Below are 230,686 nucleotides of genomic sequence, written 5' to 3' on the forward strand. Positions count from 1 at the left end.
ACAGCAAATCACTAACTGTTGTATAAACAGGTATTTGATATCTTCCAGGGTATTTTACAAATCCCCATACGGATACACTCATATTAATAGCCTCTGGATCAGAATAATCATAAAATCCACCTTGTCTCTGTGAAGTGACTCCAGTATATTGAGTTCCTAAACGGACATCGTTTTGAGCACTCAAACCATATGCCAAAAGAAGCAAAAATATAATTGTTAAATTTTTTTTCATTATTGTTATATTCCTCTATTTGGGTCCATTGAAAATATTAACAATTTGGTGTTAATATCGAAAAAAAAAACATTTTTTTTATAATTAGATACAGATAATTATTTTCCGCCTTTTGAAAATAACATAACAGGAATAGTTTTAAGAATTAATTGAATATCTAACCAAGGGGACATATTATTAACATAGTACAAATCAAGTACTACAGAATCTCTAAATGATACAGAACTTCTTCCCCAAACTTGCCATACGCCTGTACAACCAGGTAATACATTAACACGTCTTTTTTGCCAAGTATCATAATTATCGAATTCATATGGTAAACTTGGTCTTGGTCCAACCAAACTCATTTCACCTTTAATAACATTAATTAACTGTGGTAATTCATCTAAAGACAATTTTCTAATTATTTTTCCTATCCAAGTTACTCTATTTACATTTATAATTTTAGTATCTCCGTTTTGAGAACCGTTATTTTTTATAAATTCAATCATTTGTCTTTTTCTTTCTTCTTCACCTTTTTCATCAACTGTCATAGATCGAAACTTATAAAATTTAAACGGCTGCCCACCTTGACCAATTCTATCTTGCTTAAAAAATATTGGTCCTTTTGATGATAGTTTAATCAAAATAGCTAATATAAAAAATAATGGTGAAAGGAGAATTACTCCAATAAGTGAAAGTATTAAATCAACAATTCTCTTAAGTTTAAGCGTTAAATTGTTACTATAATGAGGTGAAACACCAAGAACAGGAATTCCAGCATATTTTTCAGTCGAAACTTTTTTAGTTACAATATCAAAAAGTTCGGAAGTTAATTTAACAGTAACATGTAATGAATTGCACAAATCTAAAATTTCTAATAATCTTTCATAGTTAATATCATCTATAGCAATAATAATTTCATCGATTTTAAACTCATTATTAATTCGTTTTAAATCTTCGATTGTTCCTAAAACTTCAATTCCGTTTAGTTTTTTTTCCGGAACCTCATGATTAACAACAAAACCTAAAACATTTATTCCTTCCGGATTTTCAAAAAGCAATTTTGTTGCAAGTAATTTACCGGTTGTACCATCACCAACAATTACTACATTGCTGTTGAATTGTTGTTTATACTTTAGAAAGATTCTTCTGCCAAATTCAACTCTAAAAATATAAATTGTCGGAACCACAACCAGCACAAACATAAATATTATTAGTCGCGAATCGAGTATTTCCGAAGATTTTACTAGATGTGAAATAACAACAACGTTTAATGTTCCGTAATAAAGTGATTTAATTATTGCGGTTAGATGTGCAGAACGGTTAAAAATAATGTTTATTCTATACAGATTGTTAACTTGAAAAATGAAAATAAAAAAAGCTGCGGCAATGAAAAAAAGTGCTAAAATTGGGAAAGAAATTTTTATAAAACTAAATAATTGTAGACTTTTATCATATCTAACAACATAAGCAGAAATTACAAATGCTGTCGATAAAATTAACAAATCAAATAGTGCAAAATAGAATTTATATTTTGGAACTTTTGTCATAATGATTGATTAAATCGAATATATCTAAATATAAAAATTATTAATAATTTATTAAATGTAATTATTTCTATCAATTTCAAAACAGAAAAATATTTGTGCAATTAAAAGCATATTTTTTAAAATCGAATGATTTAACTCACATTTAACTATTTTACAACCTCAATCTAATACATTTTTTCAATATTTTGTAATAAGTTATTTTTTTGAATCCAAAATGATTTTATTTCAGACTTTTTGCTAAGATTTAAGAAATCTTTCCCGAACATTTTTGCTAAAATTCCAATTGGAGTTATTACAAAATAAAATAAAATTGCTAAAATTATTCTTGAAACAAACCAGCCGAGAATTAACGCAAACATCATCCAATATTTGTAAATATTTGATAAACTTTTTGGTGCAAAAATTCCGAAAGCAATTAGCAAAAAACCAATAACTGAAATAATTGATATGAAAATGGTAAAATTGATTTTCCAAGTTAAATATAGTCCAATAATTAGCAAAATTGAACCAATCGTAATTCCAAATTTCTTTAACGATTTTTCACTAAAGTCAATTTGCTCAAGCTCATATTTTGTATCTTTAATCAAGCTCATATTTGTCTTTCCAGTTAATAGTATCAATAAACTCCGGCTGAGTTTGTTTATCCAAAATAAAATTTCCTAAAACCAAATAATCCATTTCGGTTCTCATAAAACATTTATATGCATCAAGCGGAGATTCAACAATCGGTTCACCTCTAACATTGAATGAAGTATTAATAATTACGGGACATTTTGTTTTTTCGAAAAATTTAAAAATTAGTGCGTGATAAATCGGATTATCATTTTTGTTTACGGATTGAATTCTTGCCGAATAATCAATGTGAGTAACTGCCGGAATTTCAGATCTCACAATATTTAATTTATCAATTCCGAATAGTTTTTGTTCTTCTTCACTCATTAAATTTTGCTTTTCTTTTTTTACATCTGCGACTAAAAGCATGTACGGACTTTCTCTATCAATCTCAAACCAATTGCTAATTTCTTCTGCTAAAACCGAAGGAGCAAACGGGCGGAAACTCTCTCTATATTTTATTTTTAAATTCATCTTTTTCTGCATTTCGGGAGAGCGAGCATCGCCAATTATTGAGCGGTTCCCAAGAGCACGCGGACCAAATTCCATCTTGCCTTGAAACCATCCAATTACTTTTTCGTCTATTAAATAATTACTTACATAATCAAATAAAATTTCATCGGAAACAAAATTGTATGGAATTTTTTTCTCATCGAGAAAAGTTTTTATTTCATTGTTAGAATATTCTGTTCCAAAATAAGATCCGCCTTGTATTGATCTATCAGATTTTATTTTCGGATTATTTAGATAATCATGATAAACCATAAGCGCTGAACCCAAAGCTCCGCCGGCATCTCCGGCAGCGGGCTGAATCCAAATATCTTCAAAAATATTTTCTCTTAATAAAATTCCATTGGCAACACAGTTTAACGCAACTCCGCCGGCTAAACATAAATATTTTTCGCCGGTAACTTTTTTTATATGTTTTGCCATTCTTAACATTATTTCTTCTGTAACAACTTGAATGGATTTTGCCAAATCCATTTCGCGTTGAGTAAGTTCGGATTCCGATTGTCTTTCCGGACCATCAAACAAATCTGCAAACTTCTTATTTGTCATTTTCAATCCGGTTGGATAATCAAAATATTCCATATTCATTGTAAATGAGCCGTCTTCTTTCAGATCAATAATATTTTCATATATTTTTTGAACATATTTTGGTTCGCCGTATGGAGCCAATCCCATAACTTTATATTCTCCGGAATTTACTTTGAACCCAGTAAAATATGTGAATGCCGAATAAAGTAAACCTATGGAATGCGGAAAATGCTGCTCAGCAATTATTTCAATTTTATTATCATTACCAATTCCGTAAGATGAAGTTGCCCATTCGCCAACGCCGTCAATTGTTAAAAATGCCGCGCGGTTAAAAGGGGATGGATAAAATGCAGACGCAGCATGCGATTCGTGATGTTCCGAAAATAATATTTTCCCATCATAACTTAAATCTTTCTTAATTAAATCGGGGATCCACAATTTTTGTTTCAACCACAAAGGCATTGCAGTCATAAAAGATTGTAAACCTTTTCCGGGGAAAGCTAAATAAGTTTCTAAAAGTCGATTAAATTTTAATAGAGGTTTGTCGTAAAAAGCAACAAAATCTAATTTATCACTTTTGATATTTGCAGATTTTAAACAAAACTCAATTGCATGTTTAGGAAAATTATAATCATGTTTCTTACGTGTAAATCTTTCTTCTTGAGCTGCGGCAAAAATTTTTCCATCTTGAATTAAACAAGCTGCAGAATCATGATAATATGCGGAAATGCCAAGAATATACATAATCAATAAAAATTACTTAAGTAAAATTTCAATTAATAATTCGAAATATAAAAAGAATATTTGTTGATATTGATAACTAAATTGTGTTGGAAATTTTGATAAAATCTAAAAATAGAACAAATTAATTCTTTGGAAATTTATAAACTTTTAATAAGCCATCAATTCCCTGATAAACAAGATTAGATTTATACTTTTCATAAAAATTTATTTGAGAAAGCCAATTTTCCGGAAATACTACAAACCAAATTGTTTGTTTTCTATTTTCTATAAAATTTATTAGATCATCATTTTTATAAATTAATTTAGCTTCGCTCCATCGTTCTTTGGTTCCGTTTTCAATGCTTAAAATACTAAATGCTTCATGGTTATAATCAACATTAAAATATTCAACACGAGGTAAATAATATTCAAGACTATTTTCGTTAATCATAATTATATCATCTTTCTTTGCATTTTTTGTAATATAATTTACGGGATTTTCCACATCCCATCTTCTGTATAAATGCTTTTTAATTCTTCCATTATAAATAAGTCTGTAGTTCACATCAGCTTTATCAATATTGATTAAATGATAAAACTCAAAATCTTTTGATAGACCAAATGCAGAAAAAACCACAATTGGAAAAATTAAAGTTGCTAAAATTGGTTTGCGTGAAAAAGTGATTTCAGAAATTTTCTGAACCGAAAATAAAACAAGAATAATTAAAAGTGGAACTGCAAAAAAAGTATAGCGAGTTTCATCATATTCTAATGTAGGTACAGTAGCCAATAAACTTACAAAAATTAGTGATCCAAATAAAAATTTTACATCTTTCTGATTTTTCAATTTTGTAAAAAGTTGAATAATTAATACGACGCCGAAAATAACGGAAAAAATTGTTACTATAGGAATTGTTCCTAAGTAATTTAGAATTGTGTAATAATTATCCGGAAAATTAAAAAAAGCTACAAACAATCTTTTGCTAATTCCGCCTATTGAATATGAAGAAAAATTATCAAAAAGTACAAACCAATTTTTTGATAATATTCCAAATGTAAACCAATAAAATAAATTAGTTGCAAAAAGTGAAATTAGTAAAGTGTTGAATTTTTTATTCTTGAGATTAAATTCTAATAAATCCCAAAAGACCAATAGAATAAAGCTTAAAATGAATAATCCGAATAAGTTAAGAGTTGTAAAAATGGTAAGAATAGATAAAGAAAAAATCTGCCAGAATTTTTTCTCCGATAATAATTTTACTAATTGTATAAAAATGTAAATATTTATTGTAATTAAAAATAATGTTAGAATTGATGTTAAAATATTATCAAACGCAAAAGGGAATAAAGTTTGTGGAATTTTAATTGGCGATTGTTTAGTTGCTTCACTAACAAAATCAACTAATTCTGGAGGTAACGTTGGAACTGAATTAAATTTACGAAATCCAAACATGTTAAAAAATGTTGAAGCAAAAAATGTTAGTGTTGAAGCAATAAAATAACTCAATTTAAATTTTTTATTTACAACAAAAGGAGCAAAATTGAAAACAGCTAAAAAAATACTTCCTTCATAAACAAGAAAGGAAATTGCAGAAAGTAAAATCATCCACTTAAAATTCTTAAAATTTTTATTGTTAAAATCTTCTAAAGCAAAATACATATACCACATAAAAATTGCTTGAAATGGCGTATACATTCGTGCAAATCTTGCAAATTCAATTTCCCAAATTGAAAAAGAGAAAATCACAATTACAATTGCCGCCAAAAGTTTATTACTAATTTTTTTTGAGATTAAATAAAGCGGGGGAATTGTTAATAAATTTGCAACAACTGAAAATAATCTTCCGGCAAGTTCTGCTTTTACACCAAAATTTAGTAATAAAGCAATTAAGTATTGAAATAAAATTCCGCGCGAGTAATATCCACCGCTTGGAAATTGAGGTAATCCGTATTCTAAAATAAATTCTGAGGATTTAATAATATAATATTCATCTAAAGCTAAGGTCCATTTTCCTAAATCATCAAATCGGATTAATGTTCCAAGGAAAACAGAAATAGAAATTATACTCCAATAAAATATGTTGGGATTTCTTTTGAAGTTTTTGAGAGATAACATAAATTATTATAAAAATTTAATGATCAAGATATAACTTTTGTGTCATCTTTTTTGAAAGTATAAACATCCTCAACAATATAATCTTTAATATCTTTTGCGTGAGTAAAGATTATTAGTTCGCCAACCAAACCAATTGCAAATGCTAATATTCCAAATACTATTAGAAGAATGCTGACTAAAACCATTGGTCTATCTGCTAACGCAACTTCAAAAAACATTCTTTGGATAAATAAAATAAAACCAAGTAATAATCCTAAACTAAAAATTATTAAGCCGGAAGATCCGAAAAACCTAATTGGCTTTTTTGTGAATTTTATTAAAAAGAATAGTGATAAAAGTTCCAAACCTCTTTGTGTGTAACTTTGAAGCGGATATAATTTTTGTCTGTAATCAACTTTGTGCTGTTTAACTTTTATTTCTTTTACTTTGTAACCTAAACGCCAAGCCCACAATGGCAAAAATCTGTCTTGATCGCCGTACATATAAATATTTTCAAGAATTTCTCTCTTAAAAACTCTAACGTTACATTTCAAATCATGATATTGTGTGCCGACAAATGATTTTACAATTTTGTTAAAAGCTTTTGATTGAAAATTATTTAGAAAACTATCTATTCGCGGATATCTCCATCCAACTACCATATCGCAATCTTCAATATTGCTTATCATGTTTGGAATTTCATCTGATTCAACTTGTTGGAAAGAGGGAAGTGTAATTATTAAGTTTCCTTCTGAAGCTTCAAATCCGGCTTGCAAAGATGTCGCATCGCCAAACCATCTTCCTAATTTTACAATTTTTATATTCTGATTTTTTTCGTGAATTGATTTTACTTCATTCAAAACGCCGGGCATATTTCCATCAATTACAAAAATTACTTCGTAATTCAGATTAGTCTTATCTAAATTTGCCTTATAACTTTCAAATAATGGTTTGATATTATCAAATTCATATTTCTGATAATAAACAATTATTGCCGATAAATCATATTTGTTGTTCATTAAATCTCCAATATTAAGCTTTGCTAATTTTAAGCTTGTACATTTTTTCGATTTTTAAATTTCCGCTTCTGTAAACTAAGTGACAAATAATTCCTAAAAATCCAAGAGTGAATGATAAAATTCCAAATAATGCTGTTGATCCCAAAAGCACCACTAATGGATAACCGGGATTGAAAAACCAAGTTGTGAGTGTAATTCCGAAAAGTATTAATGAAAGTAAACCCGATATTAATACGGGAAAACCAAATCCGAATAATGGTTTGTTGAAAGACGAAAAAACAGTTTTAAGTGCAATTAAATCTAAAATAACTTTATAAATTCTAGATAAACCATATTTTGATGAACCGAATTTTCTTGCGTGATGTTTTACTGGAATTTGTGTAAATGAAGCACCGGTTAATGCATTTATAACTGGTAATAATCTATGCATTTCAGAGTACATGGGAAATTTATTTATTGTTTCGGCTTTATAAGATCGAATAGCGCAGCCGTTATCTCTTACCGGAATTCCCGTAACATTTCTAACCAATGTGTTTGCAATTTTTGAAGGGAGTAATCGAGTAAATTGACTGTCTTGTCTGTGCTCGCGCCAGCCGAGACAAATATCATTTCCTTCGCCAAGTTTTTCCATCATTCTACCAATATCTGATGGATCGTTTTGGAGGTCACCATCCATTGTTACAATATATTTACCAACAGCATTTTGAAATCCGGCATGCAGACCGGTAGTTTGTCCGTAATTTTTTTTAAGTTTAACAACTTTTAATCTTGAATCGGATTTAGCAATTTCTATCATTTTATTTAAAGTATTATCTTTGCTTCCATCATCTACAAGAATTAACTCATAACTATATGAAAGTTTTGACATTGATTCCGTTACAGCGTTGTAAAGCGGCTGAATAGAATCTTCCTCGTTATAAAAGGGAATAACTATTGATAAATCCATTAAAAGTTAGCTTTGTTGAGAAATAATTGAGTTTCATAAACTATACCAAAAAAATAGCAATATTTGGCTCAAAAAAATACAAAATCTTTACCAGATAGTATCATTTTTGATTTTTTTATGAATTCTTTATCAAAATGAGATATATAATAAATTATTATCGATAAATTTATTAATATTTTTATGAGAAATGTTTATCAAGCTTATAAATGAATTTTCATTTAATGATCTTTTATGAAAAATTATTTAATTAGGTTCATTTTTTTAATTTGAGAAAATTGATTACCAATATCCAGTTTGTAAATATAAGTGCCGCTTGCAAGTTTTGATCCATCAATACTAATTTCGTGTATTCCGGCATTTAGTTCTTGGTCTAATACTTCCAATACTTTTTCTCCCAATATGTTATATACATCCAATCTTGCATTACCAACTTCTTTCATCTTTATCTCTACTTTTGTACTTGGATTAAACGGATTTGGATAATTCTGGCTTATTCCATATTCACTCGGTATGGTTTCTTCATCTGTTGTTTCTTCTTCTTTTACTTCTGATGTAGAACTTATTCCATATACTTCCATCTCCCATATATCACACCAGCTATTTCCTTTACTTCCGGTTATTATTACAGTTATATATCTTGACTTTACTCCTCCCAAACTATGTTCCGACCAATTACTTCCACTATCTGTTGTTTCTTCCTTTATGAAATTTCTTTCCCCATATTTCCCACTGTAAAATTCACAATCATATGTTATCCCTTGGTCTGATCCATATCCGTCTATCATTATCTTTTCTACTTCTGTTTCTTCTCCCAAATCTATTGTTACCCATTGCGGAAACCCAGCAACTGCCCATCTTCCTTCTGATGATGAACTGTAATTTCCTCCATTACTCATTGAGGTGATTCCATCATACAACATTGTGTCTGTATATTGTTCTCCGGTTACTGCGGAAGCTTCTGTTCCGGTTATGTTTATTTTTACTGATTTATTTTCTTCTTCCTCCTCTTCATTGCCTTCTATAACTGTAAATATACTTACATGACTTTCCGGATTTGTGATGTTCTCAAAATTCTTCCCCGTTATTATCGTGCTTACTGTTCCCTCAAAATCCCACTTTATCCCTAATAAGTTTATCTTACTTAGGTCTATTTTTCCCTCAAGTTCAAACTTCCCGACTAATGTTTTCTTTGTGATTATATCATTTCCTATAAACGAGACAAATGTTAGTTCTGTGGTTCCGTCTATGTTTTCTACTCCTACGTACAAATCCGGTGAATTCAGCAGTTCTGAACTTCCTTCCACATAACTTAATTTCAAACTTGTTAAATCTATACTTTGATTTATACTAAGAGCGCATTGATAGCTTGTTAACTCAAAGGCTTCTCCTACATTCTCTATATATACACTCGCTCCTATACTGCTGTCACTTTCTATCGTTATATCTTGGATAGACATTTTATAAATATTAGCCGCTTTAATATTTATAGAAAGAAGTGAAATAATTAGAACATTAAATAAGTAAAATTTTAGTTTTTTATTTACACAAAAATTTGTAATTTTGTCCCGCATTACAAATACTCCCATTCCTTTTGTTAATGCATTTAGGGCTAACAAGTTGCCGCTTGTTAGTCCTTTTTATTTAAGTATGTCTTTACATTTTTTATTATCCTATCAATTCGAGTATGTTTATTTCCAATTTTGATGCCAGAGTGATTTTAATCACAAAAACTTAAGATTAGTGCTGAAAATCAAATATGAAAATAATGTGTCTCAATTTGTTATACTGGAAGTAGAGCAAATGTTAATTTTGTGTATTAGTTTTGGGACAAGCGAGTTGAGTATTAAAACAAATAGAAATATTTTAATAAATAAATCTTTAATTAAGCTCTTAAAAGAAATACTACATAGATAATTACCGATACTGATTAATTTACTTAATTTCTTTTGTTACAAATCACTGCAAACTTGGAAAAATATTTCTTCTTACAATTAAAAAAATTATGCTTATTTATTTAACATATTTGCAAATCAACTCTTATTATGTTCATGGCTATAATTACGGACTTGGATATATTGCATCTGTACTCAAAAGTAATGGATTTAATGTTAAGTATTTTTCTATTTGGAATTTGAGTGATATTGAAAATTTTTATAGCGGCATTAATTTAGATAAACCAGAAGTTATTGGATTTTCTGCAACGAGCTCGCAGTTTCCTTATTTAAAAGAAATCTCAAAAAATATTAAGTCTTTTTCAAACTCATATTTAATTTGCGGTGGTGCGCATACAACACTCCAACCGGAATCCATAAATCAAATTCCGGAACTTGATGCAATTGCTGTTGGCGAAGGTGAATATGCAATGCTGGATTTGGCGAACGCAATTCAGAATAAATCAGATTTTACTCAAATTAAAAATCTTTGGGTTAGAAAAGGAAATGAAATTGTAAAAAATCCGGTTAGACCATTAGTTGAAAATTTGAATCTTCTTCCATTTCCGGATAAAGAAACGTTAGATTATCAAAAAATTCTTGATATAAGCAAAGGAAATAACAGATTTATTTTCAGCAGAGGATGCACTTTTAAATGTTCGTATTGTTCAAATAGTGCGCTGTCTTCGGTTTATCCGAACAAAAATAAGTATTATCGATTTATGGAACCGGAACTTGCAATTGAACAAATTAGAAATGATCACGAAAAATATAAATTTAAGTTTATTACATTTGATGATGATACAATTTCGCTGAATAAAAAATGGTTTTTCACTTTTTTTGAGCTTTACAAAAAGAATTTCAATTATCCCTTTAGGTGTAATTTACGAATTGAAACAGTTGATGAAGATGTTGTAAAATTATTGAAAGAAGCCGGCGCGAGAAATATTGGAATAGGTTTGGAACATGGAAATGAAGAATTTAGAAGAAAAGTTCTAAATAGAAAAATGTCAAATGAGCAAATAAAACATGTATTTTCTTTAGTAAATAAATATGAAATTTCGCATGATGATTTTATTATGGTAGGATTTCCCGAAGAAAATCGAAAATTATTTTTTGATACTGTAAAATTATCAAGAGAAGTCGGAGCCAAAGGAAAACCATCAATTTTTCAGCCTTATCCCTCAACTAATTTAGCAAATATTTGTGAAACGAATAATTGGATGCCCAATAAAGAAGTATATAAAGAACGTTATGAAGCAGTAATAGATTTTCCAGAATTTAAAAAAGAAGACATACAATTAAGTTCTGAAGTTTTTCAGTTTTTAATAAAATATAATTTCCTTCCATTGTTTAATGTAACAATTTATTTAAGGATTTTACTATACTTCAGTAAAGTTCAAAATTCTACAATTCATTTTGCAAAACAGATTAGAAATAAAATGAAAAAGTATTTAAATAAATTTTCTGAGAAAAAGAAAAAATCTGCTTTGGGAACTTCTATATTCGATTTTAAAAATTCTGAAAATATATCGAACATATAACTTGAAAAAAGTTATAAATTCAATATCTTATTTATCTAAAAATTCTACAATTCAATACTGATTTAAGGAAAATGGGAAATAAATGATTGAAAAAATTTCAGTAATAATTCCGGTTTATAATACAAAAAAATATGTTAAAGCATGTGTTGATTCAATTCTTGAACAAAAAGAGTTTGTACATGAAATAATTTTGATAAATGATGGATCAACAGACGGTTCCGGAGAATATTTGGAAGAAATATATTCGAAAAATCCATTAATAAAAATTCATCACACAAAAAATCAGAGACAAGGTCCCGCCCGTAATTTTGGGACACAAATTTCTACCGGCGAATTTATTTATTATTTTGATTCCGACGATATTCTTAAACCGGGATTGTTTAAAAGATTTAACGAAATTTTAACAGAACATCAGGATTTGGAAATTTTTGCATTCTCCGCAATTCCGCTTATTGATGAAGATTACAATTTATCCGAAGTAGAAAAAAAGAGAATAAATTCCACAACTGTTTATTCGCGAAAAACAAATGCTGTTTGCAATACCGGAGAAGATGCTTTTAATTTATTGTATAAAATTAAATCATTTTCACCACTGCCTTATTTATATATTTTCAAAAAATCCATTGTGGTTGAAAATAATATTCAGTACAGATCAATTCGGTTTGAAGACGAAGAATTTGCATTTCAATTATTTCTACATGCAAAAAAAACAATAATTAAAGACGAATTTTATTGCGATAGAAGAATTAGAGAAGGCTCAACAATGGAATTGGATAGATGCTTTGCAGATATTTTTGGATATATTCAAACAAACGAAACTCTGGAAAAATTAAAAAATTTGAGCTGGCTTAAAGAAGAAACTTGGCAAAATATTGATAAAAAAATTATTAATCTTGCTAAAGCAATGATAATTATGAAAACCGCCAGCAATTTGCGGCTTTCAGCAGATGAAAAATCAACTTATAAAAATGCACTAAATCCACTTAAGAAAAAGAATAGCGAACTTGCAAAATTCTATTATACTTATCCGGCAGAATACAAATTACGAATGTTGAAAAAGAAATTTTTAGGATAAAAAAAATCAGCAGAATTTTATTAAAATAATGCTGATTTTCTTAAAGTTTTATAAGCTAATCAAAGAGCAAGATAAGTACAAGATAGAGCCAATTACAAGTTAGCCCATTTTCACAATTTTTATTTTATTAAAACCATCTTTTTTGTTTGAACAAAATCACCGGTTTTTAATTGATAATAATAAACACCGGTCGATAAATTAGTACCATCAAAAACTACTTCATAATTACCGAATGATTTATTTTCATTTATTAAAGTTGCAACCTCTTTACCTAAAATATCGTAAACAATTAGTTTTACGTTTGACTTTTCATTTTTCGCATTTGACGGAATAGAATATTTAATTGTAGTACTAGGATTAAATGGATTGGGGTAGTTTTGGTAAAGAGTGAAATTAGATATTAATTTTTTATCAACATTCTTAACATCGGTGATTTCATCATTAGACTTTAAAATTGTTCCGCTATCACCAACAGCCCAGCACGTTTTACCATCGAATGAGTAAAGATTGTTAATTTTACTATTATCATAAGTACTCCCGAAAAATTGTAAATCCCATGTTACTCCACCATCAGAACTTTTCGAAATTGTAATGGGGTCAGCAATATCATAATCCCGATTATAACCATAAACTCTTCCTAACAACCAACCAATTTCATTATTATAAAAATGAATTTTCTCTAATTGATTTGTTCCAGGTGTGAGAACAGTAAATTCATAAAGAATGGAGCTTTTTTTATCTTGATCTAATTTTCTAATTCCGTAACCAATATAATTTGGATAATTATACACCCAGATTCCCCATAAATTTAGATTTTCCAAAATACTAATATCAAAGAACATCGATTCAATTGATTGCCAAGTAGAACCTCCATCTTGAGTTATGTAATTCCCATAACAAGATTCATTAAGAAAATAAGTTAAAGTTATGTAACCAATACTCTCGTTTATATAATTAAAATTTTCAATAGACTCCAGATAAATATAATAACCTAAATGGTTCTTTAATGAATCAAGTGAAAATATTTTTTGATTATTGGTACCAAATTCGTCTATTTTAAATAAGGAATTTGAATGCTCTAAATTATTGTAATTCTCAAAAGAAATATAATAAATGAAACCGTTCTGATAAGTTAACTTGCGAATCCAGTTGATTTCAGAATTTGAGTAAACGGAAACCCAATTTACTCCGCCATCGTTTGTACTAAAAATCTCATTATTTTTATAGGCGAAACCTTTTTTATCATCAATGAAAATCACATCCAATAAATTTTTTTCGGAAAATTCCGATTTTATATCCCAAGTTATTCCGCCATTGTTTGTAACTAATAATGTGGAATTACCCCAAATTATTCCATTCAAACTGTCAAGAAAGTTTATATTGTTCAGATTATAATTTGTATTTGATTGAATATACTTCCATTTATTTTCTCCAATTATGTTAAAAAAAATATTCTTATAACCACTACTTGATAAATCGGGAATAATACTAAATGTATTTGAATCGCTAGAATCATAAATTTTTAATTGGCAAAATATGGAAGGAGTATTGGGTACTATCCATTCAAAAAGTCCATTTTCAGCTTTGTAATTTTCTATTATTAGTTTCCATGTTTTACCAGCATCTATTGAGTATTCAATATTGATGTTTTCAATACCGTTGCTGGTCCATGTTAATGGTTCAATTGATCCGACATTGAGATATCTTAATGTTTCGGCAGAAAATTTAACTGATTGAGCATTTATGGAATGTAAAAAATAAAAATTAGTTAGGATTAACAAATATAAAATTTTCATTAAACTTCCATTAAAATTAAAATTAAAGAAAAGATTATTACATAAAATTATTTAAGCAAAACCATTTTCTTAGTTTGAACAAAATCCCCGGTTTTTAATTGATAATAATAAACTCCCGCTGCAAAATTTGATGCATCAAAATTCACTTCATAATTTCCGGAAGATTTAGTTTCGTTAACTAAGGTTGAAATCTCTTTCCCAAGAATATCAAAAACTATTAATTTTACGTTTCTCGTTTCACTTTTTTCGCCTGCCTGCCGGTAGGCAAGGTTTATCGGAATCGAATATTTTATTTTTGTCGTGGGATTAAATGGATTTGGATAATTTTGGTAAAGAGTGAAATTAGTTATTAATTTATGTTTTATATTCTTAACATCCGTAATTCCATCTGTAAACTTTAAAATTGTTCCGCTATCACCAACAGCCCAGCATGTTTTACCATCAAAAGAGAAAAAATTATTGATTTTCGGTGAGTTGTATAGACTATTTGTGTATTGAACATTCCAAGTTAATCCGCCATCTATTGTACCGCAAATACTAAATGTGCTATCTAAAATATTATATTGTGAAGGATAAGCAATCATCCATCCAACTTTTTCATTTATGAAATAAATATTACTAATTTGTTTATCTGCAAAATCATATTCAATTATATTTCCGGAAATAGAATCAATTGTTCCTAAATAATAATTAAATAATCCGAAATCATTCGAAACACTGCCTAAGCTATTCCATCCTTTATTTGGATTTAGGAAATATGATGAATATGAAAATTGGGCAATTATTTTATTTGGAATATCAATTTCTGTTTGCTGCCATGTTTTTCCACTATTGCTTGTTTGAATTGTAAATGATGATTTTGGGCAATATTCAATTCCGCCGCAGTTATTACCCATGCTTTCTTCAGCAATAGCCCAACCGGATTTCTCGTCAATGAAATTATAATCAATAATATGATATTCACTATTATCTTCAAAAGTCGACCAAGTATTTCCTCCATCTTCCGTTCTATAAATTCTACTTAAATTTAAATTATAATTACTTCCTCCATCTTCATTATACTTAAGAATAAACCATCCAACTTTACTGTTATTAAATTTTATATTACTAATTGATGTTTTGGTTGGGAAAGGCATATCTTCTGAAAATTTTGTTTCAAGAGTAAATTGAGTGTGCCAAGTTTTACCACCATCTTCTGTTTTCTGAATAACAGAACTATCTGAATCTTCTGAAATTTTATCAATTTTCCAACCAGTATTCTCATCAATGAAACAAATACTTTTACTGGTAAAATGAGATTTTATTTGCCATGTAATACCTGCATTATTTGAAACCAATAAAATATTATTACCGAAAGCTATACCATTTTTATTATCATTAAATTTTATACACAATAAATTTTCTAAGGTTGGAGTTGAAATTTTTGTCCACTCATTTTTTCCGTAAATTGTAAAATGATGAATCCACTTTGTATCGTTTTCCGAATCAAAATGTGTGATTGGATAAATACTATATATGCTATCATTAGAAGTATCTGTAATTTTAATTTTGCAAAAAATTGATGGTGTATTTGGAATAACCCAATTATAAAATCCATTTGCAGCCGGATAATTATCTTCAATAATTAACCATGATTTTTCACTATCAGTTGAATATTCAATTTTAATATTATTAATTCCACTATTTTCCCAAGTTATTTGCTGTATTGAACTAGATTTAAAATTTGCTTTGTTCTCGGTCCAATCCATAGTTAAGTTAACCGATTGCGAATATAAAGTAGAATTAGAAAATATAGTGAATGTGATAAAGAATAAATAAATAAGAAATGTTATGTTTTTCATGGCGGACTCATTTTATTAAACATTTTTGATAATAATATTTATTTAACATTGTACATTTATAATTATTGTCAATAATTATTATCACATTTTGAAAAATTTAATTATTTATAATAAAAAAGGAGATAAAAGCTTATTAAAAAACTTATAATCTCCTTAACAAAATTACCTTAAAATTTTATTTTATAAAAAACATCTTCTTTGTTTCTGTAAAATCACTACATTGAATTCTATAGAAATATATTCCACTACTAAGATTACTTGCATCAAACGTTACTTCATAATTTCCGGGCGATTTAGTTTCGTTTACTAATGTTTCAATCTCTTTTCCTAAAACATCATAAACAATTAGTTTCACGTTTCTCGTTTCACTTTTTTCGTTTATCGGAATAGAATATTTTATTTTTGTACTTGGATTAAATGGATTGGGATAGTTTTGGTAAAGGGCATATTCTTCCGGAATTTTATTTATATCTGCAATATCAGTTAAATTTAATTTATAATCTAAATTTATTGAAGAAAGCTGATTTGTATAAATTGTGAAAAATAAAGAATCAACTTCACTTCGCATTCCTTCCAAATCGAATCCATTTTCATTCTTATTCAAATATGAAAGTAAATTAGCGTTATTAATTTCAGTTAATCCTAACAAATTTTTGATATTAGCTAAGGGAATTTTTATTGCAGCTTCAAATTTATCTTTTAAGTAATAATAATCAGATAAATCATGCACTCCGGAAGTATCTCTAATAACTTGAATATACATAGAAAGTAATTCAATTATTTCATCTGTTGTGGGGTTATCTCCAATTCCGGTTTCGCAAAATAGATTTAAATTTAGGTTTAGCGTTATATTTTCTTTAAGACTTCCAACGGGGAAAATAATTTCTAAGCCAGTTAAAAAGTTATAAAAGTTTTGGAAAACACTTAACTCGGATGGAAGTGTATATTCCGGAAATTCTATTTTATTACCTTCATAAATATTACCACTAAATATTTCAATAGGATCATCTGAATTTTCACAATTGGGAAGTGAAACATGGTAATTAATCTTATTGACAGCATTAACAGCATTTCCACTATTCCTAATATCTTTATTAGCTTTTGGCCATGGGCTATCAGCTAATCCTTTACTATTTGTGCTAATTGCATATAAGATTCCATCTGTACATCCAAAATAAATAGTACCATCATTTTGAATTGTTGGCGAACTAGCAATTGGTTCATTAGTTAAAAACTTCCACTTCAATGTACCATCCGGATTTAGAGCATAAAAATTCTTATCATTTGATCCAAAATAAATTGTACCATCTTCACCAATAAGCGGAATAGAATTGATTTCTCCTTTGGTTGAGAATTTCCATTTTTCTGTACCTTCTGGTGTAATTGCATAAAGAAAATATCCTATAGCATATTCTGCATTACCGACTCCAAAATAAACTGTCCCATCATTTCCTATAGAAGGAGCAGTTTTTATATAAGTTATAGAATTGAATTCCCATTTTTTTGTTCCATTGGGATTAATTGCAAATAAAATATCTGCTGAACCAATATAAATATTGCCAAAAAAGTCAATTGCAGCTGATGGGTTTCCCCATACATTTTGTTTCGTATTTTGCGTCCATTTTAAATTTCCATCATATAAAAAGGCTAATAAACCCCCGTAAGTCGAATTGGAAATAACTAATCCATCTATACCAATAACAGGTGAAGAATTCAGACCGCCATTTGTAAAATTTTCCCATTTCTTTGTTCCATCTGGATTTACTGCTACTATTTGGCCGGAATTACTTAAAAATATTGTACCATCATTTCCAACGGAAAGAAAGTTATTAAAGTTATCAGAATTACTTATTTTCAATTCCCATTTTTTTAATCCTTGCGGACTTATTGAATAAAGATTATTATCACGGTCATTTATGTAAATTGTGCCATCATTCGCTATAGCTGGAGATGAATAAATTTTTCCATTTGTTACAAATGTCCAATTTAGAGTACCATTTGGATTAATAGAATAAAAATTATTATTCGAATTACCAAAGTATATATTCCCATCATTTCCAATAGCAGGAGAAGAATAAATTGAGCCATTTGTTGAGTAAACCCACTTTACACCATTATTAACATTAACAGCATTATAAGAGCTATTTCCTTGAGAATCCGTAACTTTGAGAGAAAAAGAATAAATTCCTTTATCTTCCGGTAAGTTAACTTCTATTTGAGGAGAAGTTGGATTACTAATAAGAATTTCACCATTTGAAGGATTTTTATTAAACTCCAAAAGTAACTTAGATTTTCACCATTCGGATCATATGAATTTGTTCCGTCTAAAACTGCTTTCCCCGTTAATGTTGATATTTCATTTTCTGCAACTAAAGCATGCGGATAATTTTTGTTAAAATAGCTGGCTTGATTTTTATATGTTTTACTAAATTTTGGCCAAGGACTTTCTGCCAAACTATTACTGCCGGAAAAAATTGAAAATAATTTTCCTTGCAAATTTCCAGCAATAATATTTCCATTTTTATCCATTGCTAATATTGAAGAAAATGTTGAATCTAAATAATTGAGTTGATAAGGATTAGATGTTGTATATCGTTTCACCCAGTTTACACTACCATCGGGATTAAAGGCAAAAAGGCGTGAGTAATAACCATTAACATAAATAGTTCCATCGTTTCCAACAATTGGTGATAATGACTTATTATTTGATAATCCATCATCATATGTTTTATATCTCCAATTTATCACTCCACTTTTTGTTACTGAAAATAAAAAAGCTTGATCACCATCTTCTGCTCCGTAACTATATCTATGAATATATAAATCATTTTCGCTTCCAATAACTATTTGAGCATTTTCTACATCTATTGTATTGGTAAGTTTTAATTTCCACTTTTGAGATCCGTCAGGATAAAAAGCATGTAAATAATTATTTAGTGAGTATATATAAATAGTTCCATCTTCATCTATAACCAGAGGGAAAGGAAATTCAGAACCCAATTTCCACTTTAATGTTCCATCAAAATTAATTGAATATAAATTATTATCATTTGAAACTTGATAGATTGTTCCATCATGTCCTATAATCGGTGGATGCAGAATTGATCCATTTGTTTGAAATTTCCAATTAAGTGTTCCATCTGAATTAATTGCATAAATATTTTTATCATAAGAACCTATATAAATAGTTCCATTATGACTAATTGCGGGAGTTGCAGTAATTTTATCATCGGTAGTAAATTCCCATTTTTTTGTACCATCAGAATTTACTGCATAAAGTTTCTTATCATTTGATCCAAAATAAATAGTTCCGTCATTACCTAAAACCGGAGAAGAATAAATCATATCCCCAGTAACGAATTCCCATTTTTTTGTACCATCAGCATTTACTGCATAAAGTTTGGAATCTATAGAAGTTACATAAATAGTTCCATCATCTCCAATTGCTGGGCATGAATAAATAATTCCGCCTAAATCAAGTTCCCAATTTATATTTCCGGGTGTTTGAGATAAAATGGAATTACTTAATAAAGCTAAAAACAACAATATTGTAATATTGATTTTGGTTCTCATATATTCTCCAAATAATAAATCTAAAATTATATTATATTAACTAAATAAAACTTTAATAAATTAGCAAATTTTAATATTTCTATTTTAACAAAATCATTTTCTTGATTTCTACAAATTTTCCAGCTTGTATTTTATAAAGATATATTCCGCTAGAGAGATTACTTGCATCAAACGTTACTTCATAATTTCCGGCTGATTTAGTTTCGTTTACTAATGTTTCAATCTCTTTTCCTAAAACATCATAAACAATTAGTTTCACTTTTGACGTTTCTCCTTTCACGCTTGAAGGAATAGAATATTTAATTGTAGTAGTTGGATTAAACGGATTAGGGTAGTTTTGAAATAGTTCATAATGATCAATTATTGGCATTACATCGGTTTCATAAAAACCAAATTGATTATCATTGTTAATTTCTACTTTGGAAAGCATATTAGTCGTAGCAGATTGAAAGACGTTAATAGTTTTAGTAATCCCACTACCGGAGAAAATAAGCTGACCTATTCTGTCTTTACCGGTATTGTTAGCTAAGTAACGTACAGTAATAGTCCCGTTACCGGTAAGAGATTTAGGAGATTTACTAATCCATCCACCAACAGAACCGGTATTATCTTTAACGGTCCAAGTAATATTAGAATTAACATTAACAGTAGTAGAACCGGCATCTCTTCCTAAGGATAAAGACTCGGGAACATTTATATAATTACCAGTTTCACCGCCCGAAGAAGGTTTACCATTTTGAGTAATGGAAATAGTTTTAGAAATACCACCGCCTGAAACAGAAATAACAGCATTTCTTGAAGTATTGTTAGTATTTTCAGAGAAATTAGCAGTTAAAGTTCCATTGTTATTTCCGGAAGATGGAGAAATAGTTAACCAGATAGAATTACTTTCTGCTTTCCAACTTATATTCGATGTAACACTAAAACTTGTACTGCCGCTATTAGCAGAAACAGTTTGGCTGTAAGTATTTATGGAAAGTGAATTATTATTATTTGGAACAGAAGAAGTTGTAGCAGATTGAAAGACGTTAATAGTTTTAGTAATCCCACTACCGGAGAAAATAAGCTGACCTATTCTGTCTTTACCGGTATTGTTAGCTAAGTAACGTACAGTAATAGTCCCGTTACCGGCAAGAGATTTAGGAGATTTACTAATCCATCCACCAACAGAACCGGTATTATCTTTAACGGTCCAAGTAATATTAGAATTAACATTAACAGTAGTAGAACCGGCATCTCTTCCTAAGGATAAAGACTCGGGAACATTTATATAATTACCAGTTTCACCGCCCGAAGAAGGTTTACCATTTTGAGTAATGGAAATAGTTTTAGAAATACCACCGCCTGAAACAGTAATAACAGCATTTCTTGGAGAAGAGTTAGTGTTTTCAGAAAAACTAGCGGTAATAGTTCCATTATTATTTCCAGAAGAAGGAGAAACTGTTAACCAACTGGAATTGCTTTCTGCTTTCCAACTTATATTCGATGTAACACTAAAACTTGTACTGCCGCTATTAGCATCAAAAACATCTAAATTTTTACTAAGTTCAATTACAGGGAGATTTATATTCTCTTTACTCATTTTCATTCCGCAAATTTTAATTGTTCCGGAACTAAAATTTGTACTTCTGATGGTAATATTTATTAAAGAAATATTTTCAGGAATAATTAAAGATTTGGTACCATTAGTTGAAATACTTAGCGTATGTTTTGTCCATGTAGAACTTTCAGCAGGGAATTTGAAAATATAGTTGTTAGAACCAACTTGAAAGTCAACCTCAATAAAATTTCCGGGGGCTCCTTTCGTCCACAATTCAAATGAATTCTGTCCTTTTTCAAGACCGGCGAGATCAATAATTTTAGCTATTGTACCTTTCTTATTTATTGCCAAAGACATATTTTCATTTTGTGATATTCCATCCGTCTTATCTAAATAAGAATCTGTCAATTTTTCAAAACCATCCGGAAGATTGTTTTGATCTTTGTCAATATTTAAATTAGGAAATATATTTTCATATGGATTGGGAATTTGATTATATAGAATATCTGCCCATTGTGAATATGTTTTTATAGGGATATCATTTTCTATACACCATTGAATTAATTTTTCAGTTCGTTCTAGAAAACCACTCCAACCACCAAGCAATTCCCTAAAGTGGCTGTGCCCGATAACTACGTGATGTTTAGCAATTCTGTTTGCTATAATATTTTTACATTCATCTAATGATTTTGTATCTTCATGAAAATCTCCGAAATTCATTCCATATTCTTTATCATTATTTGGATCATATTCGTTAAATACTTTTAAACTTGGATTTGAAAACACACCAGCGGATTTATAACCTAAAGAAGTTTGACACCCTTCCTTTATTTCTTCTCGATACACATGTGGAAAATAACCACCTGGTTGTATCCAAGTATATGGACGAATTAAATTGTAATGTTCTGCCAATCTTAATGATTCTTGCATTAGAGCATTTAATGCTTGTGGGGTTAAATGAACGTCGTTTATGTCAAGATTATAAAATTTTATATTTTTAATAACACCTAAACTCTCATCATTTCTCCAAAATCCTCTTACTTGAACTTTGTAATTATCAATCCAGCCGGTATTTTCGTCAATAAAAACTAATTTATCTAATGTTGGAAAATAGAGATAACAATCTGTTTTGTTAAAATCTTTGAACTGACCTAAGCTACTATAAATATAATTACCATTTATATCAACATAGCCGGTTCGTACACAATTTACTTTTGCATAGCCTTCAGTTATTTTTGTATGAGCTAATTCAATTTTGTTCCCTTTAATATTTGCTACACCAGAATGATCCCTATAAAAATCAGCACCTAAAATAGTGTAAAAATAATTCGTTCTGTGAAATGGAGTATGGTCCATCATTTCATGACCATTTGACTGGATAGATTTTAATTTATTTATATATTCTGACGTAATTTCCTGCATTGCAAAATTTAGTGCAAATGTAAATTCTTTGTCGTATTTATCAAAAACTTCTGCGTATTCTAAATACATATTTATCGGCTGATTATCATCTGTTCTGAAGCATATGCCTCCTTTCTTTGAAATATATTGACTTCTTGTATCTGTTGATAGAGAAATAAAAATTATAACAAGAAAGCTTACAAGAAAATTATTCATCTCCTTTCATTCCTAATTTATTTAATTAAATTACATTTAATTTTATTTATTAGTTTAATGATCTGAATATAAATTATAAAAAATAGTGATACTTTAAATGTAAAGAAAAAACAGAACACCATTATTCATTTTAATTATTATTGCATTTTTGAAATGCAAATCTGCCGTAAAACTCTAACAAATTATATCAAACATTGTTATATTATTAAATACTAAAAATTTCGATAAATTTTAATAAAAATAATAAAAACTTAAACAAAAAATGTGATTTGGATCACATATGATTTAAATCTACATAGGTAAAAAATAATTGTTTTTAATATAATTTAATAAATATAAATATTTAATCAATTAACTAATACATTAATATCTTAATTGTTTTTACTATAGTCCAATTTTGATGGAGTTTGAAGATTTTTAAAATTATAATATTTTAAATTTTGTTTTGCAGTAGTAGATATTTCTGTTCATTTTATTAGGAAATAATTTTCCAACTAATGATTTTAAAACTTTCTGTTGAAACACAACTGGAAACTTGCTTTTGAATGTTTTATTTAAACACGAATAATTTTTATAACTAAAAAATTGATTCATAAGTCTGAAAATAAAAGTATTATTACAAAACTTATTTCTTTAATATTTCATTTTATTAATATTATTTAACATTTATGTCGGATTTACGAAAAAAAATACGATCAGGAATTTTTTATAGCGGACTTGCAAGATATAGCGATATTGTGGTTAGTATTATAATTGGCGCATTACTAGCAAGATTATTAACACCTAAAGAATTTGGAATTGTTACTATAATAACTGTTATTTCAAGTTTCTTTACTTTATTGAGTAGATTTGGTATAAGTACAGCCATTGTTCAAAATAAAGATCTTACAGAAGAAGACTTATCATCAATTTTTACATTTACAATTATAATAGGATTCTTTTTTTCGTTCCTATTCTACATTGCATCACCTTTCATTGCATCTTTTTACGAACATCCGGTTTTGGAAGGATTATCAAAACTAATGTCAATTTCAATTTTGTTTAATTCTTTGCAAATAGTACCTAATGCAATAATATTAAAAAATCTTAAGTTTAAAGAAATGGGTATCACAAGTGTGGTCATTCATCTTTTAACAGGGATAGTTGCTGTTGTGCTTGCTTATTTGGATTTTGGATATTACGCACTAATAATAAACGGAATTCTAAATGGAATATTACTTTTTATCTCCTACTTTTATCTAGGTCCTGTTACTATTACTTTAAAAATCAAATATAATGCATTAAGAAAAATTGCAAAATTTTCTACTTATCAATTTCTTTTTACATTCATCAATTACTTTGCTGGAAATTTAGATAATTTGTTAATCGGTAAATTTTTCAATGCAGCTACTTTAGGAAATTATGATAAAGCTTATAAACTAATGTTAATGCCGGTACAAAATCTTACTCAGGTTATTACACCTGTACTTCACCCTGTGTTATCAAATCATCAAGATGATTATAAACTAATATATGATGCATACTATAAAATTGTTAAGCTACTTGCCATAATTGGATTTCCACTTTCAATTTTTTTATTTTTTAACGCCTCTGAAATTATTTTTATTTTGTACGGTCCGCAGTGGGGTGAAAGTATATCTGTTTTTAAGATCTTAGCTTTAGCAGTGGGAATTCAAATTGTTCTTTCGAGTACTGGTTCTATTTTTCAAGCAACTAATAGAACCGATTTGTTATTTTACTCTGGATTGATTAGTACAATATTTGTTGTTCTGGGAATTTTATACGGGATTTTTATTGGTAAAGATTTAATTTCAATTGGTTACGGCATACTAATAGCTTTCTCTTTAAATACTTTTCAAGCTTTTTATTTACTTATAAAATATGCCTTAAAGAACTCCTTTAGAAGTTTTGTAAAATTATTTTATTACCCAATTTTAATGAGTCTTGTTTTATTAATTTCGTTAAATATTTTTTAATTATTGATTATCGATAACTTGCTTATTTCAATAATCTTGAAAACAATGGTTAGCTTAATAACATTATATGCAACCGTTTCACTATCAAAAGAAAATTATAAATTTATCCTTCAAAATTTTAGAAAAATAATAAAATGATCTAAGTCGAATTCCTAAGCTTTAAGAAGTTTCTTAGTCATTTAGATTAAATTAAATATTAAGAAATAGTAAATCAATATTTAATTTAATCTTGAAGTGATAGACTTTTTAATTATAACTTACTATTTAGTACATTTAATACTGCTACTTATTTTTCGCGAGAATATATTAACTAAATAGATATGGAAAGAATACAGATCATTTATTTTTTAAATTTAAATAATAATCTTATATTTTCTTTAAATAAAAATTATTTACAATTTTCAATCAACTAAGGTAAGTTGCTTCTTTTTAAAATATTTTTATTTATAAAAAAATAATCTAAAACGTTAACAATTCCATTCATATCAAGATCGCCTTGAGAATATCCAGTTGATAGAATATAGTTGTAAATAATTCCAAAGTCTAAATTGTTTATGATACCGTTTGCGTCGCTATCACCAGAATACATACCAAATATACTATTACCTAAATTGACCATTGAATTGTTTCCGAAGGCTCTGTCTAATGAAACAGAAAAATCATAACCAATTGGGTTATTTGTTGAAATACTAACTTTTTCTTTACTCATGACAGAAAGGTGATTTCTATGTTTAACTACTATATAATAATCATCAGTTTCAATATTGTTAAAAGAAAATTTAGTGCCATCGGAGTTTAGAACTATGCCCTCTTTATTTAATATAGCCGGTTTTCTATATTTTGTATTATTTTCAGAATCACGTAATTCAATCAACAGCCAATCAACGTAATAATTTTGATTTGTAATAGTTGAGACGTTATCATCAAGCAACCATGGACTAATGTTATAAGGTTGTTTTGGGGGAATGTAAGATGCATTATTTAATAAAGTTTTCATAGTATTGTTGGTGTAACAAGCCTCTAAGTAAATTTTTAATTCTGATGTAGAATTTTGCGTATTATTTTGTTTTAATAAAATTCCAAATGCACCAATGTCATTTGTTAATCTCAAATTTCCTAATAAATCATTGGCATAACTTCTACCAGTTGGGTCGTTTCCTAAATTATTAAAGGAATAACCGGTATTATTAGAATTACCATTTTCTGCGATAAAAACGTTTGGAATATAAGAACCGTTTTTCCCAATATTGGAAGCAAAATAAGTTGACGATGTAGAAATCCAGTTTGGATCAGTATTATATTTCTCATTTGCTATTATAACTGTGGCATCCAAAGTTCCATTGTCGTTTGCGGCATTGTATTCAAATGCACTTGCATATTTATCGCCACTATTTACAACAACTAAACCACTGTTAATACTACTATTCCCAATAACAGTACTGGAATTATTTATATAAATATTATTTCTTAGAATTAAACCTTCTTCTCTATATCTCCCTAAATAATATGCACCACTAAGAGAATAATCAAAAATATTATTAATAACAGTGAAAGGACTACTGGAAGTCGCTTCGGTCATTACTAAAGCTCTATCTTTTGTAATATAACTTAACCAACCGCAATTCAAAACAGTATTGTTTATAAAATATGCCCCTAAATCACTTCTATAAGTAGTGTTATAATTAAATGAACGCCCAATAAGTTGATTGGAACAATTCTCAAATAAATTATTATGTATATAGTAGTTTCCATAACCCAAACCACTTAGTACGTTGTCCGGTGATTCTTGAGGTGCATCCCCAAAATGAGGAGCAAAGCCATTATAATCACTTAAATTATTAGCAACTGAATATTGGTAAACAGCCTGTCCAGTCCCATTATTAGTAGATAGAGTTGTATATGTCCCAGCCAATACCCCAGACTTAGTTTGCTGACCATAAGTGTAATTAGCTTCTCCTCGTCTTACCAAATCGTGTATGTAATTATATCTAAAAACTAATCCAACACCACCAGTTTTCGTATCTCCCGTTGAACCGTAATTATCCCAAAGTTTACCAACAGAACCATGCTTTACACCACCTCTATAAATTCTTTCGTCAAGGTTATTATGAATTTCGTTATACTCAATCAACATTTTGGAATTTCCAACTGGCATAGCCGTATATTCAAAATTATAAATATTATTGTGATGAATATGAAAAGTATAATTTGTATTCCAAGTATCTCCGGCAGTAAAGTCTCGCCTTTCTCCCCCAATGCCATAACCGCCATAATCCATTTCGCCATCTAAAAAATAGAAATTATACATTTCGTTATATGCGATTTCTGTTTCATAAGGATAAGTTATATATATGCCAATTCCCATATCTCTGATAGTATTTCTTAAATATGAATGACCAATTCCATAATTATAATACGAATGATTTATTCCAACAGTTCTCTTATCGTGTGCGTTCTGACCGCCAATTATTTCACAATCGGTAATAGTTAAATAATTTGCTCTTACTCTTATTATATCAGAAGCATTGGCATAGCCATATATTTTTAGGTTATTTATCACTACATTTGGGTTTTCAATATTAGTTGTGTGTGAACTTGAAAGCGAACTTAAACTATCACCGATAATTGCTTTTATTCCATTTCCATAAGTGGAGTATGTAACTCCAACTTTACACTCTAATGTTGCGTCGGAAAATTGTTGCCCGCCTTTAAAGTTTACAATATCACCAGATTTTAAATTTGCTTTGTTTACTTCAGAAATTGTTGAAAAATTGCCGCTGCCATCTTTTGCAACATAATATATATTTTGAGAAAACAAAGAAATATTCAAAAACAATAAATATGAAATGATTAAAAATTTATGCATGACTTACCTATAAGTTATTATCTAATAATCGTAGAATTAGAACAATAATTAAATTTGGCAATAACTGTGCCCTTATAAATATTTAAAATATATTTTCGATTGACTTATAAAACACGTCAAATTACTATATTTTTTTTCGATTATTTCAGTTGATTAAATTACGAACGCATCAGAATGAAATTTAGCTAATTTTGATACACAAAATGGTTAAGAAATCATTAAATTTTTTTTTTGCACAATTATTGATTTGTTAAAGAAACTGATTATGAGAAAGATGAAAAAAATTTTAAATAAAGTGTTAACTGGCAATATTTTAAAGAATTTATATTACTATTTCTTTTTATTTCTACGAAAAACTAAAATTTTGCTTCACAATAAATTAGAAAAAAGAATAGAACCCGAGAATAATGTTATTGATGAAGAATTCAAGTCATACTTATGGCAGCATTTGAAGAAAGGTTTAATTGAAGAAAATAATAATATCTTTTTTAATACAAATGTAACAAATCAAAACACACCGATGCTGCTAAGTCAGGCAAGAATTATTTTAATTCTATGTAATAACAGTGAAGCAAAAATAGATAGTTTTGAAGTTAAAGAATTAGTTAGGAAAATGACTAATTACTTAATCTCAATGAGAAGTGAAAATAGTCTTTTTACTTTTAATCAAGTTTCATGGGATCATCAAGACGAAGGAATCGCATCAACATGGGCAGCTTTAGCTTTAATTAAAGCTTACGAATTAACAAATGAAAAAAAATATCTTGAAACAGCTGTTGAAACTTTTGATGCAATGCTTAAATTTTTGTATAGAAAAGAAACAAGCTTAGTTCATACAAAAGCTGATAATTTTTGGTGTTTAAATGCTGCTTCGACATTTGCATTTGCATGCTCATTATTACTCAAGCATCATTATAACAAACATATTGCTGAAGCAATGAATGATTCAATCGATTTGTGCATTAATAAAATTGCGGAAGACGGACATTATCCATATAACTTTTTAAGGCAAGGCACATACCTTTTATTATATCATCCAATAGTAATTTTGACATTAGATTTTTGCAAAAAGTCCGAATATTTGAAGACAGAAATTAGAGAAAAATTACAAATAACTAATTCAAAAGCTACAGATTTTCTTAAAGGTCATATTAGATTTAACAAAAATAGAATTTTTGAACCGGAAATTATCCACTATTCGCAATACATAATTTCTAATATTACAAGTCTACTATCGTTAAAAGGAAAAATGGAAAAAGAGTTAGAAAATTCGCTATTACAGAATTTATATAGATATTTGAAAAATAATACTCTTTATTTGTGCATGGATAAAAACAATAAACTTTATGATAGTGATCTATACAGTGTAAAAGATGTTCTTACAATCGAGGTTTTATATTGGTATGATATTTACACAAAAGGTGACTAATATTGAAATTTCAAGACTAAATCCATCCTAAATTGATATTTAATACTCAATCAATATCAAAATGATACGATAGTAAAGATAATTTTATACAATAGTTATGTTTATTTTCAAAATAATACATAGTTTTCGTATTATTTTGAAACGGCATAAATATTGCCAACATTAATACTTATTAAATATTATTGATTAAACACTTTTCTGTGACTTAGTTGGCGAAGCTATATAAAAACATACAAACAAAATAAATTATGCTATTTAATTCAATACAATTTCTGATATTTTTTCCATTAGTAGTAATGCTGTATTTTATGATACCACATAAATACAGATGGATATTATTATTATCGGCGAGTTATTATTTCTACATGTGCTGGAAACCGGAGTATGCAATACTTTTAGTAATTTCCACAATAATAGATTATTATGCCGGTATAATGATGGAGAAATCAGAGACAAAGAAAAAGAGACGGAAATTCTTAATACTAAGTTTGCTTTCCAATTTAGGTTTATTATTTACATTTAAGTACTACAATTTTTTTAGCACATCCTTTGTTGATGTTCTCAATTATTATAACATTTTTTTAGATTCCCCAACATTTAAGCTTCTTTTGCCTGTTGGTATTTCGTTTTATACTTTTCAGACGATGAGCTATTCAATAGATGTTTATAGAGGAGAAATAAAAGCACAACATCACTTTGGATATTTTGCTTTGTATGTAACATTTTTTCCGCAGTTAGTTGCCGGACCAATAGAAAGATCAACCAACTTAATGCCTCAGTTTTTTGAAAAACATGACTTCGATACAAAAAGAGCGAGTGACGGCTTAAAATTAATGATGTGGGGATTTTTTAAGAAAGTTGTAATTGCAGATAGACTGGCTATACTTGTAAATCAGGTTTACAATAATGCGGAAAGTTATGAAGGATTTCCACTTTTATTGGCAACATACTTTTTTGCATTTCAGATATACTGCGATTTTTCGGGGTATACGGATATTGCAATAGGCGCAGCGCAGGTAATGGGTTTTAAGCTGATGGATAATTTTAACAGACCATACTTTTCTAAAAGTATATCAGAATTTTGGAAAAGATGGCACATATCATTATCAACATGGTTTAGGGATTATGTTTACATTCCGTTAGGCGGCAATAGAGCAAGCAAATGGAAATGGTACTTTAATTTATTCTTCACATTTTTGATCAGCGGATTATGGCACGGAGCAAACTGGACGTTTGTAATATGGGGAGCAATACATGGGTTTTATTTGATATTTGCCACATGGACAAAAGATATTGTAAACAAAATTTATAAGTTTTTAAGATTAGAAAAAGGTACACGATTAAGAAAATATGTTGATGTTGCAATAACATTTCATTTGGTATTATTTGCATGGGTATTTTTTAGAGCAAATTCATTTAACGATGCAATTTACATTCTTTCTAATATTTTTCCACTTAACATAAAAGATTTTGTATCTCTGTTAAATTCAACGGGTGCCGTTGAAAATGCTCTTGGTTTAACGAAAAGAGGAATCGTATTAGCTCTTCTATCAATAGGTTTTATGGAATTCGTTCATCTTTTCCAGCGCCATAGAAAAATGAGATCATTCCTTTCGGATAAACCTATAGTTCTTAGATACGCAATTTATTATGCAATTTTAATTGCAATAATTTCTTTCGGCGAATTCAGCATGCAGGAATTTATTTACTTTCAATTTTAATTTTAACTTCAATGAATAAAAATTTAATGTTACCGTTTATTAAAAAATCAATTGTATTTATTGCCGGATTCCTTGTTGTAATTTTTGTTTTACAAACAATAATTAATTTTGCGGTTAAATCAATAAACGTAGGGGAGTATGGTGTTTTTAATAAAATAAATGAAGGTAAAATTAATGCCGATATTTTAATAAGCGGTTCCTCGAGGGCATTAAAGGCAATAAATCCCAAGGTAATTGAAAAAGAGCTTGGCTTAACATGCTATAATATTGCTTCCGATGGTTCTGATCTTGGTGTTCAATTACCAAAATTAAAGTGGTATCTTGAAAACAATAAAACTCCTAAAATCTTAATCCAAGATATTGCTCAATTTGGAGGGGATATTTCAAATACTATTTATGAACCTTTTAAATATTTGCCATATCTTTCAAATGATTCTTTGTTCAAAGGTTTAGAGAGAATCGATCCAGATATTTGGTATAATAAATATCTTTTTCCGGTAAACTTAATTTATTACAATTTTGATTTTTACGCCAAATTAGGAATAGAACTTATTCAGTCGTTTAGAGACCAAGAAAAATATATTAATGGTTTTTTACCCGATAATTCAAAATGGTCAAGCAATTTTGAGCAGTATAAAAAAGAACACCCAGACGGCATAAATTGCTCCGCTCCGCAGGATTATAAAGCATATATTTCCGAATTAATTAAATACTGCAGACAAAATAAAATCATTTTAGTTTTTATTGTTTTACCAAACTATTATAGATTAAAAGAAGTAACTCATAATCTTAAAGATATTGGTGTGTACTATAATTCTTTAAGTGAGCCTTTTGTTTATTACTATGACTATTCAAACTCAGATATTTCAAAAAATGAAAAGTATCTTTATAATTTTACGCATTTGAATTTAGATGGAGCAAATTATTTTACCAAATTATTAACCGTAGAATTAAAAAATATAAAATACTAAAATGAAAATTATATTAATTACCGGTGCAGCTGGATTTGTTGGATATCATTTATCAAATGAACTTTGTAAGCGTGGTTATAATGTTTTTGGTTTAGATAACTTAAATAATTATTACAATGTAAATCTAAAGATTGCAAGATTAGAAAGATTACAAAGTTACAAAAATTTTGAATTCGAAAAGATAGATTTGGTTGAAAAAGAAAAAATATTTGAATTATTTAAAAAAGAAAAATTTGATTATGTAATTAATTTAGCAGCACAGGCGGGAGTCAGGTATTCAATCGAAAACCCATTTGTATATATTGAAAGCAATATTGTTGGGTTTATTAATATTTTGGAAGCATGCAGAAAGTTTTCGATTAAACATTTAATTTACGCATCTTCAAGTTCTGTTTACGGGGCAAATTTTAAACAGCCATTTTCAGAAAACGATAACGTTGATCATCCGGTTTCTTTATACGCAGCAACAAAAAAGAGTAACGAACTGATGGCACACACTTATTCTAGTTTGTATAATATTCCAACTACGGGCTTAAGATTCTTTACGGTATATGGTCCTTACGGCAGACCAGATATGGCGTATTTTTCGTTTACAAAGGATATAATTGAGGGTAGAACAATAAAGGTATTTAATGATGGAAACCTTGAAAGAGACTTTACTTATATAGATGATATTGTTGAAGGAATAGTTAAACTTTTAGATAAAGCCCCAGTTAAAAATGATGCTTGGGACAGAATGAAAGCAGAACCTTCAACTAGTTTTGCTCCATATAGAGTTCTTAATTTAGGTAATAATAAACCAGTAAAATTAATACACTTTATCAATGTGCTCGAAAGAGAAACTGGCATAGAAGCCAAAAAAGAATATTTACCTATGCAGCCCGGGGATGTTCACTCAACTTTTGCCGATATTTCTTTTTTAAATGATTACATAGAATTTAAACCAACTACGAGTATTGAAGATGGTTTGAAAAAATTTGTGGAATGGTATAAAGAATATTATAAATAAAGATATTATAGGAATTCAAAATTTAAAAAAATATTAAATCTTGAAATAACATAAAAAATTAAGATATGAGTGAGAGAAAAAAAAAAATTTTATACTATTTGATGCAAGGAGGTTCAGCAGGAGGTTCTGATACTTGTTTATATTTGTTAATAAAATTTTTAGACAAAACAAAATATGAACCAATTTTGCTATATAAGGAAAGAAGTAAATTTGTTGATGAACTTGAAAAGCTAAATGTAACTTTGATTCCGGTACCAATTAAAGAAAGAAAAAAAAATAGTAAACAAACAAATGCTACAAATACAAAACAAATTACCTTCGCAAATAATCCAAGTAATTTAAGGATTATCTTAAGTAGTATAAAGCATTTAGTTAAAAGAGTTCCGGATATTATAAATCTGATTAAAGTAATTAAGGATTATAACATAGATATAGTTCATGCTAACCACTATCTTACTGGTGATAGGTCTGTTTTGGTGGCTTCATTGTTAACTAAAGTAAAAACAATTAGTCATAATAGAGGACTTTACCCGCCCGATCCAATTGATAGAATAATTGCTAAAAAATTAGATTGCATTATCAATATGTCTGATTTTTCTAAAAGTGTATATACGAAAAATGGAGTTTCCGAAGAAAAATGTATAACAATTTATGACGGGATTGACACAGAAGAATTTAAACCTAATGCAAATGAAAGTGATGAAATAATTGTTGGGTGCTTTGGAAGATTGGAAAAATGGAAAGGTCAACAAACTTTAATTAACGCAGCAGAATTAATAGTTAAATCTTGCATAAATATAAAGTTTATTATCGTTGGTAACGGGCCTGACGAACAAGATTTAAAAACTAGTGTAAAAAGAAAAAAATTAGAAGATTATTTTGAATTTACTGGACATATAACTAATGTTGTTGAATATATGAATAAATGTACAATAATTGTTCATACTTCCATTGAGCCCGAACCATTTGGTATGGTAATAACGGAAGCAATGGCACTTGAAAAACCTGTTATTGCAACAAAAATTGGCGGACCTATAGAGATAATTAATGATCAAGAAGATGGCTTTTTGGTTACTCCGCAAAATCCTATAGAACTAGCTAATGTTGTAATTAATTTGTCAAAAGAAAATTATTTAAGACATTCAATTGGTTTAAAGGCACGTAAAAAAGTTTTAGAAAAATTTGATGTAAAAAATTATGCAAGAAAAATTGCAGAAATTTATGAAGAAATAACTTATTAAATGACAAAAATTAAGAATGAAATAAATATTCTTTACTTTGATTTGCACATTCCTTTAATACTGCAAAACAGATCAGAACCTTTTGGTGGTGTTGCTGTTGAGTGGCTTAGTTGGATGAAAGCCTTTTCGAAAATAGGATGCCGTTGTACCTTATTGACATATATTGGTACCAAAAGCACAAATAATTATAATTATTTTGAAATATTAGAGGGTATTGATAAAAATAAAAAATTCATATTTCAAATCTTTAAAATATACAAGTTATTAAAACATAATAAACCTTCATACATCGTTCAAGAGGGCGCTAATCGATATACTGGAATATTTGCTTTTCTTGCAAAATTATTAAATTTACCTTTTATTCATAGAATAGCAAGTGACATGGACGTTGATGACAGAATATTGAAGCATTTTTCTAAATTATACTTATTATTCTATCGTTTTGGAATTAGAAATGCTACTCATATTTCTTGCCAAAATCAATACCAGTTTGAAACACTCAAAAAGAAATTTAATAGTAAAAGTATATCAATATTGTATAATCCATTTGAAATAAAAGAACCTTTAACATCTAATTTCTCGAAAGAATATATTGCTTGGGTTGGAAATTTTAGATATGAAAAAAATCTTCCTGCTCTGGCATTCATTGCAAAAAGCCTTCCTTCAATAAAATTTAAAATTGCTGGTTGTAAATTCGAAATTACGGATGAAGATACAGAGGTTGGGCTTCGTGAATTGGAAAATCTAAAAAATGTTGAATTTGTAGGTCACATTATTAACAGTGAGATAACTCAATTTTTAAAAAAAGCATTTTGCCTTTTAAATACTTCAAGATTAGAAGGTTTTTCAAATACTTTTTTAGAATCATGGTCTGTTGGAGTTCCGGTTATTACAACAAAGAATGTAAATCCCGATAATATAATCTCGGAATATAAATTAGGTATTGTTGCTGAAGAATATGGATATATACCTAATATTTTAAAAGATTTCTTAAAGCTTAAAAAATATTTAGATTTTGAAGATAATTGTTACAATTATATAAAATATAAGCATAATCCAGAAATATTAGCTAAACAGTTTCTAAATGATATGATAAATTGTAAAATAAAGTAATTATGGAAATATTAATTTATACTGTTGCAGTTCTGGTTGTTGCAGTTGTTTTATTTTTACTAGTTGAACAACCATATTTTTTAATTGCCCCTCTAACATTTGCTACTTTTTATGTTTTCAATATAGAAATACCATTTCCAATAGATTCTAGAGGGTTACTTGTATTATTAATCTTTTTGAGACTATATATATTTGATAAAGAAAACATGGTATTGGTTAATGACCATTTGTTTAGAAATAAAATTTTTTTGATGATTATATTTTTTCTAATATTTGAACTAATTGTTCCTATTTCCGAAGGAGAAAAATTTATTTCATACTTAAAAGAAATTCTACTAATTATTGTTAGTGTAATTATTGGATTTCTTGGAATGCAAAATAATATTGGAAAGAAGTCATTTCTAATTGGTTTATTTTTCGCAGGAATTCTGAGCTCGATAGACTTAATATTTACTTTTTTTACAACTGGTGAACTTAATATAATAAGAGTTATTGATTTGTTAATGGGTAATAAGGTAATAGGTAATCACAATTATCCTGGTTTACTTTCAGGTGTGGCATTTTTATTTGCATATATTTGTTTAAGTAGGAATATTTTCAATAAATTTTTAATGTTTGCAGTTATGGTATTTTTGTTTATTGGAATGTTATTCTCTACTTCAAGAAGTACTTTAGGTGGAGTAATTTTTGTTTTTTTTATGATTAATTTTTTTGAAAGAGACTTTAGAGTAAAAATAAAAAGAATCTATCTCTCAATTTTTATTTTATTATTACTGTATGTTGGGGGGCTGTTTTATTTTCAATTTACTGGAATCCCCAATAACAGATTTACATTTCAAGGCGTATTTTACTATAGATTATATTCAGAACCTTTGCAATATTTTGGGAAAAGTCAGCTGAGTTTTAATCCATATACTGGAGAATTGATTGAAGGAAGTATGAATTTCAGATCGGAAAAATGGAAAAAAGATTTGTTAAAATTTTTTAAAAATGATCCCGCTCATCAGTTTTTTGGTTTAGGACCTGGTGGATATTTAGAAATCTCTGAAAAAGTTTACAATAAATGGAATAATGTTAAGGGGCAATATGCAGCTCATAATGGGTATATATTTATTTTGATCGAGCGAGGTTTTCTTGGATTATTTTTATTTTTAGCAATTATAATAACTTTATCATTTTACTTATTGAAAAAATCATTTTATAGCGAAGTTCAATTTCCCTTTGTCTATTTATTTATTGCAATAGTATTTTACTCAATTGGTCAAAATTCTGAATTAACAAGTAGATTTGTTTTTATGCTTATTGGCGGACTAATATACAGTGCATATTTTGAAAGGAATGAATAATGGTTATAAAATGTTTTTTTTATTTTCGGAATAAATAATTCATGTAATTCAAAAAAATTTAAAAGAAAACGAACGGTATTTTAAATAATTTATGCATTTAATTTGGCTTACTCCGGAATTTCCAAGTAGTAAAGACAATACAAAAGGGATTTATATATATAGAACAGTTAAAGAATTGGCAAAATTCTATAAAATTACTGTTATCGCATTATATCCTGCTGCTCCGCCAATATTGGAAATTTTTAAATATAAAAAAGATTGGAAAAATTTAATTAAGGATTGGAAAACAAATTATACTGCAAATAATTCAATTCAAATTTTAAATTGCGATATTATTTATTTAAGATATTATAGATTACCAAGAAAATTATTCCACGATGTTGAAGGGTGGTTTGCATATTGGCAAATACGAAAAAAGCTAAAAAATATAGTAACAAAAGATTCTATTATTCACGCAAACTGGATTTTTCCAGCTGGAACATTGGGAAAAATAATTTCAAAAAAATATAAAGTGCCATTTTTAATATCACTTTTAGGAAGTGATGTTAATAGACTTGTTGTAGGCACAAAGTTTTGGAAATCCGCGCAAAAGTTATTTAATGACTCAAATAATATAACCGCAGTAACAAATGATTTATTTGAGAAATGCGAAAAAAAGAATATTCATATTGAGGAGAGTAAAAAATATTTAATAGATAATATCTATGAATCAGACAAATTCTATATCAAAGACCGAATTGAAACAAGAAAAATGCTTGGTATTGATGATAATTCTAAAATTATATTTTATGCGGGTAATTTAATACCTCTTAAAAATGTTGATATTTTAATAAATGCCTATTCGTTAATAGAAAATAAATACTCTGATACATTATTATTTATTGCTGGTGCGGGTGGTGAAGAAGGCTCTCTAAAAAGACTTTCATCAACTTTAAATCTCAATAATAAGATCTTCTTTCTTGGTCCATTACTCGGTGATGATCTGGTAAATTATTACAATGCTGCAGACTTATTAAGTTTACAGAGTAAAAGTGAAGGTTTACCGAATGTAATAGTTGAATCATTTTTATGTGGAACACCGGTTGTGGCAACTGATGTAGGCGGAATATCAAAAATTGTTAAAGAAGGATCGAATGGTTTTCTTGTAAAACCAAATTCTATTGAAGATCTTGCTCAAAAAATTGAACAATGTTTAGCTAATGCATGGAATAGAAATGAAATTCGTAATAGTATTTCTGATTTATTTCCTCAAAAAGTAATTGAAAAATATCATCAATTATATAACAAACTAGTTTAATTTTTATTGAATTTAACCAAATTATGATTTTTCTGCTAAAACAATTATTACGTTCTAAAAATAAGTAGAAATGGATTTATTTTTAAAGCGTAATGTTGTTCAATAATTATCAGTGCAGGTGCTTTGTATTAAAGAATTCTAATAATCAACTTTACCGAATACAAATTAAAGGACAATTAAATAATGTTGGAAAGAAAGGAAAAAAAGATAGTTTTTATAACATGGGCTGAATATGGTTCACGTATGGAAAGTATTTCAATTGTATTAAATGCCGAACCGATTTTTATTGCAAATGTACGTAAAGAAAAAAAAATATGGGTTTCAGCATTTTTATATTTTTCCTATGCATACAGAAATATAAAAATTCTAAGTGACAGAAAACCAGATATAATAATAATAACAAACACTGTTTGGCCAATTGCTTTGGTAAACTTCCTTTATGCAAAAATTACAAAAACAAAACTAGTTTTAGATTCTCATTCATGTGCCTTTGACTATGTATTCTACAAATACCCATTATTTCTATCTTTAATCTTTGCAAAATATTCTGATTTGTCATTTGTAACAAATCAGAATCACCTTAAACTAGTACAAAGCAAAGGTGGTAAAGCGGTAATATTAAGTGATATTCCATTTGAAAGTAAATTCGAGTCTGTTAAAAAAAGAGATTTAGGAAATAAATTTAACATTTGTTATATATGCTCTTTTTCATACGATGAACCATATTTTGAACTAATTGAAGCAGCTAAAAATTTACCAGATGTCCAAATATTTATTACTGGAAATTATCCAATTGCAAATATTACTCCCGAAAAATATGAACATGTTAAATTTACAGGTTATATAAATAATTACGAATATAGAACTCTTCTAAAAAGTGTTGATGCAATAATATCATTAACAAGAAATGAAGATACGATGCAAAGAGCTGGTAGCGAATCAATATCTGTTGGAAAACCTTTAATACTTTCAGATACTAAAATGTTAAAAAACTATTTTACTCAGGGTACAGTCTTTGTTAAGAATACACCAGAAGAGATTGCAAATGGAATCACTGAACTTAGAAATGAATTTGAAAAGTATTCTTTCGAGATAATTAAATTTCAGAAAGAACGAAGTGAAAAATTTGATAATAAATTAAATGAAATAAAAGAAATATTGGAGTTAAAATGAACATAAGTATTTTTGGCTTAGGCTATGTTGGTTGTATTGGTTTAGGTTGTTTATCAGATCTTGGGCACAAACTTATAGGTGTTGATGTTGATCAAACCAAAGTTGATTTAATAAATAGTGGAAAAGCTACAATAGTTGAAAAAGATATTGATGATTTGATTTTAAGGAATTTTGGTAATAATAAAATTAGTGCTACAACAAATAATGTTGAAGCTGTAAAAGATTCTGAAGTTGCGATTATATGTGTTGGAACACCGAATAATGAAAATGGCAAGTTAAATATGAATTATATATATCATGTCGCCGAAGAAATTGCGAATGCTTTAAAACAAAAGGAAAAATTTTTTACTATTGCAATAAGAAGTACAGTAATGCCTGGTACTAATAAAGAAATTATTAAAATAATTGAAGAAAAAAGTGGTAAAAAAAATAACGAAGATTTTGCAGTTGTTTCTAATCCAGAATTTTTGCGTGAAGGTTCTGCAGTTAATGATTTCTTTAATCCTCCTTATACAGTTTTAGCTTCAGAATCCCAAAAGGGAATAAATGTAATGAAAGAAGTTTACTCTAAAATTAATGCTGAAATTATGGTAGTTGATATTGGAAGTGCAGAATTAATCAAACTTGTCAATAATACATTTCATGCATTAAAAATAGTTTTTGCAAATGAAATAGGTAGAATATCAAAATCACTTGGTGTTGATAGTTTTAAATTGATGGATTTATTTGTTAAAGATAAACAACTTAATATTTCACATAGATATTTTTTACCAGGATTTGCATATGGAGGTTCTTGTCTTCCTAAAGATCTAAAAGCACTAAATACTATTGCCCATGATAATTATGTACAATTACCTACTATTGCTTCAATTGAAGTTAGCAATAAAATTCACATAGAATATGCATTAAGCATAATTTTAAATAAGAATAAAAATAAAATTGGATTTTATGGTTTAGCTTTTAAAGCAGGTACGGATGATTTAAGATTTAGTCCTGCTTTGGAATTAGTTGAGAGACTTTTAGGAAAAGGATTTAATGTTAAAATTTATGATAAAAATGTTAACCTTTCCAAGTTAATGGGTAAAAACCGTGATTACTTATTTAATAAATTACCACATATAAATGTACTTTTAAAAGAAAACCTTGATGATTTTCTAAATAATATAGATATACTTGTAATTGTAAACAAAGAAAAAGGTGTTGAAGAAATTTTGCATAGAAAATTGGATAATGTTGAAATTGTTGATTTAATTAGAGTTTTTAAAGATAATGAAACGTCTCTTGGCTATGACGGTATTTGTTGGTAAACTTGGTATTCTTCATTAAAATTTCGGTGATTTGTATTTAATGAGAATATATTTAATATACTAATTCTATAAATTATCCTTTTCATAAATTTATTTGTTATTTTTATTATTTAAATACATATAAAAACAAATAATTCTAAGAATTATGTTTATTATTTTATAATGAAATATAAAAGTATTTGTATTGTATCAAAATTCTTGTATGAAAATGATACAAGACTTCAGCAACAAATTTCTATTCTTAGTCAAAACAACTTTTCTGTTGAAGTTATTTGTCAGCTTGAGGAAAAGAGAAATATTAGTATTAAGAAAAATGTTAGAGTTTATGGAGTTTCTACACCGGGTGCAAAAGATACAATTCTTGAATATATCGGAAATACTTTAAGATTCGCATTACCGGCATTTTATTATCTTCAAAAACTTAATTTCTCAAAAAAGTTTGATATTATTATTGTTCACACTCTACCGGAATTATTAGTTTTTATTACAATTTTTCAAAAAATGTTCGGTACAAAAGTTATTTTAGATATTAGAGATACTTCTGTTGAACTTTTCGATTCCAAATGGAGTCATGAAAATAGAAAACTATTACGAAAATTAGTTGTTTTTTTTGCTAATCTTTCGTGCTCTATTGCTGATAAAATTCTTGTTGCCAGTCCCGGATTTAAGGAAAAATTATTAGAAAGAAATATACCTGAAGAAAAAATAACAGTAGTATTTAACTCGGCAGATACAAATATTTTTAGATTTGATTCGCAAAGGAAATATCAAAAAATTGAAAAAGATTTAAAAATAATATATCATGGATCAATTGCTGAAAGATTTGGAATTGATATAGCAGTTGAATCTATGAAATATATTACTGAAAAAATACCATATGCAATTTTAAACATTTACGGCTTTTATGATAAAGCTTTTAAAATTAGAATTGAAGAAATAATAGGTAAACTTAAATTAGAAAATAATGTTTTTTTGAATGATAGAGAAAGTTTAGAAAACATTTATTTAAAGATTAAAGAATCTGATATTGGGATAGTACCATATAAAGATGATTTTTTTATGCAGTTAGCTTTTTCTACAAAATTATTTGAATATGTAGCATCTGGAATTCCGGTTGTAACATCAAGATTAAAACCGGCAGAATCAGTCTTTAATGATGAAAGTTTGTTTTTTGTTGCTGCGAGAAATTCCCGAGAGCTTGCTGATATGGTTATTTATATTTCTCAACATCCGGAATTACGTGAAAAACAAGTTAAAAATGCTTATGAAGATTATGCTAAAATTTCTTCCGAAATAATGAATAAAAGATTTTTGGATGTTCTTAATGGAATTTCCAACTAGTTAATTCATTTTTCAATCAAATCAAAAATCTTAATTACCAACTTAAGTTTAATAATGAAATCAAATATTTTAATCGATGCCCACATTCATATCCATGAATGTTTTGATTTGAATACTTTTTTTAATTCTGCAAAATCAAATTTTCAAAATCAAGCGAACAAAATTAATTGTGATAATTTTCAGTCCGTACTTTGTTTAACAGAATCACATAAAGCAAATTATTTTGCAAATCTTTTTGATAAAGCTGAAACGAATGAGAAGATTGGTAACTGGGAAATTGTGAATACCCCAAATCAAAACTCAATAATTCTAAAAGATAAAGATAGTTTTGAAATCTTTTTAATTGCAGGTCGACAAATTGTAACTAAAGAAAATCTTGAAGTTTTGGCTTTAGGCTTAAATGAAGATCCGAATGACGGAAATCCAATTGAAGAAGTTATAAAATTTGTAAACGCGAATAAAGCTATTTCGGTTATTCCATGGGGTGTTGGTAAATGGATGGGAAATCGCAAACAAATTGTTGAAAAATTAGTGTTGCAAAATAATACATTTCCTATTTATTTGGGTGATAATGGAAATCGCCCGTTTTTTTGGAGTAAACCGGAAATTTTTAATGAAGCTTTGAAAAACGGAATTATAAATATTCCCGGCAGCGATCCTCTTCCATTTTTAAATGAAGTGAAAAAACCGGGAAGTTTTGGATTTATTATCGATGGAAATTTAGATAAGGAAAAACCATTCGATAGTATTTATGAAAAAATAAATTCTTCCAAAATTCAGTTTAAAACTTATGGGAAATTGGAAACCGGATATAATTTTTTGAAAAATCAAATTTCAATGCAGATTGTTAAACGAAGTAGAAAATAAATGAAAACTTTAGTAATTGCACCCCAGCCGTTTTTTTCTCCGCGCGGAACACCGTTTTCTGTTTATTACAGAACTATGATAAGTTCCGAGCTTGGCGTAAAAATGGATTTTCTCACTTACGGCGAAGGTCAAGATGTTGATATTCCAAATGTAAATATCATAAGAATTCCCAGATTTAAAATGTTGGGAAATGTAAAATTAGGTCCATCACCATTAAAATTATTTTTGGATATTTTCATCATTTTAAAAATGCTTCAGCTTTTTATCACAAAAAAATATGATGTTGTTCACGCACATGAAGAAGCTGTATTTTTTGCTTGGTTTTTCAAACCAATTTTTAAGTACAAACTTATTTATGATATGCACTCGAGTTTGCCGCAGCAGCTTACAAATTTTCAATTTACTACTTCTAAATTTTTGATTAACACTTTCAAAACTCTGGAAGATAAATGTTTGCAAAGCGCCGATGCAATTATTACTATTTGTCCCGATTTAAGAGATTACGTTAATACGATAATCACAAAAAAAGAAAAACATTTTTTAATTGAAAATTCAATCTTTGAGCCGGTGAAACAGAAAAATAATAATCAGCAAAAAACTTCTGAAGTTGAGTTGGATTTTAAAGTTGAGGAATTTGTAAAAAGTGATGAACAGCTTTTAGTGTATGCGGGAACGCTTGAGAAATATCAAGGAATTGATATTCTTGTAAAATCAATGAAAGGTGTTATCGAAAAAAATAATAAAGTAAAGTTAATTATTGCCGGCGGAACTAAAGTACAAGTCGAAGAGTTTTCTAAATTATCAAATGAATTTGGCGTAAATAATTTTATAAAATTTACCGGAAGAGTTGCTCAAAAATATGCAAAAGAATTTTCTGCAAAAGCCGATATTTTACTTTCACCGAGAAGCGATGGAACAAATACTCCTCTTAAAATTTACGAACAATTAGCTTCGGGAAAACCGCTTGTTGCGACAAGAATTTATTCCCACACGCAAGTATTGACTGATGATGTTGCATTTTTAGTTGAGCCAAATCCGCAAGAAATGGCAAATGGAATTTTGGCTGCAATAAATGATAAAGAATCATCAAAACAAAAAGCTGATAATGCGCTAAAATTATACGAGAAAGAATATTCCCGAACTGTTTATACATCAAAACTTAAAAAATTATTGGAGACTTTATAAATGTGCGGTATTGCCGGCGTTGTTTCATTTCAATCTAACCCGACAATTTCTTACGAAATGTTGAAATCTATGGTTGATACTTTGTATCACCGCGGACCCGATGAATCCGGTATGGCAATTCACGGTAATGCTGCATTGGGAATGCGCCGTTTATCTATTATAGATTTAAGCGGTGGAAGTCAGCCGATTTATAATGAAGATAAATCAATTTGGACAGTTTTCAACGGAGAGATTTATAATTTTCCGGAATTAAAAAGTGAGTTAACAAGTAAAGGTCATGTATTTAAAACTAATTCCGATACGGAAGTAATTGTTCACGGATATGAAGAATGGGGAAATGATTTTCCAAAACATTTAAATGGAATGTTTGCAATTGCAATGCATGATCAGAAAAAAAATAAATTTTTTCTTGTTCGTGATCATATCGGTATTAAGCCGGTTTACTATTCATTCAATAATAAACGTATTGTATTTGGTTCGGAAATTAAGGCAATTTTAGAAACCAAACTTGTTGAAAAAGAATTGGATATGAATGCACTCGGAGAATTTCTTTCGTGGGAATATATTCCGGGTGAATCAACTTTATTAAAATCTGTAAAAAAATTAGAGCCGGGAAAATTTTTAGAAATTGATATTTCTAATCCCAAATGTAATCCTCAAGAATATTGGGATGTTCCGTTTCATTGCAATTCACAAAATTTAAGCGAAGCAGAATGGATTGAGAAAATAGATTGGCAGATTAAGAAATCAACAAAAATGCAAATGATAAGCGATGTACCGCTTGGCGCATTTCTCTCCGGCGGAGTTGATTCTTCTTTAATTGTTGCATCTATGGGAAATGCACAAACATTCAGCATTGGCTTTGATGATCCGACATATAATGAATTAAATTGGGCGCGAAAAGTTGCAGATCATCTTGGCGTTGATCATAAAGATGAAATTATCAAACCGAATGTATTGGAATTGTTTAATCATCTTATGCAATTTATGGATGATCCGATCGGTGATTTTTCTATTTTCCCAACTTATTTAGTTTCGCGACTTGCACGAAAGCACGTTACGGTAAGCTTAAGCGGCGATGGCGGCGATGAACTTTTCGGCGGATATGAAACTTATCTTGCAAATCATAAAGCAAATCAGTTTGAAAAAATTCCTTCTTTCTTGCGGAAAGGATTAATTGAGCCGGTTATAAATTCTATAAATCCAACAGCTAAGAAAAAAGGATTGATAAATAAATCGAAAAGATTTGTTGAAGGATTGCAGTACGAGAATGAACTTTCTCATGCCCGCTGGCGCTTGTTTATTGGCGATGCCGTAAAACAAAGTTTGTTTACAAAAGATTCATTAAATAAAATAAATGTAAATTCTGCGGATCATATTGTAAAATTGTTTAACAAAGCCGGCGATAGAGGCGAACTAAATAGAAGTTTGTATGTTGATGTAAAAAGTTATTTGGTTGATAATATTTTAACTAAAGTTGATAGAATGTCGATGGCAGTTTCACTAGAAGCACGTGTTCCGTATCTCGATCCCGATGTCGTTGATTTAGCATTTCAAGTTCCGGAAAAATTTAAAACAAATTCGACCGAAACTAAAATAATTCTAAAAAAGGTTGCAGCTCAACATGTTCCAAGCGAATGTATTTATAGACCCAAAGAAGGATTTTCAATTCCGATAAAAAATTGGCTGAACAATGAATTTAAACCTTTGATGGATAATTTACTTGATGAAGGCAAAATTAAATCAGATGGAATTTTTAATCCAATAATGGTTAAGAATTTGAAAAGTGAACATAATTCCGGAATTGCAAATCACAGCCATATTTTATGGGCTTTAATTGTTTTCCATGATTGGAAAAACAGATGGTTAGATTCTAACTAATATAAAATAGATTTTAAAATGACAAAAATTATTAGAGATATTAATTCCGCGAAAAACAAAAATTATGATATGATCATAATCGGCGGCGGATTTTACGGTGTTATGCTTGCGTATGAATCATCATGCAGAGGATTGAAGACTTTATTACTTGAGAAAAATGATTTTGGTTCGGCAACAAGTTTTAACAGTTTAAGAATTGTTCACGGCGGATTGAGATATTTGCAGTCTTTGGATTTGCACAGATTTAAAGAATCCGTTGGCGAGAGAAAATGGTTTTTGAAAAACTTCCCGAATTTAACAAAACCGATTTCATGCTTAATGCCGCTTTACAACAAGGGTTTGCAGAGAAATTCAATAATGTGGGCAGCACTAAATTTAAATGATATTTTATCAATCAATCGTAACAATGAAGTTGGAGAAAAAAATAGTTTACTTAACGGTAAAGTAATTTCATCAAAAAAAGTAAAAGATATTTTCCCAATGGTTGATACAAAAGAATTAAAAGGCGGCGCAGTTTGGAATGACGGCGCAATGGATGACTCTCAGCTTGTAATTCTTGAAATTTTAAAAGCCGTTACGGATAATGGTGGCACAGCTTTAAATTATTTTGAAGTAACAAATATTGTTCAAGAAAATAATAAAGTTAAAGGTGTAATTGCTGTTGATGAAGAATCAAATTCGGAAGTTGAGTTTAATTCATCAATTGTAATAAATTCAACCGGACCTTGGAGCAGAGAATTAGCAAAATCATTCCATAAAGATTTTGAAGATTTGTTTAAGTATTCAATTGCGTGGAATATTTTATTTGATGTTGATGCTTTATCGGAAAGCGCACTTGCTATTACTCCGCCAAAAGATAATGCAAAAGCATATTTTTTGCGTCCGTGGAAAGGTAAATTATTTGCCGGCACAACTCACCAAGCTTGGGATGGAGTTGAAACTAATCCAATTCCCACAGAAGAATCAATAAACAATTTTATTGAAGATTTGAATTTGTCAATTCCCAATTTGAATTTAACAAAAGATAAAATTCTGCAAATTTATTCGGGATTGCTTCCGGCAAAAAAACAAGGTTCGAATGAAATTGCAGTAAGAGAAATTATTCTTAATCATGCGGAACAAGGCGGACCGCAAGGATTATATAGTTTATCCGGAGTTAAATTAACAACTTCACGATTAGTTGCGGAGAAAGTTTTAAATAAAATTTTCGAAAATAAAAATATTGGAAAAAGAAAAAGTATTAAGTTCAGTCCTAAATCAAATAAAGAATACGGAGTTTTTGAATGGGATTGGAATTTAGAAGATAAAGAAGTTAGAGAAATTATTAAATCCAAATTTGAAAATGAATCGGTTGTTCATTTGCAAGATTTGCTTTTACGCCGATCAACATTAGGTGATAATCCAATTAATGCTTTAAAATATGCTGAAGAAATTTGTAAAATTTTAGGCTGGGATAAAGAAAAAACAGAAAATGAAATTGAAGATTTGAAGAATTATTATACGAAAAGAGGATTAGTAATTTCCGAAAAAGAAGGAGTTTTGGTTTAATGAAAGCTTTGGTAACGGGTGCAAATGGATTTACAAGTTCATACATGGTAAAAAATTTATTGAAAAATGGATATCAAGTAAAAGGTTTGGTGAGAAAATCCAGCAACTTGGAATTGTTGGAAGGTTTGAATATTGAATTAGCTTATGTTGATTTAGCAAAGGATGAAATTAACGATGATATTATGAAAGATGTAGATGTTGTTTATCATATTGGAGCAGCATATAGAACAGAAGGTGTTCCGCAAAAATATTTTTGGGATGTAAATGTTGAAGGCACAAAAAAATTATTAGTTGCAGCAAAAAAAGCCGGAGTTAAAAAATTTGTTCATTGCAGTACGGTTGGAGTTCAAGGCGATATAAAAAATCCTCCCGCAAAAGAAACTCATCCGGATAATCCGGGAGATTATTATCAAGAATCAAAATTAGACGGCGAAAAATTAGCGTTAAAATTTTTCAAAGAAGAAGGACTTGCAGGAACTGTTGTTCGTCCGGTGGGAATATATGGTCCAGGTGATACAAGATTTCTTAAACTTTTCAAAACAATCAGCAACGGTAAATTTAAGATGATAGGAAACGGAAATGTTCTATATCATTTAACATTTGTTGAAGACTTGGTAGAAGGATTTAGATTGGCCGGCGAAAGTGAAAAAGCAAATTATGAAATATTTACAATTGGCGGGAACGGATATTTAACTCTAAATGAGTTAGTAGAAAAAATTGCAAAAATTTTAAACAAGCCGATATCGAAAATTAAAATTCCGGTTTTTCCGGTATGGGTTGCCGGAGCATTGTGTGAATTTATTTGCAAACCATTTGGAATATCACCCCCAATTTTTAGAAGAAGAATAGATTTCTTTGTTAAAGACCGGGCATTCGATATTACAAAGGCTCAAACAATGTTAAATTATAATCCCAAAGTTACTTTGGAAGAAGGTTTAACCAGAACAGCTAATTGGTATAAAGAAAAGAAATTGATATAAAGTTTTTTGAAATAAAAGGAGCAAAATAAATAATGAAAAGAGTTACAGTATTAGGAAATTTTTCCGGCAGAAATGCGGGCGATAATGCAATCCTTGGAAATTTATTGGATGATATTACTGAAAAATATTCCGATATAAAATTTTTAGTACCAACTTGGAGTGTTGATTTTGTTAATAAACATTTTGGTCATCATAACATAGAGGCAATGGGATTAAAGCCCTGGAATATGGCTTTCAAGATTCTAGGATATCCAACATATAAATCAATGATTGATACAGATTTAATTTTGATAACAGATAATATTTTGTTTGATAGAAAATATTTCAATCCGCTTTTTAATTATTTATCAACAATTGCTTTGTTTGCTCCTTCAGCAAAAAAAAGGAAAATTCCAATTCTACCGTACAATGCAAGTTTAGGACCAATAACTACGGATCGCGGCAGAGTTGCAATGCAGAAAATATTGGATGCAAGTCCATATTTAAGTGTTCGTGATCAGCAATCCAAAGATATGCTTGATAACAACAAACTAAAATACACAAAAATTATTGATGGTGCGGATTGCGCAATAAATACAAAAAATATTGATGAATCAAAAATTAATGAAATTGCTCAAAAAGAAGGATTATTCAAAAATCCAAACGGAACTTTGAGCTTTAATATAAATGCATATATTGATTCATGGCAAAAGATTATGCATGGCGGAGAGGAATTTGGAAGAGAAAAATTTGTTGAATTAATTGCTAAAACTCTTGATTCAATAATTGAAGAAATGAAGTTAGATATTATGTTCACAGTAACGCAAGTTATGGATATAACAATTGCTAACGAAGTTTTAGCAAAAGTTAAAAACAGAAATAAAATTACGGTAATTGCAAATGCAAAATATACGTATCAAGAAATTACAAGTTTATTAAGCAAATGCGGGTTGCATGTTGGAATGAGAACTCACTCTTTAATTCTTTCATCTGCAGCATTAACGCCAATGATAACAATTAATGCTTATCCAAAATCCGGTGGATACGTAAAAACAATTGGTCAAGGGGATTGGATAATTGATTTTGAAGATATGAATTATGAAAATCTGATGAGAATTATTAAAGACGGCTGGAATAAACGAGTTGAAACAAAAGAAAATATGATTCCGCTAGTAAGAAGAGAACAGCAAAAAGCAAAGGATGTTGTGAATTTGGTTGGTGAGTTACTTAAAATTAAATAGGGAAAATTAGATGCAAGATTCAAATCCTAATTTTGTTGATGGAAATTCTTTAAAGAAAATTGATATGAAAAAATTAAGTGTCGCTTTTACAAATAAAAATCTTTGCACAAGAAGCGGAACTTGTGTAGGTGCCTGTCCGGAAAAAGCCTTAGTAATTGGTAAAGATTTTTATCCGGAAATTAACGAAGATTTATGTACATCTTGTGGAATATGTGCAGAAGTTTGTCCAGGTGAAAAAGTTAATTTTAAAGAACTAACAGAAATTACATTCGGACATTCTAACGATGTTGATACTTTTGATGGCGAAGTAATAAAAACAGTTGTAGGTTATTCAAGTGATCAAAGAATAAGAGGAGCTGGTGCCGGAGGCGGTGTAATCACCGGTTTGCTTTGGGATTTGCTAAAACGCAAAGTTGTTGATGGATGTATAGTAACAAGAATGAATCCTAAAAAACCATATCATGGAGAAGTATACATTGCGAGAACTTACGAAGAATTATTGGAAAGCCAGCAATCAAAATATATTGTAATTCCCGTAAATGAAATTTTCAAAGAAATTAGAGATTTGCCAGGAAAATATGCTATGGCAGCTCTGCCATGTCAAATTCATGGTATAAGATTGATGGAGAAAATAAAAGATCCGGTTGTTCAGAAAATTGAATTAATTATTGGTTTGTTTTGTGCTGCAGCAATGGAACCGTTTGTTGCATTAGAAATGATGGAAATGAAAAATGTAGATCCAGACAATATTACAACATTTAATTTTAGAGAAGGCTCTTGGCCAGGTCATATTAGAGCAACATTAAAATCCGGTGAAAAAGTTAATATGCATTATTCAAATTTTAAAGACGGTGCAATTAACTATATGACGCAATTGTATAGCCCTTTTAGATGTCAGACATGTATAGATGGATCATCGGAATTTTCTGATATTTCCGTAAGTGATGCATGGACAAGAGATGAAACCGGAAAGTATATTTTTGAATCTCAATCCAAAATGTTAATCAGAACTGAAAAAGGACTTAAAGCTTTAAATAATGCTGTTGAAGCCGGCTCGTTAATAGTTGAAGATGTAACTAAAAATAAAAATTATCAAACGCATAAATTGCATAGACGCAAGAAAGGACTTAAAACTCCGCTGCGGGTTGAAAGGTTAAAAGCAAAAGGGATTCCGGTTCCAATTTATGATAGAGTTGTTCCTAAACCAACATTGCGAGAAAGTTTTGAAGAAAGATTAGAAACATTTGTAATGATGTGTGGACATCATAGAATTATTAGATATCCTTTATACAAATTTCTAACATCCAAATGGGGTGTTCCTTTCATAAAATTAAGACAATATAATAAAAGTAAAAAATATAGAAGAAAATAGAGTATGGAAGTCCAACAAAAAGAAGAACATAATTTAAATTTCCACTCATTTATTGATGATAAAAAAACTTCTCGATTAGGGAAATATCAAGATATAGTTATCGGAAATAGAAAGATTGGTGATTTATTTTTATATGAATTATTTACTTTTTTATTTGCGAATATGTTCGGACTGTTGGGGTTATTATCCCGACAATTAACATATCCAAAACTTTTTAAAAAGTTAGGTAAAAAAACCACAATTGGAAATAGTGTAAGTTTTAAGCAAGCAAAAAAAATATCAATAGAAAAAGGATGTGTAATTGATGATTTAGTTAACCTAAGTGTTAGAGGTTCAGAAACATCAGCAATAAAAATTAATGAAAAAAATTTTGTTGGAAGGGCAACTGAAATTAAAGTAAGAGAAGGCGAAATTAAAATAGATAGTTTTTCAAGTATTGGAAGTAATTGCAGAATTTCTATAGCAAACGGAAATATTGAAATAGGGAAGTATGTTTTTATTGCAGCATACTGCTACATTGGAGGTGGAAATCATAAAACAGATAGAATTGATATTCCAATTGCTCATCAAGGTTTTGATAGTAAGGGTGGCGTGTACATTGGTGATGATGTTTGGATTGGTGCAAATAGTGTAATTGCTGATGGTGTAAAAATTGGCAAAGGATCAATAATTGGTGCTTGTTCATTTGTAAATAAAGATGTACCGGAATATTCAATTGTATTTGGAATTCCCGCAAAAGTTCATAAATCAAGAATTTAATTTTTAGATGAAAAAATTTATCACTTCCTCTTTCAGAATAGTTTTTACACTTTTGCTAATTTATTTTGCATTGTACAAAGCTGGCATTTTAAATTCCGAAGGAAGAGAAAAATTCATTAACCTTCTTAAAGATGTAAACTTTTTTTATGTTTTTGCAGCGTTGTTTATAACCTTTCTGTTAAATTTATCAAGTGCAATTAAGTGGAAAATGCTGTTAGATTCGCGCAGCATAAAAGTTTCATTATGGCGGACTTATGCATATTACAATATTGGAAAATTTTTTAACTTAATTCTGCCAACAAGCATGGGCGGAGATGTTGTTAGAATTTTTCAACTTGGAAAATTTACCGGTAAAAAACACACAGCAGCAGCTTCTGTTATTGTTGAAAGATTTACCGGCTTAATTACTTTAATATTATTCGCAATAATTGCAGTCATAGTTAATATGCAAAAATTTAATCATGATTGGTTAACAATTTCTTTAGGAATTGGAGCTATTGGATTAACTTTTGTAGCTTGGCTTGTTATAAGTGAAAATTCATATAAATTGATTACGAAATTTTTTGGTTCGAAAAATAAATATGTAAATAAATTTATTAGTAAAATCGATAAACTTAGAAAACCAGTGTTAGAATACAAAAATGATAAAAATGCAATAATTTGGGCAATGATTAATTCAGTAATATTTCAACTGCTAGCAGTTTTAAATGTTTGGTTAAGTTCGTTAGCATTTAGCAATGAAATTGATTTAATTACATGTTTTGTTGCAGTTCCAATAATTATGTTTATAATGAACATACCATTTTCTATTGGTGGAATAGGTTTAATGGAATTTGGATATGTATTTACTTTTTCTTTATTTTCGGTATCTCCATCATTATCACTTTCCACGGCTTTACTAATTAGAGCCAAAGGAATTATTGATGCAATTATTGGCGGAATGTTAAATATAGTAGTAAACAAAAATGGTTCGGTTGTAGAAGAAATACAAAATTCAAAAATTATTACAGAAAGGGTGTCTTGAAAAACAGAAGTAACCAATTTAAATTCTTTTTTATAATGTCACTTTTTTTGATTTTGACATATTCTCATGCGCAAAACATTAAATTAATTTCTCCAAATGGAAAAGAAATTTTATCTCAAAATTCAAGATATAGTATTACTTGGAATTCAAATGATGTTAAAACTATATCGTTATATTATACATCTGATGATGAAAATTGGGTAAAAATTGATCAGGGTATAAGCTCAGATTTAAGATCTTATAGTTGGAAAGTACCTCAAATAAATAAACCTATTAAAATCAAAATATTTTCTGAAGAAAATAAAGAAATTTTTGATGTATCGGACAAGTTTGTTTTTATTAACAATAATTTATCGAGTAATATTTTTTCATTTCAAAAAAAGACAATTGATCCAGTAAGAATACTTCCGCTTGGAAATTCAATAACATTTGACAATAGAAAAGATGATACAAGAGTTGTAGAAGATAAAATTGGTTATAGATTTCCGTTATTTAATTTGCTACAAAACAAAGGATACTCTTTTGAATTTATAGGAAGTGAACATGCAGGCTTCAACTTTTTTTCAAATGATGAGAATGCCGGATTTCCTGGTATTAGGAGTTCAGAACTAGCTAATTTATTAATTACCGGCAGAAGATATCAACCTTTTTACTCAATTGACCAACAAATTACTTCAGGACCATATTTAGAAACTTACAATCCTAATATTATTTTGATTCATTCTGGAACAAATAACAATGATAATCCAGTTGATGGTACAATTCCGGAATATATGGAACAAATATTGGATGAAATTGATCGTTATGAGCAAGATAATAATGTTGAAGTTATAGTCATATTGGCAAAAATTATTGATCGAGTACCAAATCAAAACTATGTAAATACGCTAAATAATAATGTTGAAGAAATGGCATTAGATAGAGTAAATAATCCACTTAATGATGCATACCCCGATAAAATAATTATTGTGGATATGGAAAATGGAGCCAATATAGATTATGCTATAGATACTATGGGAACAATTGGGAATGGTATTTATGGTGACATGAATGACGCGTTACACCCAAATGATAAAGGTTATCAAAAAATGGCAAATGTATGGTTTGAGGCAATTGATTCAATTCTTGATTCTCCTATTTTAATAAATAAACATCCAATTTCATTATCGGTTATTGAGAATAATACGGTAGAATTTCTTATCTCAGCCTCAAGTTCCCTGCCGTTAACATACCAATGGAAAAAAAACGGATTAGACTTAGTTGGAGAAAATGATTCAGTTTTAACAATTGAGAATGTTGGTGTTGAACTGAATGAATCTGAATTTATATGTCAATTATCAACTTGGGGCAAAACTCTTGAATCTAATTCAGCTTTTCTAAATGTAACTGCGAAGGATTTACGAGTTTCTAGTAATCTGCAAGTCTTGTATAGTTTTAGTGAGAGCTCTGGAAAAATTATACACGATAATCTTGAGGTTACAAACCCATTGGATTTGTCAATTAATTCAACTTCAAATTATGAATGGTTCTATAATTCTTTGAAAATTTCAAATAGTTCTCATATTCAATCAATAGATAAACCAAGTAAATTATTTAATTCAATAATTTCCACTAATGAATTAACGGTTGAATTGTGGATTAAACCACAAAGTGCTATTCAAAATGGGCCTGCGCGAATTATTACATACTCACCAAGCAGATTTGAGAGAAATTTCGGCTTGTTACAAAATGGCGATAGATATGAGTTTAGACTAAGAACTACTGCTACAGATAACAACGGAATTCCTTCGATAATCACAGATGCCGGGAAAGTAACTGAAAATTTGACACATATTGTTTATACACTTTCAAGCGAAGATACGGCAAAATTATACTTAAATGGTGTTCTTGAAAAAACAATGCATCTAAATGGTACATTTGATAACTGGGATGCAAACTATTCTTTTGGTATTGCTAATGAGTTTAATGATGATAAACCATGGTTTGGAACTTATTATTTAACAGCAATTTATGATAGATCTTTAACAAATGATGAAATTTTACACAATTATTCAATAGGTGTTTCAAATTTTACAGATATGGAACCACCCCAAAATCTAAATATTCAATTAACTGATGAAAATGAAATCGAATTAACTTGGGAAGATACTTCACTTGATGAATTAGGATTTGTAATACTTAGAAAGGATTATAATCAGTTGTCTTTTGAATTAATAGATTCCATTTCTTCGAATTCATCAACCTATATTGACAATACTGCTGTAGAAGGAATAAAGTATGAATATTGTATTGTCTCATATAATAGTTTTGGAATTAGCGAATCATCAAACATTGTAAATATTTATAAACCATTGCCTAATCCAATAAATTTGAGCGGTACTAATAATCTAAATGGACAAGTAGAATTAACATGGGAAGACAAATCAAGTTCTGAAATAGGATTTATAATAGAAACTAAACCTGCTATTCAAGATTCTATATATAAAATAATAGGTACTGTTAATGCTAATGAAGTAATTTTTACTGACACAACTAATAAATTTTATTCTCCATATGTGTATAGGGTATATGCGTTTACAACAGATACGAATTCACTTTTTAGTAATGAATTTATCATTAATGTTGTTGATATAAAAGATGAAAATCTTTATGAGAATAATGAATTTGAATTATATCAAAATTATCCTAACCCATTTAATCCCACTACAAATATTGTATATAGTATTTCCGAAGATTCAAAAGTATCATTAACTATTTATAATGTTTTGGGACAAGAACTTAAAAAACTTGTTGATCAAGTTCAGTCAACAGGTAAATATCAAATTATTTTCGATGCCAAAGATCTACCGACAGGTATTTATTACTATTTAATTACGGCCACATCGATTTCAACTGGCAAGGTATTTGATAATTGTAAGAAGTTGACATTTATTAAATAGTGTAATTTCTAAATAAAGTTAAAATTTACTAAAAAATTAACGATAATAGGGTACTACTATGTATTATTATGAGAATTGTTATATTTTTCATATCAGTTTATTTCATTATATAAGTAAATGAAAATTTAAATTTATATATTTCAATTAAATAGGAGAGAGTTAATGAAAAAGGTATCCGTTTTTTTACTTTTTTTAATGTTAGTTTTTGCATCAAATACAATTTTTTCGCAAATTCCCGTTGTTTCATCACCAGATAATCAGCAAGTTTTAGAAGGAGAAGTTGCTACTTTTTCAGTAACTTTGATCGGAGGGCTTCAACCGGTCACATATCAGTGGCAGGCAACTTTTGATCAAAATGCATCGAATTTTGCAAATATTCCTGGTGCAATGAGTTCATCTTATTCTACGTCGCCAACAACCTTATCAATGGATGGAGGCTGGTATAGATGTGCTGTAACTAATGATTCGGGAACAACATATTCAAATTATGCAGTTCTTTCGGTTGAACCAATTGTTAGTCCAACAATTACAAGTCACCCATCAAATCAAAATATAAATATTGGTGAAGCAGCTACTTTCTCAGTTAGCGCGACAGGCACACTTCCATTACAATATCAGTGGTATGCAAATTCAATTTTAATTCCCGGCGCAACTTTATCTACATATACAACAGATATAATAAATGATATAGAATTTGATGGAACGACAATTTACTGTATTGTAACAAATATTGGTGGTTCAAAACAGAGTAATGCTGCAACTTTAAATGTTTCATACGAAAACGCTAGAATTACTGATGGCTTGCAAGTTTTATATAATTTTAAAGAAGGTTCAGGTGATATTGTCTATGATGAATCTGGAGTCGGAACTCCTCTAAATCTAACAATTAGCAATCCCACAAAAGTTATTTGGACAAATAAGGGACTGAATGTCTATACTGAAAATAGAATTAAATCTACATCTGTAGCTTCAAAAATAATTAATTCTTGTGTTACCTCGAATGAAATGACATTTGAAGCTTGGTTTATACCAACTGATATGGTTCAGAGAAGTGTTTATGCAAGAATAATGACAATGACAAATACAAGTAAATCAACTTCTAATATTAAATTGGATCAGTTAGGTACAAATTATAATTTTCACGTTAGGACCGTATCAACTGGCCTAAATGGTGATGAATTCACCAACATAAACAATGCTCAAAAATTAATACACTATGTAGCAACAAAAAATGCCGCAGGAAATGTTAGAATATATCTAAATGGAACAAAAGTTGTTGATGAATTGCTTTCTGGAAATTTTTCGAATTGGGATCCAGGGTATTATCTCTATTTAGGTAGTGATGCAGAAAATAATGTTTTTTGGCAAGGAACTTTTTATTTAACAGCTATATATAGTCGTTCTTTAAGCGAATCTGAAATCAACCAAAACTACTTTTTTGGAGTTGAAAGTGATATTTTTCCTTTAATTACTGCGCAGCCTACAGATGTTCTTTTAAAACCAACAGGTCAAACAGCAACATTTTCAGTTACCGCAATAGGTAACGCTCCAATATCTTATCAATGGTATAGAAATAATGGCTTAATATCAGGAGCAACTAGCTCAACTTATACAACTCCTATTTTAACTCTCGGTTATAATAATAATACCTATAAGTGTATAATCTCAAGCCCTGATGGCTCAATAGAAAGTAATTCAGCACTTTTAACTATTACCGAACCTGATGTTAGAATAACACAGGATATTATTGCACAATATACTTTTACAGAGGGTTCTGGCTCAATAATAAATGATGTTTCGGGAGTAGGCGAGCCGATTGATTTAGTAATTAATACTCCAGAAGCTATTAATTGGATACAAAATGGATTAGAAATAAATTCAGAAGCGAATATCTTTTCTACAAGTGCAGCATCAAAAATTTATGAAATGTGTACTTCCACAAATCAGTTAACAATTGAAACATGGATAAAACCGGCTAATAAAACTCAGAATTATCCTTCAAGAATTGTTACATATTCACAAGATGGTTTAGCACGTAACGTTTCACTTTCTCAAGAAGCTGATCAGTATTCTGGAAGATTAAGAACTTCAGTAACTACGACCAACGCATCACCTTATGTTGTGTCATTAAATTCACCAGTTGAAGAAAAACCACAACATGTTGTTTATGTATTTAGAGAAGATGGAGTAGCCATTATATTTGTTAATGGAGTCGAAAAAGTTAGAAAAACAATTGGTGGTGATTTTTCTACATGGACTGACTCTTATAGACTTGGAATAGCAAATGAAGTAATAGATTCAAGACCTTGGTTAGGTACTTTTAATTATTTAGCCATATTCAATAGAAGATTAACATCAGAGGAAGTTTTACACAATTATGAAATAGGACCTTATGGAGTTGAAGTAGGGGTAAATGCTCCATCTGATTTAGTATCTTCCGCAAACGAAGTTGGTAAAATTTCTTTAAGTTGGACAGACAACGCGACAAATGAAGATAGTTATATTATTGAAAGAAGTGAAGTAGTTCCTCAAGTTTGGTCAGACATTGATACATTATCATCAAATACTGTAAATTTTATTGATTCAAATATTTTAGAAGGAAGAAACTATACATATCGTGTTAAAGTTACTAATTCATTTTTAGATATAGATACAATATACAGTAATGAAACTACAGTTATTTCTTTAATTAAAAATCCAGCTGGATTAGTTGGAAAAGCAGATCAATTGGGTCAAATTAATTTAAGTTGGACTGATAATTCGAATGGTGAAAATGGTTTTAATATTGAGCGAACTTTAGGTGAAGTTGAACCATTTGTTTATACTGTTGTTGGCTCTGTTGGACCAAATATTACGACCTATGATGATTTTGGGATTGAAGAAGGCGTTATATATGCTTATAGGATAAACGCATTTACTGAATTTATCTCATCAAATAATAGTAATGTTATGAGTTTAAGAAGTAAAGCCTCATTTATTAATGCTCCAACTGATTTAGCAATAGAACTTGATCCTATTTACGGACAACCGGTTTTAAATTGGACTGATAATGCATTTAATGAAAATGGATTTATAATTGAAAGAAGATTAGTGACAATAGGTTCAATATTTTCTGTAATTGATTCTGTTGGAGCTGACATTACAACTTATACCGATCTTACTGTTACAGATAGTACATCATACATATATAGGGTTTTTGCTTTCAATGATGAATATATTTCAGATAAAAGTTCGGAAATTTATATTGATGTTTTGGTAGGTGTGGAAGAAGAAAATATTCCCAATGAATTTGGATTATTACAGAATTATCCAAATCCATTTAATCCATCAACTACCTTTGCTTTTAATCTTCCCAAAGAATCTAATGTTATTTTGACAATTTATAATCTAATAGGTCAAAAAATACAAGTTGTTACAGAAAATAATTATTCAGCTGGAAGACATGAAATTTTGTTTGATGCAAGCAATCTAACATCTGGAATATATTTGTATTCGATAAAAGCAATTTCAAATACAGGTGAGAAATTCATTCAAACTAAGAAATTTATATTACTTAAATAATTTTAATTGTTATTTACTCTAATAAGAATCCGGTGAAAAACCGGATTCTTATTATTTGAAAGGGAGAATATGCTTAAAAAAGTTAAAACGTTTTTTATAGGTTCATTGATTATTCAATTATTGTCATGTAATTCTGATATTACTAACTTAAAAAGAACTCCTTATAAAGAAGAAATAAATGCAAAATTAAGCAGAGGTCTTGTTTGTTTTGCTCAAAATAGTTTAGTTAATACATTAAGTTGGAGAAAGTTACCAAGTGATAAAGCAGATCAGATATATTTTGTTTGGAAAAAAAAATCAGATTCGGATCTTATTCCCCAAAACATAGCAAAAATTAATTCAACTTTCTTTATTGATAGTTCTTATACTATGGATAGTGTATTTTATGGAATTTCAACGTCGATAAGCGAACAACCATCTCAATTTGAAAAAGTAAATATTAGAGATACCAATAATTACGATGCTTTAGTATTCAACCTTGGTATTGATTACAAACAAGCACATGTTGTAACCGGAGATTTAACTGGTGATGGGGAATTAGAACTTTTAATTGATTATTCTAAAATGCAGGCTGTAGATCCGTTTGAAAAAGCTTGGCAGAAATCTACAGATTCTTACCATTTAGCGGCTTTTAAGAAAAACGGCGAAAAATTGTGGGAAAAAGATTTAGGGTTTGGTATTGAAGCCGGAAAGAATTATTCACCAATAATTGTTTGGGATTTAGATGGAGATAGTAAAAGTGAAGTAATTCTTAAGACTAACAAATCAGTTAATCCAAAAGATTATAGTAAAGAATATTTAACAATACTCAACGGTGAAAATGGTAAAATAATTAGAGAAACAAGATGGCCAAATCCGGCATCAAATAATTATAACAGTAATAGTAGAAATTACTTGGCGATTGCTCACATAGATGGTATTAATCCATCAATAATTGTTGGCAGAGGATTATATTTTACTCAGATAGTTTGTGAATATGACAGATTTTTAAATAAAAAGTGGGAAAGAATTTTAGGTAAGGATATTCCGCCAAAATTTGAAAATAAATATTTACAAAAAATGTGGAAGTTGTTTTTTAATGATGAATCAAGAGCATCTCATAGCTTACCAATAGCAGATGTTGATCAAAATGGAACAGAAGAAATTTTTTGGGGTGAGCATGTTATTACAAAAGATGGGGAAGATTTGTGGAAAGTTGATGAAAAATCACCTTATTCCGGCCATTTAGATATTGTTTATCCAGCAGATTTAATAAAAGAAATTCCCGGTCTTGAAACTTACTATTGTAGAGAAGGATGGGGCGGAAAAATGGATAATATAGGAATGCACCTAGTTGATAAAAATGGTAAGATGATTTGGGCAAATTGGGGTTTTACTCATATTGATGGTGGTTGGGCAGCAAAAGTAATTCCTAATTCAACAGAAGTACAATTTTTTGCTTATGACGTTCAACAGAAAAACTGGAAACCCGGTGAACACTCCTTCCAAGATCCAAATCAAATTTTATTTGATATAAGCGGGAAAAAGATATCAAATCATGATTCTTCATGGATTGGAAGTTTTACAGTTGATTGGGAAGGTGATGGTATAAAAGAAATTTGCACAAAAGATGGTGAATTAAAAAGATATAATAACGAAGTAATAATATCTCTTAAAAAGGGAATTATGTGGGCTGGCGATTTGTGGGGAGATCATAGAGAAGAAATTGTTTATGCACCGCAAGATAAAAGAATATATATAATCTTTAATACTTCTAAATTAGTTAATAAATCTGAACTAACTAAATTAGTTGATAGACAGTATAAAAATGACTTATCAAGAACATCGATGGCATTTAATGTTATTCCAACTCAATGCGGGTATGTTCCTACAAAGACAAATACAAATAAATAGAGTTAAAACGTATGAATACCATGGTGGAAATTTTTAATAATATCAGTAAAAAAATACAGAACAATATTAGTTTGTATTTAAGCTCAAAGAATGCAGGAAAGATTTCCTGGTTTTTGATATTTCTTGGGGTTGTATTTAGATTATCTCAATTTTTGTTTAATCGTTCGCTTTGGCCTGATGAGTCTTCTTTAGCATTAAATATTGTTGAAAGAAACTATTTAGAATTTTTAAAACCTCTTGATTATCATCAAGGTGCACCGTTTGGTTTTTTAATTATTGTTAAATTTTTCATCAATACATTTGGTAACACAGATTTAATTTTAAGATTATTCCCCTTTATTACTTCAATAGTAGGACTCTTATTATTTTATAAAGTTGCAAAATACAACTTAACAAGCAGAGCAACCATAATCGCACTTGGATTGTTTACTTTTTCTGATCCACTAATATATTATGCATCAGAAATTAAACAATATTCAAATGATGTTACTGCAATGTTATTAATTTTATTGGCGGCTTACAAAGTAATTGAGAACAATAAATTAGGAAATTATATTGTTTTTGCATTTACCGGAGCTATTCTTTTATGGTTTTCGCATCCAACAATGTTTATGCTTGCTGGTACTGGTATTGCATTAGGTATTTTTTATTTAGTTAATGGAGAAAAAAAATCTTTAAAAACTTTAGTATTTACAATAGGTTTTTGGTTGTTAAGTTTTGCATTTTTTTACTTGGTTTCTCTTAAATACCTTGCTCACGATACATACATGGAAGGATTTTGGCAATTGTCTTTTTTTCCAAGAAATCCATTTTCTAATAAAATTGATTTTATTAGTTGGTATTTAGAAAGACCATTTAAAATATTTGAACATCCTGTTGGTCTATATTTCACTGGCTTAGGGGTAATAACTTTCATTTTAGGTTCGCTAGAATTCTATAAAACAAGGAAATTAAAATTCTTTGTCATTATTTTACCTTTGATAGTTACTATTGCAGTATCATTTATGCGAAAATATCCCTTTAATCACAGACTAATTTTGTTTTTAGTTCCAATATTCTTAATGATGATTGCAAATGGAGTTTCACTTTTATTTAATAAAAAATATATTAGTTCAAAAAAATTTGGCATATTAGTTTTAATTCTTCTTTTTCTTCATCCAGTTACAAACAGTTTTAGAAAACTAAATACACCAAGAACAAGAGATGAAATAAAACTTGCAATCGAATTTATAAAGGAAAATAGGAAAAAAGAAGATACAATTTATTTGTATAATTTAGCAGAAACTGGTTTCAAATACTATTCTTCACAATATGGTTTTTCTGATGATGAGTATATAATTGGTCCCTATTTTAAAGGCAAGTGGGAAGATGCAGAAAAATATTTAGGGACAAAACGATTTTGGATTTTCTTTACACATATTTCACCATATCATCCGCATGCAAAAGAATTTTACTTGTCATTTTTAAGGGAAAATGGAAAGGAGCTAAAATCTTTCACTGCTGATGGAGCATCCGTTTACTTGTATGATTTAAGTCAAAAAAAATAATTTAATAATAAAATAATGCGTTTATTTGGTCAATAAATGAGAAATATTTTTTTAAAATTCAATCTTGTTAGAGGTTAAATGAAACCCGATCAATTAATTCTTAATACAAAATTTACAATTGTAATGCCTTGTTATAATGAAGAAAAAACACTGGAAAAAAGTGTTGGCAGAGTTAGAGATATATCAGATGAAAATTTAAAACTGGAAATAATTATTGTTGATGATTGTTCAAAAGACAACAGTTTTAATATTGCCAAAGGTCTGGCGACTAAATATTCCGATGTAAAAGTTTACAAACATGAAAAAAATCAAGGAAAAGGAGCTGCTCTTAGAACTGGTTTTCAATATGCCACTGGAGATTTTGTTGCAGTTCAAGATGCCGATCTTGAATATGATCCAATGGAATTAAGAAAATTATTAGTTCCGTTAATAAATGGAGATGCCGATGTTGTTTTAGGTTCAAGATTTCTATCTGGCGGAGCACATAGAGTTTTATATTATTGGCATTCACTAGGAAATAAATTTTTAACAATGATGTCAAATATGTTTTCTGATTTGAATTTAACAGATATGGAAACATGTTATAAAGTATTTAAACGTGAAGTTATTCAGAGCATTAAAATTGAAGAAAATAGATTTGGTTTTGAACCAGAAATTGTTGCAAAAATTGCTCAAAGACGTTTAAGAATTTTTGAAATGGGGATATCTTATTACGGCAGAACTTATGAAGAAGGTAAAAAAATTGGCGCAAAAGATGGATTTAGAGCATTATACTGTATCTTTAGATATAATGCAAATAAAGCCCCTGTCCCTATACAGTTTTTATTTTATTTACTAATAGGAGGAACAGCTGCATTAGTAAATTTATTTGTTTTTTTGGCGTTATTTAACTCTAATTTTTTAGTTGAACTTTCTGCACCAATAGCATTTGTAATAGCTGCAATTGTTAATTATTACTTAAGTATAAAATTACTTTTTAGACACAAAGCTAAATGGAATGCACCAATTGAATTATTCATGTATTCATTATTGGTTATAGTTGCCGGATTATTTGATTTATATTTAACTAAATTTTTACTGAATTTAAGTTTTACTCCCGGTAGTGCAAAATTAATTGCAACCGGAATTGGATTTATTTTAAACTTTTTAGGTAGAAAATATCTTGTATTTCCTGAAAAACCAAGTGGACCTTGGAAACCACAGCAAATGGGGGCATAAACGTGTTATACATCACAAAAGAGACAAGACTATTATTTAATATTTCTATTTTTTATACGGTATGAAAAAAATAAAATACATAATACTTATTGTTTTTATTTTGCTATTAGATAGTAATTTTAACACAAAATCAGCAGTGAATATTAAAAAAAATGCGAATTTTGAATTATATTCTATAAAAGCAATTTATTACAATGATGCAGAATCCAACAATTTAGAACCAAATTACAATTTATATTCTACACCAACTTCAAATAATAATTTAACCTTTGAAAATTCTCTCATTAAACGGACATTATCTTATTATAAGATATTCTTTAAGGACATCAGAAATAAAAAACTCTTAATGTTCTCCCAATTTTTATAAGCAATTGTAAAATCTTTTGTAAAATAATTAACTCATTTTAATAAACATATAACTTATAACTTATAACTTATAACTTATAACTTATAACTTATAAAAGGTACACTATGAAAAACTTTTTTAAAAATATTTTAGTCCTAATTTTTGTTTTAATTCTGGGGACATTAACTTTTGGGCAAACGCAACGCGTTACAGATGGTTTGCAAGTTCTTTATGATTTTTCTGAAACTTCTGGAACAACTGTGAATGATAGATCAAATGTTGGAACACCCTTAAATTTAACAATTACAAATGGTAGTCTTGTAACTTGGAATAATCCGGGTTTAAAAATTAATGGTGATATAAATATTAAATCATCTGTAGCAGCTACAAAAATAATTAGCGCTTGTAAAGCTACAAACGAAGTAACTTATGAAGCGTGGTTTATGCCGCAAGATACATCACGAGATGTTGTTTCAAGAATGTTAACTTTAACAAATAATAATATTCATACAACAAACCTCAAATTTTGGCAACTTAACGATGATTATGGATTTCACTGCCGGACTTCAACATCACCAGAAAATGGAGCAGAATGGAAAATTTTTGATTTTGATGTGAAATTAACCCACTTTGTATTTACTCATAGTGCCGATGGTGTAATAAAACTTTACATGGACAATGAAATTGTTGCACAGGATACTGTTACTGGTGATTTTTCAACTTGGGATGATTCTTATTTTTTATTTATTGGCAGTGATTATGGAACTTTTAGATATTGGTTAGGTACTTTTTACTTAAATGCTATTTATAGTAAAGCATTAACAGATGAAGAAGTTGAACAAAATTATCTTGCAGGAATTCAAGAATTCGATTATCAAAATATAACTATAAATGATATAACAAGTAGTAATCTAATAGGTGATGCTTACAATGCAGGGAAATATGGTGGGCATGGAATTATGTTTGGTGATGCAGATAATGATGGTGATGGGGATATGTACATTACTATGAATAATAGTGCGGCAATGGCAGATTTATTTTTTGAGAACGATGGTAATGGAGTCTTTACTGAAAAAGGTGTAGAAAGAGGAATTGATAATTATGATACTAAAGGAAGTCACGGTTGGGTTTGGGCGGATTTAGACAATGACGGTGATTATGATGGGTGGAATGGATCCTATACTAAAAATATTCCGTATATGAATAAGAATGATCAACCCGGTTATTTTGTAGATAAGTTTAGTACAAGCGGAATTGAAGATATAAATATGTCAACAAGAGGTGTTGCGGCTTTTGATTTTGATAATGATGGAGATTTAGATTTATTTGGCAACAGTTGGTACGCTACTAGTGAGGAGAATGAATTTTATCAAAATAATGGTGATTTTACATTTACAAGAATTGATAATGGTTTAAGAGCTCCAAGAGGAGACCAAGGAGTATGTGATGGAGATATAGATAATGACGGTGATATTGATCTCATACTATCAGTTTATCAAGTCAATTTAGACGGTAGATGTGTTGAAATTATGGAAAATGTTGATGGTCAATTTGTAAAATTAGAAAATAGCGGAGTAGATCTATGCAGTGCAAGTTATGATGGAACAACATTGTGGGATATGAATAATGATGGATGGTTAGATATTATAAGTAAAGAGAAAATATTTAAGAATAACGGAGATAAAACATTTAGTGAAGTATCAAATATAGCAATGGGATCAACATATATATATATGAGAGGCATTGCCGACATTAATAATGATGGATTTTGGGATTTAGTTGTCCCTGGTGTCGGTACATTATTCATAAATAAAGGTGATATGACTTTTCAAGAGATTAATTATAATGTTGGGACGATAAATGACCCAAGATGTGTGTCATTTTCAGATATAGATAATGATGGAGACGTTGATTTTGCTTTAGGACAAAAACGAATATATAATAGATTATATAGAAATGACTATAAAGGAACAAATAAATATTTAAAAGTGAAATTGAAAACAGATGATGGACAAGTTGGAGCATTTGGTGCAAAAGTATACTTGTTTTCAACTACCGGAGATACATTATTAAGTTATCGCCAAGCTCATAGTAGTCAAGGATACTTATCTCAAGACGATCCTGTACTTCATTTTGGATGTGGACAGAGAGATCAAGTGAGGTTAGTTGTTAACTTCTTAAATGGTCATTCAATAGAATCTGTTGTAAATACAAATAATACAATTAATATTAATGATTTTTATCCTGACATTACAGCACCTGATTCTCCACAATTAATTTCATCAAATATCATCAATAATGGAATTAGAATATATTGGAAAAAAAATAATGAGTCTGATTTAAATTACTACAATATTTACCGTTCAGAAGATTCAACCTTTACACAAGATTCATCTGGCACATTTTTATTTTCTACAGTTGATACTTCTTATGTAGATCTGACAGCAGATTATGGTGTTAAATACTATTATGGAGTTTCAGCAACCGATTCAACGGGAAATGAAAGTGAAATAAGTAATATTTTAAATAATACGATAATAGATATAACATCCCCTGCAATTCCAAGTGGATTATCTGCTGAAAAATCAGAAAACAAAATTGACTTAATCTGGAATAAAAATTTAGAAGCTGATATTCAATATTATGCAATATATAGATCTTTTGAAAATAATTTCAATCCAGATACAATTAGTGCATTTACTTACAGCACTTCAGATACATTTTTTGTAGATTCTGATATTAATTATAACGGAACTATACATTATAGAATATCAGCAATAGATATACACAATAATGAGAGTGAATTTAGTGATATTGTTGGAGTTTTAGTTACTGATATAGCTAGTAAAGAACAAATCCCAACAAAATTTGAATTATTACAAAACTATCCTAATCCATTCAATCCATCAACTTTGATAAAATTTAGTATCAAAGAAGAATCATTTGTAAATCTAAGTGTATTTAACATACTTGGAGAAAAAGTAAAGGATCTGTTAGATAAAAAATTACGATCAGGATTTTATGAATTTTCATTTAATGCAGCTGATCTAAAAAGCGGAATTTATTTTTATAAATTATCAACGGACAAATTTACTTCAATTAAAAAAATGATTTTATTAAAATAGTGTAATTTTAGTTTTATAAATTTTTTAATTAATTATGGTGTGGAAATTTTAATTTCTGCACCATTTTTATTTTGGATGAATAATATTATATTTACACATAGTTTTGTATAATCCTCAAGTATTTTTAAGATATTTTTATAAATTTTATTCAAAGTACTTCATTTTTGCAATAATAAAAAAGAAATAATATGGTGTGATTTTGATCACAGAATTTTAAAATAAAAAAATTTTTTACCTTGTAATTTATTTTGACTTTTTACTAAATTGACATTAAAATTTGCAATACTATAAGGTAAAGTTGGTTTAGTTTTATAATCCTTTCGGATACCTCTTAATATCCAATCGTTGGTTATTGTAAGATTTTTAAAATAAGTCATTTATTTTGTAAAAAATATAAAAAGGAGTAAAAATGGTAGTCAATTTAAAAACAAAAATCCGTTTTTTAAGCGTTATAATGATTTTATTTATTAGTTCATTATATGCCCAAACTACGGTTTTTGAAGATCCATTAACTGGGGGAACTTCTTATGGAACATTGGTAGGTGGTTCGTTTTCTTCTGAGGGGTATAAACCTGGCACAGGTGCTGGCCATATTTTGTATAAATTACCATACCAAGTACCAAATGGTTATATGGAGTTTGAAATGAAAGGTTTTGCTGCATCTGCTATTCAGGATGCGCAAGGGGACGCAGACAATGGAATTTTTGGAATGTACGACGGAAGAGGAATTTCAGAACCAATACAATATTTTGATGATTTTAAGACCAATTTTTTCAGATGGAATTTTCATTATAGACAAAATAGAAGTGCTTATAAATGTGTTCTACAGTGTTCTGCACCAACCTCAAACAGGCTGAATGCAACCAAAGCCGTTTTTGGATATAACAGTTCAGGTTTAATTGCAAAAGATTGGGGTGAAGAACCTACAGGAAGTAATTATTCGACAAATACAAGCTCATGGTATAAAGTTAAAGTAACATGGCATGATAAACATTTTTCTGTTTCGATAAATGGAACTGTTATTTGGGAAGCTCATGGACCATATGATTATGCACCTATTGATCATAAAATTTGGTTAGGTAGTGCCCCTGGAGTAGGTGATAAATATACAAATTCAGTTCCTGGAGTTACCTATAGAAATGTTAAAGTTGTGACTTATGGAAATTCAACAACTCCTGTAAATAATTTATCAATTAGTCCATCATCACAAAATGTTGGATCAAGTGCAGGAAGTACAAATATTTCAGTTAGTTCAAACGTAAGCTGGAATGTAAGCGATAATGCAAGCTGGTTAACGATTACACCAACTTCGGGAAGTAATGGTGGAAGCCTAAATGCTACATTTACAGCAAATACCGGTTCAAGTTCAAGAATTGCAACGGTTACAGTTACTGGTGGTGGAATTACTAGAACTGCAACTATTACTCAATCTGGAACATCCACTACACCGGTTAATAGTTTAAGCATTAGTCCTGCTACACAAAATGTCGGATCAAGTGCTGGAAACACAAATATTTCAGTTAGTTCAAATGTAAGCTGGAATGTTAGTGACGATGCAAGCTGGTTGACGATATCTCCAACCTCTGGAAGTAATAATGGAAATTTAAATGCTTCATTTACTGCAAATACTGGTACAAGTTCAAGAACAGCAACAGTTACCGTTTCTGGTGGAGGAATTACTAGAACAGCAACTATTTCTCAATCGGGTACAAATGGTTCTGGTGGTGGAAGTTTTATTAATGTTCCAGTTAGTATAAATATTCCTAAAGATGCAGGATCAATAGAAGTGAAAGTTGAATCAAACATTAGTTGGTCAGTTAAAGATAATACTGGAAGTCAAGGTAGCTGGTTAACTAAAACTCCAAAAAATGGTACAGGAAATGGTATAGTTATTATGAAACATAAAGCGAATACTTCATCTAACTCCAGAACGGGAAATTTGATATTTTCTGGTGGGGGCATTACTAAAAGTATTCTTGTAACACAAGCTGGAGGTAATAGTAGTGGGGGTGGTAATTATATTGATGTTCCATCCACAATAAACACTTCAGGTTCTGCAGGATCATTTACTGTAAATGTAAGCTCTAATATCGCATGGTCAGTTAAAGATAATACTGGAATTGTTGGAGGTTGGATTAGTAAAGCCCCCAAGAATGGTATAGGAAATGGTACAGTAACGGTTAGAGTTCTTGCAAATTCAACAGGAAAAATTAGAAGTGGTAATTTAATCTTTTCCGGAGAAGGAATTACAAAAACAATAACAATTAATCAATCAGTAAATTCTGTTATTTCAGAAGTTAATAATAATGTAGAAAATGGAGCTATTGAAAGTGAAATTATATTTGAAGAAATTTCCTATGCTCCAACTAAATATGAAGTCTCAAATTATCCGAATCCATTTAACCCAACGACAACAATTCAATATTCGTTGCCTAGTGCTGGGTATACAGAACTGAAAGTTTATAATTCATTGGGTCAAATTGTTGAGGAATTGGTATCTGAATACAAAACCGAGGGAACATATAATGTTTCATTTAATGCTTCGAAATTATCTTCAGGAATTTATTTTTACACACTGCGTTCAGGAAAGTTTATTAAAACAAATAAAATGATTTTAGTTGAATAATAAAATGATCCAGGGCCCATCTTATATGTGGGCTCTGGATTTATTTTGATACTCACTTCTTTATATATAAATTCCCATCAAAAAAATAATAATATTTTCACAGGTATTTGTTTGTTACATTCTAAGATATACTTATTCAGCAATCGAGTTTTATAATCATTTGAAAACCAGTTTTAAAGAAAAAATAATACTATAAATAAATTCTTAAATCCTATCTTATTTACGTTAATAATAAACAACAAATTTCATTTTTTACATTTAGCTTTATAATTATTTTTATTTGTGATTCTTGTCATACTTTTTAACATATTGATCATTTATTTAGATAAGGTTAATTTATTTTGTGGTATTTATTATTAAATTTTATTTTTATAGGTACAATTTATTTTGCAATTGGTTACGAGTTTTAAGGAATAATATATGAAAACAATAAAATATTTGTTTTTTATAATAGTAATCTTAAATGTAAAGTTATTCACTCAAACAACTATTTTTGAAGATCCCTTAACTGGCTCAACTACATATGGAACTTCAGTTGGTGGTACTTTTACGTCGGAAGGGTATAAACCAGGAAAGGGAACTGGGCATATTTTATATATTCTGCCATACGAAGTTCCTAATGGATATATTGAATTTCAAATTAAAGGATTTACAGCTTCTGCTATCGAGGACGCTGAAGGTGATGCTGATAATGGTTTTTTTGGAATGTATGATGGGAGAGGAATATCAGAACCTATTTTATATTTTGATGATTTTAAAACCAATTTTTTCAGATGGAATTTCCATTACAGACAAAATAAAAATGCTTTTAAATCTGTTATTCAATGTGCCGCACCAACGCCAGAGAGATTAAATGCAACAAAAGCAGTCTTTGGATATACAAGTGAAGGATTAATTGCAAAAGATTGGGGAGAAGAACCAACAGGCTTAAATTATGTTACTAATTTAACATCTTGGTATACAGTAAAAGCAGAATGGAAGGATAAAAAGTTTACAATAACAATAAATGGAACCGTTGTTTGGTCTGTTAATGATGGAATCTATGATTATGTTCCCAAAGATCATAGAATTTGGCTTGGTAGCGCACCGGGAGTCGGTGATAAATATACTAACTCTGTTCCAGGTATAATATATAGAAATTTTAAAGCTGTAACTTACGGTGCGGTTGTTGATCCAGATAGTTTAACTATTACTCCTCAAAATCAAAATGTTAGCTTTTCTTCTGGTCAGATAAGCTATACTGTTGAATCAAATGTTAATTGGACAATTAATGAAAATTCTGATTGGTTGTCTATCGTCCCTATTTCAGGTAGTAATGATGGTTCTTTTATTGTTAATTATCAGGAGAATACTTCTGAAAATTTCCGAACGGCTGCGATTACAATAATTGGTGGAAATTTAACAAGAACTGTAAACTTAACGCAAGATGGTCAACCAGCAAATTATATTGAATTAAATCCAGATTCTATATCTGTTGATTTTAATTCTGGCGAAATTAATTTAAACATAGTATCAAATATAAATTGGTCAATATCGAGCAATGCAGATTGGGTTACAATTTTACCTTCAGATAGCTTTGGAAATGCGTCTGTTAAAATATCATATCTAAAAAATAATAGTAGTAATGAAAGAACTGCATTAATTACCGTTTTCAATGGAGAAATTAGTAAAACGACGAAGATTGTACAGGTTGGTGCAAATTATTTTATTAACCTTTACCCTTCATTTTGGGAAGTAGCTAATAAGCATGGAGAAGTTAGTTTTTATATTGAATCCAATCATCCTTGGCAATTAAATTTTAATTCTGAATGGATAACAACTTCAATAAATGGGGCAGAAGGTGAAGCATCATTGATTGTTAATTTTAGTGCTAATACTGATACGAGTAAAAGAGTTGGAGTAATTCACATAGAAAGTGAATTTCTTTCAGATTCAATAAGAGTAATTCAAAATGGAGCAAATCCTATTGAAGTTTTGGCTACAGGCAATCCAACCGATGGAGGTACTATTATTGGTGACGGAATTTATGGTGAAGGATCGCAAGCAAGTATAACGGCAACTCCAAATACCGGATGGAAATTTGATAATTGGACAGAAAATGGTTCAATTGTTAGCACTGATTCGGTTTTTGTATTCAAAGTTATTGCAAAAAAAGAAATCGTTGCTAATTTTAGCCCATTAACAGATATCGTTTATAATGATATTCCTGAAGAATATAACTTAATGCAAAACTATCCCAATCCGTTTAATCCCTCAACATCAATTAGTTTTAGTTTACCGGAAAATTCTAAAGTAATTTTATCAGTATATAATCTATTAGGACAAAAATTACTAGAAATTGATAATAAAAATTACTCAACAGGAAATCATTCAATTGATTTTGATGGTTCAAAATTGACAAGTGGAGTTTATTTATATACAATTCAGGCGATTGGAGCAAGTGGAAAAAATTATCAAAATACTAAAAAAATGATTCTGCTAAAGTAAAATATTCTTATTTAGAAGGATGATTATTAAATCATCCTTCTAAATAAACTTAACCTATATCTATATCAAAACTATTCCCTGATAAATCAAATAAACTGCAATTCCCAAAAGAAAAATTCCTAAAGACTTTATCATTCCATTCAACCATTCTATTTTTAATTTCTCTTTATATTTAATCAAAAATTTTGAGAGAAAATAAAACCAAATAAAACTTCCTACTCCAACCATAAATGCATAAGCAATACTTAAAATTAACGATGGCAATGATTTCCTTGTAATTATTGCGGTCTCGCCATTTGGCTGAAAATTATACTTTTCCAAACTTTCTAATTTCTTGCCAGTTATTTCTTCAAGCGAAATTACATTATCGTACATTAAAATATCTAATCCGCCGGTGTTTAATCCAATTGAAGATGCAAAAGAAAGCAGCAGAAATGAAGATGTGAACCATCCAAGAAATAAGGAAGGATTTGTAAGATTTAAAATTAATCCGGTTCTAAATCCGCCGGATGTATTTATTTTTTTTTCAGCATCATCAGATTTTCTTAATTGATCTATCTTTAATTTGGTTCTAAGAATTTTTACCGCAACGTAAATTAAGAAAACGGATCCGACAATTAAAATAATTGGTATTGCGGTATGATAATAATTATATAAAGAAGTTAAACCGTAAACCGCAATAAAAACATAAAGAAATTCTATTAATGCACCTCCCAAAGCTAAACGCAAACAATATCTAAGTTTATTATTTAGCGCGTTTGATGTAACTAAAATGCTGATTGGCCCGGCAATAGGAACCGAAAAAAAGAAACCCGCAAATAATCCCAAGCCAATTATTACAAATAAACTTTCTGTCATTAAATTTTATTTTAATTTTAGTGATATTAGAAATTTAATTTAGTAAATGAATTTGTGAATACAAAAAGTAAATTTTATGCAGAAATTCAAAAGTTTGTTTTAAGATTTAGAATATTTTTTTGGATATTCAAATAAAATTTGTTCTCCGGATTTTCCATCAATTTTTTTCCAAGTATCTAAGTCAAAATTTATTTGAACGAAACCGCTCGTTGGAATATTTTCAATAAATTTATCTGATAAATAATTTGAAATTTGTGTAAAAGTTGGATTGTGTCCAAAAAACATTATAGATTCTATTTCATCCGATAATGAATAAATAATTCGCATCAAATCAGAAACTACTGCATGATATATTTTTTCTTCCCTCACTATTTTTTGCAAATTAAAATTTAAATATTGGGCAACAATTTCTGCGGTTGTAATTGCTCGTAAAGCCGGGCTTGTAAAAATTTGCTGCGGTATTTTAATTATTTTTGCTAAAAGATTTCCCATAAAGGGAGCATCTCTTAATCCTCTCTCATTTAAAGGTCTATCAAAATCTGAAAGTAATCTGTTTTCCCAGCTTGATTTTGAATGGCGCATCAAATAAAGTGTTTTCAAATCAATATCCGTATTTATTTTTCCGAAAGTAATTTATATTCTTGAAAAAGTTTTTTTAGATTTATTTGTTTCTGTTTTTCAAAAATTTCTTTCCCAATATTTGTATAGAAATTTGTTTGAATAACAAAATCCATATTTTTTTTAATCCATTCTATGTCAGAAAAGGTTTTATTTTTTCTCAATTCAATTTCTTTTTTTAATAAAATGCTTTTTTCAAAAAAATTTTCTGATCCAACATGACTAACATCTGCATCGCAAATAATTTCTTCCAACAAATTTTTCGGATTGTGAGGAATGGCAGTAACCCTAATGCAATCAACAATTATTTGAATTTCAGATTCCGAAATTTCATAATTGCTTAAAAATTCTTTAGCATAATTTGCGCCTAATTCTTCGTGACCTTCCCAAACTTTTATATGCCCAATATCATGAAACCAAGCAGAAATAGTAATTAATTGAATGTCATTTTCATTTAGAGAATTTGCTTTTGCAATTAATTTTACTGCTTCAACAACTTCAATTATATGATTTATATCATGATAAACATTTTCCGGCGGATTATTTTTTTCATAATAATCATAAATATGATCGGAAATTAACTGAATATTCATTCTATACTTTTTCTGAAATAAAATAATTTAAATTAATTTTCATTTTCTATTCACAAAATATAAATTAAATGTAAGAAAAACTTATTCGAATTTGCCTAATTATTAGAGACTTCTGAAATATTCAAATTGTCATTCCCGTGAAAACGGGAATCTATTGAATTCTCTCTGGATTCCCACTTTCGTGGGAATGACAAGCAGCATTAATTTAATTTTTCAGAAGTTTCTATTATTTATTAAGAATGAGTTTGTATTTTATTTTGGCGGGAATATTCAAACAAAAATGAAAATGAGAAACCATCAATTAATTGTACTACTTAAAATCCTTCCAAAGTTACATTCCCTTTATTGGAATATAAATATAATTCACCTTGGTTATTGTTTAGTGTTCCTTTAATTTCTTTCGAAGTTGAAGATGTTAATGTTAAATTCAAATTAGTGTAATTTAGATTACCGGAATCAGTTTTTAGATTAACATTTGTATTTGAACTGGCTGGAATTTTCACAACAATATTTCCACTTTCGGAAATTATTGTACAATTTCCATTCTCTGGCAAACTTGTTGTTGCTGTTATGTTGCCTTTAATTGACTTAATATTTATAGAACCATAAACACTATTCACCGTTGATTCATAATCAACGGTTTCAATTTTTACGTCGGAATCCAAATAACTTACATAACTTCCTTCATTATATTTTGTTATGAAAAGTTTTTTATTGTAAGGAATATTAATACTCAAATTATTCTTAAAAAGTTCATTGTCATTTTCCGGAGAATCAACAAAGATATTTAAAGTATCTTGAACCTGAGAAGAATTCAAAACAATTTTACTAAATGCTTCCTCACTTAAAGATAGTTCTTTTACTTTTACAGTTTTATCCAATAAAAAAGATGCTTCGTTTACATTTGTTGTGCCGTTAACAATTACAAATCCAATTGAGTTGGAAATTTTAATTACGTTAATATTTTCTGGGATCGATTTGGAATTGGTAAATCTTTTATTGTATTCAAATAGTGTTTCCGGTTCCGATGAATTGTCTTTGCAGTTATTAACAATTATTAATGTTGAGGCAAACAATAATGAAGACAAATATTTTTTAAAGTTTGATTTGTTCACGTATGAATTAAAATTAATGATTTAAATTCTAATTAATAATTAAATAAAAAATTTAATTATTGCAATACAATTATTGATAAACAATTGAGTTTATTTAAGGAAATAATAATTATTTATTTGATAAGGATTTTATATCATTTACAATTTCAAGAATATTAATTTTACTTCCGATATAATTTCTTCGTACAATTCCTTTTTGGTCAATTAACTGAATTCTATCCGTGTGAACATAGTAATAAGTTTTTAATCCGTTTTCATAAACTGTAGAATCCGATTTGATAATTACCATTCCAACATTTTTCATTAAAGAATCAATAACATCTTTTGAGCCGGTTAAAAAGTGCCAGTTAGCCAAATTTAAATCTCTAACTTTTGCAAAACTTTTAAGTACGGAAGGTTTATCAACATCAGGATCAAAACTGATTGAAATGAATTCTACATTTTGAATTTTCTGTTTATTTAATTCCTCTTGAATTAAACGCATGTTGTTTGTTGTTAATGGACAAACATCAACGCAGTTAGAAAAAATGTAACCAACAACCGCAATTTTTTCATTAATAATTTTAGGAAATTTAATTTCGAGACTGTCTTGATTGAATAAAGAATAGGAATGTTTGTTTAAATCTTCAAGTTCCTCTAAACCGGCTTTGCAAGATATTAACACTAAAAAAATTATAATAAATATCAACATTAAATTTAGTTTCATTTTTCACTCTACAAAATTATTTATTCGAGGATGGTAGTTCATCGGGTTCACAATATTCTGCATTTTGCAATGCATCATTAGATAATTTTGGACTAATATAATCAATGTTTAAATTTAAACCTCTAAGTATAAAAATAACTGCTAAAATTATTGCAAATACAGGAATTAATTTATTCATTTTTCGTTTTACATTTATGCTGATAAATTTTCCAACTAAAGCAGTTCCCAACATTATTGGAGTTGTGCCTAAGCCAAAAAGTGCCATAAATATTGCTCCGGATAATGCATTGCCGGTTGTAATTGCTCCAGCCAACGCAACATAAACAAATCCGCAAGGCAGAAATCCATTTAAAATTCCAAAAATTAAAAGTGAAAATGGAGAACCGGATTTTGTTAATTTTTTAAATGAACCTTTTACAAAATTGCTTAAGAATTGATAAGGATAAGTTGAAGATAATTTTCCTTTAAATTTATTCGGTAACAAATAATAAAGTAAAATTGAAATTCCGATTGCGATTGTTGCAAATTGTTGAAATCCAACAAAAGTAATTCCTCTTCCAAAAAATCCGAATACAGCTCCAAAAAATGTGTACGTAATTACTCGACCAATATTATAAAGTATTCGGCTAATAATTAAAATAAAATTTGAAGAATTTCCGGTTGGCAAAGCTAATACTATTGGTCCGCACATTCCCACACAATGGAAACTACCTAAAAAGCCAATTAAAAAACCGCCTAAAACTTCTGGACCCATAAAAATTCTTCATTATTACTATAATAAAATTAACTTGATTCTATAAGAATTAAAAATGATTTGCAAATTATAATCATTATTTCAGAAATAAAAATTATCTTAAGATTGATCGTCCATATAAAAGTATGTATATTTATATCTAATTATTTGGATTTAAGTTTGATAAAAAATTCTACTTTTGAATGGGATGATTTAAAAAATTTAATTAATGAAGAAAAACATGGTTTGAGTTTTGAAAAAGCTCAATTTGCTTTTTCTGATCCTCAAAGAGTAATTGCAGAAGATATTGAACATAGTAAAATTGAAAAGAGATATTATTGTTTTGGTAAAATAAATAATGAAATTGTTACGGTAAGATTTACTTTAAGAAAAAATAAAATAAGAATTATTGGCGCTGGTTATTGGAGAAAGGGGAAACAAATTTATGAAAAAGAAAATAAAATATAGTGATGAACAACTTGGTGAAATACTAATTGTAAAGGATTTTTTACCTAAACCGGAAGATTTAGTTTACAAGGAAGAAACTATAAAAATTACACTGAATCTGAGTAAGTCAAGTATTGAGTTTTTTAAACAAATTGCTAAAAAACATGGCAGCCAATATCAAAAAGTTATTAGAAATTTACTTGATAATTATACCTCCCATTATTCAAATTAGTTAAAAATATTAAAGCCAAACTCTATTTATTAAAAAATATTTTATCGGATAAAAAGTAACCGAAATAGCATAAACAGAATTAAATGATAGCGATATTTTTATTCTATCAATTTCAATGTTGAAGAAATATTTCAAGACAAAATTTGCGATTCCGAAAAAAGTTCCGGCAAGCAGAAAAATATATAAAAAGTAACCTATAAAATTATAATCTTTTTGTAAAATGCAAAAAGGGCAGTGATGTGTTGGCAGTTCATAAATGTAAGTTCCAAAAAAACTTGTAAGTGTAATTAAAGAAAAAATTAGAAAAACCAAATTTACAATTCCTATTACTTTTAGATTTTTCTTAAAAGTGAAATAGAGAAGAGCTAAAAATAGTCCGTAAAATATTGGTACGGAAATGTAATTCGGAATATTTGTAAGTTGTCCAACAATAGAGATTGTTTCGGAATTAAAAACTGTACTGCAGCAGCTTACAAGCTCTTGCGGTTTAATATCAAAGAAATAAAGGTACTGTAGAATTACTTCAGCTAAAAAGAAAAAATAGATGTATAAAAAATATTTAAACTTACTTTTTGTGTAAGGATAACTTTCGTTTTTCAAATCTTGATTATTTATCAAAATCCAAAATCCGTATAAATAAATATTTAAAATTTTTATCAACAAAAGATATAAACCAAAATCAGATGCAGAAGTTACACCAACTGCGCACATTGCGCCGGGAATAATTAATGATAATTTATCTAATGTATAAATGAAAAATATTATTGAAACAATTTTTAGATACAATGAAAACTTAATAATGTAAGAAGCCAAGTAACTTTGCTTTTCAAGATTATATTGATTTGAAGATGTTTCACTTAAGTTAAAATTCTTAGATATTTTATAAGAAATTATTGCGGCAATTGTGTTGAAGACGAAAAGTAGAAAATCTTCAATAAGCAAAACCATTACTTCCGGAGTTAGTAAAATGTTCATCTAATTTCACCCAAATGAATATCGATGATTTCATCAACAAAATCCAAATTGTAAAATATAGGATCATGACTTGCTAAAAGAATTGTAATACCTTTTTCTTTTAACCTTCTAATTATATCAACAAAATTATGAGAAAGCTTTTCATCTAAATTTGCGGTTGGTTCATCTGCTAAAATAATTTTCGGTTGATTAATTAATGCTCTTGCAATTGCAACTCTTTGCTGTTCTCCTCCGGATAATTTTTTTACCAGAACATTGTTTTTTTCGATAATAGAAAAATCATTTAATATTTCTTCTGCTCTTTTTTCAATTTCTGATTTATGCAATTTGCTTGGAATTAATGGAGCTACAATATTATCAAACGCACTAAGATCTGAAATGAGATTAAATTTTTGAAATATGAAACCAATTTTTTCTTGTCGCAACAAAGAAGAAAATTTATCCGGAAGCTTTGCAATTGATTTTTGATCAACAAAAACTTCGCCGTTTGTTGGTTTAATTAATCCGCCGACAATTGATAAAATTGTGCTTTTGCCGCTCCCGCTTGGTCCACGCAAAATTGTAAAATTATTTTTTCCAACTTTTAGAGAAATATTTTTCAGAACATGATGCTCATCTGCTTTTCCAATATTATAAATTTTATTTATGTTCTTTAGTTCAATCAACGCATTACCTCATCAGCATCAATAATTGCGGCACGCCAAGAAGGAATAATTGTTGCCAAAATATAAATTGGGACGGTAAGAATAAAAATTAAAAAGAGAATATTAAAATCAACAAATGGAATTAGTTGAAACGAAGGTTTTAGTTTGCTGACTCCGGTAAAAATATTTCTTAATAATGGAGCCTGTAAATTGAAAACATAAAAAAGAGCAAGACTGGTTCCAAGAAAAAATGAAAAGAGTGAAATAAAAATTCCCTCAATAAATTTCATTTGTAAAATATTTTCTGTCTGCCAGCCGACAGCTTTTAAAATTCCAATTTCTCTTTGATCTTCTTTGCTTAATCCGCTTGATTTATCATAAATTAAAATAAAAAATGAAATAAATGCTGATATAAGAAGTGCTAAAAATATTCCGCTTTTGTAATCAAAAATATTTTGATAGGACGCTTCAATATCATCCTTACTAACAATTCTGCAATCGGGAAACAAATTTTGAAGTTTTTGTTTTACAATTTCAATTTCGTTGGGATTTGGAATTTGAACGATTATATCATTCGCAAAGTTTTCCGGCATATCAAATAATTCTCTAACATAATTTACGGGCATTAGAATTATATCGTTGGTTTCTAAGTTTGATTCGCTTGTAAATGAGCCCAGAATTTTTGCTTCTAACTTTCCGCCTTTCGCTTTATTGAAAACAAAATATTTTTTGTAGAAATTTTTTTCGAGAAGATTTATTACGCCTTCACCGGCAATTATAAAAGGTGATGAAACCGTATCGATTTTATCGGAATAAAAATTTATTATATCATTATAATTTTCTTTGTAAGATTTTAGATCAAAGTCTAAACCAACAATTGTAAAATTTACATTTTCATTTACGAAATAATAATATCCCCAAATTCTTTCATTAACATTCGAAACACCTGGTAAAGTTGCAATTTTGTAAACTCTTTCAATCGGAATTAAAGTTTGTCTTCCTCCTACCATTCTTTGAACAATTAATTCCGGCAAGGAATCAACAGTTATTTCCAACTCTTTTTTTATTGATGATGAAATTGTAAAAACAGAAACGAGTAAAAAAACTAAAAGTGAAAAAACAAAAATCACAGAAATTTTTTTTACAAAACGACGCTGGAGAAAATTTAAAGTAAATTCAAGAAGTTTAAAATTCATTTTACTTTTCCAGCATTTATCTGATTTTTATAAAAATGAATATTATATACAAATGATGAAGGATAATAATCAAGTAAAGTTCCGTCTTCCGGAAAGATAGAAAAAACATTTGCAATAGAGCGGTGTCTTATCCAAATAGTTTCTGAAGCTAAAGCTAAATCCGGCAATTTTACTAACGCAGCAGCTTTTCTTTTTTTCTCAAATAATAAATTATTTTCGGCAAAGTCAATACTGTAATAAATAATTTCAAAAGTTGAAAAAATGATAACAATAAAAAATGCAGCTAATAATTTATTTGTTGATTTATTCATCTAACTTGTAAACTAAATCCTTTGTTATTTCTTCAAACTTTGAAATTATTTTACCGCCGTGATCTTTTACAAATTCTTTAGCACTTTTTTCATCAGTGAAGGGAATAAGTTCGTTCCCCATTGGTCCAAGTACGTTGCTATTAATTACATAAACTGCAAATTTGCCGTCAATTTTAGTTTGTAAATAATAATCAGTTACGGAAATTATTTCTGATTTTACTTTTTCTATATCACTCCATTTTTCCGGCTCAAAATAAAATTTCATTAAATCTTTTACTCCGTCAAAATACAATTTTGATTTTGAGGTTTCTATAACTGCCGCCCATTTGGGATATTTGTAAACAAACATTCCGCAAACCGGACATTTTGCATTTTCCGGAACAACAATATTTTGGCTTTCATTTTTAGCAGATTTTTCTTTTGCCTTTACTTCCCACAAATAAAGTGCAATCATTTGAAGTTTTTGTTCATCAACATCTTTGCAAATATTATTAGATTTTAAATGAGCTTTCAATTCTGCAATATTGGAAAAATTTTTAATATCAATATTTTTATCACAAAGTTCATTAAATAATTTTTCACCTTTAGGATAAACTTTCATTTCTTTTCGTTTCATCAGCATTTCTGTTTCTTCAGATAATTTTTTTTCAACCATTTCAGAAACAGATTTAAAGTCCATAATATTTTTACCGTTGAATTTTTTGCTAAAATCTTCAGCATCAGTTTTAGATGAAAACGCAATTTTACTAACTGACGACATTGTGCCCAGAACATCACTTCCAACAACATAAAAAGCATCGTTTACATTTATCATCTGTTCCGTTTTTGCATCAACAACAAAAATATTTTTTATCTGATTTTTATGATTTGGTTTATCTGTGCATAAACAGTGTATTGAACAATATTGTTTTGATGTTCCATCTTTAAGTTCAATTGCATGATTTGTTTTGTAAAACATTTTCAAATTCATTCCGCAAACCGAGCACCAATCTTTTGCGTCACCTTTTTGTAAAATTATAGCATTATTTGTCTCAGCATTTTTTACAAAATCTGTTTCCTGCGCAATTAAGAAATTCGAAATTAATAAAATGGCAAAAATTATTTTTTTCATTTTTTCTCCATCTAAAACAAATGATAATAATGTAAAATTAATAAATTACTGCTTAAAAGTAATTTGATTTACAAATTGAAAATATTTTGGAAGTTTGATTTTATTGCTGAAAATTATTTTTTTCTTCAAAAGTATTATGAATTATTGAATCATTATTATTTCATCATTTTGGTAAGCAACGGAATCAGCTTTCCAATCAATTTTAATTTTCCACATTCCCTGAAGTAAATTATTTGTAGAAATTGCTTGAAAATAATTCGAATCAATTTGTATTGGAATTGTTAAATCTTTATTTCTTTCTGAAGGTCTAAATAAAAAAATGTTTCCGTTTATATTTTTATAATTAAAATTTTTGGGAAATCGAAGTTCAATAGAATTATTAACGACAGATACTTTTAAATTTTCAGTTAACTGATTTGTTCTTTTAACTTTTTCCATTGTTTCGTTGTATTGAACTTCGGCTTCGTAATAATCATCTCTAACTAAATTCACATCTTGGCTGAATGAAAAATAAATTAACCAAAATGAAATGAGCATAAATACAATAATTGAAATTGTAATTCCAACACCCCAACTAATTTTCATTTTATTAAATCCTTTTTAGTCATTCTCACTTTTGGAATCTTTCATTTCATTATTTTCGTGATTTTCCTGTTCAATTCTTTTTCCGCTAACTTTTCCTAAGAATGAGGTTTTAATAATATCTATTATTTTTCCTTCCGCTTTAACTGCAATCTGGATTGGCGTATTTAATGTTTTAATATTTTTTTGCGGAATAATTACAAAAAATTTGCCTTCGGAAATTCCTTGAGGCTGAATTATTAAATCTCCGGTTAACAATTTAACTTCGCCTTCAATATTTTCTAATTCTAAAGTTGCCGGAACGGTATTAAAAGTTTTATTAATAATTTTTACATCATACAAATTGCTTAATTTTTCTCCGGGTTGTTCTTGCGCCATCAAGCCTGCAGTTCTTACAATTGATAATTCAAAATCAGATCTTGTTGATAATAAAAATGCAATTAAACTAAATAGTAATATCAAAACTACCGTATATCCAATTGCTTTTGAAGTGAAAATTTTTCTAACTCCGGTTTCAATTTCATTTTTTGATGCATAACGAATTAGACCGGCTGGACGTTTTACTTTAACCATTACATCGTCGCAAGCATCGATACAAGCAGTGCAGTTTACACATTCTAATTGTGTTCCGTTTCTTATATCAATTCCGGTTGGACAAACATCAACACATAGATGACAATCAATACAATCGCCTAAATTTTGATCTTCGCCTTTTTTGATTTTTCCTCTTGGTTCGCCTCTTTTATAATCATAATGAATTACAATAGAATTAGGATCAAGCATAACACCTTGAAGTCTTCCATATGGACAAATCATTGTACATACTTGCTCTCTGAAATATGCACCCATAAAATATGTTGCACCGGTAAATAAAATCATTGCAATAAATCTGCCTAATACTTCCGGAATTGGTTTGCTAGCTAATTCAAATAAAGCATCAACGCCTATAACCCAAGCAAGTAAAGCATTAGCTATTAAGAATGCTAATACAAAGAAAACTGCTTGCTTTAATGTTTTCTTGAAAATCTTTTCGCCATTCCATGGTTGTTTGTTTAGAGCTTTCTGTTTATTTGCATCACCTTCTATTAAATATTCTACTTTTCTAAAAACCATTTCCATGAAAATTGTTTGTGGACAAATCCAGCCGCAAAAAATTCTTCCGTAAACAACTGTAAATAAAAAGACGGATATTATTAATCCTATAATTGTTAATACAAAAAGATGAAAATCATGCGGACCAAAAGCAATTCCAAATAGAATAAATTTTCTGCCTAAAATATCCAGAAGCATTAAAGGATGACCGTTCACCTTAATTAGTGGAACCAAAAACAAAACTGCTAAAAGTAAAATTGCAGCAATAATTCTGTAATTATGAAATTTACCTGAAGGTTTTTTTGGATAAACCCAAATTCTTTTTCCTTCTTCGGTTACGGTTGCAAGATGATCTCTAAATTCTTCATTGTTTGGGGTTTGATTTGGTGTGTTCATAGTGTTAAGTTTTTTAGACTATAAAATATTTTTACTAAATAAAACTTACAAAATATTTTTATGTAATAAAAAACCCTGGCAAACATATTTTGTAAACCAGGGTTATAAATAAGAAAAAGGCTTCGTATTTTAATAAGTATATAAAGTTCCTTCCGGTGCTTTAGGATTTGCTGGATTGGATCCTCTTAAAGTTAAAATATAACTTGCAACTTCCTGCATTTGGTTGGGATCAAGTTGCGTTTGCCAGCTTATCATTCCTTTTGCCGGAACACCATATTTTATTGTTTTAAATAGATCATTGATTTTATTGCCATGAATCCAATAATCATCAGTAAAATTTGGTCCTACCAAACCTTCTCCATTTTGTCCATGACAAGCAGCGCAGTTTTTAATAAACGTTTGCTTCCCATTTGCTAAAGCCGCAGCATCATTTGTAACAGTTACGTTATCTTCATTTAGCAATTTTCCGGATTTGTTTAATATTTCTCTTTCCATGGAAGCAACTTCAACTTCGGCCGTATATTCATCTTCCTGAACATTGCCTGAACCGAGAATATGAAAATCAACCATATAAATTACAGCCCAGATTATTGATCCATAAAATATTGCCATAAACCACGGCGGAATTTTGTTATTTAATTCTTTTATCCCATCAAAATCATGATCTAAAAGAAGTTTTTGTTCATCATTAATACTTGGTCTTTGGTTTAAAAGATGCATAAGTTTTTTAAACCCGGATTCTTCAGCAGCTTCTCCTTTTTCTGAGTACACCAAAATAAGCCACATAATTATTGCCACTAAAAAAGCTGTTACTGCTACCATTATTTTGATTATTGATCCCAGCTCACTTCCTGTTTCAGTTGCAGTTTGAGCAATAACAGGTGAGCTAAAAATGAATAACAAAAATAGCACAGCTATTGTTTTGAATTTTTTAATCAATTTCATTTTTGTTCTCTTTATTATTTAAAAAATTATCATTATCTAAAGGAATTTTTTCTAATTCTGATATATATTCTTTGTCTCTTGTGATGATCCAAATAACTGCTCCAATAAAAACGCCAAGAAAAAGTACCAAAGTTATTACCGGATAAATTCCTACATTTTCAATTGAGCTTAAGTAATTAGAAAATTTCATTTTTCACCTATTTAGCTTGTGCAACTTCTGCTTTAATATCTGTGCCTAATCTTTGGAGATAGGCAATTAAAGCAATTATTTCTCTATCCGGTTCAACAACAATTCCGTTATCCAATAAATCATTAGCAATTGTCTGCGCTTGTTGCGTTAATTCGGCTCTTGCTTGCGATTCAAATCCTTCTGAGTATGGAACTCCTAAAGTTCTCATCGCAGAAATTTTTGCTTCAAGATTGGAATCGTCTAATTTGTTTTCTATTAACCATGGATAAGTCGGCATTAAAGAACCAGGCGACATTGATCTTGGATTTTCCATATGCAAATAATGCCACATGTTGGAGTATTTTCCGCCAATTCTGTGCAGATCCGGACCTGTTCTTTTTGATCCCCATAAAAATGGATGATCATAAACAAATTCGCCGGCTTTTGAGTATTCGCCATATCTTTCAACTTCGGATCTAAATGGTCTTACCAATTGTGAATGGCAGCTATTGCAAGCTTCTTTAATATAAACATCTCTTCCTTCCAATTCTAAAGGAGAATATGGTTTTACCGATGCAATAGTTGGAATGTTTGATTTAATTAAATAAGTTGGAACTATTTCAATAATTCCGCCAATAATAATTGCAACAAAAGCTAAAGCCGTAAATAATAAAGTTTTGGATTCAAGATATCTGTGGATCATTCCGTATTTTAATTTTTCAGTCATTGGTCCGCGCGGAGCCGCTTCAGCAGCTTCGTTTGCTTCAAAAGAACCTTGCTTCATTGTTTTAGCTAAATTGTAAACAGCAATAAATAATCCGGTAATATATAATGTCCCGCCAATTGAACGCATTATGTACATTGGAACAATTTGTAAAACGGTTTCTAAGAAGTTTGGATATTTTAGTAAACCAAGCGGAGTAAATTCCTTCCACATTAGTGATTGTGTAATACCAGCCCACCACATTGGGATAACCCAAACAACAATTCCTAAAGTCCCAATCCAGAAATGTGCATTAGCTAATTTTTTAGAATATAATTCTGTTTTCCACATTTTAGGAACAAGCCAGTATAACATTCCAAATGTCATAAATCCGTTCCAACCTAAAGTACCAACATGAACGTGAGCAGGAATCCAATCAGTAAAATGTGCAAGTGCATTAACATTTTTTAATGATAACATTGGTCCTTCAAAGGTTGACATACCGTAAGCCGTAACACCTACTACGAAAAATTTCAACACCGGATTATCTCTAACTCTATCCCAAGCACCTCTTAATGTTAAGAGACCATTTAGCATTCCACCCCAAGAAGGCATCCACAACATTATAGAAAATACTGTTCCAAGAGATTGTGCCCAATTAGGTACTGCTGAATACAATAGATGATGAGGTCCAGCCCAAATGTAAATAAATATCAATGTCCAGAAATGTAAGATTGAAAGTTTATAAGAAAAAATTGGTCTGTTAACAGCTTTAGGTAAATAGTAATACATTAATCCTAAAAATGGAGTTGTTAAGAAAAATGCAACAGCATTATGTCCGTACCACCATTGAACAAGAGCATCTTGAATTCCTGCATAAACTGGATAACTTTTCAAAAATGAAACGGGAAGTTCAATAGAATTTCCGATATGCAAAACAGCAACAGTTACAAATGTTGAAATGTAAAACCAAGCTGCAACGTAAATATGTTTTTCTCTTCTTTTCATCAAAGTGCCAATCATATTTACACCAAAAACAACCCAAATTAATGCAATCAAAATATCAATCGGCCATTCTAATTCAGCATATTCTTTGGAAGTAGTTATTCCGGCAACTAAGGTAACAGCCGCAAGAACAATTATTAATTGCCATCCCCAGAAATTAATTTTACTCAAAACGTCACTGAACATTCTTGCTTTAGAAATACGTTGCAGTGAATAATAAACACCGGTAAAAATTGAATTACCGATAAATGCAAAAATTGCTGCATTTGTGTGTAAAGGTCTTAGGCGACCAAAAGTAGTGTAAGCAAGGCCTAAGTTTAATTCAGGGTAATATAGGGCAATGGCAATCCACAAGCCAACCGTTAGTGCCACTACACCCCAAACAACCGTAGCAATCAAAAACATCTTTACTATCTGGTTGTCATAACTGAATTTTTCAACATTCATAAAAGAGGCTCCTTATATGGTTAATTAGTTAGAATCTATATTTTTATTTATCAGCATCTTTTGGTTGTTCCTTTTCATTCTTGCTCACTTCGTTATCAAATAAAATTCTAATAGATGGAGTATAATTATCATCATATTGCCCGGTTTTTACCGACCATATATATGCGGCTAAAAACATTATTGCCACAAACGAACTAAACGCAATTAAAACAAATATTACATTCATTAAATTAAGTTTCTCCTTTTAGCCATTAAATTGGTTGTTAAAGTTGCAAAAACCACAACGGAAATTGAACTTAAAGGCATTAATATTGCAGAAATTACCGGGGATAAAGTACCTTGAACCGCAAAACTCAGTCCAATAATATTATAGAAAAAGGAAATTATAAAACTTAAAATAATAATATTTTTGCTCGTTTTAGAAAATTTTATAAAATCATCTAATTTTCCAAACGATTTTGAATCCAAAATTCCATCGCAGGCGGGAGAAAAATTATTTACATTTTCTGCAATTGAAATTCCCACATTGCTTTTTTTAAGAGCTCCGGCATCGTTTAACCCATCGCCAATCATCAAAACTTGCTCGCCGTTTTCTTGTAATTTCTCAACATAAGTTAATTTGTTAAAAGGTGATTGCTTAAAAAGCATTTCCGTATTTGGATTAAAAAATTCCGCAAGTAATTTTTTTTCATTATCATTATCGCCAGATAGAATTGATAATTTGTATTCATTTTGTAATGCTGAAATTACTTCTTTCAAATTTTGTCTGTATGAATTAGAAATTGTAAAAAATCCTTTTGTCTTATCATCAAAAGCTAAATACACTTTTGTGCTTAAATTATTTTCATCTTTATCCGAAGTTTCATTTACATAAACTCTTGATCCAATTTGGACTTTTATTCCCTTTATATTTGCGGAAATTCCTTGTCCCGGAATTTCTTTATAATCTGAAATTTTAAATAATTCTGCATCGGGAAAAATTCTAAAAATATTTTTACTTAACGGATGTGAAGAATTGTGAACAAGAGATTTAACTAATTTGATTTCGAATTCCGATAAATTATCGCCGACAAAATCAACTTTAGCATTTTGAGTTTCGGTAATTGTTCCGGTTTTATCAAAAACTATAGAAGTAATTTTTGATAATTTTTCTATCACCAAAGTACTTTTTATATAAAATTTATTTCTTCCGAAAATTCTTAAACTATTTCCGAGTGTGAACGGAGTTGATAAAGCAAGCGCGCACGGACATGCAATTATTAACACAGCAGTTAATGAATTAAATGCTAAACTTTTATCAATAGGGAACCAATAAAATGCGGCAGATGCGGCAATTAGAATAATTATAAAAGTAAAATATTTGCTAACTACATTTACAAATGCATCAATTTTACTTTCATCTTCTTTGTGGAAAGTTTTGTTATTCCATAATTGAGTTAAATAACTTTGCGAAACCACTTTAATAATTTCAACTTCAATTGCGCCACCGACTTGTCTTCCTCCGGCGTAAATTAAATCGCCATTAATTTTCTCAACCGGATTTGATTCGCCCGTAACAAAACTGTAATCAATAAATGCGGTTCCATTTATCAGCACAGAATCAGCGGGAATCAATTCTCCATTCTTTATAATTATTCTGTCCTTAACTTCTAACTTTTCAACGGGTTTTGTTGTTTCAATTTTATTCTTCAAAATTGTTACGGCAATTGGAAAGTACGATTTGTAATTTCTTTCAAAATTTAAAGCGGCGTAAGTTTTACTCTGAAACAATTTCCCAACAATCATAAAGAAAACAAGCGCAGTCATAGAATCTAAATATCCGGCGCCGGTTTGTGTAAAAATTTCGTAAAGACTTCTTAAGAAAAGAACTAAAATTCCAATAGAAATTGGCACATCAATATTTACTATTTTTTTTCTTAAACCTTTAAATGCAGAAATAAAATAATCGCTTGCGCTATAGAAAAATACCGGAAGGGAAAATAAAACATTCAAATAACTGAAAACCGGTTTTACATCATCGGTCGTAATTTCATTTAGTGATAAATATTCCGGAAAACTGAAAAGCATAATATTTCCAGCAGCAAATCCCGCAACGCCGATTTTGTACCATAACTTTTTATTAATAATTGCTGATTTTTCAACTTCTTTTTCAGCAAGATTTAAATCGGGTTCATAACCAATAGAATCAAGCAGAATAACGATATTTTTAAGATTGGTTTTAGATTCTTCAAATTTGATGGAAACAATTTTCTTTAAAAAATTTGCTTCGGAGTGAATAATTCCCGAATCCATTTTGTACAAATTTTCTAAGATCCAAATACATGAACTGCAATGAACTTGCGGAATGCTGAAAGTAATTGTTGTAATTTTTCCGTCGGTAAAATCGATAAGTTTTTCTTTTAGATCTTCATCATCAAGAAAATCAAAATTCTTCTTTATATCATTTTTTTTATTTTGACCGGGATTTTCATCAATAGAATAGTAAGTGCAGAGATCATTAGCATCTAAAAGTTCGTAAACGGTTTTGCATCCGTTACAGCAGAAAATTTTATCATTAATTTTTATTTCGTCATCATTGCATTCTTCACCGCAATGAAAACATATTAATTTTTCCGTCACACTAATTTGTTCTACAGCCTTCACTTTCTTTTAATTTAGGTTGAATGTTAATTGATAGGCTAAAAGATAATTATTTTTAGATAAATATGAAGCAAAAAAAGACAAAAAGTACTTAATTTTTATAAATTTTTTATTCGGATAAATTTGTGTTATTTTAGTAATAAATTATGATAATTTTGGCAAAGGGAATTGTTTCTAAAAAATGATTCAAACTCAAAACATCATATTTATAATTTGCTGCGAAAAGAGAAGAAGGAAACATTATTTCCTTCTTCTAAGCATTTTTTTTGGTGCGGGTGAATCATCTTTCCAAACTTTTTTAGGTTTTCTATCACCAAATGATTTTTTTTCACCACTGGGTTTTCTAAAATCGCTGCGTGATTCATCTCGTGGTTTTCGGTAATCACTTCTTGATTCGTTTCGGGGTTTTCTAAATTCACCGCTTGCTTCATCTTTCGGTTTTCTAAAATCTCCACTTGATTCGCTGCGTTTTCTTTTGAATACACTATTTAAATCTTCTCTTTTTTTCCTAAATCCGCCGCGTGATTCATCTCTTGGTTTTCTAAAACTGCTTGCTGATTCGTCGTCAGATTTTTTATAATCTCTTCGCGAGTCATCTCTTGGTTTTCTATCTCTATACGATTTAAAATCATCTCTGGATTTTCTAAATTCTCCTCTCGGTTTTCTATTATCATCAGTTCGTGATGAAGCAATTTCCAAATTAATTTTTCTTCCTCTGTAATCTTTTTCGGAAGTATTTTTAATCAAAATATTTTCAAAAGCTTTTTCGGTTTCGAAAAATGAGAATGTTTCCTTAATCTGAATTTCGCCGATTTCAATTTCTTTGTTTCCCGAATTATCTTTAACAATTCCAATAATGTCAGTTGGTTTTAAATTATCTTTTTTACCAAGATTTATAAAAAATCTTGTCATATCACTATTTGATTTGCCGGTTCTTCCTTCGCTAAATTTTCTATCGGGTTTGTTCAAATCCGCAAGATTTTTGTAATAATCTAAAAATCTGTTAAACTCAACGGACACAAATTTTTTGATCAATTCTTCACGATCAAGCCATTCAAGTTTTTTTACAATTTGCGGAAGAAAAGAATCAATCTGCGTATGATCTACCGTAACTTTTTCCATTCTGTCAATTAAATAGAAAAGTTGTTTCTCGCAAATTTCTTTTCCGGAAGGAACTTCCAAACTTTCAAATTTTTTGCCGAGCTGTTTTTCAATCATTCCAATTTTATGTTTTTCTTTCAAATTTGCAATTACAATTGAACTTCCAAATTTTCCGGCGCGACCGGTTCTTCCGCTTCTGTGGGTATAAATTTCTAATTCATCCGGCAGATTATAATTTATTACATGAGTTAAATCATCAACATCCAAACCACGCGCTGCAACATCAGTTGCTACAAGTAATTTCAAATGTTTAATTCGGAATTTATTCATCACAATATCGCGTTGAGCTTGAGATAAATCACCGTGAAGCGAATCTGCATTATATCCATCTTGAATTAATTTATCAGCAATTTCTTGAGTTTCATTTCTGGTTCTGCAAAAAACTATTCCGTAAACTTCCGGGAAAAAATCTACAATTCTTTTTAAAGCTAAATATCTATCTCTTGATTGAACAAAATAAATTTTGTGACTAACATTTTCGGCACCAACATTTTTTTTCCCGATTGTAACTTCAACCGCATATTTCAAATATTTTTTTGATAATGATGAAACTTCTGCCGGCATTGTTGCTGAGAAAAGTAATGTATTTCTACTTTGCGGAGTTTGATTAATTATTGCATCAAGTTCATCTCTAAATCCCATATTTAACATTTCATCTGCTTCATCTAAAACAACAGTTTCAACTTTGGATAAATCAACAACATTTCTATTTATTAAATCAACAAGTCTTCCGGGAGTTGCAGAAACAATATGAACACCGCTTTTAATTGTAGAAATTTGTTTTTCAATACTTGATCCGCCGAATACTGCAGTGATTTTTACGGCTTCAGTATTTTTGGAATAATCTTTTAAATCATCAGCTATTTGTAAACATAATTCACGTGTTGGACTTAAAATTAAATGACGAATTTTACTTGGTTTACCTTTTGATTTTTGTATTAATGGAACTCCAAAAGCAGCAGTTTTTCCGGTTCCGGTTTGAGCAAGCACAACTAAATCTTTTGGCTCACTTTCAAATAAATATGGAATAACTTCTTCTTGCACCGGCATTGGAGTTTTAAAGCCCAACTCTTCTAATGCACTAACAATATTATTTTCAACGCCTAACTCATTAAATGATTTCATAAAAATTTTCACAACTCCTAAATATTTTTAACACAACTACAAAGGTAACGAATAATAAATTAGCAATTAGAAATATTTGGATAAATGATTTATTTTATTTACACTTGCAGCCATTAAAATTTATCTGAAAGTTATTCGAAGTTAAAGTTCATTTAATCTGCTGAAATAAGTTAAAGCATTTCAATCCGAGTACTTAGTTAAGAATTTTCAGTATCTTTACAAATCCAATTATAATAAGGTAATATTTGAAAAAGTTAAGAAACATTGCAATAATTGCACACGTAGATCATGGAAAAACTACATTAGTTGACCAATTATTAAAACAAGGAAATGTATTTAGAAAAAACCAAGTTGTTCAAGCACAGTTTTTAGATTCCAATGATTTGGAGCGAGAACGCGGAATTACAATTCTTGCAAAAAATATAAGCATTCCTTACAAAGATGTAAAAATAAATTTAATTGATACTCCCGGTCACTCCGATTTTGGCGGTGAAGTTGAGCGGGTTTTAAAAATGGCAGACGGCGTTTTGCTTTTGGTAGATTCGTTTGAGGGACCAATGCCGCAGACAAGATTTGTTCTTGAGAAAGCTTTACATCTTCACTTAAAACCAATTGTTGTAATTAATAAAATTGATAGACCGGATAACAGACCGGCAGAAGTTCTTGATGAAATTTATGATTTATTTATTGATTTGGATGCCGATGAAAACCAGCTTGATTTTCCGGTAATTTACGCAAGCGGAAGAGATGGTTGGTGCGTTAATGATTTAAAAGACGAAAGAAAAGATTTGGTTCCGCTTCTTGATACAATTGTAGAGAAAATTCCTCAGCCTATTTTTGATAGCGGTCATGTACAGCTTCAAGTTACAACCTTAGATTATAACGATTACGTTGGAAGAATTGGAATTGGCAGAGTTTTTAGAGGAGTATTAAAAAAAGGTGATTCCCATAGTATTATTAAACGAAATGGATCCATACATAAAATTTTAATTAGACAACTTTTTCTGTTTGAAGGATTGGAGAGAAAAGAAGTCGATGAAGTTTTAACCGGCGATATTTGTGCAATTGTTGGAATTGAAGATATTGATATTGGCGATACAATTGCCGATAGCGAAAATCCCGAGCCGCTTCCAATAATTTCTATAGATGAACCAACAATCAGTATGAATTTTACGGTAAATACTTCTCCGTTTTATGGAAAAGAAGGAAAGTATGTAACCTCCAGACATTTACACGAAAGACTGCAAAAAGAACTTCAGCAAAATGTTGCATTACAAGTTCACGAAACCGGATCGCCGGATACTTTAAAAGTTTCGGGAAGAGGAATTTTACATCTCTCAATTTTAATTGAAAATATGCGCAGAGAAGGTTACGAATTAGCAATTGGTCCGCCAAAAGTAATTTATAAAGAAATTGATACAAAAAAAGCAGAGCCAATTGAAATTTTAGTTATTGATGTTCCAAATGAAACTGCGGGAAAAGTTATTGAACTTGTAGGACAAAAACGCGGCGAGCTTGTAAAAATGGAACAAAAGGGAAGTCTGACAAAACTTGAATTTCATATTCCATCAAGAGGTTTAATGGGATTAAGAAATAAAGTTTTAACCGTAACTTCCGGTGAAGGAATAATGCATCACAGATTTTATCAATATGAATATTTTAAAGGTTCAATTGCGCAGAGACAAAATGGAGTTTTAATTTCGATGCATGAAGGTCAAGCCACAGCTTATGCAATTGACTCACTTCAAGATAGAGGCAAATTTTTTATAGATCCGGGTGATATTATTTATCAAGGACAAATTGTTGGCGAATATAATAAAGAAAATGATATTGAAGTTCATGTTCAGCGCGGAAAAAAATTAACAAATATGCGTGCTTCCGGTTCCGATAAAGCTGCAAAAATTGCTCCTTCAATTAAATTTACTTTGGAAGAAGCACTGGAATATATTAAAGATGATGAATTAGTTGAAGTTACGCCAAAATCAATTAGGATGAGAAAATTATATCTTGATCCGAACGAAAGAAGAAGAAGCGTTAAGAAAATTTAGATTTTTTGTTTTCAACATTCGTTGACAAATTTGTTTAAAGATGCCAAATTTAAAAAGTTGGCATCTTTTTAAAGAAATTATTCCGACTAAATATTTGTAAAAAAAGATAAATCTCCGGAACCTTCTCTAACAATTTCAACGGTATCGCCGCTTAAATCAATAATGCTGGAAGGAACTCCGTTTAACGCTCCCATTGAAAGCATTAAATCAACGCTTGTGTTAAAAATTGTTCTAATTTCTATTGGATCAAAAATTAATTGACCTTTTCTTGTTGTTGCACTTGTACTAATTATTGGATTTCCTAATTCTTGAACTAAAATTCTGGCAATATTGTTATCCGGCACGCGAATTCCAACAGTTTTTCTTTTCGTCCACAATAATTTTGGAACTTCTTTTGCAGCGGGCAAAACAAAAGTATAAGGTCCGGGAATTAATTTTTTCATTGCCCGGTAAGCAAAATCAGAAACTTTTGCATATTTGGAAATATCTTTCAAATCGGAACATAAAAAACTAAATAGTTTTGTTTCGGTCTCATTTTTAATTGAATAAATTCTTTCCACGGCTTCTTTGTTAAAAATATCACAACCCAAACCGTAAACAGTATCAGTAGGATAAATTATTACGCCGCCGTCTTTTAAAACTTCTACAGCTTTATTTATATATCGTAATTGCGGATTTACCGGATGAAGTTCGTAAAATTCCATATTTCCCCCAAACCCTAATAGAATAAATTAACTTTTATTGGTTGATATCTTATAAAAAAATAATGCAAAAACCAATTTCAATAATTGAATAAATCTGAGAATAATATTGTTGTAATTTATTCTTTGTCTTACTCTTAATCCTAATCTTAATCTTTTTAAAAATTATTTTTATTGTTCAGCTTTTGAGATTTCTTGAGAAAATTTACATTGTAACTTTGAATTATGTTTTAAAAAATGTTGATTGAGATTAAGAAAAAGATTAAGATTATAAGTAAGAAGAACTTGATTAGAAAAAGTAAATAAATAAGTATATTTACAGTTCAAAAATTCGGATGTGGAAAATAGATGAGCAAAGAACTCGCTGTTGTTGCAGTAAGTGGAGGCTTAGATAGTTGTGTAACTACTGCAATTGCAAATCAAGATTATGATTTGGCTTTGGTTCACATTAATTACGGACAAAAAACAGAATCCAAAGAATTGCAATCGTTTCATAAAATTGCAGATTACTTTAAAGCAAATAAAAAGTTAGTTATTGATTTTACACATTTTCAAAAAATCGGCGGTTCTTCTTTAGTTGATAAATCAATGCAAATTTCAAGAGCAAATCTTAACAATAAAGAAGTTCCGACTTCCTATGTTCCATTTAGAAATGCAAATATTCTTGCGGCTTGCGTTAGCTGGGCAGAAATTATTGGAGCAAAAAGAATTTTTATTGGTGCCGTTTTTGAAGATTCTTCCGGTTATCCGGATTGCAGACCGGAATTTTTTCAATCATTTGAGCATACTGCAAATTTAGGAACTAAACCGGAAACTCAAATTAAAATTGAAACGCCAATTATTCATTTAACAAAAAAAGAAATAATAAAATTAGGTTTAGAACTTAAAGCTCCGCTGCAATTAACTTGGTCGTGTTACAGCAACGATGAAGAAGCTTGCGGTGTTTGTGATAGCTGTGCATTGCGATTGCGCGGTTTCCAAAGTTTAAATATTGTTGATCCGATTCCATATAAAGAAATTCCAAATTATAAAGAAAACTAAGGGTTAGTAAATGCAGAATAAAAGAAAAATTTTAGAAACATTTGAAAATGAATATCAAGATAGAGATTATATGATTGAACATACTGCGCCGGAGTTTACATCTGTTTGTCCTAAAACCGGACAACCGGATTTTGCAACTATTGTTCTTGAATATATTCCAAATAAACTTTGCATAGAATTAAAATCATATAAATTTTATCTTAACTCATTTAGAAATGACGGAATATATTTTGAAAGCGTAACTAACAGAATTTTAGATGATTTAGTTACCGTTTGCAAACCAAGGTATATGAAGATTAGAGCCGAGTTTAATACCCGCGGGGGAATTTCATCTGTGGTGGAAGTTGAATATGAAAAAGAAGAAGAAATGAGCAGTCTAAATTAAAACTATTGTGTGAAAACAAAATTTTCAAATATTATTTCGAGCAGCAATCAAATCAATTTATTTAGCAGAGTAAGAATGTTTCTTGCTCTGTTGCTTTCTAATTTATCATTCTTCAAACAAAGAAAACTTCTCTTGTACAAATACATGGCAATGTTATAGATATTCTTAATGCTTGTAAATACTATAAACATTTTAAAAATTTAAGGAGTTTACAATGATTAAGAAAAAAATTACAAAACGAAGCTGGGCAGAGCCATTCAAAATTAAAGTTGTTGAACCTTTAAAAATGACAACAAAAGTTGAACGAGAAAAAGCTATAAAAGAAGCCGGTTACAATACTTTTCTATTAAAATCTGAAGATGTATATATTGATCTTCTTACTGATAGCGGAACAAACGCAATGAGTGATAGTCAGTGGGCTGGAATGATGATTGGCGATGAAGCTTATGCCGGAAGTAAAAACTTTTATCACTTGTGGGATAATATTAAAAAATATTATGGTCACCCATATTTTGTTCCAACACATCAAGGAAGAGCCGCTGAACATATGATTTCTAAAATACTTATTACGCCGGGAGATTACATTCCGGGCAATATGTATTTTACAACAACAAGACTTCACCAAGAATTAGCCGGTGCAACTTTCGTAGATGTTATTATTGATGAAGCCCACGATCCGGATAATGAACATCTTTTCAAAGGAAATATTGATATTCAAAAGTTGGAAGATTTAATAAAAAAAGTCGGTGCAAAAAAAATTCCTTATGTAAGTATGGCTGGACCAGTAAATATGGCCGGCGGTCAACCGTTCTCGATGAGTAACTTAAAAGAAGTAAAAAAAGTTTGCGATAAATACGGAATACAACTTTGGTTTGATGCAACTCGCGCAACAGAAAATGCATATTTTATTCAAGAAAGAGAAAAAGGTTATAAATCAAAAACTATCGCACAAATTTTCTTAGAAATGTGTTCTTATTTTGAAGGAGTTTGGGTAAGCGCGAAAAAAGATTTAATGGTAAATATTGGCGGAATTATTGCAACCAAAAATAAAAAAGTATACGAAGAAGCCAGAAATATGGTTGTAATTTATGAAGGCTTACACACTTACGGCGGTCTTGCCGGAAGAGATATGGAAGCTATGGCAATTGGAATTGAGGAAATGTTGGATTATAATAATATTCATGCAAGAATTGGACAAATAAGATATTTTGGTGATCAGCTTGCTCAATATGGAGTTCCATTTGTTAAACCAATTGGCGGACATGCAATATTTCTGAATGCTAAAAAATTTCTTCCACATGTAAAACAAGATCAATATCCGGCACAAACATTAGCTGCAGAAATTTATATTGATTCCGGTGTGAGAACTATGGAAAGAGGAATTGTTTCTGCGGGAAGAAATAAAGAAACCGGAGAAAATAATTATCCTAAATTGGAATTGGTAAGATGTACTTTTCCAAGACGCGTTTATACTCAAGCCCACATTGATGTTACGGTAGAATCTATTGCAAGTGTTTTTCAAAATAGAAAAAGTATTAAAGGTTTAAAAATGATTTACGAACCAAAATATTTAAGATTCTTTCAAGCAAAATTCAAAAAATTGTAAAATCATATTTTTAATGAAACTGATCCCGTAAGCTTAACATAAATAGTTTGCGGGATTTTTTTTTAGTATAATTATCAACCAAAAATTTTACGCATTGTAATTTTTAGTAACTTCTGAAAAATTAAATTAATGGTGCTTGTCATTCCCACGAAAGTGGGAATCCAGTGAGAATTCAATAGATGCCCTTCCGTCAGTTGACGGATCACGAAAATGACAATTTGAATATTTCAGAAGTTTTTTTATTTAATCAGAAAGAAAAAAAATAATTTTCAAATTATGGAAAATTCTAAAGAACAATTTTTAACTGATAGAAACAGACTTTTTAACGATGAAGGATTAATAAAAAATTCTTATAAGTTCTGCGTTCATTACAGTTTATTAGTTGAAGAATATATTTTAAAAATTGTAAAACCAAAATCTTCCGATTGTGTAATGGTTGCTGCCGGAGGGTTTAGCAGACGTGAACTTTCTCCTTACTCCGATATTGATTTAATGTTTATAATTCCAAAAGTTGAAAATCATGAACACAATATTAGGGAAGCGGTAACAAAACTTTGGGATGTTGGAATTGAGGTTTCTCATACTGTGCGTACATTCAGTGATATTCAAAAATTTATGAATGAAGATCTTCATGCGTTTACACAATTTTTTGAAACAAGATTTTTGCTTGGTAATAAACAACTTTATGATGAATGGAATAAAAAAGTTTTTGAAATAATTCATAAAACTGATAAGAAGCAATTAATTTTTGATTTATTTGATGACGTTGAATTTCGTTATAAAAAATATGGAAGTTCTCCAAAAGTGCTTGAGCCCAATGTTAAATTTACCGGCGGCGGATTGCGCGATATTCATTGTGTTGAATGGATGTATTCAATAAAAAATAATATTCTTCTTACAAATCAAGACGAAGTAACACACACCGAAATTTTCTTAAAAACATTACTGCAAAACGGTTCAATAAACAGAAAAGCTTATAAAAGATTGTTTGATAGTTATCATATAATTTTAAACGCAAGAAATCATCTTCATCTTGTTGAAGGAAGAAAAAATGATAGATTGGAATTTGAACAGCAGGAACTAATAGCAAGTAGATTGGGATATAAAAAAAGTGACTGGAAAGAATTTATGTACAGTTACTTTAGAGCATCAACAATTCTTAATCGTTTTTCAAAAACTATGATGAAACGATATAAGCAGTCGTATGCAACAACAATTTCTGATTTTTTACTTATTGATCTTGATGATGATTTTGAAGTTAAAGGTAATATTTTAAATTTTAAAGATGATAGAATTTTAACAACTTCCGAAATTATGCGCGCATTTTATTATCGTGCAGTTCACGATGCATTTTTTGAACTTAATCTCCGTTCGTTAATTATAGAAAGTATTCACTTAATTGAAGAAACCCAAACTCCGGAAGTAACATCTTCTGTTTTTTTTAGAGAATTACTAAAGCTTCCGGCAAATGTTGCAAAAACACTTTCTTCAATGAATGAGTTTAGTTTTTTAGATGTGGTTTTACCGGAGTTTAAAAGTTTAAACGGTTTTTTCCAGCCGGGAGTTTATCATTGTTATACCGCTGATGAACACACTTTAGTTGCTTTGCAGAATATTGAAAATTTATCTAATGAAGATAATCATCTTGCGCGGCTTTATAAAACCATACAGTCAAAAGATTTATTATATCTTGCAACTTTATTGCACGATATTGGAAAGCCAATTAGTGTTGCGGGACATGAAATTATTGGTGCGGAAATTGCAAATAGCATTATGCAGAATTTAGGTTACGGGCAAAGTGAAATTTTATTTGTGCAGTTTTTAATTAGGCAACATTTAACAATGGAACAAGTTTCATTCAGAAGAGATTTAAATGATCCCACAACTTTAGATAATTTTATTACTATTTTTCCATCAATAAAATCTTTGGATTATTTATACATTTTAACTTACGCAGATTTATCTGCCGTAAATCCGCAAGTATGGACAAAATGGAAAGCGGATCTTTTACAAGAATTATATTTAAAATCAAAATCAATGTTGATGGAACAACTTTCCGGTGAAGAACTTATAAACGCAAAGTCTTCTCAAATTATGAATGAAAATTTTGGAGATAACTCATTAGTTGCAGATCATTTAGATCAAGTTGATGATGTAGGATATTTATTTCATTTTACTCAAGAAGAAATTAATCAACATATAGAAGAAATTGAAAAAGGTTCAAAAGTTGCCGTATTTTTTAAAGAGAGCGAAAATTTTACTAACATTACAATTCTTACAAAAGATTCGGATGCACTTTTAGCCAAGCTGTGCGGGGCGCTGGCAATTAACGATATGAATATTCACGATGCAAGAATATTTACAAGACGAGACGGAATTGTAATTGATAGCTTTAGTGTTTCGGATTTTAGAAGTAATTCTTTAGTTGATTCTTCCAAATATCAGAAAATTGAAAAAGATTTAAAATCAGCAATTCTTGGTGAATTGAAAATTGAAAAAGAATTTGAAAGAGTTAAACAAAAATGGAAGAGAATTCTAAATACAAATACATCTAATACAAAAAACACAATAATTGATTTCGAAAATCAAGAAAATTTTACGATTATTGAAGTTCATTCAACAGATAAAATTGGACTGCTTTTTACAATCACAAACAAATTGGCTGAACTTGGTTTAGCAGTAAGTTTTGCAAAAATTGTAACAAAACTTGATGGAATTATCGATGTGTTTTATGTTCTAAAAAATAACGGACAAAAATTAAGAAAAAGTGAATATGATTTTATTAGAACTGAATTAATTACGGTAATTAAAGGATTATAATTCAATATGAATTTTATGAATAAAACAAATCCAATTGGAATTTTTGATTCCGGTATTGGCGGATTGACAGTTGTAAAAAGTGTAAATACATTTTTGCCAAGTGAAAAAATAATTTATTTTGGCGATACGGCTCGCGTTCCTTATGGATCAAAATCAAATTCAACAATTATTGAATATTCAGTGCAAGATGCAAAATTTTTAGCTAAGAAAAATGTGAAGCTTATTATTGTTGCTTGTAATACAGCTTCATCAGTTGCTCTGGATGAATTAAGAAATAAATTTGATGTTCCAATTATTGGAATGATAAATCCCGGAGCCAAAGCCGCTATTAAAGAAACAAAAAATAAAAAAATTGGAGTTATTGGAACAGAAACAACGGTTTCAAATCAAGCATATTCAAAAGCAATAAAAAATATTAATCCGGAAATTGAAGTAATAGAAAAAGCTTGTCCGCTTTTTGTTCCGCTTGCAGAAGAAGGATGGATCAATCATCCGGCAACAAAATTAATAGCGGAAGAATATTTGTCCGAATTAAAAAATGCTAATATTGATACATTAATTTTAGGCTGCACACATTATCCAATATTGAAAGATGTAATTCAAGAAGTAATTGGCAAAAATGTAAAATTAATTGATTCCGGTTCTGCCGCATATGTGGAAGTTAATGAATATTTAGAAGGCAGAGGAATTAAAAATTATCAGCATAACATTGCGAAGCACGAATTTTATGTAAGTGATGTTCCTAAAAAATTTAATTTAATTGCCGAAAGATTTTTAGGTAAAGAATTAGATTATTTAGAAAAAGTTGATCTTGAAGAAATTATAAATGTTTGATTAATTACTGAAGTTACGCAATTTGACGTCTTTGTCATATTGAGTCCGTTAGCTAACGGACTCAATATCTCAAAATAGAGTAAATCCGCAATATTAAGATTCTTCACTTCGTTAAGAATGACATTTTGCGAAACTTCAGTTAATTACAAATTTTGTCATCAAATGGTCGATGACAACAATTAAACATAAATCCACATTTTTAATGTTACTCAGCCAAAAAAACTCAACTATTTTAATTTCTTAAATCAATTATAGCATATTTAAGTTTTTATAAAATTTTTATTATATATAAAGAACTCAATTAACAAAAACTTAATATTGTAAATCTTGACAATTTGTTTTTTTTTTTTCGTATGTTGATGTCGGATTTAAACTAAAATAGTTTTTTAGTAATATAAGAACCAAGTTAAATTTAATGAAAACAAGGGTTCTAAAATGAAAAAACTGCAACTTTTTTTAATACTGATAATCTCACTATTGAGTCTTACCTTTTTAACGTTTAGCTGTGATACAACGGAACCTACTAATAAAAACTTACAAATAATGTTGGAAGATGCCAGCTGTACAGAAGCATGGCTAACATTAAGTACAAATAATATCCCTTTACCAACAAATATAAATTTGCTTGTTAATGAAAAAAATATGAATGGAATAAAAATAAATACTACGGATACTGTAATTTATGTAGATTCATTACAACCAAACCAAACGTATAAAATATATGCAATGTGTGAAAACCAATTAGGGATAAGTAACAGCATTCAGGTTACAACAATGGATACAACAGACCATGATTTTGACTGGCAAAGTTATACATTTGATGTGCTGACAAGTAGCAGCACACTTTACGATATAGCAATTATCGATGAAAATAATATTTGGATTGTTGGTGAAATTTATATTACTAACTCGCCTGGCACAACTGACCAGCACATCTACAACGCCGTGCACTGGGATGGAACAAAATGGGAATTGAAGAGAGTGCCTTCTATTATTTGTGGCAATGACTATCCAGTTTACAGCACAATATTTGCAATTTATGCTTTTAATGAAAATGACATTTTTTTCAGCGACGGAGGTGAGATTATTCATTTTGATGGCAAGCAATATTTACAAGATTGTGCAATAAACTCATTACTAACTGGCAGGATAAATAGAATTTGGGGTAGCAAAAGTAATGATTTATATGTAGTTGGGAATAGTGGTAGTATAATCCATTATAATGGTATTACTTGGAAAAAAATAGAAACTCATACTGAATATAACTTTACAAACATATATGGTATTGTCAACAGTACAACTGGTAAAATGGAAATTTATTCTTCTGCCGTAGATTTTTTCACAAACGATGCAAAAATCTATAAAATAAAAAGTAACTATGAAATAGAAATAATAAATATAACAATAGGGTTTATATACTCGTTTTGGACTCAAAATGGAATTGATTTTTATCTTTGTGGCGACAAATTATATAGAAAAAACGCAGTTGATCCAACAGAAATTAAGTTAAATACTTCGTCACCAGTAATTGGAATAGTGGGAAATAATTATAATGATATTTATGTCATAGGTGCAGATCAATTCTTTTCGCACTTTAATGGAACAAATTGGTATCTATACCCTAAGACCTTATTACCTACTTTGACCGAATATACAATCGTCGCAGCCACCTCCCAAGTGATAGTTGTCGGTGGTACATCTAATAGTAAAGTTGAAATAATAATTGGAAATAAATAGTAAATACAAAAGGAGGTAATATGTTTTGTAAGTTCAAAATTATCAAAATTATTTTTTCTTATTTAATCATGCAATTTTTGTTAGCATATTTTACTGTTAGTTTTGCCCAAAGATGTTACACTGATCAATATTGGGCAAATTATTATAATTCGAATCCAGGCTCTTTACAAAAGAGAACCGAAGTTGAACAATTGATTGATGATAAGGGATACTTATTATATAAAACAGGAAACCCATTGATTATTCCGGTTGTTGTACATGTAGTTTATAATACTAGTACAGAGAACATATCAGATGCACAAATTAATTCACAAATAGATGCACTAAATCGGGATTATAGGAAATTAAATGATGATGTTGAAAGCACACCAGAACTTTTTTATAATCTTGCAGATGATTGTAATATTGAATTTCGACTAGCTCAGTCTGATCCATTTGGGAACCCTACTTCAGGGATTACTCGTACGCAAACAAACCGTGAATATTTTTTACCACCAGATGATTTTATGAAATTTTCAGCTCAGGGAGGTCATGATATATGGGATCGAGATAGATATTTAAATATATGGGTTTGTGATCTTAAAGATAGCTGGAAGATATTGGGTTATTCATCTGGGATTGGTTGGGCTGCTAGCAAAGATGGAGTCGTAATAGATTACGAAAATTTTGGTACAGTAGGTACAGCTAAACAACCGTATGATCTTGGAAGATCAGCCGTACATGAAGTTGGGCACTGGTTAGGTCTATATCACCTTTGGGGTAAGCCATTGGGGGGTGGTTGTGAGGATGACGATGAAGTCTATGATACTCCTGTACAAGATACGGCAAATTGGGGTTGCCCCTCATTTCCCAGTCCCTCATGTAGCAATGAAAGTGATATTTTTATGAACTATATGGATTATGTAAATGATGCATGTATGTTTATGTTTACTACTGGGCAAAAGCAAAGGATGCAAGCTACTATTTTTGTTAGCAGAGGTAATTTATATCCTTCTTTAAATTTATCAGAAAATATTTTTGATGAAGTTCCAGTAAATGGAGGTAATTATTCTTTTGTAATACAAAATCCCAATCCATTTAACAATATAAATTGGAGCATATCAAAAAATGTAGATTGGATTACGAATATCTCACCTTTGACAGGAATAAATGGAGCGGTCGTTACTTTTACTGTTTCTCCAAATAATTCAGGTTTAGAAAGACCAGGAAGAATAACTATACAAACAGATGATTTATATCAAAGTGAATTGAGCGTTTTTGTTTATCAAGAAAGTGGACAAGAACTGGTTTTTCTTAGATTATCTCAGATGCAAGATCAAACCTCTAATGAATTCGGTTCGGTAGGATTATATAGAATGGGCGCATGGAATACTGGCACAGCTCCTAGATACTACCAAGTAGAAGATGGACAAGCTTTAACAATGAAATTTTCCTATGATTTTATTCCAAATACACAAAGTAAATTTTATATAGTAAGGAACTATGCGAATATACTAGGCTATGAAAATCTGGCATATGAGTATCCTTTTAAGAAAGATTATGAAGGTGGATTTATTCCAGCTTATGAAGCAAAAATACAAAATAATGCTGTTGAATTATCGGGTAATATTATTAATTCTCAAATTGCATTTAAAGATCCTTGGTATCCAGATTTAATAATCGATATTGGTAAAAAAAATAGAGGCTTTGGAGCAATATATCATAACAAACCTTCACCATTTTTAATAAAAATTAATGATAATGATTATAAGGGTATTTTCTTGAATCAAAGATATGATATACCAAACAATCCTTACTATTCTATAAAAACAACCTCGCCACAAGATATCTATTTAAGCCAAACAGGCAAAACACATAAGTTTTATTTTCAAAACTGGAGTGGAACAAATGTAAATTATCAAAATCCAAATAACTTAGAAACTGCTGTTGTGTTTACTTCTTCAAGTGCAACTGCAGATGCTATTATGAAAGGAACTCAACTCTCCAACAACACCAATGCATTTAACAATGACAGTCAGCGAAAAGTAGTAAGAACAAATAATGGATACATGCATAGAGTATATGAAAGTATGGGAAAAGTTTGGTATGAAAGAAGTACTAATAATGGTAGCACCTGGACTTTAATGAATAACGGTAGACCCGTTGGTTTGGGAAATGCACAACATCCATCAATAGATTTTTACGATAATAATCAAATTATAATTGCCTATAACAAAGATTATACAAAAATTGCTGTTTCATATTTTATTGATGGAATCTTTCAACATGAAAATATTGTAGCAAGCAGTATTTTTGATGTTTCTGATATCTCAGAACCCACAGTTGCTCTTTCAAAAAACTCACGAATTATTGTAGTTTGGAATAATAATATTACACCGGGTGGATTAAAATATAGATTTGGATATTTAGGAACAACCTATATTAGTTGGTATAATTCAACAGCTACAATTTCAAATACAAATACCGTCTCTACACATCCAACAATAGCAACAACCAAAAATTATAATCAACCAATAAGTTACTGGTTAGCCTGGGAACAAAACAGTCAAACCATTCCTCTTTATAAACTAACCGAAAGTTCCAATACAATTCAGTTTTCACAATATCATTATTATTCTAGCAGTGGTTATACTTATAATAGAGAACCCTCTGTTTCTGTTATGCCAGACAATAATTATAGAATAGCATGGATTGGGGAAAGAACCGGTGAGAAAAAAGCAGTTACCTATTTTAATAACCAGTATTATAAATTTGGCTGGTATCCCACAAGTGCAAGTATTTCTGCAACAGATGATGGTAGAAACATAGTTGCCTACAGTGATAATTATGGAAATACTAACAAATTTGCTCATATCTGGTGGTATACAAATTATAAAAATCTAAACATTCCGGGAAATCAAGTACAATTATGTAATGGTTCATCAATGAGTAATATATTTGCCGAATCATTTCAAAATTCTCTGTCACCATATAGTTTTTCAACTTCAAATAATTTGAATAGTCTGTCAAAAGAAACTGATAGAAAAATAATGTCTGGCAGGGAAGCAATAGTTTTTATGGATTCAATTCAATTTTACTATACTTTAGGAGACGTTTTAGTAGATAATAATTCTATTCAACCAATTGAAGTAGAAGCAAATCCAGAATTAAAAAAGGTAGAGAAATTAAATACATATTTGAAAACTGAATCTTTTAAATTGAAAGATCAATCCGAGTTTTCATTTTCCATACTTTACGGAGTTACTGATTCAATTTTAGCAAAAACATCTTTAAATAAAAATGAATTTGTAAGTTTCAGTGTTGAATTGGTACAGAATGAAAATGATAAGGTAATTGCCGAATACGGTAAAGTAATGTTTATTAAACAAAACATAATTGGTAATGGTTCTAAGGTAATTAAAATTATTCCCAAAGGAATTGGAAACAGAGAAGTTTATCTTAGATTAGTTGTATCAACAAATACAAAAAGTGAAACTAGTCTTGCAAATATTCATTCAGATGAAAGTATTTTGCCAAAGAAGAACACTAGTAAATATGAAGAAGTTACATATAATATCGGTAGTTTGGTAACCGAGTATTCTTTATCCCAAAACTATCCCAATCCATTTAATCCAACTACAACAATAAATTATCAATTACCAAAAGATGAGCATGTAACTTTAAAAATTTACGATACGCTTGGTAAAGAAGTAATAACTTTAATAAATGAATTTAAAACAAGTGGAAATTACAATATTACATTTGATGGAAGTGACTTATCAAGTGGTGTTTATTTCTACAAAATAGAAGCCGGTAATTTTAGTGATACAAAAAAACTTATTTTAATGAAATAAAATTAAGTAAAAATAGATGGTGCTTTTTGAAAAGTACCATCTATTTGAAATTACTATTTAAGATTCTGATAAAAGTGAACTCCGCTAATAGTTTTTGCATCCACAATTTTTCCCGAAGAAATCATTCCATTAATTTCATCTAAACTAAGTTCATAAACTTCCATACCGTGTTCACCCTCTTCTCTATTGTGGTTTCCGGCTTTTAAATTTTCTGCCAAATATATATATAGAATTTCGTTACAGAATCCCGGAGAAGTATAAATTTTCCCAAGCGGTGAAATTGATTCGGCAGAATAACCGGTTTCTTCTGTTAATTCTCTTGTTGCACAAACAAGCGGATCTTCACCTTTTTCTAATTTACCCGCTGGAAGTTCAAACATCCATTCATCAAAAGGATATCTATATTGTTTAACTAAAATTATTTTCCCATCCTTTGTAACGGGAACAACAACAGCTCCGCCATTATGGACGATTACTTCTCTAATTCCAATATTTCCGGAGTGATATTCTATTTGGTCAACTTTAATATCAAACACAACGCCGTTAAAAATTCTTTCAGATTTTTTTAGAGTAAAATTCATTTACACCTTTTCAATATTTAGTGAAAAAATAAAGTAATTTATTTATCATAAAATGGAACCAACTCACTTCCAAGATATTTTATAACGGCTGTAATAACTCCAAGATCATCCAAGTAGCCAATTAACGGAGCTATATCCGGAATGCTATCTATCGGTACTATAAAATATACAAGCGCACCAATAACAATTGATTTTCTATACCACGGAATATTTTTATCTCTAAAATATTTAAACAATGCTTTAATATCTTTCGTGAAAGAAATTTTCTTTCCAATTTTTTCAACTTTTTCCCAAAGGTTTTCTTCGACAAATTCCTTTCCATGCAAATATTTATCATGCGTAGAAAAATCTTCGCTTAAATCATTTAAAGAATTCTCCATATAATCATGCTCCTCAAGTTCGCTAATATCCGGATTTTTAGAATATTCTTTCATTTAGTTATCCAATCTTTTTAGATTAATTATTTTTTATTTTCATCCAGCCAATCATAAATACTATTCCACCAAAGTCTTGCATTTTGCGGTTTAGTTACAAAATGATATTCATCCGGAAAATATAACAATTTACTTTTTACTCCAACTCTTTGCAAAGAAGTAAATAATTCCATTGCTTGTCCGAACGGAACTCTAAAATCATATTCTCCGTGAATAACTAACATTGGAGTTTTAAAGTTTTGTACAAAATTATGTGGCGACCATTTTTTATAAAGTTCTCTGTTTTCCCAAGGAGTTCCGCCATTTTCCCATTCCGGAAACCAAAGTTCTTCGGTTGTGCCGTACATACTTTCTAAATTAAAAACACCGGCGTGACAAATCAAGGCATTAAATCTATCAGTGTGACCTTCAATCCAGTTTATCATATATCCACCGTAAGAAGCTCCGGCTGCGAATAAATTTTGAGAATCAATAAATTCATAATTGTTAATTGCATAATCTAAAGAATTCATTAAATCCGTATAAACTTTTCCGCCCCAATCTTGTGAAATTTCGTCTGTAAATTTTTGTCCGTAACCAAAACTTCCTCGGGGATTTGTTGCAACAACAACATAACCTTTGGAAGCAAACATTTGCAAATTCCATCTATAATGAAAATCGTCATTCCAATGTCCTTGCGGTCCGCCGTGAATTAAAAACATTAATGGATATTTTTTATTCGGATTAAAAAATGGCGGCTTGACCAATATTGATTGGACTTTTGCGCCTTCAGCTCCTTCTGCCCAAAAAGTTTCTATAGGATTCATTTCAATTTTAGAAAGTAAATCAACATTAATATTTGTGATTTGCTTTAAATTTTTACCATTAATTTCAATTGAGAAAATTTCATAAGGCAAATCTGATTTTTGATTTTTGAAAAATATTTTATCTCCATTTGGTGAAAGTGCAATTGAAGAAGCAGTTACTTTTTCTGCAACTGTAAATAACTCTTTTGATGAAATATCAATTTTATAAATAGAATTATAAATTGTATTTGCGGCAGTGAAATAAATAAATTTTGAATCTTGCGACCAAATTATTTCTCCGGCGGATAAATCAATTGCTGAAGTTAAATCAGTTGCAATTTTCAAATTTTTATTATACAACATTATTCTTTGTTTATCAGATTCTAAACCAGCTCTTTCCATTGAACAGTACGCAATATATTTTCCATCGGGTGAATAAATTGGCTGATTATCATTTCCTTCACTTGCAGAAATTTTTTTGTAAGGAGTTTGTTCCCCATCTTTAATATCATTAACATTTAAAATAAAAATATCATTATTTGTACTTGTTGCAAGAAAATTACTTTCATTCATTGTAAATGCAATTTCATTTTCATTAGGTGAAAAAGAATAATCATTTGCACTTCCCAAAGCAATTGGAGGAACGTCAAACTTTAAACCTTGAGTTAAATCGATATAATTTTTTGTTTCAAAATCGAAAATAAATAAATGACTAAATTTTGGTCCACGCCAATCATTCCAATGACGATACATCAATTCGGTAAACATTTCAGCTTTCACTTTGCTGTTGGCTCTTTCTACATCTTTTGCTTTATTGCAAGTTTGATTTTTACAATCAGCATATACTTGAGAGGAAAAAATAATTTGATTATTAGAAGGAGCAAATTTTACACCACCAATACCAGAATAAAAATCTGTAACTTTTAATTTTAAAGTATCGTTAATACTTTGTGAAAAAAGTTGATTACCAATGTTATAATAAACTTTATCATTTACAATTTGTGGTGAAGAAACACTTTTATCAATATTTATAAATTCCTTTTGTTCCTTCCCATCTGAATTAATAATCCATAAATCTGAGTTACCCTTATTTTCTTCCATGTTATAAGTTGTAACATCAAAAATAATTTTATTTCCATCCGGCGAAACAGTAAATGATCCAATTCTTTTCATATTCCATAAATCTTCAATGGACAATACATGTTTTGTTTGTGAAAAACTTAAAGTTGTAAATAATAACAGTGCAAAAAATGGTAAATATTTTTTCATAAGGGTTCTCTTATTTATATCAAATGTAATTAAATTACTTTTTTTAAGGGAAAAATCTAATTTATATTTTAAAGTAGAATATCATTTTGCATCAATTGTTTAAAAGTTTCTCTTTTACGAATTTCGAAATATTTATCATTATCAACAAGTACTTCTGCGGCTCGTCTTCTTCCATTATAATTTGATGACATTACCATTCCATATGCGCCGGCTGACATAATTGCAATAAAATCATTTTTTTCACAATTGGAAATATTTCTATTTTTTGCAAAAAAATCTCCGCTTTCACAAACCGGACCAACAATATCTGCAACAATTTCTTTTTTATTTTTTATTTCTAAAGGTTGAATATGATGATAAGCCTTATAAAGACTTGGTCTGAGAAGATCAGTCATTGCGGCATCAGCTACTATAAAATTTTTTCCTAAATTATTTTTTGTATATAATACTTTTGATAAAAGAACTCCACCGTTTGCTGTAAATGCGCGTCCCGGTTCAAAAAATATTTCACAATCTGATTTTTTTAAAATTGGCAAAATTGCACTTGCAAATTCTTCAATTGTAAAAGTTTTTTCATCGTTATATTTAACACCTAAACCTCCGCCAACATCAATATGTTTAATAACAATTCCCTCTGATTTTAATTCATCTACAAGATTAATCAATTTTCTTACAGCTTCAACAAAAGGTTGAATTGTTGTTACTTGAGAACCAATATGCATATCAATTCCTAATAAATTTACGTTGGAAAGTTTATTTGCATTTATAAAAATTTGCTTTGCCAAAGTTTCGTCAATTCCAAATTTATTTTCTGCTAAACCCGTAGAAATATAAGGATGCGTTGCCGAATCAACATTTGGATTTACTCTAATTGCCAATGGAGCAATTTTATCTAAACTTTTTGCAATTTCATTTATTCGATTTATTTCTTGTATTGATTCCGCTTTGAGCAATAAAATTTCATTTTCTAAAGCCAATTGAACTTCTTCATCAGTTTTACCAACACCGGACATAATCATATTTTTGGGAGAAACTCCGGCTTTTTGTGCTCTGTAAAATTCTCCTGCAGAATTAACATCAATACCGGCTCCAAGTTGATTAAACAACTTAATTACATTTATATTAAAATTAGCTTTTGAAGCATAGAATATTTTGTGATTTAAACTCTTAAAAGCATTTTCAAATTCAATAAAATGATCAACAAAAAACTTTTTGCTGTAAACAAATGTTGGGGTTCCCATTTCTATTGCAATGTTTTCTAAGCTTACGTTTTCACAAAATAATTTGTTGTTTTTATATGTAAAATATTTGGAATCAAAATAGTTCATTAAATAACCGTATTGTTTAAAATTAGTTATCAAAATATCTCAAAAAGTGCGCCCAAATGGAAGCAATTTACTTTGCAATCTTGATAAACCATATGCTTTTTAATAGCTTTCAACTTCTTTTATAAAATATTGTTGATTAAAAATGAAATATCCACATCAAGAAGTTGAAAAAAAATGGCAGAAGTTTTGGGAAGATAATAAAATATTTAAAACAGATCTTTCCGATTTAGAAAAAAAAATATATACACTTGTAATGTTTATTTATCCTTCGGGATCAAAAACTCATATTGGGCATTGGTATAATTATGCTCCCACAGATTCTTGGGCACGTTTCAAAAAGTTAAGAGGAAACAATGTTTTTGAGCCGATGGGATATGATGCATTTGGATTGCCCGCGGAAAATTATGCAATTAAAACCGGTGTACATCCGCAAGATTCTACATTGAAAAATATAAGTGATATTAGAGAACAGTTGAAAACTATGGGCTGCATGTATGATTGGGATGCAGAATTAATGACTTGTGTTCCCGAATATTACAAATGGAATCAATGGTTATTTCTGAAATTATTTGAAAAAGATTTAGCTTATAGAAAAAAAGCACCAGTTAATTGGTGTCCGTCTTGCCAAACTGTTTTAGCAAATGAGCAAGTTCAGAACGATGGAACATGTGAACGCTGCGGTACCATTGTTGAACAGAAAAATTTAACACAATGGTTTTTCAAAATTACCGATTATGCGGAAGAACTTCTTTCCGGACTTGATAATATTGAGTGGCCGGAAAAAACCAAAACTATGCAGCGAAATTGGATAGGTAAAAGTATTGGTGCAGAAATTAAATTTAAAATTGATAATTCAGATGATGAATTTAATGTATTTACAACCAGACCGGATACTTTGTTTGGAGCAACATACATGGTGCTTTCTCCGGAACATCCGTTAGTTGGAAAAATTACAATTGGCAAACAAAAGAGTGAAGTTTTTAATTATCAAGAAAAAGTTAAAAATTTATCTGAGATTGATAGAACATCAACAGTTAAAGAAAAAACCGGTGCATTCACTGGTGCATTTGCAATCAATCCGGCAAACAATAATAAAATTCCAATTTGGATTGCAGATTATGTTTTAATGACATACGGAACCGGAGCAATAATGGCAGTTCCGGGACAAGATGAGCGAGACTGGGAATTTGCAGAAAAATTTAATTTGCCAATTATTAGAACTGTTCAACCTAAAGCTGGATTTGATGGAAAAGCATTTACGGAAGATGGTCCGGCAATTAATAGTGAGTTTCTTAATGGATTAAATGTTAAAGAAGCTAAACAAAAAATGATTGATTGGCTTGTTGAAAATAATTTAGGGAAAGCTAAAATTAATTATAGATTAAGGGATTGGTTAATTTCTCGACAAAGATATTGGGGAACACCTATTCCAATAATTCATTGTGAAAATTGTGGTGAAGTGCCGGTGCCGATTGAAGATCTTCCGGTTAAGCTTCCGTATGATGTTGATTTTAAACACGATGGCGGATCTCCACTTGCCGGAAATTCAGATTTTGTAAATACAACATGTCCAAAGTGTAAAGCTTTAGCTAAACGTGAAGTTGATACAATGGATACTTTTGTTGATTCATCATGGTATTATTTACGTTATCTTAATCCCAAAATAAGTGATAAGATTTTTGATAATGATTTAGCTGATCAATGGACTCCGGTTGATACTTATGTAGGCGGTGCGGAACACGCAACAATGCATTTACTTTACGCGAGATTCATTCACAAATTTTTGCGTGATTTAAAATTGATCAATAACGATGAGCCTTTCCAAAGATTGATACATCAAGGCACAATTACAAATCAAGGTGCTAAAATGTCTAAATCAAAAGGAAATGTAGTTGATCCCGGAATTTTTACAAGCGAATATGGTTCAGATGTTTTCAGAATGTACTTAATGTTTATGGGTCCGTATGATTTAGGCGGTGATTGGAGCGATAAAGGAATTGTCGGTGTTGATCGTTTTGTGCAAAGGTCATATACACTTTTTCAAAATAATGAAAATGTGTTGAAAGAAAATCCCTCAAAGGAAATTTATTTAATGAGTGATTTATCGGATGTTGAAAAAGATGTTTACAGAAAAGTAAATCAAACTTTATATAAATATGATGGTGAATTAGAAAATTTCAGATTTAATGTTGTGGTTGCTTCTTTAATGGAATTATTAAACGAACTTATAAAATCACTACCAAATTGTAGGAAAGATTTAATTACTTATTCATTAGAAAGGTTTGCTTATTTGCTTGCGCCAATTGCTCCTCATTTGGGTGAAGAATGTTGGCAGCTTTTAGGAAATGAAAATTCAATTTATAAATATAAACATGATTATAAAGTTGATAAAAATGCTTTAGTTGTTGATGAAGTTACAATTGTTGTTCAAGTTAATGGAAAGATTCGTGCAAAACTAAATCTTCCAATTGATTTGGATGAAGCTGAAGTTAAAACAACCGCTTTTTCAGATGAAAATGTAAAAACTCACACTGATGGAAAAATAATTGTTAAAGAAATTTACATCAAAAATAAAATCTATAATATTGTAGTTAAGTGATAATCAATAAATATTTAACTATTATTATGCCGGTTTGATTTTTAATGCCGGTATCTCAATTAACAAAATACGTAGATTCCGGAATTAACTTCGTTAATCCAGAATAACATTTTTTATGAAAATTATTTTGAAGGAAATATGATAGACATAAAATTAATTAGAGAAAATCCCGAGTTTGTAAACAAAGGTTTAGAAAATAAAAATGATAAAAATAGAGTAGATGAAATTTTATCACTTGATACTTCACGTAGAGAAAAATTACAATTGGTTGAAGATTTAAAAGCAAAAAGAAATTCAGCATCACAAGAAATTGGTAAACTTAAAAAAGCCGGTCAAAATGCTGATTCTATTATGGCAGAGATGAAAAACGTTGGTGATGAAATTAAAAATTTAGATGACGAATTAAAAGAAATAAATGATAAACTTCATCAGCTGATGATAAGATTACCAAACTTGCCGCATTCATCAACCCCAATTGGTAAAAGTGCAGAAGATAACGTTGAAGCAAGACAATGGCTTCCAGAAGGATTTGAAAAATCTCCGGTTGAAAAACCATTAAATCATTTGGAGCTTGGAAGCAAACTTGGAATTTTAGATTTTGAACGCGGCGCAAAAATTTCCGGTTCGGGATTTCCGGTTTATGTCGGGAAAGGTGCAACTTTAGAAAGAGCACTTATTAATTTTATGTTAGATTATCATCTTGAGCATCATGGCTATAAAGAAATATTTCCTCCGTTTATGGTTAACGCAGATTCAATGTTTGGAACCGGACAATTGCCCAAAATGCAGGAAGATATGTATTATGCCGAAAGAGATGATTTATATTTAGTTCCAACTGCAGAAGTTCCGGTAACAAATTTGCATAGAGATGAAATTTTAAATGAAGATCAGCTTCCAATTAATTACGTTGCTTACTCAGCATGTTTTAGAAGAGAAGCGGGAAGTTACGGAAAGGAATCAAAAGGATTTTTGCGAGTTCATCAATTCAATAAAGTTGAAATGGTGAAAATTGTTAATCCGGAAGGATCTTATGATCATTTAGAAAAATTAGTTTCAGACGCGGAAGATATTTTAAAAGAATTAAAAGTTCCGTATAGAATTTTAATGTTATGCAGCGGTGATTTAAGTTTTGCCGCAGCAAAATGTTATGATATTGAAACTTGGTCGCCTGCGGAAAATAAATGGTTGGAAGCTTCTTCTTGCAGTAATTTTGAATCATTCCAAGCCAGAAGAGCTAATATTAAATTCAGAAAAAAAGATGATAAAAAACCGGAATTTGTTCATACTTTAAATGGTTCGGGATTGGCTACAAGCAGATTAATGGTTTCGATTTTGGAAAATAATCAAACACCGGAAGGAAAAATTATTGTTCCAAAAGTTTTACAGAAATATACCGGGTTCAATATAATCGGATAAAATTTCCAATTTAATAAATCTTTTTAAATAAACATCTGAACTTTCTGCAAGTACTTCTCAAAAGTTAAATTAATAGTGCTTGTCATTCCCACGGAAGTGGGAAGCCAGTGTGAATTCAATAGATTCCCGTTTTCACGGGAATGACATTTTGAATATATCGGAAGTCATTTCTTCTTAAAATCTCATCTTCTTAAAACGGGAATTCTCAAATTTTGTTCGGAAGATTCAATCAAAATTTTTAATCGACTTTTTTGTGTCTCTTCTCTTTTGGCGCTCATCACCCAATAAATTGTTATATGTTTTGCGGAAGGCGGAAGTTTACTAAAGTATTCCCAAGCAATTTTATTTTTCTTAATTTCATTTTCAAATTCTTTAGAAAGCTTTACATTCTTTCTTTCGTAAGAATATATTTTTGATTTTTCCACAGTCTTTTTATCAAAAGCTTCAAATCCTTTTTTATGAACCAATCCAAGTTTTGATAATTTTTCAAATTTATCAATATTAACTGCGCTCCAGTTACTTTTTGGATTTCGCGGAGTAAATCTGTTATAATAACTTTCTTCATTTATTGATCTTCGAATTCCGTCAATCCAGCCGAAACAAATTGCTACATCAACAGAGTCCGACCAAGTAACAGTCGGCTTTTTAGTTTGAACTTTATAAAAACCCAATAGTAATTCTTTTTCTGTTTCATGATTTTTTTCAAACCATTTTCTTAATTCCGCAGAATTTTTAAAGAACAAAATATTATTAATCATACAAAACCTCTTGAAACAAAATTATTGATTGGGATTTATAAAAGTTATTCATTTTAAATTTTAATAATGAAGAAATTTCATTTAACGATATTTTTCATTTTATTTATTATTTCTCAAAATCAATTTGCTCAAGATTCGGTAAAAATTCCCCAAATAAATTTTATTGATTTAACAAATAATTCGCTTCAAAACAATTTATCATTTGAAAGTTTTGGTTTAGATACAAATATAAATTCAATTTGTGTTGATAGTTTAAAAAATATAAATGAATTATTCTTGCACTTTAAAATGATGAGTGAATATGAACCAAATTTAAGTATAGCAAATCAAATGATTGAACATAATCAGCAAAGAGAATTCCTAATGAAATCAATTTCAGAATATTATAAAAATCAACCGAATTATGATTTGGGTGAAGTTGGTAAATACTTAGGTTTAGCAAAAAAATATTCTGCATTTTTACTTTTGCTTTTATCATTGTGAAAAATATTCAAATTCATTAAACAAGCTCCAAATAACAATTTTCAAATTTCAAACAAATTCCAAATTTTAAAAACAAATATTCAAACCAACAAGTAAAAGATATATTTACAGTTAAAAATTTAGTTTGTGATTTCTTATATCGGATTTGTAATTTGTTTGTTGTTTGGTTTACTGTTTTTAATTACACGAATAAAATTTACCAAACGTCTGATTATTTTTTATGATAAATTACAATTTGTAATTTAAAATGTTATGAAAGCTCTTCCATGAAATCATTATTTACGTTAAACAAATATTTTTTAAAATATAAATTCACACTTTTTCTTGGACTAATATTCATCTTACTTTCAAACGCAGCACAAGTTTACATTCCAATTTTACTTAAAGAAAGTATAGATGCGCTCCAAAAACATTTAAGCAATGAATTAATTTTGAAATATTCTTTGCTAATTGTTGGAACAGCAATAATTGGAGGGGTTTTCAGGTTTTTAATCCGCACAACAATAATTATAGTTTCGCGCAAAATTGAATATGATTTGAGAAGTGATTTTTGGGCACATATTCAAAAACTGCCAACAAGATTTTTTCAAAATAATTCAACCGGAAATATAATGGCGCACGCAACAAATGATATTAGCGCCGTAAGAATGTATATTGGTCCCGCAGTAATGTATACGTTTGATAATGTCTCAAAATTTGTAATTGTAATTGTTTTAATGTTGAGTTTAAATGTTGGATTAACAGTTTACGCTTTAATTCCACTTCCGATTCTATCATATTTTGTTTATAAACTAAGCAAAAAAATTCATTTAAAATTTACGCGGATTCAAGAAAAGTTTAGTGAACTTACTGCAAAAGCTCAAGAAAGTTTTTCCGGTATTAGGGTGATTAAATCTTATGTTAGAGAAAAAGATGAATTAAAGCAATTCACAAAATTGAGCGATGAATATCTTCACAGAAATATGGATCAAGTTAAAATTCAGGCATTGTTCATTCCAATTTTATTTATGATTTCCGGCATTTCTATCATAATTATAATTTGGCTTGGCGGCTCGATGGTTATTGATGGAAAATTAACTCTTGGAGAAATTGTTGCATTTGTAGCTTACTTAAGTTTGCTGATTTGGCCGGTAATTGCATTTGGCTGGGTTACAAATTTAATTCAGCAAGCATCTGCAAGTATGAAAAGATTATTGAAAATATTTGGCGAAATTGATGAAGTTAAAGACGCTGATAATCAAAATGAAATTGTTGAAATTAAAGGTGAAATTGAATTTAAAAATGTTTCATTTAAATATGGAAATCAGCTTCCGGAAGTTTTAAAAAATATAAATATAAAAATTCCAGTTGGAAGTACACTCGCAATTATTGGTCATACCGGAAGTGGAAAAACAAGTATAATAAATTTACTTCCACGCTTATTTGACACAACCGAAGGTGAAATTTATATTGATGGAATTAATATAAAAAATATTCCGCGAAACAAACTCCGCAAAAGTATTGGATTAGTTAACCAAGAAACATTTTTATTCTCTGATACTTTATTTAACAATATTGCTTATGGTGTTGAGAATCCCAAACCGGAATTTATAAATCAAATTGCTGAAATTGCCCAGCTTAAAAAAGATATTGATACATTTTCTAAAGGTTACGAAACTATTTTGGGTGAGCGCGGAATTACACTTTCTGGCGGACAAAAGCAAAGAACAAGCTTGGCAAGGGCTTTAGCGATCAATCCAAAAATATTAATTCTTGATGATTCATTTTCAGCGGTTGATACAAATACCGAAGAAGAAATTTTAAGCAAATTAAAAAATTATATGAATGGAAGAACAAGCATAATTATTAGTCATAGAATTTCAACGGTAAAAAATGCAGATAAAATTATTGTGTTACAGAACGGTGAAATTGTTGAACAAGGAACTCATGATGAATTAGTTAAATTAGATGGAATTTATGCCGATCTAAATAACAAACAGTTACTCGAAGAAGAATTGAAAGAAATTGAATAATGAGTAAAGAAGAAGAAGTTGATGAAATAAAAGGGAAAGCATACGATTCGAAATTAATGAAGCGTTTGTTGGCTTATGCAAAACCGTATAAAAAATATATTGTTGCCGGAATACTTTTAAATATTCTTGTTGCGGGACTTGGTCCGGTTCGTCCGTATTTAACAAAAATTGCAATTGATGATTCAATTGTAAATAAGGATTATCACGGACTTTTAATAATAATTTTAATTTTGTTTGCATCATTAATATTTCAAGCGGCAATTCAGTATGCATTAACGTATTATACGCAATTGATGGGACAGAAAATAATTTTTGATTTGCGCGTAAAATTATTTGAACATATTCAAAAATTATCATTAAAATATTTTGATAAAACTCCAATTGGCAGAATTGTTACAAGAGTTACAAATGATGTTGAAGCATTGAATGAATTATTTTCATCCGGAATTGTAACTGTATTTAGTGATGTTTTTACAATTATTTGGATTTTCGGATTTATGTTTTTCATGTCGTGGGAACTTGCGCTTATTACACTTTCAGTATTGCCAATTTTATTTTACGCAACATTTTTATTCAGAAAAAAAGTTAGAGATGCGTACAGAAAAGAGAGAAAGCAATTATCAAAATTAAATTCTTATATGCAGGAACACATAACCGGAATGAATGTTGTCCAAATTTTCAATAGAGAAAAAGAGGAGTTTAAGAAATTTCTTTCAATAAATTCCGATTACAAAAATGCAATTATAAAATCTATTTATTACTACGCGGTTTTTTTTCCAGCTGTAGAAATACTTAGTTCAATTTCAATAGCTTTAATTATTTGGTACGGCGGCGGAAGTGTAATTCAAAGCACAATGACAATTGGAATTTTATTTGCATTTATTCAATATACGGAAATGTTCTTCAGACCAATCCGCGATCTTTCGGAAAAATATAATATTATGCAAACAGCAATGGCTGCATCGGAAAGAATTTTTGAAGTTTTAGATGATAAAACAATAATTGCAAATCCGGAAAATCCTAAAATCATCAATAAATTCAACGGTGAAGTTGAGTTTAAAAATGTAACTTTTGCTTATAACAGTGATGAAAATGTTTTAAAAAATGTTTCGTTCAAAATTAATCCCGGTAAAACTGTTGCAATTGTTGGCGCAACCGGTGCCGGAAAAACAAGTATTATAAGTCTGCTTACAAGATTTTATGATATTGAAAAAGGTGAAATATTAATTGATGAAATTAACATCAAAGATTTAAGCAAACACGAATTAAGAAAAAAAATATCAGTTGTTTTGCAAGACGTATATCTTTTTTCCGGTGATATAAAATCAAACATCGGATTAAACTCGGAAGATATTTCCGATAAAGAAATTGAAAAAGCCGCACAGATAGTTGGTGCAGATAAATTTATTGAAAAACTTCCGCAGAAATATAATCAAGAAGTAAAAGAAAAAGGTTCGTCGCTTAGCGTTGGACAAAAACAATTAATTTCATTTGCCCGAGCTTTAGCTTATGATCCACAAATTTTAATTTTAGATGAAGCAACATCAAGCGTTGATACTGAAACAGAAATTCTTATAAAAAATGCAATTGAAAAATTATTAGTCGGTAGAACATCAATTGTAATTGCACATCGACTTTCAACAATTCAAAACGCTGATAAAATAATTGTTATGCATAAAGGTGAAATCCGTGAAATGGGAACTCACCAAAATTTACTTTCACAAAAAGGAATTTATTATAAATTGTATCAGCTTCAGTACAAAGAACAAGAGCTGAAAGAATTTTCTTAAAAGGAGAATTTATGGCAATTAATTTTATGACGTTAACAAGACATATTTACGAGGGAGAAAAACGGCATCCCGGCGCAACCGGAGAACTTTCTGATTTGCTGCACGAACTTTCTTTAGCCGCAAAAGTAATTTCTTTAGAAGTAAACAAAGCCGGATTGGTTGATATTATTGGCTTTGCCGGTCATAATAATATTCATGGAGAAAAAGTAAAAAAGTTAGATATTTTTGCGCACGAAACTTTGTTTAAAGCTATGGATCACGGCGGACACCTTTGTGTTATGGCTTCAGAAGAGGAAGAAGATATTTTAAGAATTCCCGATTATCACAGTAAAGGGAAATATGTTTTACTTTTTGATCCGCTTGACGGTTCTTCTAATATTGATGTTAACGTGAGTATTGGAACAATTTTTTCAATTTATAAAAGAGTTACTCCGGATGATGGCTCCGGCGGAACTTTGGAAGATTGCTTACAGCCGGGACTGAAGCAAGTCGCAGCCGGCTATATTGTTTATGGCTCAAGTACAATTTTTGTTTATACGGTTGGAGATGGAGTTCACGGTTTTACACTTGATCCTGCTTTCGGTGAATTTTTACTTTCCCACAAAAATATTAGAATTCCGGGAAAGGCAAATATTTACAGCATCAATGAAGGAAATTATAAATACTGGCATCCGGGTTTGAAGAAATATATTAAATATATTCAAGATGCGGATAATAGAGGACGAAAGCCATATTCCGCAAGATATATTGGATCAATGGTTGCGGATATTCATCGAAATATGTTATATGGTGGAATTTTTATTTATCCCGCTGATAATTTAAATCCCGATGGAAAATTAAGATTAATGTATGAATGTAATCCCATGGCTTTTATTATTGAGCAAGCCGGAGGAAGAGCAATTGACGGATCAAAAAGAATTTTGGAAATTCAGCCGACGAATTTACATCAGCGTGTTCCAATATATATTGGAAGCAAAGAAGCCGTAGATAAAGTGGAAGAATATTTAAAAAATGAAAATCAATAAATTATTTTATTGAGGCTAATTTTTCTTCAATTAATTTTGCAAGCTCAACTTTATTAATATCTTTTAACGTAAGTTTATTATTTCTTACGGTTATTAAAGGCTCATCGCCTTGTCCTTTCAAATAATTCAACAAAGCAAAAGAAAGTCTATTTCTATCGTTCATAATTGGAATATAATTTCCCAGCGAATTAACTAAGTTGTAAACTTTTTTTTCAATTGAATCTTCCGGAAAAAGTTTAACTGCTGAAGGCGGTAATGTTGACATTTAATTATCCTAATTTCTTCAAAATAATATTGTAAAATATAGATAAATAAATAATATCACAATATCTGTTTAGCAAGCGTCTTACTAATTGATTAAATTTCGTTCAACAAAAAATGTTTACTGTGAATTTAAGCAAAATCAATAAAATTTTAATAATTCGATTAAGCTCGCTTGGCGATATTTTATTAACTTCGCCATTAATTCGTTCGCTTAATAATCAATTTCCAAATTTGAAAATAGATTTTTTATTACGCGAAGAATATAAAGATGCAGTAATTTTTAATCCCAATCTCAATTCGATTATTTTGTTAAAAAGAAATTCTCAGTTTGATGAAATAAAAAATGATTTGTTAATTAACAATTACGATTTGGTAATTGATCTTCAAAATAATTTTAGAAGCAGAAAATTATCTAAAGGAATTTCCAAAGAAATTTTAAGATTTAAAAAACCATCGATTGAGAAATTTTTATTGGTAAAATTTAAATGGAATCTTTTTAAAGAAATAATTCCAATTCCGGTTAGATATGCAAATACAATTCCAAATTTTAATTTAGATGAAAAAGGTTTGGAAATTTTTATAGGAAAAAATGATCAAATAAAAATTGATGAAAATAAAATTGGATTTTGTCCGGGCTCGCGACACAAAACAAAAATGTGGAAAGAAGAATATTTTGTTGAATTAGGCAAAATGTTTTCGGATATCGGAAAAACAATTTTACTTTTTGGCGGAAAAGATGATAAAGAGATTTGTGAAAAAATATCTAAGCAAATTCCTAATTCAATAAATTTATCGAACGATGATGAATTATTGAAAACAGCCGAAGAAATGAAAAATTGTAAAATTATAATTTGCAACGATTCTGGCTTAATGCATTTGGCTTTATCCGTAAAAGTTCCGGTTGTTGCAATATTCGGATCAACAGTAAAAGAATTTGGATTTGCGCCGTACAAAGGAAAAAATTTAGTTTTAGAAAATAATTTATTAACTTGCAGACCATGCAGTCATATTGGATTGGGGGAATGTCCGCAAAAACATTTTAAATGCATGCTTGATATAACTCCGCAATTTGTATTTCAAAAAACTTTGGAATTTATTAAAAATATATGAAAACATTTTGGTTTTACTTTTACAACTTTCTTATTCTTCCACTGTTAAAAATTTCGTTATACATTTTAAGTTTTTTTAATAAAAAAATTAGAACCGGAATAAAAGGAAGAAAACGACTTTTTGAAAATTTAATAATTAACTTAACCGAACTTGATAGAAGCAAAAAAATAATTTGGATTCATTCTTCATCTATGGGAGAATTTGAACAAGCAAAACCAATAATTGAAAGGATAAAAAATTCTTCACAAGTAAATATTTTAGTTACTTTTTTTTCACCTTCGGGATATAATAACTCATTAAAATATCCTCATGCAGATATAATATCTTATATTCCATTTGATTCATTTTCAAATGCAAAAAGGTTTGTGGGATTAGTAAAACCTTCCGCAGTTTTATTTATGAGATATGATTTTTGGCCGAATTTTATTTGGGTTTTAAGCAAATATAAAGTTGCAACTTTTATTGTAGATGCAACAATGAGTAGAACTTCAAAAAGAAAATTGCCCATTTCAAGACAATTTCATAATAAATTGTTTAAAGATTTTGTAAAAATTTTAACAATAAGTGAAAAAGATAAGGAAAGTTTTAAGGATTTTAATATTCCGGAGGAAAAATTAGCTGTAGTTGGCGATACAAGATTTGATCGTGTTTATCAAAAAAGTATTGATGCAAAAAGTAAAAATTTATTCAGACCCGATATATTTAAAAGTAAAAAAGTTCTTGTTCTTGGAAGTTCTTGGGAATCGGATGAAGAAGTAATTTTTCCGGCTATTCTTAAGTTGTTAGAATATGATAAAAATATTGTTACAATTGTTGTTCCGCATGAGCCTTCGATTCCGCGACTTGAGGCATTAGAACATACTTTTAAAGATGTACCTAATATTCGATTTTCATATAAAAATAATTATAACGATGAACCAATTATTTTGGTTGATTCTATTGGAGTTTTGCTTACACTTTATCATTACGCAGATATTGCTTATGTTGGCGGTAGTTTTAAACAAGGAATTCATAATGTCCTTGAACCGGCAGTTTATGGAATTCCCGTTATTTTTGGTCCTAAAAATAAAAATAGTCAAGAAGCAAGAAAAATGATTGAATTAGGATGCGGTATCGAAATTAAAAATAAATTTGAAGCATACAGAACTTTAAGGGAACTATTTATTGATGATGAAAAGCGAAAAAATTTAGGTGAAATTTCCCGTAAATATGTTGAAAATAATATTGGTGCTACTGAAAAAATTATTTATGAATTGATAAAAGTGAATAAATCTAAGAACTGATTTGAATGTGAAAAGTCAAAAGTAAAATTTAAAAATGTAGTGAACGAAAATTTTCGTTCACTACAGAATTGAATATTTTATAATTGCGGACCAGCAGCCACTAATTTTTTGCCTTCTTCATTATCTGTGTATTGCTCAAAATTCTTAATAAATAATGCAGCTAATTCTTTAGCTTTAACTTCCCAATCATTTGGGTTAGAATAAGTTTCTCTTGGATCCAATACTTTTGGATCTACATCATGCAAGAAAGTTGGAACTTCCAAATTGAAAACCGGGATAATTTTTGTTTTCGATTTTTCAATTGAGCCATCTAAAATTGCATCAATAATAGCCCTTGTATCTTTTATCGAAATTCTTTTTCCGGTTCCATTCCAACCGGTATTAACCAAATAAGCTTCTGATCCATATTTTTCCATCTTTTTAACTAATTCTTCACCATATTTTGTTGGATGTAAACTTAAAAATGCTTTCCCAAAGCAAGCAGAAAATGTTGGCTGAGGAGAATTTACACCTCTTTCAGTTCCGGCTAATTTTGCAGTAAATCCGGAAAGAAAATGATATTTGGTTTGATCCGGACTTAATTTGGAAACCGGCGGCATAACTCCGTAAGCATCTGCTGTTAAGAAAATTACTTTAGTTGCATGTCCCGCTTTTGAAATTGGTTTTACAATATTGTGAATATGATAAATTGGGTAAGAAACTCTTGTATTATTTGTAACAGAACCATCGTTAAAATCAATTTTACCATTTGCATCAACGGTAACATTTTCCAATAGCGCATCTCTTTTTATTGCCGCATAAATATCGGGCTCGGACTCAATATCCAAATTAATTGTTTTTGCGTAACAACCGCCCTCAAAATTGAAAACTCCATCATCATCCCATCCGTGTTCATCATCTCCAATTAATTCACGTTTTGGATCAGTTGAAAGTGTAGTTTTTCCGGTTCCGGAAAGTCCAAAGAAAATTGCTACATCTCCGTCTTTTCCTTTATTTGCAGAACAATGCATTGATGAAATTCCATTTAGCGGCAAATAATAATTCATCATAGCGAAAATTCCTTTTTTCATTTCGCCGCCGTACCAAGTTCCGCCGATAATCTGCATTTTTTCAGTAAGATTAAAAACCGTAAAAACTTCAGAATTTAACTTATGTTCCTGCCATTTTGGATTTGTAGTTTTTGAACCATTCATAATTACAAAATCCGGTTCACCAAAATTTGTTAATTCTTCTTGTGTTGGTCTAATAAACATATTTGTTACAAAGTGGGCTTGCCAAGCAACTTCCATAATAAAACGAACTTTTAATCTGGAATCTTCATTTGCACCGCAGAAAGCATCAACAATATACAAATCTTTTCCAGAAAGCTGATCAGTTACAGTTTTCTTTAAATCGTTCCAAACTTCTGTAGTTATTGGTTTATTATCATTTTTTGCTTTGTCGGATGTCCACCAAACTGAATCTTTTGTAACATCATCCTTAACAATATATTTGTCTTTTGGCGAGCGACCAGTAAAAACTCCGGTCATTACATTTACAGCGCCAAGTTCTGTAACTTGAGCTTTTTCATAACCTTTAAGATTCGGATTTGTTTCATGTTCAAAAAGTTCATCAAAAGAAAGATTATAATATATTTGTTTTGCGTTCGTTATACCGTACTTATTTAGATCAATGACACTCATTAATTACTCCTTGTGATTTTTAGAATTGGGAGGTTTTGATTAAATGGGGTATTTAAAAAACCTTTGACGATTATAAATTATTTTCGAACGTAAATTTATTAAAATTTGTACTATTTCACAATGTAAAAGAGATAGAAATGACTTATATCATTTGGTTTGCGATTAATTTTACATAATATTACATAACTATAATATTTGAAAATAGCCTTGTGTTTTTTATCACATCTATTTAATCTTTCATCACTTTATTAATGCTTATTATTTACTTTTTAAGTTAATTTAACCAAACTATATGCAGCAAAATTCTGAAATAGAAAAATTCATAACGCAGGCAAATATTAATCTTCAAAATTTATTTGAAATTTTGCCGGTTGGAGCTATTTTCTTTGATGAAAAATGGAATGTTGTTTCTGCAAATACAAATGCCGTAAAAATTATTTGTTCCGCAAAAAAAATTGAAATAGAAAAAAATATAAATATTTTTACTCATTTTTACCTTTCTTCTATCCTTCCTTTAAATAAAATTTTCAGTATGAAAAATGGAAATAATTTTGAAGGTGAAATTAAGGAATTATCGAATCAGCAAAATGATAATGAGAAAGTTATAGTTAAAGGAATTCCGTTTGTTGAAGAAAATAATTTTAAAGGCGGTTTATTACTTTTAGAAAAAATGAATATAAATTCCGAAACAAACTTTGAACTTTCGGATAAATATTCAATTTCAAGTTTGCTGAAAAATATTTGTTCATGTTATTTAATTACCGATATAAAAGGAAATATAATTTTAAAACCAAATAATAATGATAGCTGTCGCCATAATTTAATTTTGGGCGGAAACACAATTGATGATATTTTTACTAGTGAACAAAATATTTTAATTAAGCAAAATTTTAAAAAAGCAATTGAAGAAAATACAAATCAGTACTTAGAAATAATTTTTTATTCCGATACTGAAACTTATACATACAAAACTGTAATTGTTCCGCTTAATAACAATAACGGCGAAGTAATATCGGTTCTGTTTTTATTCAAGGATAAAAATTATCTCAGCAACGATACCGCAGAATTTTTAAGCGGTGCAAAAGAATTACAAATTTATAAAACATTTACCTCGGCTGGCTCCGAAGCATTTTTCAAAACAAATTTGAATGGAATAATTACATATTGGTCAAATACCGCAGAAATACTTTTTATGAAAAAAAATGAAACTGTGATTGATCAATTTATAGATGAAATTTTTCCGGAAATGACTAAAAGTAATTTTGAAAAATTAAGAAGTGAACTTATAACATTAGGCAATTGGGAAGGAGAACTTAATCATTTAATAAACGGTTCGGAATTTATTGCAAAAACAAAAGTTAAATTATATAAATCAAATCGCGTAAATGAATTATTATTTTATTGTGATAAGGTAAATGTTCAGCTTCAAAAATTAAATTTTGCAAAAGAAGAAGAAACGAATTTTTTTAGAGAAACAGTTTTAAAATCAGATGAAATGATTTTACAAGCAAATCCTTATGGAACAATTCTTTTTGCAAATGAAAAATTCTGTAACACATTTGGATTTGAACTCGATGAAATTAGAGGAATTTTATTTTTAGAATTAATTGATCACGCTTATAGAATTGAAAACGATTTAACTGATTTTTCAACTGCGGTTTACAAAAAATCATTTGAACATTTACCAATGTTTACAAAACATGGCAAAATGATTGATGCCAAATCAATGATTAATATTTCACTTTCCGGTCCAAATCTAAAATATTTTACAATATATTTAAATGCAGTTGATTACAATAAACAAATCGATACCGAAATATCGGAATCATTGTTGCAAAGTTTTCCGGAAGCAATTGCGGTTCTGAAACATAATTTTATAATTGATATAAATAGAACTTTCGAAGAATTAATAGGTGCAAAATCTCATTTATTAAACAAAGGAATTTCTAAAATTATTAGTCCAAATTTTAGACAAGAATTTGAAAATTTTCTTAACGATGAAAAACAGAAAAACCATGAAGATTTAATAACGATTCTTACAGATGAAGGAAATGAAATAGAAGTAAGATTTGAAAAAATTTATGTTAACAAAGAAAAAAATATTGTTATTCTAAGCATTGATTCGGAGACTTTAGAATTAAAACAAAAGTTTGAAGAATCAAAAAGATTTACCGGTGAATTTGCAAATTTTGATCAAGTTTTTTGGAAAGGACATTTAGAAAATAGCGGAATTATAATTGATACTTTTTCTGATTCAATTGAAAAAATAACCGGTTACAAAAAATATGATTTTGCGTTGAATTCAGATTTATGGAAAGATATAATTCACCCGGATGATTTTGAAAATTTTGATTTATCACTTACAAATTTTATAAATGATGAACAAGAATATCTTCAAGTAGAATATAGAATTATTTCAAAATCCGGTGCTATTGTTTGGATTATCAACAGACTGAAAAAAATATTAAATAAAGAAAATGTATTTGAAAATATAATTGGCGTAATTGATAATATTACCGAATCGACTTTGCGAAAAGATGAACTAAATAAAAAAATTAACGAATTAGAAAAACTTAATGTTACAAAAGATAAATTCATTTCAATAATTTCTCACGATTTGAAGGCGCCGTTTACATCAATTGTTGGATTTGCTGAATTAGGATTAACGCAAACCGATTTAAGTTCCGAAGAAATGAAAGAATATTTTGGTTACATAAGCAATGCATCTTTACATACTTTGGATTTGATAAATAGTTTGCTTGATTGGACAAGATTACAAACTGGAAGATTAACAATAAAACCTACAACTGTTAATGCAAATTATTTAGTTAGAAAAACCACAGAAATTTTATATGGATTTGCAGCACAAAAAAATATTTCAATTAATGTTAATGTTGATGAAAATATTTTTATTCAAGCTGATGAAGGAATTCTCACTCAAGTTTTTAATAATCTTGTTTCAAACTCTATTAAGTTTACACCCAAAAACGGAAGTATAATGATTTCCGCATCTAAGTTAGATGATCAGCAAAAAGTTGAATTTATTGTTAAAGATTCCGGTGTTGGAATTGAGCAAGAAGATATTAAAAAACTTTTTCTTGTTGAGGAAAAGCATTCAACTTTAGGTACGGAAGGTGAGCGGGGAACTGGACTTGGTTTAAGTTTGGTAAAGGAAATTGTTGAAAAACATAACGGAAAAATTTATGTAAAAAGTATAGTTGATAAAGGAACGGAATTCATTTTTACAATTCCAATTTCAACACCTTCAATTTTATTGATTGATGATAAACAAACTGAAAGAATCATTTATTCTAAATTAATTGAAAGTCTAACAGACGGAATTTTAGTTTACACTGCTTCAAATTTTGAAGAAGCAAAAAAAATCATTAATGATAAAATGCCGATGCTCGTTATTTCAGAAAGTAATATTAATGGAATTAATGCTTCGGATTTTTACAAATCACTTAATACAAATGTCGCAAAATATATTCCAACGTATTTTGTATTAACAAGACAAATCAGCAAATCTGAATTTGAAAAATGTAAAAGTATTGGAATTGATGGAGTTCAAACAAAACCGATTGAAATAAAATTATTCAAATCTATTTTAGATACTTTTATTCTTGGAGTAAAATAATCTTAAATTGTAACTCATGTTACTCAAGAATCTCAATGTTGTGAATATGAACGATATTGAGATATTTCGCTTCGCTCAATATGACAAAATTACTAATTTTGTTTAACATAAGATTTTAAATAATATTCAAAACTATTTTTGCTTTAAAACAATTCCAGTAGAAGGATTTAAAACTATTGATCCCGAAATAGATTTTATAATATCCGGTAAAACAGAATATTCATCAGCTAAAACTTCCCACCAACCTAAAGGAAGTTCAAATTTTAAATCTTGGCTTCTATCAGCATTAAAAATTACTAAATAACTTTTACTGTTAAACTTAACTTGATATGCTAAAGCAAATTCATTCTTCTTAAAATTCTGAAATGAATAATCATCATAATTTGCTTTACTAAATACTTTATGGAATTTTCTGAGTTTGATCAATCCTTTGTAATAATTGAAAAGATCTTTATTCAATTCTGCATGCACAAAATTTAAGTAATTTGTATTGTTATCTTTATTATAAGTATTGTGATCAATAGTTCCGGCTTCAACATCTTCAATATTTTCATCTAACTCAATAACTTTTGATCTGCCAAATTCTTGTCCTTCGTGAATCATCGTAATTCCTTGCGAAGTAAACAAGAACATTGCAGCCAATTTGTGCAATTTTAATTCTTCATGCGTGAGATGAACATTTTTATTAATATTTGTAATTACTTCATCTTTTCTAATTTTTCCCAAACCCATACGAATAAAATCACCCAAAGTATACCCGTCATGAGATTCCAAGTAATTTACGGAATGCTCCGGCTCTTGAAATAATCCGTGTTCTTCATTTATTAAAGTTCCGCGCACATAACTTTTTATTCTATCAATATTATTATTCCCTTGCCATTTTCCGAATATCCATCCTAAACCATTAAAAGGATTTTCACCTTTTATTCCGTTTCTAATTTGATCATTCCAGCTTCCCCATTCGCGTAAAGAAAATCCCATTGGATTATATCCGCCGCCCCAAGGTTCGCAGACAAAAACAACATCGGGATTTATTTTTTTTGCTTCTCTGATTATGGCTTCAATTGTTTCCCAATCCAGTAATTTTCCCAAATCAAATCTAAATCCATCTATGTGATATTCCTTCATCCAATAAATTATACTTTCAACAATTAATCTCCTCAGCATTGGTCTTTCGGTTTTCAGATCATTTCCGCAATAACTTTCGGCAATGTAATTTCCTTTTTCATCAAATCTGAAATAATATTGTTTATCAATTTCTTTCAAATTTCCAATTTCATATTCCGATAAATGATTATAAACAACATCCATAATTACTGCAATTTTATTTTTATGAAAAGCTTTTACCATATCTTTAAATTGATTTACTTGTCCGCCTTTTTCACCAAGCCATTTGCCTCTTGTTAAAACTCCAATATTTTCTGAATAATACGCAGCGGGCGCAAAAAAGTTTGAGGTCATATAACCCCAATGATTTCTTTCGTAAGGATTCCAAGTATTATACTTTCCGGCTAATGAATCTTTAAAAGGAATTTCACAATATCCAAATTCTTGCGAAGGTAAAAGTTCAACCGTATTTACACCGAGAGATTTTATATAATTAATTCCGCCGGTAATTTTTTCTTCAACCAAACCTTTGTAAGTTCCGGGAAAATTTGAACCGGCAGATTTATGTGCTGTTAAATCTCTAATATGCATTTCATAAACAATTAAATCTCGCCAATCTCTTTGAATCCAAGAATCATCTTCCCAATTATAATTTTGGTTGTAAACAATTGATTTTCTTGGGTTCAAATAATCTGTATAAGTCGCAACAGCTTTTGCATATGGATCAACACATAAAGGAGGAATTTTATTCTTTTCTAAATCTTCTTCAGAATAAACTTGATAACCGTAAAATTTATTCGTTAAATCTTCATTTATAATTGCTTCCCAAACTCCATCATCATCTTTGTTCATTTTAAAATCAACGGAAATTGTATCTGTTACATTTTCAAAAGTTTTTAGAATAACATTTTCTGCATTTGGTGCAAAAATTCTAAATGTTGTTTGATTTACCGAAACGAAAGAGCCCAATTCTTTTTCGGAATATAATGTATTTAACTGATGCTGTGAAAATTTATATTTTGATGTATCTGAATTTATAAACTCTCTATTTTCTGAAATATACAACTTACAACCCTTTGAATTTATTTTTGGAATAAGAAGAATAATTACTGTAAAGGCAAATATTTTTAATTGCGCTTTCATAGACATTATCGTATTAAATTAGTTGTAAATTAATTAAAAGATTGAATCCTTACAAGAATTTGTAGGAAAAGTTAAAATAAAATGATGAGATAATTTCTAATATTTTAGTAAGAAATATCTATATTTTCAGAAGTTGCGGGTAATGGGGGAATTTCAAATTCTGCACTATTTCTAAAATATGCATTATTGTTTACATGTGAAATTTGAATTCTGTAGTGATGTGAGCCGGATAGATTCGATGGAATTTTCCATTCATAAATTCCGTCATTTTCTGTTGATTCTGCAATTGTAATTACTTTATTAAACTTTCTAATTAAATCGATTTTAACATAATCAAGGTTATCAGTTATTGCCCACTTAATTCTGTATGTATTATTTTGCTGCCATTTATCTGTATCCGAAGGACTTTGCACTTGCAGCGAATTTGAATAAAAACTTTCCTCTTTTATTTCTTCATTTGTTGGATTTGTTACTGCGTCTCTGCATGAAGTAAAAATTACAAATAGTATTAAGAGCTTTAATAAAGTTTTCATAATTACCTCACTAAAATCTTTAATTAACTTAGGAATAATTAAGATTAAAATAAAGTAAAAATTATTTTAGCAAAATCATTTTTTTTGAAGTGAGAAAATTTCCAACTTGTAATTGATAAATATAAACTCCGCTTGGTAAACTGCTTCCGTCAAATTCAATTTTATAATTTCCGGGTGATTGTTTTTCATTTACTAATTTTTTTATTTCTTTTCCCAGAACATCGTATATCAAAATTTTTACGTTTGACGTTTCACGTTTTTCGTTTTGCGGAATAGAATATTTTAAAGTCGTTACCGGATTAAACGGATTTGGATAATTTTGTTCTAAATTAAAATCAAAATTTTGCGGCGTATTATTTATTGATGTAATATTTGTAACAGTTTTTAGAATTAAATTATTCGGATCAAGCTCAATATTTTCCGGTATTCCATCAACTTCAAAAGTAAATGTTTGATTTTGCAAATTGTTAAATGCTGTGATTAAAGTATCATTTAAATTTGTTTTGATTAAAATCTGAACCGGCATGGTAAAATAATTTGGATTTGTATTTACTTCTTGAGAAAGTAATAATTGAACATTGTTTTTATTATTTCCAGCAGAATTGTAATTCCATTCTAAAGAATATTTTGGATAGTTTTCACCATAAATCCATTCATCAAAAAAATAATCCAAATCAATTCCGGAAACTTCTTCGCAAACATTTTTGAAATCTTCGGTTTCCGCAACATTGTAGGAATAATTTGGATGAACTAAATATGTCTGCAAAGATTTGAAGAAAAGAGAATCACCTAAAATTCCTCTTAACATGTGAAGCACAACACCACCTTTTGCATAACTGCGAGAGCTCTCAAAAATTTCTGAAAGTAAACTTATATCTTGAACATAAATTGAACCTTGTGCAAACGTAGATCGAAACATTATAGAATTGATTTCAGCATCATAACTTTCTTTACCGTATTTCGCTTCAAGCCAAAGCGCTTCCGCATAAGTTGCAAAGCCTTCATTAAGCCAAATATTCTGCCAATCCTTACATGTTATTTTATCGCCAAACCATTGATGTGCAAGCTCGTGAGAAACAATTTCTTCACCAAAACTTCCCATTGAAGAAACAGTTTGATGTTCCATCCCGCCGCCCCAGCTAAATTCTGCATGTCCGTATTTTTCTTCGGCGAAAGGATATTCACCAAATAGATTTGAAAAGACTTCTAACATTTCTGTGGTTTTATCCAAATCTAATTTTCGTTCATCATTTAAATTTTCCGGATAATTATAATGAATTACCGGCATAAATTTATTTTCAGCATATTCAAACTGCTGTTCGTAAATTTCGTAATTAGTCATTGCCAAAGAAATTAAATAATGTGCAATCGGATAACTATTTTTCCATTTAAAAGTTTTTGTACCGTTTCCGTTATTTTTTTCTTCAATTAATTTACCATTTGAAACACTGTAAAAAAAATCATCCGCAGTAATCCAAACATCAGAAGAATCTGCCTTATCTGCCGGTGTATCTTTGCACGGAAACCAATCGCTTGCACCGTATGGTTCACTTAAAGTCCAAATTGCGGGATTTCCATCATGTTCGCTAAAAACAAAACTTCCAAATCCGGAACTCCCGGGAATTCCATCATAAATAATTTGCACGGAAAATTCTTGATTCAAACTCAAACTTTTTCCCAAATCAATTTTAATTGTATTTGAATTATCATGAATAAAATTAACCGGATTTCCATCGACCGTTACATTTTGCACATTCATTGTTTCTTGTAAATCGATAAAAATATTTGTCACATTATCAAAATTACTTTTTGCATTTATTGTAACATTTCCGGAAAGAAAATTTGGTGTGTGAGTTATTTCGAAAATTAATTTATAATATGTTACATCAAACTTTGAATCGCCGCTATAAGTAATATTCATAAAATTATTATGTTTACTTAATTGCGATTTGATGCAATAATCAATTCCTTTTTCTTGAGAAAGTGCATTTGTAAAAATTGAAATTAAAATAATAAATATTGTTTTCTTCATCTTATTCTCTTATAAATCAAAATTTTGGTTAAGCAAAATTTAAAGTGTAATTTTGAAACAAATAGTATACAATTAAAAAAAGTTTCTCAAGTTAAAAATAAGGTTTCTTTTAATGAGCAGACATTCAAAAATTTTTATTGGATTATTAGCCGGTGCAGTTTTCGGAATTTTAAGCAATATATATTTAAGCGAAACAAGTTTTTTAAATTTTGTTCAAACTTATTTTTCTGATCCTCTTGGAAAAATATTTCTTAATATGTTGATAATGATGGTAATTCCATTGGTGTTTGCGAGTTTGTCTATAGGAGTTGCTCAAATTGGCGATTTGAAAAATCTTGGAAGAATTGGATTAAAAACAATTTCATATTTTTTTCTAGTAACTGCATTAGCTGTAACAATTGGATTGACTTTAGTTAATACAATAAAACCGGGAAATTATTTATCGGATGAAATTAAAACAAAATTGTTAACTTCTTACCAAAGTGAAGCAAGCGAGATAAAGGAAAAATCGGAAAATATAGAATTTGGAATTCAAACTTTAGTAAACATAGTTCCGCGAAATCCAATAGCAGCAATAGCAAAACCAAATCCCGAAATGTTGGCATTAATATTTTTTTCAATAATTGTTGGCGTTGCTTTAACAATGATTGGAAAAGATAATGCTCAGTCTGTAATTAATCTTTTGGAAGGAATAAACGAAATTACAATTGTTGTAATAAACATCGCAATGAAATTAGCACCATACGGAGTTTTTGCATTAATATTTTCTACAACTTCGCGTTTCGGTTTTGAGCTTTTAGTTGCATTAAGTATGTACGTAATTACAGTTTTACTGGGATTATCAATTCACTTATTAGTGTCGTTTCCCATTTTAATCAAAACTTTTGCAAAATATAATCCGGTTTTATTTTTTAAGAAAATTGAGACAGTAATGTTAACTGCATTTTCAACAAGTTCAAGCAGTGCAACTTTACCAACAACAATTTCGGTTTCGCAAAAGAATTTGGGAATTCCATCACACATAAACGGATTTATTCTTCCACTTGGCGCAACAATGAATATGAACGGAACAGCTTTGTTTGAAGGAGTTACAGTTTTATTTCTTGCACAAGTTTTTGGAGTTGAGCTAAGTTTTGGTGTTCAATTAATTGTTGTGTTAATGAGCGTTTTAACCGCAATAGGAACTGCCGGAGTTCCATCGGGATCAATTCCACTTTTGGTTATGGTTTTGATGATGGTAAATGTTCCCGCAGAAGGAATTGCAATTATTCTTGGTGTTGATAGATTTCTTGATATGTGCAGAACCGTTTTAAATGTTACGGGAGATATTACTTGCGCAGCTTATGTCGCAAAATCTGAAGGATATCAATTAGCTAAAGAATAGAATTGCAAAATTGCAAAATTATTTATAGTAAAACTTAGCCACTAATGCACGAATAAGGTTTTAAAAAGATGCGATCTTTTTATAAGATCGCATCTTTAATCAATACTTTTTTTACGTTTCACTTTTAACGTTTCTACGTTTTTCGTTTTCACTTACTAACCTTACTTCCTTTCAAAACTATTGAGGCAAAAACTGAAATTCCTAATGCAGCAATAATTATAATTAATGAAATTTGAACCGGTACATGAAAAAATGCACTTAGCAACATTTTTACTCCAATAAAAAGAAGAATAAATGAAATTCCGTATTTCAAATATTTGAATAAATTTAAAATTCCGGCAAGTGCAAAGAAAAGTGATCGCAATCCAAGAATTGCAAAAAGGTTTGAAGTTATTGCAATAAATGAATCATTTGTAATTGCTAAAACTGCGGGAATTGAATCAATTGCAAAAATTAAATCTGTCGATTCAATTAATATCAAAGTTATAAAAGCAACGGTTGCATAAGTCTTCTTTCCCACTTTTATAAAAAAATGATCCGTTTCTACATCTGTTTTTACCGGGAAAAATTTCTTAGTTAATTTTACAAATACGTTATCATTCGGATGAATTTTTTCATCTTTTGCGGTAAACATTTTAATTGCAGTATAAACCAAAACTGCGCCAAAAATGTAGATCATAAAACTAAATGTTTTTAAAAGCTGAACACCGGCAAGAATAAAAATTATTCGCAATACTACAGCTCCAATAATCCCCCATTTAAGAATTCTCGGTTGATGTTTTTCTGGAATTCCCATTGTTCCGAAAATCATTAGGAATACAAATAAATTATCTACAGAAAGAGATTTTTCAATTAAGTAGCTTGCAACGTATTCAAAACTTTTTGTGTGTCCATCCGGAAAATAAAAATAAATTAAAATTGCAAAAGAAAATCCGGCTGCAATCCAAATTACGCTCCACATCAAAGCGGCTTTTATATTTATTTTTCCGCGGTGGTGACTTGTATAAACCAAATCGAAAATAAAAACAGCAATAAAAAGTGCAGCAAATATTAACCAAAAGAGAAAATGAATTTCCATGGTTTCCTAAAATTATTTGGGCAAAGATAGGGAATTTTGAAGTAACGAGAAATGAAAAACGGAAAACGTTGAGATGTAGAATCGTGTAAACGTAAAACGAAAAATGAAAGATGAAGAAACACAAAAAGATAAATACTTGTCATTTCGAATGAAATGAGAAATCTCATAAAAAAATTATAAATATAAATGAAAATAGTGATGGATAAATTTAAAATAATTTAAAGATGCGATCTTTTAAAAATATCGCATCTTTTTTATATTTTTTTCATTGCGTTTCTCGTTTTCCGTCTCAAAGTTTATACGTCTATACGTTTTTATCCCAAAAAGAACGAAAGTAAAATACCGGCTGCAACTGCCGATCCAATTACTCCCGCAACATTTGGTGCCATTGCATGCATAAGTAAATGATTTTTTGAATCATATTGCAAACCAACAACTTGAGAAACTCTTGCACTATCGGGAACTGCAGAAACTCCGGCATTTCCAATTAATGGATTTATTTTATTTTCTTCTTTCAAAAATAAATTCATAATTTTTACAAACATTACTCCACCGGTTGTTGCAATTACAAAAGAAAGCGCTCCTAATCCAAAAATACCAATTGATTTTGCAGTCAAAAAAGTTGTTGCTTGAGTTGAAGCGCCAACCGTCAATCCAATAAGAATAGTAACAATATCTATTAATGAACCTTTTGCAGTATCTGCCAATCTTTTTGTAACTCCGCTTTCTTTCAAAATATTTCCGAAGAATAACATTCCTAAAAGAGGCAATGCAGAAGGAGTGATAAAGCAAGTAAGTAGTAAACCAACAATAGGGAATAGTATTTTCTCCAATTTAGAAACTTGGCGCGGAGGTTTCATTCTTATTTGTCGTTCTTTATCGGTTGTAAGCAATTTCATAATCGGCGGCTGAATTACCGGAACAAGTGCCATATAAGAATATGCGGAAACTGCAATTGCGCCAACTAATTCCGGAGCTAATTTAGATGATAAGAAAATTGCAGTTGGTCCATCTGCTCCGCCAATAATTGCAATTGCTGCAGCATGTTGAGGAAGATATCCCAGAGCTAAAGATAATGCGTAAGCTCCAAAAATTCCTAATTGAGCAGCAGCGCCAATTAATATTAATTTTGGATTTGAAAGCAAAGTAGAAAAATCCGTCATCGCTCCAATTCCCAAAAATATTAATGGGGGATAAACTCCTTGAGTTACACCAAAATATAAATAATTAAGAACGCTTCCTTTTTCATAAATTCCTAATTGCAAATTTGCGCCTTCTAAAAAAGGAATGTTTCCAATTAAAATTCCAAATCCAATAGGAACAAGTAAAAGCGGTTCATAATCTTTTACAATTGCTAAATAAAGAAATATTAAAGCAATAATTAACATTATAACATGACCAAGCGTAAAATTTGCAAATGCAGTGTACCGCATAAATTGATCAAAACCGTGAGCTACAAATTCAATAAATTGCTGCATTTTTAACCTCCAATCTCAACAAGAACATCGCCTTCCATAACAGAATCACCTTGTCGCACATTAATTTTAACAACTTTTCCTTCTTTATCTGCATTAACACTATTTTCCATTTTCATAGCTTCAAGTGTTATTAACTTATCACCGATTTTTACAGAATCTCCTTCTCTTACATGAACATTTAAAATAACTCCGGGAAGAGGAGATTTTATATGTCCCGCACCTTTTGCTGCAGTTGGTTTTGCCGTTCTTTGTTCAGATATTGCAATATCCGTAGATGGTGCAACAACCGATCTAACTAATTTTGGAGTTTTTGTTGTTTGAATTTGCTTATTAACTTGCACTTGGTATGATGTTCCGTTCACTTCAACTTCGGCAATATTATCTTCAATATTAACAATTTCAACGTCGTAATCACTTCCATTTATTGTAAATTTAAACTTTTTCATTTCATTTCCCTCATCTTGGATTTTGTCTTAAACCATAAATTTTTGAACTCCATGGCGAATATGTTCTTGCAACTTTATTAATTGTAAGAACCGTATTTTCTTTATCGTGCAATTCACTCATGTATAAATGCAAAGCCATTGCAATTGCCGCACTTACGTTTCCGCTTAAATCTTCTTCGCTTTCTTTAACCTTAATTTCTTTACCTTCAACTTTTCTAGCTTTTTTTAATTTCAGATTAAGAAGTTTTGTAATGTTATAAAAAAGTAAATAAAGAAGTAATAAAGACATGAAAACTACTGTCATTCCTACAAAAGTCATTCCTACGCCCCAAGGATCAATTTGATTGAACTTATCGGCGTTTTCATGAATTTTCGCATTCGAAACGGAATCAAGTTTTGCAGCGGTTGCTTGTAAAATTAAACCTAAATTCATTTCATACCTCACAATGGAATATTGGAATGTTTTTTAGGCGGATTTACATCTTTCTTTGTCGATAAAGATTGAAGTGCGCGAATAACTCTGAATCGAGTATTTCTTGGTTCAATAATATCATCGATATAACCATATTTTGCAGCTGCATAAGGAGTTGCGAATTTTGCTTTATATTCATTTTCTTTTTGAGTGATGAAAGCATTTCTTTCTTCGGGATTTTCGATTGCGGCAATTTCTTTATTATTCAAAACTTCAATTGCACCGCGCGGACCCATAACAGCAATTTCTGCTGAAGGCCAAGCGTAATTTATATCTCCGCGTAAATGTTTTGATCCCATAACATCATAAGCGCCGCCGTATGCTTTTCTTAAAATAATTGTAATTTTCGGAACAGTAGCTTCGCCGTATGCAAATAATAATTTTGCACCATGTAAAATTATTCCCCCGTATTCTTGAGTTGTTCCGGGTAAAAATCCGGGAACATCAACCAAAGTTAAAATTGGAATATTAAAAGCATCGCAGAAACGTACAAATCTTGCAGCTTTTCGTGATGAATTTATATCTAAAACTCCTGCTAAATAATTCGGCTGATTTGCAACAATTCCCACAGAAATTCCGTTAAATCTTGCAAAACCGGTAATTATATTCGGCGCATAATGTCTTTGGATTTCTAAAAATTCATGATTATCAGCAATTGCGTGAATTACATTTTTTACATCATAAGGTTTATTTGGGCTATCCGGAATTATTTCATTTAAAGTATCTTCTAATCTGTCAATCGGATCATCACATGCAACTAACGGCGGATCTTCCAAATTATTTTGCGGAAGATAGCTTAACAATTTTCTAATTAATAAAATTCCTTCTTCTTCGGAATCTGCAACAAAATGAGTAACACCGGATTTTGTTCCGTGAACCATTGCGCCGCCGAGTTCTTCATCAGTAACTACTTCACCAGTTACTGTTTTCACAACTTTTGGACCGGTAACAAACATGTAGCTTGTATTTTTACTCATAATAGTAAAATCTGTTAAAGCCGGAGAATAAACTGCGCCACCAGCACATGGACCAAATATTGCGGAAATTTGCGGAACAACTCCGGAAGCTAAAATATTTTTTTGGAAAATATCTGCGTAACCGCCTAAACTTTTTACACCTTCTTGAATTCTTGCACCGCCGCTATCGTTAATTCCAATTACGGGAGCGCCGACTTTCATTGCTTTATCCATAACTTTACAGATTTTTTGTGCATACATTTCCGAAAGCGATCCGCCGAAAATTGTAAAATCTTGTGAAAACACATAAACCAATCTTCCGTCAATTGTTCCGTACCCGGTAACAACTCCATCCGATAAATATGTTTGTTTATCCAAACCGAAATCAACAGTTCTGTGTGAAACGAACATATCAAATTCTTCGAAAGAACCATCATCCAATAACATTTCAATTCTTTCGCGTGCGGTAAATTTTCCTTTTTGATGCTGGGCTTCAATTCTTTTTTCTCCGCCGCCTAAACGCGCTTTTTGTCGCATTTCCATCAATTCTTTAATCTTATCTTGTAACGACATTATTTCTCCTAAAAAAAACTAATTTATTTAAATTGTTTATTTATCTGAACAAAGTTCTGTTAAAACTCCGCCGGTTGATTTTGGGTGAAGAAAAGCAATATTTAAGCTTTCTGCACCTTTACGCGGATTTACATCAATTAATTTTACTTCTTTTTGCTGAAGTTCATTTAGTGATTCTTGTAAATTTTCTACATGAAATGCAATGTGATGAATTCCTTCACCTTTTTTCTCAATAAATTTTCCGATTGGTCCATCCGGAGAAGTTGATTCCAAAAGTTCAATTTTTGTTTCGCCAACTTTGAAAAATGCAGTTTTTACTTTTTGATCTGCAACTTCTTCAATTGCATAACATTTTAATCCGAGCTTTTCTTCATAAAATTTTATGGATTCTTCCAAATTATTTACCGCAATTCCCAAATGTTCAATACGATTTATATTCATTTTTTCCCTTTTTTAAAATTCAAGAAAGTTTAATTACAATTAACGTGCCTACAAATGTTACTAATTAAATATCAATTTATTATTCATAATTTGTAATTTATTTTAGTTTTGTAAACTATTTAAACAAATTAAATAGAATTTATTCTCAAATATTGGAAGTTCATTTTCTCTCATTTGAAACAATAAAAATTAGTAACCTAAAAAACATCTTGACAAAAATTAGAATTAAGCATATTTTTGGCACTCTAAAATTTATTCCGCGATAGCTCAATGGTAGAGCATTCGGCTGTTAACCGAAGGGTTGTAGGTTCGAGCCCTACTCGCGGAGCAAAACCCAAGGAAAAAATTCTTGGGTTTTTTGTTTATGTATAAAGTCTATGTTTTATATTCCTCAAAATTCAATAAGATTTATATTGGTCAAACTGAAGATTTAGAAAGAAGATTGTTTGAGCACAATAATAAATTTTCCAATTTTTATAAAAAAAATAAAATATCACCAGAATATTTTAAAAAAGTTTATGGAATAAAATTTCTCCTACTTTTGTATAAATATTTATTTGATTATCTTCACAATAGATATTCTATACAAAAGGCTGAAATAATTATGCAAGAAAATAAGATAAAACATACATTTCATATTCCAGTAATGGGAACCGGTTTTACAATTGATACGCCGATCAAAGTTGCCAAATACGGTATTTCATCAGTTGTGTCTTTGGTGGATGATATTCTTGTTGAAAATATGCGCGAATATTACTCCAAAAAATTCAATCTTCCTTTTGAAGAAATCACAAATAAAATTGAAGATTTTAGAGCAAAAAGATTTACGGAGTATTTAAATCTTTTGGATAATCTTGTTAAAGAAAAATTTGAAGAATTAAAAACTTCTTACCATAAAAACGTAGATGAAATTCATAAATATTTTGAAATGCTTCCGGATGCGTCAAATTTAAAGGAAGAATTCAATAAAATTCTAAATGATAATATTAAAAAAGTTCAATGCTGGCTTGATGAACACTTACATCTTGGTTCAATTGATGTAAACATTATGACTAAGCTCGATAAAGAAAATTATTTTAATGAAGAAAAACTTCCTTCTGAATTTAATGATGCTCACGCTGCTTTAAGAGGTTTTGCAAACAGCAATTTGGAATCATCATTAGTTTTATCTGCCGGATTGAATCCGCGTCTTTATTCTTACATTGAAAAGTTCGAAGATTTTTTCCCAGATGAAAATGGCAAAATCAAAAAGAAAATTGTAATAAAAGTTAGTGATTACCGTTCGGCATTAATTCAAGGAAAATTTCTTGCCAAAAAAGGAATTTGGGTTTCCGAATATAGAATTGAATCCGGATTAAATTGCGGCGGACACGCATTTGCTACCGATGGATATTTGCTCGGACCAATTCTCGAAGAATTCAAAATAAAAAGAAACGAACTTGTTTCAACGGTGTATGAAATTTTTATTGAAGGATTAAAACAAAAAGGAAAACAAATTCCACCCCAGCAATTAAATATTTTAGTTACTGCACAAGGCGGAGTTGGAACAAACGCTGAGCAAGAATTTTTACTCGATTATTATAATATTGATTCCGTTGGCTGGGGAACTCCTTTTTTGCTCGTGCCGGAAGTGACAAATGTTGATGCTAAGACAAGAGAATTGTTAAGTAATGCAAAGGAAGATGATTTATATTTAAGTGGAATTTCTCCTTTGGGTGTTCCGTTTAATGCGGTTAAGGGAAATACTCAAGAATTAGATAAAATTGAAAAGGATAAAAAGGGTGTTCCGGGAAGTGCATGTCCTAAAAAGTTTTTAACATTTAATAAAGAGTTTACCGAACAAGTTATTTGTACTGCTTCGCGTCAATATCAAAATTTAAAGTTAAAAGAATTGGAAACAAAAAATCTTGAAACATTTGAATATAATTCAGCAAGAAAAAAAATTGTTGAAAAGGAATGTTTGTGCATCGGTTTAGCCAATTCCACAAGGCATGTGCACGGCATTGATAATAATATTAAAAGTGAAGGAGTTTCAGTTTGTCCGGGTCCAAACCTTGCATACTTTTCGGAAATTATTTCATTGAAGGAAATGGCAGATCATATTTACGGAAGAATGAATGTAATTTCAAGAACGGATAGACCAAATTTCTTTATGAAAGAATTGCAATTGTATTATGATTATTTGAAAAAACGAATTGAAGAAATTGATACTCCGTTTACCGATAAGCAAATTGCATATTTTAATAATTTTATTGAAAATATGAATGAAGGAATTGTTTATTACAAAAATTTATATGAAGAGCTTAGAAGTAAATTTGAAGATGTTAAAGATGATTTTTTAGTCGAATTAGAAAATATAGAATTTGAACTTGCTAATTTAATTAAGCCGGTTCAACTTGAAAGAATTATGTAATTTTTAAAAAAACTCAAAGAATTTAATTTTGATTTTTGAGCAATAATTCGGCGGCAGACGTAGCATTTAGTTTGCCGGAAATTAATTTTTCTTCAACTTTTTTCAATTCCTTTTTAACTTTTTGATTATTATAAAAATCATTAATCAAACTTTCTTTAACCAGCGAGTGCATCCAATCTAGTGATTGTTTTTTTCTTACCTCATAAAAAGAATTATTTGATTTTGTAATTTCCACAAATTTAAAAATCATTTCCCAAATTTCCGGAATACCGATTTCGCTTAATGCAGAAGCTGTTAAAACCCTAACTTCCCAATTTTTTGTAAAAGGCTGTAGATAATGAATTGCTGTTGCAAATTCAGTTTTAGCAATTTCTGATTTTTGTTTATTGTCGCCATCTGCTTTGTTAAAAACCAATGCATCGGAAATTTCAATTATTCCTTTTTTAATTCCTTGAAGTTCATCACCAGCTCCGGCAATCATTACAAGCAAGAAAAAATCAACCATGGATCTTACCGAAATTTCACTTTGTCCAACGCCGACAGTTTCAATTAATATTATATCAAAACCGGCAGCTTCGCAAACCGTAATTGTTTCGCGAGTTTTTCTTGTAACTCCGCCTAAATTTCCCGCAGAAGGTGAAGGACGAATAAAACAATTTTTCTCCCGCGAAAGTTTTTCCATTCTTGTTTTATCGCCAAGAATACTTCCTTTTGAAACCGAACTGCTCGGATCAACAGTGAGAACAGCAACTTTGTGTCCACGCTCAATTAAGAATAAACCTAAAGATTCAATTAAAGTACTTTTGCCCGCACCGGGCACTCCGGAAATTCCAATCCTAATGGATTTCTCTGAATATGGAAGAAGTTTATTTAAAATTTGCTCAGCTTTTTCATGATGTTTTTGTGAATTGCTTTCAACCAAAGTAATGCATCTTGCGAGAAGATTTCTATCATCGTTAATTACACCATTGAATAATTCATCAACCGAATTAATTTTTGTTTTTATGCTATTAAAATTTGTTACGGAATTATTTGAATTAATTTCCAAACCTTTTACAACATTTACAGCAAATTCTTCTCCGGCATTTTTCGGTGTCCAATCTGGTTTGTAAGTTCTGTCTTTTTTCATTTCTCAAAAATTAAAGGAAAATTGAAATTAAACGCTTATTATCAAAAAGAAATCTTCAATTAAAATTTCATTCAATAAAATCAATCTGCAGTATTGTGCAAATATACCGAAAAACAAGATTGAAAATTACTTGTATTGTTATGGTTTGATCTGCTTATTTACTTATCTAAAAAATTAACTATTGAATTAAAAAATATCTACACTTAATTTTAGTTTATACGATAATGTTAAATCTTCAAAAAAAATAGGAATTAAACTTATGAATTTATATCGGAAATTTGCATTCTTTTATCTGATTATTATTTTTATTACTGCACAAAATTATTATTCACAAGTTGATACTGCTTGGACGAAAAGCTTTAATTACGGAACTTATAATCGTGGTATTAGTGTATTTGAAACTGATGATAGTAGTTATTTGACTTTAGGATATACATCTTGGTCATCTTCTGAATCCATATTGATTAAAACGGATTTAATAGGCAATACAAAGTGGGTTAAGAAATTTAATAATTCGGTATATGGTAAATTCGATCATATGCAAGCAAGTAAGGACAGAAATTTTTATGTAGTTGGGAATGGTTTCATTTCTACTAAACTATATAAATTTGACTTAGAAGGTAATATTAAATGGTCTTTGTTATTAAACAATTTTGATGGTAAAGATACATTAAATATTTTTCCGGAAGATACACTTATTTACGTATCAGAAATAATTAATGATGAAAATAACGGCGTATATCTAATAGGAAAATATGGAGATCTTGAGCCTAAATTATGGATAGCAAGTGTAAATTCGGAAGGAAAATTTAATTGGGCAAAAATTATTCAAACAACTATGTGGGTAGATTCATACCATCTTCATTTTTTAAAATCCAGTGAGGGTTTTTTTATTGCCGGCAATGAACAAGCTGGATCAAACACTTTGTTTTTTTTATTGACAGACAAATTTGGCAATTTGCTCGTGGAAAAATCATATAGACCGGATGATGTTTTATCTCAATCTTTCAATTCAATTAGTTATGTTTTTAATGAATCCCAAGATAGCGGTTATGTTTTAACCGGAGAACAAATGGGAAATTTAGCTTTAATCAGAACTGATTTATGGGGAAATGTTATTTGGGAAAAAACATATGATCGCTATACGCCAGCTATGCAATTTGGAAATAAAGTTATTACTGTACCTTGGGGATATGTCATTATAGGCGGTACTGGTGATAATACAAATCCTAAAACATTTATTTTGAAAACGGATGGTGAAGGGAATATTTTATGGGAAAATATATGTGATAATAGTTATGGTCAATCTATCATGTCAACTAATGATAATGGATATATTGCCTGTGGTACTAAGGCACAAAAAGATATTTGGCTTTTTAAATTAAAATCTACACCATTAGCCGTAATAAATGGGGATAAAAATTGGTATGATCTTGATTGGGATGGAAAAGCTTTTGGTCAATTAGATGGAGCCTCTAGTACTTCACCAAATGGATTTCAAATAGTTGGATATTCATGGTCGATAAACGATTCGATCGTTAGTACTGAAAGTATAGTTAACTTAGAACTTCCAACCGGGTCAACTGAAATCAAACTCAAAGTGACTGATGAATATGGAATTTCCGCAGAAAAAGTATTTACTGTTCAAGTTTGTTCTTTCAAAATGGAAACAAACGGATCAATATCTTCATCAATCAGCACAATTGGTGACAGTATATTTTTTGCAACATCTACCGATGACCAAATTTATTGTTTTGATAGAAACAATAATATTAAATGGTCACTTATGACCGGAGGAGACATTCAATCAACAACTACAATTGGCCCAGACAATAATATTTATGTCGGATCAAGTGATACAAGACTTTATAATTTTGATTTGGAAGGAAATTTTTTATGGGATAAACCAGTTGGCGGAATAGTTACAGCTTCACCAGCAATTACCAAAAACGGAAATCTATATATTGGTACAAGTACAAACCGATTATATTCAATAAAAAGTGAAGACGGTTCAATAAAATGGAATTATCTTACAAGCGGTCCAATTAATTCATCTGCATCAGTCTCCAAGTTTGGAGAAATATATTTTGGCAGCAACGATCAATATTTTTATTCCCTCAAATCTTCCGGTGAACTAAACTGGAAATTCAAAACAAATGGAGAAATTCATTCTTCACCAGCTTTAGATGCTTTTGGAAAAATTTATTTCGGAAGTAAAGATGGATATTTATATTCTCTCTCCAACTCTGGAGAAGTTGAATGGAAATATAAAACAAATGGTGCAATTATTTCCTCCCCAGTATTGGATGAAAGTGGAAATATTTATTTTGGATCTGGTGATGGATATTTTTATTCCTTAAATAGTAATGGTGAACTTTTATGGAAATTTAATTCGCAATCACCTGCTAATGGAAATCCGTCAATCGCTTTAAATGGTGATATTATATATGGCTGTGATGATGGAAGCATTATTGCATTAAATAAAAATGGGGAAATGAAATGGAAATTTAAAGCTAATTCCGCTGTTCAAGGTGCTTCTTTAATTACTGCCGACGGAAGAGTTTATGTTGGAAGTAGTGATAATAATGTTTATGGTTTTATTGATCCCAAATACCAAAATATTTCTGAAGGCTTTTATGCTTTGCAATGGCCAACTTTTCAAAAAGATTTTCAAAGAACCGGTTCACTTTATGATTCCGAAACTTCTATTAAATTAGATGAAAATAATTCAATAATTAATTCTTTCAATTTATTCCAAAACTATCCTAATCCATTTAATCCGTCAACAATTATAAAATTTGAAATTGCTCAAGACGCCAAAGTTGTTTTCAATATTTTTAGTGTTACAGGTGAAAAGATAAAAACTATATCAGAAGATTTAAATAGTTCAGGCTATTACTCAGTTGAATGGAACGGCTTAAATGATAAGAATGAGCAAGTAGGAAGCGGCATTTACATTTTTCAAATGAATGCCTTTAGTGCAAATAATACTTTTTCAAAAAGTATAAAAATGTTAAAGTTGAAGTAATAATATTATTGCATATTAACTTGAAGAAAATGCGAAGGTTTATTATAAATATACTTAATGATAATCATTTTTTTTGAATAAAAATTTTGGAACATTTGTTTATAAAAACCGCAACATATTTGCTGCGGTTTTATTTTATATATGATTCAAAATAAAAATTAACTGCTAAATCTTTCCTTGATAATTCCCATTACTTTAATTCCGGTTTCTGGAATTTTTGTTCCGGGACCAAAAATTGCGGAAGCTCCATTTTCGTATAGAAATTCATAATCTTGCTGGGGAATTACACCTCCAATAATTACAATTATATCTTCTCTTCCTAATTTTTTTAATTCTTCCATTAATTGCGGTAGAAGAGTTTTGTGTCCCGCAGCTAACGAACTCATTCCAACTACATGAACATCATTTTCTACGGCTTGTTTTGCAGTTTCTTCGGGAGTTTGGAAAAGCGGACCAACATCAACATCAAATCCCATATCGGCATAAGCCGTTGAAACAACTTTTGCTCCGCGATCATGTCCGTCTTGTCCAATTTTTGCAACTAAAATTCGCGGTCGGCGTCCTTCTAATTCAGCAAATTCATCAGTCAACTTTCTTGCTTTTTCAAACATTTCATTTTCATCATTCTTATATTCACTGCTATAAACTCCGGAAATTGTTCTTGTCACAGCTTTATATCTCCCGCTAACTTTTTCAATTGAATCAGAAATTTCTCCAAGCGTTGCTCTAACTCTGGCAGCTTTAATCGCTAAATCTAATAAATTTCCTTCTTTAGTTTCGGCACATTTTGTAATTGAATCTAAAGAATTTTTTACATCTTCTTCATTTCTAGATTTTTTAATTTGATTTAATCTTTTTATTTGTGAAAGTCTTACAGCAGTATTGTCAACTTCAAGAATTTCAATTGGATCTTCTTTATCGAGTCTGAATTTATTTACGCCAACTATTGTTTCTTGTCCAGAATCAATTCTGGCTTGCCTTCTTGCAGAAGCTTCTTCAATCCGCATTTTTGGAATTCCGGCTTCAATAGCTTTTGTCATTCCGCCAAGAGATTCAATTTCTAAAATATGATTCCAGCCTTTTTTAATAAGTGCATCGGTTAAATATTCAATCAAATATGAACCGCCCCAAGGATCAATCACATTTGTAATTCCGGTTTCATGTTGTAAATAAAGCTGCGTATTACGTGCAATTCTTGCGGAAAAATCTGTGGGAAGTGCGATTGCTTCATCAAGTGAATTTGTGTGTAAAGATTGAGTATGACCCAATGCCGCAGCCATCGCTTCAACACAAGTTCTCACAACATTATTATACGGATCTTGTTCGGTTAAACTCCAACCGGAAGTTTGCGAATGAGTTCTTAGCGACATTGATTTTGGATTTTTCGGATTAAACTGTTTTATAATAGTTGCCCATAAAACTCTTGCCGCGCGCATTTTTGCAATTTCCATAAAATAATTCATTCCCAATGCCCAAAAGAATGATAGGCGTGGAGCAAAAGTATCAACGGATAATCCGGCTTTAATTCCGGTTTTAACATATTCAAAACCATCTGCAAGAGTGTAAGCCATTTCTAAATCAGCAGTTGCTCCGGCTTCTTGCATATGATAGCCGGAAATACTTATTGAATTAAACTTCGGCATAAATTGCGATGTAAATTCAAAAATATCAGCAATTATTTTTATTGATTGTTCCGGCGGATAAATGTAAGTATTTCTTACCATGTATTCTTTTAGAATATCATTTTGAATTGTTCCGGTTAATAATTCCGGTTTAACTCCTTGTTCCTCAGCGGCAACAATAAAAAATGCCATGATTGGTAAAACGGCTCCGTTCATCGTCATCGAAACCGACATTTTATCTAACGGAATTGAGTTGAATAAAATCTTCATATCTTCAACGGAATCAATTGCAACGCCGGCTTTGCCAACATCGCCAACAACACGAGGATGATCCGAATCATATCCGCGATGTGTTGCAAGATCGAAAGCAACAGAAAGACCTTTTTGACCTTGCGCTAAATTTCTTCTATAAAATGCATTACTTTCTTCCGCAGTTGAAAATCCGGCATATTGTCTAATTGTCCATGGACGAACTACGTACATTGTGCTGTATGGTCCGCGAAGAAATGGAGGAATGCCCGACAAAAAATTTAAATGTTCAAAATCCTTTAAATCTTCTTTTGTGAAAAGTGGATTTAGCGGAATTTGTTCCATCGTTTGAAAAATTAATTCTTCAGTTGATTTTCCTAAAGAATTTTCAAATTCCATTTTCCAGTCGGAATATGATTTTTTATCAAAACTTAAATTAAGATTTACATCTTTAAAGTTTGGCTTGTACATTATATTTGCCCTCCAATTTTGTTATAGAGGGAAGTGAGAATTTTCATTGCATCAGCTCCAAGAAAAATAAAATCATCAACACCGGATTTTTTATGCTGCTCAATTTGCTCTTTCGGATAACCAGCCAAAATTATTTGAATATTTTCATTTTTAGATTTTATTGCTTTCGTAATTTGCGGAACCAATTCCGGATATTTATCATCAGTAGAGCAAATTGTAACAATCAATGTTCCGGAATCTAAAACATCGTTTATTAAATTTTCTATATCAGTATAACCGGGCGGATCAAAAACTTCAAAACCGCCAATTTCAAAAAATCCTTTTGAAAAATCAGCACGGGCTTTATAATCTTTAATTGTGCCCATGTTTGCCAAAAATACATTCGGCAAAAATCCGTTTTTAATTTTATAATTTCTGCTTAATTCTCTAATATTTTCAAAATCTTCGGAAGCTCTTTTTTGCTTCAATGGATTTATTCTTATTTCATTTTTGTTCGATGAAGTTAAAGCGCTTGTAATTTCTCCGATTGTTGCGCCGTGTAAATATGCTTCCGACATAATATTTATGAGCTCAATCTCGGGATTGTTGGAAATTGAATTTAGCTTTTTCATCACAATATCATGTTTTTCATTCGTTCCGTTTAGTCTAAATTTCTTTAAATATTCAGATCTCTTTTTATGAAATTCAGATTTATCAATTACAATTTTCTCCAATGGTTTTTCATTAATATTCGCATACATATTCGTTCCAACAATTACAGCTTTGCGTTTGTTAATATCTTTACTTCTTTCTTCGTAAACTTTTTCAATTTCATTTTGAATGAAATTATTTTTTAACGATTCTAAAATTCCACCTTCATTTTCAATTTTCTTAAAATATTCCCAAGCATTTTTTGCAATTTCTTCGGTCAAACTTTCAATAAAATAAGAGCCGCCAGCCGGATCAATAACTTGATCCAAATGTGATTCTTCACGTAAAACTGTTTGCGTATTTCTTGCAATTCTTCGTGAAAAATTATCCGGAGTTCTGCTTGTTTTATCAAACGGCGAAGAAGTTATTCCATCAACACCGCCTAAAATTGCGCTAAAAGTTTGAGTTGTTGTTCGCAGTAAATTAACATAAGGATCCAATCCAGTATGATAAAAAGTTGTGTTCTTTGCGTTTATCTCAAATTCAAATTTGGAAGAGTCAATTCCATAAGCATTTACGAAATTATTTAACAAAATTCTGATTGCACGAAATTTGCTAATTTCCATAAAATAATTTGTACTTATGCCAAATGTGAATTGTACTTTGTTAAAAATCACTTCCGGAGTTAAACCCAATTCAATTAATTTATTTGTGTAATAAGTTAGAACTGATAAAGCGATTGAAATTTCTTGAACCGAATTTGCTCCGCTATTTGCAAATGGTAAAGTATTAATTCCAATAACTTTTAAATTTGGAGAATTTTTTTCTGCCCAATCAATTGATAATTTCATAGAGTTGAAAATAAAATTTTCGTCGTAATTTAATTTTCCGGTTTGAACAAATTCATAAATTGGATCGGCGGAAATTGCACCTTTTAATAATTTTACATCAATATTTTTCAAATCGAAATATGATTTTATTAATGAAAGAAACGGTAATAAAATTATTCCAGTGTGAATTGAAAATGAAAATTTTGTAACATCAATATTTTTAAATAATCTTTCAACACTTTTAATTGCAGAAATTGATAATCCGGAATCTCCAACATTTTTTTCTTCAGAATAATCAGCATCAATTCCTAATTTAGTTGCAGAATCCAAACTTATGTTAATACAATTTTGACCATTTTTTAGTGCATCAATTAAAGCTAAATTATATTCTTCGGCATCTGCAATATTAATTTCTTGATTTACTTTCCAACTTTTTTCAAAGTAACCGGATTTATTTTTTCCGCGAACAAAATTTTCATATCCCGGAAGTGAATCAACAAAATTCAGCTTTTGTAAATCTTCGTTTGTGTAAATTGGCTTTAGCTCAATCCCTTCATAAGTTTTTGTAAACATTTTTTTATCGTAAGAAGCGCCTTTTAATTCTTGCTCCACATTTGTTTTCCATTCTTCAAAAGTTGGCGAATGGAATTCTTTTGATAAATCTAATTTAGAAATTAACTTAATTTCATCAGACATAATATTTCTCCAGAAACATAAAATTTTAGTATCGTAAAATAAATAATTCCTAATTTTTTTAATTATAGAAAAATAACTTTGTTTTTATTATGTAGGATCTATCAATTGTTAGTATAAAAATAATTAGAGAAAGAACGATAATATTGTAAACTTGGGAATAAAAAATTGTACGAAATTGAAACAACATATAAATTGATCAAAAAATTAATTGATGTGAAATTTGAATTAACTAACTGGGCGCGCGCTTCACGCGAAGGTGAATTTTCAGAAATTAATGGCAAACAAATGAATATTAAAGCGCTGGAAATTGATAATTTATTACGTGAAATTGGAACTGAATGGATTACGGATTTTGAAGAAAATATGAAACTGAAAAATAAAATAGTAGAAAAAAAATTTTAGGATAAAAGATCAGCAACATGTTTTGCAATTTTATTTAACGGCAATACTTGAGTTATACACCCAGTCTGAATTGCACTTTGCGGCATTCCCCAAACATCGCAGCTTTTTTCATCTTGAGCAATTGTGTAAGCATGATGTTCCGATAATTTTAATATTCCGTCAGTTCCGTCTTTTCCCATTCCGGTAAGAATTATTGCAATTGATTTTTCTTTACAAATTGCTGCAGCCGATCTAAAAAGAAAATTAATTGAAGGCTTACAACTTTGCTCGGGCTTAGAATCATTATGTATAATTATTAATTCATTATTTCTATTTTTCGCAATTTCAATATGAATTCCGCCGGGAGCAATATATACCGTATTGTTCTCGATTAGCATATTATTTTCCGCTAATAGAATTTTTTTTTCTGTTAAAGCACTTAAGGTCTCAACAAAAACATGAGAAAATTTCGCCATCATGTGCTGTACAATTATAATTGGAAGTTCAATATTTTCTAATAATTCCGGCAACAAAGTTCTTAAAGCTTTTGGTCCGCCCATTGAAACGCCAATAAAAACAGCACAATAATTATCAACAATTGGAACAATTATTTTCTTTTCAATATTTTTTTCAGCCGGCTCTGTTTTTGAAGAGTTTATAATTTTATCAATAATTGGAAATAATTTTAATTGCAAATCTCTTAAAAGTAAATCACCATTTTTATTTAAAGTGGGAACATAACATGCTGTTAAATTTTTAACAGATTTTAATAAATCTAAAGTTGATTGATTTTCATGATTGTAAAGCAGTATTATATTTGATAAAAATTTTCGATCACTGGTTAATTTTGTAAAAATTGTTATATTGGTTTTTACCGATTCCGCGGTTATTATAATTATTTCAACATTTGAAAAGAATGGCAATTTTCCTAAACTTTCTATGCTACCGAACATATAAAGATTAGAAACTTTTTTATGAGAAATAAGTGAATTTTTTATTTTTGCTCTTAAAGTAGCTGAAATATCAAATATTGCAATGTTCAATTTTATTTTTTGCTTTATTATCGATTAAAATCTATTCTTTTGAATAAAAAATAAATTTTGAAATATTATTTTTAACTTAATTTATAATTTATTAAATAAAATATTATTATATGAAACTGCGGCGTACAATAAAAAAAATAACATTTGCATCATTTCTAATATTTTCACTTTTCTTAAATTCCTGCGAAAATGAAAAACAAATTAATACCCACTTAATTAAAGAAATAAAAAACCGTGGAAAATTAGTAGCAATTACCGGCTATAATAATTACAGTTATTTTATTTACAAAGGCAAAACACTGGGTTTTGAATATGAATTATTGAAAAAATTTGCAGATAAATTAGGTGTTGAAGTTGAAATAAAACTTCAAAACAATATTGATGAAATGTTTGCAAATCTTGAAAAAAATAACGGAGATTTAATTGCGTACAATTTAACAATTACACAAGAGCGGAAAAAGAATTTTAATTTTACAAATCACATAAATACTACACATCAAGTTTTAATACAAAGAAAGCCAAAAAAATGGCGAAGATTAAGCATTGACCGAATAAATGATTCATTGGTTAAAACTCCCTATGAGCTCGAAAATAAAACTGTTTATGTAAGAAACGGAAGTGCATATATTAATCGATTAAAAAATTTAGCAGAGGAAAACGGAATTAATATAAATGTTGTTATTGCTAATGATACACTTTCTACTGAAGATTTAATTGATCAAGTAGCAAATAGGAAAATTGATTTCACAATTGCCGATGAAAATATCGCAAATCTTAATAAAGAATTTTATTCAATTTTAGATATTGATACAAAAATCTCACTTCCGCAAAGAATTGCTTGGGCGGTAAATAAAAATTCTAATGAATTATTGGAAGAATTCAATAAATGGATTGATGACTTTAAAAAAACAATGGAGTTTCAAGTAATTTATGAAAGATATTATGAACATAAATCATATTATAAAAATAGAAGGCAAAGTAAATTTCTTTTAAAAGAAGGCGGAGTAATTTCTCAATACGATCATTTAATAAAAAAATATGCAAAGAATATAAATTGGGATTGGCGATTATTAGCTTCATTAATTTACCAAGAATCAAAATTTGTAAACGAAGATACATCGTGGGCTGGAGCAATTGGCTTAATGCAAATATTACCGGAAACCGGTGCTTCGTATGGAGTTGATGATTTATTGGATCCGGAAAAAAATATTCAAGTCGGTGCAAAATACTTAAAATGGCTTGATGATTATTGGGCAAAAAAAATAAAAAATAAAGATGAGCGGGTTAAATTTGTTCTTGCTTCATACAATTTAGGTTACGGACATATAAACGATGCTTTGAAATTAGCAAAAAAATACGGAGCAGATTCTACTAAATGGGACATGAATGTTGAATCGTATCTTAAGAAAAAATCATCGGAAAAATTTTACAATGATGAAGTTGTAAGAAATGGTTATTGCAAATGTGATGAAACAATAAATTTTGTAAAAGAAATTATGAAGCGTTACGAGCGGTACACACAATTTTTAAAATAGTTTTTCATTCCAATTTTTTTTCTTAATCCTAATCTTACTCTTAATCTTACTCATTTTTTAATTTTTTCATTACTTTAGTAAACTATTCTTAATCTCAAAAAAAATCTAATATTTCTATATGAAAATTGTGTATGCATAATTGATTAAAATCACGCCAATTTTTTAATCACCTTACTTTTCTATATTTTTGATGTTCAAAAATTCTTGTTTTTACTGAGGAAAATTAAAATGAAGATTGGCATACGAAAAGAAACACAATATCCATTGGAAAGAAGAGCTCCGCTAACTCCGGAACAAGTAAAACAATTAACACAAGAAAATTGTGAAATTTTCGTTGAACCAGCCGAGCAAAGAATTTTCACTTCAGAAGATTATTTAAATTCCGGTGCTAAAATTTCTTCAGATTTATCAAACTGCGATATAATTTTTGGAGTAAAAGAAGTTCCAATTAAAGATTTAATTCCCAGCAAACCGTTTATTTTTTTCTCGCATACAATAAAAGGACAAAAATATAATATGCCTTTACTTAAGGCAATTTTGGAGAAAAATATTACGTTAATGGATTATGAGCTTGTAAAAAATGATAAAGGATTTAGACAAATATATTTCGGAAATTATGCCGGTTATGCCGGAATGATAAATTCACTTTGGCTTTTAGGAAATAGATTGGTACACGAAGGAATAAAAAATCCACTTTCTAAAATTAAGCAAGCTTTAAATTACGATGATTTAAAAAGTGCCGAAGAAGCAATAAAATCAGTAGGGAAAGAAATTTCCGAAAATGGATTGCCGCAAGAAATTACTCCATTAATTACGGGATTTTCGGGTTACGGAAATGTTTCTAAAGGTGCGCAGAATGTTTATGATTTACTTCCGGTTGTAATACTTAAACCAAATGAATTAGAAAATTTTATTAAAAAAGGTGAATTCTCTAATAAAGTAGTGTACAAAGTTGAATTCAGAGAAACTGATATGTACAAACATATTTCCAACAATGAATTTATTTTTGATCACTTTGTAAAAAATCCAAGTGAGTATGAAAGTATTTTTTCAAAATATATTCCCAATTTATCTTTGCTTATTAATGGAATTTATTGGGAAAATAAATTTCCAAAACATGTTACAAAAAAGTATATGAAAGAATTATATAAATCTGATAAAAAGCATAAGCTTAAAGTAATTGGCGATATAAGCTGCGATGTTGAAGGCTCAATTGAAATTACAGTAAAAAATACTGAATCCAATAATCCTTCGTTTGTATATGAACCGCTGACCGATGAAGTAAAAAACGGAATTGTTGGTGATGGTCCGGTTGTATTGGCGGTTGATAAACTTCCGGCAGAATTGCCAAGAGAATCATCACAATTTTTTGGGAATTCACTTTTGCCTTTTGTAAAAATTTTAGCTTCTGCAGATTATTCAAAAGATTTTGATGAACTTGAAATTTCAGACGAAATTAAAAAAGCAATTATTGCACACAAAGGAAAACTTACACCTCCGTTTGAATACCTAAGAAAATATTTATCATAAATTGAATTTGTAATCATTCCTATATTCTATAGGTTTACTAAATAAAAAAAATATTTTACAAATTTTATTTTAAATTCCTTTAAGGTTTTACAATGAAAAAAATTTTAATTTTAGGTGCCGGACAAAGTGCGCCGTATTTAATTCAATATCTTCTTGAAGCATCGAAACAAAATAATTGGTTTGTTACAGTTTGTGATCGCGATTTAAATCTTGCCGAAAAAGCTGTTAATAATCATCCGAATGGAAAAGCAATTGAGTTTGATGTAAACGATGAAACTCAACGCCAAAGTCAAGTTCAAAATTGTGAAGTTGTTGTAAATTTTTTAGCTCCTATGTTTCAATATTTAATAGCAACCGAATGCATTAAATTTAAAAAACATATGATAACCGCATCTTATGCAAACCCTAAAGTTGCAGAATTAAATAACGAAGCCGCTGCAAATGATTTGCTGATATTAAATGAAATGGGCTTGGATCCCGGAATTGATAATATGTCGGCAATGAAAATTTTAACGGAGATTAGAGAAAAAGGCGGAACAATAAATAGTTTTATTTCATACGGAAGTGCTCTGCCGGCTCCGGAAGTGAAATCAAATCCTTTAAATTATTGCATAACTTGGAATGCTGCAAATGTAGTGACAGCCGGAGAAGCCGGAGCTCAATATTTAGAAAATGGATTGATGAAAATTTTACCTTATCAGCAAGTTTTTAATAGAACTTGGAATGTTGATATTGATGAACTCGGAAAATTTGAAGCTTATCCCAATAGAGATTCTTTGCTTTATCAAAAAATATTTAATCTTGAAAATTCGCAAACGGTAATTAGAGGAACATTAAGAAACCCCGGCTGGAGCGAGACTTGGCTTCAATTAATAAAATTAGGATTTACACAAGGTACATTATTATTACCGGAAGTAGAAAATTTATCATATAGAGATTTTACCGAAATGTACTTGCCTTCTGATATTTCCGGAACAAACTTGAAATTAAAAGTTGCGAATTATTTGGGAATAAATCCTACCGGAAAAATTATACAAAACTTGGAATGGCTTGGATTATTTAGTGATGAAAAAATAGGAATGAATTTTAAAAATTCAGTTGAGTTAATGACTGATTTAATAAAAAAGAAATTGCCTTTGCCGGAAGGCGCAAGAGATATGGTAATTTTACATCATGAGATTGAAGCTTTTTATCCCAATAACAAAAAAGAAAAAATTATTTCTACGCTGGTGGATTATGGCGATCCTAAAAATAAAATGACTGCAATTGCAAAAACGGTTGGAGCTCCCGCGGCTATTGCCGTTAAGCTATTATTAAATGGCGAATTAAAATTAAGAGGATGTCAAATTCCCACGCATCCGGAAGTTTTTCCAAAAATATTAGATGAACTGAAAAAATTAAATTTAAAGTTTACTGAAAAAAGATTGGAAATAAATTAATATTTAACAAAATATATTTTTAAAGATGCGATCTTTTTAAAAGATCGCATCTTTAAATTGTTATAGATTTACGTCGAAACCCAAATAAATAGATCGTCCCAAAGTTCCGTAATTCAAAATATTTTCATATTCAGTGTTAAATAAATTTTCAATTCTTCCAAATAATTTTAAGTAATCAAGAATTTGATATGAAGTCCGCAAATTAACAAGCGTATATTCACTTAATATAACTCTTGTTGTTGGGAATGTTGAAAAGTCATTATCAAATTTAGTTCCGCTGTGAATTACATTTAAGCCCGCATTAAATAAAGTATTTATTTGATAATTCAAATCAATTGCGAAATAATTTTTTGGTCTTCTTATTAACTGTTGATTTTCAAGTTCTTTAAAACTTATATCGTTTGTTTCATTATATGTGTATTGGGCATTTAAATTTATTCCATAAAAATTATACAATTCAAACGAAGCTTCAATTCCTTTACTTACTGCTTTATTAATATTTATTGTTCTAAAATTTTCATCGTAACCAAGCATATCTTTGAAATCAATATTGAAATAAGTTAATCCTACTGAAATTTTATTGTTAAGCAAAAATTGTTCAAAACCTAAATCCCAGCCAAAACTTTTTTCCGGTTTAAGATCTAAATTACCATAATACGGAGCAAACAAATTAAATAGTGAAGGAGCCTTAAAGCCAGTTCCCAACGAGCTTTTTAACTTTGTATTTGAAATTTCAATAAAATACATCGGAGCAAATCTATACGTTAATATTGAGCCAAATTTTTCATTGTTATCATATCTTACTCCAGCAGTTGATGAAAAATTATTCATTGAAAACATATCTTGAATAAAAATTCCGTTTGTTGTTAAACTTTCTTTTGGAAATTTACTTTCAAACGGTCCGTACTCACTTTCGGAAAAATATGTAGAGTTTGATTGATCAATTTTAGAATCAATGCCGATGGATATTATATTATTCTTAACAATCTTTAAATTATTCTGCCAATTAAAAGTAGTTCTTCTTCCATCATAAAAACTATTTGAAGAAGTGAACGGATTATAATTATCAACTTTATCCAAAGAAGTAGTTAGATTTTTAAAAAATGATGCGTTGAATGAACTTTCCCAATCTCCATCGAAAAAAATCAAATTAAATTTTGAGTTGAACAAATGGCTTTCAAAATCCGAAGAAAAATTTGGATCATCTCCGCCGGCATAAGATTGATCAAGCTCCGTATCACTTTTTGTAAATTTATACGAAATATTTAGATCAAACATTTTACTCAATTCATAGCCCAATTTTAAAAATGCAGAATTATTTTTGAATCCATCGGTTTCAAAATCATTGCCTTTTATTGATGAAACAGCATCGGTTTGAATTCGTGAGAAATTTGCAAAGTAATTTAAATTAATAATTTCACCTTTTGCGGAAATATTTCCACTGTAAAAATTATTTGATCCGCCTTCTGCTTTTAAATTTATTCCCGGAATTTCATTTCCGGTTTTGGTTAAAATATTTATTACTCCGGCTGCAGCTTCAGAGCCGTACAAAGTACTTTGCGGACCTCGAACAATTTCAATTCTTTCAATATCAGAAACTAAAAGTGATGAAAAATCAAATGCGTTATTCGCCGATGACGGATCGTTTATTTCAACATTATCAACCATTACTAAAACAAAATTTGAGTTTGCACCTCTCATAAAAACCGAGGAAAGTTTTCCGGTTCCGCCTTGCTGCACAATTGTTAAACCCGGAATATTATTTAACAATTCAACTACAGAATTACTCTGCATTTTTAAAATATCATCAGAAGAAATTACGGAAACCGAACTTGCAGTATTAAATAAAGAAGTTTCGTACTTATTTGCTGTTACAACAATTTCGTTTAACTCAGTATTGGAAAAATTATTTTGAGATAAAATTATTTTTGTTGTAGAAAAAATTAGAATTGTTAAAAATATTTTTTTCATTGAAGTTACTCCTTAAAAAATTAAGAATTGTAACTTCGAAGGTTTTTGAAAGAAAAAACTACAGAATAAAATACTGTAAATTAGCCTCGCCCTCGAAGGTAAATTAATTAAAATTTACGGTAGGTCTCCTGGCTTTGAACATCTTTAACGCCTTCCCATCTAAAATTATTAGACAGTGGCAAAATGTTAAAGACTTATATGTTCATTACAGTTGCGGGGCAGCATCGGATTTTAACCGATTTCCCTGTTATGCTAATTGCACCATAAATTGTGCTCAAAAGTAGCGAAGTTGGCTGAGTATTCAAAGTAGAATTTTATGCTACTTTTCTTTTTTGCTCAATGAAAGAAATTAAATCATTAAAATTATTTTTTTCTTCTTCAGATAGTTTGCTCTGAACAGTTTCAAAAGCAATTTTTAGCCAGCGCGTATTTAATAATCTTACAACATCCGGAAGTTCAACTTGTTTATCCGAATCTAATTCTTGATTATTTTCATCAATGCTTAAAATAATTCCGGAAAGATAAATTGTAGATTTTACATTCAAAATATTTTCAAGTTTATTATTGTTTGCGATAGAGATTAAATTATCATAAAGATCTTCATGGTTTATTGCAAGTGCAATGGCAGCTTCACCGGCTTTTATCATTTCTTTTCTTTTTTGGAAAAGTTTTAAATCAGAATCTGTTGCAATATCCAAAAGCTCATTTATTGCATTTTGTCTTTTTGTAGGATTTTCTTCTGCATATCTTATTAAATTTTCAATTGCAACATCAACGGTATGTGTAAGTGAATTTTTAGCTTTCTGAACTATCTCTGAGTTTGTTCCAACTCCGCCTTTTGCTTCTTTTGCAACTTCTTTAATTCTGCCTTCACTAATTAGTTGGTCGAGTTCTTGGAAAGTAATTTGTTTTATGTGAACACCAATTTCTTTCCAGCCGCGCGCTCTAAGTTTCTGTACTTTTAATTCTTTCTTTTCATCAATATAATCAATAACCGATTGGTCTTTTATAATAACCGGAATATCATTATAGGCAAATTTTTCAAGCACATTTGGGTAGTAATTATGATTAACTTTAAAAGATACTAAAACATCTTCGCCGATTTTCCCGGTTCGGTATTTCATTACAGAAAAATCTTTGTATTTATCTTTCAAAAAATCCAATATAGATTTGATAATAGTTTGATCTTTTTCTTTTATCAAAATTGTGATTGTCTTAATTTTATCTTCAGAATTAAAGAACATAATTATCGAGACTCCTTTTTGCTAAAGGGAATGCATTTCTGATGAAGAAAGTACTTTAGTTAAATCAAGTAAAATTATTAATCGATCTTCTAATTTACCAATTGCAGTTATATAATCAGAATCAACACCGGTAACAATTTCCGGCGGAGCTTCAGTTATGCTTTTGGGAATTCTTAAGACTTCTTTAACTTCATCTACAATAAATCCAATAGTTTTATCTTCAATTTCAACAACAATAATTCTTGTTTCCGAATTGTATTCTTTCACTTCCAATCCAAGTCTTGATCTTAAATTTAAAACCGGAATAATTCTTCCTCTAAGATTTACAACTCCTTCAATAAATATTGGAGTGTTTGGAACAACAGTTAATTCCATCATTTTATTAATTTCTTGAACTCTAAGAATATCAACCCCAAATTCAGCATCGCCAATCTTGAAACTTACAAGCTGTAAAAGTTCATCTGTAATTATTGTTGTACTTGTAGCTTTTTCCATTTTAAAACCTCATTTGTTTTTCGCAATATTTCTTTAATGAACATCAACTAAATCATGTGATTTGTGTTTTACTTTATTCGAAAATCTTTCATTAAATGAATGATTTTTCTTAATCTTAAACTGGCTAATTAATTCTTGCAGATTAGCTGTCATATTATTTAAATCATCGGCAGCGCGAGCAGTTTGTTGAATTCCAAGTAAAGTTTCTGAAATTACATTGTTAACGGCTTCAATATTTTTTGCAATTTGTCCCGATGTTAAAGATTGTTCTTCACTTGCTGTTGCAACTTGATTTATTTCATCAACAACGTTATTAGTTGTATTTACAATATCAAGAATTGCTTTGCCGGCACTTTCTGCTAAACTAATTCCGGATTCGACTTCTTTATTTCCATCATTTATTGATTTAACAACTGTTGTTGTTGCGGTTTGAATTTGCTGAACCATTGAAGCAATTTCTTCGGTAGATTTTGAAGTTCGTTCGGCAAGTTTTCTAACTTCATCGGCAACTACTGCAAAACCTCTTCCGTGATCTCCGGCTCTTGCTGCTTCAATTGCAGCGTTTAGAGCAAGTAAATTTGTTTGATCTGCAATCTCATCAATTACTTTAATAATTTCGCCAATTTTATCGCTGTCTTTACCTAATCCCACAACTTTTATTGAAGCTTGAGAAACTATTGTTGCTATTTGTCCCATTGCATTAACAGCTTTTTGAACAACATCACTTCCTTCTTGAGCTAAAAATCCTGCATTTCTTGCAGATTCTGCCGCGGTAGAAGTATTTTTTGTAGTTTCAGAAACGGTTTTAAGCATTTCATCAACAGCGGTTGTTATATCATTTGTTTGTCTGCTTTGTTCTTCTGATGCAGCAGCCATTTCTTCAATTGCGGCTGCAATTTGTGTACTTGCGTTAATTGTTGAATTTACTGCTTCATTTAAATGATTAACCATGTCATTAATATTTGTAACGGAATTATTAAATCCAGTGTACAATCTTCCCATTAACTCTTGATCATTTTCAACATTTAATTGCTCTGTTAAATCACCTTTTGAAAACTTATCCATAGCTTTTAATAATTCTGAAGCTTTTTGTTCAATATCATTTTTTTCTTTAATTAATGTTTGTGAGTATTTCCTTAATAATGAATCAGCTTCATTTAGCCTAATTGAGAAAGAACCTTTTAAACCTTTTGTTAGAACTGGTCTAAAATATTTTTTTTGCGAAACATAATTGATTGATGTTAGTAATTCTTTAACCAATGCTTCAAATTGATCAGTTGCATCATTAAGATCCCAACAGATTTTTCCAAACTCATCCTTAAATTTTATATGTGTAATTCTTTCAGATAAATTGCCGTTCCGCAAATATCTTATTTGCTGTTCAATAACCGTAATTGAATTAAGTATATAGTTAATTATTTGATTTGCGATTAAAATAAGAACAATCGAAAGAAAAACTAAACTACTCCAAAAGACTATTGAAATAACAGGAGATGTGGATTTTAACTCTTCAACTTTTTCATTAGAATATTCTTGATTACCTTTTACAACTTGTTCATAATAATTACATAAAGAATCTGACTTTGTATTTAACTCATTAAGTTTAAGTAAAAGAATTGCAGTTGATAAAAACATCAAAACGCCAATAATAATTGCACGATTATAGATCATTCCTTTTACGGAAGTGAACTTATAAACCGAAAATAAATTCTTCATAGGTTTTACCTTCATCCTTTAACATTTTGTTTAATAATTTTTCAGAAGCAACCAATCCTTCTTTTGTTCCATATTTTTTTTCTTCGGAACTTAAAAGACTGTATATTTTTTTCACTTTTTCTAATTTTTTTGGATCTGGCTTTCTTCTTACTGAGTAATAACCTTGAATTAAACCTCTATCATCCATTACTGGTGTAACATTTGCATCAACCCAATAATATGAGCCGTCTTTAGCCATATTTTTTACGTAAGCATTTATTTCTTTTTTATCTTGTAAAGTATCCCATAACAATTTAAAAATACATCGGGGCATATCCGGATGGCGCACAATATTGTGCTGTTGCCCAAGTAATTCTTGTTCATCATATTTTGCAAATTCCATAAAAATTCGATTACAATAATTAATTACACCTTTCGTATCTGTTTTAGAGACTATAAAATCATCATCTCGCATTACCATTTCAACTTCTGTTGGATGAATTTGTTGTCGCATTTCTACTCCATTAGGCAATCGTTTGTTTAAAATTTTAGTTATTCTGAGTAAGTATATATCTGAATAAAATTATCGCAAGAAAAATTGCATAGTTTAAAAATTTTCCAAAGTGGGTTATAGGAGAATTTATAAATTCAAGAGTTTTAGTCAGGTGAAACGGTTAATTAATAATACTTTATAGTTTTTATATTAAAATTTATATAAGAAATAAAATAATTATTAACACTCATTTGAATATAACATGGCTTTCAATTATCTTTATGCTATAAATTATACTATTAGGTCTGTTTTGAATCCTTTCAAAAATTTTACTTATTCTTATAAACAATTAAACGAAATCAATCTGCACTTAGGAGGTAATTAATGAGCTGGCTTTTAGATCGCTTAAATTCTTCCATTGGAAAAAAAATTATTATGGCGGTTACAGGATTATCTTTAATGCTGTTTCTTGTTGTTCACTTAATTAATAATTTATTGCTTTTCGCTGGACCAGAATTGTTCAACAAAAATGTTGAACAGCTTGAATCAATTAAACCACTGATAAGAATTGTTGAAATTATTTTACTGGCAATTTTTGTTCTTCATATATATAATGCATTAAAATTATATTTTGAAAACAAGAAAGCAAAACCGCTAAAGTATGCGGTTGATGCATCTTCGCAGAATAGCACTTTTTATTCAAGATATATGACCGTAACCGGATTATTTATTTTTGCCTTTCTCGTAATACATCTTTCAACATTTTGGAAATCATTCAATTTTGATGCACATAATTTAAATGTTGAATTTCCTTTTTATACAATTGTTCAAGAAGCATTTGCAAATCCAATAATTGCGATTTTTTATTTTGTTGCAATGGTAACTTTGGGAATTCATCTTAATCATGCTTTCCAAAGTGCATTTCAAACATTCGGATTACGCCATACAAAATATACATCACTCATAGAAAAATTTGGAACCATTATCGCTATTGCGATGACAATTGGATTTGCTGCAATTCCGGTATTCTTTTTTATAGCTTCATTGGGAGGTAAATAATGATAAACTTAGACTCAAAAATTCCCGAAGGTAACATTTCTGAGAAATGGACAAACCATAAGTTTAATATGAAACTTATAAATCCCGCTAATAAAAGGAAATATGACGTAATAATAGTTGGAACCGGATTAGCCGGCGCATCTGCTGCTGCAACTTTAGGTGAATTAGGATATAAAGTTAAAGCATTTACATATCATGATTCTTCGAGACGGGCTCATTCAATTGCTGCACAAGGCGGAATTAATGCTGCAAAAAGTTATCAAAATGATGGTGATTCTGTTTATCGATTATTTTATGATACAGTTAAAGGCGGAGATTTCCGTTCACGAGAAGCAAATGTTCATAGATTGGCAGAAGTCAGCAACAATATTATTGATCAATGTGTAGCCCAAGGAGTTCCATTTGCAAGAGAGTACGGCGGAACTTTAGCTAACAGATCTTTCGGCGGAGCTCAAGTTTCAAGAACTTTTTATGCAAGAGGAGAAACGGGTCAGCAATTGTTACTTGGGGCATATAGTTCGCTTAATAAACAAATTCATGATGGAAATGTTCAAATGTTTCATCGCAGAGAAATGCTTGATATTGTTATTGTAGATGGAAAGGCAAAGGGAATAGTTGTAAGAAATTTAATAACCGGAGAAATAGAAAGTTATTCTGCACAAGCAGTAATTCTTGCTACCGGCGGATATTCAAATGTATTTTTCCTTTCTACAAGCGCAATGAATTGTAACGCAACGGCAATTTGGCGGGCGCATAAAAAAGGCGCGCTTTTTGCAAATCCGTGTTTCACTCAAATTCATCCAACTGCTTTGCCGCTTCATGGCGAAGGACAATCCAAATTAGTTTTGATGAGCGAAAGTTTAAGAAATGACGGAAGAATTTGGGTACCTAAAAAAGTTGGAGAATCGAGAAGTCCGGATAATATTCCGGAAGATGAAAGAGATTATTATTTGGAAAGAAGATATCCGTCATTTGGAAATTTGGCACCAAGAGATATTTCCTCAAGAAGTGCAAAATATGTTTGTGATGAAGGAAAAGGAGTAAATGGCGGACGCTCGGTTTACTTAGATTTTGCAGATGCAATTAAGAGAATTGGTCAACCCGCAGTTAAAGAAAAGTATGGAAATCTTTTTGAAATGTATGAAAATATTACTGGAGAAAATCCGTACAAAGTTCCAATGCAGATTTACCCGGCACCGCATTATACAATGGGCGGACTTTGGGTTGATTACAATTTAATGAGCACAGTTAATGGATTATTTATTTTAGGCGAAGCAAATTTCTCTGATCATGGCGCAAACAGACTTGGCGCAAGCGCATTAATGCAAGGTTTGGCAGATGGATATTTTGTAATCCCATATACATTAAGTAATTATTTTGCAAGTGAAAAACCCGAAAAAGTTTCTGTTGAAAAAAGCGAATTTAAAGAAGTTGAAAAAAGTGTAAAAGATTCAACTAATAAATTGCTTTCTATAAATGGCAAACAAACGGTTGATGATATTCATCGAAAATTGGGCGAATTGTTAATTGCCGATGTTGGTATGTCTAGAGAAAAAGAAAAATTAGAAAAAGTTATAAAATCAATAAGTGATTTGAGAGAAGAGTTTTGGAACGATGTAAAAGTTGTTGGAAAAAGTGAAGATTTAAATCAAACATTAGAAAGAGCCGGAAGAGTTGCAGATTTTCTTGAACTTGGTGAATTAATGGCAATAGATTCTCTAGACAGAAATGAATCTTGCGGCGCTCACTTTAGAGAAGAATATCAGACAGAAGATGGTGAAGCCGTAAGAAACGATGATGAATATGCTAACGTTTCAGCTTGGGAATATGAAAAAACCGGTAAATGGAATCTTCATAAAGAAGAATTAAATTTTGAATATGTTAAATTAGCTACAAGGAGTTACAAATAATGGCACATTCGAATATTAATTTAACATTAAAAATTTGGCGTCAGCAATCAGAAACTTCAAAGGGAAATTTTGAAGAATTTAAAGTTTCGGTTTCACCCCATGCATCAATTTTGGAAATGTTGGATGATTTAAATAATAAATTAGAAAAAGAAGGAAAACTTCCAATAGCATTTGAAAGTGATTGCCGTGAAGGAATTTGCGGAACTTGCGGATTAGTAGTAAACGGACACCCGCACGGACCATTACCAAAAACCGCAACATGCCAATTGCATATGAGAAATTTCAAAAATGGCGATACAGTTTTTATTGAGCCGTTTAGAGCAAGTGCATTTAAAATTATTAGAGATTTAATTGTTGATAGAAGCGGATTTGATAAAATTCAGCAAGCTGGTGGATATGTTTCGTTCAATACCGGAAGCGCCCCGGACGCAAATGCTATTCTTATTTCTAAGGAAATTGCTTCATTAGCTTTAGATGCTGCGGAATGTATTGGATGCGGAGCTTGTGTTGCTGCGTGTAAAAATTCTTCAGCAATGTTATTTGTCGGTGCAAAAGTTTCACAATTTGCATTATTACCGCAAGGTCAACCGGAAAGATTTGAAAGAGTTGAAGCAATGGTTGCAGCAATGGATGAAGCCGGTTTTGGAAGCTGTACAAATACTTATGCTTGCGAAGCTGAATGTCCCAAAGGAATTTCTGTATCAAACATTGCAAGAATGAATAGAGATTTTATAAAATCAATTTTTATTTAGAGTAACAAAATTTCAAAATGGGGGAATAATAACTTAGATCTTAATTTTTTTAAGAGAATTTATAAAATGTGATTTTAGTCACAAGCGGTGTGTCTATATATTCATAATATTCTTAGCATTAAAAATTAATTTATCTATTTATGAACTTCAAAAAATGATATAAAATATGAACAATATTGTACTTTCTGTTGCTGCTCCAAAAGGGGGAGTAGGAAAAACTACTACGGCAGTCAATATTGCAGTTGCACTTTCACTTCAAAATAAAAAAACATTACTCTTCGATGCTGATCCAAGCGGATACGCAAGTTCTTCATTTGGATATGATGAAGACAAAATTTTTGGTAATGTTCTGGATTTGTACAAAAAGACAAAATCCGTTCATTCGGTAATTCATAAAACTGAATTACAATTTTTGGAAATCATTCCTTTTGCTAAAATTAATTATGATGAAGAAGTAGTTTTTAACGGACTTACAGCAGATAAAAGTGTTTTAAAAAATGCAGTAGATCAAGTAAAACATAAATATGATTATGTGATTATTGATTGTCCGCCGTTTTTATATGGCTCAACAATTAATAGTTTGATTGCTTCCGACTATTTAATAATTCCGGTAAAATCTTCAAAATTTTCTTTAGAAGCTGTTGATAAAATGATGAATTTTGTGAACGAAATTAAAAAGTATGAAAATCCAAAATTACAAGTTGATGGATTACTTTTAACAATGTACGAAATGAATACCAGAGCCGCATTTAATGCAAAAAAAGAATTGTATGAAAAATATCCTAATTTGGTTTTTAAAACTACAATTCCAAAAAATACTGAGGTTGCAGAATCTACTTTTTATAATAAACCAATCATAATTTTTCATGCAGAATCAAAAGCATCAAAATCATATATAAAATTGGCAGAAGAGTTAATTGAAAAACATGAAACATTGCATCTAATGGGAATTGCCGGATTTGATCATTTAGATTTTTTGGATGATCACGAAAAAGAAAATAAAAGTGACACCCAAGAAATTATGTCTATCAATGTTTAATTGAGAAAAATTCTTCTATCAATTAAGGAAGTTTCAGAATTTAATTTCTTAAGAGTTTTATTTTGTCTTTCAAGTAAGGTAACTCTCGATTCAAGATTTTTCACACTTAAAGAAAGATCTTTATTTCTTTCATTCATAACTTTAGCAATTTTTTCCAAAGTAGATTCAATATTAAATGGTTTTAAGATGTAATCTTTTACACCTAATGCTAAAATTTTATTTAATGAAGTTTTTTCATTTACAGCAGAAATTACAATTACGGGAATATTTCTGTGCATTTTTCTTTGTCGTAATTCTTTAAGAAAATCGTAACCGTCCATATTCGGCATCATATAATCAAGAAGTATAAAATCCGGTTTGCTGATAGGAACAAGTTTCAATGCTTCAATTCCATCTTTTGCAGTATATACATTGCAGTAAAATTTTCTTTTAAGAATATTCTTAAGTAAAATTTGTGTTCCGCTGTTGTCTTCTACTAATAATACGTTAAACATTTTGTACTCCGCAATGATAAAATTTAATAAATTCTTACTCCTATTCAAAAACGAAAGCAAATATTTTAGCAAAAAGATGAACTATTATTTTTCTTCAATTCACCAAAATTTTTATCAAAAATAAATTTTATTTGCCTTAATCTTTAGCTGAAAATAATAGAAAACACTAATGCGGAGTTGTGTCTCAGCACACATAGAGCACTTCAAAATTGTTTAATGTTGTGTTATATTAATGCAGATAAATTTTTACTTTGGTGAATTATGGAAAACATAAATATTTTGCTTAGTTCTTTAATTGTATTTTTGGTTATTTATTTGGTTTATAACGAAAGAAAAAATTCAAAATTGATTAACAAAATTTCTCTTGAATATAAATCTTTTCTTGAATCAATTGAAAAGTATGTGGAGATTTTTAATGAGCAGAATGTGAAAGAATTATTAGTCGACAATAAATTACCAAACGAAACAAAAGCGGTTGAAATAATAAACTCAATTAAAAATGATTTTAAGAAAAAATTGCTGACAAAAAATTCTAAACTTACCGAAGAACAAGAAATGCTTATTGATTTTATTGTGTTAAGTTTATCATTACTAATTAAAACTCCGCCAAGTTTGCGGCAAAAATTAATTGACCAAACTACAAACAACGAAGCGATAAGAACAATTCTTAATTCCAAACTTATATTAATTGAAAAATATTATGTTCCGGTTTCAATTTTAGAAGTTGCTGTTTCAGAAAATAGTAAAAACTAAAATTCTTATAAAATGAACTACGGTAAATTGCCAAAATCCTATTTCAAATTGAGGCACAATAGTTTTAAAATCTCAAAAATCATGCTTCAAAAATGGATAAAATGTACAATTAAATTTGTAAATTAAAATTGACGCATTTCGTTTTTGAGCAAAATTCGAAATTATTTTTCAATATTACCAGTAAAAACTCACCAAAAAATTAAAAATTTATTTAGAAAAATTTTACAGTTTGCTTGGTATAGTTATTGCAAATAAATACCACAAAAATGATAACAAACAAATTAACAAAACCGGCAAGTTTCATAATTAACAATGGGGAGTATTAATAATGGAGCTATCTTACGAAACTTCTTTATCTGCATATATTTTATTGCAGGAAGTAGAGAAGGAACTTAACATTAGGGAAACACCTGAAGAGAGTAGAAGAAACGGCAATTTCAAAAAAATCTTAATGAGGTGTAATAAAGTTATTGAGAAAAGATACGTAAACGAAGAGCAGCAAATTAAGCTAAAGACTTACATCGAAAATATTTTTTTCCAAGATTAAACAGAGCAGCAGAAATAAATGTCTAACAGAAAAATTAACAATTAATGAAAGCAATATAATGGAAAGTTATTTTGAAAGTTTGACAAATATTAAAGATTTTGAAAATTCAAATTCAGAACTTAGTGCTGGAATTCCGGCATCAAAAGAGAATAACGAATTTTTTTCAATTATATCTCACAATATTAAAAATCCCTTTACAACATTATTGGGCTTTTCAGATTTGCTTTTTGAAGATTATGAACAGCTTGATGATGAGGAACGAAAATTTTATCTAAATGAAATTTTAAAATCTGCGCATTTTACAAATAAATATTTGGAAAGATTTTTTGAATGGATTTACTATAAAACCGGTAAAGTAAAAATTAATATTGAAAACTTAGATTTAAAAGAGCAGATAAATAATTCAATAAAATTAATAACTCAGAAACTTAATACACGGAATCCTATATTTAATTGCGAACAACAAATTTATGTAAAAGCGGATTCCGAATCTTTTAATAAAATTCTATACTATATTTTAGAAAATGCCGTTATACATTCCGGAAATAGTGAAAAAGTTTTAATTAGTTGTATAATTGATGAGTTTAATGAATCTGCTAAAATCATTATTAAGGATTTTGGAGTTGGAATTTCAGAACAACAAATGTCGAAATTATTTAAAGTTAATGAAGATATAACATTAAATTCTGCAAATAGGATAAAAGGTACTGGTCTGGGTTTAATTTTAGCTGATTTATTATTAAAAATTAATAATGGTAAAATTGAACTGAAAAGCAAATTAAATGAAGGTGTTGAAGTAATAATTGAACTTCCACTTGCAAAATTAATTTAATTTTTTATAGAACATATCGATAATCATCTACGGTTGTTCTGAAAAATTATTAACTCAGGAGACTTAATGACCAACATCACTCTTGAAGAAGCAAACAGAATTGCCTCTAAATATTTTAAGTTGTTAATTGATCGACATACTGCTCAAGGTTTTTCCGCGCAAATAGTGGAGAAAAAGGAAGATAAAAGTGCATCACACTTTTATTTGGAGTTTTGTAATGCGGAGAAATTTAAAAAAAGTTACAAAATTGTAGCTACTCAATAACAGCTCTAAATTATTTAAATTCGAAAGGGTAAAAGCAATTTTACCCTTTTTTATTTTACATATCTTGATATCGTATCTAAAATTCAGTATATTACATAATAATAATTATCAACTAAGAATAATTTCAAAATGGAAATGCAAGAAAAAATAGATTCTTTTATGGAAAAATGCAGAACTAACGCATTAAGTGTTACTCCGCAAAGATTGGCAATTTACAAAGCTTTAATAATTGATAAATCGCATCCAAAACCAGAAACTGTGCACAAAAATATTGTGGGTGAATTTCCTACAATTTCTCTCGCAACGGTTTATAAAACTCTTGAAACTTTTGAAGAAAAGGGAATAATTTCTGTTGTTACACCATTGCACGAAACTGTTCGTTATGAAGCAGAAATTGAAAATCATCATCATGTTGTTTGTGTAAAATGTAAAAAAATTGTTGATGTTTCTGAGCCTGAATTAAACAATCTCAAATTACCGGATATTGTATCTGAACATAGTTTTATCAATTATAATATTCAATTTAATGTAATTTGCAGTGATTGCAGAAATTAGATAATCAATAATAATTATTATCTAATAATTATTTGAATCCTTTTGGAAATCTCATCATCATATTGAAAAAATAAATTTAATCACTTGCAAAATAAGGAGTTACAAATGGAAGAAACACAAGTATTCAGTTTACCAAGACTTAATGAACCGGCACCGGATTTTAATGCAAAAACAACTCACGGAATGATAAAGTTATCAGATCTAAAGGGAAAATGGGTTGTTTTATTTTCTCATCCGGCAGATTTTACACCGGTTTGCACAACGGAATTTATGGCATTCGCACGAAAAAATGGAGATTTCAAAAAATTAAACACACAAGTAATTGGTTTAAGTATTGATAGCATTTATTCACATTTGGCTTGGGTAAAAAATATTAAAGATAATTTTGATGTTGAAATTCCTTTCCCAATTATTGACGATTTAAATATGAAAGTTGCAAAAGCATACGGAATGATTCATCCCGGAGCTTCCGATACTTCGGCAGTTCGTGCAGTTTTTATAATTGACGCAGAAGGAATTTTAAGATCAATGATATATTATCCTTTAACAAACGGAAGAAGTATTGATGAAATTTTAAGAATTGTTGAAGCTTTGCAGACAAGTCAGAAATTTGGAGTTGCAACTCCGGAAAATTGGAAACCGGGAGAAAAAGTAATTATTCTTCCTCCGCAGACACAAGAAGCTCAAACAAAACGTAAAGATGAAGGTTACGAATATACAGATTGGTATTTCAGCAAAAAGTCTTTATAAATCTTATAGGCTATATTAAAATTTGAGTTTGTCATTCTGAGAAGTTACGTTTTATGTAACTTCGTGAGAATCTGAATTTTAGTATAGCCTAAATTTATAATTTTATATAATAATTATTATTATCTAAAATATATTATCAAAAGGGAAATGAAATGAAAGAATTAGTAAAACAACTCAATCAAAATTTGGCAGATGTTCAAGTTTTGTATGTAAAGCTTCACAATTATCATTGGAATGTAAAAGGTCCGCACTTTTTTGGAATACACAAACAAACCGAAGAATATTATGATTATTTTGCCGGTGTTTATGATGATGTTGCAGAAAGAATTTTACAAATTGGCGGAAAACCATTAACAACATTAAAAAGTTATTTGGAAAAAGCAAAAATTACTGAAGAAAATAAATCGGAATTTTCTGCAAGCGAAGTAATAAATAGTGTGGTTAATGATTTTGAATATTTGTTAAATGAATTTAAGCAAACGTCAGAAATTGCAGTCGGCAAAAAATGATTTAACAACTCAAGCTTTAGCAGATGGAAATGTTGCTTGGTTAGAAAAATCTTTGTGGATGTTGAACGCAAGTAAGTAAAAACGTGAAAACGCAAAAAGTGAAACGAGGAAAATAAAAACAATATTGGGGCATGTTTTCATTTTAAAAAACTTTAAAAAGATGCCATCTTTGAATTATAGTGTATGGAAATTGAAATAACATTCTAAAGAAAAACCCTTTTTGCCCCGAAACATTTTACGGAATGACAAACATTTTGTCATCTCGAAAGAGTGATTCGTTTGCTAACGGAGATTGAGAGATCTCAGAATTAATTTATGAGATTTCTCTTCCGATAAAAATCATCGGAAATGACAAACATTTGTTTTTTAAATTTTTATCGTTTCTACATCTCAACGTTTTTCGTCTTTCGTTTCCACGTTTATCATTTTATGTTTCAACGATTTTTACTTAGAACGGAAACTCTTCTTTTAAATCTACTTTTTCTTTTAACTTTTCAGTTTTAGGTTTCTGCGCAAAAATATGTTTTTCGTTTCCTTCAACATAAATGGCTTTGTAGGGTTTTGTGGGACAAGCATGTTCGCAGGCACCGCAACCGATGCAAATTTCTTCTTTCAAAAATGGTGATTTTAAATTTACTGATTTATCTAAAACCATTTCTACGGCTTTTGTTGGGCAATGTTCAGCACAAGCTCCGCAATCAGTTTTCTGTGAATAGACCACACAATTTTCTTTCACAAATTTTGCTTTACCAAGTTGAATTAATTGTTTCTTTTCTAACTTTTGAGGAAGAATTGCACCGGTCGGACAAACTTCCGAACAAATTACACAATCAAAATTGCAATAACTTGCTATGTAATCCATTCGCGGCTGCATAATTCCCAGCAATCCATATTCTAAAAATGAAGGTTGTAGAACTTGCGTTGGACAACTTGCGACACACAAACTGCACGCAGTACATTTATCCGTAAAATTTTCTATCGAAACTGAACCGGGCGGAGAAATTGGAGTTTTTCTAATTACCGGAATTTTACTTTCTTTGTAAACTTCAATTTTTTGTTGAGCTTTTAAAACTAAATTTGTACCGAATGTAAAAATTCCAATATTTTTTAAAAAATTTCTGCGAGTAGAATTTTTAATTAATTCTGATTTTCCTTCTGATTTTAATGGATATCGCGATACATAACTAATTCCAATAGAAGGACAAACATCAAAACAATTAAAGCATCCCACACATCTACTAAAATCAACTTTCTGAGTTTCCGATTCAATGCAATTTGATTTGCAAACTGTTTCGCAATCACCGCATGAAATACAATTCTGCTCAATTACAGCAATTTTGAAAAATGAAAATTTTGATAAAATTCCTAAAAAAGTTCCAACCGGACAGACAGAATTGCAATACAATCTTCCAAATTTTATACTGAAAAACAAAATCAAAATAAAAATTGTTAACGAAAATAAAAATGAGAAGAAATTTACTCCCGCAAAATCTAACGGATTTATGATGTACAAATTTACTTTTTCAAAAAGGAAAGAAATTAAATTATTGATTTCAATTGTTATTGGTCGAAAAATATTTGATAGAATTCTTCCAAAATTACTGTAAGGATCAAGTAAACTTATTCCGAAAGAAATGCCTGACACCAATAGAATAATAGTAATTATTAAAATTGTATTTCTAGTTTTATCCCAAGCGGCAGAAAATTTATAATTAATTCTTTTCCTTTTTTTGCGAAAAAAAATAATTATATCTTGCAAAATTCCAAGTGGACAAACAGTTGAACAATAAACTCTTCCAAAAATTAATGTCAAGATTATTATAAAAATAAATCCCATCGAAGTAATAGAAAAAGTTGTAAGAAATTTTTGCAGTGAAGGAATAAACTGAAGATAAAGCGGATATTGCGAAAATTTTGATTGAACAGAAAAAGACAAATCGAAAAATAAAATTAGAAATGAAACAAAAAATATTAATGAAAATATAACTCTGATCTTTTTCAGAAATTGAAGATTCATATTAAAGAATAATTCTATTAATTTTTAATTTTGATAAATCCATTGTCCCAATTCTCATTTCGTCTGCAATTTTAATATACCCAATTTCACTTGGTTCTCTTCCGAATAATTTTGTTGCTGCAGAATCTGCGGCAACAATATCTGTAGAAATTATTTGAGATTTCAAAGTCAGAACATCATCTTTAGAAACGCCGCGAGGACCATTTTTTTTCATAACAAAATATGCATCAACAATATTTAAGTCCGGTTTTCTAAAAGTTGCATAATCTGCAATACATTGATGTAAATTATTTCTGTGCCAAAAACCTCTATCCCAAACATTTCCCATTAAATTTTTCATAGCCATTGTAAGCTCTGCGCTTGAGTGGTTTTTCAGAATCGGTACATTTATAAAAACATCACAATCTAAAATTAGTTCGTGTTCGGTTGTAGATTTAAGATTTTTGCCATTTTTGATTTCCACATTTTGATAATAACTTTCACTGTTTCCCGGAACAACTTTTGCACCGGCATCTTTTGCTGCTTTTTCAATTCCGCTGTTTGTGTAACATTTATTCCAGTTATCACAAGTATGATCAAAAACATAAACATCCTTTGCCCCGGTATCAAAACAATGTTTTACAATCTGCGAAATTAATTTTGGATTCGTGTTTGCGGCACGTTCTGGTATTGTATCCCAACCAATATTGGGTTTAATTACAACTTTTTGATTTTTTTTAACAAACTTTTTCATTCCTCCAAATGACTTAATTGCTTCATCAAACATAAGATCTGGTTCACCGCCTTTAATTGCAACTAAATCATAAACTTCAGAACTTACAGTTTTACTATTTGCAAAAAGATTAAGTTTGTCTCCAAAAGAAAAATAAGTGCAAGCAGCAGCTCCTGCATAAGAAGTTTTCTTAAAGAAATCGCGTCGGTTCATAAAAATTCTCCATTTGATATTGGATAAAACTATCTCTTTTGTTTATTTTAAAATAGAAATATATTATGTTTATTACAAGAAAAACAAAAGGTGTAAAATGGATTTAGTTTTAGGAAAAATTAGTCAGAAAGAAATTGTAAAAAGTTCTGTGTTTGATGTTTTAGCATTGGCGTTTGTATATTTTGTACCGGCACTTTCTCACTTAACATCTTTACCAATTTATTTTATTGAACCAATGCGTTTGATGTTAATTTTATCAATTGCTCATACTTCAAAAAAGAATGCTTACATAATTGCTGCAACTTTACCTATTTTCTCTTTTGTAATTTCTGCTCATCCGCATTTAATTAAAACATTTTTAATTACCGGAGAATTATTACTAAATGTTTGGCTTTTCTTTTTCTTAACAGAAAAAATTAAAAATAAATTTGCATCAATGATTATAAGTATTGGATTAAGCAAAATGGCATATTATGCAGTAAAATTCGGATTACTGAGTTTATTACTTATTGATGGAAGTTTAATTTCAACACCGATATTAATTCAAGTAATTACAACTTGGGTTTTCAGCGGTTATGTTTTTTTGATGAAAAAATAGAATATAAATTTTACTTTTTCTAAAAATCAAATTTCAAAAAATTATTTATTGTGTAAATGAATATCTCTTTGCGGAAATGGAATTTCGATATTATTTGCATCAAATTGTAACTTAATATTTTCAGTAACTTCAGAAAGAACATCCCAATAATCATCTGTTTTACACCAAGGTCTAACAGCAATATTTACACTACTTTCAGCTAAAGCTCTAACAAAAATATCCGGCTTCGGTTCTTTTAAAACTTTTGGATTATTCTGTAAAATTTCATCAATAATATTTTTAGCTTTTTTAAAATCTGATTTGTAACCAATTCCGAAAATCATATCAACTCTGCGAGTTTCATTAAACGTAAAATTTACAATATTATCCGAAGTCAATTTTGAGTTTGGAACAAATAATAATTTATTATCTATTGAAATTAATTTTGTAACAAAAATTCCAATTTCTTTCACAGTTCCTTCACCGCCGCCGCCTTGAATATAATCGCCAACTTTAATTGGTCGAAATATAATTAACATTATTCCGGAAGCTAAATTTGATAAAGAACCTTGTAATGCCAAACCGACTGCAAGTCCGGCAGCACCAAGTACTGCAACAAACGATGTAGTTTCAATTCCTAATTTATTTACGGCGGCAATTACAACAAAAGTTATTAAAATAATTCTAACTAATGAAGTAAAGAATTTTAGTAAAGTTATATCTACATTTGATTTAGCTAAAAATTTATTGAAAATTTTCGAAATTATTTTCGCAAGCCAAATCCCAATTATTAGAATTAAAATTGCGCTTAAAATTTTAAAGCCATATTCGACCGAGTATTTTTCTAGTATAGATAAAATGTTTTTCATTCTTTAAATATTGTTTATTGATAAATATAAAGATAGTAAATGAATCAAAAAATTGTAATACGTTTGTTAATTAAAAACTCCATCAATTTTGTTTCCACAATTTTTACATTTTCAGGATACATAACAAAACATTGCTTTATATTCCAAAATTCTCTTGCAACTTGGAATATAAAATTTTATATTCCAAGTTATTGTTATAAATTATAATATGATTATTTATATTATAGGAAAAATATGGATATAAAGAATTTCAAAGCCGGAAATTTAAAGAAACAATATGAATACTTTAGTTTTTCCCCGAATATAGTAAATATTGAATGGATAATCTCAGATCCGGAGTTAAATAGCCTATTAGGAGAAGCAAATAGAAAAATTGGAGAATTAAACGCATTTTCTCAACTTATCCCAGATGTTGATTTTTTTATTATGATGCATATTACAAAAGAAGCAACAAAATCCAGTAAAATAGAAGGCACACAAACCAGTATTGAAGAAGTTTTTATAAAAGAAGAAAATATAAAGCCGGAAAGGCGTAATGATTATAAAGAAGTACAGAACTATGTATCTGCAATGAATTATGCTATAAGCGAACTTGAAAATTTACCACTTTCAAACAGATTGCTGAAAAAGGGTCATGAAATTCTTTTAACAAGTGTAAGAGGAGAAAAGAAAACACCCGGTGAATTTAGAAGAAGTCAAAATTGGATTGGAGCAACGCTAAAAGATGCGGTTTTTATACCACCAACTGCTGATGAAGTAAATGAATTAATGAGTGATTTAGAAAAGTTTTTAAATAATAACAATATAAACGTTCCTCATTTAATCAAAATTGCAATAGGTCATTATCAATTTGAAACGATTCATCCTTTTCTAGATGGCAATGGAAGATTGGGAAGGCTTTTAATAACATTATATTTGGTCAGCAATAAAATTTTAGTAAAGCCAACATTATATTTATCGGATTTTTTTGAAAGGAATAAAATTTATTATTATGATAATCTAACAATTGCCAGAACCAATAATAATATTTCACAATGGATAAAGTTTTTTTTGGCAGGTGTAGTTGAAACTTCTCAAAATTCAATTGAAACATTTAACAGCATTATTAAACTTAAACAAAAATTGGAAAGTGAAGTATTGTTAAAAATGGGAAAAAAACAAATTAGAGCAAAAAAGTTGCTTGATGAATTATATAAAAATCCAATAGTTGATAGCTCTATAGTTATGAAAATTCTTAATGTTACTCCTACAACTTCTAATAATTTAATTAAAGAATTTGCAAAATTTGGAATATTAGTTGAGCTGACTGGTTTTAAAAGAAATCGTCTTTATATTTTTGATGAATATGTTAAGATATTTCAAAAATAATTTTTTTGAAACGAAATTAGTTTAATTAAAAACTCCAACAATCTGTTCTCCACAATTTTTGCATTTGCCATTTTTCATTTTTATGTCTAAAACAGAATGCCAATCTCTAATAATAATTGGTTCTTTACAATTTGGGCAATAGGTTGTTTGTCCTTCCAAATTATGAATATTTCCGACATAGCAAAAATTAATACCTTCATTAATTGCAATTTTTCTAGCCATTTCTAATGTTGAAACTGGAGTTCTAATTTTATCTCTCATTTTAAAATCCGGATGAAATGCTGTAAAATGGAGCGGAACATTTTCACCTAAATTTGTAACAATCCAATTGCACATTTTTTTAATTTCATCTGAACTATCATTTTCATCTGGGATTAATAGTGTTGTAATTTCTAACCAAATTTCTGTTTCGTTCTTTAACCACAATAAAGTATCAAGAATATCATTCAAATGAGAAAAAGTTAATTTGTGATAAAAAGTTTCAGTAAATGCCTTCAAATCTACATTTGCCGCATCAATATATTTGTAAACATCTTTACGAGCGTTTTTATCAATATATCCGGCAGTTACCATTACATTTTTGATATTTTCTTCACGAGCAATTTGAGAAATATCTATTACGTATTCACCAAAAATTGTCGGATCATTATATGTATAAGCAATTGAAGGAGTTTTATATTTTTTTGCAAGATTAACAACTTGTTCCGGAGAAGCATTAAGAGAATTTATTTCATCCAATTTAGATTTGCTGATTGACCAATTTTGACAAAACTTGCATCCCAAATTACATCCGGCAGTTCCAAAACTTAAAATTTGTGTTCCCGGTAAAAAATGCGAGAGTGGTTTTTTTTCAACTGGATCAATTGCAAATCCGGTTGGTCTTCCGTAACCAATAGAATAAAGATTATTATCAATATTTTCTCTTATGTAGCAAAAACCTTTTTGCCCATTTCCAATTGTGCAGTAGCGCGGACATAGTGTGCAGAGTATTTTTCCGTTAGATTGAAGTTCCCACCATTTTGCTAATTTATATTCCATTTCTTACTTTTTCTTTTCCTACTAAAGTAAGATTTTTTTATTAATCTACAACTAAAAAACGCACCCAATTTTTTCTGTTTATTTCATCAATCGGAGCTCCGGCTGTAAAAACAACAACATCACCGGTTGTAACTATTTCATCTTTTATCAAAATTTCCAATGCACTTTTGATATAAAAATCTTCGTTCATTATATCTTTTAAAAAGTAGGGTTTTATACCTTTATGTAGATTCAAGTGATTAAGCGTGTCAAAAGAATCTGAGAAAGCGAAAATATGTGCATCCGGATTATATTTTGAAAGTATGTTTGCCTTTCGTCCTTGATGTGTAAAAACCACAAGCGCTTTTGCATTTACTTGATTTGCAATTTCGACAAAAGCTTTTCCCGTTGCATCAAAAATATTATCAGCTTTACTTTTAGGATTTTCAAATTTTACTTTTGTCTTAAATTGACTCTGAGATTCAGTTGACATTAAAATGCTTTTCATCGTTTTAATTGTTTGTCGTGGATATTTTCCAACAGCCGTTTCACCGCTTAACATTACAACATCAGTTCCATCTAAAACTGCATTCGCCACGTCGGATGCTTCGGCTCTTGTGGGAATTGGATTTGTTATCATCGATTCCAACATTTGAGTTGCAGTAATTACAAGTTTGCCAACTGAATTACATCTTCCAATAATATTTTTCTGAATTATTGGAACCAACTGCGGAGCTAATTCAACTCCAAGATCACCTCTTGCAACCATAATTCCATCAGAAGCTTCAAGTATTGCCTCAAAATTTTCTACTGCTTCCGGTTTTTCAATTTTTGCAATAATAGGTTTATTGTAACCTTTGCTTTTCATCCAATTTTTAAGTTCATAAATATCTTCTGCATATCTCACAAACGATAGAGCCACATAATCAACTCTGTGTTTGAATGCAAACTCCATATTTTTTTTATCTGTTTCAGTAAATGATGGCGTGCTTAAAATCATTCCCGGTAAATTCATTCCTTTTTTTGGTTTGAGTTTTCCGCCTTCAAGAATTTTGCAAACCACCGATCTTTCTTTTTTACTGATAATTTCTAACTTTATTAATCCATCATCAATTAAGATTTGATTACCAATTTTTGCATCAACAATTAATTCTTGATATGATGATGATATGATATTTTCATTTCCCAAAATAGTATCAATTGTAATTTCAATATTATTTCCAGTTAGAATTTCAACTTCATCTTTTTCTAATTTGCCGATTCTAATTTTAGGTCCTTGCAAATCTTGAAGAATCGGAATTGGCATTTTGCTCGTTTCGCATACATCATGAATTTTGTTAAATAAATCCGTAAAATAATTTTCATCTCCATGCGAGAAATTCATTCTAAATGCATTAACCCCTTCATCAATAAGTCCAAGCAGCATTTCTTTGCTATCTGTTGCTGGACCAATTGTAGCTAAAATTTTTGTTTTTACAAATCTAGTATTCAATTTTTTCCTTTTACTTTAGATGTATTAGTTCCATTATTTTCTTTCTCTTTTTGATTTTGCGGCTGCGGACGAGTTCTGTGTTTCATATCGGTTAAACATTTTTCAACTTTTCCGTAAACAGTATTCGGCTGATATTTTCCATTCTTCATTTGCTTTCCGGCTTTAACTCCAGTGAGCAATTCTATTGCTTCATCAACAGTTTGAATAGAATAAATTGAAAAATTTTTATTTCTTACTTCATCAATAATTTCATCTTTCAACATAAGATCTTTTACATTCTGAAGAGGAATAATTACACCATGAGTTTTATCCAAACCTCTCGATTTACAAACATCAAAATAGCCTTCAATTTTTTCATTAACTCCGCCTATTGGCTGAATATCACCTTTTTGATTTATTGATCCGGTAATTGCAAAATTTTGCTTGATCGGTATTTCGGCAATGCTGGAAAGGAGCGCACATACTTCAGTAACCGAAGCGCTGTCTCCGTCAATCATTCCGTATCCTTGTTCAAAAACCAAACTTGCGGTAAATGATAGCGGTAAACGCTTTCCAAATTTTTCTCTAAAATATCCGGTGATTATTAAAACTCCTTTATTGTGTGTGCTTCCGCTAAGTCCGGCTTCGCGTTCAACATTTATAATATTTCCGTTTCCAAGTCCAACCGATGCAGTAATTCTTGTTGGCTTTCCGAATGAATAATAACTTCCGCCATAAACTGCAAGACCGTTTATTTGTCCAACTCTTGAACCATGTGTATCAATCAAAATTGTTTTTTGATCAATCATTTCTTTCATTTTGGAATCATACATCGCATGGCGTTCCACGGAAGAATCATAAGCTCGCTGAACATGAATCGAAGTTACAATTTTTTCACCTACATCTTTAGCCCAAAAATTTGCTTCACGCGCAAGATCGGCAATGTATGCAAATCTTGTTGTTAATTTTGTTTGATCACCAGCGTATCTTGCACCATATTCAATAATTTTACTAATTGCAGATTTATCAAATTCCAATAATTTTTCTTGCGTAACAAGTTTTTTTACAACTTTAGCATATTCAATCAAGGCACTTTCCGTACGATTCATTTCATAATCGAACTCAGCTTTAATTTTAAAAACTTTATTAAAATCATCTTCATAATTTGAAAGCAATGAATAAGAATAATTATTTCCGATCATTATAACTTTGCAATTAATTTCAATTGGTTCCGGATTTAATGTGCTTGAAGTGATTTGATAAACACTCGATAAATCTTGAATCTCCAATTTCCCATGAAGTAAAACGCGTTTTAAAGTTTTCCAAACTCCCGGTTCTTGAATTGCATCAATTGCGTTAATTACCAAATAACCGCCGTTGGCTCTTAGAATTGAACCGGATTTAATATTTGTAAAATCTGATTGCCAAACTCCCGAGCCATCATTTACTTTTTCAATTGCACCAAATAAGTTGTTGTATGTTGGAGAAGTTTCAATCACAACGGGAATTTCTTTTACGTTAGAATTATCAAGAATTAAATTCACTTGATACGCCAATAAATTTTCTGCGTTTTCAACTTCACTATTATTTTTATGCTGAGGAGGAATTTTGAAAATATCCAAATCTTCCAAAATATTTTCTGTTACTTTAGCAAAATATTTTTGAGCTTTTTTCGATTTATATTTTTCGCGTAATTCATCAAATGTTGCGGAAATTAAATTCTTCACAGCGTTAGATTCAAGTTCACTTAATTGAGTCTGAAAACTTTGAGTGAGTTTTAAACTTTCCTTAAAAACAGAATATAATTCATCTTGATGAGAAGTATATTTTTTTACAATTTGTTCTGCATCCTTTTCACTGATTTTTTTTGAACCGACAAGTTCATTTAGCTGTTGAATATAAACCGGCTGATTTTCTATTACTGCAAAAATTTCCGGACGTGTTACTTCTTCAACTTTAATTTGACCAAGTGTGAGATTGTCTTTTCTTAATTTTTTTTCAAAACTGCTTACTAATGATTGCTGAGATTTTCCATAATCGGTTGCTAATTTTTTTCGTTCGGATAAAAATGGTTCTCGCTCTAAAATTTGCGGAATATTTTCATGTATAAGTTTGATAGAATTTTTCATATCATTCTTAAACATTCTTCCTTGTCCCGCGGGAAATACCAATAAACTTGGGTGATCGCTGTCTCTAAAATTATTTACATAAATGTAATCGTTAAGTTTTACATTTTTCTTCGGTAAAAATTCCTTCAATATATTTTTTATTGATGTTTGTTTTCCCGTTCCGGAAAGTCCAGTAATAAAAATATTATAACCAGGTCCTTCAATATCAATTCCAATTTTCAGAGCTTTAATCGCTCTTGCTTGACCAACAATTCCGTCAATAGGTGTAATGCTGTCCGTTGTATCAAATTTAAAACAACCGGGATCGCATGTTAACTTTAATTGTTCTGTTTTTAGAGGTAGATATTTTTGAGCTTTATGAAGTGTCATAAATAAACCAATAATAATTGAATATTTTATTTACTAAAATATAACCAAAAACTTTATTTCAATTTATAGTAAATTTATTTTATAAAAATTTCTAACTAATCAATTCCCGCATAATTTTGTGAGGAAGGGTAAAATCCATTTAAACAATATGAATGATAATTTTCAATCCGAAATTGCCGATTTAAATTTCTTTAAAATTTTTCTAACGGAAATAAATAAACGAAAAGAAAATCATAATAGAATAAATATTTCACATTTATCCGGCTCTGCAAAATCAATAATAATTTCATTGCTTAGTAAAAAAGAAAAACAAATTTTGGTTCTTCTTCCTACAAGACAATTGGTAAATGAAGTTAATGTTGAATTAACAATTTTAGGATTAGCCGAAAAATTAATTCCGATTGAAGTTATTGAAATTGAATCTCTGCAAGAAAAATTAACAACAATAAAAAATAGAGATTCATTTATAATAATTGCCACTTATGATATTCTGAAAATTAAACTTCCATCAAAAGAAGCAATTGAAAAAAACACAACAAAAATAGAAGTCGGCAGCGAATTAACTTATGAAGAATTGGTAGAATATTTAAACACAATAAATTATAATCATGAAAAAGCTATTGTTGATCCGGGAAGTTTTGCGGTGCGCGGGTCAATAATTGATTTTTGGTCATATAGTGAAGAACATCCATGTCGGCTTGAGTTTGACGGGGATTTTTTAGAATCAATAAGATTATTTGATCCAGAAAGTCAACGCTCATCAAATAAAGTTAATAGCATTACTCTTGCATCGTTTCTAAACAATGAAGAATCAATTTATTCCGAAAATATTTTTAGTTACTTAAGTACACCGTTGGTTTTTGCAAATATTTACGATTTGGAAAAATTAAACGGAGATAAAAAAGTAGTTGAAGAAATTTATGAAGATGATTTAGATGAAGAATTAAAATCGGAATTATTGGAAAATAGTATTCCCCAAATTCTGAAAGAAGAAATTAACGTTGAAAATAATATTCCTTTGGAAAAATTATTTAGTGAAAAAGCAAATTGGATTATTGAAGATTTGTTTGGCAATAATAATGATAAAACTTTTCTATATATAAAATCTGCACCGATTATAAACTCTAACTTTACTTTACTATTTAAAACTCTGCAAGATTTTACCGATCAAAATTTTAGAATTTTTATCACCGTAGAAAATGAAATTCAAGGAAGAAGATTATTTGATTTATTATCAAGTTTTAACGAAGAGCTAAATCGCTTGCTGGAATTGGGGATTGTTAAAATTAAAGTTTTAGCAATCAAAGAAGGGTTTCTAATTCCAAGTGATAAAATTTTAATTCTTACAGATTATGAAACTTTTAATAAACCATATCGAACAAAAATTTCTAAGAAACAAATTTTAAGAAAATCTCGAGTTAAAGAATTTGCATCGTTAAAAATTGGTGATTTTATTGTTCATGAAAATTTTGGAATTGGAAAATATGTAGGATTAGAAACAATAAAAATTGGAATGGTTGAGCAAGAGACAATAAAAATAATTTATGCTGAAGGCGGAATTGTTTATCTAAATATGAATTATTTATCTCTTGTAAAAAAATATTCTTCCGGCGATAAATTAGAACCAAAACTTACTACACTTGGCAGCGGCGAATGGCGATCAACAAAGAAAAAAGTTAAAACAAAAATTAAAGAAGCTGCGAGAGATTTAATAAAACTTTACGCACAAAGAAAAGCTGCACAAGGTTTTGCTTTTTCTAATGACACAGTTTGGCAAAAAGAATTGGAAGCATCGTTTTTATATGAACCGACTCCGGATCAAGCAAAAGTTACAGAAGAAGTGAAATCCGATATGGAGCAAGAAAATCCGATGGATCGGCTCGTTTGCGGTGATGTGGGATTTGGTAAAACCGAAGTTGCAATTCGCGCTGCATTTAAAGCCGTTAGCGATGGCAAGCAAGTTGGAATGTTGGTTCCCACAACAATTTTAGCAGAGCAGCATTACAATACTTTTAAAGATCGACTTTCACAATTCCCGGTTAAAGTTGCAGTACTTTCAAGGTTTGCAAGTAAAGCAAAACAAACTGAAATTATAAAAGAACTTTCTGAAGGAAAAGTTGATATTGTAATTGGCACACACCGACTTTTATCAAAAGATATTAAATTCAGTAATTTGGGATTATTGATAATTGATGAAGAACATAGATTTGGCGTAATGGCAAAGGAGAAACTTCGTCAAATTAGAGTTAATGTTGATACTTTAACCTTAACCGCAACGCCAATTCCCAGAACATTAAATTTATCATTACTCGGCGCAAGGGATTTATCAATTATAGCAACGCCTCCGCCAAACCGCCAGCCGATTTATACAAAAGTTGAAACTTTTGATATTGTAAAAATTAGACAATGGATTTTGGACGAAATAAAAAGGAAAGGTCAAATTTATTTTGTTCATGATCGCGTTCAATCAATTGAAAAAATTGCGCAATATTTACATAAACATATTCCGCAAATAAAAATTTTAGTTGCGCACGGACAATTAAAACCGGCTCAGCTTGAAAAAGTAATTTATGGTTTTATGAACAAAGAAGCGGATGTTTTAATTTCCACAAAAATTATTGAAAGCGGACTGGATATTCCAAACGTAAATACAATAATTATAAATCGTGCAGATAGATTTGGTTTAGCAGAACTTCATCAATTGCGCGGAAGAGTTGGAAGATCGGACCGGCAAGCATACAGTTATTTTTTAGTTCCTTCGTTAGATACGTTAAATCAAAAAGCTGTAAGAAGACTTCAAGCAATTGAAGAATCGACTGAACTTGGCGGCGGATTTAATTTAGCAATGCGCGATTTGGAAATTCGAGGATCGGGAAATTTATTAGGAACTGAGCAATCCGGATCAATAGACACCGTTGGTTTTGATATGTATGTAAAATTATTGGATGAAGCAGTTGCAGAACTTAAGGAAGATGAATTTAAAGATGTTTTCAAAAATTTGCCTAAACATCAACAGAGATCGGAGCCGACTATTGATACATATTTTGAAATCGGAATTCCGAAATCTTTCATGCCGGATCAATCGGATAGATTAAGTTTTTATCAAGCATTATTTTCCATGATTAAAATTGATGAGCTTGATGAAATTAAGGATGAACTTCAAGATAAATTTGGAAAATTTCCTGTAATTGTTGAAAGGTTAATTTTAACTGCTGTATTAAGATTTTATTCTTCGTTTGCGCAGTTTGAAAGAATTGTAATCACTCGAAAAAAAGTTACATTAATTTTACCAAAAGGCGAAAATGAAGATTTTTATAAAAATAAATTTTCAATTTTAATGCAATTAATTGTTTCCGAATATTCAAAAACCATTAAGTTTATTCAAGAAAAAGATGTAATGAAATTGGAATCAGAAAACAAATTTAACACAGCCGAAGAAGTTTTAACATCAACATTAAATTTTATGAAAAAGTTAATTCTTATTTATAAAATTGATATTTGAAAAATTGCTGAAACAAAATAGAGTAAAATTCGTCTTAAGAAAAAAATAAGTATAAACATGAACGAAAATTACAAACGCAATAACGAAAGAAAATTATACGAAACTTTGAAAGATGATATTTCCGAAGGCGGATTCAGCACAAATATTTCTAATGATTATTCCGAACTGAAAGAATTTTTTTTAACGGAAGAAAGAAAAAAACAGCTTTCCGGAATGGGAAAAGTTAAAAGATTCTTTTATATGATTTGGTGGATGTTAAAAGAACTTTTGTTAAAATTAAATCCCACAAGAAGATTGCTTTTAATTATTGGATTTGTATTTCTTGTTTCTGCCGGAAGTTTTGGCTTAAATGGAAACAACGTAAATTTTTCTTATGACACAAGTGTTTTGGGCGGAATAATTATTTTGTTTATTCTAATGCTTGAACTAAAAGACAAACTTTTAGCAAAGGATGAACTCAATGCTGGAAAATCAGTTCAAGTTGCGTTAATGTCGGATAAAAATCCTAAAGTTTCCGGATGGAAAATTTGGCTGTTTACAGAACCGGCAAATGAAGTTGGCGGCGATCTTGTTGACTTTGTAAAAGTCGGAGAAAATAAATATGGAATTACACTTGCGGATGTTTCCGGAAAAGGATTAGCAGCCGCATTACTTATGTCTAAACTTCAAACAATTGTTAGAGCTTTTGCGCCGGATATAATAAATCTTTCTGATTTCGGAGAAAAAATTAATAAAGTATTTCACAAAGATATTTTGCCAAATAGTTTTGCCTCAATGGTTTATTGTGCAATTGAAGAAAATTCAAACGCATTGGAAATTCTTAATGCGGGACATTTACCGCCGGTAATTCTAAAAGGAAATGAAATTGAAATATTGCCAAAAGGCAATGTGGCATTGGGTTTATCAAACAATTCTAAATTTACGACTCAAAATATTGTTTTAGAAAAAGACAATTGTTTAATAATATTTTCCGATGGAGTGACGGAAGCAAGAAATTTACATGGAACATTTTTCGGTACGGAAAGAATTTATCAATTCTTAAAAACATCAAATCAGCTTTTACCTCAACAAATTGGTGAGAAATTACTACAGTACGTAAAATCTTTTATTGGTAGTGAAAAAAAATACGATGACCTTTCAATAGTGATTTTAAAGAAAGATTAAAATTGCTTATCGATATTTAATATAAAATTAATTTCTGAAGGATATTTAAGAACTTAAAATTTATTATTTTATTTCAGAGTTCTGAAGATTATTCAAAATATCTTAAAATCATAATAAAGGTAAATTATGCAAACAATACTTGGTGCAAACGGTTCGGTAGGTAAAGTTCTAGCAAAAGAATTAATGAATTACACAAATGAAATTAAACTTGTAAGTAGAAATCCAACAAAAATTAACGATGCCGATATTTTGATGAAAGCGGATTTGCTCAATCCAGCATTGCTTGATGAAGCAGTGAAAGGTTCAGAAGTTGTTTATGTAACAATTGCATTTGAATATAAAACTTCCGTATGGAAAGAAAATTGGCCAAAATTTATGTTCAATCTAATTCAATCATGTAAAAAGTATAATTCCAAAATTGTGTTTGTGGATAATATTTATATGTATGATCCAAAATATTTATCAGATATGACGGAAGAAACACCAATAAATCCAATTTCTGAAAAAGGAAAAATTCGTGCACAAATTGCAAAAATGCTTTCAGATGCAATTGATAAAAAAGAAGTTACTGCACTTTTTGCTAGATCGGCAGATTTTTACGGAACAAATGTTGAAAATAGTGCGCTAACTTTAACTGTATATAAAAATTTGTTAAAAAATAAAAATCCTCAATGGATTGGTAAATTAGATGTGCTTCATAGTTTTACAAATATAAATGATATAGGTAAATCAGTTGCGCTTCTTGGAAATACAAAAGATGCGTTTAATCAAGTTTGGCATTTGCCAACGACTGATGAAAAATTATTAACAAGAAATTGGATTGAAATTTTTATGAACGAAATGAATATGAAAAAAAATATTCAGTCAATTCCGGTTTGGGCAATTGGTCCGCTTGGAATTTTTATTCCAATTTTAAAAGAGTTGAAAGAAATGGCATACCAATTTGATAGAGATTATTTTTTTAACAGTGCAAAGTTTACCAAACATTTTATTTTTACACCAATCTCTCCAATTGAAGGAATTAGAGAAATTATAAATTTAAATAAATGAAAATTTTGTAAGTGATTTTGAGTTTAGAAAAATTATTGCAAAAATAAGACACTTTGTATATTTTCATTTAAAACTTTTGGTGAAAAATGAAAATAAAAATTTTATCTCTCACTTTACTTATAACAAATTTATTTTTTTCACAAGTTACGCAAAATCCTCAATACCAATCGTATCTTGCGCATATTTCAGCGGCAAATTCTTCACTTCGATTAAATGAAAAATCAGAAGCTAAAAAATGGATTGATAATGCTCCGAGCGAATTCCGCGGCTGGGAATGGAAATATTTAAAAAATAAAATTGATCAAAGTTCGGCAATTCTAAATTTGAAAGAAATTACGCCAACAAAAATTTCATTGAGTGAAAACGGAAAGTTTTTAATTTTTGGTGATCTTGAAGGAAAAATTCATATTCACAATTCAGAAAATTTTGAACAAATTAAAATTATTGAAGGTCATTCAAACACAATTTATTCTGCAAAGTTTTTTGATAATGATACAAAATTAATTTCATGTTCACGCGATACTACAATCAGAATTTGGGATTTTAATTCCGGTAATGAACTATGGCAAATTAAAACCGGCGGACTTGGACTTGCCGATGTTGATGTTTCACCGGATGGGAAAACTATTGCTTATTGTTCTTGGTATTTTAATCAAAATGGAGTAAGTGGATTTATTCAACTTTATGATTTAGAAAAGAAAGAAAAAATTTGGCATAAAGAATTTAATACACATCCGCTTGTTTCAATAAAATTTTCACCGGATGGAAAAAAGTTTGCAGTAGGAAGTTGGGAATGGCAAGTAGGCGTTTGGGATTTGAACGATCTTTCGACAAATAAAAATTTTGATTTTAATGATGTGAAAACATATTCAGCAATTGATGATATTGCGTTCAGTCCGGATAGTAAATTAATTGCAGCCGCAACAAAAAATACTTCTCCAAGAATTTGGGATATTGAAAGCGAAAAATTAATTCATGAATTACGCGGACATTTTAAACCGGTTTATTCAATTTCATTCAATAAAAATGGAGATAAAATTTACACTGCCGGCGATGAAGGTGTAATTATTGTTTGGGATGCAAAAAACGGAAATCGTTTAAATAAAATTTTTGGTCATGATGGAAAAATTCATTCACTTATTTTTTCTAAAGACGGTGAAGAAATATTTACCGCATCAAAAGATAATACAATCAGAAAATGGAAAACTAATATTGGACTTGAATTTACAAACTCTGAAGGAAGAAATAATTCTGCAACTTATGCAATTGATATTTCTCAAAATGGAAAATTATTAACAATGAACGGACCGGATTCTTTGCTAAGTATTTGGAATGTTGAATCCGGCGAATTTATAAAAAATATAAACGGAATAAATAAAGATTTGCTGAATGATGTATCGTTCAATAATGACGGTACTTTGGCGGCTGTTTGCAATTGGAATAACTCTGTAAAAATTTATAAAACCGAAACCGGTGAATTATACAGAAATTTAGCCGGATCAAATGGAGGAAGTGCAAAAATAGAATTTTCTCCGAATGGAAAAATTGTTGCAATTATTTCAACAGAAAAAGCAATTGTTTTGTGGGATGTAGGAACTGGAAATTTAATTAAAAAACTTTCGCTGGAATCTCGTCCATTCGGATTGAAATTTAGTAATAATGGAAAGTTAATTTCAGCCGGTGAATCAAATGGAAAAATAACTTTATGGAATTCAGAGACATTAGAAAAAATTATGGAAACTCAAGCGCATAAAGGTCAGCCAAACGATTTATCATTTTCGAAAGATGATGAAATTATTTTCAGCGCCGGAGAAGACGGAACAGTTAAAATGTGGGATGTAAAATCCGGAAAATTAATAAAAGAATTTAAGGGACATCAGCAAAGAGTTTTTTGCTTAGATATAACTTCGGATGGCAAAAGACTCGCAACCGGTTCCTCAGATTTAACTGCAAGAATTTGGGATATTGAAACGGGCGAATTAGTTTTGATATTGTCAGATTTTACAAATCCGGTTTATAATATTTTGTTTTATCACAATGGAAATAAATTGTTGGTAAATTCTTCTGGCGCAGAAATTTTGGTATATAATGCTGAATAGAAGAAATGTAAATGTAGAAACGAGGACATATAAATTTGAAAAATAAATAGTAAAACAGAAAAGTTATTTTAAAAAGATGCGAACTTATATAAAGATCGCATCTTTGAAAACAAGAAAATATAGTTATGGTTTCACCGAATAATCGTAAATATATATTTATGTTAAATCATATAAAACTTTATGATTCTAAAAAAAAAAGCCGTGACTAAATATCACGGCTAATTTTTGAGATTGGGGGAATTTAATCAAAATTATTTTTTACCGAAAAGTCCACCCAATAAATCCATACCTTTACTTAAAATATCGCCATCCGGAACTTTTCCATCCGGAGTTAATTTATCTACAGCTTGTGGTAATAAATTTGATAATTGTGATAAAACTGAGTTTTGGTCCATTCCCAATTTTGATGCAATATCTTTAACGGTATCGGAGCCAAGTGCATTTTGTAATTGATCAGGAGCAATTGCTTTGTTTTCACCTGTGCTAACCCAAGATCCAATAATATCACCAAGACCTTTTGAAGCAAATTGACTTACCAATCCGCCTAATCCTCCTTTTTGTCCGCCGATTAAATTCATAACGATTGACATGAGATCATTTTTATCTCCGCCGCCAAGAACAGATTTTAACATATCCATTTTTTATTCCTTTTTTTTTGTTGTTGAAAAATATCGTGCTGCAATATATAAATTTATTTGAAACTTCACATATCAATTTTAAAAATGTTAAAAATATAAAGCAAATTAGATTAAAGTAAATTCAACTGAAATTATTAAAAAATCGAATTGAAAATAGTATGATTGGTAAAAATATATTAAATATTGAATTCATCCTATGTTGCATATGCAACCAAGAATCATTTTTAATAATCTGTTTGCTTGAAAATGCTGAAAAACTATATTAAATTAACTTTTAATAATAAATTTTTTGTTGAAAACTTAATTTTATGAGAAAAAATAAGGTTTTTTAATAAGATAAAATAACCTTTAACATGTTTGCAAATTAATAAGGAAAATTAAGAAATGGATGATATAAAAAGAGATAATGTAGAGGAATTAAATGAAATTGAAACTAAAGAATGGTTAGAATCGCTTGAATTTGTTCTACAAACCGGAGGTCCGGAAAGAGTTCAACAACTCTTAAATGACCTTGATACTTATGCACATCAAGCCGGAGTTGAGCTTCCATTTACTGCAAACACACCTTACATAAATACAATTCCAAAAGAAAATGAACCCAAATTTCCGGGCGGACGTGAAATTGAACGAAGAATTAAAAGTCTTGTCCGATGGAATGCAATGGCAATGGTTGTCCGTGCAAATAAAATTGATCCGGGTATTGGCGGACATATTTCAACTTATGCTTCCGCTGCAACCCTTTATGAAATTGGGTTTAATCATTTTTTTAGAGGAAAGGATAATAACACTCAAGGCGATCAAATTTATTTTCAAGGACATGCTGCCCCCGGAATTTACTCAAGAGCATATTTAGAAGGAAGATTAGATGCAAAAAAACTTCATAATTTTAGACACGAATTAAAACCCGGCGGTGGACTTTCATCTTATCCTCACCCAAGGTTAATGCCGGATTTTTGGGAATTCCCAACTGTTTCAATGGGATTGGGCCCTATCATGGCAATTTATCAAGCAAGATTTAATAAATATTTGGAAAATCGCGGATTAAAAACTCCATCAGAATCCAAAGTCTGGGCATTTTTAGGTGATGGTGAGACCGATGAACCGGAAGCTTTAGGCGCAATTTCTTTAGCTTCGCGCGAAAAACTTGATAATTTAATTTTCGTAATTAATTGTAATTTGCAAAGATTAGATGGACCGGTTAGAGGGAATGCAAAAATTATTCAAGAATTGGAAGCAGTATTTAGAGGCGCTGGTTGGAATGTTATCAAAGTTATTTGGGGAAGCGATTGGGATCCTTTATTAGAAGCAGATAAAACCGGACTTCTTACAAAACGTATGAATGAAATTATTGATGGCGAATCTCAAAAATATATTGTTGAAGGCGGCGCTTATATTCGAGAACATTTCTTCGGAAAATATCCCGAACTTTTAGAATTAGTAAAACACTATACTGATGAAGATCTTGCTAAAATGAAAAGAGGCGGTCACGATCCGGAAAAAGTTTATGCCGCTTTTAAAGCTGCGGTAAATACAAAAGATAGACCAACCGTAATTTTAGCAAAAACAGTTAAAGGTTATGGATTAGGCGAAGCCGGTGAAGGAAAGAATATTACTCATTCTCAAAAAAAATTGAATGAAGATGAATTAAAGGAATTTAGAAGCAGATTCGGAATTCCAATGTCTGATGAAGATGTAATCACTGCACCATTTTACAGACCCGAAGAAGATAGTCCGGAAATTCTATATCTAAAAAAACGCAGACAAGAATTAAACGGTTACGTTCCCAAAAGAATAATTAGAAATCAAAAAATAAAAACTCCTTCCGAAGAATTATTTAAAGAATTTTATCAAGGAACTGAAGGAAGAGAAGTTTCCACAACAATGGTTTACGTTAGAATCTTAACGAAACTTTTGAAAGATAAAGAAATTGGAAAACTTGTCGTTCCAATTGTTCCGGATGAAGCAAGAACTTTTGGAATGGAAGCTTTGTTTAGGCAAGTTGGAATTTATTCAACTCGCGGACAACTTTATGAGCCAGTTGATAAAGATAGTTTGCTATATTACAAAGAAGTCGTAAATGGTCAAATTCTTGAAGAAGGAATTACCGAAGCCGGATCGATGTCTTCGTTTATCGCAGCCGGAACTGCTTATATCACTCACGGAATTAATATGATTCCATTTTTTACATTTTATTCAATGTTTGGATTTCAGAGAATTGGAGATTTTGCTTGGGCTGCAGCTGATATGCAGTGCAAAGGATTTTTAATCGGCGGAACAGCCGGAAGAACAACGCTCGCCGGAGAAGGTTTGCAGCATCAAGATGGACAAAGCCACGTTCTCGCACATTCAATTCCAACGGTAAAAGCTTATGACCCAACTTTTGCTTATGAGCTTGCTGTTATTATTCGAGATGGAATTTATAGAATGTATGAACTTCAAGAAGATTGCTATTATTACATAACTGTGATGAATGAAAATTATTCAATGCCAGCAATGCCGAAAGGCGTTGAAGACGGAATAATTAATGGAATGTATAAATACAAAACTTCTGAAACTAAATCGAAATTAAAAGTTCATCTATTGGGAAGCGGTTCAATTTTAAATGAAGTTTTAAAAGCACAAGAAATTTTGGAAAAAAATTATAACGTTTCTGCTGATGTTTGGAGTGTTACAAGTGTTAAAAATTTACACTATGATGCTTTGGAAATTGAACGATGGAATAGAATGAATCCGACCGAAATCAAAAAGAAAAATTATATTCAACAAATTACAGAGGGCGAAGATGGAATTTTTATTTCGGCTTCAGATTATTCACAAATTTTAGCTGACTCAATTTCAAAATGGTTTCCAAATAAATTTACTTCGTTGGGAACACTTGGATTTGGAAGAAGCGAAAGCCGCGAAGCTTTAAGAAATTTCTTTGAAGTTGATGCTAAACATATAGTTTACACAACGCTGTATTCACTTTTTGAAGAAGGAAAAATTTCAAAAGAAATTATTTCTAAAGCAATTACGGATTTGAATATTGATTTGAAAAAGAATAATCCAATTAAATCATAACTTAAAAATTTAGAGTAAAAAATGGCACTTGAATTTAAATTACCCGCACTCGGCGAAAATATTGAAAAAGCCGATATTGTAAAAGTTTTGGTTTCTGTTGGAGATAAAGTAGAAGTAGATCAAATTTTATTGGAAATTGAAACCGATAAAGCAACTGTGGAAATTCCGGCGGAAATTTCCGGAATTGTAAAAAGTGTAAATGTTAAGGACGGTGATACTGTTAAAGTTGGAGAAGTAATTTTTATTTTTGAAGAAGGTGAAAATGTAATTTCTGAAAGTGAAAAAAATATTCCAACGAAAAATGTTGAATTAGAAAAACCAGAAATCAAAACAGAAAAAGTTATTGAACCAAAATCTGAAAAAGTTGAAATCGGTAAAAGCCAATCCGGCATTATTGAATTTAAATTACCGGAACTTGGAGAAAATATATCTTCTGCGGATATTACAAAAGTTTTAGTATCCGTTGGTGATAAAGTTGAAAAAGATCAAATACTTTTTGAAATTGAAACAGATAAAGCAACCGTGGAAATTCCCTCTGAGTTTAACGGAATAATAAAAGAAGTAAAAGTTAAATCTGGTGATAAAGCAAAAGTTGGTGAAGTAGTTTTAATAGTTGAAACCGGTGAAAGTCAGCAAGTAGAGAAACCAATAAAAGTTGAAGAAAGTAAAATTGTAGAAACGAAAATTGAAAAACCAATTCAACAAAAAGTAGAAATTCCGGCTCAAACAAAATCTACTTTTATAGATACAAATATTAAAAAAGAATTTCCAAATAAAATTGCTGCAGCTGCTCCATCTGTAAGAAGATTTGCTAGAGAAATTGGAATTGATATAAATGAAATAAATGGAAGCGGGCCCGGCGGAAGAATTTCTGAAGAAGACGTTAAAAAATTTGCAAAATCATTTAACGAAAAAATTAGAACCGGTACCGGTGGAATGCCGATTGGAATTAAGCGTGAGCAGCTCCCGGATTTTTCAAAGTGGGGAAGTACAAGAAAAGAGCCAATGAGTAATGTTCGAAAAAAAACAGCGGAACATCTTTCATACGCTTGGGCAACAATTCCACATGTAACACAATTTGATAAAGCAGATATAACTGATTTGGAAAATTTACGAAAACAGTTTTCTAAGAAAGCAGAATCAGTTGGAGGAAAATTAACTGTTACAGCTATTTTGCTAAAAGTAATTGCATCAGCATTAAAAGTTTTTCCTCAATTTAACGCAAGTGTAGATATGGATAATAAAGAAATTATCTATAAGGATTATTTCAATATTGGTGTGGCTGTGGACACGGAAAAAGGTTTAATTGTTCCGGTAATAAAAAATGTTGATAAGAAAAATATTATTCAACTTGCGGTTGAATTAAATGAAATTTCTGTAAAAGCACGCGATAAAAAAGTTACGATTGAAGATATGCAAGGTGGAAGTTTTACAATAAGCAATTTAGGGGGAATTGGCGGAACAGCTTTTACTCCAATTGTAAATTCACCGGAAGTTGCAATTCTTGGTGTTTCAAGAGGAAGTTATGAACCGGTTTATAAAGATGGAAATTTTATTCCAAGATTAATGCTGCCTCTTTCTTTATCGTATGATCATAGAATTATTGATGGCGCTGATGGTGCAAGATTTATTAGATGGATTGTTAATGCCTTAGAGCAACCGTTTTTACTAAGTTTGGAAGGATAATTTTTTTTCTTAATCTTACTCTTATTCATCTTGCAATTTTGTAATCATGGAATTTTGGAATCTTAATTAAATGATTCAGATTAAGAGTAAGAGAAATATTTATTGATATTGGAGAATTTTTAATGAGTACAAAAACACAACTTGCGGTAATTGGCGCTGGTCCCGGCGGATACACGGCTGCGTTTCTCGCAGCAGATTTAGGAATGCAAGTTACTTTAATTGATCCGAGAAAAAATCCCGGCGGAACATGTTTGTTTGTTGGATGTATTCCATCGAAAGCATATCTGCATGTTGCAAAATTATTGAATGAAACTAAAGAAGCACACAAATGGGGTGTTGATTTTTCAGAGCCCAAAATTGATATTGATAAACTTCGCAAATTTAAAGAGGATGTAGTTTTGCAAAATACATCCGGAACGGGACAATTAGTTAAGCAGAGGAAAATAAATTACATTCAAGGAAAAGCAAGTTTTGTAAATTCCACAACTTTAACAATTGAAAAAGTTGATGGCGGAAAAGAAGAATTAATTTTTGAAAAAGCAATACTTGCAACCGGATCAATTCCCGCAAAAATCCCGGGACTTTCAATTGATTCTCCGAAAGTTATGGATTCTACAGATGCGCTTGAACTACAAGAAATTCCCAATAGATTATTAGTTGTTGGCGGCGGTGTCATTGGAATGGAACTCGGCTCAGTATACGCAAGTTTAGGAAGCAAAGTAACAGTTGTGGAATTACTTCCATCATTGTTGCCTGGAGCTGATAAAGATTTAGTAAATGTATTTCAAAAAAGTATTGAACCAAAATTTGAGAAAATTCTTACAAAAACAAAAGTTGCAAAGTTGGAAGATATTGGAAATGTTTTAAAAGTAAATTTAGTCGATGAAAATTTAGTAGAAACAGAATTAGAATTTGATAAAGCCCTAATTTCTATTGGTCGAACGCCGGTCACAAAAAATTTAGGAATTGAGAATACTAAATTAAAACTTAACGAACGTGGATTTGTTCAAGTTAATGAAAAATTGCAAACAGATGATCCGAATATATTTGCAATTGGTGATATTGTAAAAGGACCAATGCTTGCACATAAAGCATCTGCTGAAGGAAAAGTTGCAGTTGAAGCAATTGCCGGGCACAAAGTTGCGTTTGAACCCGCTGCAATTCCCGGAGTTGTTTATACTGATCCTGAAGTTGCTTGGGCTGGATTAACAGAAACTGAAGCAAAAGAAAAAGGAATTAAAATAGAGGTTACAAGATTTCCTTGGGCGGCGAGCGGAAGAGCAAGAACAATGGATAGAAGTGATGGTTTAACAAAATTAATTATTGATCCGGAAACTACAAGAATTTTGGGAGTTGGGATTGTTGGTCCAGGAGCAGGTGAATTAATTGCGGAAGGAACTTTAGCAATAGAAATGGCTGCAATCGCAAAGGATTTGTCACTTACAATTCACGCGCATCCAACTTTATCTGAAACTATGATGGAAAGTGCGGAAATATTTTTTGGTGAAGCTACACATTTGTACAGACCGAAAAGAAAGTAGAAAAATGAAAAGTCAAAAGTGAAAGGTCAAAACAAAAATTAAAAAATTAATTAGGTTACTTTAGATATTTACTATATTTTTACACAGTACGGCAGTAACTTTAGAAGTAAATCTGGTTTTCCAGATATTTGTAGATGTAGAAGTAGATTCAATTCATAAACTTCCCCTGTAAAAATTTTAGAGCCCTGTCATAAACAAAATCAATTAATTATTTAAAAAGGAGCATCTGTCATGGCAGAGCGAAAACAAGGATCTGTTAAATGGTTTAACAGTTCAAAAGGATTTGGATTTATTTCACAAAAAAATGGCGAAGATGTATTTGTACATTTTCAATCAATTATTGGTGATGGTTACAAATCATTAAATGAAAATGATAAAGTAGAATTTTCAATTACTCAAGGTGCAAAAGGCTTACAAGCATCTGACGTAAAAGTAATTAGATAAAACTTTTGAAATTAAAATCCCAGATTGATTCTGGGATTTTAATTATAATTTCATTCCATTCTCAAATATTCCAAACAATTTATTAATTAGTTTACCAAATCTATTCTTCATATATTATATCAACTTAATGGTATAAGGATTTTGTTATGAAATATACAATTGATTTTTTGTCTGAAAAAAAAATCATTGGAATTAAAACAAAGGGGCGACTAAATTTTAAAATTGTTGAAGAATATTGTAAAGAAGCTGTAAAGTTAGCTCGTAAAAATAATTGCAATAAATTTATTTTTGATCATAACGATGCAACTTTGCAAGGATTAACTTTTAATCTTCATTCAGCAGAAGATGAATTACAGCAATTTGGATTTAAAAATTCCGATCAAATTGCAATTGTGTTAATTGATCGAAAGAAAAATTCAAGTGTAAAACCATCAACAAATAGAAATGATAGTTGGTGTATAATAAAATATTTCTATAATGGTAATAATTCAGAAGCAATTGATTGGCTCAATTTGAATAATTAGTAATTTGAGAATAATTTTATACAAATTTAAAATTCAATAATTAATAACTTTCAGCAAAATGACTTTAGGAGAATATATGAGTAAAGGATTGAATACCAAAAAAGGTTCAAAGAAAGAAGCGGCAAAGACGATGAAAGAAAAAAAAGCTGCTAAAAGAGATAAGAAAAATGAAAAAAGTAATCATGGAATTATAAAATAGAAATTTCTGAAAAATTAAAATGTAATTTTCACATCAAATTTTAATGCTTCCATTGTTAACGGAACTTTTGTATCAAATGGCCAATTCATTTTTTCTTGTTTTAATGTGTAGAAAAAATATGATAATCCGTTTTTCATCAAGAAATATAAAATTGGAGTAATACTTGGTGCGGCTTTAATAATTACTCCTTCCGTTAAAAAGTCAATTCCGGTTTGTGACAATAATTCAATTCCAAAACTTCCCAAATGCTTCCAGATCAAATAAGCTGGCATTACAATTTGTGTTTCATAATTTACGCCAATATTTAACATTGAACTTATTTTTATATCAAGTCCCGCAACAGTTGTTGTTCCAAATTTTATTTCATTATCATAATTATCTAATATTTTCTTTTCTGTTAGCCAAATAGGAATTTGCTCAAATGTACGAATTTTTTCAAGCGGATGAATAAATTTTGATTGGTTCCAGACAAATCCTAATTGATAAGAAGGCAAAATTGCAAAATTATTTCCAAAACTATATCCATAACCTTTTCTAAATCCAAGACCAAAACGCCAAATTTTAAAATTAATTTTTATATTCTGCGTATTGTTTGAATTATCATTTAAGTAGGAAGAAAACAGAAAATTATCTTCAAATTCTAAAATGCGATAATTTCCGGCGGGTTTTAAATATCTTTTTCCAAGTTTTATTTCAGAAAGAGAAAGAGGATTAAATTCCGATTCAAAATTTTTGTGTTTTAGTTCACCAAATCCATAAGAAACTTCAATAAAATTTTTGGTTCCGGAAAACCAACTTCCAAAGTTGAAATTATCTTGTGCAGATTTTAAATTTATATTTTCTTGCGGAAAAATTATTTGCGAGGTAAGAAAAGTTATTGTAATAAATTTTGATAAAACTTTATCAAACATAAAAAATCCCCAAAGTTTTAATTGAAAAACCGTTGGGGAAAATTACAAATTTGATGATTAAAAAATATAAACTAATTTCTGGATTTCTTTTCTAAAGTTCTAATTAATGTATCCATCAACACATCATTTTGAACAGGCTTTGTTAGAAAAATATCAACTCCGGCATTGTACGCATTGTCTTTATCTCTTTGAAATGCATGAGCCGATAAGCCGACAACTGGCAAATTTTTATACTCATCCATTTGTCTAATTTCTTGTGTTAACTGCAAACCATCTTTTTTACCTCGTAACGAAATATCCATTAAGATAATATCAAATTTGGAATTATTTAATTTTTCGTAAAAAGTATCGGAAGAATCGCAGATTTCAAGATCAAATTTTCGTTTCAGAAATATTTGAAGGAATTTCTGATTTTCATAATCGTCTTCAACAATTAATAATTTTGGTTTGCTTTGTAGTTCATCACTCATGTTATTACCGCTTTTTGTTTTATTATCGACAAATTAATGTAAATTTTTACTTTATACAGTTCTTTCGTCAAAAAAGTTTTTCACTTATTACTATCGAATAAAAAAAAATAATTTAAAGAAATTTTAAAGAACTGAAACTGCAAATATTGAATTAAGCCGAATTTGCAAGATTGCTAATCAAAAATATTAAATTTCGTTCAATTAAAAAAATAATTAAGAATATTTTGTCGTAATATCTGATTATTTGAATTAAAAATTTACGAATAAAATTTTTAATGTTTTTAAGAATTACGATTATTATTTTATTTACTAATCAATTAGCTATTTTGCAAATAAAAAATTCATCACATTATAATGATAAAAGTAATTTTAAAACCGGCACGTGAAAAATCATTATTGAGAAAACATCCTTGGGTTTTTTCCGGAGCGATTGAAAAAGTTTTGGGAAATCCGCAAAATGGTGAAACTGTTGAAGTTTTTTCATCAAAAAATATTTGGTTGGGAAGAGGAGCTTTTTCAATTCAATCGCAAATTAGAGTTAGAATTTGGACTTTTGATGAATCCGAAAATATTGATATAACTTTTTTTGAAAAGAGAATAAAATCAGCAATCGATTTAAGAAAATCCATAATTGAAAAAAATAGTAATTCGTTTAGAATATTAAATTCAGAATCTGATGGAATTCCCGGTTTAATCTTTGATAAGTATAATGAATTTTTAGTTTGCCAATTTTTATCTGCCGGAGCGGAATTTTGGAAAAGTCAAATTATTGAAGCGGTAAAAAATGTAATTCCATCAAAAGGAATTTATGAAAGATCAGATGTTGATGTGCGTAAAAAAGAGGGACTTGAACCTAAAATTGGAAATTTATTTGGTGAAGAACTGCCCGATTTTATTGAAATTATTGAGAACGGGATTAAATTTTTTGTCGATGTAAAAAAAGGACATAAAACCGGTTTCTATTTAGATCAAAGAGATAATAGAAAATTAATTTCAGAATTTGCCAAAGAAAAAAATGTACTGAATTGTTTTTCATATTCCGGAGGATTTAGTCTTTATGCATTAAAATCCGGTGTAAATTCAGTTACAAATATTGATTCGTCATCTGATGCTTTGAAATTGTCGTTGAAGAATGTTGAGTTAAATAATTTTCCTAAGGGAAAAAATATAAATGTAGAAGGCGATGTTTTCAAAATATTGAGAAAATATCGTGATGAAAATAATTTATTTGATTTGATAATTCTTGATCCGCCTAAATTTATTGAGTCCAAAGCAAATATTAATAAGGCGAGCAGAGGATATAAAGATATAAATATGCTTGCGTTTAAAATCTTAAATAAAGGTGGAATTCTTTTTACGTTTTCTTGTTCGGGATTAATGGATAGAGAATTGTTTCAAAAAATTGTTTCGGATGCAGCAATTGATGCTGGAAAAAATGTGAAAATTATTAAATGGCTTACTCAATCTTTTGATCATCCCGTTGCTTCAAATTTTCCGGAAGGATTATATTTGAAAGGATTAATTTGTTATGTTGAATAAATACAACATATAAAAAATATTTCAAAAATCTCAAACAACAAGTACGAAATAACAAAAAAATACCAAATTCAAAAAAATAAAATTTCAGAATTAAATTTTGGTTATTGGAGATTATTTTAAATTTGTTTTCTGCGATTTGGAGTTTTTAGAGGTTCACTAAATTTTACGGTTTAAATAAACCTGCTTCATTTACTCCAATTAATCCGGCAGAATAAGTCCTTTCATCAACTTGTAATAACCGTTTTTCCATTTTTGTTGTCATCAATTTAAACTTGCGGATTTTATCTAACTTTTGTGCAATCAATTCCATTGTGTTATTATCAGTCTGCCAATTATATTTATCAAAAATTTTCAAATTTAATGGAACTGTATAACCGCGCAAAGTTTTTTCTTTTGTAGTATTATAATATTGTTCAAAATATGAAAGAACTAATTCCCGCAAAGTTTTATAAATTGGTTCACGAAATCTTAATCCAACAAAATTTGATTTTGCAATTGCTCCCCAATGATTATCAATTTTAAATAAAGCAAGAATGTGATCATCATCTCTTTTGTTTGGCAGCATATCTAAAATTATTGGTTGAAATCCAATTTGACTCAATGCTGATGCGGCGAAAACAGCTCCATCAAAACAATGCCCGACTTTTTCATTAAAAACTCTCAAGGGACATCTGTAAATAGGATCTGAGCTGTACTCAATTGAATCTAGAAATAATTGAATTTTTTCAATTGAATTTAATTTTAAGAAAATCTTTCTTTGTTCAGATTTTAAAGAATTTAAAAGAGAGGAATTATTTTTCATTTAATACGAATAATAGTTTATAATTATTTTAAAACTATCATTTTCTTTGTTTGAATAAAAGCTCCGGATTTTAATTGATATAAATAAATTCCACTCGATAATGGGCTTGCATCAAATTCAATTTTGTAATTTCCGGGTTTTTGTTTTTGATTTACTAAAGTTGCAACTTCTCTTCCTAAAATATCAAATACTTTTAATGATATATTATTATTGTTATTTCGACCAACGGGAAAAATCTCTATACTATTAGAATTTTGAGATCTCTCACCCCTTTGGGGATTCGAGATGACAGAAGGTTCTGGAACAGAATATTCTATTGTTGTAGTTGGGTTAAACGGATTTGGATAATTTTGTGAAAGATAAAATTCTGTTGGAAGATTTGTTAAATTCTCTTTTACACCTACTAAAGTTGTATCGCCAAATTTTTTGCCATTTATAAATGCGGCAATTAAATTCTGGTATTCATCATATGACTCAAAATGTCCCTTATGCTGATAAGTTTTTCCAAAATTTTTTGCATAAGAATATTCAAAAAAATTAAAAGGACCATCTGAAGAAATCAAATAATTTTTAGTTATTTCTTGTATAGAATTATTTTCGAATATACTTTGAAACTTTTCTTCAGAAAAAGATACATCTTCCATTTCATAAAAATTATTAATTTTAATAAAAGTCTGAAATGTATCGCCTACATTTGAATATAAATTAGTAATTAAAAATTCTTCAGAATTATTTATTTCATCATCAAGTTTATAAACTTTTCCATTTATTGAATCAATTCTCTCATAGTAAATTTTAACTTTACTAGAATCACTTCTTGTTTCTTTAATAGTAAAATATTTTTTACCATTATTTAAAGTTGTATCGCTTTTTACTTCTTTTGTAAGATAGTATAAATGCTGTCCACCAGTTTCCCAAACTGGGTTGTAGATTATTTCATAATACCATTTATCCCCAATTTGAAGCGGATAGAAATTCAAACTATTATAATCAGTTAATTGTTTCATTATTCTTACAGAATCAGAATTTAATTCTAAAAGTTTGTAAGGAGTTGTTATATAGAGTAAATCAGAATTAGGTCTTTTATAAATACCGGAAATTGTAGCTTTTAATTCTTTGAATTTTGAAAATGTATTACCATAATCCGAAGATATATAAATCTGTTTGTCAGCAGCAATGTAAATTGCTCCGCTTAAAGAATTATCACAAGTAATAGAAATTTCATTTGTTGATTCAAAAACTTCATTCCAACTTCCCAACTCTCCCAAATTATTTGAAACAACTAGTTTATATTTATTGTCATTTATAATAATTCTATAAATGTGAATATTATCGAGGTCATTTATAAAAGAGTAGTTAATATAATCTTGTTGATAAAGTTCATTTGCATTATAAACTGAATCCGCTAAATAAAAAGTTTTTCCTGTATCAATTGATTTATATAAAAAACCTTTTTGGTCCTCAACAAACCAAAGATTTGGATTTTTCTTACTAATGGAAACTAATTTGAAATTTTCTGTTGATTCAACTAATTCAAAATAATCATCAGAAATTTGCGAAAATATGCCTTTGGGAGAATTGTCTGCATAAACATAAACTTTATAACTTGAATCAAAATTTGCTATTTCTAAATTATGAGTAACACCATGAAATGATTGAACCTGAAAAGGTGAATCATAATTTCTATTATAAATTACAATTGGCCCAGGTTCAAAACTTGTAATTGCATCACCAGCTTGATAAAAATTTGTTAAGGTACTATCAATAAATTCAAAATCACTAACAACATGACCAGTTGATGGGAATGGTTCATAATAGTCACCGCCATCCATTAAGAATAAAGAGTCTAAATTTTTCTTGACATCAAAATGAAAAATATCTTGTCTATTTTCTCCAGCCCAAAATTCGTCTGATCTTTGGTAAGAATAATTACTTTTCATTCTATAAAATAATTGTGTATTTCCATTTAGATCTTCATAACCTCTTAATCCAAAAAATGTTGTATCAACTTGTGAAAAACAATTTACTGTAAAAATTAAAATGAAGTTCAGTATAAGTTTTTTCATTCCTTTCTCACTTTAATAAAATCATTTTCTTTGTTTTAATAAAAGTTCCGGATTTTAATTGAAACAAATAAATTCCGCTTGATAATTGGCTTGCATTAAATTCTATTTTGTAATTTCCCGGTTTTTGTTTTTGATTAACTAAAGTTGCAACTTCTCGCCCTAAGATGTCGTAAATTTTTAATGAAATTGCACTCAGACTAAAGTCTGAGGCTACATTTGACGTTTCACTTTTCACCTTTGACGGAATACTATATTCTATTGTTGTAGTTGGGTTAAACGGATTTGGATAATTTTGGGATAATGAAAATTCAGTCGGCAAATTAATTTCATCATTAATATTAGTAATAATTTTATTGCTATCCGCCGGAGTTGGATTATTAATAAACTGCCAATTATTTGTTCCATCCGGAAATCTTCCGTAAGAAATATTGTTTGTCTGTTCTGAATAAGTCAGCGAATCAATAAACATAGTATCATTATCAATTACTTGAATTAAAGCAATTTCTTCTCCGTCTTTATCAAGTTTAAAATTTAAATGAAAAATTCCTTGTTCAGTTTGTTCATCAGCCCAAAATATAATATGTTTTTTTGCCGGAATTGTTGTTAACTCAGAAGAAGTAAATGGAATTTGGTATTTGAATGGATTGTTAAAATTATCAGTAATATACATTCCGCCAATATTTATTGGGAAATCATTATTGTTAAAAATTTCAATCCAATCGTCAAATTCATTGAATTCATCTTTATTTAAATTATCATTGCTTGTTAAAAATTCGTTAATAAAAATATTACCTAACTGATTTGAATTATTCGTCTTTCCTGGAGTTCCGCCATTTGTGAAACTACTTCGCCAATTTTGCGAAACCATATTTTCCAAAGAAATATTTTGCAGTTCGAGTGAAGGTCCGTTCCCATTTGGTTCTTTTGGCCACCAATATTTATTGTCATAATTTACAAAATCAATAATGTTATTGTTGTTATCTAAAAATAAAATATTGCCAAGAAAATTTTTCAAATTTCCATTTTGCCATTGAAAAACTTTATAATTATTTCCTTCATATACATTTTTATTTTTTGCAACTATTAAATATTCACCAGAAGCAATAGTTGCATTTTCAAAAGTGAAATTTATATCTCCGGAAAATTTAAAGTTATTTAAATTTACAGAAGATTTTCCTCTGTTATAAATTTCCACAAATTTAAAATCTTCTCCATTTGCCGGGTTGTAATGAATTTCATTTATAATTAAATTTGTTTGTTTAAATTGATCAAAAGGATATGCGCCAATATCTGAAATGCTTCCGTCAATATCATAAGGTGAATTTGGATCACCCGAATTTATTGCCGGAGAATTTATTGATAAAAATAAATTATTAATAAATTTTGGTTCAGCGCTTAAATTATTTATTCCGGTTAATTCTTCCGTATTTGAAAGAGAATAAGAAATATTTATGTTGGATAATTCATCAACTAAAATTGCTGAAGTTTTGCTATTAGCAAGAATGCAACTAATAATATCAGCATTTCCTCCGCCTTCACCAATATTTTTTTCGAAACATGCAACTGCATACTGATTTCCGTAAAATGTATTATTTATAATATATCCGTATGAATTATGATCTTTTATTCCAATTCCCATTCCGCAATTTGCAATTACATTTCGTTTAATAATGCCGGATGAGCCGTTTCCGATTGATACACCCTTATCATTTACATTAAAAATTATATTGCTCTCAATTAAAATATTTTTTGCACCTTCGCCCAAATCAATTGCATCGCTGTTGAAGCCGTAAATATTATAAATTTTATTATTTCTAATTATTCCGGAATTTATTTCATCATAATCAATTCCATCAGAATCAAATTGATAATTCCCGATAAGTTCACAATTATCAACAAGCGCAAAATTTGCTTTTTTGATATTTATTAAATCTCCCGAATATTCAGTATAGAGTTTAGAATTTTTTATTGTAATATTACCGTATTGAGAAAAAATTGGAGCTTGAACATTTTCAACAGTTATTCCTTCTAAATAAACATTTGAATTAAATGTGGAAATTGCAGCTCTATCTCTTGAATTATCAAATCCTTTTGTTGCTCCAATAATTTTAAGATTCTTAATAATTGATGAATCGGTTGAATTAACAATACACAAAGAACCCCAATTATTTGAAGATTCGTTAGTTTTTATAATAACTGGGTTTTCTTCAGTTCCGTTAATTATTAAACAACCATTTAGCAAAATTTTGGAATTTTCCGGCATTAAAATCTCTACACCACTTTCTATTGTGAGTGTAACATTTGAATCTACTTTAATATTTCCTAAAGCATAATAAGGAGAATTTGTAAAACTCAATGTGGTATTGGATGAAATTACATTTGGAATTGTGTTAATTGAAATTGGTTCAAATTGTGCAGAAATATTTAGCGACTCTTCAATCAATGTAAAAATTAGAGGATTTTGATTTTCAACTTCTTGTGAAACTCCAATCCATTTTACAAATTTATATCCAACATTTGAAATTGCTTTTAATTCAATCGGAATATCTTTGAAATAAATATTTGTTGAACTTTTGTAAACTGTTTCAACAGAATTAATTAAGACATTTCCTAAGTTTTCATTTTCAAAATTGATTGTAACAATTGACAAACCCGATAAATTAAAAAAATCAATTATTTGCTGGCGCTGATGGAATTGACGATTCTCTCCAAATTCTTTCATTACATTTATATTACTTTGCCATTCAGATAAACTTTGAATTGGATTTCCGTAATAGTATTCGCCGTTTCGCCATCGACTAATATGCTTTGGCATTTCTGGAGCAATTGCATTTCTGAGCTTATCAATATTTGAAAGAATTGTATCTTGGTGAAATATTGAATTTAAATAACTTGAAAATCTTTGAATGAATATTGTTTTAAAATCATTATTTGTAAGAAGTTTTCTAAAAATTAAAGTTGACCACATCGGAGGAGTGAATTCATTATTAATTTTTGTTGAAGTTGCTAATTTTAAAGAATTATTAGCATAACCGATTGAACGCTGATTCGGCATTCCAAAGCCAAAATCAAGATCGTGCAATATCCATCGCCATTTAGCGCCGTCTTTTTTCTCACGCCACATTCTCATATTTTGTTCGGGCCAAAAAACATTATCAAAAAATATTTCGCTTATTTGATAATTTATATATTCATCAATATCCATCCAGTTCGTAACAGTGTTATAATTTTGCTCAATTGTTAAATCGTTATTTTCAATAAATGAATAAAATGAATTATAATTATCTGCATCGCCTTCCATAACTTCGGGAATTGAATTACCGTTATACTCAAGCAAATCAATATTATCCGGGTTTACATTGTGAAGTGCAAATAAATAATTATTATCAATTTTTTCTCTGATATTATAAATTCCCCAATAGTTTCCGTTAATAAAAACCAGCGAAGGTTGGTAAGCTTGGCAGTCAATATCAATTTTATTTATCACTAAACTGTGCTGAAGTGCATCTCTAAAAAATGTTGAACGATTATCCGGCACACCAGCATTTCTTAAATAAATGGAATTAAAAATTGTGTAATTTCTTTCACTAAAAAATTTGTAATCAATTTCATCAAAACCGAATCTGTTATCAGCAGAAATTGTAAATGATTTTTGCGGATAGAATAATGAAGCTTGTCCGGTTAATTTTAATCCGGCGTTTAAACTTAATCCTAAACTACCGTCTGGCTCAATTAAATCAATACTTATAGGAATTTCTCGCTCTTTGAAATTATTAGAATAAATTCCAAATGAATTATCAAATAAAATATTTGGATGTGTTGATAATGAAATTACCGGAATAGAAAAATTTTCATTTATGAAATATGATTTGGTAATTATTTTACTTGGAAGTTTATTAGCTTCGAAAACTCTTACTTTCAAAACTGAATTTTTATCAATTAAAATTGAGCTTGTATAAGTTTCAGAATTACTTGTTGGATTTGAACCATCCAAAGTAAATTTAATTATTGGATTAATATTTGTTGAATTAATTGTAACATTTTGTGTCGAATTATAAATCCCACTTTCTAACGAAACTGTTGGTTCTTCCGAAAAATTTGTATTTAAAATTTCCTCGGTAATATTTGATGAATTTGGAGTTGGTTCACCAAAATAAAACCAATTTGATGATCCATCCGGTTTTCTTCCCATTGATACATCTTGCAATTGCAAATTATAGGAAACCGAATCTACAAGAATTGTATCTTGATTAAAAATTCCAATTTCTTCATTCGATCTATTTAAACTAAAATTTACATGATAATATTTTGTTGTAAAATAATCGTAAGGATAATAATCTCTTTTGTTCGTTTGTCCGGGAAAATTATCAAATCCATCTGCCCAAAAACGTAAATAACTTTTTGCACTAATAATTGTTCCGGAAGGAATTATCCATTTTGTTGGATTGTTAAAATTATCGGTTAAATAAAATCCGGAAATATCAACATCAAAAATTTCATCATTATAAATTTCAATCCAATCTGAATAGTCGTCAAAGTCAACAATATCAGCATCAACAGAAACATTTGATGCCAGAAATTCGTTAATAAATATTTTTGGATTTTGCTGAGCAAAATAATTATTTGTAAATACAAATAGACAAATCAGAAAGTATTTTAATATAATTTTCATCAAATTATTTCTTTCACTTTAGCAATAACATTTTTTTTGTTTGAACAAATGAACCATATTTTAATTGGTAATAATAAACTCCGCTTGAAAGATTAGATCCATCAAATTGAATTTTATAATTTCCCGGTTTTTGATTTTCATTGAGTAATGTTTTAATTTCTCTGCCTAAAATATCAAAGATCTTTAATGATACTTTAATCAGACTAAAGTCTGAGGCTACATCTGACATTTCGCTTTTCACACCTGCCTGCCGGTAGGCAAGGTTTGACGGAATGTAATATTCTATATTTGTAGTTGGGTTAAACGGATTAGGATAATTTTGATGTAATATTAAATTTTGCGGAACTGTATTTTTTTCTTCAACAGAAGTTAAAATTGAATCTTTTGATTTTAACAGTAAACCGTAATTTCCCGAAATCCAAATATTATTATCTTTTATTTCAATATCATAAAGTGAACCGATTATATTATCTAAAACTAATTCCCAATTATTTCCGCCATCAAATGTTTTGAAAATTACACCATTATCTTCTGAATCATTGCCGACAAAAATTCCCGCACTATTATCAGTGAAAACCATATCATTAATTTTGTAGGTTAAATTATTAATTTTCTGCAATGAATTTCCGCCATCGTTTGTTTTAAATAATGAGTATTCAAAATCTTCTCCATTATAAAATCCTCCGTTTATCCATCCTTGAAGTTCATCTTTAAAAAATATTTTTTCAAGAGGAATTGAAATATCTGTTTTTATATCTTTCCAGCCCAATTCCGGTGTGTATTTTACAATCTGTCCGCTTTCACCAACCGCCCAGCCAATATTATTGTTAAAACTAATTGCTGTTAATCTTCTATAAATTACATCTGTACTTTTGGTAATAAAAACCGTTTCCCAAGAATTGCAGCCATCATTTGTTTCAATAATTATTGATCCACTAGAAATTGAATCATAGTAACTTCCTACAATCCAGCCATTGTTTTCATCAATCATAGTAAAATCATAAGCCACAATATTTTGCACTTTAAAATCTTCTTCTAGAGAAATAATTTCAGTAAGATTTTTACCTCTATCATTTGTTTTAAAAATTTTCGTAATCATTCCCCAATCGCCGGTTTTGGTTAAAATATATGCAGTATTTTCATTTATGAAATTTGTTTTCATAATTCTGTTTGGAGTTTCAGAAATAATTTCCCAAGATTTACCGCCGTCAGTTGTGGAAAAAACTTGTCCGTAAGAATCTAAAACATGCAAACCACCTACTTCATATCCGCCGAATGCAATACCATTTAAAGAATCTGTAAAACTTAGTTGTGTGAAGGGACAAGAATATTTTTGTAGGTACCAATTATTTCCGTTATCGGTACTTGTATAAACTGTAATGTAGCTGCCAAGACTTCCCAAAATTACACCTTCGCCGCTTGAATTTAGAAATATATCAGTCAAACTAAATTGTGAAAAATTATATTCATTATCGGAAAAATGAAATTTAGGATTTTGAAAATCCCAAGTTTTTCCGCCATCGTAACTTTTAAGAAAACTGATTTCACTATTTCTTACTTGCCAAGTTGTACCGTAAATTATTTGTTCATTTATAAATTTTAAATTGTTAAAACTGATTGTATCCGATTTAAAAATTTGTTCCCAATTTTTACCGGCATCTGTAGTTTTGAAAATTAAATTATCCGAGGAATCATCAACTGCAGTAAAATAACCGGTTGAATCACTAATAAATTGAAGGATATTTATATAACTTAATTCGTTAAATGATTTTATATTCCATGAATCTCCGCCATCCGTTGTAGATAATAATGCCGGTTCATAATTTGAGTAATTATAAAAACTAACGAATCCGGAATTAATATTAGTAAATTTAATATTTCTGAATTCTCCGACAAATCCTTGCGGTGTAATTTCATCCCAAATATTTCCGCCGTCTGTTGAAGAAATTATTTTGTTGTAACTTGTTCCATAAATATGGTTTTCGTCCAATACTTGTAAGGAGTTTAAGCCGTACCAATTTTCGTAAGGAGCTTCAAATTGAGTTTGCCAAGTTGTTCCGCCGTCTTCAGTTTTTTTGATAAATATTTTTGTTGCGGAATTATTTGAGCAAACCATCCAGCCCGTATTTTCATTCAGAAAACTCAATTGTTGTAAACCAAAATCTGAATCAATTTCTATTGAATACCAAGTTTTACCTCCATCAAAAGTTTTTAAAATTGTTGCCGGATAAAGATATGTATAACCGAAATTATCATTAATAAATTCCAAATGGTTGGGATAATTACCTTTAATTCCTTCGTTAAGTTTTGTCCATTGAGGAAAAATTTGCAAAGTAGTAAGAAATATTACAAAAAAAGTTAGCTTAATATTTTTCATATGATTTTTAAATTTATTTGAGAATGATCATTTTTTTTGATTGTGTAAAATTATTGGTTTTTAACTGATAATAATAAACACCGCTTGGGAGATAGCTTCCGTTAAATTTAATTTTATAATTACCCGTTTTCTGTTTTTGATTAACTAAAGTTGCAACTTCTCTTCCTAAAACATCATAAACTATTAACGATAAATTATTATTGTCATTTCGACTAAAGGGAGAAATCTCCAAACTATTTGAATTTTGAGATCTCTCATCTCTTTGGAGATTCGAGATGACAGAATTATAAGGAATTGAATATTCTATTGTTGTAGTTGGGTTAAACGGATTTGGATAATTTTGTGCGAGTGAAAAATTTGTTGGTGAAGTTTGTTTTAAATTATTAATTCCTACAATTTTACCATATTCAATATTATTTATTTTAGCATAAATTAAAATTTCTGAAGCACTAAGTTGTTCTCCATAGCTTGTAAAAGTAAGACCAAAACCTTCTGAAATTGTTTTATTGAAAATCCAATATTCACCTAAATACTCAATTTTTTTTCTAGAAATATTTAAAGTACCAACTTGAAACTCTGAATTTGAATGCTTAATTGAAAATATTGCTTCTTGACTACAATCAGTCCAATTTGTAGTATCACCAATTGCCAAATCAAATATTACTCTTTCTGAATCTTGACAAGTAATCCAAGGGATATTTTCAAATATATAGGGGAAGTATTCATATACTTTATATTGAACTGAGTCAATTCTTCTAAATGTATAATCTTTATCTGCAGATGTGGTTGAAGTTTCTTCAAAAATATAATATTTCTTACCATTCCCTAAAATTGTATCTGCTATAATCTCCACTGTTTTCAAATAGTTTTCATAACTACCATCAAGAAAATCAACAAATGTTTCGTATTGCCACTTATTCCCAATTTGTAGTGGATAATAATCAAAAAGATTTTCATCGTATATTTTATCATATGCAATTCCAAGCGATTTTTCAAACGAAACAAAAATTGAATCTTCGGAATAAATTTGAACTAAAGAATCAATATCAAATCCTTCAATCTGCCAAACTTCATGTATAGTATCTCCATAATCACTTCCAAAAACAATATCAGCATTAAGAGAGTTACTTATGTTATTAACAATATCATACTTATTTCTATCATAAGATAGTATAATTTCTCCACCAATAAATTTTGGTGCATTAATTATAACTGTATCTTTTAAATCAAAAAAATAATTGCATATAATAGTTTGATAGCCGTCCTTGTTTGGCAAACCTAAACTTTGCGGTTCAATTTTCCATTTATAGATTTTAGAAGAATGTGGTTTGAAAGTCAATAATTCATTAGTTGATAAACAACTTGTATGTTCCCAAGAATTAAAATCATTAAAAGAAAATTCTGCTTGACAAGTTTCATAATTGCCGGCAAAAAACTCAAATGTTGAATCTGAATTATTTGTTATTTTACAATAAAGTTCAATCTGCTCACCATATTCATAATTGTCTTTATTGGTAAATGCATCAATACTAAGCTGAGCAAGGTTAAGTTTATAAATAGAAAATAACAATAGTAAAATTAGTTTGGAGTTTTTCATTTTTTCCTCTTACTTATTAATATTATTTACAAAAAACATGCCTTTTTTATTATCGAAAAAATAGAAATACAGATTTGTTTTTATCATAAATTAACTGTAAAACTTTTTTCAATTTCAGTTTACTGAAACTATATCAAAATTCTGAAAAATTTTGTAATTCTTAAATACAAAAATCAGCACACAAATATTTTAGAATTGCCTCCAAACAGATTTTTGCGAAATGAAAATTTCACAAAAAAAATAAATCTGTTATTCCTAAAAATTTATGTCTGAAATATTTATTTAACTAAAACTAATTTTAATGTTTGTACTTTACCGGCATTCTGCATAACGAAGAAATAATTTCCGCTTGCAACTATTGAGTTGTTGTCATTTTCTCCATTCCAGAAAAATTCAAATTCATTTGTTTCATTAATATTTGTATTTGGAATAAAAGTTTTTACTACTTGACCAAGTACATTATAAATTTTAAATGTGGCAATTTCCGGATTTATTTTTTTGCTCAATCTAATTTTAATTGTTGTTTGATTGTTAAACGGATTTGGATACGAAGTAAAAAGTGTATCGGAATTTATTTCTTCAGTTTCTTCAACATCAACAACCCATTCGCCGTTTCCATCATCAATAAATCTATTTGGATCAGTTATATCTATTTCCATTCCGGGTTCTAAGCAAAGAAATGCCGTGTATTTTGTTAAAACTTTTTTGCTTATGCTTAAATCAATAACCTCATAAATTTCTTGATTTGTTAAATAAGAATAATAATTGTAATCATCTTCTAAAGTGCTTATAAATTTTCCCGCCCAAATTACATCGGAAATTGAATCCGTAATAATTGTGTTTTCTTCCGTAACTTTTTCAGAATTTGAAAAAGGATTTCCATCGTAAATTCCGTTGAATTCAATATTAAACGGCAGAGTTCCAATATATTTTCCTATTTGCAAAATCGGAGTATTTAAAGAAATTAAATTATCACTTCGGTTTATATCAAATCTGCCATAAGTAAAACCGCTTTCCAAAGTTGTGTGAAGATCATACGTTGATAAAAGTGCGCCAAGCGAAGAAAATAAATTATTTATCATTGTGCTGAACGGAACTTGATAACCGGTATTAAATAAATTTCCGCCGGTAAGTTTTGTTAAATTTTGATAAAAATATGAATTGCCGCCATAATGAATTTCCCCGTAATTATACCAGTTCGAATAATTTTCTTGATAGTTCCCAATTGTGATGGAAATTATTTCGGTCATCATTTTCATCAAATCTTCAATTAAAGAATTTGCAACTTCAGCTTCACCAACTTGATCTGAATTTGCGAAAAGAATTATTTGTCCGTTGTAATTTTTTCCGTTAATAAATTCAATTCCGTTTGCAAGCAGCGAAGGCAAATTGCTGTAATCTGAAATTAAATTTTGAGATAAATTATTAAATGTATTTTCTATAGAATTGCTGTCTGCCGGAATCCAATTTTCACTTATGCGATTTATATTTTTGTTTGATAAAATTAAATTGAATGAATCTTGCTCAGTAAAATTTTGATGCAGCATTTTTTTTATTCCATTTAGTACATTATTTTTAGTTGTGCTGCTATTTGAAATTTGATAATCTACAAGTATTGCAGTTTTCTTATTTTTTTTCACATCTTGCGGAACGGTAGGCAAATATGCAAGCTGATAAATATTTTCTTCATTTCCTTCAAATTTGCTTAAATAAATTCCGTTGTTAAATGGCGCATCTACTGAATAATTAATTGTGCTGTAATTATAAATTTCATTTTCAGAAAGAATAAGTTGATGAAAATTTCCATTTATAGAATCACTTTTTTCAACAAATAATTTATTTGGTAATTCTGAAATTTTTGGATTTTTCCATTCATTTGAAAAAGTTGTTCGCAAATCTAAATTCTTTAATCGAAAATACGAAGAGTGCAATAAATCAAGCGGAATAGGGGAAGTTACATTTTGTGAATTCCAAATTGCCGGAACCAAAAAAGTAATTTTAATTTTTCTTCTTTCATCACCGGCTAACGGAAAAACTCTTAACTCATATTGATTATCATAATTTTTAACAAGGATTGATGGATCTTGTCTTCTTCCAACAATTTGTTCATAAATCTGAGATGCAGTCCAGCGATCAAGAATTTTTCCTTTAATAATTTCACCGTTAAACCATAACCAAGAATCGTGAACAATAGAATTTTGCGGCAAACCGAAATTGTAAATTATTTCAACCGTATCTTGATGCGTTAATCCTAAACCTTTTGCAGAAATTGTTAAAAACAAATTGTACTCAAAATAAATTCCTTTTGGCTGAATTGAAAGAGTTGCTTCTTCAATTGTACCTTGACCAACATACCACGCTTGGGGATTGTTAATCATTAAATCCGAATATGCAAATGAAATATTGGTAAGTAAAAGTAAAATAATTATTGATTGTCTAATTTTTTTCATCTTTCCACCTTTTGTTGTTCTAAAAAAATTCAAATAAAATAGAGACTGCGAAAAAGTTGTTTAGGAAAAATTAACTTTTCACAATCTCTATTAAGGGGTTGGTTTTATTATTAATTTGTAAATTCATAATTGATTTTCACTGCATTAAAAAATTTTACAATTTTTGGTGAAACCTCTCCAGAGTCAAGTTTTGAATTTTTATCTAACTTTAAAAATTCAGTAAACGAAAATCTTGCATCTAAAAATTTATTTGATGAAAACTCTGCAATACCTTTTATTAAATAAGTTTCTGATTTTTCTTTATTCGAGAGATTAGAATTTTTTAAAATGATTATTGCTTGTTCAATAACTTTTTCATAATCACAATTCTGATAATATTTTTTCATTAATTCTTTTGGATCTTGCGGTTCAAAAAGTGAATAAATTGAAACGGAAAGAATAAAAGTGAAGAATAAAAAATTTTTAAATTGATGCGAATTCATAGAAATCATAAATTATTTTCTTATGAAAGCAATTCAAATTAAATGCCAACAAGTTAATTTATTATTCAACTGTTTTGATGAAATTCTAGATTTGTAATTGTGTTTAGTGCGAATTCTTTTCGTTTAAACGAATTTTTTTCGTGGAAATTATAGAGGAATGCTGAAAGAAAATAAGATATTATTTTGCTGATTTTCGAAATTTATGTTTTGAAAATTTGTTAAAACTTTTTCACTTCCAAGCTCATTTGAAAAAAATAAAATATCTATTTGCGAATAAAGCCATATTGCAGCGTAAGTTCCAATTAAGACATTTCTAATTTTATACGATTTATTATATTCGTCATATTTTATTTTTATTTGCAGTGGATTTGTTTGCGCTAAATAATTTTTTTCTTTTTGGTTTGCATCAAAAATAAAATAAATCATTGAGCCTAAACTTACAATTGAGGCGGAAGTTAAAATCCATCCTTTTGAATTATCATCCAAATGCAGATGGCCCAAACCCGGTAATAATATTGACTTTGCCAATGCATTATTTAATTCGCTTTTATTTTGCAGGTATAAAATTTTATTTTCGTTAGGCTCAATTTTTATTTGTTCCGACTCATCTTTAACTTTTAAAATATCTAAAAATTCTTTTTTAACATCGTTAAAATATGTTACTAATTTTGGCGAAAATTGCGAATTGTTCAGCTCAAAATTCTCGTTAATTTTTAATATTTCAACAAATGATTTACGTGAGTTTTCCATATCCGACATTGAATAATGCGATACGGCTTTTAAAGTATAAATCTGAATAATATCGTGTTGAGAAAATCTTTTTTTATCTAACAATAATTGTTCGGATTTGGAAATAACCGTTGAATATTCAAACAATTCATAATGATTTTGAAGATTAATTAAATCAACATTTGACTGAGCAAATAATTGAATTGTTGAAAAAGTTAACGCTAATAAAATGGAATTAAATTTCATATTATTTTAGCAGCAGCATTTTTTTTGTCTGAATAAATGTACCGGATTTTAATTGATAGTAATAAACTCCGCTTGGAAAATTACTTCCATCAAATTCAATTTTATAATTTCCCGGAGTTTGAACTCTATTAACTAATGTTTTAATTTCTCTACCCAAAACATCATAAACAATTATTTGTAAAGACGGGATATATCCCGTCTCTACAATTGGAATTGAATATTCTATTGTGGTTGTTGGGTTAAACGGATTCGGGTAATTCTGCTGCAATTCAAAATTACTTGGAATATTTTTAATATCTTCTTCGATATTTACTACTGCTTCAAAATTCATTCTTTCAATTGAATTTATAACTTTTCTATTTTCATCAAATCCGCCGAAAATATAAATATAACCATATAAAGTTGCTGTCATAAAATTATATCTTGCTTGTTGAATCGGCATTGCTGATTCAATAAAATATTGATCATCGAAAACAGAAAAAACTTCCACAGAATTTAATGCGGGAGAACTTTCGTTATATCCACCGATTATAATTATTTGATTTGGATCCATTCCAAGAACTGCTCTTCCACCGGCTCGAGGCTCCAATAATTTTATATCTAATTTTTTATAACTATGATCAATAATATTGTATTTATAAATATCTTGCGAAATTCCATTTATAACTCCGCCGAAAATAAAAATATCGTCTCCAACAACTTCCGACATTTGCTGCTCTGGAAAATCTTCATTAGTAAAAAGTGTATCATTTTTAAAACTAATTACTGATTCATTTAAATTATATTCAACAATATATGCAAGTGTGTCAGAACGAGTTCCGGGAAGGGGATTTCCTCCAATGATATAAAAATTATCGCCAATTATATGTCCCGTTGAAAAAATTCTATTAAAATTATTATTATAATTTAAAGCCATTTCACTGTTAATATCGGCACCCCAATTTGTAATTCCGGTAATTGAGGTATCATCTGAATTAACTCCGCCAAAAAAGTAAATTTGATTATTATAATTTTCTACAACTAAACCAAATCGTTCGGTTATCATTGTATCAAGATTCCACAAGTTTGAAGATAAATTATATCTTTGCACCCAATTTGTATTTCTTTGAGTTGAATCAGAATATCCGCCGATTATGAAAACATTATCAAAATTCTGCCAAATATCACCGCCGGCAACCGGTTTTGGCATGGAATTATAAAATTCCCAATATGAAAACTGCGCCCAATTTGCAGCAGTTACAAATAAAAATATTATTAAAAATTTTCTCATAATTTAACTTTCCAAATTGAACTAAATTTATAAATGCTCAATAACTATACCATAATAATTATTGATAATTTTTCATGTTGAATTTCATTTCTAAAGTATCATTCTTTACAATTTTGATTATCGTTTCAATATCAGAAAATTGGGGATTTTTCAATGTTAATTTGTAATTTCCTTCAATTAATTTTATTGGAAATTCAAGAGGAGTAATTCCTTTCTTTTCTCCGTTCAAATAAATTTCTCCCCACGGATAAATTTGACAATCGAAGTAACCAAAAAGTGTATCTAAATTAATTTCAATAAATGTTAATTTTTTTGGATTAATTTTAATGCTATCAGAATATTTTGGATAATCCGGATGAACTAATGTGAGCAAATAATTTCCGGATTTTGTGGTGATATTTTTCTCAAGCGGAGTTGTTTCTATAAATTTATTATCTAAATAAACTTTTGCCCACGGATAACATTTTATAAAAAGTTCGCCGAAAATATTTTCTGAAGAATTTAAATTTTCCGGGGAAATTATTTTATCATCATTTTGCGGAATTAAATTTTCATCTTTTTCATTTTCTGATAATTTTTGAGAATCAACTTTTTCAGCTTTAAAATTCGGTTGATTTGTAAAATTTGTATCAGAAAAATCATCTGTTTTGAGATTATGAATTTCAGTTGAATTTCTGTTTTCAAAATTGTTTAATAAAAATTTCAACAAAAAAATTATACTTATAATTCCGAAAAAAATAAAAATGGGAAGAAGAATTTTATTCCTATTTTTTTCTTCAATTTTATTTGAGTTAACACTTTCAACATTAAAAATTTTCAAAATATTTTTGCACGAATCAAATCTGTCATTTGGATTAAATGCCAGTAATCCTTTTAAAACTTTGTTAATTTCATCGGAAAAATTTTGAAAAATAGTTTCGTAATTATCTTCGTTAAAAGAAATTATATTATTTATTGTTTCATTTGTATTTTCACCAAGAAAAATATTTTTTCCAAGAAATAATTCGGCAGTCGTAATTCCTAGCGAAAATAAATCACTTTTAAAAGTTAACTGTTCACCTTGAATTTGTTCGGGCGACATATAAGCCGGAGTTCCAACAACAGAATATTTTTGCGTAACAAAATTGTTTAATGAATCTTGAGCCAAACCAAAATCTGTTAATTTAACTTCATAGTTCTCGTTTACTAAAATATTTTCCGGTTTAATATCTCTGTGAATTACATTTTTTGAATGAGCAAAATCCAATGCTTTTACAATTTGCAGAAAAATATTTTTTTTATTTTCTTCAGATAATTTAATAGAATTTAAAACTTGGCGGAGATTTTTACTTTCGAAAAATTCGAACGAAATGTAGAAATGTTTTTCAAACATTCCGAAATCAAAAACTTTAATAATATTCGGATGTTCAAGCTGGGCAAGGATTTTAGCTTCCCGTTTAAATCTTTCAATAATTGATGAATCCGGAATCGTATCAATGTTTAAAATTTTTAGAAACACTTTTTTTTCTAAAAAAATATGATTTGCCAAATAAACTGCGGAATGTTCATCTTTTTTAAAGCAGCTTTGAATTTCAAATTTTTTAAAAAGTATTTCGTTTGAATTTTCTTTCATTCGAATTCACTTTTAAATTCTTTCATTTTTAATTGAATCCATCTTACGGAAACATCGAGAGATTTTGCGGCTAAAGTTTTATTCCCTTGAAATTCGTTTAATCTATCTAACAGAATTTTCTTCTCTAATTCTCTTAATGTACTTTTGTTTGAAATATCATTTGCTTCATTTTCAAGCGCAATATGTTCTTCTCCTAAAATTCCATCTGTCGATAAAATTATGGCACGACTTAAAACATTCTGCAATTGTCTAACATTTCCGGGCCAAGAATAATTTTCTAATTTGGTAATTGCATCAATATTTAATTTGATTTTTTTATTTCCTCCGGATTCGATAAAATTATGAGCGAGTAAAGAAATATCATCTTTTCGTTCGCGTAAAGTGGGAACTCTAATTGGGAAAACATTTAGGCGGTAATACAAATCTTCTCTAAATTTTCCATCTTCAACTAATTTTTTAAGATTTTTATTTGTCGCAGTAAGAATTCTAACATTTACTTTTTTAACTTTTGTATCGCCAAGTCTAATTATTTCCTTATTCTCAATTACACGTAAAAGTTTTGCCTGAAGTGCACTTGATATATCCGCAATTTCATCTAAGAAAAAAGTTCCTTCGTCAGCAATTTCAAAAAGTCCTTTTTTATCTTTTATAGCTCCGGTAAATGCGCCTTTTACATAACCAAATAATTCACTTTCCAAAAGGCTGTCCGGAATTGATCCGCAGAATTGCGCTAAATATGGGGAGTTTTTTCTTGGGCTTAATTTGTGAATTGCTTTTGCAACAAGATCTTTTCCGGAACCGCTTTCGCCCAATATTAACACGGTTGCATCGGTGTTTGCAACTCTGAAAATAGTTTTAGTAAGTTCCTTAATTGGTTTACTTTCACCAATCATTTCCGGAATTTTATCAACGGATTCCAAAACATTTTTCAAGCGGATATTTTCATCGGCAAGATTTTCAATTTCGAAAATTTTCTCTAAAGTTATTGATGACAAATTTGAAAAGAATTGTAAAAACAATAAATTTTTATCAGTAAATTCTTTTCTATCGGTTTGACTATCAACCAAAATAACTCCCCAAATATTTTCATTCTTTTTAATCGGAACTCCTAAGATTGAAGTTATTTTGTGAAGCTGAACACTTTCAAACTGAGTTAATTTAGGATTTGATTGAACATCATGATATAGAATAGGCTTGTTTTTATTTACCACTTGCTGCATTACACTTGAAGAAAAATTTGATAAATCCGAAATATTTTCCTTCTTTAAATTTCTTGCCGAGACAATACTGAATTTAAAAGTTTCCGAATCGTATTTTGCAAATAAACCTCGTTCGGCATTTGTAACTTCAATTAAAATATCAATTATATTTTCAATTAAAGGTTCTTCTTGTGAAGCTGAATTTAAAGTTTGACTTAAATTATATAAGGCTTCGTATTGATCTTTTGTAAGATTTTTAAGCTCATTAATATTTGGAAAATTTTTTTTCATAAATTTTACTTTATTACAAAACTAAATTTTTTTGATTGTGTTCGGTTTTCAAATTCATCAATTGACAAAATTACCCAAAAGTAATCGCCGGAAGATAAATTAGCATTTGTCGTAAATTCAATTTCCGTTGAACTTATTTCATTTTGCCACATTAAAGTTGGAGCAATTTCATCCGTATAAATTTCTAACAAATATTTAAAATCAAAACCCGGTTTAAATCTATTCCATGCCAGTATTGGATTTGGCGAGTTTACTGTATCTTTTCCAATAGGTGAAATAGCGGTAATTTCTTCTTTAATAATTCTTTTAATATTTGTTTTACCAATTTCAAATTTTTTAGATTCTGCGTCCAAGACATTAATTTTAAATTCTTTTCCAATTACAATATCTATCGATGTAATTTTTAAATCTTCCAGAGTAATTGAATTTTCGTAAAGCTTCTGCGAGGCATTGTACATAAGCTGTTTATTTATTTTCAGTTCAGAGTTTTCGATAAATACAGAATCAACATCATTTTCCAAATCATTAATTTTAACTTTAATTCCTAAACTATAATTTTGCTGCGATGGATATTTATTTTCGGTTATGCTGTAAAATTTCAAATCGGAAATTACCGGAATTGCATTAAGAAAAATATTTTGTGAAATCTTTTTCTGATTGTTGAAACTAACGAAAACTGAATCAGAGGAATATCCGGCTTTCTCAATAATCAGCCAGCCGTTATTTCGTTCAATATTTTCAATTTCGAAAAAACCATTTTCGTTAGAATTTGTAATTATTCCTTCATTCACCCAAAAAATTTCAACATCTTTTATTGGTGTTTGCGGAATTTTTACGGTTTTTATGTAACCGTCTAAAATGCTGATATTATTATCCGGATTTTCCGGATCAAGCGGATTATTATGCGGCGCATTGCATGAAAATAAAATGGATATTGAAATTATGAAAATAATTTTTCGTGAATTATTTAGCATTTTAGTTGTATTAAATTATTAATTCTTAAATTAAGAAAAAAATAACTCTGATGTATTCAAAATATATGAAAGTATTATTTAGAAATTATGGATGGAATCACACTTGTAAAGTTAAAAATCATAACTCATTTTAGATAAATCATTTTTTTTGTAATGGAAAAATTTTCTGTAATCAATGAATAATAATAAATTCCCGAACTTAATTCTTCTGCATCAAAATTTACTTGGTAATTTCCAGGAGTTTTTTTCTCGTTTACCAATGTTTTGATTTCTCTTCCCAAAACATCATAAATTTTCAATGAAACATGATCATTGTCATCCCGAACTTGTTTCGGGATCTTTGAATTATTTTGATGCTGAAATGAATTCAGCATGACAGACTGTGAAATAGAATATTCTATTGTCGTTGTTGGATTAAACGGATTTGGATAATTTTGTTTTAATACGAATTTATTTGGGATTTCAGATTTCTCATAATTTACATTTGTAATTGGATTCAAATCTAATTTATAAATTCCTCTTCCGTGAGTTCCGATTGCTAAATAATTTTCCGTGGAATGAATTTTCATATCGTTTACAACAACAATTGGTAAATTACTTCCTAAAATTTCCCAATTATTCCCTTCATCGTAACTTACAAATACTCCAATATCATTTCCTAGATAAAGAATTTTTGGATTTATTTTATCAATTTCAAAAGCGTTAACTGGTGCATCTGGTAATCCCTTATTAATTTCTTGCCAGCTTTCGCCAAAGTTTTCACTTCTAAAAACATGGGACTGAGGTTCTGCCCAACGCAAACCGGAAAAAGTTGCATAAACAATATTTTCTTTTGTTGGATGAACTGCAACTCTTGTAACCCATCTTTGCGGAAGATTATTAGAAATGTTTTCCCAAGTATTTCCGTAATCTTTAGTCACCCAAACATTTCCATCATCCGTTCCCGCATAAATTACATTTGAGTCTGAAGGCGAAACTGCAATTGTAGAAATTGTACCAATTTTTTTTTCAAAATTATAATCAGTCAATTTTGGACTAATTGAATCCCAAGTTTCTGCAGAATTTATAGTTCTGTAAATTTTATAAGTTCCGTAATATAAAACATTTGAATTATTTGGGTCCATTGCAACCGGAGTTGACCAATTTGTTGGTTCACTTTGATTAATTCCGTTTAAGGTCCAATTAAAATTCTTTCCACCATCAATACTTTTAAATAAATTTCCAAATTGTGATTCTGCAAAAATTATTTGCGAATTATTCGGATCGACAATTGTGTAAAATCCATCTCCACCTAAAATTCTTTCCCAGTCATTTTCACTGCCGGAATTAGTAATAATAGTTCCGTTATCTTGAGTTCCACCCAAAAAAGTTTGCAAATTATTTTTATCCAAACCGATTTCATAAAATTGAGTTGCTGGAAGTTGAACCGGATTTGACCAAGTAATTCCGCCGTCTTGTGAAATATTAATTCCGCCATCATTTCCGGAAATTATATAATCCGGATTATTTGGATGAAATGCCAATGCGTGATGATCAACATGAAGCGGAAAATCAATTCCGTAACCGTAACTGAAATCCCAATTTACGCCGCTGTTTGTAGATTTTAAAAGCGGTACATCCAGAACAAAAATTGTTTCCGGAATTTGCGGATGAACTCTAACTTGTCCAAAATACCAGCCAAAATTTCCGCTTCCCGTAAAATCAGAATTTGTTTTTATCCAATTTTCTCCGCTATCAATCGATTTAAAAATTCCGGTTAAAAAAATTCCATCACTAAAAGTTGCATAAATAATTTGAGGATTTGATTGAGAAATACTTAAACCAATTCTTCCAATATTTTCAATTGCTTCATTTGGCAAACCATTTTCGGTTCCCAATTTTTCCCAAGTTTTCCCGCCATTAATTGTTTTGTAAATTCCGCTTGTTGGTCCATAAAGATGACTATTCAAAAGAAAAACTGGTCGCCTAACTCTTTCCCACATTGCCGCAAAAATTTCATTGGAATTATTTGGATTTATTACCAAATCAATTGCACCGGTTGAGTCTGATACAAACAGAGATTTTTCCCAACTTAAACCGGCGTCTTCGCTTAAAAAAACTCCTCTTTGTGAATTTGGTGTAAAATAACTTCCAACCGCCGCCACCCAAATTTTTTGCGAATTATTTGGATCAACAATTATTCTTCCAATAGAAACAGACGAATCCAATCCAATAAAATTCCAAGTTTCTCCGGCATTAATGGATTTGAAAATTCCAACTCCGGGGAAATTATTATGTCCACCGTTTGCTTCTCCGGTTCCCACAAAAATTATATTTGGATTATTTGGATCAGTTCCAATATCGCCAATTGATAAACACGGCTGTTCATCAAAAATTGGGAACCAATTTATTCCCGTATCTTCTGATTTAAAAACTCCACCGGTTGCCGACGCAGCATAAACTATATTCGGGTTTTGCGGATTAAATTCAATATCCACAACTCTTCCGCCAATATTTGTGGGACCAACAAATTCCCATTCAAAATTTTGCGATACACTATTTTTATTTAATTTTTGTTCTTTTCGTAAACTTTTAAATTGCGCAAATAATTCATTGTAAGCATTTTGTTTAAAATCATAATAGGGAAAAGTTCTTTTCACCATTTCATAATCGGCGGGGAAAAACTTTGCATCTAGATTTTTTTTCTTCGTAAAAACTTGATTTGTAAATTCTTTTTGCCAAAAATTTGAAAGGAAAAAGTGAATTGTTAAAAACGATATAACAAATAAATAAAATGTTTTTTTTGTCATCAGAAATTTTTGGAAAAATTTTTAATTTTCTCGAATCCCAAATTGAAATTGTGCATCAAATTACAATAATTTATAAAGAAAATAAATGAATATAGTTTACAAGCGAATTTTACCGGTTTTAGGCGGTGCAATTTTAGGATATGCATACTACTATTTTATTGGCTGTAATTCCGGAAGCTGTCCAATTACAAGCAATCCATATATTTCAACTGTTTACGGTGCGGCGGTAGGATTTTTAATTTCAATTCCTTCGAAAAAGAAAATAAAAGTAGAAAATGATAACTAAAGAAATAGAAATTGAAGATTTGGTGAAACAAATTCCCGATGCGGTTGTTTATTTGATGGAAAATGGAATTAGATGTTTACGTTGCGGCGAACCAATATGGGGAACTTTGGAAAATGCCGCAAAAGAAAAAGGTTTTACTGATTCAGAAATTAGTAAATTTGTTTCCGATTTAAATAATATTTCATCTTAAAATAAAATTAAATGATTTAGGAGAAGTGAATGAGCAATAACGATAAAACTCAAAATACATCAAACAAAAAATTTGATTTTCAAAATCCCAAACACAGAAGTTATCTTTATACCGGAATGTTTATTGTTGCGGTATTATTTTTCTTTGTAATCAACAATACAAATGGTGAATCGGAAGAAGGTCCGTATCCGCCGAATTATAATTTAGATACATCGAAATTAACCAACCTTTCTGATTACAAAGGCAAAGTTATAATTTTAGATTTCTGGGCAACTTGGTGTCCACCTTGTAGAAAAGGAATTCCGGACTTAATTGAAATTAAAAAAGAATTTAAAGATAAAGGCGTTGAAGTTATCGGAATTTCACTTGATAGCTTTACAAGAGGCGGAGCAACTAAAAATGATGTTATTCCGTTTATGAAAGATTATGGAATTAATTATCCAATTTTAATTGGAGATATGAATGTTGCTCAGCAATACGGCGGAATAAATTCAATTCCTACTTCATTTGTAATTGATAAAGAAGGATATATTGTTTCTTATTATCAAGGATTAATAGAAAAAGCGCAATATGTAAGTGATATTAATAAAGCATTAGCAAAAAATTATGTTTCGGATAAAAAATATATTGCTCCGGAATTTTCATTACCAAAAGCAAAATAACAATGAATAAAATGAAATATTTAATAGCACTTTTAATTGTATCAGCATTAATTTTTGTTTCTTGTAAACAAGAAGTAAAGTTTGATGAAAAAAAATATTCAGAAGAATTTAGAGGATATGCAAAAGAATATTTACTTGGCTTAAAATCTGTTTTGATGAAAAATATGCACGAAGGCGGACCGATTAAAGCAGTTACAGTTTGTGCCGATACGGCTTCGGATTTGACAAAACTCTATGCAGAGACAATGAATTTGGAAATTAAGAGAGTAAGTTTTAAAAATCGAAACGAAAATAATCAACCGGATAATTTTGAAAAAGAAAGTTTGAAAAAATTTGAAGAATTATTTGCCGTAAATAAAATTAACGCCGAAACAGAAATTATAAAAAAAGTAAATGTTGATGGAAAAGAATCTATCAGATATGTGAAACCAATTCTTGTTGAAGCTCCGTGTTTAAATTGTCATGGAAGCGCAAATGAAATTATCCCGGAAGTAAAAGAATTAATTCAGAAAAAATATTCTAATGATAAAGCAACCGGTTATAAAATTGGCGATTTAAGAGGCGCAATTTCGATTACAAAAAAATTGTAAACTAAACTGAGTAAAAGTATTTTTAATTCTTCTAAGAATTTAAAATTTATTTTTACTCAGTTTTTATTTTAAAATTTTTATTTCTTTACTAACATTTCCAAGTTTAACATAATTCAATAATTTCAATTTCATCATGTTTGTAATTTCTGCACCTTTTGTAATAAGTACAAATCCGTTTTTATCTACAATATCGGCAGCAGCCACAACTCCGGGTTCAACCTCATCAATATTGGTCGAAATTAATTTTAAGTTTTGATAAATTCCCGCAATTGTTGCATCCAAGGCAATTAAAACATTTGGATCAAATTCTTCTTCATATTTTTTTAGTTCATCATAAGCATCTTCAAAAGACATTCCGGTTGTTACATAACTATCAAATTTATTTAGTACATAAAGAATTCTTGAAGCAATAGGAAGCTGTTCACCGCAAATATCATATTTGTTTTCACTTTTGTATGGATGAAATTGAAAAAAAATTGATTCGGTAATATTTTCCATCCGGGGAATATTTTTTAACAAAGATTTACCGACTTGCGGATGTTGATTAAAAATATTTTCTAAATCAATATCTAACTTTTCACCTTTAAATTTCTTATCAAGAATTTCCGAGGGCATTGTTACTAAGCCGATTTGAGAAAGTAATGAGCTTACTTCAACCTCCCATTTGTTTTCTATATTTAATAAGCTTACAATTTGAGGAATAAATTTTTGAAAACGTGAAACTCTGCTAAAAGCCACGGGATTTACGGTTGATAGAATATCGATTAATATTTTTATTGTTCCTTTTAAAGTTTTATCTAATAAATCTTTTTCCGCATTTATTAATTTGAATTGTAGAACTCCATCATTAATTGATGAAAGTAATTTATCGGTTGAGCAAGGTTTGGTTAAAAGTCGAAATATATTTCCCTCATTAACAGCTTCAATTGTTGTTGATAAATCTGCAAAACCGGTTAACATCATTCTAACTGTATCCGGAGCAAAATCTTTTACGTGTGAAAGAAATTGATTTCCGTTCATTTCCGGCATTTTATAATCCGATACTACAACTGCAAAAGGTCCTTCTTGCTTTAATGTTGAAAGTGCCAATTTACCAGAAGTTGATGTTATAATTTCAAAGTGTGAACGTAAATTTCGTTTATACCCGGAAAGCACATGTTCTTCATCATCAACAAGAAGTATTTTAGGATTCATGCAAATCTTCTCCTTCATCTTTGTCAAAATCAGCAATTATTTCATTGATGTTTGTTTCATCTAAACTTTCTATGTTAAATTTATTATTGTAAGATATTTTGTGTGCGATAAATAATATTTTTGTCGGCGTAAATAAATCCGGTTCCGTAAAAATATAATTGTGGTGAAATGCCACAGCTTCAACAATTGGATCCGGCAAACCCCAAACACCTAATAAATATGCTCCAATATTTGCGTGAGAAGTTTTTGAAAATTGTAAATTTATTTCTTCAACTGAATAATTATTTAGAAGAATTAATTCGCCAATATCATGAAGCAATCCGCTTAAGTATGAATCCTCAGTATCTTCATTTGAAAATGATTTTAACAATGCAATTCTCCTTGCTAACAAAGCTACCTTATTACTGTGATCCCAAACTTCTTTAAATATTTTTGAATTTTTGTTTTTTTCTTCAAATGCTTTGAAAAGTTTTATTGTTAAAACTAAAGTTTGAATCATTTTGATTCCCAAAAAACTTAAAGCTTGCTTAATATTAGTAATATTATGAGGAAGACCAAAAAAAGCGGAATTTGTAAGTTGAAGAATTTTTGCAGTAATTATCGGATCGTTAGCAATAATATTTCCAATTTTATCTATTGATGTGTTTGGAGAATTAATTTCATTTTCAAGTTTTATGTAAATTTCCGGTAAACTTGGAAGTGTATCTAATCCATTTACAACTTTTTGTAATTCATCATTGTTTAATATTTCTTTTAATCTTATTGTTCTTTCAATTGTTGTTTTTAAAATTCTTGGACTTGTAGGTTTTAAAAGTGACTGATGAACAATTTTCGAATTCTTCAAAGCCAATTCATCGCTGGCGTAACCGGAAAGTGTAATTCTAATTATTC

At 29.5% G+C, this 230,686-nt stretch carries 167 protein-coding genes, 1 tRNA gene, 1 pseudogene and 1 riboswitch (2 of these 170 cut by a window edge); of the genes and pseudogenes, 85 read left to right on the forward strand and 84 right to left on the reverse strand.

Annotated elements, in window-relative coordinates:
• The 8 genes from IPH62_08145 to IPH62_08180 all read right to left on the reverse strand — a co-directional run.
• On the reverse strand, positions 1 to 232 hold the start of the coding sequence (locus IPH62_08145) for an SLBB domain-containing protein (protein ID MBK7105239.1). The gene continues 281 nt to the left of window position 1, outside the view; 232 of the gene's 513 nt are visible here — the first part of the coding sequence; it begins with the start codon at positions 230 to 232; its stop codon lies off the left edge, out of view.
• A 98-nt stretch (positions 233 to 330) separates the two neighbouring features.
• Entirely contained in the window at positions 331 to 1,764 is a 1,434-nt protein-coding gene (locus IPH62_08150; GenBank protein ID MBK7105240.1) for a sugar transferase, read from the reverse strand.
• Positions 1,765 to 1,928: 164 nt separating this feature from the next.
• Positions 1,929 to 2,357 (reverse strand): hypothetical protein, encoded by a 429-nt coding sequence (locus tag IPH62_08155; protein ID MBK7105241.1) that lies wholly within the window; start codon positions 2,355 to 2,357, stop codon positions 1,929 to 1,931.
• A complete protein-coding gene (locus IPH62_08160; GenBank protein ID MBK7105242.1) occupies positions 2,344 to 4,158 on the reverse strand; it encodes a carbamoyltransferase in 1,815 nt (604 codons plus the stop codon). The genes IPH62_08155 and IPH62_08160 overlap by 14 nt, the downstream gene beginning before the upstream one ends.
• Positions 4,159 to 4,279: 121 nt before the next feature.
• A complete protein-coding gene (locus tag IPH62_08165) occupies positions 4,280 to 6,253 on the reverse strand; it encodes a glycosyltransferase family 39 protein (protein ID MBK7105243.1) in 1,974 nt (657 codons plus the stop codon).
• A gap of 23 nt (positions 6,254 to 6,276) precedes the next feature.
• Entirely contained in the window at positions 6,277 to 7,251 is a 975-nt protein-coding gene (locus tag IPH62_08170) for a glycosyltransferase (protein ID MBK7105244.1), read from the reverse strand.
• A gap of 13 nt (positions 7,252 to 7,264) precedes the next feature.
• Positions 7,265 to 8,197: a glycosyltransferase family 2 protein gene (locus tag IPH62_08175; protein ID MBK7105245.1), complete on the reverse strand. Its 933-nt coding sequence runs from the start codon at positions 8,195 to 8,197 to the stop codon at positions 7,265 to 7,267.
• A 239-nt stretch (positions 8,198 to 8,436) separates the two neighbouring features.
• Positions 8,437 to 9,813, reverse strand: a complete 1,377-nt coding sequence (locus IPH62_08180) for a T9SS type A sorting domain-containing protein (GenBank protein ID MBK7105246.1) — start codon at positions 9,811 to 9,813, stop codon at positions 8,437 to 8,439.
• A gap of 386 nt (positions 9,814 to 10,199) precedes the next feature.
• On the opposite strand from IPH62_08180, the gene IPH62_08185 reads away from it, so the two are divergent.
• Complete coding sequence (locus IPH62_08185) at positions 10,200 to 11,672, forward strand: B12-binding domain-containing radical SAM protein (GenBank protein ID MBK7105247.1); 1,473 nt, start codon at positions 10,200 to 10,202, stop codon at positions 11,670 to 11,672.
• Positions 11,673 to 11,754: 82 nt separating this feature from the next.
• Entirely contained in the window at positions 11,755 to 12,747 is a 993-nt protein-coding gene (locus tag IPH62_08190; protein ID MBK7105248.1) for a glycosyltransferase family 2 protein, read from the forward strand.
• A gap of 119 nt (positions 12,748 to 12,866) precedes the next feature.
• Here IPH62_08190 and IPH62_08195 read toward each other — a convergent pair whose 3' ends face one another.
• From IPH62_08195 to IPH62_08215, 5 genes are all read right to left on the reverse strand, one after another.
• Complete coding sequence (locus IPH62_08195) at positions 12,867 to 14,543, reverse strand: T9SS type A sorting domain-containing protein (protein ID MBK7105249.1); 1,677 nt, start codon at positions 14,541 to 14,543, stop codon at positions 12,867 to 12,869.
• Between the two features lie 47 nt (positions 14,544 to 14,590).
• The gene (locus IPH62_08200) at positions 14,591 to 16,384 is read right to left on the reverse strand and encodes a T9SS type A sorting domain-containing protein (GenBank protein ID MBK7105250.1); all 1,794 of its coding nucleotides are present in this window, start codon (positions 16,382 to 16,384) and stop codon (positions 14,591 to 14,593) included.
• 175 nt (positions 16,385 to 16,559) lie between these two features.
• Entirely contained in the window at positions 16,560 to 18,662 is a 2,103-nt protein-coding gene (locus tag IPH62_08205; GenBank protein MBK7105251.1) for a PQQ-binding-like beta-propeller repeat protein, read from the reverse strand.
• Entirely contained in the window at positions 18,596 to 19,957 is a 1,362-nt protein-coding gene (locus IPH62_08210) for a PQQ-like beta-propeller repeat protein (GenBank protein ID MBK7105252.1), read from the reverse strand. The genes IPH62_08205 and IPH62_08210 overlap by 67 nt, the downstream gene beginning before the upstream one ends.
• A 79-nt stretch (positions 19,958 to 20,036) precedes the next feature.
• Positions 20,037 to 23,114, reverse strand: a complete 3,078-nt coding sequence (locus IPH62_08215) for a T9SS type A sorting domain-containing protein (protein ID MBK7105253.1) — start codon at positions 23,112 to 23,114, stop codon at positions 20,037 to 20,039.
• A 668-nt stretch (positions 23,115 to 23,782) separates the two neighbouring features.
• Between IPH62_08215 and IPH62_08220 the strand changes: the two genes are divergently transcribed.
• The gene (locus IPH62_08220) at positions 23,783 to 25,090 is read left to right on the forward strand and encodes a lipopolysaccharide biosynthesis protein (protein ID MBK7105254.1); all 1,308 of its coding nucleotides are present in this window, start codon (positions 23,783 to 23,785) and stop codon (positions 25,088 to 25,090) included.
• Between the two features lie 409 nt (positions 25,091 to 25,499).
• Here the strand turns inward: IPH62_08220 and IPH62_08225 are convergent, their stop codons facing one another.
• Positions 25,500 to 27,956 carry a hypothetical protein gene (locus IPH62_08225; GenBank protein MBK7105255.1) on the reverse strand — a complete coding sequence of 819 codons (2,457 nt, stop codon included), beginning with the start codon at positions 27,954 to 27,956 and terminating at the stop codon, positions 25,500 to 25,502.
• 274 nt (positions 27,957 to 28,230) lie between these two features.
• Here IPH62_08225 and IPH62_08230 point away from each other — a divergent pair, with 274 nt between their 5' ends.
• From IPH62_08230 to IPH62_08365, 28 genes are all read left to right on the forward strand, one after another.
• On the forward strand, positions 28,231 to 29,385 hold the full coding sequence (locus IPH62_08230) for a hypothetical protein (protein ID MBK7105256.1): 1,155 nt from the start codon (positions 28,231 to 28,233) through the stop codon (positions 29,383 to 29,385).
• Positions 29,386 to 29,633: 248 nt separating this feature from the next.
• Positions 29,634 to 31,106, forward strand: a complete 1,473-nt coding sequence (locus tag IPH62_08235) for an MBOAT family protein (GenBank protein ID MBK7105257.1) — start codon at positions 29,634 to 29,636, stop codon at positions 31,104 to 31,106.
• Positions 31,107 to 31,117: 11 nt separating this feature from the next.
• Complete coding sequence (locus tag IPH62_08240; protein ID MBK7105258.1) at positions 31,118 to 32,077, forward strand: hypothetical protein; 960 nt, start codon at positions 31,118 to 31,120, stop codon at positions 32,075 to 32,077.
• A gap of 1 nt (position 32,078) precedes the next feature.
• Complete coding sequence (locus tag IPH62_08245; GenBank protein ID MBK7105259.1) at positions 32,079 to 33,086, forward strand: NAD-dependent epimerase; 1,008 nt, start codon at positions 32,079 to 32,081, stop codon at positions 33,084 to 33,086.
• Positions 33,087 to 33,151: 65 nt separating this feature from the next.
• The gene (locus IPH62_08250; GenBank protein MBK7105260.1) at positions 33,152 to 34,327 is read left to right on the forward strand and encodes a glycosyltransferase; all 1,176 of its coding nucleotides are present in this window, start codon (positions 33,152 to 33,154) and stop codon (positions 34,325 to 34,327) included.
• On the forward strand, positions 34,328 to 35,440 hold the full coding sequence (locus IPH62_08255; GenBank protein MBK7105261.1) for a glycosyltransferase family 4 protein: 1,113 nt from the start codon (positions 34,328 to 34,330) through the stop codon (positions 35,438 to 35,440).
• Positions 35,441 to 35,442: 2 nt separating this feature from the next.
• A complete protein-coding gene (locus IPH62_08260) occupies positions 35,443 to 36,786 on the forward strand; it encodes an O-antigen ligase family protein (protein ID MBK7105262.1) in 1,344 nt (447 codons plus the stop codon).
• Positions 36,787 to 36,877: 91 nt separating this feature from the next.
• The gene (locus IPH62_08265; protein MBK7105263.1) at positions 36,878 to 38,083 is read left to right on the forward strand and encodes a glycosyltransferase; all 1,206 of its coding nucleotides are present in this window, start codon (positions 36,878 to 36,880) and stop codon (positions 38,081 to 38,083) included.
• Between the two features lie 183 nt (positions 38,084 to 38,266).
• On the forward strand, positions 38,267 to 39,256 hold the full coding sequence (locus IPH62_08270) for a glycosyltransferase (GenBank protein MBK7105264.1): 990 nt from the start codon (positions 38,267 to 38,269) through the stop codon (positions 39,254 to 39,256).
• The gene (locus IPH62_08275; protein MBK7105265.1) at positions 39,253 to 40,563 is read left to right on the forward strand and encodes a nucleotide sugar dehydrogenase; all 1,311 of its coding nucleotides are present in this window, start codon (positions 39,253 to 39,255) and stop codon (positions 40,561 to 40,563) included. The genes IPH62_08270 and IPH62_08275 overlap by 4 nt, the downstream gene beginning before the upstream one ends.
• Positions 40,564 to 40,725: 162 nt before the next feature.
• Positions 40,726 to 41,904 (forward strand): glycosyltransferase family 4 protein, encoded by a 1,179-nt coding sequence (locus IPH62_08280; GenBank protein MBK7105266.1) that lies wholly within the window; start codon positions 40,726 to 40,728, stop codon positions 41,902 to 41,904.
• A 54-nt stretch (positions 41,905 to 41,958) separates the two neighbouring features.
• Complete coding sequence (locus IPH62_08285; GenBank protein ID MBK7105267.1) at positions 41,959 to 42,771, forward strand: hypothetical protein; 813 nt, start codon at positions 41,959 to 41,961, stop codon at positions 42,769 to 42,771.
• Positions 42,772 to 43,956, forward strand: a complete 1,185-nt coding sequence (locus tag IPH62_08290; protein ID MBK7105268.1) for a glycosyltransferase family 4 protein — start codon at positions 42,772 to 42,774, stop codon at positions 43,954 to 43,956.
• Positions 43,957 to 45,837: an asparagine synthase (glutamine-hydrolyzing) gene (gene asnB, locus IPH62_08295; GenBank protein MBK7105269.1), complete on the forward strand. Its 1,881-nt coding sequence runs from the start codon at positions 43,957 to 43,959 to the stop codon at positions 45,835 to 45,837.
• Between the two features lie 18 nt (positions 45,838 to 45,855).
• Entirely contained in the window at positions 45,856 to 47,385 is a 1,530-nt protein-coding gene (locus tag IPH62_08300) for an FAD-dependent oxidoreductase (GenBank protein MBK7105270.1), read from the forward strand.
• Positions 47,385 to 48,365 (forward strand): NAD(P)-dependent oxidoreductase, encoded by a 981-nt coding sequence (locus IPH62_08305; protein MBK7105271.1) that lies wholly within the window; start codon positions 47,385 to 47,387, stop codon positions 48,363 to 48,365. Before IPH62_08300 ends, IPH62_08305 begins: the two co-directional genes overlap by 1 nt.
• A 32-nt stretch (positions 48,366 to 48,397) precedes the next feature.
• Entirely contained in the window at positions 48,398 to 49,585 is a 1,188-nt protein-coding gene (locus IPH62_08310; protein MBK7105272.1) for a polysaccharide pyruvyl transferase family protein, read from the forward strand.
• A 10-nt stretch (positions 49,586 to 49,595) separates the two neighbouring features.
• The gene (locus IPH62_08315) at positions 49,596 to 50,957 is read left to right on the forward strand and encodes a Coenzyme F420 hydrogenase/dehydrogenase, beta subunit C-terminal domain (protein MBK7105273.1); all 1,362 of its coding nucleotides are present in this window, start codon (positions 49,596 to 49,598) and stop codon (positions 50,955 to 50,957) included.
• Positions 50,958 to 50,960: 3 nt separating this feature from the next.
• Positions 50,961 to 51,716: an acyltransferase gene (locus tag IPH62_08320; GenBank protein ID MBK7105274.1), complete on the forward strand. Its 756-nt coding sequence runs from the start codon at positions 50,961 to 50,963 to the stop codon at positions 51,714 to 51,716.
• Positions 51,717 to 51,723: 7 nt separating this feature from the next.
• Entirely contained in the window at positions 51,724 to 52,740 is a 1,017-nt protein-coding gene (locus IPH62_08325; protein ID MBK7105275.1) for a flippase-like domain-containing protein, read from the forward strand.
• A 35-nt stretch (positions 52,741 to 52,775) separates the two neighbouring features.
• Positions 52,776 to 55,679, forward strand: a complete 2,904-nt coding sequence (locus IPH62_08330) for a T9SS type A sorting domain-containing protein (GenBank protein MBK7105276.1) — start codon at positions 52,776 to 52,778, stop codon at positions 55,677 to 55,679.
• Between the two features lie 162 nt (positions 55,680 to 55,841).
• Positions 55,842 to 59,240 carry a T9SS type A sorting domain-containing protein gene (locus IPH62_08335; GenBank protein MBK7105277.1) on the forward strand — a complete coding sequence of 1,133 codons (3,399 nt, stop codon included), beginning with the start codon at positions 55,842 to 55,844 and terminating at the stop codon, positions 59,238 to 59,240.
• A 69-nt stretch (positions 59,241 to 59,309) separates the two neighbouring features.
• Positions 59,310 to 61,133 (forward strand): hypothetical protein, encoded by a 1,824-nt coding sequence (locus IPH62_08340; protein MBK7105278.1) that lies wholly within the window; start codon positions 59,310 to 59,312, stop codon positions 61,131 to 61,133.
• Between the two features lie 113 nt (positions 61,134 to 61,246).
• Positions 61,247 to 62,680 (forward strand): glycosyltransferase family 39 protein, encoded by a 1,434-nt coding sequence (locus tag IPH62_08345; GenBank protein ID MBK7105279.1) that lies wholly within the window; start codon positions 61,247 to 61,249, stop codon positions 62,678 to 62,680.
• A 78-nt stretch (positions 62,681 to 62,758) separates the two neighbouring features.
• Positions 62,759 to 63,898 (forward strand): bifunctional glycosyltransferase family 2/GtrA family protein, encoded by a 1,140-nt coding sequence (locus IPH62_08350; GenBank protein MBK7105280.1) that lies wholly within the window; start codon positions 62,759 to 62,761, stop codon positions 63,896 to 63,898.
• 471 nt (positions 63,899 to 64,369) lie between these two features.
• Positions 64,370 to 67,369: a VCBS repeat-containing protein gene (locus IPH62_08355; protein ID MBK7105281.1), complete on the forward strand. Its 3,000-nt coding sequence runs from the start codon at positions 64,370 to 64,372 to the stop codon at positions 67,367 to 67,369.
• A 409-nt stretch (positions 67,370 to 67,778) separates the two neighbouring features.
• The gene (locus IPH62_08360; GenBank protein ID MBK7105282.1) at positions 67,779 to 69,995 is read left to right on the forward strand and encodes a T9SS type A sorting domain-containing protein; all 2,217 of its coding nucleotides are present in this window, start codon (positions 67,779 to 67,781) and stop codon (positions 69,993 to 69,995) included.
• A gap of 420 nt (positions 69,996 to 70,415) precedes the next feature.
• Positions 70,416 to 72,482, forward strand: a complete 2,067-nt coding sequence (locus IPH62_08365) for a T9SS type A sorting domain-containing protein (GenBank protein MBK7105283.1) — start codon at positions 70,416 to 70,418, stop codon at positions 72,480 to 72,482.
• A 60-nt stretch (positions 72,483 to 72,542) separates the two neighbouring features.
• Here IPH62_08365 and IPH62_08370 read toward each other — a convergent pair whose 3' ends face one another.
• The 6 genes from IPH62_08370 to IPH62_08395 all read right to left on the reverse strand — a co-directional run bounded on the left by IPH62_08370 (position 72,543) and on the right by IPH62_08395 (position 77,126).
• A complete protein-coding gene (locus IPH62_08370; protein ID MBK7105284.1) occupies positions 72,543 to 73,340 on the reverse strand; it encodes a LysE family transporter in 798 nt (265 codons plus the stop codon).
• Between the two features lie 99 nt (positions 73,341 to 73,439).
• On the reverse strand, positions 73,440 to 73,940 hold the full coding sequence (locus tag IPH62_08375) for a histidine phosphatase family protein (protein ID MBK7105285.1): 501 nt from the start codon (positions 73,938 to 73,940) through the stop codon (positions 73,440 to 73,442).
• Between the two features lie 14 nt (positions 73,941 to 73,954).
• Positions 73,955 to 74,551: an HD domain-containing protein gene (locus IPH62_08380; protein MBK7105286.1), complete on the reverse strand. Its 597-nt coding sequence runs from the start codon at positions 74,549 to 74,551 to the stop codon at positions 73,955 to 73,957.
• A gap of 314 nt (positions 74,552 to 74,865) precedes the next feature.
• On the reverse strand, positions 74,866 to 75,666 hold the full coding sequence (locus tag IPH62_08385; protein MBK7105287.1) for a hypothetical protein: 801 nt from the start codon (positions 75,664 to 75,666) through the stop codon (positions 74,866 to 74,868).
• 109 nt (positions 75,667 to 75,775) lie between these two features.
• Positions 75,776 to 76,372 carry an SCO family protein gene (locus tag IPH62_08390; protein MBK7105288.1) on the reverse strand — a complete coding sequence of 199 codons (597 nt, stop codon included), beginning with the start codon at positions 76,370 to 76,372 and terminating at the stop codon, positions 75,776 to 75,778.
• 16 nt (positions 76,373 to 76,388) lie between these two features.
• Entirely contained in the window at positions 76,389 to 77,126 is a 738-nt protein-coding gene (locus tag IPH62_08395) for a sulfite exporter TauE/SafE family protein (protein ID MBK7105289.1), read from the reverse strand.
• 162 nt (positions 77,127 to 77,288) lie between these two features.
• Here IPH62_08395 and IPH62_08400 point away from each other — a divergent pair, with 162 nt between their 5' ends.
• Together IPH62_08400 and IPH62_08405 are read left to right on the forward strand one after the other, a co-directional pair.
• Positions 77,289 to 77,573, forward strand: coding sequence for a BrnT family toxin (locus tag IPH62_08400; GenBank protein ID MBK7105290.1), 285 nt, complete (start codon positions 77,289 to 77,291; stop codon positions 77,571 to 77,573).
• Positions 77,551 to 77,784, forward strand: coding sequence for a CopG family transcriptional regulator (locus tag IPH62_08405; protein ID MBK7105291.1), 234 nt, complete (start codon positions 77,551 to 77,553; stop codon positions 77,782 to 77,784). Before IPH62_08400 ends, IPH62_08405 begins: the two co-directional genes overlap by 23 nt.
• A 9-nt stretch (positions 77,785 to 77,793) precedes the next feature.
• On the opposite strand, the gene IPH62_08410 is transcribed toward IPH62_08405, so the two are convergent.
• The 13 genes from IPH62_08410 to IPH62_08470 all read right to left on the reverse strand — a co-directional run bounded on the left by IPH62_08410 (position 77,794) and on the right by IPH62_08470 (position 92,286).
• Positions 77,794 to 78,759, reverse strand: coding sequence for a hypothetical protein (locus tag IPH62_08410; protein ID MBK7105292.1), 966 nt, complete (start codon positions 78,757 to 78,759; stop codon positions 77,794 to 77,796).
• Entirely contained in the window at positions 78,756 to 79,424 is a 669-nt protein-coding gene (locus IPH62_08415) for an ABC transporter ATP-binding protein (GenBank protein ID MBK7105293.1), read from the reverse strand. Before IPH62_08415 ends, IPH62_08410 begins: the two co-directional genes overlap by 4 nt.
• Positions 79,421 to 80,599 carry an FtsX-like permease family protein gene (locus tag IPH62_08420; protein MBK7105294.1) on the reverse strand — a complete coding sequence of 393 codons (1,179 nt, stop codon included), beginning with the start codon at positions 80,597 to 80,599 and terminating at the stop codon, positions 79,421 to 79,423. Before IPH62_08420 ends, IPH62_08415 begins: the two co-directional genes overlap by 4 nt.
• Entirely contained in the window at positions 80,596 to 80,910 is a 315-nt protein-coding gene (locus IPH62_08425) for a hypothetical protein (GenBank protein ID MBK7105295.1), read from the reverse strand. The genes IPH62_08420 and IPH62_08425 overlap by 4 nt, the downstream gene beginning before the upstream one ends.
• Complete coding sequence (locus tag IPH62_08430) at positions 80,903 to 82,021, reverse strand: nitrous oxide reductase accessory protein NosL (GenBank protein MBK7105296.1); 1,119 nt, start codon at positions 82,019 to 82,021, stop codon at positions 80,903 to 80,905. Before IPH62_08430 ends, IPH62_08425 begins: the two co-directional genes overlap by 8 nt.
• Positions 82,022 to 82,162: 141 nt before the next feature.
• Positions 82,163 to 82,606: a FixH family protein gene (locus tag IPH62_08435; protein MBK7105297.1), complete on the reverse strand. Its 444-nt coding sequence runs from the start codon at positions 82,604 to 82,606 to the stop codon at positions 82,163 to 82,165.
• 15 nt (positions 82,607 to 82,621) lie between these two features.
• Positions 82,622 to 84,091 (reverse strand): cytochrome c oxidase accessory protein CcoG, encoded by a 1,470-nt coding sequence (gene ccoG / locus IPH62_08440; GenBank protein MBK7105298.1) that lies wholly within the window; start codon positions 84,089 to 84,091, stop codon positions 82,622 to 82,624.
• A 129-nt stretch (positions 84,092 to 84,220) separates the two neighbouring features.
• Complete coding sequence (locus IPH62_08445) at positions 84,221 to 85,036, reverse strand: c-type cytochrome (protein ID MBK7105299.1); 816 nt, start codon at positions 85,034 to 85,036, stop codon at positions 84,221 to 84,223.
• Positions 85,023 to 85,226, reverse strand: a complete 204-nt coding sequence (locus tag IPH62_08450; GenBank protein MBK7105300.1) for a cbb3-type cytochrome c oxidase subunit 3 — start codon at positions 85,224 to 85,226, stop codon at positions 85,023 to 85,025. Before IPH62_08450 ends, IPH62_08445 begins: the two co-directional genes overlap by 14 nt.
• Positions 85,227 to 85,233: 7 nt before the next feature.
• Positions 85,234 to 87,360, reverse strand: coding sequence for a cytochrome-c oxidase, cbb3-type subunit I (gene ccoN, locus IPH62_08455; GenBank protein MBK7105301.1), 2,127 nt, complete (start codon positions 87,358 to 87,360; stop codon positions 85,234 to 85,236).
• A gap of 43 nt (positions 87,361 to 87,403) precedes the next feature.
• Positions 87,404 to 87,586, reverse strand: a complete 183-nt coding sequence (gene ccoS, locus IPH62_08460) for a cbb3-type cytochrome oxidase assembly protein CcoS (GenBank protein MBK7105302.1) — start codon at positions 87,584 to 87,586, stop codon at positions 87,404 to 87,406.
• Positions 87,586 to 90,003, reverse strand: coding sequence for a heavy metal translocating P-type ATPase metal-binding domain-containing protein (locus tag IPH62_08465; GenBank protein ID MBK7105303.1), 2,418 nt, complete (start codon positions 90,001 to 90,003; stop codon positions 87,586 to 87,588). Before IPH62_08465 ends, ccoS begins: the two co-directional genes overlap by 1 nt.
• Before the next feature lie 237 nt (positions 90,004 to 90,240).
• Entirely contained in the window at positions 90,241 to 92,286 is a 2,046-nt protein-coding gene (locus IPH62_08470; protein ID MBK7105304.1) for a DEAD/DEAH box helicase, read from the reverse strand.
• A 245-nt stretch (positions 92,287 to 92,531) separates the two neighbouring features.
• Here IPH62_08470 and typA point away from each other — a divergent pair, with 245 nt between their 5' ends.
• The gene (gene typA / locus IPH62_08475) at positions 92,532 to 94,334 is read left to right on the forward strand and encodes a translational GTPase TypA (protein MBK7105305.1); all 1,803 of its coding nucleotides are present in this window, start codon (positions 92,532 to 92,534) and stop codon (positions 94,332 to 94,334) included.
• An 86-nt stretch (positions 94,335 to 94,420) separates the two neighbouring features.
• On the opposite strand, the gene IPH62_08480 is transcribed toward typA, so the two are convergent.
• Positions 94,421 to 95,038, reverse strand: coding sequence for a threonylcarbamoyl-AMP synthase (locus IPH62_08480; GenBank protein ID MBK7105306.1), 618 nt, complete (start codon positions 95,036 to 95,038; stop codon positions 94,421 to 94,423).
• Between the two features lie 345 nt (positions 95,039 to 95,383).
• Here IPH62_08480 and queC point away from each other — a divergent pair, with 345 nt between their 5' ends.
• The 7 genes from queC (at position 95,384) to IPH62_08515 (ending at position 107,291) form a co-directional block, all read left to right on the forward strand.
• Positions 95,384 to 96,076, forward strand: a complete 693-nt coding sequence (gene queC, locus IPH62_08485; protein MBK7105307.1) for a 7-cyano-7-deazaguanine synthase QueC — start codon at positions 95,384 to 95,386, stop codon at positions 96,074 to 96,076.
• A 10-nt stretch (positions 96,077 to 96,086) separates the two neighbouring features.
• Positions 96,087 to 96,461, forward strand: coding sequence for an NADPH-dependent 7-cyano-7-deazaguanine reductase QueF (queF, locus tag IPH62_08490; GenBank protein ID MBK7105308.1), 375 nt, complete (start codon positions 96,087 to 96,089; stop codon positions 96,459 to 96,461).
• A gap of 214 nt (positions 96,462 to 96,675) precedes the next feature.
• Positions 96,676 to 98,067, forward strand: a complete 1,392-nt coding sequence (locus tag IPH62_08495; protein MBK7105309.1) for a tyrosine phenol-lyase — start codon at positions 96,676 to 96,678, stop codon at positions 98,065 to 98,067.
• Between the two features lie 276 nt (positions 98,068 to 98,343).
• On the forward strand, positions 98,344 to 100,887 hold the full coding sequence (gene glnD, locus IPH62_08500; GenBank protein MBK7105310.1) for a [protein-PII] uridylyltransferase: 2,544 nt from the start codon (positions 98,344 to 98,346) through the stop codon (positions 100,885 to 100,887).
• A gap of 6 nt (positions 100,888 to 100,893) precedes the next feature.
• Positions 100,894 to 101,721, forward strand: a complete 828-nt coding sequence (locus IPH62_08505; GenBank protein MBK7105311.1) for a glutamate racemase — start codon at positions 100,894 to 100,896, stop codon at positions 101,719 to 101,721.
• Between the two features lie 435 nt (positions 101,722 to 102,156).
• A complete protein-coding gene (locus IPH62_08510) occupies positions 102,157 to 103,458 on the forward strand; it encodes a glucosyl transferase (GenBank protein MBK7105312.1) in 1,302 nt (433 codons plus the stop codon).
• A 20-nt stretch (positions 103,459 to 103,478) separates the two neighbouring features.
• Positions 103,479 to 107,291: a T9SS type A sorting domain-containing protein gene (locus IPH62_08515; protein MBK7105313.1), complete on the forward strand. Its 3,813-nt coding sequence runs from the start codon at positions 103,479 to 103,481 to the stop codon at positions 107,289 to 107,291.
• 53 nt (positions 107,292 to 107,344) lie between these two features.
• Here IPH62_08515 and IPH62_08520 read toward each other — a convergent pair whose 3' ends face one another.
• From IPH62_08520 to lysA, 4 genes are all read right to left on the reverse strand, one after another.
• Positions 107,345 to 107,872 (reverse strand): NUDIX hydrolase, encoded by a 528-nt coding sequence (locus IPH62_08520; protein ID MBK7105314.1) that lies wholly within the window; start codon positions 107,870 to 107,872, stop codon positions 107,345 to 107,347.
• Positions 107,873 to 107,910: 38 nt separating this feature from the next.
• Entirely contained in the window at positions 107,911 to 108,252 is a 342-nt protein-coding gene (locus IPH62_08525) for a DUF1232 domain-containing protein (protein ID MBK7105315.1), read from the reverse strand.
• Between the two features lie 80 nt (positions 108,253 to 108,332).
• Positions 108,333 to 110,360 carry a S9 family peptidase gene (locus IPH62_08530; GenBank protein MBK7105316.1) on the reverse strand — a complete coding sequence of 676 codons (2,028 nt, stop codon included), beginning with the start codon at positions 110,358 to 110,360 and terminating at the stop codon, positions 108,333 to 108,335.
• A gap of 68 nt (positions 110,361 to 110,428) precedes the next feature.
• A complete protein-coding gene (lysA, locus tag IPH62_08535) occupies positions 110,429 to 111,688 on the reverse strand; it encodes a diaminopimelate decarboxylase (protein MBK7105317.1) in 1,260 nt (419 codons plus the stop codon).
• A 142-nt stretch (positions 111,689 to 111,830) separates the two neighbouring features.
• Here lysA and IPH62_08540 point away from each other — a divergent pair, with 142 nt between their 5' ends.
• Positions 111,831 to 114,287 (forward strand): leucine--tRNA ligase, encoded by a 2,457-nt coding sequence (locus tag IPH62_08540; GenBank protein MBK7105318.1) that lies wholly within the window; start codon positions 111,831 to 111,833, stop codon positions 114,285 to 114,287.
• 138 nt (positions 114,288 to 114,425) lie between these two features.
• Positions 114,426 to 115,703, forward strand: a complete 1,278-nt coding sequence (gene serS, locus IPH62_08545; GenBank protein ID MBK7105319.1) for a serine--tRNA ligase — start codon at positions 114,426 to 114,428, stop codon at positions 115,701 to 115,703.
• A 182-nt stretch (positions 115,704 to 115,885) separates the two neighbouring features.
• Here serS and IPH62_08550 read toward each other — a convergent pair whose 3' ends face one another.
• Complete coding sequence (locus IPH62_08550; protein MBK7105320.1) at positions 115,886 to 116,461, reverse strand: YdeI/OmpD-associated family protein; 576 nt, start codon at positions 116,459 to 116,461, stop codon at positions 115,886 to 115,888.
• A 66-nt stretch (positions 116,462 to 116,527) separates the two neighbouring features.
• Here IPH62_08550 and IPH62_08555 point away from each other — a divergent pair, with 66 nt between their 5' ends.
• From IPH62_08555 to fbp, 4 genes are all read left to right on the forward strand, one after another.
• On the forward strand, positions 116,528 to 116,944 hold the full coding sequence (locus IPH62_08555; protein ID MBK7105321.1) for a hypothetical protein: 417 nt from the start codon (positions 116,528 to 116,530) through the stop codon (positions 116,942 to 116,944).
• A 266-nt stretch (positions 116,945 to 117,210) separates the two neighbouring features.
• Positions 117,211 to 118,956: an ABC transporter ATP-binding protein gene (locus IPH62_08560; protein MBK7105322.1), complete on the forward strand. Its 1,746-nt coding sequence runs from the start codon at positions 117,211 to 117,213 to the stop codon at positions 118,954 to 118,956.
• Positions 118,956 to 120,746 carry an ABC transporter ATP-binding protein gene (locus tag IPH62_08565; GenBank protein ID MBK7105323.1) on the forward strand — a complete coding sequence of 597 codons (1,791 nt, stop codon included), beginning with the start codon at positions 118,956 to 118,958 and terminating at the stop codon, positions 120,744 to 120,746. Before IPH62_08560 ends, IPH62_08565 begins: the two co-directional genes overlap by 1 nt.
• An 11-nt stretch (positions 120,747 to 120,757) precedes the next feature.
• On the forward strand, positions 120,758 to 121,771 hold the full coding sequence (gene fbp / locus IPH62_08570; protein MBK7105324.1) for a class 1 fructose-bisphosphatase: 1,014 nt from the start codon (positions 120,758 to 120,760) through the stop codon (positions 121,769 to 121,771).
• Position 121,772: 1 nt separating this feature from the next.
• Here fbp and IPH62_08575 read toward each other — a convergent pair whose 3' ends face one another.
• Positions 121,773 to 122,036, reverse strand: a complete 264-nt coding sequence (locus tag IPH62_08575) for a hypothetical protein (protein ID MBK7105325.1) — start codon at positions 122,034 to 122,036, stop codon at positions 121,773 to 121,775.
• A 122-nt stretch (positions 122,037 to 122,158) separates the two neighbouring features.
• Between IPH62_08575 and IPH62_08580 the strand changes: the two genes are divergently transcribed.
• Both IPH62_08580 and IPH62_08585 read left to right on the forward strand, forming a co-directional pair.
• Positions 122,159 to 123,145 carry a glycosyltransferase family 9 protein gene (locus IPH62_08580; protein MBK7105326.1) on the forward strand — a complete coding sequence of 329 codons (987 nt, stop codon included), beginning with the start codon at positions 122,159 to 122,161 and terminating at the stop codon, positions 123,143 to 123,145.
• Positions 123,142 to 124,428 carry a 3-deoxy-D-manno-octulosonic acid transferase gene (locus tag IPH62_08585; protein MBK7105327.1) on the forward strand — a complete coding sequence of 429 codons (1,287 nt, stop codon included), beginning with the start codon at positions 123,142 to 123,144 and terminating at the stop codon, positions 124,426 to 124,428. Before IPH62_08580 ends, IPH62_08585 begins: the two co-directional genes overlap by 4 nt.
• Positions 124,429 to 124,505: 77 nt before the next feature.
• Here the strand turns inward: IPH62_08585 and pckA are convergent, their stop codons facing one another.
• A complete protein-coding gene (pckA, locus tag IPH62_08590) occupies positions 124,506 to 126,110 on the reverse strand; it encodes a phosphoenolpyruvate carboxykinase (ATP) (protein ID MBK7105328.1) in 1,605 nt (534 codons plus the stop codon).
• A gap of 292 nt (positions 126,111 to 126,402) precedes the next feature.
• On the opposite strand from pckA, the gene IPH62_08595 reads away from it, so the two are divergent.
• Complete coding sequence (locus IPH62_08595) at positions 126,403 to 129,747, forward strand: PAS domain S-box protein (protein ID MBK7105329.1); 3,345 nt, start codon at positions 126,403 to 126,405, stop codon at positions 129,745 to 129,747.
• Positions 129,748 to 129,879: 132 nt separating this feature from the next.
• Here the strand turns inward: IPH62_08595 and IPH62_08600 are convergent, their stop codons facing one another.
• The 3 genes from IPH62_08600 to IPH62_08610 all read right to left on the reverse strand — a co-directional run bounded on the left by IPH62_08600 (position 129,880) and on the right by IPH62_08610 (position 134,562).
• Positions 129,880 to 131,997 carry a pullulanase gene (locus tag IPH62_08600; GenBank protein ID MBK7105330.1) on the reverse strand — a complete coding sequence of 706 codons (2,118 nt, stop codon included), beginning with the start codon at positions 131,995 to 131,997 and terminating at the stop codon, positions 129,880 to 129,882.
• A gap of 104 nt (positions 131,998 to 132,101) precedes the next feature.
• On the reverse strand, positions 132,102 to 132,530 hold the full coding sequence (locus IPH62_08605) for a hypothetical protein (GenBank protein MBK7105331.1): 429 nt from the start codon (positions 132,528 to 132,530) through the stop codon (positions 132,102 to 132,104).
• 61 nt (positions 132,531 to 132,591) lie between these two features.
• Entirely contained in the window at positions 132,592 to 134,562 is a 1,971-nt protein-coding gene (locus IPH62_08610; protein ID MBK7105332.1) for a T9SS type A sorting domain-containing protein, read from the reverse strand.
• 112 nt (positions 134,563 to 134,674) lie between these two features.
• Between IPH62_08610 and IPH62_08615 the strand changes: the two genes are divergently transcribed.
• The gene (locus tag IPH62_08615) at positions 134,675 to 135,946 is read left to right on the forward strand and encodes a dicarboxylate/amino acid:cation symporter (protein MBK7105333.1); all 1,272 of its coding nucleotides are present in this window, start codon (positions 134,675 to 134,677) and stop codon (positions 135,944 to 135,946) included.
• Positions 135,947 to 136,094: 148 nt separating this feature from the next.
• On the opposite strand, the gene IPH62_08620 is transcribed toward IPH62_08615, so the two are convergent.
• The 6 genes from IPH62_08620 to mce all read right to left on the reverse strand — a co-directional run bounded on the left by IPH62_08620 (position 136,095) and on the right by mce (position 141,390).
• Entirely contained in the window at positions 136,095 to 137,024 is a 930-nt protein-coding gene (locus IPH62_08620) for a TerC/Alx family metal homeostasis membrane protein (GenBank protein MBK7105334.1), read from the reverse strand.
• 314 nt (positions 137,025 to 137,338) lie between these two features.
• Positions 137,339 to 138,502: a sodium ion-translocating decarboxylase subunit beta gene (locus IPH62_08625; GenBank protein ID MBK7105335.1), complete on the reverse strand. Its 1,164-nt coding sequence runs from the start codon at positions 138,500 to 138,502 to the stop codon at positions 137,339 to 137,341.
• A gap of 2 nt (positions 138,503 to 138,504) precedes the next feature.
• On the reverse strand, positions 138,505 to 138,948 hold the full coding sequence (locus IPH62_08630; GenBank protein ID MBK7105336.1) for a biotin/lipoyl-binding protein: 444 nt from the start codon (positions 138,946 to 138,948) through the stop codon (positions 138,505 to 138,507).
• Between the two features lie 10 nt (positions 138,949 to 138,958).
• Positions 138,959 to 139,381, reverse strand: coding sequence for an OadG family protein (locus IPH62_08635; GenBank protein MBK7105337.1), 423 nt, complete (start codon positions 139,379 to 139,381; stop codon positions 138,959 to 138,961).
• Between the two features lie 8 nt (positions 139,382 to 139,389).
• Entirely contained in the window at positions 139,390 to 140,949 is a 1,560-nt protein-coding gene (locus IPH62_08640; GenBank protein MBK7105338.1) for an acyl-CoA carboxylase subunit beta, read from the reverse strand.
• A gap of 36 nt (positions 140,950 to 140,985) precedes the next feature.
• Complete coding sequence (gene mce / locus IPH62_08645; GenBank protein MBK7105339.1) at positions 140,986 to 141,390, reverse strand: methylmalonyl-CoA epimerase; 405 nt, start codon at positions 141,388 to 141,390, stop codon at positions 140,986 to 140,988.
• Between the two features lie 256 nt (positions 141,391 to 141,646).
• Between mce and IPH62_08650 the strand changes: the two genes are divergently transcribed.
• Positions 141,647 to 141,718 (forward strand) — tRNA-Asn (locus tag IPH62_08650).
• 36 nt (positions 141,719 to 141,754) lie between these two features.
• A complete protein-coding gene (locus tag IPH62_08655) occupies positions 141,755 to 143,803 on the forward strand; it encodes a GIY-YIG nuclease family protein (protein ID MBK7105340.1) in 2,049 nt (682 codons plus the stop codon).
• A 22-nt stretch (positions 143,804 to 143,825) separates the two neighbouring features.
• Here the strand turns inward: IPH62_08655 and meaB are convergent, their stop codons facing one another.
• Entirely contained in the window at positions 143,826 to 144,932 is a 1,107-nt protein-coding gene (meaB, locus tag IPH62_08660; protein ID MBK7105341.1) for a methylmalonyl Co-A mutase-associated GTPase MeaB, read from the reverse strand.
• A gap of 259 nt (positions 144,933 to 145,191) precedes the next feature.
• Here meaB and IPH62_08665 point away from each other — a divergent pair, with 259 nt between their 5' ends.
• A complete protein-coding gene (locus tag IPH62_08665; GenBank protein MBK7105342.1) occupies positions 145,192 to 147,960 on the forward strand; it encodes a PQQ-binding-like beta-propeller repeat protein in 2,769 nt (922 codons plus the stop codon).
• 158 nt (positions 147,961 to 148,118) lie between these two features.
• On the opposite strand, the gene scpA is transcribed toward IPH62_08665, so the two are convergent.
• Positions 148,119 to 150,302 carry a methylmalonyl-CoA mutase gene (scpA, locus tag IPH62_08670; protein MBK7105343.1) on the reverse strand — a complete coding sequence of 728 codons (2,184 nt, stop codon included), beginning with the start codon at positions 150,300 to 150,302 and terminating at the stop codon, positions 148,119 to 148,121.
• A complete protein-coding gene (locus tag IPH62_08675) occupies positions 150,302 to 152,458 on the reverse strand; it encodes an acyl-CoA mutase large subunit family protein (protein ID MBK7105344.1) in 2,157 nt (718 codons plus the stop codon). Before IPH62_08675 ends, scpA begins: the two co-directional genes overlap by 1 nt.
• Positions 152,459 to 152,623: 165 nt before the next feature.
• Between IPH62_08675 and IPH62_08680 the strand changes: the two genes are divergently transcribed.
• The gene (locus IPH62_08680) at positions 152,624 to 152,860 is read left to right on the forward strand and encodes a hypothetical protein (GenBank protein MBK7105345.1); all 237 of its coding nucleotides are present in this window, start codon (positions 152,624 to 152,626) and stop codon (positions 152,858 to 152,860) included.
• On the opposite strand, the gene IPH62_08685 is transcribed toward IPH62_08680, so the two are convergent.
• A complete protein-coding gene (locus IPH62_08685; protein ID MBK7105346.1) occupies positions 152,857 to 153,882 on the reverse strand; it encodes a chemotaxis protein CheB in 1,026 nt (341 codons plus the stop codon). The genes IPH62_08680 and IPH62_08685 overlap by 4 nt on opposite strands.
• A gap of 110 nt (positions 153,883 to 153,992) precedes the next feature.
• On the opposite strand from IPH62_08685, the gene IPH62_08690 reads away from it, so the two are divergent.
• From IPH62_08690 to IPH62_08700, 3 genes are all read left to right on the forward strand, one after another.
• Positions 153,993 to 155,417: a transporter substrate-binding domain-containing protein gene (locus IPH62_08690; protein ID MBK7105347.1), complete on the forward strand. Its 1,425-nt coding sequence runs from the start codon at positions 153,993 to 153,995 to the stop codon at positions 155,415 to 155,417.
• Positions 155,418 to 155,645: 228 nt separating this feature from the next.
• Positions 155,646 to 156,947 (forward strand): hypothetical protein, encoded by a 1,302-nt coding sequence (locus IPH62_08695; GenBank protein MBK7105348.1) that lies wholly within the window; start codon positions 155,646 to 155,648, stop codon positions 156,945 to 156,947.
• A 92-nt stretch (positions 156,948 to 157,039) separates the two neighbouring features.
• Positions 157,040 to 158,386, forward strand: coding sequence for a saccharopine dehydrogenase NADP-binding domain-containing protein (locus tag IPH62_08700; GenBank protein ID MBK7105349.1), 1,347 nt, complete (start codon positions 157,040 to 157,042; stop codon positions 158,384 to 158,386).
• Between the two features lie 60 nt (positions 158,387 to 158,446).
• Here the strand turns inward: IPH62_08700 and IPH62_08705 are convergent, their stop codons facing one another.
• The 5 genes from IPH62_08705 to IPH62_08725 form a co-directional block, all read right to left on the reverse strand.
• Entirely contained in the window at positions 158,447 to 160,357 is a 1,911-nt protein-coding gene (locus IPH62_08705) for a TonB-dependent receptor (protein MBK7105350.1), read from the reverse strand.
• Between the two features lie 100 nt (positions 160,358 to 160,457).
• Positions 160,458 to 160,638, reverse strand: a riboswitch (cobalamin riboswitch).
• A 33-nt stretch (positions 160,639 to 160,671) separates the two neighbouring features.
• Entirely contained in the window at positions 160,672 to 161,601 is a 930-nt protein-coding gene (locus tag IPH62_08710) for a hypothetical protein (GenBank protein ID MBK7105351.1), read from the reverse strand.
• Between the two features lie 21 nt (positions 161,602 to 161,622).
• Positions 161,623 to 162,096, reverse strand: coding sequence for a chemotaxis protein CheW (locus IPH62_08715; GenBank protein MBK7105352.1), 474 nt, complete (start codon positions 162,094 to 162,096; stop codon positions 161,623 to 161,625).
• Between the two features lie 33 nt (positions 162,097 to 162,129).
• Entirely contained in the window at positions 162,130 to 163,812 is a 1,683-nt protein-coding gene (locus IPH62_08720; protein MBK7105353.1) for a methyl-accepting chemotaxis protein, read from the reverse strand.
• Positions 163,787 to 164,305: a PAS domain-containing protein gene (locus IPH62_08725; protein ID MBK7105354.1), complete on the reverse strand. Its 519-nt coding sequence runs from the start codon at positions 164,303 to 164,305 to the stop codon at positions 163,787 to 163,789. Before IPH62_08725 ends, IPH62_08720 begins: the two co-directional genes overlap by 26 nt.
• A gap of 363 nt (positions 164,306 to 164,668) precedes the next feature.
• On the opposite strand from IPH62_08725, the gene IPH62_08730 reads away from it, so the two are divergent.
• The 4 genes from IPH62_08730 to IPH62_08745 all read left to right on the forward strand — a co-directional run bounded on the left by IPH62_08730 (position 164,669) and on the right by IPH62_08745 (position 169,044).
• Positions 164,669 to 165,343, forward strand: coding sequence for a succinate dehydrogenase cytochrome b subunit (locus IPH62_08730; GenBank protein ID MBK7105355.1), 675 nt, complete (start codon positions 164,669 to 164,671; stop codon positions 165,341 to 165,343).
• Positions 165,344 to 165,345: 2 nt separating this feature from the next.
• Positions 165,346 to 167,253 carry a fumarate reductase/succinate dehydrogenase flavoprotein subunit gene (locus IPH62_08735; protein MBK7105356.1) on the forward strand — a complete coding sequence of 636 codons (1,908 nt, stop codon included), beginning with the start codon at positions 165,346 to 165,348 and terminating at the stop codon, positions 167,251 to 167,253.
• Entirely contained in the window at positions 167,253 to 168,005 is a 753-nt protein-coding gene (locus IPH62_08740; GenBank protein MBK7105357.1) for a succinate dehydrogenase/fumarate reductase iron-sulfur subunit, read from the forward strand. The genes IPH62_08735 and IPH62_08740 overlap by 1 nt, the downstream gene beginning before the upstream one ends.
• A 166-nt stretch (positions 168,006 to 168,171) precedes the next feature.
• Positions 168,172 to 169,044 carry a ParA family protein gene (locus IPH62_08745; protein MBK7105358.1) on the forward strand — a complete coding sequence of 291 codons (873 nt, stop codon included), beginning with the start codon at positions 168,172 to 168,174 and terminating at the stop codon, positions 169,042 to 169,044.
• Here the strand turns inward: IPH62_08745 and IPH62_08750 are convergent.
• Positions 169,041 to 169,538, reverse strand: coding sequence for a response regulator (locus IPH62_08750; GenBank protein ID MBK7105359.1), 498 nt, complete (start codon positions 169,536 to 169,538; stop codon positions 169,041 to 169,043). The genes IPH62_08745 and IPH62_08750 overlap by 4 nt on opposite strands.
• Positions 169,539 to 169,799: 261 nt before the next feature.
• On the opposite strand from IPH62_08750, the gene IPH62_08755 reads away from it, so the two are divergent.
• The 7 genes and pseudogenes from IPH62_08755 (at position 169,800) to IPH62_08785 (ending at position 173,827) form a co-directional block, all read left to right on the forward strand.
• Positions 169,800 to 170,291, forward strand: a complete 492-nt coding sequence (locus tag IPH62_08755) for a hypothetical protein (GenBank protein MBK7105360.1) — start codon at positions 169,800 to 169,802, stop codon at positions 170,289 to 170,291.
• A 328-nt stretch (positions 170,292 to 170,619) separates the two neighbouring features.
• Positions 170,620 to 170,838, forward strand: a complete 219-nt coding sequence (locus IPH62_08760) for a hypothetical protein (protein ID MBK7105361.1) — start codon at positions 170,620 to 170,622, stop codon at positions 170,836 to 170,838.
• Between the two features lie 58 nt (positions 170,839 to 170,896).
• Positions 170,897 to 171,670, forward strand: coding sequence for a HAMP domain-containing histidine kinase (locus tag IPH62_08765; GenBank protein ID MBK7105362.1), 774 nt, complete (start codon positions 170,897 to 170,899; stop codon positions 171,668 to 171,670).
• 66 nt (positions 171,671 to 171,736) lie between these two features.
• A complete protein-coding gene (locus IPH62_08770) occupies positions 171,737 to 171,934 on the forward strand; it encodes a hypothetical protein (protein MBK7105363.1) in 198 nt (65 codons plus the stop codon).
• Between the two features lie 129 nt (positions 171,935 to 172,063).
• Entirely contained in the window at positions 172,064 to 172,489 is a 426-nt protein-coding gene (locus IPH62_08775) for a transcriptional repressor (GenBank protein MBK7105364.1), read from the forward strand.
• 105 nt (positions 172,490 to 172,594) lie between these two features.
• Entirely contained in the window at positions 172,595 to 173,239 is a 645-nt protein-coding gene (locus tag IPH62_08780; protein MBK7105365.1) for a peroxiredoxin, read from the forward strand.
• Positions 173,240 to 173,391: 152 nt separating this feature from the next.
• Positions 173,392 to 173,827, forward strand: a pseudogene (locus tag IPH62_08785) (DNA starvation/stationary phase protection protein).
• A gap of 369 nt (positions 173,828 to 174,196) precedes the next feature.
• Here IPH62_08785 and IPH62_08790 read toward each other — a convergent pair.
• Positions 174,197 to 175,765 carry a 4Fe-4S binding protein gene (locus IPH62_08790; GenBank protein ID MBK7105366.1) on the reverse strand — a complete coding sequence of 523 codons (1,569 nt, stop codon included), beginning with the start codon at positions 175,763 to 175,765 and terminating at the stop codon, positions 174,197 to 174,199.
• Between the two features lies 1 nt (position 175,766).
• Positions 175,767 to 176,690: a DUF362 domain-containing protein gene (locus IPH62_08795; GenBank protein MBK7105367.1), complete on the reverse strand. Its 924-nt coding sequence runs from the start codon at positions 176,688 to 176,690 to the stop codon at positions 175,767 to 175,769.
• Positions 176,691 to 176,787: 97 nt separating this feature from the next.
• On the opposite strand from IPH62_08795, the gene IPH62_08800 reads away from it, so the two are divergent.
• On the forward strand, positions 176,788 to 177,288 hold the full coding sequence (locus IPH62_08800; GenBank protein ID MBK7105368.1) for a hypothetical protein: 501 nt from the start codon (positions 176,788 to 176,790) through the stop codon (positions 177,286 to 177,288).
• A 41-nt stretch (positions 177,289 to 177,329) separates the two neighbouring features.
• Here the strand turns inward: IPH62_08800 and IPH62_08805 are convergent, their stop codons facing one another.
• Entirely contained in the window at positions 177,330 to 178,136 is an 807-nt protein-coding gene (locus IPH62_08805) for a mechanosensitive ion channel (protein ID MBK7105369.1), read from the reverse strand.
• 234 nt (positions 178,137 to 178,370) lie between these two features.
• Here IPH62_08805 and IPH62_08810 point away from each other — a divergent pair, with 234 nt between their 5' ends.
• Positions 178,371 to 179,504: a Fic family protein gene (locus IPH62_08810; GenBank protein ID MBK7105370.1), complete on the forward strand. Its 1,134-nt coding sequence runs from the start codon at positions 178,371 to 178,373 to the stop codon at positions 179,502 to 179,504.
• Between the two features lie 21 nt (positions 179,505 to 179,525).
• Here the strand turns inward: IPH62_08810 and amrS are convergent, their stop codons facing one another.
• From amrS to IPH62_08825, 3 genes are read right to left on the reverse strand one after another with little or no spacing between them, the layout of a single operon-like run.
• A complete protein-coding gene (gene amrS / locus IPH62_08815; GenBank protein ID MBK7105371.1) occupies positions 179,526 to 180,542 on the reverse strand; it encodes an AmmeMemoRadiSam system radical SAM enzyme in 1,017 nt (338 codons plus the stop codon).
• A 40-nt stretch (positions 180,543 to 180,582) separates the two neighbouring features.
• Complete coding sequence (pyk, locus tag IPH62_08820; protein ID MBK7105372.1) at positions 180,583 to 182,013, reverse strand: pyruvate kinase; 1,431 nt, start codon at positions 182,011 to 182,013, stop codon at positions 180,583 to 180,585.
• Positions 182,010 to 184,490: an AAA family ATPase gene (locus IPH62_08825; protein MBK7105373.1), complete on the reverse strand. Its 2,481-nt coding sequence runs from the start codon at positions 184,488 to 184,490 to the stop codon at positions 182,010 to 182,012. The genes pyk and IPH62_08825 overlap by 4 nt, the downstream gene beginning before the upstream one ends.
• 148 nt (positions 184,491 to 184,638) lie before the next feature.
• Between IPH62_08825 and mfd the strand changes: the two genes are divergently transcribed.
• The 4 genes from mfd to IPH62_08845 all read left to right on the forward strand — a co-directional run bounded on the left by mfd (position 184,639) and on the right by IPH62_08845 (position 192,305).
• Positions 184,639 to 187,992 carry a transcription-repair coupling factor gene (mfd, locus tag IPH62_08830; GenBank protein ID MBK7105374.1) on the forward strand — a complete coding sequence of 1,118 codons (3,354 nt, stop codon included), beginning with the start codon at positions 184,639 to 184,641 and terminating at the stop codon, positions 187,990 to 187,992.
• Between the two features lie 57 nt (positions 187,993 to 188,049).
• Positions 188,050 to 189,156 carry a serine/threonine-protein phosphatase gene (locus IPH62_08835; protein ID MBK7105375.1) on the forward strand — a complete coding sequence of 369 codons (1,107 nt, stop codon included), beginning with the start codon at positions 188,050 to 188,052 and terminating at the stop codon, positions 189,154 to 189,156.
• A 126-nt stretch (positions 189,157 to 189,282) separates the two neighbouring features.
• Positions 189,283 to 190,206: an NAD-dependent epimerase/dehydratase family protein gene (locus IPH62_08840; protein ID MBK7105376.1), complete on the forward strand. Its 924-nt coding sequence runs from the start codon at positions 189,283 to 189,285 to the stop codon at positions 190,204 to 190,206.
• Positions 190,207 to 190,292: 86 nt separating this feature from the next.
• Complete coding sequence (locus IPH62_08845; GenBank protein MBK7105377.1) at positions 190,293 to 192,305, forward strand: WD40 repeat domain-containing protein; 2,013 nt, start codon at positions 190,293 to 190,295, stop codon at positions 192,303 to 192,305.
• 251 nt (positions 192,306 to 192,556) lie between these two features.
• Here IPH62_08845 and IPH62_08850 read toward each other — a convergent pair whose 3' ends face one another.
• On the reverse strand, positions 192,557 to 192,943 hold the full coding sequence (locus IPH62_08850; protein ID MBK7105378.1) for a DUF937 domain-containing protein: 387 nt from the start codon (positions 192,941 to 192,943) through the stop codon (positions 192,557 to 192,559).
• 384 nt (positions 192,944 to 193,327) lie between these two features.
• On the opposite strand from IPH62_08850, the gene aceE reads away from it, so the two are divergent.
• From aceE to IPH62_08875, 5 genes are all read left to right on the forward strand, one after another.
• Positions 193,328 to 196,003: a pyruvate dehydrogenase (acetyl-transferring), homodimeric type gene (gene aceE, locus IPH62_08855; GenBank protein MBK7105379.1), complete on the forward strand. Its 2,676-nt coding sequence runs from the start codon at positions 193,328 to 193,330 to the stop codon at positions 196,001 to 196,003.
• Between the two features lie 21 nt (positions 196,004 to 196,024).
• Positions 196,025 to 197,689 carry a dihydrolipoyllysine-residue acetyltransferase gene (locus tag IPH62_08860; protein MBK7105380.1) on the forward strand — a complete coding sequence of 555 codons (1,665 nt, stop codon included), beginning with the start codon at positions 196,025 to 196,027 and terminating at the stop codon, positions 197,687 to 197,689.
• Between the two features lie 122 nt (positions 197,690 to 197,811).
• The gene (lpdA, locus tag IPH62_08865) at positions 197,812 to 199,230 is read left to right on the forward strand and encodes a dihydrolipoyl dehydrogenase (GenBank protein MBK7105381.1); all 1,419 of its coding nucleotides are present in this window, start codon (positions 197,812 to 197,814) and stop codon (positions 199,228 to 199,230) included.
• A gap of 231 nt (positions 199,231 to 199,461) precedes the next feature.
• On the forward strand, positions 199,462 to 199,674 hold the full coding sequence (locus tag IPH62_08870) for a cold-shock protein (protein ID MBK7105382.1): 213 nt from the start codon (positions 199,462 to 199,464) through the stop codon (positions 199,672 to 199,674).
• 146 nt (positions 199,675 to 199,820) lie between these two features.
• A complete protein-coding gene (locus IPH62_08875) occupies positions 199,821 to 200,198 on the forward strand; it encodes a hypothetical protein (GenBank protein ID MBK7105383.1) in 378 nt (125 codons plus the stop codon).
• Between the two features lie 213 nt (positions 200,199 to 200,411).
• Here IPH62_08875 and IPH62_08880 read toward each other — a convergent pair whose 3' ends face one another.
• Together IPH62_08880 and IPH62_08885 are read right to left on the reverse strand one after the other, a co-directional pair.
• On the reverse strand, positions 200,412 to 201,308 hold the full coding sequence (locus IPH62_08880; protein MBK7105384.1) for a hypothetical protein: 897 nt from the start codon (positions 201,306 to 201,308) through the stop codon (positions 200,412 to 200,414).
• Between the two features lie 71 nt (positions 201,309 to 201,379).
• Entirely contained in the window at positions 201,380 to 201,778 is a 399-nt protein-coding gene (locus IPH62_08885; protein ID MBK7105385.1) for a response regulator, read from the reverse strand.
• Between the two features lie 354 nt (positions 201,779 to 202,132).
• Here IPH62_08885 and IPH62_08890 point away from each other — a divergent pair, with 354 nt between their 5' ends.
• Positions 202,133 to 203,317, forward strand: a complete 1,185-nt coding sequence (locus tag IPH62_08890; protein ID MBK7105386.1) for a class I SAM-dependent methyltransferase — start codon at positions 202,133 to 202,135, stop codon at positions 203,315 to 203,317.
• A 163-nt stretch (positions 203,318 to 203,480) separates the two neighbouring features.
• On the opposite strand, the gene IPH62_08895 is transcribed toward IPH62_08890, so the two are convergent.
• The 13 genes from IPH62_08895 to IPH62_08955 form a co-directional block, all read right to left on the reverse strand.
• The gene (locus IPH62_08895; GenBank protein ID MBK7105387.1) at positions 203,481 to 204,119 is read right to left on the reverse strand and encodes a hypothetical protein; all 639 of its coding nucleotides are present in this window, start codon (positions 204,117 to 204,119) and stop codon (positions 203,481 to 203,483) included.
• A gap of 23 nt (positions 204,120 to 204,142) precedes the next feature.
• Positions 204,143 to 206,185, reverse strand: a complete 2,043-nt coding sequence (locus IPH62_08900) for a T9SS type A sorting domain-containing protein (protein ID MBK7105388.1) — start codon at positions 206,183 to 206,185, stop codon at positions 204,143 to 204,145.
• A 7-nt stretch (positions 206,186 to 206,192) separates the two neighbouring features.
• A complete protein-coding gene (locus IPH62_08905) occupies positions 206,193 to 210,857 on the reverse strand; it encodes a lamin tail domain-containing protein (protein MBK7105389.1) in 4,665 nt (1,554 codons plus the stop codon).
• A 13-nt stretch (positions 210,858 to 210,870) separates the two neighbouring features.
• Positions 210,871 to 213,234 carry a hypothetical protein gene (locus IPH62_08910; GenBank protein MBK7105390.1) on the reverse strand — a complete coding sequence of 788 codons (2,364 nt, stop codon included), beginning with the start codon at positions 213,232 to 213,234 and terminating at the stop codon, positions 210,871 to 210,873.
• Between the two features lie 13 nt (positions 213,235 to 213,247).
• On the reverse strand, positions 213,248 to 214,831 hold the full coding sequence (locus IPH62_08915) for a T9SS type A sorting domain-containing protein (GenBank protein MBK7105391.1): 1,584 nt from the start codon (positions 214,829 to 214,831) through the stop codon (positions 213,248 to 213,250).
• Between the two features lie 278 nt (positions 214,832 to 215,109).
• On the reverse strand, positions 215,110 to 217,281 hold the full coding sequence (locus tag IPH62_08920; protein MBK7105392.1) for a T9SS type A sorting domain-containing protein: 2,172 nt from the start codon (positions 217,279 to 217,281) through the stop codon (positions 215,110 to 215,112).
• Between the two features lie 110 nt (positions 217,282 to 217,391).
• On the reverse strand, positions 217,392 to 217,772 hold the full coding sequence (locus IPH62_08925) for a hypothetical protein (GenBank protein ID MBK7105393.1): 381 nt from the start codon (positions 217,770 to 217,772) through the stop codon (positions 217,392 to 217,394).
• Between the two features lie 138 nt (positions 217,773 to 217,910).
• Positions 217,911 to 218,738, reverse strand: a complete 828-nt coding sequence (locus tag IPH62_08930; GenBank protein ID MBK7105394.1) for a hypothetical protein — start codon at positions 218,736 to 218,738, stop codon at positions 217,911 to 217,913.
• Between the two features lies 1 nt (position 218,739).
• Positions 218,740 to 220,008, reverse strand: coding sequence for a T9SS type A sorting domain-containing protein (locus IPH62_08935; protein MBK7105395.1), 1,269 nt, complete (start codon positions 220,006 to 220,008; stop codon positions 218,740 to 218,742).
• Positions 220,009 to 220,066: 58 nt separating this feature from the next.
• Positions 220,067 to 221,620, reverse strand: a complete 1,554-nt coding sequence (locus IPH62_08940; GenBank protein MBK7105396.1) for a serine/threonine protein kinase — start codon at positions 221,618 to 221,620, stop codon at positions 220,067 to 220,069.
• Complete coding sequence (locus tag IPH62_08945) at positions 221,617 to 223,110, reverse strand: sigma 54-interacting transcriptional regulator (GenBank protein MBK7105397.1); 1,494 nt, start codon at positions 223,108 to 223,110, stop codon at positions 221,617 to 221,619. Before IPH62_08945 ends, IPH62_08940 begins: the two co-directional genes overlap by 4 nt.
• A 5-nt stretch (positions 223,111 to 223,115) precedes the next feature.
• Positions 223,116 to 224,084, reverse strand: coding sequence for a hypothetical protein (locus tag IPH62_08950; GenBank protein ID MBK7105398.1), 969 nt, complete (start codon positions 224,082 to 224,084; stop codon positions 223,116 to 223,118).
• A 125-nt stretch (positions 224,085 to 224,209) separates the two neighbouring features.
• Positions 224,210 to 226,873 (reverse strand): T9SS type A sorting domain-containing protein, encoded by a 2,664-nt coding sequence (locus tag IPH62_08955; protein MBK7105399.1) that lies wholly within the window; start codon positions 226,871 to 226,873, stop codon positions 224,210 to 224,212.
• 85 nt (positions 226,874 to 226,958) lie between these two features.
• Between IPH62_08955 and IPH62_08960 the strand changes: the two genes are divergently transcribed.
• From IPH62_08960 to IPH62_08975, 4 genes are read left to right on the forward strand one after another with little or no spacing between them, the layout of a single operon-like run.
• Complete coding sequence (locus IPH62_08960; protein ID MBK7105400.1) at positions 226,959 to 227,159, forward strand: hypothetical protein; 201 nt, start codon at positions 226,959 to 226,961, stop codon at positions 227,157 to 227,159.
• Positions 227,149 to 227,349, forward strand: coding sequence for a DUF1858 domain-containing protein (locus IPH62_08965; GenBank protein MBK7105401.1), 201 nt, complete (start codon positions 227,149 to 227,151; stop codon positions 227,347 to 227,349). The genes IPH62_08960 and IPH62_08965 overlap by 11 nt, the downstream gene beginning before the upstream one ends.
• A 29-nt stretch (positions 227,350 to 227,378) precedes the next feature.
• Positions 227,379 to 228,011: a TlpA family protein disulfide reductase gene (locus IPH62_08970; GenBank protein MBK7105402.1), complete on the forward strand. Its 633-nt coding sequence runs from the start codon at positions 227,379 to 227,381 to the stop codon at positions 228,009 to 228,011.
• A gap of 11 nt (positions 228,012 to 228,022) precedes the next feature.
• The gene (locus IPH62_08975) at positions 228,023 to 228,601 is read left to right on the forward strand and encodes a DUF3365 domain-containing protein (GenBank protein MBK7105403.1); all 579 of its coding nucleotides are present in this window, start codon (positions 228,023 to 228,025) and stop codon (positions 228,599 to 228,601) included.
• 63 nt (positions 228,602 to 228,664) lie between these two features.
• Here IPH62_08975 and IPH62_08980 read toward each other — a convergent pair whose 3' ends face one another.
• Together IPH62_08980 and IPH62_08985 are read right to left on the reverse strand one after the other, a co-directional pair.
• A complete protein-coding gene (locus IPH62_08980; protein ID MBK7105404.1) occupies positions 228,665 to 229,795 on the reverse strand; it encodes a response regulator in 1,131 nt (376 codons plus the stop codon).
• Positions 229,785 to 230,686, reverse strand: partial view of an HDOD domain-containing protein gene (locus IPH62_08985; protein ID MBK7105405.1) — the 3' portion only. Its footprint extends 226 nt past the window's final position; the window shows 902 of its 1,128 coding nt (coding positions 227–1,128); its start codon lies off the right edge, out of view; the stop codon is at positions 229,785 to 229,787. Before IPH62_08985 ends, IPH62_08980 begins: the two co-directional genes overlap by 11 nt.

The sequence above is a fragment of the Ignavibacteriota bacterium genome (assembly GCA_016708125.1).
GTDB lineage: Bacteria > Bacteroidota > Ignavibacteria > Ignavibacteriales > Melioribacteraceae.

What these genes read in the sequence shown, in the direction of transcription:
- IPH62_08150 (MBK7105240.1), bottom strand. Translation starts at nt 1,764, where the DNA reads ATGACAAAAGTTCCAAAATATAAATTCTATTTTGCACTATTTGATTTG.
- IPH62_08155 (MBK7105241.1), bottom strand. Translation starts at nt 2,357, where the DNA reads ATGAGCTTGATTAAAGATACAAAATATGAGCTTGAGCAAATTGACTTT.
- IPH62_08160 (MBK7105242.1), bottom strand. Translation starts at nt 4,158, where the DNA reads ATGTATATTCTTGGCATTTCCGCATATTATCATGATTCTGCAGCTTGT.
- IPH62_08165 (MBK7105243.1), bottom strand. Translation starts at nt 6,253, where the DNA reads ATGTTATCTCTCAAAAACTTCAAAAGAAATCCCAACATATTTTATTGG.
- IPH62_08170 (MBK7105244.1), bottom strand. Translation starts at nt 7,251, where the DNA reads ATGAACAACAAATATGATTTATCGGCAATAATTGTTTATTATCAGAAA.
- IPH62_08175 (MBK7105245.1), bottom strand. Translation starts at nt 8,197, where the DNA reads ATGGATTTATCAATAGTTATTCCCTTTTATAACGAGGAAGATTCTATT.
- IPH62_08185 (MBK7105247.1), top strand. Translation starts at nt 10,200, where the DNA reads ATGCTTATTTATTTAACATATTTGCAAATCAACTCTTATTATGTTCAT.
- IPH62_08190 (MBK7105248.1), top strand. Translation starts at nt 11,755, where the DNA reads ATGATTGAAAAAATTTCAGTAATAATTCCGGTTTATAATACAAAAAAA.
- IPH62_08195 (MBK7105249.1), bottom strand. Translation starts at nt 14,543, where the DNA reads ATGAAAATTTTATATTTGTTAATCCTAACTAATTTTTATTTTTTACAT.
- IPH62_08200 (MBK7105250.1), bottom strand. Translation starts at nt 16,384, where the DNA reads ATGAAAAACATAACATTTCTTATTTATTTATTCTTTATCACATTCACT.
- IPH62_08210 (MBK7105252.1), bottom strand. Translation starts at nt 19,957, where the DNA reads ATGAGAACCAAAATCAATATTACAATATTGTTGTTTTTAGCTTTATTA.
- IPH62_08215 (MBK7105253.1), bottom strand. Translation starts at nt 23,114, where the DNA reads ATGAATAATTTTCTTGTAAGCTTTCTTGTTATAATTTTTATTTCTCTA.
- IPH62_08220 (MBK7105254.1), top strand. Translation starts at nt 23,783, where the DNA reads ATGTCGGATTTACGAAAAAAAATACGATCAGGAATTTTTTATAGCGGA.
- IPH62_08225 (MBK7105255.1), bottom strand. Translation starts at nt 27,956, where the DNA reads ATGCATAAATTTTTAATCATTTCATATTTATTGTTTTTGAATATTTCT.
- IPH62_08230 (MBK7105256.1), top strand. Translation starts at nt 28,231, where the DNA reads ATGAAAAAAATTTTAAATAAAGTGTTAACTGGCAATATTTTAAAGAAT.
- IPH62_08235 (MBK7105257.1), top strand. Translation starts at nt 29,634, where the DNA reads ATGCTATTTAATTCAATACAATTTCTGATATTTTTTCCATTAGTAGTA.
- IPH62_08240 (MBK7105258.1), top strand. Translation starts at nt 31,118, where the DNA reads ATGAATAAAAATTTAATGTTACCGTTTATTAAAAAATCAATTGTATTT.
- IPH62_08245 (MBK7105259.1), top strand. Translation starts at nt 32,079, where the DNA reads ATGAAAATTATATTAATTACCGGTGCAGCTGGATTTGTTGGATATCAT.
- IPH62_08250 (MBK7105260.1), top strand. Translation starts at nt 33,152, where the DNA reads ATGAGTGAGAGAAAAAAAAAAATTTTATACTATTTGATGCAAGGAGGT.
- IPH62_08255 (MBK7105261.1), top strand. Translation starts at nt 34,328, where the DNA reads ATGACAAAAATTAAGAATGAAATAAATATTCTTTACTTTGATTTGCAC.
- IPH62_08260 (MBK7105262.1), top strand. Translation starts at nt 35,443, where the DNA reads ATGGAAATATTAATTTATACTGTTGCAGTTCTGGTTGTTGCAGTTGTT.
- IPH62_08265 (MBK7105263.1), top strand. Translation starts at nt 36,878, where the DNA reads ATGCATTTAATTTGGCTTACTCCGGAATTTCCAAGTAGTAAAGACAAT.
- IPH62_08270 (MBK7105264.1), top strand. Translation starts at nt 38,267, where the DNA reads ATGTTGGAAAGAAAGGAAAAAAAGATAGTTTTTATAACATGGGCTGAA.
- IPH62_08275 (MBK7105265.1), top strand. Translation starts at nt 39,253, where the DNA reads ATGAACATAAGTATTTTTGGCTTAGGCTATGTTGGTTGTATTGGTTTA.
- IPH62_08280 (MBK7105266.1), top strand. Translation starts at nt 40,726, where the DNA reads ATGAAATATAAAAGTATTTGTATTGTATCAAAATTCTTGTATGAAAAT.
- IPH62_08285 (MBK7105267.1), top strand. Translation starts at nt 41,959, where the DNA reads ATGAAATCAAATATTTTAATCGATGCCCACATTCATATCCATGAATGT.
- IPH62_08290 (MBK7105268.1), top strand. Translation starts at nt 42,772, where the DNA reads ATGAAAACTTTAGTAATTGCACCCCAGCCGTTTTTTTCTCCGCGCGGA.
- asnB (MBK7105269.1), top strand. Translation starts at nt 43,957, where the DNA reads ATGTGCGGTATTGCCGGCGTTGTTTCATTTCAATCTAACCCGACAATT.
- IPH62_08300 (MBK7105270.1), top strand. Translation starts at nt 45,856, where the DNA reads ATGACAAAAATTATTAGAGATATTAATTCCGCGAAAAACAAAAATTAT.
- IPH62_08305 (MBK7105271.1), top strand. Translation starts at nt 47,385, where the DNA reads ATGAAAGCTTTGGTAACGGGTGCAAATGGATTTACAAGTTCATACATG.
- IPH62_08310 (MBK7105272.1), top strand. Translation starts at nt 48,398, where the DNA reads ATGAAAAGAGTTACAGTATTAGGAAATTTTTCCGGCAGAAATGCGGGC.
- IPH62_08315 (MBK7105273.1), top strand. Translation starts at nt 49,596, where the DNA reads ATGCAAGATTCAAATCCTAATTTTGTTGATGGAAATTCTTTAAAGAAA.
- IPH62_08320 (MBK7105274.1), top strand. Translation starts at nt 50,961, where the DNA reads ATGGAAGTCCAACAAAAAGAAGAACATAATTTAAATTTCCACTCATTT.
- IPH62_08325 (MBK7105275.1), top strand. Translation starts at nt 51,724, where the DNA reads ATGAAAAAATTTATCACTTCCTCTTTCAGAATAGTTTTTACACTTTTG.
- IPH62_08330 (MBK7105276.1), top strand. Translation starts at nt 52,776, where the DNA reads ATGTCACTTTTTTTGATTTTGACATATTCTCATGCGCAAAACATTAAA.
- IPH62_08335 (MBK7105277.1), top strand. Translation starts at nt 55,842, where the DNA reads ATGAAAAAGGTATCCGTTTTTTTACTTTTTTTAATGTTAGTTTTTGCA.
- IPH62_08340 (MBK7105278.1), top strand. Translation starts at nt 59,310, where the DNA reads ATGCTTAAAAAAGTTAAAACGTTTTTTATAGGTTCATTGATTATTCAA.
- IPH62_08350 (MBK7105280.1), top strand. Translation starts at nt 62,759, where the DNA reads ATGAAACCCGATCAATTAATTCTTAATACAAAATTTACAATTGTAATG.
- IPH62_08355 (MBK7105281.1), top strand. Translation starts at nt 64,370, where the DNA reads ATGAAAAACTTTTTTAAAAATATTTTAGTCCTAATTTTTGTTTTAATT.
- IPH62_08360 (MBK7105282.1), top strand. Translation starts at nt 67,779, where the DNA reads ATGGTAGTCAATTTAAAAACAAAAATCCGTTTTTTAAGCGTTATAATG.
- IPH62_08365 (MBK7105283.1), top strand. Translation starts at nt 70,416, where the DNA reads ATGAAAACAATAAAATATTTGTTTTTTATAATAGTAATCTTAAATGTA.
- IPH62_08370 (MBK7105284.1), bottom strand. Translation starts at nt 73,340, where the DNA reads ATGACAGAAAGTTTATTTGTAATAATTGGCTTGGGATTATTTGCGGGT.
- IPH62_08380 (MBK7105286.1), bottom strand. Translation starts at nt 74,551, where the DNA reads ATGAATATTCAGTTAATTTCCGATCATATTTATGATTATTATGAAAAA.
- IPH62_08390 (MBK7105288.1), bottom strand. Translation starts at nt 76,372, where the DNA reads ATGAAACTAAATTTAATGTTGATATTTATTATAATTTTTTTAGTGTTA.
- IPH62_08395 (MBK7105289.1), bottom strand. Translation starts at nt 77,126, where the DNA reads ATGGGTCCAGAAGTTTTAGGCGGTTTTTTAATTGGCTTTTTAGGTAGT.
- IPH62_08405 (MBK7105291.1), top strand. Translation starts at nt 77,551, where the DNA reads ATGAAAAAGAAAATAAAATATAGTGATGAACAACTTGGTGAAATACTA.
- IPH62_08410 (MBK7105292.1), bottom strand. Translation starts at nt 78,759, where the DNA reads ATGAACATTTTACTAACTCCGGAAGTAATGGTTTTGCTTATTGAAGAT.
- IPH62_08420 (MBK7105294.1), bottom strand. Translation starts at nt 80,599, where the DNA reads ATGAATTTTAAACTTCTTGAATTTACTTTAAATTTTCTCCAGCGTCGT.
- IPH62_08425 (MBK7105295.1), bottom strand. Translation starts at nt 80,910, where the DNA reads ATGAATAAATCAACAAATAAATTATTAGCTGCATTTTTTATTGTTATC.
- IPH62_08430 (MBK7105296.1), bottom strand. Translation starts at nt 82,021, where the DNA reads ATGAAAAAAATAATTTTTGCCATTTTATTAATTTCGAATTTCTTAATT.
- IPH62_08435 (MBK7105297.1), bottom strand. Translation starts at nt 82,606, where the DNA reads ATGAAAATTAGTTGGGGTGTTGGAATTACAATTTCAATTATTGTATTT.
- ccoG (MBK7105298.1), bottom strand. Translation starts at nt 84,091, where the DNA reads ATGAACACACCAAATCAAACCCCAAACAATGAAGAATTTAGAGATCAT.
- IPH62_08445 (MBK7105299.1), bottom strand. Translation starts at nt 85,036, where the DNA reads ATGAAATTGATTAAAAAATTCAAAACAATAGCTGTGCTATTTTTGTTA.
- IPH62_08450 (MBK7105300.1), bottom strand. Translation starts at nt 85,226, where the DNA reads ATGAAATTTTCTAATTACTTAAGCTCAATTGAAAATGTAGGAATTTAT.
- ccoN (MBK7105301.1), bottom strand. Translation starts at nt 87,360, where the DNA reads ATGAATGTTGAAAAATTCAGTTATGACAACCAGATAGTAAAGATGTTT.
- ccoS (MBK7105302.1), bottom strand. Translation starts at nt 87,586, where the DNA reads ATGAATGTAATATTTGTTTTAATTGCGTTTAGTTCGTTTGTGGCAATA.
- IPH62_08470 (MBK7105304.1), bottom strand. Translation starts at nt 92,286, where the DNA reads ATGAAATCATTTAATGAGTTAGGCGTTGAAAATAATATTGTTAGTGCA.
- IPH62_08480 (MBK7105306.1), bottom strand. Translation starts at nt 95,038, where the DNA reads ATGGAATTTTACGAACTTCATCCGGTAAATCCGCAATTACGATATATA.
- queC (MBK7105307.1), top strand. Translation starts at nt 95,384, where the DNA reads ATGAGCAAAGAACTCGCTGTTGTTGCAGTAAGTGGAGGCTTAGATAGT.
- queF (MBK7105308.1), top strand. Translation starts at nt 96,087, where the DNA reads ATGCAGAATAAAAGAAAAATTTTAGAAACATTTGAAAATGAATATCAA.
- IPH62_08495 (MBK7105309.1), top strand. Translation starts at nt 96,676, where the DNA reads ATGATTAAGAAAAAAATTACAAAACGAAGCTGGGCAGAGCCATTCAAA.
- glnD (MBK7105310.1), top strand. Translation starts at nt 98,344, where the DNA reads ATGGAAAATTCTAAAGAACAATTTTTAACTGATAGAAACAGACTTTTT.
- IPH62_08505 (MBK7105311.1), top strand. Translation starts at nt 100,894, where the DNA reads ATGAATTTTATGAATAAAACAAATCCAATTGGAATTTTTGATTCCGGT.
- IPH62_08510 (MBK7105312.1), top strand. Translation starts at nt 102,157, where the DNA reads ATGAAAAAACTGCAACTTTTTTTAATACTGATAATCTCACTATTGAGT.
- IPH62_08515 (MBK7105313.1), top strand. Translation starts at nt 103,479, where the DNA reads ATGTTTTGTAAGTTCAAAATTATCAAAATTATTTTTTCTTATTTAATC.
- IPH62_08520 (MBK7105314.1), bottom strand. Translation starts at nt 107,872, where the DNA reads ATGAATTTTACTCTAAAAAAATCTGAAAGAATTTTTAACGGCGTTGTG.
- IPH62_08525 (MBK7105315.1), bottom strand. Translation starts at nt 108,252, where the DNA reads ATGGAGAATTCTTTAAATGATTTAAGCGAAGATTTTTCTACGCATGAT.
- IPH62_08530 (MBK7105316.1), bottom strand. Translation starts at nt 110,360, where the DNA reads ATGAAAAAATATTTACCATTTTTTGCACTGTTATTATTTACAACTTTA.
- lysA (MBK7105317.1), bottom strand. Translation starts at nt 111,688, where the DNA reads ATGAACTATTTTGATTCCAAATATTTTACATATAAAAACAACAAATTA.
- IPH62_08540 (MBK7105318.1), top strand. Translation starts at nt 111,831, where the DNA reads ATGAAATATCCACATCAAGAAGTTGAAAAAAAATGGCAGAAGTTTTGG.
- serS (MBK7105319.1), top strand. Translation starts at nt 114,426, where the DNA reads ATGATAGACATAAAATTAATTAGAGAAAATCCCGAGTTTGTAAACAAA.
- IPH62_08550 (MBK7105320.1), bottom strand. Translation starts at nt 116,461, where the DNA reads ATGATTAATAATATTTTGTTCTTTAAAAATTCTGCGGAATTAAGAAAA.
- IPH62_08555 (MBK7105321.1), top strand. Translation starts at nt 116,528, where the DNA reads ATGAAGAAATTTCATTTAACGATATTTTTCATTTTATTTATTATTTCT.
- IPH62_08560 (MBK7105322.1), top strand. Translation starts at nt 117,211, where the DNA reads ATGAAATCATTATTTACGTTAAACAAATATTTTTTAAAATATAAATTC.
- IPH62_08565 (MBK7105323.1), top strand. Translation starts at nt 118,956, where the DNA reads ATGAGTAAAGAAGAAGAAGTTGATGAAATAAAAGGGAAAGCATACGAT.
- fbp (MBK7105324.1), top strand. Translation starts at nt 120,758, where the DNA reads ATGGCAATTAATTTTATGACGTTAACAAGACATATTTACGAGGGAGAA.
- IPH62_08575 (MBK7105325.1), bottom strand. Translation starts at nt 122,036, where the DNA reads ATGTCAACATTACCGCCTTCAGCAGTTAAACTTTTTCCGGAAGATTCA.
- IPH62_08585 (MBK7105327.1), top strand. Translation starts at nt 123,142, where the DNA reads ATGAAAACATTTTGGTTTTACTTTTACAACTTTCTTATTCTTCCACTG.
- pckA (MBK7105328.1), bottom strand. Translation starts at nt 126,110, where the DNA reads ATGAGTGTCATTGATCTAAATAAGTACGGTATAACGAACGCAAAACAA.
- IPH62_08595 (MBK7105329.1), top strand. Translation starts at nt 126,403, where the DNA reads ATGCAGCAAAATTCTGAAATAGAAAAATTCATAACGCAGGCAAATATT.
- IPH62_08600 (MBK7105330.1), bottom strand. Translation starts at nt 131,997, where the DNA reads ATGAAAGCGCAATTAAAAATATTTGCCTTTACAGTAATTATTCTTCTT.
- IPH62_08605 (MBK7105331.1), bottom strand. Translation starts at nt 132,530, where the DNA reads ATGAAAACTTTATTAAAGCTCTTAATACTATTTGTAATTTTTACTTCA.
- IPH62_08610 (MBK7105332.1), bottom strand. Translation starts at nt 134,562, where the DNA reads ATGAAGAAAACAATATTTATTATTTTAATTTCAATTTTTACAAATGCA.
- IPH62_08615 (MBK7105333.1), top strand. Translation starts at nt 134,675, where the DNA reads ATGAGCAGACATTCAAAAATTTTTATTGGATTATTAGCCGGTGCAGTT.
- IPH62_08620 (MBK7105334.1), bottom strand. Translation starts at nt 137,024, where the DNA reads ATGGAAATTCATTTTCTCTTTTGGTTAATATTTGCTGCACTTTTTATT.
- IPH62_08625 (MBK7105335.1), bottom strand. Translation starts at nt 138,502, where the DNA reads ATGCAGCAATTTATTGAATTTGTAGCTCACGGTTTTGATCAATTTATG.
- IPH62_08630 (MBK7105336.1), bottom strand. Translation starts at nt 138,948, where the DNA reads ATGAAAAAGTTTAAATTTACAATAAATGGAAGTGATTACGACGTTGAA.
- IPH62_08635 (MBK7105337.1), bottom strand. Translation starts at nt 139,381, where the DNA reads ATGAATTTAGGTTTAATTTTACAAGCAACCGCTGCAAAACTTGATTCC.
- IPH62_08640 (MBK7105338.1), bottom strand. Translation starts at nt 140,949, where the DNA reads ATGTCGTTACAAGATAAGATTAAAGAATTGATGGAAATGCGACAAAAA.
- mce (MBK7105339.1), bottom strand. Translation starts at nt 141,390, where the DNA reads ATGAATATAAATCGTATTGAACATTTGGGAATTGCGGTAAATAATTTG.
- IPH62_08655 (MBK7105340.1), top strand. Translation starts at nt 141,755, where the DNA reads ATGTATAAAGTCTATGTTTTATATTCCTCAAAATTCAATAAGATTTAT.
- meaB (MBK7105341.1), bottom strand. Translation starts at nt 144,932, where the DNA reads ATGAAAAAAGACAGAACTTACAAACCAGATTGGACACCGAAAAATGCC.
- IPH62_08665 (MBK7105342.1), top strand. Translation starts at nt 145,192, where the DNA reads ATGAATTTATATCGGAAATTTGCATTCTTTTATCTGATTATTATTTTT.
- scpA (MBK7105343.1), bottom strand. Translation starts at nt 150,302, where the DNA reads ATGTACAAGCCAAACTTTAAAGATGTAAATCTTAATTTAAGTTTTGAT.
- IPH62_08675 (MBK7105344.1), bottom strand. Translation starts at nt 152,458, where the DNA reads ATGTCTGATGAAATTAAGTTAATTTCTAAATTAGATTTATCAAAAGAA.
- IPH62_08690 (MBK7105347.1), top strand. Translation starts at nt 153,993, where the DNA reads ATGAAACTGCGGCGTACAATAAAAAAAATAACATTTGCATCATTTCTA.
- IPH62_08695 (MBK7105348.1), top strand. Translation starts at nt 155,646, where the DNA reads ATGAAGATTGGCATACGAAAAGAAACACAATATCCATTGGAAAGAAGA.
- IPH62_08700 (MBK7105349.1), top strand. Translation starts at nt 157,040, where the DNA reads ATGAAAAAAATTTTAATTTTAGGTGCCGGACAAAGTGCGCCGTATTTA.
- IPH62_08705 (MBK7105350.1), bottom strand. Translation starts at nt 160,357, where the DNA reads ATGAAAAAAATATTTTTAACAATTCTAATTTTTTCTACAACAAAAATA.
- IPH62_08710 (MBK7105351.1), bottom strand. Translation starts at nt 161,601, where the DNA reads ATGTTCTTTAATTCTGAAGATAAAATTAAGACAATCACAATTTTGATA.
- IPH62_08715 (MBK7105352.1), bottom strand. Translation starts at nt 162,096, where the DNA reads ATGGAAAAAGCTACAAGTACAACAATAATTACAGATGAACTTTTACAG.
- IPH62_08720 (MBK7105353.1), bottom strand. Translation starts at nt 163,812, where the DNA reads ATGAAGAATTTATTTTCGGTTTATAAGTTCACTTCCGTAAAAGGAATG.
- IPH62_08725 (MBK7105354.1), bottom strand. Translation starts at nt 164,305, where the DNA reads ATGCGACAACAAATTCATCCAACAGAAGTTGAAATGGTAATGCGAGAT.
- IPH62_08730 (MBK7105355.1), top strand. Translation starts at nt 164,669, where the DNA reads ATGAGCTGGCTTTTAGATCGCTTAAATTCTTCCATTGGAAAAAAAATT.
- IPH62_08740 (MBK7105357.1), top strand. Translation starts at nt 167,253, where the DNA reads ATGGCACATTCGAATATTAATTTAACATTAAAAATTTGGCGTCAGCAA.
- IPH62_08745 (MBK7105358.1), top strand. Translation starts at nt 168,172, where the DNA reads ATGAACAATATTGTACTTTCTGTTGCTGCTCCAAAAGGGGGAGTAGGA.
- IPH62_08750 (MBK7105359.1), bottom strand. Translation starts at nt 169,538, where the DNA reads ATGTTTAACGTATTATTAGTAGAAGACAACAGCGGAACACAAATTTTA.
- IPH62_08755 (MBK7105360.1), top strand. Translation starts at nt 169,800, where the DNA reads ATGGAAAACATAAATATTTTGCTTAGTTCTTTAATTGTATTTTTGGTT.
- IPH62_08760 (MBK7105361.1), top strand. Translation starts at nt 170,620, where the DNA reads ATGGAGCTATCTTACGAAACTTCTTTATCTGCATATATTTTATTGCAG.
- IPH62_08765 (MBK7105362.1), top strand. Translation starts at nt 170,897, where the DNA reads ATGGAAAGTTATTTTGAAAGTTTGACAAATATTAAAGATTTTGAAAAT.
- IPH62_08770 (MBK7105363.1), top strand. Translation starts at nt 171,737, where the DNA reads ATGACCAACATCACTCTTGAAGAAGCAAACAGAATTGCCTCTAAATAT.
- IPH62_08775 (MBK7105364.1), top strand. Translation starts at nt 172,064, where the DNA reads ATGGAAATGCAAGAAAAAATAGATTCTTTTATGGAAAAATGCAGAACT.
- IPH62_08780 (MBK7105365.1), top strand. Translation starts at nt 172,595, where the DNA reads ATGGAAGAAACACAAGTATTCAGTTTACCAAGACTTAATGAACCGGCA.
- IPH62_08790 (MBK7105366.1), bottom strand. Translation starts at nt 175,765, where the DNA reads ATGAATCTTCAATTTCTGAAAAAGATCAGAGTTATATTTTCATTAATA.
- IPH62_08795 (MBK7105367.1), bottom strand. Translation starts at nt 176,690, where the DNA reads ATGAACCGACGCGATTTCTTTAAGAAAACTTCTTATGCAGGAGCTGCT.
- IPH62_08800 (MBK7105368.1), top strand. Translation starts at nt 176,788, where the DNA reads ATGGATTTAGTTTTAGGAAAAATTAGTCAGAAAGAAATTGTAAAAAGT.
- IPH62_08805 (MBK7105369.1), bottom strand. Translation starts at nt 178,136, where the DNA reads ATGAAAAACATTTTATCTATACTAGAAAAATACTCGGTCGAATATGGC.
- IPH62_08810 (MBK7105370.1), top strand. Translation starts at nt 178,371, where the DNA reads ATGGATATAAAGAATTTCAAAGCCGGAAATTTAAAGAAACAATATGAA.
- amrS (MBK7105371.1), bottom strand. Translation starts at nt 180,542, where the DNA reads ATGGAATATAAATTAGCAAAATGGTGGGAACTTCAATCTAACGGAAAA.
- IPH62_08825 (MBK7105373.1), bottom strand. Translation starts at nt 184,490, where the DNA reads ATGACACTTCATAAAGCTCAAAAATATCTACCTCTAAAAACAGAACAA.
- mfd (MBK7105374.1), top strand. Translation starts at nt 184,639, where the DNA reads ATGAATGATAATTTTCAATCCGAAATTGCCGATTTAAATTTCTTTAAA.
- IPH62_08835 (MBK7105375.1), top strand. Translation starts at nt 188,050, where the DNA reads ATGAACGAAAATTACAAACGCAATAACGAAAGAAAATTATACGAAACT.
- IPH62_08840 (MBK7105376.1), top strand. Translation starts at nt 189,283, where the DNA reads ATGCAAACAATACTTGGTGCAAACGGTTCGGTAGGTAAAGTTCTAGCA.
- IPH62_08845 (MBK7105377.1), top strand. Translation starts at nt 190,293, where the DNA reads ATGAAAATAAAAATTTTATCTCTCACTTTACTTATAACAAATTTATTT.
- IPH62_08850 (MBK7105378.1), bottom strand. Translation starts at nt 192,943, where the DNA reads ATGGATATGTTAAAATCTGTTCTTGGCGGCGGAGATAAAAATGATCTC.
- aceE (MBK7105379.1), top strand. Translation starts at nt 193,328, where the DNA reads ATGGATGATATAAAAAGAGATAATGTAGAGGAATTAAATGAAATTGAA.
- IPH62_08860 (MBK7105380.1), top strand. Translation starts at nt 196,025, where the DNA reads ATGGCACTTGAATTTAAATTACCCGCACTCGGCGAAAATATTGAAAAA.
- lpdA (MBK7105381.1), top strand. Translation starts at nt 197,812, where the DNA reads ATGAGTACAAAAACACAACTTGCGGTAATTGGCGCTGGTCCCGGCGGA.
- IPH62_08870 (MBK7105382.1), top strand. Translation starts at nt 199,462, where the DNA reads ATGGCAGAGCGAAAACAAGGATCTGTTAAATGGTTTAACAGTTCAAAA.
- IPH62_08875 (MBK7105383.1), top strand. Translation starts at nt 199,821, where the DNA reads ATGAAATATACAATTGATTTTTTGTCTGAAAAAAAAATCATTGGAATT.
- IPH62_08880 (MBK7105384.1), bottom strand. Translation starts at nt 201,308, where the DNA reads ATGTTTGATAAAGTTTTATCAAAATTTATTACAATAACTTTTCTTACC.
- IPH62_08885 (MBK7105385.1), bottom strand. Translation starts at nt 201,778, where the DNA reads ATGAGTGATGAACTACAAAGCAAACCAAAATTATTAATTGTTGAAGAC.
- IPH62_08890 (MBK7105386.1), top strand. Translation starts at nt 202,133, where the DNA reads ATGATAAAAGTAATTTTAAAACCGGCACGTGAAAAATCATTATTGAGA.
- IPH62_08895 (MBK7105387.1), bottom strand. Translation starts at nt 204,119, where the DNA reads ATGAAAAATAATTCCTCTCTTTTAAATTCTTTAAAATCTGAACAAAGA.
- IPH62_08900 (MBK7105388.1), bottom strand. Translation starts at nt 206,185, where the DNA reads ATGAAAAAACTTATACTGAACTTCATTTTAATTTTTACAGTAAATTGT.
- IPH62_08905 (MBK7105389.1), bottom strand. Translation starts at nt 210,857, where the DNA reads ATGAAAATTATATTAAAATACTTTCTGATTTGTCTATTTGTATTTACA.
- IPH62_08910 (MBK7105390.1), bottom strand. Translation starts at nt 213,234, where the DNA reads ATGAAAAATATTAAGCTAACTTTTTTTGTAATATTTCTTACTACTTTG.
- IPH62_08915 (MBK7105391.1), bottom strand. Translation starts at nt 214,831, where the DNA reads ATGAAAAACTCCAAACTAATTTTACTATTGTTATTTTCTATTTATAAA.
- IPH62_08920 (MBK7105392.1), bottom strand. Translation starts at nt 217,281, where the DNA reads ATGAAAAAAATTAGACAATCAATAATTATTTTACTTTTACTTACCAAT.
- IPH62_08925 (MBK7105393.1), bottom strand. Translation starts at nt 217,772, where the DNA reads ATGATTTCTATGAATTCGCATCAATTTAAAAATTTTTTATTCTTCACT.
- IPH62_08930 (MBK7105394.1), bottom strand. Translation starts at nt 218,738, where the DNA reads ATGAAATTTAATTCCATTTTATTAGCGTTAACTTTTTCAACAATTCAA.
- IPH62_08935 (MBK7105395.1), bottom strand. Translation starts at nt 220,008, where the DNA reads ATGAGAAAATTTTTAATAATATTTTTATTTGTAACTGCTGCAAATTGG.
- IPH62_08940 (MBK7105396.1), bottom strand. Translation starts at nt 221,620, where the DNA reads ATGAAAGAAAATTCAAACGAAATACTTTTTAAAAAATTTGAAATTCAA.
- IPH62_08945 (MBK7105397.1), bottom strand. Translation starts at nt 223,110, where the DNA reads ATGAAAAAAAATTTTCCAAATATTAATGAGCTTAAAAATCTTACAAAA.
- IPH62_08950 (MBK7105398.1), bottom strand. Translation starts at nt 224,084, where the DNA reads ATGCTAAATAATTCACGAAAAATTATTTTCATAATTTCAATATCCATT.
- IPH62_08955 (MBK7105399.1), bottom strand. Translation starts at nt 226,873, where the DNA reads ATGACAAAAAAAACATTTTATTTATTTGTTATATCGTTTTTAACAATT.
- IPH62_08960 (MBK7105400.1), top strand. Translation starts at nt 226,959, where the DNA reads ATGAATATAGTTTACAAGCGAATTTTACCGGTTTTAGGCGGTGCAATT.
- IPH62_08965 (MBK7105401.1), top strand. Translation starts at nt 227,149, where the DNA reads ATGATAACTAAAGAAATAGAAATTGAAGATTTGGTGAAACAAATTCCC.
- IPH62_08970 (MBK7105402.1), top strand. Translation starts at nt 227,379, where the DNA reads ATGAGCAATAACGATAAAACTCAAAATACATCAAACAAAAAATTTGAT.
- IPH62_08975 (MBK7105403.1), top strand. Translation starts at nt 228,023, where the DNA reads ATGAAATATTTAATAGCACTTTTAATTGTATCAGCATTAATTTTTGTT.
- IPH62_08980 (MBK7105404.1), bottom strand. Translation starts at nt 229,795, where the DNA reads ATGAATCCTAAAATACTTCTTGTTGATGATGAAGAACATGTGCTTTCC.